The 227597-nt window shown below is 66.1% G+C and carries 204 protein-coding genes and 20 pseudogenes (2 of these 224 cut by a window edge); 124 read left to right on the top strand and 100 right to left on the bottom strand.

Going from position 1 to position 227597, the window contains the following annotated elements; all coding sequences use genetic code 11:
- Together gyrB and ACFJGX_RS05535 are read left to right on the top strand one after the other, a co-directional pair.
- On the top strand, positions 1–1107 hold the 3' portion of the coding sequence (gene gyrB, locus ACFJGX_RS05540) for a DNA topoisomerase (ATP-hydrolyzing) subunit B (protein ID WP_382327959.1). 1509 nt of this gene lie to the left of the window's left edge; only the last 1107 of its 2616 coding nucleotides appear in the window; its start codon lies off the left edge, out of view; the stop codon is at positions 1105–1107.
- A gap of 536 nt (positions 1108–1643) precedes the next feature.
- A complete protein-coding gene (locus tag ACFJGX_RS05535) occupies positions 1644–2519 on the top strand; it encodes a hypothetical protein (RefSeq protein ID WP_382322377.1) in 876 nt (291 codons plus the stop codon).
- A 504-nt stretch (positions 2520–3023) separates the two neighbouring features.
- Here the strand turns inward: ACFJGX_RS05535 and ACFJGX_RS05530 are convergent.
- Genes ACFJGX_RS05530 through ACFJGX_RS05515 form a run of 4 tightly spaced genes read right to left on the bottom strand, consistent with a single transcriptional unit; the run spans position 3024 to position 5510 of the window.
- Complete coding sequence (locus ACFJGX_RS05530) at positions 3024–3230, bottom strand: hypothetical protein (RefSeq protein ID WP_382322378.1); 207 nt, start codon at positions 3228–3230, stop codon at positions 3024–3026.
- On the bottom strand, positions 3205–4557 hold the full coding sequence (locus ACFJGX_RS05525; RefSeq protein ID WP_382322379.1) for a hypothetical protein: 1353 nt from the start codon (positions 4555–4557) through the stop codon (positions 3205–3207). Before ACFJGX_RS05525 ends, ACFJGX_RS05530 begins: the two co-directional genes overlap by 26 nt.
- Before the next feature lie 37 nt (positions 4558–4594).
- On the bottom strand, positions 4595–4972 hold the full coding sequence (locus tag ACFJGX_RS05520; protein ID WP_382322380.1) for a hypothetical protein: 378 nt from the start codon (positions 4970–4972) through the stop codon (positions 4595–4597).
- On the bottom strand, positions 4965–5510 hold the full coding sequence (locus ACFJGX_RS05515; RefSeq protein ID WP_382322381.1) for a hypothetical protein: 546 nt from the start codon (positions 5508–5510) through the stop codon (positions 4965–4967). The genes ACFJGX_RS05520 and ACFJGX_RS05515 overlap by 8 nt, the downstream gene beginning before the upstream one ends.
- A gap of 168 nt (positions 5511–5678) precedes the next feature.
- Between ACFJGX_RS05515 and ACFJGX_RS05510 the strand changes: the two genes are divergently transcribed.
- Genes ACFJGX_RS05510 through ACFJGX_RS05495 form a run of 4 tightly spaced genes read left to right on the top strand, consistent with a single transcriptional unit; the run spans position 5679 to position 8094 of the window.
- Positions 5679–5954: a multiubiquitin domain-containing protein gene (locus ACFJGX_RS05510; RefSeq protein ID WP_382322382.1), complete on the top strand. Its 276-nt coding sequence runs from the start codon at positions 5679–5681 to the stop codon at positions 5952–5954.
- Between the two features lie 3 nt (positions 5955–5957).
- Entirely contained in the window at positions 5958–6356 is a 399-nt protein-coding gene (locus ACFJGX_RS05505; protein ID WP_382327957.1) for an E2/UBC family protein, read from the top strand.
- A gap of 2 nt (positions 6357–6358) precedes the next feature.
- Positions 6359–7753, top strand: a complete 1395-nt coding sequence (locus tag ACFJGX_RS05500; RefSeq protein WP_382322384.1) for a HesA/MoeB/ThiF family protein — start codon at positions 6359–6361, stop codon at positions 7751–7753.
- Positions 7750–8094, top strand: coding sequence for a DUF6527 family protein (locus tag ACFJGX_RS05495; protein WP_382327955.1), 345 nt, complete (start codon positions 7750–7752; stop codon positions 8092–8094). Before ACFJGX_RS05500 ends, ACFJGX_RS05495 begins: the two co-directional genes overlap by 4 nt.
- Before the next feature lie 279 nt (positions 8095–8373).
- On the opposite strand, the gene ACFJGX_RS05490 is transcribed toward ACFJGX_RS05495, so the two are convergent.
- On the bottom strand, positions 8374–9045 hold the full coding sequence (locus tag ACFJGX_RS05490) for an SOS response-associated peptidase (protein ID WP_382322385.1): 672 nt from the start codon (positions 9043–9045) through the stop codon (positions 8374–8376).
- A gap of 107 nt (positions 9046–9152) precedes the next feature.
- On the opposite strand from ACFJGX_RS05490, the gene ACFJGX_RS05485 reads away from it, so the two are divergent.
- From ACFJGX_RS05485 to ACFJGX_RS05475, 3 genes and pseudogenes are all read left to right on the top strand, one after another.
- A complete protein-coding gene (locus ACFJGX_RS05485) occupies positions 9153–9530 on the top strand; it encodes a LexA family protein (RefSeq protein ID WP_382322386.1) in 378 nt (125 codons plus the stop codon).
- Between the two features lie 40 nt (positions 9531–9570).
- Positions 9571–10880 (top strand): annotated as a pseudogene (locus ACFJGX_RS05480) (Y-family DNA polymerase).
- A gap of 253 nt (positions 10881–11133) precedes the next feature.
- Positions 11134–11343 (top strand): hypothetical protein, encoded by a 210-nt coding sequence (locus ACFJGX_RS05475; RefSeq protein ID WP_382322387.1) that lies wholly within the window; start codon positions 11134–11136, stop codon positions 11341–11343.
- Positions 11344–11619: 276 nt separating this feature from the next.
- Here ACFJGX_RS05475 and ACFJGX_RS05470 read toward each other — a convergent pair whose 3' ends face one another.
- The 4 genes from ACFJGX_RS05470 to ACFJGX_RS05455 form a co-directional block, all read right to left on the bottom strand.
- Positions 11620–13467, bottom strand: a complete 1848-nt coding sequence (locus ACFJGX_RS05470; protein WP_382327953.1) for a hypothetical protein — start codon at positions 13465–13467, stop codon at positions 11620–11622.
- Between the two features lie 293 nt (positions 13468–13760).
- Positions 13761–14969 (bottom strand): ATP-dependent helicase, encoded by a 1209-nt coding sequence (locus tag ACFJGX_RS05465; RefSeq protein WP_382327951.1) that lies wholly within the window; start codon positions 14967–14969, stop codon positions 13761–13763.
- Positions 14970–15019: 50 nt separating this feature from the next.
- On the bottom strand, positions 15020–16810 hold the full coding sequence (locus ACFJGX_RS05460) for an ATP-dependent endonuclease (protein ID WP_382322390.1): 1791 nt from the start codon (positions 16808–16810) through the stop codon (positions 15020–15022).
- A 228-nt stretch (positions 16811–17038) separates the two neighbouring features.
- Complete coding sequence (locus tag ACFJGX_RS05455) at positions 17039–19873, bottom strand: SEC-C metal-binding domain-containing protein (protein WP_382327949.1); 2835 nt, start codon at positions 19871–19873, stop codon at positions 17039–17041.
- Positions 19874–20055: 182 nt separating this feature from the next.
- On the opposite strand from ACFJGX_RS05455, the gene ACFJGX_RS05450 reads away from it, so the two are divergent.
- From ACFJGX_RS05450 to ACFJGX_RS05405, 10 genes are all read left to right on the top strand, one after another.
- Complete coding sequence (locus tag ACFJGX_RS05450; protein WP_382327947.1) at positions 20056–21030, top strand: hypothetical protein; 975 nt, start codon at positions 20056–20058, stop codon at positions 21028–21030.
- Positions 20990–21664, top strand: coding sequence for a restriction endonuclease (locus ACFJGX_RS05445; RefSeq protein WP_382327945.1), 675 nt, complete (start codon positions 20990–20992; stop codon positions 21662–21664). Before ACFJGX_RS05450 ends, ACFJGX_RS05445 begins: the two co-directional genes overlap by 41 nt.
- Before the next feature lie 704 nt (positions 21665–22368).
- Positions 22369–22800, top strand: a complete 432-nt coding sequence (locus tag ACFJGX_RS05440) for a helix-turn-helix domain-containing protein (RefSeq protein ID WP_382322393.1) — start codon at positions 22369–22371, stop codon at positions 22798–22800.
- A gap of 249 nt (positions 22801–23049) precedes the next feature.
- Complete coding sequence (locus tag ACFJGX_RS05435; protein WP_382322394.1) at positions 23050–23823, top strand: Tn7 transposase TnsA N-terminal domain-containing protein; 774 nt, start codon at positions 23050–23052, stop codon at positions 23821–23823.
- Positions 23804–25813, top strand: coding sequence for a Mu transposase C-terminal domain-containing protein (locus ACFJGX_RS05430; RefSeq protein WP_382327943.1), 2010 nt, complete (start codon positions 23804–23806; stop codon positions 25811–25813). Before ACFJGX_RS05435 ends, ACFJGX_RS05430 begins: the two co-directional genes overlap by 20 nt.
- Positions 25814–25828: 15 nt before the next feature.
- On the top strand, positions 25829–26785 hold the full coding sequence (locus ACFJGX_RS05425; RefSeq protein WP_382322397.1) for a TniB family NTP-binding protein: 957 nt from the start codon (positions 25829–25831) through the stop codon (positions 26783–26785).
- Positions 26782–27651, top strand: coding sequence for a TniQ family protein (locus ACFJGX_RS05420; protein WP_382322398.1), 870 nt, complete (start codon positions 26782–26784; stop codon positions 27649–27651). The genes ACFJGX_RS05425 and ACFJGX_RS05420 overlap by 4 nt, the downstream gene beginning before the upstream one ends.
- A 539-nt stretch (positions 27652–28190) precedes the next feature.
- Positions 28191–28817, top strand: coding sequence for a TniQ family protein (locus ACFJGX_RS05415; protein WP_382328610.1), 627 nt, complete (start codon positions 28191–28193; stop codon positions 28815–28817).
- Positions 28818–29541: 724 nt separating this feature from the next.
- Positions 29542–29988, top strand: a complete 447-nt coding sequence (locus tag ACFJGX_RS05410) for a helix-turn-helix domain-containing protein (RefSeq protein ID WP_382322399.1) — start codon at positions 29542–29544, stop codon at positions 29986–29988.
- 109 nt (positions 29989–30097) lie between these two features.
- A complete protein-coding gene (locus ACFJGX_RS05405) occupies positions 30098–30313 on the top strand; it encodes an antitoxin Xre/MbcA/ParS toxin-binding domain-containing protein (protein WP_382327942.1) in 216 nt (71 codons plus the stop codon).
- Between the two features lie 354 nt (positions 30314–30667).
- On the opposite strand, the gene ACFJGX_RS05400 is transcribed toward ACFJGX_RS05405, so the two are convergent.
- From ACFJGX_RS05400 to ACFJGX_RS05380, 5 genes are all read right to left on the bottom strand, one after another.
- Positions 30668–30949 (bottom strand): hypothetical protein, encoded by a 282-nt coding sequence (locus ACFJGX_RS05400; RefSeq protein WP_382327940.1) that lies wholly within the window; start codon positions 30947–30949, stop codon positions 30668–30670.
- 10 nt (positions 30950–30959) lie between these two features.
- A complete protein-coding gene (locus ACFJGX_RS05395) occupies positions 30960–31511 on the bottom strand; it encodes a DUF6036 family nucleotidyltransferase (RefSeq protein ID WP_382322401.1) in 552 nt (183 codons plus the stop codon).
- A 36-nt stretch (positions 31512–31547) separates the two neighbouring features.
- Positions 31548–33338: an AAA family ATPase gene (locus ACFJGX_RS05390; RefSeq protein ID WP_382322402.1), complete on the bottom strand. Its 1791-nt coding sequence runs from the start codon at positions 33336–33338 to the stop codon at positions 31548–31550.
- Positions 33339–33750: 412 nt separating this feature from the next.
- A complete protein-coding gene (locus ACFJGX_RS05385) occupies positions 33751–34260 on the bottom strand; it encodes a hypothetical protein (protein WP_382322403.1) in 510 nt (169 codons plus the stop codon).
- 554 nt (positions 34261–34814) lie between these two features.
- On the bottom strand, positions 34815–35747 hold the full coding sequence (locus ACFJGX_RS05380; protein WP_382327938.1) for a LysR family transcriptional regulator: 933 nt from the start codon (positions 35745–35747) through the stop codon (positions 34815–34817).
- A gap of 114 nt (positions 35748–35861) precedes the next feature.
- Here ACFJGX_RS05380 and ACFJGX_RS05375 point away from each other — a divergent pair, with 114 nt between their 5' ends.
- The 5 genes from ACFJGX_RS05375 to ACFJGX_RS05355 are packed head-to-tail and all read left to right on the top strand — an operon-like array spanning position 35862 to position 40713.
- Entirely contained in the window at positions 35862–37298 is a 1437-nt protein-coding gene (locus ACFJGX_RS05375) for an NAD-dependent succinate-semialdehyde dehydrogenase (protein ID WP_382327936.1), read from the top strand.
- Positions 37299–37333: 35 nt separating this feature from the next.
- Complete coding sequence (locus ACFJGX_RS05370) at positions 37334–38329, top strand: Bug family tripartite tricarboxylate transporter substrate binding protein (RefSeq protein WP_382322406.1); 996 nt, start codon at positions 37334–37336, stop codon at positions 38327–38329.
- A gap of 14 nt (positions 38330–38343) precedes the next feature.
- On the top strand, positions 38344–39339 hold the full coding sequence (locus ACFJGX_RS05365) for an NAD(P)H-quinone oxidoreductase (RefSeq protein WP_382327934.1): 996 nt from the start codon (positions 38344–38346) through the stop codon (positions 39337–39339).
- Positions 39340–39358: 19 nt separating this feature from the next.
- On the top strand, positions 39359–40075 hold the full coding sequence (locus ACFJGX_RS05360) for a 3-oxoacid CoA-transferase subunit A (protein ID WP_382322407.1): 717 nt from the start codon (positions 39359–39361) through the stop codon (positions 40073–40075).
- Positions 40072–40713, top strand: coding sequence for a 3-oxoacid CoA-transferase subunit B (locus ACFJGX_RS05355; RefSeq protein WP_382327932.1), 642 nt, complete (start codon positions 40072–40074; stop codon positions 40711–40713). The genes ACFJGX_RS05360 and ACFJGX_RS05355 overlap by 4 nt, the downstream gene beginning before the upstream one ends.
- Before the next feature lie 51 nt (positions 40714–40764).
- On the opposite strand, the gene ACFJGX_RS05350 is transcribed toward ACFJGX_RS05355, so the two are convergent.
- Together ACFJGX_RS05350 and ACFJGX_RS05345 are read right to left on the bottom strand one after the other, a co-directional pair.
- The gene (locus tag ACFJGX_RS05350) at positions 40765–41988 is read right to left on the bottom strand and encodes an FAD binding domain-containing protein (RefSeq protein WP_382322409.1); all 1224 of its coding nucleotides are present in this window, start codon (positions 41986–41988) and stop codon (positions 40765–40767) included.
- Between the two features lie 23 nt (positions 41989–42011).
- A pseudogene (locus ACFJGX_RS05345) lies at positions 42012–42489 on the bottom strand (VOC family protein).
- A gap of 247 nt (positions 42490–42736) precedes the next feature.
- On the opposite strand from ACFJGX_RS05345, the gene ACFJGX_RS05340 reads away from it, so the two are divergent.
- From ACFJGX_RS05340 to ACFJGX_RS05315, 6 genes are all read left to right on the top strand, one after another.
- Positions 42737–43948, top strand: a complete 1212-nt coding sequence (locus tag ACFJGX_RS05340; RefSeq protein ID WP_382322411.1) for an ABC transporter substrate-binding protein — start codon at positions 42737–42739, stop codon at positions 43946–43948.
- 75 nt (positions 43949–44023) lie between these two features.
- On the top strand, positions 44024–44899 hold the full coding sequence (locus ACFJGX_RS05335; protein WP_382325792.1) for a branched-chain amino acid ABC transporter permease: 876 nt from the start codon (positions 44024–44026) through the stop codon (positions 44897–44899).
- Complete coding sequence (locus ACFJGX_RS05330) at positions 44896–45903, top strand: branched-chain amino acid ABC transporter permease (RefSeq protein WP_382322412.1); 1008 nt, start codon at positions 44896–44898, stop codon at positions 45901–45903. Before ACFJGX_RS05335 ends, ACFJGX_RS05330 begins: the two co-directional genes overlap by 4 nt.
- On the top strand, positions 45893–46645 hold the full coding sequence (locus ACFJGX_RS05325; RefSeq protein ID WP_382322413.1) for an ABC transporter ATP-binding protein: 753 nt from the start codon (positions 45893–45895) through the stop codon (positions 46643–46645). The genes ACFJGX_RS05330 and ACFJGX_RS05325 overlap by 11 nt, the downstream gene beginning before the upstream one ends.
- Before the next feature lie 6 nt (positions 46646–46651).
- Positions 46652–47356 carry an ABC transporter ATP-binding protein gene (locus tag ACFJGX_RS05320; RefSeq protein ID WP_382327930.1) on the top strand — a complete coding sequence of 235 codons (705 nt, stop codon included), beginning with the start codon at positions 46652–46654 and terminating at the stop codon, positions 47354–47356.
- Between the two features lie 160 nt (positions 47357–47516).
- Positions 47517–48107 (top strand): TetR/AcrR family transcriptional regulator, encoded by a 591-nt coding sequence (locus ACFJGX_RS05315; RefSeq protein WP_382327928.1) that lies wholly within the window; start codon positions 47517–47519, stop codon positions 48105–48107.
- Between the two features lie 36 nt (positions 48108–48143).
- Here ACFJGX_RS05315 and ACFJGX_RS05310 read toward each other — a convergent pair whose 3' ends face one another.
- The 9 genes and pseudogenes from ACFJGX_RS05310 to ACFJGX_RS05270 all read right to left on the bottom strand — a co-directional run bounded on the left by ACFJGX_RS05310 (position 48144) and on the right by ACFJGX_RS05270 (position 56473).
- A complete protein-coding gene (locus ACFJGX_RS05310) occupies positions 48144–49454 on the bottom strand; it encodes an amidohydrolase family protein (protein WP_382322416.1) in 1311 nt (436 codons plus the stop codon).
- Positions 49451–50293 (bottom strand): ATP-binding cassette domain-containing protein, encoded by an 843-nt coding sequence (locus tag ACFJGX_RS05305; protein WP_382322417.1) that lies wholly within the window; start codon positions 50291–50293, stop codon positions 49451–49453. Before ACFJGX_RS05305 ends, ACFJGX_RS05310 begins: the two co-directional genes overlap by 4 nt.
- Positions 50277–50462 carry an oligopeptide/dipeptide ABC transporter ATP-binding protein gene (locus tag ACFJGX_RS05300; RefSeq protein ID WP_382328608.1) on the bottom strand — a complete coding sequence of 62 codons (186 nt, stop codon included), beginning with the start codon at positions 50460–50462 and terminating at the stop codon, positions 50277–50279. The genes ACFJGX_RS05305 and ACFJGX_RS05300 overlap by 17 nt, the downstream gene beginning before the upstream one ends.
- A pseudogene (locus ACFJGX_RS05295) lies at positions 50439–51286 on the bottom strand (ABC transporter ATP-binding protein); the annotation flags it as partial. The gene ACFJGX_RS05300 and the pseudogene ACFJGX_RS05295, both read right to left, overlap by 24 nt.
- The gene (locus ACFJGX_RS05290) at positions 51283–52134 is read right to left on the bottom strand and encodes an ABC transporter permease (RefSeq protein ID WP_382322419.1); all 852 of its coding nucleotides are present in this window, start codon (positions 52132–52134) and stop codon (positions 51283–51285) included. The gene ACFJGX_RS05290 and the pseudogene ACFJGX_RS05295, both read right to left, overlap by 4 nt.
- Positions 52131–53108: an ABC transporter permease gene (locus tag ACFJGX_RS05285; protein WP_382327926.1), complete on the bottom strand. Its 978-nt coding sequence runs from the start codon at positions 53106–53108 to the stop codon at positions 52131–52133. Before ACFJGX_RS05285 ends, ACFJGX_RS05290 begins: the two co-directional genes overlap by 4 nt.
- Positions 53109–53111: 3 nt before the next feature.
- On the bottom strand, positions 53112–54692 hold the full coding sequence (locus ACFJGX_RS05280) for an ABC transporter substrate-binding protein (RefSeq protein ID WP_382322421.1): 1581 nt from the start codon (positions 54690–54692) through the stop codon (positions 53112–53114).
- Positions 54693–54707: 15 nt separating this feature from the next.
- Positions 54708–55718 (bottom strand): Bug family tripartite tricarboxylate transporter substrate binding protein, encoded by a 1011-nt coding sequence (locus ACFJGX_RS05275; protein ID WP_382322422.1) that lies wholly within the window; start codon positions 55716–55718, stop codon positions 54708–54710.
- A 53-nt stretch (positions 55719–55771) separates the two neighbouring features.
- Positions 55772–56473, bottom strand: coding sequence for a VOC family protein (locus tag ACFJGX_RS05270; protein WP_382327924.1), 702 nt, complete (start codon positions 56471–56473; stop codon positions 55772–55774).
- A 59-nt stretch (positions 56474–56532) separates the two neighbouring features.
- Here ACFJGX_RS05270 and ACFJGX_RS05265 point away from each other — a divergent pair, with 59 nt between their 5' ends.
- Positions 56533–57573: a LysR family transcriptional regulator gene (locus ACFJGX_RS05265; RefSeq protein WP_382322424.1), complete on the top strand. Its 1041-nt coding sequence runs from the start codon at positions 56533–56535 to the stop codon at positions 57571–57573.
- Here the strand turns inward: ACFJGX_RS05265 and ACFJGX_RS05260 are convergent.
- From ACFJGX_RS05260 to ACFJGX_RS05235, 6 genes and pseudogenes are all read right to left on the bottom strand, one after another.
- A complete protein-coding gene (locus ACFJGX_RS05260) occupies positions 57531–58637 on the bottom strand; it encodes an NADH:flavin oxidoreductase/NADH oxidase (protein ID WP_382322425.1) in 1107 nt (368 codons plus the stop codon). The two genes, ACFJGX_RS05265 and ACFJGX_RS05260, sit on opposite strands and share 43 nt — an antisense overlap.
- 22 nt (positions 58638–58659) lie before the next feature.
- Entirely contained in the window at positions 58660–59829 is a 1170-nt protein-coding gene (locus tag ACFJGX_RS05255) for an amidohydrolase family protein (protein WP_382322426.1), read from the bottom strand.
- 47 nt (positions 59830–59876) lie between these two features.
- Positions 59877–60863, bottom strand: a complete 987-nt coding sequence (locus ACFJGX_RS05250; RefSeq protein WP_382322427.1) for a Bug family tripartite tricarboxylate transporter substrate binding protein — start codon at positions 60861–60863, stop codon at positions 59877–59879.
- Positions 60864–60900: 37 nt separating this feature from the next.
- A complete protein-coding gene (locus ACFJGX_RS05245) occupies positions 60901–62172 on the bottom strand; it encodes an aldehyde dehydrogenase family protein (protein ID WP_382328606.1) in 1272 nt (423 codons plus the stop codon).
- Positions 62141–62338 (bottom strand): annotated as a pseudogene (locus ACFJGX_RS05240) (aldehyde dehydrogenase family protein); the annotation flags it as partial. The gene ACFJGX_RS05245 and the pseudogene ACFJGX_RS05240, both read right to left, overlap by 32 nt.
- A gap of 319 nt (positions 62339–62657) precedes the next feature.
- A complete protein-coding gene (locus ACFJGX_RS05235) occupies positions 62658–63884 on the bottom strand; it encodes an MFS transporter (RefSeq protein WP_382325794.1) in 1227 nt (408 codons plus the stop codon).
- Between the two features lie 97 nt (positions 63885–63981).
- On the opposite strand from ACFJGX_RS05235, the gene ACFJGX_RS05230 reads away from it, so the two are divergent.
- The 3 genes and pseudogenes from ACFJGX_RS05230 to ACFJGX_RS05220 all read left to right on the top strand — a co-directional run bounded on the left by ACFJGX_RS05230 (position 63982) and on the right by ACFJGX_RS05220 (position 66962).
- The gene (locus ACFJGX_RS05230; protein ID WP_382327922.1) at positions 63982–64911 is read left to right on the top strand and encodes a LysR family transcriptional regulator; all 930 of its coding nucleotides are present in this window, start codon (positions 63982–63984) and stop codon (positions 64909–64911) included.
- A 758-nt stretch (positions 64912–65669) separates the two neighbouring features.
- Positions 65670–65756: pseudogene (locus ACFJGX_RS05225) on the top strand (IS3 family transposase); the annotation flags it as partial.
- 81 nt (positions 65757–65837) lie between these two features.
- Positions 65838–66962 (top strand): sensor histidine kinase, encoded by a 1125-nt coding sequence (locus tag ACFJGX_RS05220; RefSeq protein ID WP_382322429.1) that lies wholly within the window; start codon positions 65838–65840, stop codon positions 66960–66962.
- Between the two features lie 19 nt (positions 66963–66981).
- On the opposite strand, the gene ACFJGX_RS05215 is transcribed toward ACFJGX_RS05220, so the two are convergent.
- The gene (locus ACFJGX_RS05215; RefSeq protein ID WP_382322430.1) at positions 66982–69843 is read right to left on the bottom strand and encodes an ATP-binding protein; all 2862 of its coding nucleotides are present in this window, start codon (positions 69841–69843) and stop codon (positions 66982–66984) included.
- Positions 69844–70271: 428 nt separating this feature from the next.
- Here ACFJGX_RS05215 and ACFJGX_RS05210 point away from each other — a divergent pair, with 428 nt between their 5' ends.
- From ACFJGX_RS05210 to ACFJGX_RS05190, 5 genes are all read left to right on the top strand, one after another.
- Positions 70272–73469 (top strand): PAS domain S-box protein, encoded by a 3198-nt coding sequence (locus ACFJGX_RS05210; protein ID WP_382327920.1) that lies wholly within the window; start codon positions 70272–70274, stop codon positions 73467–73469.
- Between the two features lie 247 nt (positions 73470–73716).
- Positions 73717–76098: a PAS domain S-box protein gene (locus ACFJGX_RS05205; protein ID WP_382327918.1), complete on the top strand. Its 2382-nt coding sequence runs from the start codon at positions 73717–73719 to the stop codon at positions 76096–76098.
- Positions 76091–76597, top strand: a complete 507-nt coding sequence (locus tag ACFJGX_RS05200) for an Hpt domain-containing protein (protein WP_382327916.1) — start codon at positions 76091–76093, stop codon at positions 76595–76597. Before ACFJGX_RS05205 ends, ACFJGX_RS05200 begins: the two co-directional genes overlap by 8 nt.
- Positions 76598–76624: 27 nt before the next feature.
- On the top strand, positions 76625–77041 hold the full coding sequence (locus tag ACFJGX_RS05195; RefSeq protein WP_382327914.1) for a hypothetical protein: 417 nt from the start codon (positions 76625–76627) through the stop codon (positions 77039–77041).
- Positions 76992–77822, top strand: a complete 831-nt coding sequence (locus ACFJGX_RS05190) for a response regulator (protein WP_382327912.1) — start codon at positions 76992–76994, stop codon at positions 77820–77822. Before ACFJGX_RS05195 ends, ACFJGX_RS05190 begins: the two co-directional genes overlap by 50 nt.
- A 351-nt stretch (positions 77823–78173) precedes the next feature.
- Here ACFJGX_RS05190 and ACFJGX_RS05185 read toward each other — a convergent pair whose 3' ends face one another.
- Together ACFJGX_RS05185 and ACFJGX_RS05180 are read right to left on the bottom strand one after the other, a co-directional pair.
- Positions 78174–78866, bottom strand: a complete 693-nt coding sequence (locus ACFJGX_RS05185; protein WP_382327910.1) for a tripartite tricarboxylate transporter substrate-binding protein — start codon at positions 78864–78866, stop codon at positions 78174–78176.
- Between the two features lie 97 nt (positions 78867–78963).
- Positions 78964–80154, bottom strand: a pseudogene (locus tag ACFJGX_RS05180) (4-oxalomesaconate tautomerase); the annotation flags it as partial.
- Positions 80155–80388: 234 nt separating this feature from the next.
- Between ACFJGX_RS05180 and ACFJGX_RS05175 the strand changes: the two are divergent.
- The 4 genes and pseudogenes from ACFJGX_RS05175 (at position 80389) to pcaB (ending at position 84717) form a co-directional block, all read left to right on the top strand.
- Positions 80389–81249 carry a MaoC family dehydratase N-terminal domain-containing protein gene (locus tag ACFJGX_RS05175; RefSeq protein WP_382322435.1) on the top strand — a complete coding sequence of 287 codons (861 nt, stop codon included), beginning with the start codon at positions 80389–80391 and terminating at the stop codon, positions 81247–81249.
- A 30-nt stretch (positions 81250–81279) separates the two neighbouring features.
- Positions 81280–82480: pseudogene (locus tag ACFJGX_RS05170) on the top strand (CaiB/BaiF CoA transferase family protein).
- A gap of 15 nt (positions 82481–82495) precedes the next feature.
- A complete protein-coding gene (locus ACFJGX_RS05165) occupies positions 82496–83326 on the top strand; it encodes an HpcH/HpaI aldolase/citrate lyase family protein (protein ID WP_382322437.1) in 831 nt (276 codons plus the stop codon).
- 44 nt (positions 83327–83370) lie between these two features.
- Complete coding sequence (gene pcaB, locus ACFJGX_RS05160; RefSeq protein ID WP_382327908.1) at positions 83371–84717, top strand: 3-carboxy-cis,cis-muconate cycloisomerase; 1347 nt, start codon at positions 83371–83373, stop codon at positions 84715–84717.
- Here pcaB and ACFJGX_RS05155 read toward each other — a convergent pair.
- Positions 84683–85633, bottom strand: a complete 951-nt coding sequence (locus tag ACFJGX_RS05155; RefSeq protein ID WP_382322438.1) for a LysR family transcriptional regulator — start codon at positions 85631–85633, stop codon at positions 84683–84685. The genes pcaB and ACFJGX_RS05155 overlap by 35 nt on opposite strands.
- Positions 85634–85767: 134 nt before the next feature.
- Here ACFJGX_RS05155 and ACFJGX_RS05150 point away from each other — a divergent pair, with 134 nt between their 5' ends.
- On the top strand, positions 85768–86745 hold the full coding sequence (locus ACFJGX_RS05150) for a Bug family tripartite tricarboxylate transporter substrate binding protein (protein WP_382327906.1): 978 nt from the start codon (positions 85768–85770) through the stop codon (positions 86743–86745).
- Between the two features lie 346 nt (positions 86746–87091).
- Here the strand turns inward: ACFJGX_RS05150 and ACFJGX_RS05145 are convergent, their stop codons facing one another.
- Positions 87092–88981: a hypothetical protein gene (locus tag ACFJGX_RS05145; RefSeq protein WP_382322440.1), complete on the bottom strand. Its 1890-nt coding sequence runs from the start codon at positions 88979–88981 to the stop codon at positions 87092–87094.
- A 422-nt stretch (positions 88982–89403) separates the two neighbouring features.
- On the opposite strand from ACFJGX_RS05145, the gene ACFJGX_RS05140 reads away from it, so the two are divergent.
- The 3 genes from ACFJGX_RS05140 to ACFJGX_RS05130 are packed head-to-tail and all read left to right on the top strand — an operon-like array spanning position 89404 to position 91992.
- Positions 89404–90495: an FAD-binding protein gene (locus ACFJGX_RS05140; RefSeq protein ID WP_382327904.1), complete on the top strand. Its 1092-nt coding sequence runs from the start codon at positions 89404–89406 to the stop codon at positions 90493–90495.
- Between the two features lie 48 nt (positions 90496–90543).
- Positions 90544–91284, top strand: coding sequence for an SDR family oxidoreductase (locus ACFJGX_RS05135; RefSeq protein ID WP_382322442.1), 741 nt, complete (start codon positions 90544–90546; stop codon positions 91282–91284).
- 48 nt (positions 91285–91332) lie between these two features.
- Complete coding sequence (locus tag ACFJGX_RS05130; protein WP_382322443.1) at positions 91333–91992, top strand: hypothetical protein; 660 nt, start codon at positions 91333–91335, stop codon at positions 91990–91992.
- Between the two features lie 73 nt (positions 91993–92065).
- Here the strand turns inward: ACFJGX_RS05130 and ACFJGX_RS05125 are convergent, their stop codons facing one another.
- Positions 92066–92809 carry a TetR/AcrR family transcriptional regulator gene (locus tag ACFJGX_RS05125; RefSeq protein ID WP_382322444.1) on the bottom strand — a complete coding sequence of 248 codons (744 nt, stop codon included), beginning with the start codon at positions 92807–92809 and terminating at the stop codon, positions 92066–92068.
- 278 nt (positions 92810–93087) lie between these two features.
- Between ACFJGX_RS05125 and ACFJGX_RS05120 the strand changes: the two genes are divergently transcribed.
- The 10 genes and pseudogenes from ACFJGX_RS05120 to ACFJGX_RS05075 all read left to right on the top strand — a co-directional run bounded on the left by ACFJGX_RS05120 (position 93088) and on the right by ACFJGX_RS05075 (position 105421).
- On the top strand, positions 93088–94665 hold the full coding sequence (locus ACFJGX_RS05120) for an ABC transporter substrate-binding protein (protein ID WP_382322445.1): 1578 nt from the start codon (positions 93088–93090) through the stop codon (positions 94663–94665).
- A gap of 21 nt (positions 94666–94686) precedes the next feature.
- Positions 94687–95629: pseudogene (locus tag ACFJGX_RS05115) on the top strand (ABC transporter permease).
- 22 nt (positions 95630–95651) lie between these two features.
- Entirely contained in the window at positions 95652–96593 is a 942-nt protein-coding gene (locus ACFJGX_RS05110) for an ABC transporter permease (RefSeq protein ID WP_382327902.1), read from the top strand.
- Between the two features lie 2 nt (positions 96594–96595).
- A pseudogene (locus ACFJGX_RS05105) lies at positions 96596–98234 on the top strand (ABC transporter ATP-binding protein).
- Positions 98231–99742, top strand: a complete 1512-nt coding sequence (locus ACFJGX_RS05100) for a M81 family metallopeptidase (RefSeq protein WP_382322447.1) — start codon at positions 98231–98233, stop codon at positions 99740–99742. Before ACFJGX_RS05105 ends, ACFJGX_RS05100 begins: the two are co-directional and overlap by 4 nt.
- Before the next feature lie 26 nt (positions 99743–99768).
- Positions 99769–101061 (top strand): aspartate aminotransferase family protein, encoded by a 1293-nt coding sequence (locus tag ACFJGX_RS05095; RefSeq protein ID WP_382322448.1) that lies wholly within the window; start codon positions 99769–99771, stop codon positions 101059–101061.
- On the top strand, positions 101058–102104 hold the full coding sequence (locus ACFJGX_RS05090) for a phosphotriesterase (protein ID WP_382322449.1): 1047 nt from the start codon (positions 101058–101060) through the stop codon (positions 102102–102104). Before ACFJGX_RS05095 ends, ACFJGX_RS05090 begins: the two co-directional genes overlap by 4 nt.
- Before the next feature lie 187 nt (positions 102105–102291).
- Positions 102292–103098 carry a porin gene (locus ACFJGX_RS05085; protein WP_382322450.1) on the top strand — a complete coding sequence of 269 codons (807 nt, stop codon included), beginning with the start codon at positions 102292–102294 and terminating at the stop codon, positions 103096–103098.
- A complete protein-coding gene (locus ACFJGX_RS05080; RefSeq protein ID WP_382322451.1) occupies positions 103026–103409 on the top strand; it encodes a porin in 384 nt (127 codons plus the stop codon). The genes ACFJGX_RS05085 and ACFJGX_RS05080 overlap by 73 nt, the downstream gene beginning before the upstream one ends.
- A 2-nt stretch (positions 103410–103411) precedes the next feature.
- Positions 103412–105421, top strand: coding sequence for an acetoacetate--CoA ligase (locus tag ACFJGX_RS05075; RefSeq protein ID WP_382327900.1), 2010 nt, complete (start codon positions 103412–103414; stop codon positions 105419–105421).
- A 10-nt stretch (positions 105422–105431) separates the two neighbouring features.
- Here the strand turns inward: ACFJGX_RS05075 and ACFJGX_RS05070 are convergent, their stop codons facing one another.
- Positions 105432–106382, bottom strand: a complete 951-nt coding sequence (locus ACFJGX_RS05070; protein WP_382322453.1) for a LysR family transcriptional regulator — start codon at positions 106380–106382, stop codon at positions 105432–105434.
- A 213-nt stretch (positions 106383–106595) separates the two neighbouring features.
- Between ACFJGX_RS05070 and ACFJGX_RS05065 the strand changes: the two genes are divergently transcribed.
- Together ACFJGX_RS05065 and ACFJGX_RS05060 are read left to right on the top strand one after the other, a co-directional pair.
- Positions 106596–107162 (top strand): DUF4148 domain-containing protein, encoded by a 567-nt coding sequence (locus tag ACFJGX_RS05065; RefSeq protein ID WP_382322454.1) that lies wholly within the window; start codon positions 106596–106598, stop codon positions 107160–107162.
- Positions 107163–107326: 164 nt separating this feature from the next.
- Positions 107327–108325: a LysR family transcriptional regulator gene (locus ACFJGX_RS05060; protein ID WP_382322455.1), complete on the top strand. Its 999-nt coding sequence runs from the start codon at positions 107327–107329 to the stop codon at positions 108323–108325.
- On the opposite strand, the gene ACFJGX_RS05055 is transcribed toward ACFJGX_RS05060, so the two are convergent.
- The 3 genes from ACFJGX_RS05055 to ACFJGX_RS05045 form a co-directional block, all read right to left on the bottom strand.
- On the bottom strand, positions 108211–109284 hold the full coding sequence (locus tag ACFJGX_RS05055) for an NAD/NADP octopine/nopaline dehydrogenase family protein (RefSeq protein WP_382327898.1): 1074 nt from the start codon (positions 109282–109284) through the stop codon (positions 108211–108213). The two genes, ACFJGX_RS05060 and ACFJGX_RS05055, sit on opposite strands and share 115 nt — an antisense overlap.
- 8 nt (positions 109285–109292) lie before the next feature.
- The gene (locus ACFJGX_RS05050) at positions 109293–110270 is read right to left on the bottom strand and encodes a Bug family tripartite tricarboxylate transporter substrate binding protein (RefSeq protein ID WP_382152649.1); all 978 of its coding nucleotides are present in this window, start codon (positions 110268–110270) and stop codon (positions 109293–109295) included.
- Between the two features lie 107 nt (positions 110271–110377).
- Positions 110378–111163, bottom strand: a complete 786-nt coding sequence (locus tag ACFJGX_RS05045) for an IclR family transcriptional regulator (RefSeq protein ID WP_382322458.1) — start codon at positions 111161–111163, stop codon at positions 110378–110380.
- 74 nt (positions 111164–111237) lie between these two features.
- On the opposite strand from ACFJGX_RS05045, the gene ACFJGX_RS05040 reads away from it, so the two are divergent.
- The 5 genes from ACFJGX_RS05040 to ACFJGX_RS05020 all read left to right on the top strand — a co-directional run bounded on the left by ACFJGX_RS05040 (position 111238) and on the right by ACFJGX_RS05020 (position 115470).
- Positions 111238–112338, top strand: coding sequence for a CobW family GTP-binding protein (locus tag ACFJGX_RS05040; RefSeq protein ID WP_382322459.1), 1101 nt, complete (start codon positions 111238–111240; stop codon positions 112336–112338).
- On the top strand, positions 112326–112589 hold the full coding sequence (locus ACFJGX_RS05035) for a hypothetical protein (protein WP_382322460.1): 264 nt from the start codon (positions 112326–112328) through the stop codon (positions 112587–112589). The genes ACFJGX_RS05040 and ACFJGX_RS05035 overlap by 13 nt, the downstream gene beginning before the upstream one ends.
- Positions 112590–112604: 15 nt before the next feature.
- Positions 112605–113726, top strand: coding sequence for a dihydroorotase family protein (locus ACFJGX_RS05030; RefSeq protein ID WP_382322461.1), 1122 nt, complete (start codon positions 112605–112607; stop codon positions 113724–113726).
- A 153-nt stretch (positions 113727–113879) separates the two neighbouring features.
- Complete coding sequence (locus ACFJGX_RS05025) at positions 113880–114755, top strand: Bug family tripartite tricarboxylate transporter substrate binding protein (protein WP_382327896.1); 876 nt, start codon at positions 113880–113882, stop codon at positions 114753–114755.
- Between the two features lie 328 nt (positions 114756–115083).
- Positions 115084–115470: a hypothetical protein gene (locus ACFJGX_RS05020; protein WP_382322463.1), complete on the top strand. Its 387-nt coding sequence runs from the start codon at positions 115084–115086 to the stop codon at positions 115468–115470.
- Between the two features lie 22 nt (positions 115471–115492).
- Here the strand turns inward: ACFJGX_RS05020 and ACFJGX_RS05015 are convergent, their stop codons facing one another.
- The 15 genes and pseudogenes from ACFJGX_RS05015 to ACFJGX_RS04945 all read right to left on the bottom strand — a co-directional run bounded on the left by ACFJGX_RS05015 (position 115493) and on the right by ACFJGX_RS04945 (position 128500).
- Positions 115493–116632, bottom strand: a complete 1140-nt coding sequence (locus ACFJGX_RS05015; protein ID WP_382322464.1) for a porin — start codon at positions 116630–116632, stop codon at positions 115493–115495.
- Between the two features lie 153 nt (positions 116633–116785).
- Entirely contained in the window at positions 116786–117169 is a 384-nt protein-coding gene (locus ACFJGX_RS05010) for a nuclear transport factor 2 family protein (RefSeq protein ID WP_382322465.1), read from the bottom strand.
- A 2-nt stretch (positions 117170–117171) separates the two neighbouring features.
- Positions 117172–117999: a fumarylacetoacetate hydrolase family protein gene (locus tag ACFJGX_RS05005; RefSeq protein WP_382327894.1), complete on the bottom strand. Its 828-nt coding sequence runs from the start codon at positions 117997–117999 to the stop codon at positions 117172–117174.
- A gap of 58 nt (positions 118000–118057) precedes the next feature.
- Positions 118058–118630 (bottom strand): hypothetical protein, encoded by a 573-nt coding sequence (locus ACFJGX_RS05000; RefSeq protein ID WP_382328856.1) that lies wholly within the window; start codon positions 118628–118630, stop codon positions 118058–118060.
- A gap of 3 nt (positions 118631–118633) precedes the next feature.
- Positions 118634–118762: pseudogene (locus ACFJGX_RS04995) on the bottom strand (FAD-dependent monooxygenase); the annotation flags it as partial.
- Between the two features lie 161 nt (positions 118763–118923).
- Positions 118924–119598: pseudogene (locus ACFJGX_RS04990) on the bottom strand (FAD-dependent monooxygenase); the annotation flags it as partial.
- A 12-nt stretch (positions 119599–119610) separates the two neighbouring features.
- A complete protein-coding gene (locus ACFJGX_RS04985; RefSeq protein ID WP_382152621.1) occupies positions 119611–120354 on the bottom strand; it encodes an IclR family transcriptional regulator in 744 nt (247 codons plus the stop codon).
- Between the two features lie 196 nt (positions 120355–120550).
- A pseudogene (locus tag ACFJGX_RS04980) lies at positions 120551–121207 on the bottom strand (VOC family protein); the annotation flags it as partial.
- A 97-nt stretch (positions 121208–121304) separates the two neighbouring features.
- Positions 121305–122078: a class II aldolase/adducin family protein gene (locus ACFJGX_RS04975; protein ID WP_382322469.1), complete on the bottom strand. Its 774-nt coding sequence runs from the start codon at positions 122076–122078 to the stop codon at positions 121305–121307.
- Between the two features lie 4 nt (positions 122079–122082).
- Positions 122083–122709, bottom strand: a complete 627-nt coding sequence (locus ACFJGX_RS04970) for a dienelactone hydrolase family protein (protein ID WP_382327892.1) — start codon at positions 122707–122709, stop codon at positions 122083–122085.
- Positions 122710–122830: 121 nt separating this feature from the next.
- Positions 122831–123931, bottom strand: a complete 1101-nt coding sequence (locus ACFJGX_RS04965; RefSeq protein WP_382322471.1) for an alcohol dehydrogenase catalytic domain-containing protein — start codon at positions 123929–123931, stop codon at positions 122831–122833.
- Positions 123932–123965: 34 nt separating this feature from the next.
- The gene (locus ACFJGX_RS04960) at positions 123966–124943 is read right to left on the bottom strand and encodes a hypothetical protein (RefSeq protein WP_382322472.1); all 978 of its coding nucleotides are present in this window, start codon (positions 124941–124943) and stop codon (positions 123966–123968) included.
- 115 nt (positions 124944–125058) lie between these two features.
- Complete coding sequence (locus tag ACFJGX_RS04955) at positions 125059–125919, bottom strand: fumarylacetoacetate hydrolase family protein (protein WP_382327890.1); 861 nt, start codon at positions 125917–125919, stop codon at positions 125059–125061.
- Positions 125916–126845 carry a VOC family protein gene (locus tag ACFJGX_RS04950; RefSeq protein ID WP_382322474.1) on the bottom strand — a complete coding sequence of 310 codons (930 nt, stop codon included), beginning with the start codon at positions 126843–126845 and terminating at the stop codon, positions 125916–125918. The genes ACFJGX_RS04955 and ACFJGX_RS04950 overlap by 4 nt, the downstream gene beginning before the upstream one ends.
- Positions 126842–128500 (bottom strand): FAD-dependent monooxygenase, encoded by a 1659-nt coding sequence (locus tag ACFJGX_RS04945; RefSeq protein WP_382327888.1) that lies wholly within the window; start codon positions 128498–128500, stop codon positions 126842–126844. The genes ACFJGX_RS04950 and ACFJGX_RS04945 overlap by 4 nt, the downstream gene beginning before the upstream one ends.
- Between ACFJGX_RS04945 and ACFJGX_RS04940 the strand changes: the two are divergent.
- Both ACFJGX_RS04940 and ACFJGX_RS04935 read left to right on the top strand, forming a co-directional pair.
- Positions 128406–128714, top strand: a pseudogene (locus ACFJGX_RS04940) (LysR family transcriptional regulator); the annotation flags it as partial. The gene ACFJGX_RS04945 and the pseudogene ACFJGX_RS04940 sit on opposite strands and share 95 nt — an antisense overlap.
- A 166-nt stretch (positions 128715–128880) precedes the next feature.
- Complete coding sequence (locus ACFJGX_RS04935; RefSeq protein ID WP_382327886.1) at positions 128881–129492, top strand: LysR substrate-binding domain-containing protein; 612 nt, start codon at positions 128881–128883, stop codon at positions 129490–129492.
- Positions 129493–129514: 22 nt separating this feature from the next.
- Here ACFJGX_RS04935 and ACFJGX_RS04930 read toward each other — a convergent pair whose 3' ends face one another.
- Both ACFJGX_RS04930 and ACFJGX_RS04925 read right to left on the bottom strand, forming a co-directional pair.
- A complete protein-coding gene (locus ACFJGX_RS04930) occupies positions 129515–130483 on the bottom strand; it encodes a TAXI family TRAP transporter solute-binding subunit (protein WP_382322477.1) in 969 nt (322 codons plus the stop codon).
- A gap of 11 nt (positions 130484–130494) precedes the next feature.
- Complete coding sequence (locus ACFJGX_RS04925; protein WP_382322478.1) at positions 130495–131478, bottom strand: Bug family tripartite tricarboxylate transporter substrate binding protein; 984 nt, start codon at positions 131476–131478, stop codon at positions 130495–130497.
- 198 nt (positions 131479–131676) lie between these two features.
- On the opposite strand from ACFJGX_RS04925, the gene ACFJGX_RS04920 reads away from it, so the two are divergent.
- From ACFJGX_RS04920 to fahA, 4 genes are read left to right on the top strand one after another with little or no spacing between them, the layout of a single operon-like run.
- Positions 131677–132357, top strand: coding sequence for a TetR/AcrR family transcriptional regulator (locus ACFJGX_RS04920; RefSeq protein ID WP_382322479.1), 681 nt, complete (start codon positions 131677–131679; stop codon positions 132355–132357).
- Between the two features lie 10 nt (positions 132358–132367).
- Positions 132368–133156, top strand: a complete 789-nt coding sequence (locus tag ACFJGX_RS04915) for a cyclase family protein (RefSeq protein ID WP_382322480.1) — start codon at positions 132368–132370, stop codon at positions 133154–133156.
- Positions 133157–133196: 40 nt separating this feature from the next.
- Positions 133197–134192: a Bug family tripartite tricarboxylate transporter substrate binding protein gene (locus ACFJGX_RS04910; protein ID WP_382322481.1), complete on the top strand. Its 996-nt coding sequence runs from the start codon at positions 133197–133199 to the stop codon at positions 134190–134192.
- Positions 134193–134198: 6 nt separating this feature from the next.
- Positions 134199–135470, top strand: a complete 1272-nt coding sequence (gene fahA, locus ACFJGX_RS04905; protein ID WP_382327884.1) for a fumarylacetoacetase — start codon at positions 134199–134201, stop codon at positions 135468–135470.
- 29 nt (positions 135471–135499) lie between these two features.
- Here the strand turns inward: fahA and ACFJGX_RS04900 are convergent, their stop codons facing one another.
- Both ACFJGX_RS04900 and ACFJGX_RS04895 read right to left on the bottom strand, forming a co-directional pair.
- A complete protein-coding gene (locus tag ACFJGX_RS04900) occupies positions 135500–136369 on the bottom strand; it encodes a serine hydrolase domain-containing protein (protein WP_382322482.1) in 870 nt (289 codons plus the stop codon).
- Positions 136370–136393: 24 nt separating this feature from the next.
- Positions 136394–136795, bottom strand: coding sequence for a helix-turn-helix domain-containing protein (locus ACFJGX_RS04895; RefSeq protein WP_382322483.1), 402 nt, complete (start codon positions 136793–136795; stop codon positions 136394–136396).
- A 105-nt stretch (positions 136796–136900) separates the two neighbouring features.
- Here ACFJGX_RS04895 and ACFJGX_RS04890 point away from each other — a divergent pair, with 105 nt between their 5' ends.
- The 6 genes and pseudogenes from ACFJGX_RS04890 to ACFJGX_RS04865 all read left to right on the top strand — a co-directional run bounded on the left by ACFJGX_RS04890 (position 136901) and on the right by ACFJGX_RS04865 (position 149042).
- A complete protein-coding gene (locus ACFJGX_RS04890) occupies positions 136901–137104 on the top strand; it encodes a hypothetical protein (protein ID WP_382322484.1) in 204 nt (67 codons plus the stop codon).
- Positions 137101–137370 (top strand): hypothetical protein, encoded by a 270-nt coding sequence (locus ACFJGX_RS04885; RefSeq protein WP_382322485.1) that lies wholly within the window; start codon positions 137101–137103, stop codon positions 137368–137370. Before ACFJGX_RS04890 ends, ACFJGX_RS04885 begins: the two co-directional genes overlap by 4 nt.
- Before the next feature lie 613 nt (positions 137371–137983).
- Positions 137984–141028 (top strand): hypothetical protein, encoded by a 3045-nt coding sequence (locus tag ACFJGX_RS04880; RefSeq protein WP_382322486.1) that lies wholly within the window; start codon positions 137984–137986, stop codon positions 141026–141028.
- Positions 141029–141040: 12 nt separating this feature from the next.
- Positions 141041–147349 carry a DEAD/DEAH box helicase gene (locus ACFJGX_RS04875; protein WP_382322487.1) on the top strand — a complete coding sequence of 2103 codons (6309 nt, stop codon included), beginning with the start codon at positions 141041–141043 and terminating at the stop codon, positions 147347–147349.
- Position 147350: 1 nt separating this feature from the next.
- Positions 147351–147659, top strand: a pseudogene (locus tag ACFJGX_RS04870) (NERD domain-containing protein); the annotation flags it as partial.
- A gap of 315 nt (positions 147660–147974) precedes the next feature.
- Positions 147975–149042, top strand: coding sequence for an AAA family ATPase (locus ACFJGX_RS04865; protein WP_382325800.1), 1068 nt, complete (start codon positions 147975–147977; stop codon positions 149040–149042).
- Positions 149043–149112: 70 nt separating this feature from the next.
- Here the strand turns inward: ACFJGX_RS04865 and ACFJGX_RS04860 are convergent, their stop codons facing one another.
- Genes ACFJGX_RS04860 through ACFJGX_RS04845 form a run of 4 tightly spaced genes read right to left on the bottom strand, consistent with a single transcriptional unit; the run spans position 149113 to position 153371 of the window.
- Positions 149113–149814 carry a hypothetical protein gene (locus ACFJGX_RS04860; protein ID WP_382327882.1) on the bottom strand — a complete coding sequence of 234 codons (702 nt, stop codon included), beginning with the start codon at positions 149812–149814 and terminating at the stop codon, positions 149113–149115.
- Positions 149815–149824: 10 nt separating this feature from the next.
- Complete coding sequence (locus ACFJGX_RS04855) at positions 149825–152230, bottom strand: N-6 DNA methylase (protein WP_382327881.1); 2406 nt, start codon at positions 152228–152230, stop codon at positions 149825–149827.
- A gap of 42 nt (positions 152231–152272) precedes the next feature.
- Entirely contained in the window at positions 152273–152674 is a 402-nt protein-coding gene (locus ACFJGX_RS04850) for a DNA cytosine methyltransferase (protein ID WP_382327879.1), read from the bottom strand.
- A gap of 28 nt (positions 152675–152702) precedes the next feature.
- Entirely contained in the window at positions 152703–153371 is a 669-nt protein-coding gene (locus ACFJGX_RS04845; protein WP_382327877.1) for a DNA cytosine methyltransferase, read from the bottom strand.
- Positions 153372–153811: 440 nt separating this feature from the next.
- Between ACFJGX_RS04845 and ACFJGX_RS04840 the strand changes: the two are divergent.
- Positions 153812–155139 (top strand): annotated as a pseudogene (locus ACFJGX_RS04840) (NAD(P)/FAD-dependent oxidoreductase).
- 16 nt (positions 155140–155155) lie between these two features.
- Here ACFJGX_RS04840 and ACFJGX_RS04835 read toward each other — a convergent pair.
- A complete protein-coding gene (locus tag ACFJGX_RS04835) occupies positions 155156–155899 on the bottom strand; it encodes a class I SAM-dependent methyltransferase (protein WP_382322490.1) in 744 nt (247 codons plus the stop codon).
- Positions 155900–155919: 20 nt separating this feature from the next.
- Positions 155920–157188, bottom strand: coding sequence for a cation:proton antiporter (locus ACFJGX_RS04830; protein WP_382327875.1), 1269 nt, complete (start codon positions 157186–157188; stop codon positions 155920–155922).
- A 328-nt stretch (positions 157189–157516) separates the two neighbouring features.
- On the opposite strand from ACFJGX_RS04830, the gene ACFJGX_RS04825 reads away from it, so the two are divergent.
- The 5 genes from ACFJGX_RS04825 (at position 157517) to ACFJGX_RS04805 (ending at position 162786) form a co-directional block, all read left to right on the top strand.
- On the top strand, positions 157517–158626 hold the full coding sequence (locus ACFJGX_RS04825) for a porin (protein ID WP_382152545.1): 1110 nt from the start codon (positions 157517–157519) through the stop codon (positions 158624–158626).
- A 315-nt stretch (positions 158627–158941) separates the two neighbouring features.
- Positions 158942–159772 (top strand): phosphonate ABC transporter ATP-binding protein, encoded by an 831-nt coding sequence (gene phnC / locus ACFJGX_RS04820; protein WP_382322493.1) that lies wholly within the window; start codon positions 158942–158944, stop codon positions 159770–159772.
- Between the two features lie 47 nt (positions 159773–159819).
- Positions 159820–160770, top strand: coding sequence for a phosphonate ABC transporter substrate-binding protein (phnD, locus tag ACFJGX_RS04815; protein WP_382322494.1), 951 nt, complete (start codon positions 159820–159822; stop codon positions 160768–160770).
- A gap of 41 nt (positions 160771–160811) precedes the next feature.
- Positions 160812–161597, top strand: a complete 786-nt coding sequence (gene phnE / locus ACFJGX_RS04810) for a phosphonate ABC transporter, permease protein PhnE (RefSeq protein WP_382163808.1) — start codon at positions 160812–160814, stop codon at positions 161595–161597.
- 40 nt (positions 161598–161637) lie between these two features.
- Positions 161638–162786 (top strand): TIGR03364 family FAD-dependent oxidoreductase, encoded by a 1149-nt coding sequence (locus ACFJGX_RS04805; RefSeq protein WP_382322495.1) that lies wholly within the window; start codon positions 161638–161640, stop codon positions 162784–162786.
- A 14-nt stretch (positions 162787–162800) separates the two neighbouring features.
- On the opposite strand, the gene ACFJGX_RS04800 is transcribed toward ACFJGX_RS04805, so the two are convergent.
- From ACFJGX_RS04800 to ACFJGX_RS04790, 3 genes are all read right to left on the bottom strand, one after another.
- Positions 162801–163112 (bottom strand): DMT family transporter, encoded by a 312-nt coding sequence (locus tag ACFJGX_RS04800; RefSeq protein ID WP_382322496.1) that lies wholly within the window; start codon positions 163110–163112, stop codon positions 162801–162803.
- 5 nt (positions 163113–163117) lie between these two features.
- Complete coding sequence (locus ACFJGX_RS04795; protein WP_382322497.1) at positions 163118–163576, bottom strand: carboxymuconolactone decarboxylase family protein; 459 nt, start codon at positions 163574–163576, stop codon at positions 163118–163120.
- Positions 163577–163686: 110 nt separating this feature from the next.
- Entirely contained in the window at positions 163687–165108 is a 1422-nt protein-coding gene (locus ACFJGX_RS04790; protein WP_382327873.1) for a PLP-dependent aminotransferase family protein, read from the bottom strand.
- Positions 165109–165173: 65 nt separating this feature from the next.
- Here ACFJGX_RS04790 and ACFJGX_RS04785 point away from each other — a divergent pair, with 65 nt between their 5' ends.
- Positions 165174–165791, top strand: coding sequence for an FMN-dependent NADH-azoreductase (locus ACFJGX_RS04785; protein WP_382322498.1), 618 nt, complete (start codon positions 165174–165176; stop codon positions 165789–165791).
- An 8-nt stretch (positions 165792–165799) separates the two neighbouring features.
- Here the strand turns inward: ACFJGX_RS04785 and ACFJGX_RS04780 are convergent, their stop codons facing one another.
- The gene (locus tag ACFJGX_RS04780; protein ID WP_382322499.1) at positions 165800–166768 is read right to left on the bottom strand and encodes a LysR substrate-binding domain-containing protein; all 969 of its coding nucleotides are present in this window, start codon (positions 166766–166768) and stop codon (positions 165800–165802) included.
- 120 nt (positions 166769–166888) lie between these two features.
- Here ACFJGX_RS04780 and ACFJGX_RS04775 point away from each other — a divergent pair, with 120 nt between their 5' ends.
- From ACFJGX_RS04775 to ACFJGX_RS04765, 3 genes and pseudogenes are all read left to right on the top strand, one after another.
- Positions 166889–167872, top strand: a complete 984-nt coding sequence (locus ACFJGX_RS04775; RefSeq protein WP_382327871.1) for a tripartite tricarboxylate transporter substrate-binding protein — start codon at positions 166889–166891, stop codon at positions 167870–167872.
- A gap of 2 nt (positions 167873–167874) precedes the next feature.
- Positions 167875–168441: a DUF4863 family protein gene (locus ACFJGX_RS04770; RefSeq protein ID WP_382322501.1), complete on the top strand. Its 567-nt coding sequence runs from the start codon at positions 167875–167877 to the stop codon at positions 168439–168441.
- A 44-nt stretch (positions 168442–168485) separates the two neighbouring features.
- Positions 168486–168989 (top strand): annotated as a pseudogene (locus ACFJGX_RS04765) (nitroreductase); the annotation flags it as partial.
- Positions 168990–169159: 170 nt separating this feature from the next.
- Here ACFJGX_RS04765 and ACFJGX_RS04760 read toward each other — a convergent pair.
- Positions 169160–170431 (bottom strand): PQQ-dependent sugar dehydrogenase, encoded by a 1272-nt coding sequence (locus ACFJGX_RS04760; RefSeq protein WP_382322503.1) that lies wholly within the window; start codon positions 170429–170431, stop codon positions 169160–169162.
- The gene (locus ACFJGX_RS04755; RefSeq protein WP_382322504.1) at positions 170428–170811 is read right to left on the bottom strand and encodes a hypothetical protein; all 384 of its coding nucleotides are present in this window, start codon (positions 170809–170811) and stop codon (positions 170428–170430) included. The genes ACFJGX_RS04760 and ACFJGX_RS04755 overlap by 4 nt, the downstream gene beginning before the upstream one ends.
- A 128-nt stretch (positions 170812–170939) precedes the next feature.
- Between ACFJGX_RS04755 and ACFJGX_RS04750 the strand changes: the two genes are divergently transcribed.
- Both ACFJGX_RS04750 and ACFJGX_RS04745 read left to right on the top strand, forming a co-directional pair.
- Positions 170940–171704, top strand: coding sequence for a cytochrome c oxidase assembly protein (locus ACFJGX_RS04750; protein ID WP_382327869.1), 765 nt, complete (start codon positions 170940–170942; stop codon positions 171702–171704).
- Positions 171701–172348: a cytochrome b gene (locus tag ACFJGX_RS04745; RefSeq protein WP_382327867.1), complete on the top strand. Its 648-nt coding sequence runs from the start codon at positions 171701–171703 to the stop codon at positions 172346–172348. The genes ACFJGX_RS04750 and ACFJGX_RS04745 overlap by 4 nt, the downstream gene beginning before the upstream one ends.
- Here ACFJGX_RS04745 and ACFJGX_RS04740 read toward each other — a convergent pair.
- Entirely contained in the window at positions 172287–172973 is a 687-nt protein-coding gene (locus tag ACFJGX_RS04740) for a c-type cytochrome (RefSeq protein WP_382327865.1), read from the bottom strand. The genes ACFJGX_RS04745 and ACFJGX_RS04740 overlap by 62 nt on opposite strands.
- On the opposite strand from ACFJGX_RS04740, the gene ACFJGX_RS04735 reads away from it, so the two are divergent.
- The 5 genes from ACFJGX_RS04735 (at position 172972) to ACFJGX_RS04715 (ending at position 177858) form a co-directional block, all read left to right on the top strand.
- On the top strand, positions 172972–173391 hold the full coding sequence (locus tag ACFJGX_RS04735) for a c-type cytochrome (RefSeq protein ID WP_382325802.1): 420 nt from the start codon (positions 172972–172974) through the stop codon (positions 173389–173391). The genes ACFJGX_RS04740 and ACFJGX_RS04735 overlap by 2 nt on opposite strands.
- Before the next feature lie 25 nt (positions 173392–173416).
- Positions 173417–174352, top strand: a complete 936-nt coding sequence (gene coxB, locus ACFJGX_RS04730) for a cytochrome c oxidase subunit II (protein ID WP_382322508.1) — start codon at positions 173417–173419, stop codon at positions 174350–174352.
- On the top strand, positions 174349–176955 hold the full coding sequence (locus ACFJGX_RS04725) for a cbb3-type cytochrome c oxidase subunit I (RefSeq protein ID WP_382327863.1): 2607 nt from the start codon (positions 174349–174351) through the stop codon (positions 176953–176955). Before coxB ends, ACFJGX_RS04725 begins: the two co-directional genes overlap by 4 nt.
- On the top strand, positions 176952–177257 hold the full coding sequence (locus ACFJGX_RS04720) for a hypothetical protein (RefSeq protein ID WP_382327861.1): 306 nt from the start codon (positions 176952–176954) through the stop codon (positions 177255–177257). The genes ACFJGX_RS04725 and ACFJGX_RS04720 overlap by 4 nt, the downstream gene beginning before the upstream one ends.
- A 130-nt stretch (positions 177258–177387) precedes the next feature.
- Positions 177388–177858: a hypothetical protein gene (locus ACFJGX_RS04715; RefSeq protein WP_382322511.1), complete on the top strand. Its 471-nt coding sequence runs from the start codon at positions 177388–177390 to the stop codon at positions 177856–177858.
- Between the two features lie 46 nt (positions 177859–177904).
- Here ACFJGX_RS04715 and ACFJGX_RS04710 read toward each other — a convergent pair whose 3' ends face one another.
- On the bottom strand, positions 177905–178300 hold the full coding sequence (locus tag ACFJGX_RS04710; RefSeq protein WP_382322512.1) for a hypothetical protein: 396 nt from the start codon (positions 178298–178300) through the stop codon (positions 177905–177907).
- Positions 178301–178415: 115 nt separating this feature from the next.
- Between ACFJGX_RS04710 and ACFJGX_RS04705 the strand changes: the two genes are divergently transcribed.
- The 5 genes from ACFJGX_RS04705 to ACFJGX_RS04685 all read left to right on the top strand — a co-directional run bounded on the left by ACFJGX_RS04705 (position 178416) and on the right by ACFJGX_RS04685 (position 180212).
- The gene (locus tag ACFJGX_RS04705; protein WP_382322513.1) at positions 178416–178619 is read left to right on the top strand and encodes a hypothetical protein; all 204 of its coding nucleotides are present in this window, start codon (positions 178416–178418) and stop codon (positions 178617–178619) included.
- Positions 178616–178915, top strand: a complete 300-nt coding sequence (locus ACFJGX_RS04700) for a hypothetical protein (protein WP_382322514.1) — start codon at positions 178616–178618, stop codon at positions 178913–178915. Before ACFJGX_RS04705 ends, ACFJGX_RS04700 begins: the two co-directional genes overlap by 4 nt.
- A gap of 179 nt (positions 178916–179094) precedes the next feature.
- Positions 179095–179325, top strand: a complete 231-nt coding sequence (locus ACFJGX_RS04695; protein ID WP_382158994.1) for a hypothetical protein — start codon at positions 179095–179097, stop codon at positions 179323–179325.
- A gap of 299 nt (positions 179326–179624) precedes the next feature.
- Positions 179625–179879, top strand: coding sequence for a hypothetical protein (locus ACFJGX_RS04690; protein ID WP_382322515.1), 255 nt, complete (start codon positions 179625–179627; stop codon positions 179877–179879).
- A 150-nt stretch (positions 179880–180029) separates the two neighbouring features.
- Positions 180030–180212: a hypothetical protein gene (locus ACFJGX_RS04685; RefSeq protein ID WP_382322516.1), complete on the top strand. Its 183-nt coding sequence runs from the start codon at positions 180030–180032 to the stop codon at positions 180210–180212.
- Here ACFJGX_RS04685 and ACFJGX_RS04680 read toward each other — a convergent pair.
- Positions 180196–180468: a 2Fe-2S iron-sulfur cluster-binding protein gene (locus ACFJGX_RS04680; protein WP_382322517.1), complete on the bottom strand. Its 273-nt coding sequence runs from the start codon at positions 180466–180468 to the stop codon at positions 180196–180198. The genes ACFJGX_RS04685 and ACFJGX_RS04680 overlap by 17 nt on opposite strands.
- 40 nt (positions 180469–180508) lie before the next feature.
- On the opposite strand from ACFJGX_RS04680, the gene ACFJGX_RS04675 reads away from it, so the two are divergent.
- Both ACFJGX_RS04675 and ACFJGX_RS04670 read left to right on the top strand, forming a co-directional pair.
- Complete coding sequence (locus ACFJGX_RS04675) at positions 180509–180856, top strand: hypothetical protein (RefSeq protein WP_382322518.1); 348 nt, start codon at positions 180509–180511, stop codon at positions 180854–180856.
- An 88-nt stretch (positions 180857–180944) separates the two neighbouring features.
- Positions 180945–181626 (top strand): annotated as a pseudogene (locus ACFJGX_RS04670) (hypothetical protein).
- Here ACFJGX_RS04670 and ACFJGX_RS04665 read toward each other — a convergent pair.
- The 11 genes and pseudogenes from ACFJGX_RS04665 to ACFJGX_RS04615 all read right to left on the bottom strand — a co-directional run bounded on the left by ACFJGX_RS04665 (position 181601) and on the right by ACFJGX_RS04615 (position 193589).
- Positions 181601–182515, bottom strand: a complete 915-nt coding sequence (locus ACFJGX_RS04665; RefSeq protein WP_382327859.1) for an FAD-binding protein — start codon at positions 182513–182515, stop codon at positions 181601–181603. The pseudogene ACFJGX_RS04670 and the gene ACFJGX_RS04665 overlap by 26 nt on opposite strands.
- A gap of 52 nt (positions 182516–182567) precedes the next feature.
- Positions 182568–183326: pseudogene (locus tag ACFJGX_RS04660) on the bottom strand (FAD-dependent oxidoreductase); the annotation flags it as partial.
- The gene (locus ACFJGX_RS04655; RefSeq protein ID WP_382327857.1) at positions 183316–186210 is read right to left on the bottom strand and encodes an amidase family protein; all 2895 of its coding nucleotides are present in this window, start codon (positions 186208–186210) and stop codon (positions 183316–183318) included. The pseudogene ACFJGX_RS04660 and the gene ACFJGX_RS04655, both read right to left, overlap by 11 nt.
- Positions 186211–186223: 13 nt before the next feature.
- Positions 186224–187045 carry a sugar phosphate isomerase/epimerase family protein gene (locus ACFJGX_RS04650; protein ID WP_382322523.1) on the bottom strand — a complete coding sequence of 274 codons (822 nt, stop codon included), beginning with the start codon at positions 187043–187045 and terminating at the stop codon, positions 186224–186226.
- A gap of 38 nt (positions 187046–187083) precedes the next feature.
- On the bottom strand, positions 187084–187860 hold the full coding sequence (locus ACFJGX_RS04645) for an ABC transporter ATP-binding protein (RefSeq protein ID WP_382163806.1): 777 nt from the start codon (positions 187858–187860) through the stop codon (positions 187084–187086).
- 115 nt (positions 187861–187975) lie between these two features.
- Positions 187976–188992 carry an ABC transporter substrate-binding protein gene (locus tag ACFJGX_RS04640; protein ID WP_382327855.1) on the bottom strand — a complete coding sequence of 339 codons (1017 nt, stop codon included), beginning with the start codon at positions 188990–188992 and terminating at the stop codon, positions 187976–187978.
- 73 nt (positions 188993–189065) lie between these two features.
- A complete protein-coding gene (locus ACFJGX_RS04635; RefSeq protein WP_382322525.1) occupies positions 189066–189842 on the bottom strand; it encodes an ABC transporter permease in 777 nt (258 codons plus the stop codon).
- 19 nt (positions 189843–189861) lie between these two features.
- Positions 189862–190692, bottom strand: a complete 831-nt coding sequence (locus tag ACFJGX_RS04630) for a dihydrodipicolinate synthase family protein (RefSeq protein WP_382327853.1) — start codon at positions 190690–190692, stop codon at positions 189862–189864.
- Between the two features lie 238 nt (positions 190693–190930).
- On the bottom strand, positions 190931–191770 hold the full coding sequence (locus ACFJGX_RS04625) for a GNAT family N-acetyltransferase (protein ID WP_382322527.1): 840 nt from the start codon (positions 191768–191770) through the stop codon (positions 190931–190933).
- Positions 191757–192812 (bottom strand): NAD-dependent epimerase/dehydratase family protein, encoded by a 1056-nt coding sequence (locus ACFJGX_RS04620; protein ID WP_382322528.1) that lies wholly within the window; start codon positions 192810–192812, stop codon positions 191757–191759. The genes ACFJGX_RS04625 and ACFJGX_RS04620 overlap by 14 nt, the downstream gene beginning before the upstream one ends.
- A 129-nt stretch (positions 192813–192941) precedes the next feature.
- A complete protein-coding gene (locus ACFJGX_RS04615) occupies positions 192942–193589 on the bottom strand; it encodes a TetR/AcrR family transcriptional regulator (protein WP_382322529.1) in 648 nt (215 codons plus the stop codon).
- Between the two features lie 110 nt (positions 193590–193699).
- Here ACFJGX_RS04615 and ACFJGX_RS04610 point away from each other — a divergent pair, with 110 nt between their 5' ends.
- Entirely contained in the window at positions 193700–194299 is a 600-nt protein-coding gene (locus tag ACFJGX_RS04610) for a type IV toxin-antitoxin system AbiEi family antitoxin domain-containing protein (protein WP_382322530.1), read from the top strand.
- The gene (locus tag ACFJGX_RS04605; protein WP_382327851.1) at positions 194296–195198 is read left to right on the top strand and encodes a nucleotidyl transferase AbiEii/AbiGii toxin family protein; all 903 of its coding nucleotides are present in this window, start codon (positions 194296–194298) and stop codon (positions 195196–195198) included. Before ACFJGX_RS04610 ends, ACFJGX_RS04605 begins: the two co-directional genes overlap by 4 nt.
- Before the next feature lie 13 nt (positions 195199–195211).
- On the opposite strand, the gene ACFJGX_RS04600 is transcribed toward ACFJGX_RS04605, so the two are convergent.
- Genes ACFJGX_RS04600 through ACFJGX_RS04590 form a run of 3 tightly spaced genes read right to left on the bottom strand, consistent with a single transcriptional unit; the run spans position 195212 to position 198397 of the window.
- A complete protein-coding gene (locus ACFJGX_RS04600; RefSeq protein ID WP_382327849.1) occupies positions 195212–196312 on the bottom strand; it encodes a nucleoside hydrolase in 1101 nt (366 codons plus the stop codon).
- A 6-nt stretch (positions 196313–196318) separates the two neighbouring features.
- On the bottom strand, positions 196319–197299 hold the full coding sequence (locus ACFJGX_RS04595) for a Bug family tripartite tricarboxylate transporter substrate binding protein (protein ID WP_382327847.1): 981 nt from the start codon (positions 197297–197299) through the stop codon (positions 196319–196321).
- A 9-nt stretch (positions 197300–197308) separates the two neighbouring features.
- Positions 197309–198397, bottom strand: a complete 1089-nt coding sequence (locus tag ACFJGX_RS04590; RefSeq protein ID WP_382322532.1) for an adenosine deaminase — start codon at positions 198395–198397, stop codon at positions 197309–197311.
- Between the two features lie 143 nt (positions 198398–198540).
- On the opposite strand from ACFJGX_RS04590, the gene ACFJGX_RS04585 reads away from it, so the two are divergent.
- A complete protein-coding gene (locus tag ACFJGX_RS04585; protein WP_382328604.1) occupies positions 198541–199449 on the top strand; it encodes a LysR family transcriptional regulator in 909 nt (302 codons plus the stop codon).
- Here the strand turns inward: ACFJGX_RS04585 and ACFJGX_RS04580 are convergent.
- Positions 199436–200395, bottom strand: a complete 960-nt coding sequence (locus ACFJGX_RS04580) for a Bug family tripartite tricarboxylate transporter substrate binding protein (protein ID WP_382322534.1) — start codon at positions 200393–200395, stop codon at positions 199436–199438. The two genes, ACFJGX_RS04585 and ACFJGX_RS04580, sit on opposite strands and share 14 nt — an antisense overlap.
- A gap of 190 nt (positions 200396–200585) precedes the next feature.
- Positions 200586–201197: pseudogene (locus ACFJGX_RS04575) on the bottom strand (Bug family tripartite tricarboxylate transporter substrate binding protein); the annotation flags it as partial.
- On the opposite strand from ACFJGX_RS04575, the gene ACFJGX_RS04570 reads away from it, so the two are divergent.
- Positions 201088–201312: a hypothetical protein gene (locus ACFJGX_RS04570; RefSeq protein ID WP_382327845.1), complete on the top strand. Its 225-nt coding sequence runs from the start codon at positions 201088–201090 to the stop codon at positions 201310–201312. The pseudogene ACFJGX_RS04575 and the gene ACFJGX_RS04570 sit on opposite strands and share 110 nt — an antisense overlap.
- Before the next feature lie 141 nt (positions 201313–201453).
- On the opposite strand, the gene ACFJGX_RS04565 is transcribed toward ACFJGX_RS04570, so the two are convergent.
- From ACFJGX_RS04565 to ACFJGX_RS04550, 4 genes are read right to left on the bottom strand one after another with little or no spacing between them, the layout of a single operon-like run.
- Positions 201454–201657: a hypothetical protein gene (locus ACFJGX_RS04565; RefSeq protein WP_382322536.1), complete on the bottom strand. Its 204-nt coding sequence runs from the start codon at positions 201655–201657 to the stop codon at positions 201454–201456.
- Positions 201654–203240 (bottom strand): FAD-dependent oxidoreductase, encoded by a 1587-nt coding sequence (locus ACFJGX_RS04560; protein WP_382322537.1) that lies wholly within the window; start codon positions 203238–203240, stop codon positions 201654–201656. The genes ACFJGX_RS04565 and ACFJGX_RS04560 overlap by 4 nt, the downstream gene beginning before the upstream one ends.
- 19 nt (positions 203241–203259) lie before the next feature.
- Positions 203260–204069, bottom strand: a complete 810-nt coding sequence (locus tag ACFJGX_RS04555; RefSeq protein WP_382327843.1) for an alpha/beta fold hydrolase — start codon at positions 204067–204069, stop codon at positions 203260–203262.
- Positions 204070–204077: 8 nt separating this feature from the next.
- A complete protein-coding gene (locus ACFJGX_RS04550; protein ID WP_382322539.1) occupies positions 204078–204632 on the bottom strand; it encodes a cupin domain-containing protein in 555 nt (184 codons plus the stop codon).
- 116 nt (positions 204633–204748) lie between these two features.
- Here ACFJGX_RS04550 and ACFJGX_RS04545 point away from each other — a divergent pair, with 116 nt between their 5' ends.
- Entirely contained in the window at positions 204749–205669 is a 921-nt protein-coding gene (locus ACFJGX_RS04545; RefSeq protein ID WP_382322540.1) for a LysR family transcriptional regulator, read from the top strand.
- Here the strand turns inward: ACFJGX_RS04545 and ACFJGX_RS04540 are convergent.
- From ACFJGX_RS04540 to ACFJGX_RS04520, 5 genes are all read right to left on the bottom strand, one after another.
- Positions 205662–207215: a M48 family metallopeptidase gene (locus ACFJGX_RS04540; RefSeq protein WP_382327841.1), complete on the bottom strand. Its 1554-nt coding sequence runs from the start codon at positions 207213–207215 to the stop codon at positions 205662–205664. The two genes, ACFJGX_RS04545 and ACFJGX_RS04540, sit on opposite strands and share 8 nt — an antisense overlap.
- Positions 207216–207297: 82 nt before the next feature.
- Positions 207298–207591 carry a hypothetical protein gene (locus ACFJGX_RS04535; RefSeq protein ID WP_382322542.1) on the bottom strand — a complete coding sequence of 98 codons (294 nt, stop codon included), beginning with the start codon at positions 207589–207591 and terminating at the stop codon, positions 207298–207300.
- Positions 207592–207686: 95 nt separating this feature from the next.
- The gene (locus ACFJGX_RS04530) at positions 207687–209126 is read right to left on the bottom strand and encodes a CHASE2 domain-containing protein (protein ID WP_382322543.1); all 1440 of its coding nucleotides are present in this window, start codon (positions 209124–209126) and stop codon (positions 207687–207689) included.
- Between the two features lie 229 nt (positions 209127–209355).
- Positions 209356–209931, bottom strand: a complete 576-nt coding sequence (locus tag ACFJGX_RS04525; protein ID WP_382322544.1) for an NYN domain-containing protein — start codon at positions 209929–209931, stop codon at positions 209356–209358.
- Positions 209932–210591: 660 nt separating this feature from the next.
- Positions 210592–212340 carry an AIPR family protein gene (locus ACFJGX_RS04520; protein ID WP_382322545.1) on the bottom strand — a complete coding sequence of 583 codons (1749 nt, stop codon included), beginning with the start codon at positions 212338–212340 and terminating at the stop codon, positions 210592–210594.
- A gap of 524 nt (positions 212341–212864) precedes the next feature.
- Here ACFJGX_RS04520 and ACFJGX_RS04515 point away from each other — a divergent pair.
- The 19 genes and pseudogenes from ACFJGX_RS04515 to ACFJGX_RS04425 form a co-directional block, all read left to right on the top strand.
- Complete coding sequence (locus ACFJGX_RS04515; protein ID WP_382322546.1) at positions 212865–213947, top strand: hydrogenase small subunit; 1083 nt, start codon at positions 212865–212867, stop codon at positions 213945–213947.
- 35 nt (positions 213948–213982) lie between these two features.
- Positions 213983–215842 (top strand): nickel-dependent hydrogenase large subunit, encoded by a 1860-nt coding sequence (locus ACFJGX_RS04510; RefSeq protein WP_382322547.1) that lies wholly within the window; start codon positions 213983–213985, stop codon positions 215840–215842.
- 29 nt (positions 215843–215871) lie between these two features.
- The gene (locus tag ACFJGX_RS04505; protein ID WP_382322548.1) at positions 215872–216483 is read left to right on the top strand and encodes a HupE/UreJ family protein; all 612 of its coding nucleotides are present in this window, start codon (positions 215872–215874) and stop codon (positions 216481–216483) included.
- A 31-nt stretch (positions 216484–216514) separates the two neighbouring features.
- Positions 216515–217237 carry a Ni/Fe-hydrogenase, b-type cytochrome subunit gene (gene cybH / locus ACFJGX_RS04500; protein ID WP_382322549.1) on the top strand — a complete coding sequence of 241 codons (723 nt, stop codon included), beginning with the start codon at positions 216515–216517 and terminating at the stop codon, positions 217235–217237.
- 2 nt (positions 217238–217239) lie between these two features.
- Positions 217240–217575 (top strand): HigA family addiction module antitoxin, encoded by a 336-nt coding sequence (locus ACFJGX_RS04495; protein WP_382322550.1) that lies wholly within the window; start codon positions 217240–217242, stop codon positions 217573–217575.
- Positions 217576–217595: 20 nt separating this feature from the next.
- On the top strand, positions 217596–218261 hold the full coding sequence (locus ACFJGX_RS04490) for a HyaD/HybD family hydrogenase maturation endopeptidase (RefSeq protein ID WP_382322551.1): 666 nt from the start codon (positions 217596–217598) through the stop codon (positions 218259–218261).
- A 1-nt stretch (position 218262) separates the two neighbouring features.
- Positions 218263–218565: a HypC/HybG/HupF family hydrogenase formation chaperone gene (locus ACFJGX_RS04485; protein ID WP_382322552.1), complete on the top strand. Its 303-nt coding sequence runs from the start codon at positions 218263–218265 to the stop codon at positions 218563–218565.
- A gap of 25 nt (positions 218566–218590) precedes the next feature.
- On the top strand, positions 218591–219094 hold the full coding sequence (locus ACFJGX_RS04480) for a hydrogenase (protein WP_382322553.1): 504 nt from the start codon (positions 218591–218593) through the stop codon (positions 219092–219094).
- 15 nt (positions 219095–219109) lie between these two features.
- Complete coding sequence (locus tag ACFJGX_RS04475) at positions 219110–219988, top strand: hydrogenase expression/formation C-terminal domain-containing protein (protein ID WP_382322554.1); 879 nt, start codon at positions 219110–219112, stop codon at positions 219986–219988.
- Positions 219985–220212, top strand: coding sequence for a rubredoxin (locus tag ACFJGX_RS04470; RefSeq protein WP_382322555.1), 228 nt, complete (start codon positions 219985–219987; stop codon positions 220210–220212). The genes ACFJGX_RS04475 and ACFJGX_RS04470 overlap by 4 nt, the downstream gene beginning before the upstream one ends.
- Before the next feature lie 8 nt (positions 220213–220220).
- Positions 220221–220670: a [NiFe]-hydrogenase assembly chaperone HybE gene (gene hybE, locus ACFJGX_RS04465; protein WP_382322556.1), complete on the top strand. Its 450-nt coding sequence runs from the start codon at positions 220221–220223 to the stop codon at positions 220668–220670.
- Positions 220667–221806 (top strand): hypothetical protein, encoded by a 1140-nt coding sequence (locus tag ACFJGX_RS04460; RefSeq protein ID WP_382322557.1) that lies wholly within the window; start codon positions 220667–220669, stop codon positions 221804–221806. Before hybE ends, ACFJGX_RS04460 begins: the two co-directional genes overlap by 4 nt.
- Positions 221799–222146, top strand: coding sequence for a hydrogenase maturation nickel metallochaperone HypA (locus ACFJGX_RS04455; protein WP_382322558.1), 348 nt, complete (start codon positions 221799–221801; stop codon positions 222144–222146). The genes ACFJGX_RS04460 and ACFJGX_RS04455 overlap by 8 nt, the downstream gene beginning before the upstream one ends.
- A 26-nt stretch (positions 222147–222172) precedes the next feature.
- Positions 222173–223042 carry a hydrogenase nickel incorporation protein HypB gene (gene hypB, locus ACFJGX_RS04450; protein WP_382327839.1) on the top strand — a complete coding sequence of 290 codons (870 nt, stop codon included), beginning with the start codon at positions 222173–222175 and terminating at the stop codon, positions 223040–223042.
- Positions 223039–224214 (top strand): carbamoyltransferase HypF, encoded by a 1176-nt coding sequence (locus tag ACFJGX_RS04445; RefSeq protein ID WP_382322560.1) that lies wholly within the window; start codon positions 223039–223041, stop codon positions 224212–224214. Before hypB ends, ACFJGX_RS04445 begins: the two co-directional genes overlap by 4 nt.
- Positions 224205–224441, top strand: coding sequence for a HypC/HybG/HupF family hydrogenase formation chaperone (locus ACFJGX_RS04440; RefSeq protein WP_382322561.1), 237 nt, complete (start codon positions 224205–224207; stop codon positions 224439–224441). The genes ACFJGX_RS04445 and ACFJGX_RS04440 overlap by 10 nt, the downstream gene beginning before the upstream one ends.
- Complete coding sequence (gene hypD, locus ACFJGX_RS04435) at positions 224438–225598, top strand: hydrogenase formation protein HypD (protein WP_382322562.1); 1161 nt, start codon at positions 224438–224440, stop codon at positions 225596–225598. Before ACFJGX_RS04440 ends, hypD begins: the two co-directional genes overlap by 4 nt.
- Positions 225595–226709 (top strand): annotated as a pseudogene (hypE, locus tag ACFJGX_RS04430) (hydrogenase expression/formation protein HypE). The gene hypD and the pseudogene hypE overlap by 4 nt, the downstream one beginning before the upstream one ends.
- Positions 226710–226713: 4 nt before the next feature.
- Positions 226714–227597, top strand: partial view of an enoyl-CoA hydratase-related protein gene (locus tag ACFJGX_RS04425; protein WP_382322564.1) — the 5' portion only. It continues 853 nt past the right edge of the window; only the first 884 of its 1737 coding nucleotides appear in the window; the start codon lies at positions 226714–226716; its stop codon lies off the right edge, out of view.

Here is a 227597-nt window from a genome sequence, read left to right as displayed (position 1 = left end):
AAGATCCTGAACGTGGAGAAGGCGCGCTACGAGAAGCTGCTGACCAGCAACGAAATTCTCACACTCATCACCGCGCTGGGCACCGGCATCGGCAAGGCCACGGGCGCGGGCGGCACGGCCGGCGTGGACGACTTCAACGTCGCCAAGCTGCGCTACCACCGCATCATCATCATGACCGACGCCGACGTGGACGGCGCGCACATCCGCACCCTGCTGCTGACCTTCTTCTACCGCCAGATGCCCGAGCTCGTCGAGCGCGGCCACATCTACATCGCGCAGCCGCCGCTCTACAAGGTCAAGGCCGGCAAGGAAGAGCTGTACCTGAAGGACGCTTCCGCGCTCGACGGTTTCCTGCTGCGCATCGCCTTGAAGGATGCCAGCGTGTTCACCGGCGGCGCCACGCAGACCACGCTCAGCGGCGACACCCTGGGTGAGCTGGCGCGCAAGCACCAGATCGCCGAGAGCGTGATCGCGCGCCTGTCCAACTTCATGGACGCCGAGGCCCTGCGCGCGATCGCCGATGGCGTGGCGCTCAACCTCGACAGCGTGGAGCAGGCCGAGGTCAGCGCGGTCTCGCTGCAGGCCAAGCTGCGCGAACTGGCCACCACCGGCGTGCCCGCCGAAGTGGCGGCCGAGTTCGACGTGCGCACCGACAAACCCATCCTGCGCATCAGCCGCCGCCACCACGGCAACATCAAGAGCAGCGTGCTCACGCAGGACTTCGTGCACGGCGCCGACTACGCCGCGCTGGCCACCGCCGCCGACACCTTCCGTGGCCTGCTGGGCGAAGGCGCCAAGGTGATGCGTGGCGAGGGCGACAAGCAGAAGGAAGAGAAGGTCGGTGACTTCCGCCAGGCCATGCGCTGGCTCATCAGCGAAGCCGAGCGCACCACCAGCCGCCAGCGCTACAAGGGCCTGGGCGAGATGAACCCCGAGCAGCTGTGGGAAACCACCATGGACCCGAACGTGCGCCGCCTGCTGCGCGTGCAGATCGACGACGCGATCGAAGCCGATCGCGTGTTCACCATGCTGATGGGCGACGAGGTGGAACCGCGCCGCGACTTCATCGAGACCAACGCGCTGCGCGCGGGCAACATCGACGTCTGACCTGGGACCTGATGAGAGGAACTCGAATTCGTCGGACTGAACTCGAGTTTCTCAGACTTGAGAAACTGAAATAGTCAGACTTTCTCGCCTACATCTTTAGATGTGAGTTTGCGATCACTCTCAACAAAGAAGCCAGAAACTGCGCTTTTCTTACACAGGCATCCCGATACCACGGCTCTGGCGTTTTCGGGCCAAGGCATGCGGGAACGTTGTGCGATCCCGCTTTCGAACTGGCAACTTCTCCGAGACCGAAAGTTCTTGTCCCGCCTCAGCTATCGCACCCTCCGCCTCGGCCCAGTCTTCAACTAACAGATGCTCCTCCAGAGGGCTTAGCGCTGCGGCTATGTCCAACTGCGTTGGATTGAGCAGACAACGGCGGCTGAGCAGCGGTTGCGGTCACTCTCCGGAGCATGCCCAGTGCACGGTCTCGGCTCCAAGGCGGTCATTCGGCCATGTACCTGTAGAAGCTCGAATGACACCAAGGAGTCGGGAGCGGACGTTGGGTCAAAATGAGAACCGTGCGGACTGTACTACCCTTGGCGCAAGCTGCCGATCCTCCCGATGACATTACGTTCAATGCGATCGTTGTCGCCGAATCATTGAGCAGCTTGGAGATGAAGACCGGGTCCCTTCTTCGCGACTACATCAACACCTTGGACGAGGCCCCTGCGAAGGCGACACTCGTGCAAGTAGCCTCCCGCGATGCCTTCTTGGCTCTTCTCAGGGATCTTGAAACTCAGGTTCAGACCAGAGGCCTCTTGCCCGTGCTTCACCTGGAAGCACACGGAGACGAGAACTCCGGGATCTGGTTCGCTGATGACAGCAATCTGAGCTGGGACGACTTCTGCGACGCCATGACTCCATTGAACATCGCTACTGGGATGCGCCTGTTGGTCACCGTGGCGGCGTGCTACGGAGGAAGTCTGATTTCTGGCATTCGCCTCAGCAAGCCAGCGCCTTGCTTCGCGCTCGTCGGACCGTCCCACAGGATCGATGAATCGGAGGTCATGGGATCGTTCCGTGACTTCTACGGAGCCATGTTGCGAACCCTGGCTGCAGGCCCCGCCATCGCCGCTCTCAGGGGACACACTTTGCGAGAGGGCGAGTTGCATGTCATGACCGCTCGACGTTGGTTCGAATTGCTGATGACGCAGTATCTGCAGACGGAGGCAACTCCACGGAGGGTGAGGGACTTCGCACTTAGACACTATTTGAACGCTCGCATGGAGTCCCAGTCGACTCTCAGCATGCGGGACTACAAGCGACTATTCCGCCGCGAGCTACCAGTGGTTGTCCGCAAGTATTTCGAGACGTTCTTCGCAATCACTGATGCGGATCGGCATCCTCGATACCGAGCGCTGTGGTCGAGGTTGTCAGCGCTACTAGACCAAATTCGGTGGAGTCATTCGTAGAAGTGAGTAGCATGCCGCCCCAACCGGGAGGGCGATGTCCGCTTTCGGCCAAAAGCGCGCATTGCACCATCATCCAACATTGCACATCTCGCGCAACCAAATTGCGCTTCATTCACCAGCAAATGTCCGAAGCGTGGCTAGCATGCCGATGTGGAAGACGATGAAGTAGCCGGGCTTCAACGAATTTTCACAACGCAGTGCCGACAGGCTTCGCCACCACACGGGTCGCCACCCAGTCTCTTTTGCTGCGTACCGATAGTACGACTGCATGTTCAGCGCAATGGGAGTGGCTGCATTCTTGAGAGTTCGTCACGGACGACTCGATGGCCGGCGATCCCGCGAAGGTCTAGCGAGCGGGCGCGAACGGATCGTCGCCGCTGCTAAGTTCAGCGTCGACACGGCCAAGTATTTGTAGTCGCTGCATCATGGAATGCGCGCTGGTCTCACGCGTGCGACCCAATGTGCGGGGCACGAGCATCAGTCGCACGCAAGACAGACCAAAGCCTAATTCGACCCCAACAGCCCTAGATGTTTGCGATAGATGTCCGCAAGTTCCAGTTCTTGCTTCTCGGCTTCCTTCGAGTCGTCAATGTCCGAAGAATCCGTGAGCTCCAGTCGCGGGTTCTCCTTAATGAACTCATCCACGATGGCGTTGACTTCCGCCAACATCCGATCGTTGGCATGGCTAGCCGGCGTTGCTTTCGTCTTCATTGCCTTTTTTGTCAATCGGTTCTCCTTTCGCAGACTTGGTAGGACGATTCCTGAAGAAATGTTCGTTGAACTCGGGTTGGAAGTAGTGCTTGCGATCGATCCAGACGAAGCCATCACCTTTCGAGATCACTGCCACGTCGATCGGCCCACCGACGGTTTCGTCTTCCCCAGTTGTCATGCGCTTTTGAAATGAGCTCAAAGTTACAAGGGACGCCGCCACGTGCGCAAGCTCCTTTTTCGGCAGATGGACGACCGACTGGAGGATAGGTATGCGGTGGTTGCGCCCCTTGAACCCGGAGAACTCTTTGATCGCATCCTTCGCAGCATTCGCGGACACAGCCCTCAACTGGGCTTTATAGGCTTCCTTCCTGGCTTTGGACACGCCAGGAAACCCGTCGATGATGGCCTCGGGCGTCTGTACGTACGCTTTCGCGAGCGCCCGGGCAACCTGCAACTCCACCTTGGGGCTGATGCCTTCCAAAAAAGTCTGTGCCATGGACGATTGTGCAAATGGCTTGATCACGGACGTGACGTCCTTGCTGATTTGCCATGTCTCCAGGAGCTTGTGCTTCAGTTCGCCCTCAAAGATCTCACCGAACTCGTACTGCTGCATGACCGGAAAGTGCTGAACTTCACCGTATCCGGCGATGACCAATCCTGTCAAAGACTCGGTGACGATCTTGTCCTTCTGTACGACCAACTTGGCTAATTCGTACAGGTCGGGCGTCAGCTTGTGCAGCACTGCGGGCTTCAATCCTTCGAAGACGCTCATCGTCAGCCCTGAGATGAAGCCTGACTGCTTGGACTTTAGGTCCGCCGCAACGTCTTTCTTAAAGCATGTGGCGTCGTCTTTGGCCTGCCACTCCTTCAAGGCGTCCTTTACCACCTCGGTTGGGATGTACTCCAGGTCCTCTTGTGTAATGCCGTCCCCGTTGTCGATCAACGCTTTGAATCGCTTCGTGATGCCGTTCGCGATCCCCGTGAAGAACGTACGAATGAGGTGCTTGTAGTAGTGCTCTTGAACGTCAAGCGGAAACAGCTGCTGGTTGTTGGTCAGGAAAGCAATGAGATCAGTCGCATAGTCCTGCAGATGCGGAAAGCTCTTATGACCGAGCTTGGCGCGGTACATCTTGAAGATGACCTCCCACGGCACGCCTAGGAGCGAAGAGTTGTTGTAGACCATCACGCCCACGGGGTGGAAGCTCGAGAGCATGAACAGCTTGTCTGCGTGAAAAAACTTCGCCTTGCCATTGGAGCGCACCGTCGCCGCGCTGTCGCTTGCCAGCGCAATTCCAAGCCGGTTCATGACTACCACTTCTGCCGTCACGTCTGTCCCTTCCCCAGTGGCCGACGGGCCCTGACACCTATTTTCTCTGCTGCTTGTTCGAGATGATGCGCTCGATGTCGTCGATAAGAAAGTCTAGGCCGGCCTGATGGGAGTCATCCCCCTCGAACGCAGCCGCAGCCTGCATCCCCATGACCGACGGTGGGCTGAGCAAAGCCCGCAACTCGCGCAACTTGATGGCCGTGATCGCCCGAGGTCTGCTGCGACGAGCCGTCCCTGGCTTGGCTTCCACGTTCGCCCGCGCCGTGCTGGCTGCCAAGACCAGTCGCATTGACTCCGCGAGGTCGTCGCGCTCTCTAGCGGGCACCGCGTCCGGGGACTGCGCTGCCAACACCAAGTCTTCCAGACCATCCAGCAGACTTTCGAGCTGCTGCGCGGCGGTTAGCCTTTTAGTCATCGCTTGCCTCTCCGTACTTGCGCGCCAAGGTGCGCTGGATTCGCTTTTGAGCGCTCGCATACTGTACCGGGGTCATTCCAGAGCGCGCCTGTGTTTCGGTGGGTGTCAGCCCTTCAGCCAGGCCGTGGATCACATGCAAGGCTTGGGGGTCGGCGGCGAACATCGCTTCCACTTGCCGGATGGCTTGGCGGGCCGCCAACTCAGTCTCCGGTGTCTGCTCGTCGGCTACCGTCTCCACGGCGCTGGGTCCCTCGTCATCGGCCCCAACCGCAAGCTGCTCCACCGGTTCTTTGGCGGTTCGCGCCCGTTCCTCGCTGGCAATGCTGCGCATGGTCTGCGCCAGAAAGGCGACCAAACTGACGTTCAACGGCCAAAGGCGCGCTCCGGCCAGCGCCCGGTAAAGCGCCTCGTGCAGTAGATCTTCCCAGCTCATAGCCGGCAGGCCGAGCGCGCGCAGCTTGGCAATTTGCCGCAGGCACTGCTGCTCACTAGGAGACAACATGGAGAAGGCGTACGCCACCTGATTGGGGGTCGCCACTTCTCTTTGCTGCGGTGCAGGACTGGTCATCTCATAAATATATGCTCACCCGCAGCCTGGTTGCGGACACGCCCGACACAAAAATTTTTTGTCCGGGGAGGGAGCGCCGGTGCGCATATCTAGGTAAGCGGCTAGTCGCCGCGAACCCAGAAAGGCATCAGGCACACCATGGCAGCTGAAAACACCCCCGCCGCGAAGGACCCGGACCGCAAGCAGGTCTACAAGATCACCATCGACAAGGTGCACTTTGATGTGCACCAGCCCTTGATCACCGGCGCCGCCTTGCTGCAGCTGGCGGGCAAGGTGCCGGTGGACCAATTCGGCATCTACATTAAGCACAAGGGTGCCCAGCCCGAGCGCATCGGTCTGGACAAGGAAGTTGACCTGCGCGAGCCGGGCGTGGAGCACTTCGTCACCTTGCCGCTGGACCAGACGGAGGGTTGAGCCATGCGCAGGGAGTTCTCGTTGCCGGCGGAGGACATGGAGTGGCTCGAAGGCTGTGCGCACGCCTATGACCTAGCCGCGGAGGCCAGCGTCTTGCGCGTGGTCCTCCACGACTTTGCGGTGCCCGCCGGCTACAACGTCTCGGCGGTCGACGTCAATGTGCGAATCGATCCGGGCTACCCCGACGCCCAGATCGACATGGCCTACTTCTTCCCGACACTGTCGCTTCAAAGCGGGCGCGCTATCCGCGCGACCAGTTCGGACAGCTTCGCCGGCAAGGAATGGCAGCGCTGGAGTCGGCACCGCACGCCTTCGAACCCTTGGCGTCCTGGCATTGACGGCTTGGGCACCCACTTCGCGCTTGTGCAGGAATGGCTGGCGCAGGAACTCAAGAAGGTCTGAGCATGGGCGTGTCGTTGACGTTGGCGCAGTTCCAGTTCGAGGAGTTGGCCTCTCACCTTTTTCCGCCGGACGGCTGCGAAGCCGTCGCCATCGTGTTGTGTGGTCGCGCAAAGTCCGCCTATGGCCATCGGCTGGTGGCGCGCAAGGTCGTGCTTGTGCCCTACGACCAATGCAGCGTCCGCAGACCCGATCGGGTGACGTGGTCCACGGCCATTCTGCTGCCGCTACTGGCGGAAGCGAACAAGCACAACATGTCGCTCGTGAAGGTCCACGGGCACCGGGGGTTTGATCGGTTCTCTGCAATCGATGACGAGTCCGACCGGGCCTTGTTCCCCAGCATTCATGGCTGGATGGATCAGAACCAGCCCCATTGCAGTGTCGTGGTGATGGACGATGGCCGCTGTTTCGGCCGTATCGTGGCGCCCGATGGCAGCTTCGAGACACTGGCGAGAGTGACGGTCGTAGGAGACGACATCCGGGTGTTCGATGCCCCAGGTGACACTCAGGCCGTTCCGGAGCAAGGTCGCCGGATTGCGCAGACCTTCGGCCAGGGCACCTACGAGAAGTTGACCCGTTTGCGCGTCGGGGTTGTCGGGTGCTCGGGAACGGGAAGCCCGGTCATCGAGCAGCTGGCGCGCAACTGCGTCGGATCGCTGGTGCTGGTCGACCCTGACGTCGTTGAACGCAAGAATCTCAACCGGATCCTGAATTCAACGATGGCCGACGTCGCTGCCCGGCTGCCCAAAGTCGAACTCGCGCGGCGAACCATCTCTCAACTGGAGTTGGGCACAGACGTGCTGGCGTTCCAGAGCATCCTATTCAACCGCGAGGTGGTGCGAGCGCTGGCGAGTTGCGACGTCCTCTTCGGCTGTATGGACTCGGTAGACGGGCGGTTTGCGCTGAACAAGCTGGCCTCGTTTTATGCCATTCCCTATTTCGACTTGGGGGTGCGCATCGACGCCGACGGCGCCGGTGGTGTCGACCAGGTGTGCGGTACGGTTCACTACCTCCAGCCCGGCGGATCGAGCCTGCTGAGCCGCCACCTGTTCACCATGGAGCAGGTCCGCGTCGCTGGACTCTATCGCACGGATCCCGGCGAATACCGCAAGCTCTTAGGCGAGGGTTATATCAAGGGCGTCAATGAGGACCAGCCGGCCGTCATTCAATTGAACATGCTGATCGCGAGCCTGGCGATCAATGAGTTCCTGGCGCGCCTGCATCCTTACCGCATGGACTCCAACGGAGACACCGCAACTTTTCGAGTCAGTCTGTCGCATGGCATATTCGCGGGCGAAACGGACGGACCACCTTGTCCGGTCTTCAAGCGCCACGTGGGCCGAGGAGACGTCGAACCCATGCTCGACATGCCCGAACTCAGCGCCGGAGCCAAATCATGATATTGGGTCGTCTTGCGCGTGCCTTCAGGCTTGTAATGGACCCGCGCCTAAAGTACGTCTATGCGTGGGCTGAGGATCCGCCGCCTGTGACCCGTCCCGGCTTTGTCTACTTGATCGGGGAACAACCGAAGCCTTGGTCCGCGCAGCTCATCTGTCCATGTGGATGCGGTGACGTCATCACGCTCAGTTTGATCGAGAACGACAACCCGAGATGGCGACACGCCATCCACCCGCTGGGCTCGATCTCTCTGTGGCCGTCTGTTTGGCGGACCAAGGGGTGTCGCAGTCACTTCTACATCAAGAAAGGAAAGGTGCTTTGGGCCTATCCACAGGACTCGTAGATTGTCGATGACAGCGTGCGTCCGCACTGGACAAGGTTCGTGCGGAGTTCAGAGCGCTGTGCGGCCGAGAACGGGCGAATGTGTATAGACTGACTTGGAGTATGAGGCGGCTCAACGCGCTGACGGCTAGCTTCGCCTAGGGATGGGTCCGCTTTGGGTCGGAGGCCGTCTTTCCCGTCGACTTCGTCGAACGACCACCGTCAGCCTTAAGCCGACTTCAAAGTAGGCGTGGGACCTTTGCTTGGGCGGCCCAATCCGCATACACGCGTGATCCGAACTTCACCTTTGACGTTTTCCCCTCTCAGGCTCCGGCGTTGAGATCAGCAAGTGCGCAGGAAACTGCCGCATGAACTCCATCGAACGCGCAGTCGGCGCATCGAGCCAGGTGTCGTACTGGTCGGCATGCAGGATCACCACCATGCGCTTCTCATCCTGTGGTTTGTGAAAGTGCTTGAACAGTTCGTGGTCGTCGGCATTGACGGTGAGCATGGTGAAACTGAACACCTCATCGCCCGTTGCCTTGCGGTTGCTGGTCCACAGCCCGGCGATGCCCATGGGCAGGCCATCCTTGCGCTGGATGCGTGTGGGAACCGCCACACCACTGCGCCAGTCGGGCTCGTAGATGTACTCCACGGGCACGACGCAGTGCTGACCGTTGCGCCAGGCATCCCGAAAACTGGGCTTCTCCGCCACCGTCTCTGACCGGGCGTTATAGGTCCGCCGCCCGAAGCTAAGTTCACCCGCCCAGTGCGGAATCATTCCGAAGAGACCAGCCTTGACCTCGCGCGGGGGAACGGCCTCGTCGCCCACATCCTTGTTCGGATGCCGGCGGATGAAGGGAGCCTCATAGATCGGCCAGACCTCGGCCTTCACCGTGGGCGGTGGCGCCTCCACACCGAAGTACATCCGCAGGCGCTCCGTGCTGGTCACGGCCACATAGTTCGAACACATGGGGAATTCTGGTCGGAAACGGCCTGCCGCCGTATACTGTACATATGAACAGTATCTGTACCAGCTCAACGCCCGTGACCTTTATGGCGTCCCCGCTCGAGCTGCCTATGCCCGCTGCTCCTGTGCGCGCAGGGTTTCCGTCGCCGGCCGAGGACTTCTCGGTCAACCGGCTGGACCTGACCCAGATCCTGGTCACGCACCCCCAGGCAACCTTCCTGCTGCGCGTGGCGGGCACCTCCATGCGGGACGCCGGCATCGACGACGGTGACACGCTGGTGGTTGACCGAGCCATCAAACCCCACCATGGCCAGGTGGTCGTGGCCGTGGTCGATGGCGAGTTCACGGTGAAGTATCTGCACCAGCGCGCGGGGCGGGTTCGCCTCAAGGCGGCCAACCCCACCTTCCCGGACATCGTGCCCCGGGACGGTCAGACGATCGAAGTGTGGGGTGTGGTCAGTTCCTGCATCAAGCGCTTCGCCGTCTGAACCCCTTCCACCCCTTCCACCCGACGCGAGCGATGCGGCCATGTACGCCCTGGTCGATGGCAACAATTTCTATGTTTCGTGCGAGCGGGTGTTCCGGCCCAGCCTGAACGGCCGGCCTGTCGTCGTTCTCTCCAACACGACGGTTGCGCCATCGCGCGCTCCAACGAAGCCAAGGACCTGGGCATAAAGATGGCCGCCCCCTGGTTCGGGATCAAGCATCTGGAGCAGGAAGCGGGTTTGGTGGCTCTGTCGGCCAACTTCACGCTGTACGGCGACATGAGCGACCGGATGATGAGCCTGGCCGCGGGGCTGGGCCCCACCCAGGAGATCTATTCGATCGATGAGAGCTTCATTGGACTGCAGGGTGTACGCGGTGATCTGGTGAAGCGGGCCAAGACGGTTCGTGAACGCATCCTGCAGTGGGTCGGCATTCCATGCTGCATCGGCATCGCACAAACCAAGACCCTGGCCAAGCTGGCGAACCACATCGCCAAGACCGCGGAACGCAAGCCTGGTAGCTACCCCAGCGAGTTGACGCAGGTGTGCAACCTGGCGACTTTGCCTGCGCAAGACCTGGAGGACGTGCTCCGGGCCTCCGAAGTGGGTGCCGTCTGGGGCGTGGGACCCCGCATCGGCAAGCAACTCCAGGAGGAAGGCGTGCGCACCGTCCTGGATCTCACGCGCATGGACCCGGCCACCATCCGCCGCCGATGGGGCGTGACACTGGAGCGCACGGTGCGCGAGCTCCAGGGGCAGCCCTGCATTGAGCTCGACGACGCGCCCGGACAAAAACAGCAAATCGCCTGCACGCGGTCGTTCGGCAAGCCCATGCACGAACTGGCGCCCCTTATCGAAGCGGTGAGTGAGTATGCCGGGCGAGCGGCCGAGAAGCTGCGCTCGCAGAAGAGCCTGGCCACCGAGCTGCTGGTGTTCATGCACACCTCACCCTATCGGCCCGGGCCGCAACTCTCCCGCAGCGTGGTGGTACCCCTGCGCCGACCCACCGACGACACGCTGGCACTGGCTCAGGCCGCTGCGGACGGCATGCGGTACATGTACGTGCCAGGGTACCGGTTCATCAAGGCCGGGGTCATCCTGGTGGACCTGCAATCCGCAGATGTGCTGCAACGTGAGCTGGATCTGGAGACGCCTGCGGACGACGAGCCGAAGCGCGATCGTTCACAGCTCATGGGCGCGATGGATGCGATCAACGGGCGATACGGCAAAGGCACGGTACACACCGCATCTACAGGAAAGGTCGGTCCTCAGCGGGTGTGGGGCATGAAGCAGGAGCGCCGTACGCCTCAGTACACGACACGGCTTGAGGATGTGCCCGTGGCGAGGGCGTGAGCAGAGCCGATTGTCATACCCCCACCCGTATGATGCCCACCGTGAACTTTCCTCCAGGGCATCCCACACTGCTGCGACACCCAGTACCGGATGGACTCCCTTTCCCGGTGGAGACGGTGCTCGAGTTGCCTGCGGTCGCGTATGAGGTGGAGCAGCGAGATGACTGGTGGATCGTGCGGATAGGGGCCACCGGTGAAGCGGTGTATCAAGGTCCAGGGCCGGTCGAAGTGTTCGTATCCGCTGCGCCATTTTGATGAACCAGCATCCGACGCCGCTATGGCATCCCACAACCGATGGTGTGACCCGCTACCGCGAGACTCGCTTGCCACTGGAACCGCACGAGTACCACGTCATCGAGTTGCCCAGCTTGGAGACCGTGCTCGTGATCGTGATTGCAAACGGCGAGGTGGTGTACAAGGGCGCAGGTCCAGTGAAGGTCTATCGCTCGCCAAGCCCGCTGTGACGTCACATAGATACCGGGCACGTTGAATGGCTGGGTGACTGTTCCAGACTGATCTGAGTCATTCGGGTGCGGATACTGGAGCGGCGGCATTTGCCAGAACCGGCTATTGATCGCTGCAGGCGACAGGCTGCACCGGCCATCATCCGGTCGGCACGCCGTTCCGCCGATAGACAACACAGCGAGAGGATGACGCCGGACGAACTGGATCTGTGGGCAACTGAAGCACTGAGAGGCGGGCAGACTGTTTGGCCCGCTGCCACAGCCTCAACGCGCCCCTTAGTCAAAGCCTGGAAAAAGCGGCCGCCACTTAAAGTCTTCTGAGCACCTCTCCCAGAGCAGAGTCAGCGTAGTCTTTGGCACGTTATATGGAAAGACAAGCAGCCGCTGCATATCTGAGAAGCCAAGGGCACTCTCCTTGCGTCGCTCATCAGTCCAAGTCTTTTCGGTGGCGCGACGCTTCAGGATCTTGTACCCGACATCTTCGCAGAATGACTTCATGTCATCTCGTTCTGCTTCGTTCGCCCAGCCAACGGGGCCAAGAGGCTCGAAGATCTTGGAGCTGGAAGGTTCAATCACGCCAAATAGCACTTTTGCCCGCTGCTTGTCGAGGCCAGTACTTGCGTACTCTTCGCCCAGGAAGCGCGTCAATCCAACGTCCATAGAGACACCGTAGCAAAAGCGCAGCTGTCTGTTTTCAAGGCGCCTTCTGTCCCCGGCAGAAAGGCTTGGTGCGTGCACGGTGTGGTGGCTCTTGCGCACCCGCGTACCCATCAAATCGCCGAGCGTGTTAAGCCCCTGCGTGCCGCTCAACAAGCAGTCGTCAACGATGTAGATGGAACCGTCGGCCGGAGTCGCCTTAAGAGCCGCTGGTAGATTGGGTTCGAACTTGAGCCTGCTCGAAAGTGTCGAGTGTGAAACCAAGTAGTTCATGATCGCTGCGCTTCCGGTGTGCTCACCGAAAGTAGCAATGACCAGTTGTTTCTCCTGGGTGAGAGCAAGCTGCGCTTCAAGCGTCCGCTCTATCGACTGGGAAAGTTCCCACAGGGGATAGAACTTGATGTGACTAAGCAATCTCAAAGCTGCTCGAATGCGCTGAGTAGTTCCGAATTGAAGGAGGAATCCAGAGATCGCTTCGATAGAGATCGGAACTCGGTAGGCGGCAAACCGTCGAGTTAGTTCTACTGCCAAGTTGTGTTCGACCGGACTCAGGGCGGCGAGGCCTGCCAGTTCAAGTCTGTTGCCCGAGCTGAAGACTTCCGCGTCTAGCTTGTCGACGAACCAGCGGAAGACCCATTGCGAAGGAGTGAACTTGGCTTCCAGTTCGCTGTGAGCCGCATCGTGAAAAACCGAGCGAAGCTCGGCCAACACGTTGTAGCTGAAGCCGAGCTTTGCATCGAAAGCCTCGTCAAGCTTGTAGAAGCGAATCGCAAATGTCAGCACCAGGGCCGAATACTGGACCCGCACATCTGTTCTCGTCGCAGTCCATTTCGCAGGGCTGACGGAGCGGAAGATCTTCACATAGTAGGAGCCTGCCGCGGGATTCAAGCCCACGTTCGCGATCTCGGAGACAACAAAATATGTGAAGAAGATTGCGTTTTGGAAGGCGAGAAGATCTGGACTGAACCGAACCCTCAACTCTGAAGATACCTTGTCCAAGACGTCTTCCAACGCATTCATCAACGCTTTTCCCTGCGCAGGTGCTGCGCTGCGCCATCGGAGTGTTGGTGCCAATAGCAGAGGAATGATGGTAGTGGTCGGAGCGTCGTCCGGATCGCGCAATACGTCCTCCTTGACGTACTCTTTAAAACGTCGATACAGGTCAATCAGCGCCTCAATATTGAAGTCAGCGCGACGCAGCCCATAGACGTAGTCGCTGTACCGATCGAGCTTGTGAAAGCGATCCCTCTGCGGTGCAAGATTGAGCTGCTTCTTGAGCCCAGCGTCTCGTTTAGCGTTCCAGTCTTTGAACGTCTGACCGCGAGGAACGTTCGGCTTCATCGCATCCGCGCGCTGCTGGAGGTCTGCGACATCCAAGAAGAGCCACTGCAAGTTGAGAAACGGAACTTTGTCAATCGCTTCAGCGACCGTCGTGTGCTCTATCGCCGGGAAAAGTCTCTTTGTCATGATGTCGAGCTTAATTCAGCAAAGGGCCGTTGGCAGCTCGACGACCGCGTGCTAGACCCCGAAAGAGTTCAAGCAGCAAGATCACTCCATCCCCAACAGTGCCGTCCTCCAGGAATGATCGGTTCAAAAAGGCCGGCAGCGACCGCCGCGGTGTCGTCCTCGCGAGCTGAGCTGCAGCTCAGACTGGTTGCAGCCTTTCGGCCAACATTCATCAGCCGGCAGCTCTCGACCCATTCCAGCCAATAGTCTGCCCAATCAGACCCATCTGCCCCCTCGAAATGTAGGGTGGGGCCTCATGCGAAGGGCGGCAGACTCATATGGGCAGTTGCCTGCACAAGGACGATGCATCGCTCTTTTGCGCGTGTCACCGCGTTGTAGAGCAAACGCCTCTTCTGGTCGTCGCTGCCACCGACGGCTGCTGGCCAGAGCACAATGACGTTGTCGAACTCTCGGTTCTTGGCACCGTGAACTGTCATCCCCTTCCAGCCACGAACATCGCTCCGTCGAGATTGGCGGCGCTGGGAAAAGGACTGCTCGACCAACTTCACGACCTCGCCCTTCGTGAACTCCACCTTCGCCTTGGTTCGACGTTGAATCTCAAGCCATTCGACCACATCTCTGGCCGTTCTGGCATCACCAGCAGCGGCGAGGATGGCAGCGATGGAAACAGCGTCAGCTTGGTCGGCCAACTGGATCGTGGCGAGGTACTCAGTTGCCGCTTTTGCTTCCGACTGTTCCCAAGCGACTTTGTAAGGGCCTGCGCCCTTCTTGGTCTTGTTTGCGGCAGCCCAGGCCAATGCAGCTCTCGAAAACGTCCCATGCGTTGGGGTGATGATCGCGACACGCTTGCCTCCACCGTACCAGCTCAAGTTAGAGTTGATCCATGCACCAGCCAACGGGGCCGTCGACGTCTGCGCAACCATGAAGAGTTTCTCTGATTTCGGCGCTTCGCCGGCGCGAATCGCTCGAGCTGCATTAAGCAACTCATCGACGTTGGTTCGACGAGGCTGCGTAAGTTCTTCGGGCGCGCATACCTCGGTGAGCCAAGCGCATGCTGGGTTGGGGCGAAGCTCTTCGCTGAGGCATTGAAACTCGTCCGCGGCGACGAAGACCTCCAATCTGTTGGCCAGGCCTGCAACCATGCCGAGACGATTCACGGTCATGTCTTGGGCCTCATCCACGACGAGGATAGGAAAAGTCGCCGCCACCCAGTTGTGGACCTCCTTGACCTGTGCAAGGGCGCCGGCAGCTTCACATACGCGCTCGTACTCAGTTGGTTCGATGTTTACGAAGCCGAGTGCCGCGGCAAGGGAACGCCAACGCCGAACCAGACGCCATGCGAAGCTGTCGATGGTCGTGCATTCCGTCTTGCCCTTGAGGTTCTGGAGCATCCCAAGACGCTCTTCCAAGCGCCGGCGAGATCCGTGCATGAACGTGAGCGCCAGAACTTTCTCACCGGCATGCAAAGGTGCAGCGTCCAGATGCGCTGACAGTGAATCCATGAGCATGTGCGTCTTGCCGCAACCAGCGCCGCCAGTGAATGCGCGGACCGTCACGGCTGAAACACCCACACCCCATTGGCGTCGCGAACAAAGCGCTGCGTCGCCTCGTCGCCCGCGCAAGCACAGGCCAGACCGCCCAGTAGGTCTGCCGCCCGCGCCCTGCAGCCTGGCGAAGTGGCAATGGCTTCCGCGAGACTCTCGTAGGCGACGATGTCCATCTTCTTCGTCTTCAGATACGCGACTACCGCCGCGGTCGAAGCTGGAGGTTGCGGGCATAGTTCCGCCAACTTGCCTACCACCGTCGCCTCGTCTGCATTGAGGACCCACCCGACAGCGTCTTCGATCATCGCGCCGTTGTTCCAGCGGATGATCGCGCTTGGCGGGGCGGCTTCTTGCCGTAGTTGTTCCGCATAGTCCAGCCCAGCTGCGTCGCCATCAACAATACAACACACACGCCTGTGGAGCCGCTGCATCAGCCGGTGGGTTTCGATGACGTTTGCGTCTTCCGTGGGAACCACCCCGACTTCGATGCCGAAGGGGCGCTGCATCGTGTCGATCCACCCTTCGGTCATCATCAAAGGCCGGAGGATGCAACGTAGCAGTTGGAAATCGGCTCTGCCTTCTGGGACGAGGAGTGCAGGCTGCATCAATGCACTCAACACATCAACCCGGCTGTGTTGGAAAAACTTGCGCTTCCAGTTCGGCGCCGCCGCAGGAAGTGGCGTGTCCAAGAATGGCTCGGCAGAGAGAACCCCGTCATGCTTCTTCAAGATCAGCACCGAGGTCGGGTCTGCCATGCTGGCAACGTGCGGCGAATGGGTCGTCACGAAGGTCTGGGTAGACAGGGCTTGGACCCGCTGAACCAACCGTTGCTGTGCAGAAGGTGGCAGATGGACTTCAGGCTCTTCCAGAGCCATGAGGAACTCTCCACCGCTTGCAGCACGAGCGCGGCCAAGCTCCAGCAGCAGCAATAGACCTTGCATGGAGACCAGCCCGCTGCCTTGTCTCCCCGCTGGAATGCTGAAGCCATCGTTTCCTACGAAGTGGGCTGAAACTGCCTCCATCACCGACTTACTGTCTGTGCTGGTGAGCCTCAACTGAACCTTCGGAGCGTTTGGGAAAGAGCGCGCAAGCTCGCTATTCAGATTCTCGATCAGAGGTTGAATGCCGGGGTCAGCATCGATCGGCTGAGCAGGTGCCCGCAGGCGATCGCGCTCAGCGAGCAGCGCACCTGAAGGCTGGGCCGCAGCCGCCAGCACGGTGCGCTTGAAAAGTTCGTTCCCCCACGAAAAAACTTTGTCCCAAGTCCTGCTCGCGCGCACGAGATAGAAGCTGAGTTCCTGGATGAGCTTGCCCGGGACAGGCGCCGGTGCCTCGTCGGCGAAGGGATCGATGGGATCATCGTGGTCATGAAAGTAGCGAACCGTCTCGACAGCCAAGCTATCTTGGTCGAAGCGCGCTTGAACGCCGAGTTGGCAGCACAGCTTCCACGCGGGGTTGTTGCGCGCCGGATGCACATGGCCTGTCGCCTCGTCAAGCCATTTGACGACTGCCCTCTCATCACGAAACCACTGGCTACTCTGCTCAGGGTCATCACCAGGAAAATCAGTGACAGTTGCCACGACTTTGATCCTATCGGCTGCCTGTGGGTTGGACCCGAAGAAGTCGTGTTCTGTCAGTTCGCGAACTAGGCGATCTCTGCCAAGCGCGAGAGCCAAAGCTTCGATCAGGGTAGTCTTGCCAGTGTTGTTGTCACCGACAAGTACGGGATGTCTGCCGAATTGCACGAAGCCACTTTTCACACCTCGGAAATTTTCGATTCTCAAGTTGGCTATTCGCATTCTTCTCTCCATTTCTATGAGTGTTCGGACCACGGGCTCCGGCCGCCAAGTGCCCTGACCTGCTAGGCGAGTTCCAACGTCTCCTCCTGCGACGAACCATGCGCCAAGTGCAGGTCTAGCGCGACACTTCCATCTTGTCTCTTTGGCGCCACTTAAATAAGCAGGCAACGATGACCTCCGCGACGCGCAGTCAGGCGATTGACGATGGCAGTCGTGCGCACGCCACGGTTATCCGGCAAGACCGCAGCCACACTTCTTGAACTTCTTGCCTGAACCACAGGGACAGGGCTCATTGCGCCCGATCTTTACTCCAGCGGAAATCGGCTGGCTCCTTTGGATTGCCATAGGCCGCCCTCCCGGGCGCCACTGCGGTATCGGATTGGCCTTGATTTCCGCGATCAGCTGGCGTTGGTCCGCGAGAGTCATGCGGGCTAAGGGTGCCAAGCCGGCCGCGTAAGGCTGAAGCCGCTCCATCTCCCTCTCAGCCTCTGAGTAGTTGCCGCAGTAGGCTAGAACGACGGCGTACTGCGCGCGGACATCCAAGTGCCGATTCAGGAGTTGGTTGTCCACGAACACCGGCATGACGTGCTGCTCAAGAATCTCACGCGCGCCCACGAAATCATGCCGTGCGACGAACTCGTCAGCGAGGTCTTGCCCCACTCGTATGAGCGAGTCGATGGCGCCGGCTAAGGCGTAGAACTTCATGGCATGGATTCGCGCGAGAGGCGCGAGTACGTGCAATTTGCCGGCCACCATGGCCTTTAGTTCGAGCGCATCCGCGAGGCGCTTGATGTCCACGTGATCAAGGCCCGGCTTGTTGATGAGCGCCCAGAGCGCGGCTTGCTTCGCACCTAGTACCTGCTCGGGCCGAATGCCGAGAACCGCGAACGTCTCTTCGATCACCTGTTCGACCACCCTCATCGCGCTCTCGTAGCGCTCAAGGCGAAAGAGCGCCGCTGCCGCGTTGTAGAGGAAGACGCGTCGGTGGACAGGCTTGTCCGGCAATCGGCTGTCCAGCTCGCGAATCGCGCGCCGAACCCCCTCTTCGTCACCTTGATTCGAGAAATGGAGCATGCGCTTCATCAGGAAGGACAGAACTTCGTCCTCACCGAGCGCGCCGCTTTCGATCAATTGCTCCATCGCCTCGAACCTAGGCGCCAGACGATCCATGTTCCCGAGCTTCATGTCCGAGAAGACAAGACCATCGAGAGCCCAGTATCGCTGCTCCGGATCTGATCCGTCTTTGGCTACCAGCGCTTCCAGGCCGTGCCAGACCTCTACGGCCACGCCCATTTCGTGGAACATCTCTTCGCCGATGAGGTCCACCAACGTCTTGACGTCCCCAGTGGCCAGCAGCAGCCGCGTGTAGAGCGAGAAGCGCGCCGTATTGCGATCACGCTCGAACGCCATAACCATCAGGTCCTTGAGGGCAACACGAGCCCGTGACGCGACCTCTGCGGACATGCCCGACAGGTGCTGGCTCGCGACAACACGGATGGCGTCATGCAGTCGGATCTCCTTGTTGCCATAGATCTCCACCACCCCTGCGGCTCGTAATGCCCGGATCACGCCAGCAACCGCTCGCTCATTCATCTCAAGGGCCGTGTCCAGCAGCTTGGTGATCTCGGCTGGTAGTAGGCCAATATCGGGCAGGCTCAGCACCGCGATCGTCTGTTGCGCGGCGAGGGGAAACGCGTCGAAGACCTTCGCCAAGATGACCTCTTGCGCGGTCTGGGTCAGGTTGGTCAACGCGTCGACGGCGTCGCACATCTGGTCGATGCGCCCTGAGTACTCTTCGCGAGCAATCGTGGCGGCACTCCTGACGAACAGAGGCATGCCAGCCGTCAGGGTCTTCAGACGCCCCATGGTGGCCGCATCCCCTCGACATCCCCACCCGACAGCCGCCGCCGCAACATCGTCCACACCCCACCCCTTCAGCGGCTCTCGCGTCAACCCCAGAAGGGCTTCGATCTCGGGCAACGTCCCAAACGGTTGCGCTAGGAGCACGAACTTCAGCGCCGACGTGACATCGATCATGCGCTTGAGGCTCTCAGCCGAAACCCGATGCACGTTGTCCAGCACAACGATCGGCGAGAGCCCCTCGCGCTTGAGATAGATGTCCAACTGGCTAAGTGACTCGACGCCAGTGGCGCCCGGCAGCAAAATCTTGCGCACCACATCTGGTCCGGCGCCGGCCAACTTGGCGGCCAGCTCACGCACCAGCGAAAGGGCGAGGGCCTCCCCCGGCGTCTCGGCGCAGTCGAAGTACGCGCAGTTGTGCCTACTTAAGGTGGCCGCCTGAGAGGCCCACGCGGTCTTCCCGGCCCCAGAGAAGCCAGAAACGATCCGGACTCGGGAACTCGAGTCGATTTGAGGCTCGTTCTCTTGCGGGCGGTACTGCTCGGGCGGTGCCGGGAAATCCTGCAGTTGGATCAGGATCTGATCCAGCAGTGACGGCAAATCCGAAACCAAGAAAGTGTGATCCGCATGAGGCGCTTCCCCAGCGGCCGCAGCCTGGACGCGGCCAGCCAGTTTCCAAACGAGGGAGTCGGGCGCCAACATGGCAAGCGGGACTGTGGTGGCTCGGTCGACGCACCATGCGACTGCCTCATCGATATCCGCCCAAGCCGGTGGAAGTTGACCAAGGTCACCAGAACACACGCGGCCTGGCCACAGGATCTCCACGTCGCCCGACAGCTTTCCAGTCTCGACCTGTTCAGCCAAGGACGGCCCCAAGGCTCGGTTGACCAACACCACGAACGTTGCGCGGCCCTGCCGACGGCCCTGCTGGTGCTCTTGCCGCAGGGCATCAAATCGGGCCATCGTCGATTTGATGTCGGCTGGCATGATCGGCTGGCTACGCGTCTTGACCTGGATGTAGAAGCGCCCCGCAGGTGTGACGAGCTCGATATCCTCGTCTCGCTCGACCACCACGGAAGTCGCACCGGTATGCCCTGAAGTCAGAAGACAGGCGGCAGCATAGAGATGCTGATATAGGAAGCCCCGGTGCACAGCCTCAATGCGGATCTCCTGGGCTGGATCGAGCGTCGCGGTATGGGTCATATGGGCAAGAAGACTTGGTTTCGGGTCTCGCGAGGTGCATTCTCCAGCGGCAGCTGATTGCCTCGTCTAGGATGTGACATCCTATTCTGCCCACTGCCCACTGCCCACTGCCAACGGCGGAGCGAGCGTACAAGTCATTTTGGGGCTCGCCGCCCAGCCGCACTTCAATTGATATCGGACTGATGCGCTCGAAAGCCGCCTTCCTGAGGCGGCTATATATTGGATGCTTCAAAACTAAGACGGCGCGGGGCAATGATGCGGCGCCTTACCCAGGGATCCGACGGATGGCAGGACAACGATTGACGGGCGCGGCCGCGCAGACCGAGGCCATGCGGGCGCTGACCCATTCGCGTGCCTGCATCGAATCGTCTCTTGCGCCCTTCGAGCCAAGAAGCACATTCGAGATCTGGTTCTCGACCTTCCGTGGCATCGAAGAGCTGATCAACCTCCCGGGTGAACTGCGAGGCGAGCCGCTCCTCGACGAAATTGAGGGGCTGGCTCTCCTCGACATCGGCGGCATGCAGCGGGCATTGCCATCCATCAAAGCAGGCGTTAAGTCCCGCTTCTCCCGTTTGGTCGCACAGCGGCTGGTGCGCACGCTCATTCAGTTACATGCCATCGCCACATCGTTTGCGACGCATCAGCTGTCTGTAGCTTGGGAGATGGCAACCTTCGGCTCCGCTATCAGCTACCTGCAGTCCCGCCGACGGCATATGCTGGCCCTCCTTCACATGATTCCCGGTGCCTGCCGGGGAACTCACCGGCTGCATGAGCTGGACGGCCTCAACCAGTTCCTCCACCTCATCGAGACCGCCGGTCTGGGCACAACGTCGATGCATCGCAACCTGATGCTGGCCCGGGTGTATCCGGACTTCACCTTAGACGTCGATGAAGTGGGGATCTTGGCAAGCCACAGCTTCAACGGGCTGAACTCGCAGTTTCTGGAGCCCGAGCGAACAGCCATCACCGAAATGACTGACGTCGACTTCAGCGAAATCAAGTTGGCTCCATTGAACCGTCGGCTAATTTTCTCCAAGGCCGAGCTGGAGAACAATCTTGCGTTCATCGCCGCGGCGTACGCGGAGTTCAACCTTCACGAGACGTCATATCGCCGAATTGGCCGCGTTCATCCGCAGCTTGCTCCCTCTCGTTGTTGACGAGTATTTCGTTCGACTGACAGTCAAGCGCTTCGACGAGTTGTGCTCCGAGCAGAAGCTACCAGAAGCCCTCAGAAAGGCGCTTGTCGTTGAAGGCGCCGACTACGTCGACAACACCAGCACCTACGCGCCGTTCACGCGCGTCGGCGGCGACCTGGTCACTTCTATCACCCTACTCGGTCGATTCGCGAACCACTGGAAGAATGTCTGTTTGAACCGCGTTCGTCGATACCAGATCCGCTCCGGATTCATCTTCGAGAAGTCAGTCAAAGCAGCGCTGCAGGCCCAAGGGTTCGACGTCACGGAGATCAAGAGAGTGGGCCGCGCGGAGTTCGACGTCGTTGCGACGCTCGACGGCGTGATCTACAACGTTCAGTGCAAGAACAACCTCGTCGACTTGAATCGGATCGAGGCCGACGTCCGAAGGTTCGTTCGCTACAACCGCTCCCTTGACTTGGCCTACAGGAAGGCCCTCGAGAAGGAGCGCGCGCGCGAGCAAACGCTATTAGGCGAGTTGGGCCTGACCGCTATCAAGCACTTCGTTGTGAGCCGCTATCCCGTCGCAACGCAGAACCCCTGCGTTTTGGCCTTCGGCGAGATCTTGCGGTTCAGGGCCATTGCGGTCGGGACGTGAGGCCGATGGCTGGAGCCATCAGTCCTCTGGTGAGTAGCTCGGGTTCTTCCCGTCGGCAGAGCCAGACTGTCTGCATTGCGTCGGGATACTGAACGACTCTTTGTGGCCGATTGCGGCAGTCTAGCTATGACCTCGCTTCTGCAAACAGTCAACCGACATCGCGGATTTCTGAACGTCCGCAACGCGGCGCAGAGCGAACGTTCGGCGCATAAGCCCAGCCGACCGCTCCCGCTGCACAGCTGGCTTTAGCACCAGGAGGATGGCTTCAAGCTCGTCTCGGTAGCGCTATCGTGCGAGCCAAGCGTGAAGGGTGCGCACAAACGGTTGTTCGAGGGCTGCCTTGGCAATGCAACGTAGCTCGTCGACTTCGTTCATTCTCGCAACGCAGTGCCCCAAAGCGAAGCCGCTCGGCCCAAGTAGCTTGGATTCTTGTTCACCTGGATCGCATGCCGTCTTACGTTAATGCAGTTCGCTTACCGCTTATCGGATGAGAAGCTCCGCAACCGGGCCTAAGACTCCCCGAAATCCTACTTAAGAAGTGTACCGCAGGTGCTTGAATTTTCGTTGTATTTGCTTTTACTGTGTGTGTAAGAGATATACAAAACACCTTATAAATCAATGACTTACAGCTGACTCACCGGTAGACGGATGCTGCCGACTGATGTACCTTGTCTGTCGCCACAATTTCACGTCACAACTGTCACATGAGCCCGTTTTCTGAAGCGCTGAGATCCCTCCGTTTCCAACTTGGTCTCCGCCAGCAGGAACTGGCCGACCTCGTCGGCTGTGACCGCACTTATCTCTCGGCGCTTGAGAACGACCAAAGACCAGCACCCACCCCGGAGTTTCTGGAAAGGTTGATCCAGGCTCTCAGCCTGAATGAAGAAGAGGCAGAGGGCCTGCGCTCGGCCAGGAGTCATTCCAGGAGGACGTACACCGTGCCGGGCGACTCACCCCAGGCGACATACGAGTTTGTGCACGATCTATTCACCCGTCTGGACAAGCTGACGACCAGGCATCTGCGCGCGTTAAGCGCTGTATTGCAGATCGGTGATCCGCATGCGGGGAGAGGACGCGCTCGAGCGAGTCGTCCTTCCAGTGCCATCCATCACGATCAAAAGGAGGACACCATGTAAAAAACGGGACAAACCTCTCGGCCTGCCCCGTTTGCGGGATGCAGCTGACGCTACTTCCGGTTGGCACTTGAAGTATCGCGCCAGTTCCCGCGGCGGTCAACTACGCGCGCGCAAACCCCAAAGTTCTCTTCAATCACTGGTGACCAGTGTTGGGAACGTTTGTGCACGCCAGACCATCACCTGGCGCGACTTCCGGCAGTCACATTGACTGTGTGAGGGCCTGTTGTCGCCAAAATTCTGGAGCGACACATGAAAAATCCCATGGGCACACGCTCGGGCGCCATTCCGTACAGGGACGTCACGCCTTCGCAGCAACTGCTACCTAGCCGCAATCCCATCACGATCAGCGGCGACACCTTTAGGGGAAAGTTCAAATCCTTGACATGTGGCAGCACGATCAAGTGCGAGTCACTGACCGAGATCCGTGCAACGGACCTTCTAGAGTTCAGCAAGCAGATTCTTCATATCACCCACCAACCACCGACGCTGAAGTTCAAACTGGACGGCAAACGCCGGCGCTACACCCCTGACTTCGCCGGAAGCCTTGTTGGTGGCGGTCATCTTCTTGTCGAGGTCAAACCGCAAGCAAAGGCTTGCCTTCCGGAAATGAAGGCCTTCTTCAAAGCGGCAAAGGTTGCTGCGGCACAGGAGGGCTGTCGCTTCGCCGTGGTCACCGAGCACCACTTCAGACGACCAGGCATGAAGGATGTGAAACGCCTTCTGAAAATGCGCCGTGACTGGGTTGTCGAGAACCTGGGCGGGCCTCCCTTGGACGAATCACTGGACACCACAGCTGCTTCCATCTGGCACGAAAACCCAGCCCTTCAACGGGCCTTTGAAAACAAGCCGCGCATGTCAATGGCGGAGGTCATCCGCATGCTGGGGAGCACGGATGAGGCCCGGTGGTCGCTGGACCTGCTGCTTCTCACACGCACGCTCGCATGGCCCATCTCGCAGTCGCTGGGCCGCCACACGCAACTTCACATTTACTCGGAGATCGATGATGAGCAACTCTTCATTTGATGTTGGCAGTGAGTTCTGTCTTCGCGGGAAAAACTACCGTGTGACATCAGCAACCAAACAGCGCCTCGTACTCGAAGACATCAAGGCTGAGGAGGTCGAGGTCAAGAAACGTTCCGAGCTTGTCGCCGCATACAAAGAAGGCCATCTCGTTTTCAGCGACCTTCTTGCGACGGCCTCATCGAACTTGGAGGAATTCCAACACGAGAAATCGTTGTCCGACTTCCCGGCTCGCTTGAAGAATGAGGCCGCAGGGAAGCTTCACTATCTGCGAAGCATCTGCCCTCGCGGCCATGTGCTCTTCAGTCGGCGTGAGCTCCGGCAAAAACTGCAGGAGTGTCACGCCCAACTCCCAAAGGAACTTCTCACACCTCGTGCGCCCAGCATCGCCACCTTCTACGAATGGCGTAGCCGGTGGATGAGGTCTGGCTACCAGACGCGAAGTTTGGTCAACCGATACGACCTCCGCGGCAGGAAATGCGACGAGACGAACCCGCGTGTGTTGCCTTTCCTTGAGCAAGCCATCGAAGAGACCTTCCTCAAGCCGAATCACCCTACGGTCGCAGAGACCCTTGATCACGCCAACGGCTTGATCGCAAAGTGCAATCTGAACGTGCCTCCGATTGACGCCATTCCGAGGGCGACGAGAAACCAGATCGTGCGGGAGCTCCGCAAGCTCGATCGCAAACGTGTTTTGGAGAAGCGATACGGAAAGGCCCACGCAGAGGCCGCCACAAGCTTGCGGGGAAGGAAAGAGGAACCCGAGCGGGTGTTGGAGCGAGTTGAGGTTGATCACACTCCGCTCGACGTAATCGCTCTCACCAGCAAGGGGGGCATTGCAGCAAGGCCATACCTCACCGTCCTCATTGACGTGCGCACTCGCATGATCTTGGGTATCTGGATCAGCTTCCAACCGCCAAACTCGGGTTCCGTCCTTCGCGCACTGCGGGTGGCGATCCTGCCGAAGGACGATCTCATGCGAAAACTGAAGATCAAGAGTGAATATGACGCACACGGCGTCCCGCTTGAACTGGTCCTGGACAACGGCCTCGAGTTCCACGGCAACGACTTGGAGGGCGCCGCGCTGGATCTGCAAATCAAGGTGGTGTATTGCCCTCGTCGGCAACCCCGCTTCAAGGGGGTGGTCGAGAACTGGCTCAAGCAGATTAACTACCGATTCATGCACCTGCAGCCAGGCACCACTTTGGATCGCTACTTTAAGCGGAACGATCTTGATCCGTATCGGGACGCAGTGATCCCTCTTGAAGATCTCAAGCGATTCATCTGGAAGTGGATTGCAGAGGTGTACAGCCGCCGCTTCCATCGCGGCCTTCAAACCTCTCCTCGCGAAAAGTGGCGCGACCTCGTGAAGCTCGGCCCCCCGGTCCTGCCTAAGCGCATGGACGTCGTCACCTTCTACACGTCGCCCATCCACCAGCGAATGCTGAGCTCCAAGGGCATCGAAATCAACTGTCAGTTCTACAGGTGCGACGAACTCACAGACGTTCTCGAGATCCACGGAAAACTTGAACTTCAGGTTCGTCCTGACCTGGACGATATGGGCAAGATCAACGTCTTGCACCCCGACACGCAATCGTACTTCTTGGCGTACTCCACGAATCCGTCGTATGCGAACGGCCTAAGTGTTGAGGAGGACAAGTGGATCCGCAAGCTTGCCCGAGAGAAGTACAGCGCGCTCGACGACGAAACAGCCATGCTGCTGGCAAAACAGGAGATTCGCGAAGAGATCGCTGCGATGCAGAAGGAAAAGATTGAGGAAGCCGACAAGCCTAAGGCGAAGGCCTCTCGGAAAGCCAAAAAGACCACGGGCAAGCGAACGTCAAAGGCGGCTCACGCAGCTGCCTCGGCAAGCAAAGCCATTGAGTCCGCCGCAGTGGATGCTGAGCCCCACACTCCTTCGGTCGCTCCCAAGCGCATGCCGAACTTCGAAAAGCTCAAAGCCTTCCCGAGTGGCGAACCGACCTTGTTCTAAGCCTAGGAGAACAGCATGAAAAGCCAATCCTTTGCTGACCTTGATGCCATTGAGGAAAAGGTGTCGTCATTCAGCAATGTCCTCATTCAACACGCGCCTCTGCAGGCGGGCATCGACGCCCTGAAGGTCCTCAAGACCGCATCACGACACAATCGGAAAAGGGCGCGAGGCGCCCTCATCTATGGCCTCTCCGGCGCCGGGAAGACGACGCTTTGCAAATGCCTGGAGGAGCAGTTCCCGCGGTACGATGCAGACGACCGAACCATCATCCCTGTTCTCTTCGTCGAACTACCTTCTCTGCCCACGCCGAAAGTCATTGCGGAAGCAATCCTTACCGCGATGGGCGATCCGATGGCGCACAGTGGCACGGCGGAATTCAAACTTTCGCGGGTGCGCACACTGCTTGCCGCGTGCAAGGTCGAGATTGTTCTGATCGATGAGGTCCAGCACATCTCGGACAATCTCGATGGCCGAACGCGCGATATCGCCTCAGACACCCTTAAAAATCTCATGAACGCGACGGGGATCCCGTTTGTGTTCTTTGGGTTGCCTTCGGCGTCGAAGTACTTTTCCAATCGTATGCAGCTCGGCCGTCGGCTCAATCCTAAGATCGATCTGGGCGTCTTCTCGTACGACACCGACGCCAACCAGGACCTGTTCGCAACGCTGCTCTTGAGCTTTCACGAGAAGCTGCCGTTCAGCGGCGATTCTGCCTTGATCGACCCGGAGCTCACACCGCGGTTTCATCGGGCCTGCTACGGCTTGATTGGTTCCCTCGCCATGTTGTTAGAGGCAGCGGTCCGAATTGCGCTTCGAGCGCGTGCGAACTCACTCACCCGAGAACACTTGAGGAAGGCCTTTGGCGAGGAGGTGTATCTCGGCTGTAAACGCAACCGAAACCCTTTCGATGAAAAATTCGACCATCGTCCCTTGGTCGACGTGGGGGAACCGTTCTTCGGGTTCGGAAAATGATCGCGGGACCTCTTCTGGTAAGACCTCTGCCGATGGAGGGTGAGAGCCTTCGAGGGTACTTGTTGTACCTAGGTGAATTGAACGGGCTCGGCAGCCTACTTCTGGAAGAGGTCCTGCGCACCGGATTGCGGAGGTATCGGTCGTACAAGGCGGCGGTTGCCGCTTTGTCCGGCCTAGAAATCTCACAGCTTCCTAAGATCTGGTGGCAAGAAGAACGACACGCCTCACGGTCTCCCTGGACCTACGGTATTGCGCTGCCGTCCTCTGAAGTTCGCCACGTTCAATGCTCCATTTGCCCGCGATGTCTTCAAGTGCAAAGCCGCGCTCGGGCTGAGTGGGAAATCTCCGTTTTTTGTGTATGCCCAGATCATGCCTGTCACCTCATTGACGTCTGCCCAGGTTGCAGCAAAGGCATCTCGTGGCACCGCCCCGGTGTACGCAAATGCGCTTGCGGATTCGATCTCGCCAACTCGTCATCCACTGCGGCCGCGCCAGAGGTCGTGGCCCTGTCCGCGCTACTCTCGGATCGCCTAAGGGGATTTGCAAGCACGGATACACATGGTGCCCTTGGCTTTCACAGGACATTGAAGCGCATGGATGTGCGAGCCATGGTAGGGACAGTCGAAATCCTGAAAATGCTCCCCTCTCCTCTTTGCGCACTTCTCTCCCCTCGCTCGTCCGATGACCACATCAGTGAACGCCTTGCGCGCCAGACCTGGGCGCAGACATCGGCGGCTCATAACCTGGCCCACTGGCCAAAAACATCAACCTCGCACTTCAACACTCAGCCAAGGAAACTTCCGGAGGCGAAGGCAAGGTCTGCGATATTCACATCATCAAATGGCCGCATGCCCTCTTCCGACTAGCGCCGTCCAAGGAGAAGGCCGAACGGATAGGCCTGCCGATGTTGCTTCGTGACGAAGTGGATCGCTTCATTAAACGGCAGTCGGTGACAGCTCGGGGAAAAACGTACTTCTTGTTGTGCAAGCGGCCACCGCCTCGGAAGGCCGCATGGGGGCACACTTGTTTCAACGACAGGTCTCAGACCATCCGAGACCACTTTCTTGTATCGAACGCCGCCATGGCGCATGCTTTCGGCGTTTCCATTCCCCGTTTAGAAACGCTTGTAAAAGCCGGGCTTGCGCCGAACAACACAAAGCCTGTGCGTGCAGGGGAATTGGACTCCTCAATGCGCCGCCTCTTTTACTGTGCCGTCGGACGTACATGGGGATACAGGCGCCTTCAGGATCTGCTTGCCCGAGGGGATTCCGACGCGCGTGGCCTACGTCGTGCCGTCGAGGAACTCAGCGGTGGAAAGTTTGGCGCATCAGACCCCGCGCGGAAGAAGAAGTAGGTCTTGCTCTTCGCACCAGAAACATTTGCTGCTCAAAATCGGGGGGATGTAGTGATTGAAGTTCATACCAAACTGCTTGTTCGGCCCGTTGCACGCTCAGGAGAGCTCGCGCAAGCGGTGTTGTTGCGAGTCTCTGGCGATAACGCGTTGAGCTCCCCTCGATCGCTGGCAACCTTAGGATGGCGGGGCGACAACCTCGCAGAATGCCTAAACGGTGGTCTGACACCCCAAGGCCCCATCAACGGCTTAGGCCCGCTCAACCGCTCTGCGGGCAACCGCGTTCCGAGCAGATTCTGGACATTGAGAAGGTCGCGCTTCTGTCCAATTTGCTTGCAGGAGGCCCTGTTTTGGAAGGCGGAGTGGGGGCTTTGTTTTACCGTCGCATGCACCATTCACAAGGTAAAGCTCGTGGATCGGTGCTCATGTGGCAAAGAGCTCCGATGGACCAGACAGAACTTGCACTCCTGCACCTGCGGTGAGGACCTCCGGTGTCTTTCCACTGAGCCAGCATCTAAAGCAGCGATTTACATGTCTGCAGAGATTCAGATAGCTGGCGAGACCTGCTGGCGAGACCTGCTGGAGCGACCCTTCAGTCAATGCGGCGGATCACCTCTGCGATCTCCTGCATCGTATCTGGCTGCTGGGCGCGCATGTCGTGGGCACGGGGGTCAAGCGTAAACAGCTATCTGACTTGCACGATTGTCGCCGAGCAACTGAAGTCGTGGAAGCGGCCGGCAGTGTTCTTGGCCATTGGCCGGAGGCGTTTTTTGAGCTGCTTGACGAGCTTAGCGCAGGAACTCCGCCGAGCAAGTCGAATCGTGTAGCAGCCGCCTTTGGCCCTGTCTACCGTGACATGTATGCAAAGGGAACATGGCGAGCCTTCACCATGCTCCGAGAATCGTTCGAGCAATACATCCGCTTGAGGTGGACGGGACAAGTTGCGAAGCGAAACCGCCGACTTGGAGACGAGGCGGCAACAGAACACGTCTGGATGCCTGCGACCCGAGCAGCAAAGGAGTTGGGCTGGAGAGCGCCGCGCCTTCGGCGTGCGATAACAGCAGGGATACTGCGTGGACATGTCAGAGCTCTTCCTTCAGGAAGGACCATGTCTGTGGCCCATCGAGAAGACGTAGATCAGGTCAAGAAAGAGCAGCTGCAGTGGGTCGATATGAGTAGTGTTTGTCGAATCCTCCGGATTGGAAAGCGACGCGCGAAAGAGTTGATGCAGATGGAGAGGCTTCGTCCAGTAGCAGGGCCAAGTGTGGACGGATCATCAGTCTGGCGCTTTAGGCAGATCGACGTGACCGAGTTGGCGAGGACACTGAAAACGGAAACTCCTGTATAGCCTGCTTGCGCCAAGCTTGGACAGACCTGAGGACTTCTAATAGGGCAGAATGAACCGATGACTACCTTCGCAACCTCTCTCAAGAAAGAAATCGCGCGCATCGCGCGCAAAGAACTGCGCGATGAGTTTGCAATGCTCCGCAAGAGCTCCGCTAGCTATCGTTCCGACATCGCGGAACTCAAGCGAAAGATCAAATCACTGGAGTCTCAGGTCAAGTCGCTGGGGCGTTCGACCTCAAGGGCCGAAGTGGCGCCCAAGGAGATTGCTCCGCCTCCTCGGTCGACGCCAGGGCGCAAGGTGAAATTTGGTCCCACCGACTTGTTGACGTTGCGCCAGAAGCTTGGTTTTACCCAAGCACAGATGGGCACACTAGTTGGCGTATCGTCCCTTTCGATCTACAAGTGGGAAAGCGGGCAGGTGACTCCTCGGGCTACGCAGCTTGAGAAGCTCTTGGCGGTCCGCAAGATCGGCAAGCGTGCTGCAATGGCGCGCCTGCAAGCCTAAGATAGTCTCGCGTGTAAGAAGGCGATCTCTGGCAACTTGCGTTCAGTAGGTGACCAATCATAGAACGAGGTCCGGGCTTTAGATTGCACAATGGATTTCAAGGCTGGTGATGGCAAAGACAACCGCTGAATCGAAGATGCGTTTGCAGGAACTTGAACGCCTGGCAGAAGAGGCGTTTGCGTCACGAGCCGACGCTCGTAGCTGGCTATTGAGGCCACATCCGTTGCTCGAGGGAGCGTCACCGCTCCAAGTAGGAAAGACCGAGGATGGGGCAAGAAGAATTCAGGACATGCTTGTCGCTATCAAGTATGGAGGAGTGGTCTAGCTTGGCATGTTAGATATAGCGCGTGCGGCGGGACGACCACCAACGTTCGTCAATCTCAGTTCCGCACAGTGCGGGCAAGCCCAAGACGCTTAGTTCAGTTTGAATTAGACCGGCAGCATCTCAGTCTGCCGGACTATTCGCCCTGCCGGAGACCTCTAGAAGCTTTCGAGAGCAAGCGCAGCACACGGGGATTTGCCCCGTCCAATACGTGAATGCCATCGCCAAGTTGAGGTAGCTGGACTTCGTAGGCCTCTCCCACCCATTTCGGCCACGGCTGCAGATCGGCTGATGCCCCCTTGGCAGTGCACGACCAGCCGTATCTCATCGGGCGTTTCGTGGTGCCGGCCGACAAACTCAACAATGCGCCGCGCGTCGATGAGTTCGGGCGCCTTCTCCTCGTCGTACTTGCAGATCACCTTGTGTTCTTCTTCTGACATCTGGTCCTGCGCCCTCAGGCTCGCCAGGTTTTTCAAAGGTGTCCACAAAGTGCAGGATCAGATGGTCTCGAAACTGGTGCAGGTGTTCGGGGCGGTTGCACTCTTCAAACTGGTTGAGGATCGAAATGATCACGGTGTCCGAACTCGGCGCAAGCTTGATCGCGTCTTTCACCCCCATGAAACGCACGTCCTTCAACATAGGTTGCTCCTTAGTCTTGTGCGTTGGACATGCCCAGCGCGCGCAAGGCAGGTTCAAAATCTCTCCAGAACCGGTCCGGACCGGAGACCCATTCACCAGCCAGCTCTTGTAGCGGTCCTTGAAGTTCAGCGTCTGATGTCAAGCCCAACTCGAGCAGTTTTCTCACGTCGCGCTCATGCAATCCGGGAAAGAAGTACAACTTGCTGATAGCTAGGTCGACGGGTGAGACGACATGGAGCTGCAAAAGGGAGGTGCCAACATCAAGTCGCGTTGCTCGATCCCGGAATCGCTCTGGCAGGCACGACTTCGTCTCGAAGTAGCCCGGATCCAGTGCAAGCCGAGGCGACGGCACGCAAAGGTGAGGTGCAAGGCCCCAATGGCGCGCGTCCACGATGGCATCGACATCCCTGGGGACGCGCTCACCGTCGTAGAGATGCATGGCCGCACCGCCGGCCAAGTACATGTTCAACGGCGCGCGTAGCTGCATTTCCTCCTCAATTTCCCGGAAGAGTTGCCAGATTTCCTGGGCGATCTCGGTATCAAGAAACAACTTATGGGTCATGGTGACACCCGATGTTCTGCGCTTGGCATGCTGCGTTCAGTGCTTGAGACCGGAACGCATGTTCAGACTAGCCCACGCCGTCAGGTAGCGGGTCAGGAAAACCTTCAGCGCTCGCATGCTGGACACCCTCACGTTGTCTAGCGGCACGATGGACGCGAAGACATCTTTCGGCAGGCCCCAGTCCTGAGCGATGTCCTCCAGCGCAAACGGGATGGCCTTGCGGACGTCGGCGGCTGACGGGCGCCCGAAATGCAGGATCGTGAACCGGGAGCGCAATGCCTCCGGCAACCAGGTCAAGTCATTGGCGGTGGCGATGAAGACCATCCGCGAAAGATCGCACTCCGCCTGAAGGAAGGAATCGAACCACCGGCGGGCGCTCTCCGGCTCCAAGATGCCCAGCAGAAAGCTGGAAGCCGGCGGCGTGTGACGCTCGCCGTCGATGACCTTGTCGATCTCATCTAGCAACACCAGCGCGGATGCCGACTTGTCGTTCAGCAAAGGTTCGAGCAAGACAGAGGGCTGGCCGCTTGCCCACCCTCGCGAAGTACCCGTAAGGGTTCGGATGTCGGACATGCCACCCAGCCCGATCGCCCGAAACGCCAGACCCATCTCCTCAGCGAAGCGCCGGGTGAAGCGGGTCTTGCCTACACCGGGTGGCCCGAGCAACAGCACCGGGCGCAAGCGGAATTCCAGCACCCCAAACTGGCGACACGTCATGAGTTCATCAAAGATGGAGCCGACCGCCGCGCTGGCCCAGGGGAACTCGGCGAGCAGTTTGGTCTGGCTTTCCTCCAGCCGGGGAGCATCGGGCAGCAGGGCGACAGGCTGCGCAGATTCCAGCGGCTTGAAACGCTCCAGCACAGCTTTGTCGCTGGAGTCGTTGGCCGGGGGCACTGGCCCGCGCACAACGATGCGATATGGCACCTTCTGGTCTTCCGCGCCGTATGTCGCCGGTACCGTCGCCGGCGGTTCCTGCGCTTGTTTGACCGAGACTTGACCTCTACGAGCTGCCAGCACCGCATCATTGGCTTCGGTGAGCCGCTTGAGGACAGAGTCGTACATGCCATTCTGAAGCGGATCCATCCTGGCGGCCCCAGCTGCTTTCGTGTCGGACATAGGATCCAAGAGGGCTCCGTGCCTCAGCGCTACCCAGATGGGCGGAGCTGTCTCCGTGTGAAACTCCAACCGGTCACAGGTTGTCCATTCCCTGTTCTGGGGTCTGCCGTACTGGACGAACAAGCTCAGCAACTCCGCGGCCTTGAAGCACTCCATGAATCCCAGTGCTGCCGTTCCGCGCCACATCAGATTTTTCAGCAACTCCTGAGCGCGCTCCATGCACGGCCAAAGGGATTGGCCGACCAGGCGGCCCACCGGCAGCTCCAGCGTGGCGGCCGTCAGGATAAAGATTCGCTCCGTGGACTCACTCGACTCCCGGCGCTTGATGGTGATGCCTGCTGCGCAGAGGTGGGCCGTGGCAAAGGCGTGAAGCAGGTTCACTGACCAAGTCAGCCGGTCGAGGAGGCGGAAGAGATCGATCATGAAGGCCTCCACGTTCATGTCCGCTGCGTGGGTTCTTAGCCACCGACCGATGTACCGAATCGAGGCGCAGCGCAGTGTCTCACTGCTTCGCGGGTCAAGCGCGTGGCAGACGTACCGCTCCAGCTCAATCAGGTGCGCGCCAGATCCACTGGGGAATGGCAAGGCCAGAAGCAGGGGGTGTCGAAGCTGGAAGGGGAGGTTGGTGAACAGAGCTTGCGCCCTGGCGGGAATGCGGAATTCCGGATGTGATGTTTCCATGCTGCTCTCCACAAGAACGTTGCGGTTCAAGCTGCGCAGCAGCCTTCGGAGAGCAACCAACAGGGCGGGGAATCGATGTGATTCCCGCCCGCTTGGGGTGAACTTTACGGCCGAGTCAAGGACGTTGCAAGGGCTCTCAAACTCCTCTCAGGTGATGAGCTGTGTAGGAGATATTCGGGATGCAACGAGATGACATTAAGGTCGACTTTTTTCATAGGGAGATGCTCAAGATCGACCGCCTGTCATTTCGTTTCGACCGATATGTATGCATCGCCAAGTGGTCTTGCTTTTCAACGCAGAGCCGGGTGCGAAGACAACTCTTGTGACCCTCCGACAGCTCTTCACTCCCCTCGCGCGCAACACCTTTGTCGACGTTGAGTCTCGCTTATCTGGTTGCCATATCGCCATGAGCATTGGCACTGCGCGTTGCTGGCACTACCGTTCATTTCAGTTTTGCGCGCCAAACGCCTCGTGCCTTCCCTGCACCGGTCGCGGCGCCGTCCGTGTTCAAGCGCTCCAGTTGCCAGACATTCGCGCGTGAAGCGGCGTTGAGCGCCGAGGTCACACTCGCACCCTCCGTCATGTCCTTCAACTCGTACTCCAACCGTGCCTCGCCGGTCTCAGCATCGAAGGTCAGCTGAACCAGCCGCACATGGGCGAGGTCCGGATGCTCGATAGCGTCGTACAAGCGGTTCCAATCCCGTTGCATCAGGCGCAGAGCGGCCTTCTCGCTCGCCTCGCGCGGATTGACGGCGGGTGCCACCGGTGCCGACCTGGCCTTGAGCTCGGCTTGCAAACGGTCCAGCTCCACCTGCAGGCCTTGCCGGATCTGGTGCTGCTGCCAGACCTGCCAGCCTGTGAAACTCGCGATGGACAGCAGGATCACCGCCGTGACCAGCCAGATGACTTTCCACGCACGAGGCTCCACGAACTGGATGCGAACGGGCTTCATGCGAGCACCTCCCAATGGCCCGCCCACACCGCCGGTGCGTGTGGCGACTGCCGCTGATGGGGCAACACCTGGGGCGAGAAACGAACGCTCACGCCCTCCACTGGCAGTGCAGCCGCAGCCGAATCGATCAGCTCGGTGACGGCGCCCGGCTCGTGCACGCTGACGCGCCGAACGCTCCTGGGCCGACAGCCCGGGGCACTCGCCGCCGTGGTCCACAAGGGCTGCATCGAAGCCAGACGTCCACCACGCAGAATCGGTTACCGGTCTTGTTCCGTGTCGGGCAATGGCGTGGCGGACAAGTCTTGCCCACTGCCCTATCGGCACGCGCACGCGAAGCTGAAGAAAAAAGTGGCTCGGCCCATATACGCGGTCGCCCTGCCCGCGGGCGCGCGATCAAATGCCCTGGGCAAAGTGGCGAACGGGCCCCACAAACCTTGCTGGAAAGAAGTGGCCGCACCACGGCAACGCACACCAGGCCGGCCCGCCGCACCCGCTTCGAACCCGTTGCGCCCTGTGGCATGCGCTTGAGGCACCGGCGCGATCAGGCAACCACGTCATGGCAGCCGCCTCTGCATGGCGCGCTGCCAACTTGCAGGTCGACCGACATGGTCCGAAAGCGCGGTCACGAAGGCCTTCAAACGGGCGCTGGGACGTCGCAACGCCCGCACGAGATGGATGCCCGTGATCTCGGCGGGGGGCATTCCCTTCGGATGCAGAGCCACCAGTTCTCCACTGCCAATATCGTGCCCCACCACCCAGTCCGGCAGGCGCACGATCCCCGCACCCGCCACCGCAGCCTGCCGCTGCGCTTCGAAGTCATCGGACTCAAACAGCACAGTGCGATATTGCAGCAAGTCGTCCCCCAGGACTTCGCGCCATCCCAGGGGACTTTGGCTGCGGCGCTTGTCGATCAATCGATGGTTTTCCAACTCATCCAGCGAATGGAGAGCACCGTGGCGCGCCAGGTAATCCGGGGCCGCACACACCACGTAGGTTTGGTCGGTCAGCTTGGTGCTGATGAGCGTGCTGTCTGGAAGGTGGCGAAAGCGGATGGCCAGATCCAGCCGCTCCGTGGTCGGATCGGCGATCCGCTCCGTCAAGTCCAGCTCAACGCTCAGGCCCGGATGGGTATGGAACATCTGCGCGAGACAGGGAACCACGTATCGGCGCCCGAATGTGGGCAGGCAACTGACCCGCAGCACGCCCTCCACCGCCGCCTCGAACGAAACCACTTCGCTGCGTGCGTCGGCGAGATCGCTCAAGATCTTGACGGCGCGGCTGAACAGGAGCTTGCCGGCATCGGTCGGGCGCAACGCACGCGTCGAGCGTGTGAACAGCGACGCCTTCAACTCTTCCTCCAGCGCATCGATCTGCCGCGCCACCGAGGACACAGCCACGCCTCTGCGCCGCGCGACCGCAGAGAACGACCCCGCACGCACCGTATCGACGAAAACCTCCAGGTTCTCCATGGTGCGGGCCTGACTCATCTTTGCACATCCTGCAAAGACGTTTCGCGAACGCTGGGATTGTTCTCAATGAATGACATCCCTACGATTCTCTTGACTTCAACAGATTTGAGCAAGCAGAGCAAAGGAGATCACATGGCGACGCCATACGACGAGTTGTTTCTTTTCATCGACGGAGAGTGGATCGACCGCAGAGACCGCGAAACCTCCGCGGTGCTCAACCCGGCAACAGGCGGTGTGATCGGCCACGTGCCGCACGCGCGTCAGGCCGACCTGGAGCGAGCGTTGCAGGCAGCCGATCGTGGTTTCGCCGTCTGGCGCAGAACAGCCGCGTACGACCGGGCCAAGGTGCTGCGCCGCACGGCCGAACTCCTGCGCGAGCGCGCCGACGCCATCGCCAAGCAACTGACCCTGGAACAAGGCAAGGCGCTGCACGAGGCGCAGTATGAAGTGCGCAGCTCAGCCGACTACTTTGAATGGTTTGCAGAAGAAGGGCGCCGCGTCTACGGGCGCACCGTCCCTTCCAGGCGCCCGCAGGTGCACCAGCGCGTTCACAAGGAGCCCATCGGCCCTGTCGCGGCCTTTGCGCCCTGGAACTTCCCGGCCATCACCCCCAGCCGAAAGATCGCAGCCGCGTTGGCGGCAGGTTGCTCCGTCATCATCAAGCCAGGCGAGGAGTGCCCCGCGACGGCCCTGGCCATCGCCCGCGCCCTGGATGACGCGGGGTTGCCCAAAGGCGTGCTGAACGTGGTGTTCGGCGTACCCGATCAGATCTCGCGCCACCTCATTGAGTCGCCAGTGATCCGAAAGGTGTCGTTCACGGGCTCGGTCCCGGTGGGGCGCGTGCTTGCCGCCCAGGCCGGTCGGGCCCTCAAGCCCATCACGCTGGAATTGGGTGGGCATGCCCCTGTGCTGGTCTTCGCCGACGCAGACCTCGACACAGCGGCTCATCTTCTGGCCGCAAACAAGTTCCGCGGCACAGGGCAGATCTGCCTGTCGCCCACGCGCATTCTGGTGCAGCGTTCTGTGTATGAGTCATTCCTGGACAAGTTCGTCGCCCAGACGCAGGCCTTGAGGATCGGTGATGGCCTCGATCCGGGGACCCAGGTCGGACCGGTGTCCAATGAGCGGCGCATCGAGGCCATCCGGGCCCTCGTGGCCGACGCACGCGCATGCGGTGCCACGGTGCGGGCCGGAGGCGAGCGCATCGACCGGCCGGGCCTATTCTGGCAGCCCACCATCCTCGCGGATGTGCCGGCGCATGCGAAGGTCATGCACGAAGAGCCTTTCGGCCCGCTGGCCATCGTCCTTCCGTTCGACTCGATCGATGACGCCCTCGCGGAAGCCAATCGATTGCCCTACGGGTTGGCCGCTTACGCATTTACCGAGTCGGCACGAACCGCCATGCGCGTGAGCAACGAGCTCGAGGCCGGAATGATCGGCATCAACCACGCACAGATGATCGTCTGCGAGTTGCCATTTGGCGGCATCAAGGACAGCGGTCACGGCTCCGAAGGCGGCGCCGAGGGCATTCAGAGCTACCTCAACACCAAGTTCATCAGCCAAGTCTGAACCGCATCCCCCTTCGACAAGTAGGAGACATCGACATGAAGTTCACGCAACGCGCCCTCGGGATCACTCGCGCACTCGCATTGGCCGTTTCAGCCGCGGCGTTGTGCGGCCATGCCCTCGCCCAGGACACGTACCCCAGCCGCCCGATCACACTGGTCGTCCCGTTTCCCGCTGGCGGCGTCACCGACGTGGTGGCGCGCGAGCTCGCGCATCGGCTTGGTGCTGCGCTCGGGCAGCCCGTGGTGGTCGACAACCGGGCAGGCGCGGGGGGCAACATCGGCACGCAGGCGGTCGCACGCGCCGCGCCGGACGGCTACACGCTGGGCGTCCTGACCGTCAGCGCACTGTCCATCGCGCCCCACTTGAGCCGAAAGCTGCCGTTCGATCCCTCGCGCGACTTCACGCCGATCACCAATCTGGTCAATACACCCGGTGCCTTGATCGCCGGGCCTGGCACGCCTTTCAACAGCTTCTCGGAGTTCGTCAAGTACGCAAAAGCGAATCCGGGCAAGGTCACCTACGCCAGCGTCGGCCCCGGTTCGATCCCGCACCTGACTGCGGAAATCCTGGCCAAGGCGGTCAAGGTCGACATGGTCCACATCCCCTACAAGGGCGCCGCACCCGCGATGCAAGACCTGCTCGCGAACCACGTTGATCTGTCCTTCGAGACGTCACTGGCCACCACCATGTCCCACCACGCCAATAAGCGCATCAAGGTGTTGGCGATCACTGGGCCGAGTCGAGTCAGCGTATTGCCCGATGTGCCGACCGTGGCCGAATCCGGCTACCCCGGCTTCGGCGTGCAGGGGTGGTTCGGCCTCCTGGGGCCGCGCGGCCTGCCGCCGGCCATGGTGGACAAGCTCAACCAGGCGGCCGTCCAGGCCTTTGCCGACCCTGCGCTGCGGCACCGGATGGAACAGCTCGGCATGCAGCCCGACACCAGCAGTCCGCAGCAGTTCCGACAGTTTCTGGCGGTGCAGGACAAGGCTTGGGCGGAGTCGGTCAAGGGCCTGAACATCACCCTGGAATAAAGGACGGGAACCCCATGCAAGCCATCGTTTTCGACGCGTTCGGAGGTCCCGAGGTGCTCGTGTCCCGCGAGGTCGAACGCCCCTGCGCTCGCCCCCATGACCTTCTGGTGGCCAATGCCTCGATCGGCGTGAACCGGGCCGACATTTCACATCGAAAGGGGGCCTACGGCCGTGCCCACTTCGGCGACTCGGACATCATGGGCCTGGAAATCGCCGGCACCGTGGTGGAGCTTGGATCGCAGGTGCGCGGCTATGCCGTGGGCGACCGTGTCATGGGTATTGTGGGTGGGGGCGCCTATGCCGAGTTTTCCCGCATCGATCATCGGATGGCCATGCGCGTTCCGCCGGGGCTCGCGTTGGCAGACGCGGGCGCGGTGGCCGAGGTGTTCGTGACCGCCCATGAGGCGCTGTTTCACCTGGCCCGCCTTCAGACCGGCGAAACTGTGTTGATCCATGCGGCTGCTGGCGGAGTGGGCTCGGCCGCAGTCCAACTTGCACACGCTGCCGGGGCGCGGGTGTTCGCGACGGCCGGCGGTGACAAGCGCCATGCCGTCCACGGCTTCGGCGCTGATGAGGTCATTGACTACCGCACCGAGGACTTCCAGAACGTGGTCGATCAGAAGACGGACGGAAAGGGCGTGGACGTGGTGATCGACTTTATCGGCGCGCCGTATCTGGAGCGCAACGTGCGATCCCTGGCGGTGGGCGGTCGCATGGTGGTCGTCGGCCTGCTTGGCGGCACGCAGGGCGCAGCCCTGCCTCTGGATGCGCTGCTGTACCGGCACTTGCAGATATTCGGCACGGTGATGAAGTCTCGGTCGCCCGAAGTCAAGCAGGCCATGACGCAACGCTTTGCGCAGCGGTGGCTTGAGGCACTCGCCGCCGGCGCGATCCGCCCGGTGATCGACAGCACCTTTGCACTCGCTGACGCCGCCGATGCACACCGGCGCATGGAATCGGGCGAAAGCGTGGGAAAGATCCTGCTGATTCCGGCAACCGCTGCGCACTGATACACCGCTGGAAACGCCCGTGATCAACAAGATCGCCGCCTCGGTCGCCGAGGCGCTCACCGGCATCGAAGACGGCGCCACCGTGCTCATCGGTGGTTTCGGCACCGCCGGCATTCCCGGTGAACTCATCGACGGCCTGATCGACCAGGGCGCGCGCGAGCTCACCGTGGTCAACAACAACGCCGGCAACGGCGACACCGGCCTGGCCGCGCTGCTCAAGGCAGGGCGCGTGCGCAAGGTCATCTGCAGCTTCCCGCGCCAGGCTGACAGCCATGTGTTCGACGCGCTCTACCGCAGCGGCCAGCTCGAACTCGAGCTGGTGCCGCAAGGCAACCTGGCCGAGCGCCTGCGCGCCGCCGGTGCCGGCATCGGCGCCTTCTTCACGCCCACCGGCTTCGGCACCGAACTCGCGAAGAACGCCGACGGCAGCGCGAAGGAAACGCGCGTGATCAACGGCAAGCCCTATGTGCTGGAGTACCCGATCTTCGGCGACGTGGCGCTCATCAAGGCCGAGCGCGGCGACCGCTGGGGCAACCTCACCTATCGCAAGGCCGCGCGCAACTTCGGCCCGGTGATGGCGACCGCCGCGAAGCGCACCATCGCCAGCGTCTACGGGATCGCCGAACTCGGCAGCTTCGACCCCGAAGCGGTGGTGACGCCCGGCATCCACGTGAGCGCCATCGTGCAGATCCCCCGCGTGCGCACGCAGGCCGGCGGTTTCAAGGAAGCGGCATGAGCTACACGAGAAGAACCAAAGACGAACTCGCGCGCCGCGTGGCGCAGGACATCCACGACGGCGCCTACGTGAACCTGGGCATCGGCCAGCCCACGCTGGTGGCCAACCGCCTGCCCCCGGGCATCGAGGTGGTGCTGCACAGCGAGAACGGCATCCTGGGCATGGGCCCGGCGCCGGCCGCGGGCGAGGAAGACTACGACCTGATCAACGCCGGCAAGCAGCCGGTCACGCTGCTGCCCGGCGGCGTGTTCTTCCACCACGCCGACAGCTTCGCGATGATGCGCGGCGGCCACCTGGACATCTGCGTACTCGGCGCCTTCCAGGTCTCGGCCACCGGCGACCTGGCCAACTGGAGCACCGGCGAAGCGGGCTCCATCCCGGCGGTGGGCGGCGCGATGGACCTGGCCATCGGCGCCAAGCAGACCTGGGTGATGATGGACCTGCTCACCAAGCAGGGCGCGAGCAAGGTGGTGGCGCAGTGCAGCTACCCGCTCACCGGCATCGGCTGCGTCAAGCGCATCTACAGCGACCTCGCCACGCTGGCGTGCACGCCGCAAGGTCTGAAGCTGATCGACAAGGTCGAGGGCCTGGAACACGCCGAGCTCGAAAAGCTCGTGGGCCTTCGGGTGGCCGCCTGAAGCCCGCTTTCAAGGGCTTTCGCACGTCAAGATCGAAGTGCCCGATGGCACCTAGGCTTCATGCGCCACGGGCGAAACAGCCGTCTCCCGCATGACCGCTTCGGTGGACCGATACCGCTCCGCCATTTCACGCTCGTGCGCGGTCAGCAACTGGGCTTGCATGTAGGCGCCCAGGGCACGCGCGTGCCCGACGATGAATTCACCAAAGGCGCGGCGCTCCTGGTCGTAGGCTTGCAGCGCAGACGCGACGCTTGAAGCCCCCGACAGGGCGCGCACCAGCGCGACCGCATCGCCCCCGGCCTTCGTGACGCCCATGCCACAGTGCGGACGCGCCACGAAGGCGGCATCCCCCAGCAAGGCCACGCGCCCAAACGACAGCTGCGAGCTCTCCAGGTCGAAGATCGGCTGGAAGAAGAGCGACTCGGTCTTCTCAACCACTTCGGCGAACTGCGGCGCGAGCACTTCGCGAGCCGCCTGGCGCGCCTGGGCAAGGATCGAGGCGCGGATCAGCGGCGGAGGGATGCCGTCGGACCACACCTTCCCGGTCGAATCGGTCACCATGTCTTTGAGCGTGGTGGACTCTTCGGCGGGGCGGTACCACACGAAATTGAAGCGGCGCGTACCCGTCTTCACCGAGTTGTTCTTGCCCGCGACGGGGTAGGCAATCATCTGCTCCTGGGGAGGCAACCCGAACGCGAAGTACGGAAAGAGCTCCTGGAGCGTTCGCTCGGACAGGGCGGCCTCCTCGACGAGCCCCCTCCACGCGATATAGCCCGCATACATAGGCCTGGCTTGCGGCAGCAGGCTGCTTCGCACGGCTGAGCGAACGCCGTCGGCCGCCACCAGCAATGCCGCACGGGCTTCGGACCCATCCGAGAACGACGCCGTGACGCCATGTTCGTCCTGCGCAAACGATGCCAGTTGCTTGCCGTTGTGATAGCGGTCCTCGGGAAATGCCGACTTCAGAACGCTGTAGAGCCGGCCCCAAGCCGTCAGGATCTGGGGCAAGGGCTGCTTGCGCTGCACCGAGCCATCCAGATTGAGCGTGACCCGCTCCTGCACAGAGATGCCAATGGTGTCATCGATGGACACACCCGCCATCGCCAGCGCGGTCATGAGTTCGGGATGCGTCACGATGCCCGCGCCACGTCCTTCCAGTGCTTCGGCCACCCGCTCGTAGACGTGAACGTCCCAGCCCGCGCGGTGCAGCATGTTGGCCGCCAGAAGCCCTCCCAAAGACCCACCGATGACGATGGCGGATTTGGATGTTTGCATGGTTGTCTCCTTGTGAAACCGGGTCACCGACCGCCGCTGTGACGGCCCTGATCGGCATCGGCCCTGGCAGGCGCCTCGCTGGCGGGGAAGTTGATTTCGACGGTCAAGCCTGAAGGCTCTTCAACAAACACCTGGTGCAGCCCCAGGCTGGGAACGGTGCGCTCGCGATACGCCAGGCCGGCGGCCTTCAACCGACGGTGCATGCCGGGCAGGTCCGTGCGCCAGGAAGGCCACGTGATCGACCGCGCCGCTTCCATGGAGCGAGGCTTGTGGCTTGTCGCCCAAGTATTCCACCAGGCCCGCCTGATCGTCCGGATCCATCCCGATGATGTGCACCACCCCGTAGTCGGACTCGTCCCCACCTTGGTAGAGCCAGATCCCCGGGAACTGGAACGGCGGTCGAAACCCCTCCCTGAACCCCATCACGTCGACATAGAAACGCCTGGTCGCCTCCATGTCGGTGGTTCGTATCGAGAAGTGAGCCAGCTTGCTGATCGCCATATGAATATCTCGCCCTTTAAGTTATCGATGGATAAATAGTATCCGAAAACGAAGAGCCTGCGCAAGAGGCGACGCATCCACGACGACAACAGGCATGGCTTTCCTGCAAAGATTTACAGAGAAGTACTGCGACGGCTTCACGGACTAGGGTTTTCACCATGTATTTATCAATCGAAAAATAGTTGAATTCACCACTCAAATGATCACTCGATCAATATCGCCCCGTTCAACACCCACAGGAGGCCCTATGCCCAGAATCCTCTCCCTCTCCCATCTCGCTGGTTGCCTGCTGGCGGGTCTGGGCCTTCTGTCGGGCGCGGTCGGCGCCCAGACGATCAAGATCGGTCTGCCGATTCCCTTGACTGGGCCCTACGGCGCGGAAGCCAAGGACCAGGCGCGCAACGCCGAACTCGCGGTCAAAGAGTTCAACGCAGCAGGCGGGCTGGGTGGCCGCCAGGCCGAGCTGCTCGTGCGCGACGACAAGCTCAACCCGGGAGAAGCCGCGACACGCACACTCGAACTGCTCGAGAAAGACGGCGCCCACTTCATCGTAGGAGGGCTGTCCGCAGCGACCCAGCTGTCCATCAACAACGTGACCAGACAGCGCAAGGTGGTGTACATCTCGATCAGCCAGTCCGATGTCATCAACGAGGCTTCCGACGCAAGCCCCTACACCTTCCACGAGGCCCTCAATCCGCACATGACCACGCAGGCCGTGGGTCGCTACGTGTTCAAGAAGGGCATGCGGGTCGCCTTCCTGACGGCGGACTACGCCTACGGCCATGAGATGACGCGGGGGTTCACGCGGGTCGCACGCGAGATGGGCGCGGAGGTGGTGGGTGAGGTCAAGCACCCCCTGGGCCACCAGGACTACTCGGCGTTCCTGCCCCGCATTCAGGCGATGAAGCCCGACGTGCTCATCTTCAACAACTTCGGGAACGACAACCGCATCGCCATCAAGCAGGCGGGCGATTTCGGCATGAAGAAGGGGATGCAGTTCGTCACGCCCATCCTCACCTACACCGCGCGGGTGGCCGGCGGTGCCTCCACCTACGAAGGTGTGATCGGCGGGACCCAGTACTTCTGGGAGATTGAAGACAAGACGCCGAGCGCCAAGGCGTTCAACACCGCATTCAAGGCTGCCAACGAGAATCGCTACCCGTCCGACTACGGGGCGATGGCCTATTCGGCCGTCAAGAGCCTGCTGATCGCCGTCAAGAACGCAGGCAGCACCCAAAGCGAGGCGGTCGCCGCTGCGCTCTCGCAGCTCAGGTACGACACCTACAAGGGACCGCAGTACTACCGGGCATGCGATCGCCAATCGGTCCAGTCGGTGCTGGTCATCCAGTCCAACAGCAAGGAAGCCGGGGATCCCTCCGATGTCTTCCAGGTTCTGCACGTCGAGCCCGGCAGCGAGAAACTCCTGCGCAGCTGCCAGGAACTGGGCCACAAGGGCTAAACAGGACCGGACGCCGCAACCCGGCCGCGCATGGCGCGGCCGGCGGCAGATCCCATCCAGGCAAAACCCATGGAAATCACCTTCGACCTTTTGGCACTCCAGTTGTTCACGGGCTTGGCGCTGGGCGCCATCTACGTGCTGCTTGCCGTCGGGCTCTCGCTCATATTCGGCATGCTCACGGTCGTGAACTTCGCGCATGGCGCTTTCTTCATGCTCGGGGCCTACATCGGCGTATTCGCCGCAGAGAAAACCGGCAGCTTCTGGCTCGCGCTGCTCATTGCGCCCGTGGTGGTCGCCTCCTTCGGGATGGCTTGCGAGCGCTGGCTGATCCGCCCGCTCTACGGTCGGGGCATCGACTATCCCTTGCTGCTCACTTTCGGCCTGGCCTACATGATGGTCGAAGCGGTTCGCATGGTCTGGGGGAAATCGGGCCTGCCGTTTGACACCCCCGAACTGCTGCAAGGTGCGACGGATCTGGGCTTTGCCCAGTTTCCGACGTACCGCCTCTTCGTCATCGGTGTGGTGGCGGTCCTGATCGCCTCTTTGTGGCTGCTGATCGAAAAGACGCCGTTCGGCCTCATCGTCCGCGCTGGCGCGCGCGACCCGGTGATCGTGCGGGTGCTGGGCATCGACGTGTCGCGCGTGTGGCTGGTCGTGTTTGGCGTGGGCACCGGCATCGCGGCACTGGCCGGGGTGCTTTCCGCCCCGCTTCAGGGCGTCTCGCCCGAGATGGGCACCTCCGTGCTCACCGTGGCGTTCGTGGTCACCGTGGTCGGCGGCATGGGCTCCCTGATGGGCGCCGTGGTGGCCGGCCTTCTGGTGGGGGTCGTTGAAAGCATGGCCGTGCTGTTCTTCCCCGAGGCCGCCAAGGTGTCCATGTTCCTGATCATGGCCACCGTGCTGCTCATCCGCCCCCAGGGCTTGTTCGGCCGCGCCGGGCTGATGTCATGAAAGACCTTCCGATGCATACGTCTGTGTCACCTTCGAGCGCGCCTGCACCAGGCACGCTGCGCCGCATTCTCGGGCTTGTCGAAAGGCATCGGGTGTTGGCGACGGCAGTGTTCTTTGCCGTGTTCCCCCTGTTGATGCCCTACGAGTCCGTCGCGATCAACATCCTGATCTACGGCCTGTACGCGGTGGGCTTCAACCTGCTCTTTGGCTACACAGGCCTGCTTTCGTTCGGGCACGCGGCCTTTCTCGGCGTGGGGGCCTACACCGCAGGCATTCTGATCTCCCAGCACCAGGTGAGCTGGTGGCTCGCCGTGCCGGCGGCCATCGCGATGAGTAGCCTGGTGGCACTGCTGATGGGCTTGCTGGCCATCCGCACCCGCGGCATCTATTTCGCGATGGTGACGCTGGCGCTGTCCCAATGCGTCTACTTCCTCGTCTATCAACTCCCGGCATCGGGCGGGGAGAACGGTCTTCGAGGCGTCAACGTGGCCGAGATCTCCTTGCCCGGCATGACGATCAACCTGCTGGACCCGGTTCAGAAGTACTTCTTCATGTTCGGCTTCGTGGTGTTGGCCATGTGGCTGCTGTCGCGGATTCTGGCGTCGCCCTTTGGCGGCGCGATCGAAGCGGTCCGCGAGAACGAGGCGCGCGCCCGGGCCTGCGGCTTCGACATCGAGCGCACCAAGCTGCTGGCCTTCGTGCTTTCAGCGGGCTTTTGCGGGCTGGCCGGTGCGCTTAACGCCATTCACCTGGGCAGTGTCCCCATCGAAACGCTTCACTACGCCACCTCCGGCATGGTCGTGATGCTGTGCCTCCTGGGTGGCATGGGCACCTACTTCGGTCCCTTCGTCGGAGCGGCATTGTTCCTGCTGATCCAGGACCGCGCCTCTGCATGGACCGAGCACTGGCAGATGATCGTCGGGGCGGTCTTCATCTTCTTCGTCCTGTTCTTCCCCAGGGGCGTGTGGGGAACCCTTCTTCAAAAGTTGAACCATGGCCGCTGAACCCATCATCGAAACCCAGTCCGTCGGCAAGGTGTTCGGCGGCTTCAAGGCGCTGACCAATGTGAGCGTGAAGGTGCAAGCCGGCATCCTCACTTCCATCATCGGGCCCAATGGCGCCGGCAAGAGCACGTTCTTCAACCTGCTGTCGGGCGCCTTCGCCCCCAGCGCGGGGCGGGTGCTGTTCCAAGGGCGCGACATCACGGGCATGCGCGCGCACGAGTTTGCGCACATCGGCATCGCCAAATCCTTCCAGATCACCAACCTGTTTCCCAACTTCACCGCCCTGGAGAACGTGCGCATCGCCCTGCAGGCCCACGTCTGCCGCTACGCGCTGTGGCGCAGGCGATCGGATCTGCAAGGCTTGACCGAGAAAAGCATGAGCCTGCTCGAGACCGTCGGCCTGGCACCGCGCGCCCGGCACCTCGCGCGTGAACTCGCCCACGGCCAGCAACGCGCGCTGGAGATCGCCGTGGCACTGGCGGCCGATCCGAAGTTGCTGCTGATGGACGAGCCCACCGCCGGGATGAGCCCCGAGGAGACCCAGGTGATGATGGCGCTCATCCGAAAGCTGGTCGGGGAGCGCTCGGTCGTCCTGGTGGAGCACAAGATGAAGATGGTGATGGGCATCAGCGAGCGCATCGTGGTGCTTCATCACGGAGAGCTGATTGCCGAAGGCCGGCCGGAGGACATCCGCTCCAACGAGCTCGTCAAGCGCGTGTACCTGGGACAGGGGAACCACTGATTGCGCATGCTCGAAGTCACCCAATTGAATGCCTGGTACGGCAGCAGCCATGTGCTGCAAGGCGTCAGCCTCGAAGTGGGCCAAGGCGAGCTGGTGTGCCTGATCGGCCGCAATGGCGCGGGCAAGACCACCACCGTCAAGAGCATCTGCGGCCTCATGCAGAAGGTCAGCGGCTCGGTGAAGTTCGACGGTGCCGAGCTCCTTGCCGTGCCGGCGCACCGTCGCTTCGCCATGGGCCTGGCCTATGTGCCCGAAGAGCGCAGGATCGTGCCGGGCCTGACGGTGCGGGAAAACATCCGCCTCGGCCTCCTGGCCTCGCCCATGCGAGGGCGGGAGGCGCAGGTCATCGAGGAAATCGCCGAGACCTTTCCCCGCCTCAAGGAGCGGCTGGACCAGCAGGCCGTCACGATGTCTGGCGGCGAGCAGCAGATGCTGGCGATCGCGCGAGCGGTCGCGGCCAAGCCCAAGATGGTGCTGCTCGACGAGCCCTCGGAAGGCATCATGCCGGTCCTGGTCGATGAAATGTTCGAGTACTTCGCTGCTTTGAAAAAGGCCGGTGTGACGATCCTGCTGATCGAGCAGAACGTGGGCCTAGCACTGAGGATCGCGGACCGCGCCTACATCCTGGACCAGGGCGAGCTCGTCTACAGCGGCTCGGCGCAGGCGATGCTGGCCGACCAGGCCATCCAAGAGCGGTATTGCGCGGTGTGAGCAAGTGATAATTAGCCGATCTCCTGCTTTCTCGTCCAGCTGCAACCATGACCGACAAGCGCGCCCCCCGGACCCCTCCAGCCGCCCCCCCGCGGCAGCGCCTGCCGAGCGCACCGCACCCAGGCGGCGCCTGGCCCCGGAAGACCGGGAGCACGAGATCGTGCAGCGCGCCGTGGCCTTCTTCGCCAGCCACGGATTCGCCGCGAGCACACGCGATCTGGCCAAGGAGCTCGATATCACGCAGCCGCTGCTCTATCGGTACTTCCCCAACAAGGAGGCGCTGATCGACCGGGTGTATGAAGAAGTCTTTATTCGGCGCTGGAATCCCGAGTGGGAGGAGTGGCTGGCCGACCGCTCGCTGACGCTGAAGGAGCGCCTGTGCCGCTACCTCAAGGACTACGGCCGCTTTGTGCTGCGCAGCGAGTGGGTCCGGATCTTCATCTACGCTGGCCTGAGCCGCGGCGGCATCAACCAGAAATACCTGGCCCGGCTGCGCGAGCGGCACTTCATGGTGATCGCCAGCGAACTCCGGCGCGAGTACGGCATTCCCGAACCGAGGGACGAATCGGAGCTGGAAGACGAGCTCGACCTCATCTGGGCGATGCACTCCAGCGTCTTCTACATCGGCGTGCGCAAGTGGATATATGAGCTGCCCACGCCGAAGAACCTCGACCGGGTCATCGATCTGCGCGTGGAGGCCTTCTTGCGCGGCGTGCCTGCCGTCCTGTCGGAAGAGCGGCGCGCACGCTAGCGCGCACGGGGGCGGGCGCGCACCAGGCCCACCCCGTCACGCCGCGCCGATCAATCTCTGCCGCGCCTCGTCCGCGAGGCGGTGCGCCCGCTGCGCATCGAAGCCCAGGACGCGCCCACCCCGGACGCGAACCACCCCGTCGACCAGCACGGTGTCGATGTCGCGCGCGCTGGCCTGCAGCAATACATAGGCGCAGGGATCGCCCGCCGCACCACCGAATGCATCCTTGCGCACGAGCACGATGTCTGCCCGCTTGCCGACGGCGATCGAGCCGATGCGGTCGGCCATTCCCAGCACGGTCGCGGCCTCGAGGGTGGCACTGCGCAGCAGGTCGCGCGGTCGAAATAGCGGCATGCCCTCGGCCGGCGCCGGCCGCCGCGTGGCGACCGGTGCGCGCTCACGCGCGACGCACCCGTCGATGTAGCCCTGCACATGAAAGAGGTACCGAAGCTGCTGGAGCGTGTCCGATGCCACGTGGCAGGGCACGTCGCATCCGTAGACCACGGGTACGCCCATTAAGCGCGCGCGCCGCACCACGTCGGCCGGCGTGCCCTGGACGTCGGCCGACGGGGTGAAACACAGCGGCATCCCGGCGCTGGCGATGGCCTGGAGCTCCCCGTCGGTGATCAGGTTGCCGTGGATCGCCAGCAGGTCGGGGCCCAGAAGACCGTCGGCGAGCAGTTGGTCAATGTCGTTGGCCGCGTTGACGTGAATGCAGCTCATCGCCCCGTGTTCGCGCGCGAAGGCCAGTTGCGCGGACAGCCCCGGTGCGCCAACGGACTCGATGCCGAAATGGACGCTCGTCATGCCCGCCGCTTCGTGGAACCGCTGGAAGATCTGCGCCGCATCGGCAAAGCGGGCGCGCGCGCTGGCAAAGCCGTCAGGCTGCTCGTTCATGAACGAGTAGGTGAAGACGTGCCGGATGCCCGACTCCTTCAACCCGGCGATGGCCGCCTCCGCGTCCCCGGGCCTGGCGATGTTGTGGCAGTAGTCAACCACCGTGGTGGTGCCGCATGACAGAAGTTCCGAGCCGCCGATCCAGCCGCCACGGTGGTTGTCCTGCGCGCAAAAGCGCCGCCGCAGCGGCAGCAGTTCGCCGAAATACCGGCCGCCCCAGAGGTCGGGAACCCAGTTGCGCAACACGGTTTGCCACAGGCAGGTGTGCGCATCGATGATGCCGGGAAGCGCGATGCAGCCCGAGGCATCGATCACCTGCGCATCCGCCGCCGGCAGCGCCGGACCGATCGCGACGATCTCGCCGTCCTGCACCAGGATGTCGGCAGCGGGCAGGTCGCCCGCTTCGTCCATGGTCACCACATCGGCCTGGCGCAGGAGCAGCCTGCTCATGCCGGGGCACCCGCGAGTTGCAGCCTCGCCCTGGCCGGGTCCGCCATCGGGCTGCTGGCCAAGAGGGTCTTCGTGTAAGCGTGCTCTGGAGCGGCAAACAGCGCCTCGCTGGCCGCCAGCTCGACCATGCAGCCCTTGTGCATCACGCCCACGCGGTCGGCGATCTGCCTCACCACGGCCAGGTCGTGTGCGATGAACACGTAGGTGAGCTGGAACTCGGCCTGCAGATCCATCATGAGGTTGATCACTTGCGCCTGCACCGACACGTCCAGCGCGGACACGGGCTCATCGGCCACGATCAGATCGGGCTGCACGGCGAGCGCGCGCGCGATGCCGATGCGCTGGCGCTGACCACCCGAGAACTCGCGCGGATACAGATCCAGGCTGCGCGCCGGCAGACCGCACGCGTCAAGCAGGCGGCGCGCGCGGTCTTCTGCGGCCTGCCCCTGCGCCACGCCAAAATTGCGCATGGGTTCGAGCAAGGCATCGCGCACCGTCATGCGGGGGTTGAGAGAGGAATACGGGTCCTGAAACACCATCTGCATGCGGCGCCACACCGCGCGCTTTCGGGCGCCGGAACCGCCGTGGACGTCCTGCCCATCGAGCAGCACCTGACCCCGGGTCGGCGCCAACAGGCCCGCGATCATTCTTCCCAGCGTGGACTTGCCGGACCCGGACTCTCCCACAATGCCGAGCGTTTCACCGCGGTGCACCTCCAGGCTCACCTCATCGACAGCGCGAAAAACGCCAGACGAACCCCAGCCTCGCGCGGCGAAGTCCCGGCCGGCGCCGTTCACCTGCAGCAGCGGGCGCGTCACCCTGTCATTGGCGAACGGCATGTGTCTTCTCCTGTAGGTCGGGCCTCACCCAGCACGCCACGCTGTGGAACTCATCCGCTTCGACCCGAGTGGGCTCCTGCGTGCGGCACTGGTCGGTGGCGTGGCTGCAACGGGGCGCGAACCGGCAGCCCGCCGGCGGCGCCGCTAGGTCCGGCGCCTGGCCGGGAATGGCCGCGAGCCGTTCTCCCCGGGGAAATCCAGGCGAGGGACGGCATTGAGCAGCGCCCAGGTGTAGGGATGCCGGGGCGCAGAGAAGATGGCGTCCACCGGCCCTTCCTCCACGATGCGGCCGGAATACATCACCGCGACGCGGTCGCAGAGACTGGCGACCACACCCATGTTGTGCGTGATGAAGAGCACGGCGGTCTGCGAGTCCTGGTTCAACGCGCGCAACAGTCGCAGGATCTGCAGCTGCACGGTGACGTCAAGCGCTGTCGTCGGCTCGTCGGCGATCAGCAGCCTGGGTGCGTTCGCAATGCCCATGGCGATCATCGCCCGCTGGCGCATGCCGCCCGAGAACTCGTGCGGGTACTGGCGCGCCCGCTCGACAGGGTTGCCAATGCCCACCCGGGTGAGAAGCTCCCGCGCCTTTGCCCAAGCAGTGCGGCGCGCCACCGGTTGATGCAACTCGATGGCCTCTGATAGTTGGGCTCCCACGCGCAACACCGGGTTGAGCGAGGTCATCGGGTCCTGAAACACCATCGACAGATCACCACCGCGAAGTCTGCGCATGGCGGCGGCGTCAAGCGTCAGCAGGTCCTGCGCCCCGAGGCGAATCCGGCCCCGCGCCACCCGTGCCACGGCAGGCAGAAGCCGCATGATCGACTTGGCGAGCAATGACTTCCCCGAGCCGGACTCGCCGACCACGCCCACGATCTCCCCGGCGCGGATCTGAAGCGAAACGCCTTGCAAGGCCGAGAATGCGCGCCCACCGGGGGCGGCGATATCGATGTGAAGATCGTCCACATCCAGAATCGTGTTCAGATCCGTCATGAGGTGCTCGCGGAGTCGCCGTGCGCGGCACGGATGCCGTCGCCTAGCAGATTGAGGCCGAGGATGGTGAGGGAGAGCGCCAGGCCCGGGAAGGTCGAGATCCACCAGCCATCGCGGATGAACAACTGGCCTTGCTGCAACAGCAGTCCCCAACTCGGGTGAGCCACATCGCCCAGACCGAGGAAGCTGATGAACGACTCCAGCAGGATGGCCGATCCCGCCTGCAGGGAAGCGCTCACGGCAATGATGGGCACCACGTTGGGAAGGATGTGGCGGCCGATCACACGAAATGTGGATGCGCCGCCCATGATCGCCGCCAGCACGAACTCTTCCTTGCGCAGCACCAGCACCTGGGCACGCACCACGCGCGCAGTGGCCGGCCAGCTGAGCAGGCCCAGCACCAGGATGATCTTCCAGATGCCCGAGCCCACCAGGGCCACCACGATCAGCGCCAGAAAGAACCGGGGAATGATCTGGAAGGCTTCGGTCACGCGCATGACGATGGCATCGAAAGTCCCGCCCAGGTAACCGCAGGCCGCTCCGACGGCCACGCCGATCAACACCGCGATCAACGCACTGAATGTGCCCACCATCAAAGAGATCTGCCCGCCGTGGGCCACCCGGGCGAGCACATCGCGCCCCAGGTCGTCGGTGCCCAGCCAGTGAGTCGCGCCCGGGGGCTCCCGCAAGGCTTCGCTCATGGTCGATGGCGAGTGCTGCAGCATCCCGGCGACCACAGTGCACAGCAGCACGGCCGCCAGCAGCAGGAGCAGGCCCGTTCGGCCCGACGGGTTGAGCGCGCGCCAGACCGGCCAGGGCCTCGCGTGGGTGGCATTCACCGCGGTCATCGGGCGGTCCTCGGATCGAGCACCGACACCAGCGCGTCGGTGATCATGTTGGCCAGCACCACCATCACGGAGGTGAAGATGAAGCAACCCGTGAGCAGCGGAAAGTCGCGCCTAAAAATGGCATCGAAGAAAAGCCGCCCCAGACCCGGCCAGCCAAAGACGATTTCGGTGACCACCGATCCCGCCAGCAAAAAGCCGAACTCCAGGCCCAGCACGGTGACGGTGGTGACCAGCGCATTCGGCAAGGCATGGCGCCACAACACCCGCGCCGGGCTGGCGCCTTTGGCCCGGGCCACCGTCACATAGTCCTGGCGCAGCGCCTGCACCATGGCCGCGCGGGTGAAGCGGGTGACGATGGCCAATTCGAACAGCACCAGGCTGGTGACAGGCAGCACCATGTGGCGAACGCGGTCCACCAACAACTCGAACCCCTCGAAGGACTCGCGTGCCGACCCCATGCCGTTGCTGGGCAGCCAACCCAGCCAGACCGAAAAGGCCAGGATCAGCAACTGCCCGATCCAGAACGCCGGCATCGAGTAGCCCGCCAGCGACAAGGTGGTGACCGCCGTGTCGGCGGCCGTTGCGGGGCGCGAGGCGGCGAGGACCGCCAGCGACACCCCGATGACGCTCGCGATGGCCAGGCTGGTGAGGGTGAGCAGGAAGGTGACCGGCGCATGCGCAAGGATCAGTTCTGCCACTGGCTTGCGGAAGTAGATCGACGTCCCGAGGTCCCCCTGCAAGGCCGAACCCACGTAGATGGCGAGCTGCTTGGGCACGGGCTCGTCAAGGTGGTACTGCGTGCGGATCTTCTCCAGGAACTCGGGCGCTGGCGCATCACCGGCCAGCAGCACCGCCGGATCGGTGGGCGACAGTCTGATCAGGACAAAGGTCAGCACCACGATCGCCATCACCACGGGGACGGCCATCATCATGCGACGGCCGATGGCGATCGCCAGGTGGGCAGGCGCGCTCATGGTTCAGACCGGCCTTGCGCGAGCGAAGCTCTCTTTGCTGCCGTCGGCGACATCGAAGACGCCGCTGACCATCCGCGCGTTGTAGGCCTCCGCGCCGCGGTAGGAAAACAGCGGCAGGATGGGCAGGTCGGCCCAGATCTTCTGCTGGATCTGCTCGTAGACCGCCTTTCGCTTCTCCGGGTCGACGGCCTGCTTTTCCTGCTCGAACAGCTTGTCGACTTCGGCATTGCGGTAGCCGCTGTTGTTGGTGAAGGGCCGCGCTGGCGTGAAGATGCTGGCCGAGTTGTACAGGCGCTCCACGCCAATGGCCGGATCGGGCCCGAGCAGGTAGCTGTCGATGATCAGATCGAATTCACCGTCCGTGTAGCCCTTCTGCATAAGCAGTGCGCGCTCCATCGGAACGATCTCGATCGAGATACCCACGGCCATCAGGTTCTGCCGGACGATGTCGGCCATGCGCACGGCACGCGTGTCCGAATTGGGAAAGAGCAGGCGCAGGCCGAAGCGCCGGCCATCGACCGCCTTGAACCCCGCTTCATCCAGCAGCCGCTTGGCGCGTTCGACGTCGAGTGGGTAGTCGGCGACGTTCCTGCTGGCCAGCTTGAGCACCCCCGGCACGGGGCCGATCACCGGATCGGCCAGCCCCGGCATGACCGTGTTGCGGATGAAGCTGCGATCAATGACGTGGGCCAGGGCGTGGCGCACCTGCACCTTGGACAGCTGGGACGAGCGCAGGTTGAAGGTGCAGAGGTAGGTCGGCGCCGCCTGACCGGTCGAGGCGATCTTGATGTGGGGCAGCCGGCTCACACGGCGCACCTCCGTCGTGGGCAGGGCGAACGTGTTCAGCATGTCGATCTCGCCGTTTTCGAGCGCCGCGACACGGGCCGCACCATCGGGCATGACACGCAGGACGAGCTCGTCAAATGCGGGTTGGCCCGGAATGTAGAAGTTCGGATTGCGGCGATACACCAGGCGGTCGCCCACCTTGTTGTCCACCAGCATGAAAGGACCGGTCCCAACGGGTTTTCGGTTGTGCGGGTTCTGCACCGGATCCTGGTTCGCCCACAGGTGTCTGGGCAGGATCGCGGCGATGGACACCGTGGAGGCGCTCAGCACGAAGGGATTGGGCCGATCGAACCGCAACACGACCGTGCGTGGGTCGACGACATCGACCACGCTGAGCGCCGCGAACGCATTGCGCCCCCACGGATGCAGCTTGCGGGTGATGTTCTCCAGCGAGAACTTCACGTCCTCCGCACTGAAGGGCGCCCCGTCGTGCCACTTGACGTTCTGGCGCAGGCGGAAGGTGTACGCCCTGTTGTCGGGACTGACCTCCCATGACTCGGCGAGATCGGGGTGCACGTCCCCTTTCGCATCCATCCAGGTGAGGGCGCTGTAGACCGGGCAACCGGCGGTGAAGCTGGAGATCACCGTGGTCAACGCGGGGTTGATGCTCGCAGGGTCTTCTTCGATGGCGCCGATGAGGCGCCGGGTTTTCTGCGCGAAGACTTCGTTCAGGCTGACGGTGGAAAGCGCAATGCCGGAACCGGTGCGCTTGAGGAAGAGGCGGCGATCAATCGTCATGGTGGTTCCTTGGGGTTATTCCTTCATGCCGGCGAATTGCACGATTCGCTGGTACTGCAGGGCATCTCGGGCCATCAGCTTGGGCATGTCTTCGTCGCCTCGCCCGACATCGACGCCAATGCGCTCGAGCTTCGATCGCACGTCGGGCTCCTGGAGCGACTGCATCAGCGCCGCATGCAGCTTGGCCACAACGTCGGGTGGCGTTGCGCGGGGCGCCATCAGCGCGTACCAGGCCACCAGGTCGTAGCCCTTGAGCGCCGGGTGTTCGGACAGCGCGGGCACATCGGGCAGGCTGGCGGTCCTGCGGGCGCTGGTCACGGCGATCGGCGTGATGCGCCCTGCGTCGATGAAAGGCCGCGCGGCACCCGGCCCCAGGAAGGCGAACTCGATGCTGCCGCCGGCGAGGTCGGCACCGATGTTGCTGGCGCCCTTGTAGGGAATGTGGAGGATGGAGATCCCTGCCTGCCGCTTGAGGAGTTCACCGGAGAAGTGCAGCATGGAGCCGACGCCCGAGGTGCCGTACGTGAACTTGCCCGGCTTGGCGCGGACCTCGGTCACGAACTGGCTCAACGAGGTCACGCCACTTTGCCGAGACGCCACCAGGACGAGCGGAATGGAACCCACGTACCCGATCGGAACGAAGTCGCGCTGCACGTCGTACTTCAGCGCGGGGTTGATGGCCTTGACCGCGACGAACTCGCTGCTGGAGCCGAAGACGAGGTTGTACCCATCGGCCGCAGCGCCCACCGCCTTCTGGACGCCGATGGCGCCGGCGGCACCTCCGATGTTCTCGATCACCGTGGTGGCACCCAGGCGCTGGCCCATGGCCTCGACCACCGCGCGGCCCACGGCGTCCACGCTACCGCCCGGTGGGTAGCCAATGACCACGCTGATGGGCTTCGCGGGATAGGGCGCCTGCGCCATGGCCAGCGGCGCGCAAAGGCCGAGTGCGACAGCGAGCAGGGTGGAGCGCCGCGCAACGCGCGAGATCGGTCGCGCTGGGCGGGGTGAAGCAAGGATGGACATGGGGTACTCCGTTGGATGCTGGGTCGTGGGCTGGTGGCAGGCAAAGTCCGCGTTCATTCGACGAGCACCGAAGGGCGCCGGATCTCGATCACCCCTTCGTCGCTGCGCACCCCCATGGCATACAGTCCGGGCGCGCCGCCGTTGTAGCGGACCTCGAACGGGAATCCGGACGGCGTGGCGACGTCGCCCAGCCAAGCGGCAAAGGCATGGTGGTCTTCGCCGATCTCGATCCATTCGAGACCGCGGCCCACCACGCGGCCCGAGCCAGGCACGACGGGGAGGCTGCCTGCGTGCACCCCGCTGCCCGGCTTGAAGTAGAGGTTGGGCTTGCCCATGGGCCAGGCCGTGGTCGCGCTGGGAGCTTGCAACGCAAAGCCGCGCGTGCCATCCATCATCTGGCGACCGGCGTTCTTGCCCGTGGTCGCCTGGTCGACCACCGTGCCATGGTGGGCCGCGAACGCTTCCAGCTCTTCCAGCGTGTCGCTGCGCAGGCACCAGCCGACGAAGCGGTCGCCTTCCCGGGTCTGGCGGTCCATGAAGGCGGCCAGTGGCTGCCCCTGCGCCAGGGGTCGCCGATCGATCAGGCTTTCGACTTCGATGTAGATGTCCGGGGCCAGGGGCACCACCCGGTGGCCGATGCCATAGAGCGGAAAGAAGCCCCCGTCGTAGTTGCCCAGGCCTGTCTCCTGGCTCAGGCGGAAGGTCGATTCGTAGACATTGGGGGCGGCCATACAGACGTGATCGAAATGAATCATTGCGGCGAAGAATTGCGTTGGTGGACGAGGTTGGGGCGCCACGAAAGCGCTTGACATGGATGAATTTTGACGATTTGATGACCACTGTAAAAGGACTTTTTTTCTCCAATTTACGGACCTTTCAAGTCTTATTTTTTCGAGCCCCGATCAAGACAGAAGACATGCAACACCTGGATTTCCGCACCCTCAGACAGTTCGTGGCTGTCGCTGAAAACGAAAGCATTTCCAAAGCCGCGATGCAGCTGCACATCTCGGCCTCGCCCTTGAGCCGCGCCATCCTCAAGCTGGAGACGCAGATCGGCTTTGCGCTGTTTGAACGTGTCGGCCGCGGACTGCGCCTGAACAACGCCGGCAGGGAGCTGCTCCTGAACGCCCGCCGGATTCTCATGAACAACGAGCAGCTCGTTCAGGACCTGCAGCGGCACGCCAGCGGCATGGGCGGGACGGTCGTCATCGGTCACATGCCGGGCGCGCTCTACAACGGCGTGATCCCCGCCATCGCACGCCGGGTGCAGCAGGCCCACCCCTCGCTGCGCTTTCAGTTCGAGAGTGCGCCAGAGGATGAGCAGCTGGACGCCTTGCGGCGCGGGCGGCTCGACTTCGCCGTGAGCACGCAGGAGGCCGCGGACCCGGAGTTCCGCACCGAGATCTACAGCGTGGAGAAGTACGTGCTTTTGCTGCCCCGCAACCACCCCCGCGCCGAGATGCCCCGGATCACGCTCAACGCACTCATGGAAGCCGAATGGGTGGTCACACCCGTGCGGCCTGGGCAATCGCTACGCGCGCGCTTCACGGCAGCGTGCAACCGCCTGGGTTTCGAGCCCCGCGTCGCCTGCGTGGCGGGCGACATGATCTCGGCCCTGGCCTTGGTGGCCGGCGGGTTCGGCCTGTGTGTCGCCCAGGAGAGCCTGACGCCGTTTGCGGGCAAGGACATCGTGGTTCGCCCGCTGCCCTTGCTGAAAATGGAAAGCCACTACCGCATCGTCTGGCGCCCCGAGGCGCTCGCGCCGGGGGCCAGCCGCTTCCTGGAAACCCTGCTGGGTGCCAAACCGAAGGGTCAGCGCGCTGGCGCGCGGCGCAGCCCTTTGGCGCGTTCGTAAGGGGGTGGGTAGTAGGTGGTCGCACCCAGCTCTTCTGCTGCGCGCCAGACCCAGCGCGGATCGGCCAGGAAAGCCCGCGCCAGCGCGACCACATCGGCGTGGCCGTTGGCAACGATCTCCTCGGCCTGCATGGGCTCGGTGATCCCACCGACCGTCCGGGTGACGATGCCGGTCTCCCTGCGGATGCGCGAGGCGAAGGGCACCTGGAACCCGGGGCTGAACGGAATGCGTGTGCCCGCGTCGACGCTGCCGCTGCTCACGCAGACGTAGTCGGCCCCCACCGCCTGGAGTTGGCGGCTGAAATCGACGGCGTGGTCCACATCCAGCCCGCCCTCTGTCCATTCGTTTGCGCTGATGCGCGCGCCGAAGGCGACCTGCGCCGGCAATGCGGCATGGACGCGCTCGGCCACCTGCAAGGGCCATCGCTGGCGGGCCGACGCGGTCCCCCCGAAGGCGTCGCCGCGCTGGTTGGAGAGGGGCGAGAGAAACTGGTGCATCAGGTAGCCGTGCGCGCAGTGCAACTCGACCACGTCGAAACCCAGCCGCACGGCGGCATGCGCCGCAGCCACATAGGATTGCGCGATCGCCTCCATGTCGCCGGTGCCCAGCGCGACAGGCACCGGGAATTCGCCGAAGGCCAGCGCGCAAGGGGCCACCGACTGCCAGGGCGGCCCCTCGGCGTCCCGCTCGCCCGCGCTCAGATGCGCGCCACCGCGCCATGGCACGCGGCTCGATGCCTTGCGCCCCGCGTGGCTCAACTGGATGCCAAAGCGCGTGCCTGGCGCGGCCATCGACCGCGCGACCCGCAGCACCCGCTCCAGCGCGGCTTCGGTCTGAGGCGAATACAGACCCAGGCAGCCGTGCGTGATGCGCCCGCGCGGCTCCACCGCCGTGGCCTCCAGCATGACAAGGCCCGCGCCCGACATCGCCAGCTGGGCCAGGTGCTGCAGGTGCCAGTCGGTGGCCTGCCCCTCCTGGGCGACGTACTGGCACATGGGGGATACCGCGATGCGGTTGGGCAGTTGGACGGCGCCCACATGGACGGGGCTGAAGAGTGCGCTCATGGTGAAAAGGCCTTTGCTTGCTTCAATGCGTGGTGACGGCCTGGGGTTGGAGGCCGAAGACCCGCTCCGCGTTGCCGCCCAGAATCAGCGCACGCTCCGACTCGCGCAGCCCGGCCACGCTTTCGATCAGGCGCACCGGCGCCTCCTCGCCCATGTCGTACGGATAGTCCGAACCCATGAGCACCTGGCTGGCACCGTAACGCGCGATCAGGTTGGACAGCAGGGTGGGGTCGAAGACCACGGTGTCGAGGTACATCTTTTCCAGGTACCGGGTGGGTGCTTCGGCGATCACCGTGCGGCAGTCGGCACGCGCCTTCCACGCGTGGTCCATGCGCGCCCAGTACGAGGCCAAGTAGCCGCCACCGTGGGCCAGCAGGAACTTGATCTTCGGGTAGCGCGCGGCCACCCCGTCGAAGATCAGGCGGCTCGCGGCCACGGTCGTTTCCAGCGGGTTGCCGATGACGTTGTTGAGGTAGTGGTCCACCAGGCGGCCGCCTTCGGTGAACCCCACCGGATGCAGGAAGAGCACCGCCTCCCGCTCGTTGGCGAGCGCGAAGAAGCGCTCCAGCCCCAGCCGGGGGTCGGTCAGGTCCATGCCGTTCACGCTGGTGCCGATCTCTGCGCCACGCAAGCCCAGGTGGGCCATGGCGTGCTCCAGCTCGCGCACGGCGAGATCGGCGTCCTGTAGCGGCACCGTGCCCAGCGCGGCGAAGCGGCCCGGGTGCCCATCCACCAGCGCGCGCATGCCTTCGTTGATTTCGCGGGCCAATGCCGCGCCCACGGCGGGCGGGGTGAAGTAGTAGTACTGGAAAGGCGCGGGACTCACGACCTGCAGGTCCACGCCCATCCGGTCCATGTCCTGAAGGCGGCGGGCGACGTCCGTCAATGCCACCGAGCGTTCCTGCATCTGGCGCTGGTTGGTCTCGCGCGTGAGCGCATTGGCGAACACAGTGCTGGGGTCGTAACGGGCGGGCTCGAGGTGCGCGACCTTGGCCGCCACCGCCGGCTGCAGGTAGTGGCAGTGCACATCGATCCGCCGCGCCACCTTGCGCGGGGTCGCGATGCCTCGGCCGGCGCCGCCGCCATCTTCCAGCGGCGGGGCAGGCGTCGCGCCGGACGCATCGGTGAAGGACGGGGACGCGGTGTGCCGATGCCGTGGATCGCGGCAACCGGGTGCGCAGGTGTAGAGCATGGGGGGTTCCTTTTCAGATCGTTGTTGGAGGGCGGGCACCCACCGGGTCATTCGAGCTTGAGCCCGGTCTCGCTCACGATGCGGGCCCAGGTCTTGCTGTCATGGGTTATCAGGTCGCGCATCTCGCCGGGTGTCGCCAGCTTGGGCAGGAAGCCGTTGGTCATCAGGCGCTCCTGGAAGCTGGGCAGCTGGACGACCTTGGTCAAGGCCTCCGACAGCCGACGGACCACCGCCTCTGGCGCCTTGCTGGACGCGAACAGTCCGATCCAGCTGGTGCACTCGTAGCCCGGCAACAGCTCCGGCAGGAGCGGCACCGTCGACGGAAAGACGGACGCCCGGTAGCTCGTGCTCGCGCCCAGTGGAATCAGCTTCCCGGTCTTGATGAAGGGAGCCGCCGTGGCGTACGGCTCCCAGGACGAATCCACCTGGCCGCTGACGACGTTGACGATGCTCCCCGTCGTGAACGGCACATGCAACAACTTCACCTTGGTCTTGTCGACCAGCATCTCCCCGCACATGTGGGGCCCGCTGCCAATGCCGAGCGAGCCATAGGACACTTTGCCCGGCTGCGCCTTGGCTTGCGCCAGGTACTGCTCAAGCGTCTTGAACGCAGCGGTCGGCGCGGCCACTAGCACATAGCCCCCCACGCCCACCAGGCCGACCGGCGTGAAGTCGCGCTGAGGCTGGTAGCTCATGTTCTTGTAGAGGTGCGGGTTGATCACCACGGTGTTGTGCGTGGTCAGCATGAACGTCGTCGCCGGTGCGGTGGTGCGCGCCAGTTCCGCGCCTCCGATCATGCCGGCAGCGCCGGGCTTGTTCTCGACCACGATGGTCTGCTGGAGCAGGGGCCGGATTTCCTGAACGATGTCGCGCGCGATCACGTCCAGCGGGGTTCCTGGGCCAAAAGGCACCAGGATGCGCATGGTTTCCTTGCTCGGGTCTGCCTGCGCGGCCGCGCTGGTGGCGATGACGATCGCGCCCAGGCCGGCGAGCATGGGCGGGATGGACTTGGCAAGGCTTGCTATGAATTTCATGGTTGTCTCCTCGGTGTGGGGTGGCAAGGGGCCTGGCTCAGTTCAGGCGCGCATGGGTTTGCGACACGTCAAACCAGTCGAAGGGCGCGTTGCTCGTGTTGACCATGACGGCCTTGGTGTCGAAGTAGCCGTCGAACGCTTCCTGCCCGAACTCCCGGCCGATGCCGGAGAGCTTCACCCCGCCCCAGGGCGATGCCGCGTCGACTCGGTGGTGGTCGTTGACCCACACGATGCCTGCCTCGAGCGCGTTCGCCACGCGATGCGCGCGGGCCACATCATTGGTTCTCACGGCGGCAGCCAAGCCGTACTCCGAACCGTTGGCGATGGCGATGGCTTCTTCCTCGGTGTCGAAGGGGAGCACCACGGTGAAGGGTCCGAACACCTCCTCGCGCGCCACGCGCATCTCGGGTCGGACATCGGCCAGGACCGTGGGTCTCACGTAGAAGCCCGAAGAATCGCTCAACGCCGGGGGCACGACACCACCAGCGGCCAGCCGCGCGCCCTCGGCCACGCCGATGCGCACGTAATCGAGGATGCGTTCTCGCTGACGCTGCGAGACGACGGGGCCCATCTGCGTGCGCGGGTCGAACGGGTCGCCCACCACCAGGCCGTCCGCCTTGCGCGCCAGCTTCTCCACGAACTCGTCATAGACGCGGCGGTGCACGATGTGCCGCGCCGCGCAGACGCAGGTCTGCCCTGCGCCGACGAAGGCCCCAAACGCCGCGTAGTTCACCGCCTGGTCCACGCTGTAATCGTCAAACACGATCACCGGCGTCTTGCCACCCAGCTCCAGCGTCTGGCGGACAAAGTTGCGGGCCGCCGCGGCGCCCGCGCTGCGGCCTGCTTCGGTGCCCCCGGTCAGCACCAGCTTGTTGATTCCGGGGTGTTCGGAAAGCGCTTTGCCTGCGGCAGCGCCCACACCCGTCACCACGTTGAACACGCCCGGCGGCAAGCCTGCCTCGGTGAAGATCTCCGCCAGGCGCAAGGTGGTCAGCGGCGTGAGCTCAGAAGGCTTGACCACCGTCGTGCATCCGGAGGCGAAGGTAGGCGCCAGGTTGCGCGAGGCGATCAGCAACGGGTGGTTGAAGGGCGCGATGTCCGCCACCACACCCACCGGGCCCCGGTTGGTAAAGGCGTGGTAGTGGCCTTCCACCGGTATGACCGAGTCGCGCCGCGCGATGGCCAGGGCCGCGTTGTACCGGAACAGGTCCGGCACCCCGGGCGAGCTGGGCCCTGGTCTCGCGCAGCGGGCGCCCGTTGTTGAGCGTCTCCAGCTGGTACAGCTCCTCCATGTGCGCCTCCATGGCATCGGCCAGGCGGTTGACCAGCCGGGCGCGCGCACGGATCGACAGGCCCGCCCACTCGGGCGAGCGGAACGCACGCCGGGCGCTTGCGATGGCGTCGGCGACATCCTGCGCATCGGCATCCGCCACCTGCGCGATCACGCCCCCGTGACCCGGGGCGATGACAGGCATCTCGGCCGCGGAGCGCGCTGGCCGGGAAGCCCCGTCAATGAACAAACCATGGCGCTTTTGAAGCCACGCCGAAAGAGAAGGGGAAGTGGGAGAGGACATGTGGAACTCCTGGGTCGTCGTTGGCACCGGGCACTGCAAGTGCAGCCTGCACCGGCCTTTATTAATTATCGAATGATAACTATAGAATCGAGTTTGCCACCCGTCGCGCAGCACGGCGACTGGTAAATACCCTGATCCAATCAGGCGTTAGAGGCAAAGTAAGGCCCAGAGGCGCCGGCAGCAGGCGGCACCCCAAGGCACTTTGATTATCTTTTGATAATCAAATAGGATGGCGAACAGGCGCCATGGCGCTTCGGAAAGGCAGGCCGTGAACCCCGAACGCCGCCAGTGCGCTGGCCCCCGCCACCGCGATCACGCCCATCCAGCCCCAGTGCGCCAGGGCCCAGGTGCCCAGCGCCGAACCCAGCGCCATGCCCAGAAAGATGCCCGTGAACAGCAAGGCGTTGAGACGGCTGCGCGCATCGGCATCCAGCCCATAGACCAGGGTCTGGTGCGCCACCAAGGCGGCCTGCACCCCGAAGTCGAATCCGATGGCCGCAGCCGCCAGCAGCGCGAGATGCCACGCACTGGGCAGCGCCCACCCTGCCGCCATGGCGGCAAAGCTCGCGCCAGCCACCACGGTGCCCATGCGGGCCACTCCGGTGGCGCCCCACTTGTCGGCGAGTCGGCCCGCCAGTGGCGCGGCCAGTGCGCCGGCCGCGCCTGCCAGGCCAAAGGCGCCAGCGGCCGCGCTGCCCAAGCCGAAGTCGGCGTGAAGCATCAAGGCAAGCGTCGACCAGAAGGCACTGAAGCCGACGGACAGCAAGGCCTGTGACGCGGTGGCCCTGCGCAATCCGGCATGGCGGCGCCAGAGGGCGACCATCGACGCCAGCAAGGCGCCATACCGCAGCGAGCTGCCAGGCGCAAAGTGGGGCAGGCGCCACCACGAGATCGCACCAATCAGCGCCACGCTGCCCGCGGCAAAGACGTACACGGCGCGCCAGCCCAGGCCCTGGCCGATCAGCCCGCTGACCGTGCGAGAAAGCAGGATGCCCAGCAGAAGCCCGGTCATGACGGTGCCCACGATGCGGCCCCGGTGCGCAGGCGGCGCGACCGTGGCGGCCGCCGGCACGAAGTCCTGCGCCAAGGTGGCGAACAGCCCGACCAAAAAGCTCGCCACCAGCAGCGCGTGCATTCCCGGGGCCAGTCCGCTGGCGGCCAGCGCCAGCGTCAATGCAACCGCCTTGGCAAGAATCACGCGGCGGCGGCTGTAGCGGTCTGCCAGGGGCGCCAGCAGAAGGATGCCCAGCGCGTAGCCCAGCTGCGTCAACATCGGCAGCAGGCCGACGGTGGTCGGCGCGACGCCGAGGTCCGCCGCCATGGCGCCGAGGATGGGCTGGCCGTAGTAGATCGACGCCACGGAGAACCCGGCGCCCGCGGCCAGCAGGCCGATCAGGGAGCGAGGTGGGCTGAGTGGCTCGTCATGCGAATTTCGGATGGTAGACATAAGTGAAAACCCTTTGTTTTGTGCGTTGCCGGATTCTGTTCCTGCGAAATCCGGCTGGGTAGAGGGCACCCGTGCACATCGGCTATACACTTCGCGAATGACCGAGCCCACCCTGCAGGCCGACCGTCTCGACCTCATGCAGACCTTCATCCGCATCGTCGAAGCGGGCAGCCTGTCGGCCGCGGCGGTGCAATTGGGGACCACCCAGCCCACCGTGAGCCGCCGCCTGAAGTCGCTGGAGCAATCCATGGGCATCCGGCTGTTGCAGCGGTCCACCCACTCGATGAAGCTCACGGTAGACGGGGAGCGCTTCCTGGAGATGGCCCGCGAACTGGTGGCGGGATGGTTCGCCATGCAGGCCGAACTCACGCAAGGCCGGGACACACCGCGAGGAAGGCTGCGCGTTGTCGCGCCCCACGCGCTGGGGCAAGACCAGCTCATGAAGCCGCTGGCCGACTACCTGCGTCGCTATCCGGAGGTTTCGGTCGAGTGGCGCCTCAACGACCGCCTGCCCGACTTCGCCGCCGAAGACGTGGACTGCGCGATTCGCGTCGGCACGGTGAACGACCCATCCGTGGTCGCCCTGCTGATCGCCGAGGTGCCGCGGATCGTGGTGGCCGCGCCCGGCCTCGTCACGGCCCGGCGACCGCTGGATCCTGATGAGCTGGTGTCATTGCCCTGGCTGGCGCTGAGCACCTTCTACCAGCGCGAGGTGCTCCTGCGCCACGAAGCCGATGGCCAGGAGAAGGCCTTTGCCATCGCGCCTCGACTCGCCACCGACAGCCTCTACGCCCTGCGCCGCGCGGCCCTGGAAGGCCTGGGTGCGGCGATCGTGTCGGCGTGGCTCGTAACGGACGACCTTTCGAACGGCCGCCTCGTTCATCTGGCCCCGGCATGGCGTGCCGCCCCCCTGCCCATGTACCTGATCTACCCGGCATCACGGCTGCAGCCGCGCCGGCTTCGCACATTCATCGACATCGTGCGCGAGGCGATGCCCCGAGACGAGACCGGGCCTCAACGTTTGTAGCGCTTTGCAGCCTGCTTAAGGCCGAGCGCCCGCATTGCTCTAGCTAAGCAAGTTTTTCTCGCGCCGGAGAAAGTCCGACTATTTGCCAGCTTAAGGAGGAGAAAGTCCAGGTGTTTTTGTTTTCGAGGCAGACTGCCGGAAGAAAATAACTGGACCGGCGTTGACTTCACTGGACCCAGTGTCCCGTCATTTCCACTTCCTCTCACCTGACGCGTAGGCCGCCAAAGTAACTGCAACTCCCGCCATAGTTCTGCTACTGGCGGACGCTAGTTATTGCAACTGGCCTAACGCCATAGCTTCTCAGCCGCGCGCTGTAGGTCGGCTACGCGGATGCGGTCAGTCGTGCCGCGCTAGCGAGGGACTGCATTTGAATGGCTAGGAGCGCACTGGCAGTTGCATCGCAAGACCCCAACGGCATGCGAATGGGCACCGCAAGTTTTTAGCAAACGCATCGCTTGCTGCATTTGCTGTTTATCAGTGCAGTGACGAACGCGCACTGTTGAACAGTAATGTGTCAATTTATTTCATGGTGCAGCCTTACTAGCTCGAAGCAGGCTGCGTGGGTTCAAGCATAGGTTGCGTGCTTGCCATCCTCATAGCCATCGCAATTCCTGAGGTCGCAGGTTTGCGCGCCTCTGCAAGGCTTAACGAACAAGCCAACGAGCGGATGCTGAACGCGGCTCTCAAAGAGTTTGACCCGATCAGCACCTGCGTACCTCGCTTAAGGAGTTTTATGAGAGCAGCGCACTGGAGCGCTCGACTCCTACATCCGTTGGTGCAACAAGAAACGGATCAAGATCTGCCTGGGGGCTCTCCGCCCCATCGAATACAGGGAGAGCCTCGGACCTGTGGCACATAACCAGTTCAAGTTTTTATCCGCACCCCCCTCTCGCAATGATCCCTGGTGCATTTTCACTGAGGTATCCATGTACCAATTTCTTGAAAACAACCGTGAGGAGCTCACAGCAAGGTGCAAACACAAGGTGGCACAGCGCCCTCAACGTGCGGCCACTGATCAACAGTTGTCGCATGGGATACCGATGTTTCTGGACCAGCTCATCCGCACGCTCAAGGCGGAAGACGAGGACAAGCAAGAGCTGAGCACCCGGATATCCGGACCTTCCGGAGGAGGCGCACTGCGCCTGTCGGAAATTGGTATGAGTGCTACCCGGCATGGCAAAGAACTGCTCGACCTGGGTTACACGGTCGATCAGGTCGTGCACGACTATGGGGATCTCTGCCAAGCCATCACCGACCTGGCATTTGAGCGTGATGCCCCCTTTGCCGTCACCGAATTTCGTACCTTGAATCGTTGTCTGGACAACGCCATCGCGGGCGCTGTCTCGGAGTTCAGCGCCCGACGAGACGCTCAGATCGCTGGTCTGCATGTTGCGGAAGAAAAGCAGCGCCTCGGCTTTTTAGTGCATGAGCTGAGGAACTCGCTGGGAACAGCCACGCGGGCAGTGCGTGCCCTTGAGCTGGGAAACATGCCCATCAGCGGCGCCACAGGTGCCATTCTCAAGCGCAGTCTGGCCGCACTGGCGCTACAGATTGGCAGAACCATCTCGGAAATCAGCGCTTCAAAACCTCAGGAGCGTCAGCTGTTCAGCCTGGCGACGTTCATCTCGGACGTCGATCTGTGGGCCCGCCTCGATGTGAACCTGGTCAGATGCAGACTCGAAGTCCAGGCCGTCGATCCGACTTTGGCTCTCAGTGGGAACAAGGAGCTGCTTCATGCGGCACTGGCGAACGTCATTCAAAACGCATTCAAGTTCACCCAGTCCGATACCGCCGTCCGCCTGAGCGCACGCGCGGCCGGCAACCGGATACTGATCAGCGTGGCCGATCACTGCGGCGGTCTGACCCTGGGTGAGGAAAAGAAGATGTTCATTCCCTTCGCCCACAACACAGGCCGTATGGCTGGAATGGGACTTGGACTTTCCATCGCGAGGCAAAGCGTCGAGGCGGATATGGGTACGTTGACGGTCAAGGACGTCCCAGGGATCGGCTGCATTTTCACGCTCGATCTGCCAGGGCATTTGCTGCACTAGCAAATACGTCCTCCTTGCATCAGGATGACCTCAGGCCAATGGCGTCTAGCGCGGTCTCCAGCGCGTTGATATGGACGGGTTTCGTCATGTGGTCATCAAAGCCGCAGCGGAGCGCCTTTTCGCGATCAGAGGGCTGCCCGTAGCCGGTCAGCGCAATCAGGTGAAGGGACCGTGTCGCGGGCTCGGCCTTGAGTCGGCGTGCCAGCTCATAGCCATCCATGCCGGGCAGGCCGATGTCCACGATGCAGACGTCAGGGGCGCGGTCCGCCACCATGGCAAGGCATTCTTCTGCGTGCAGCGCAGTTCTGACCTCGTGTCCGGCCAGCGTCAGCAGACTGGCCAGCGTGTGGGCCGCGTCCGCGTTGTCGTCCACGATCAGCACTCGGGCAGGGGTCCCATTGTGTTGCCGGGGTGCTGCTTCCCCGCATGCCTCTAACCTTGCACCAGCAGGACACGCAAGAGGAAGAGAGACCGTGACCCGTGTTCCATGACCCTCATGGCCGTGATCGGCCTTGATGTTGCCGCCATGAAGTTCAACAATGCTTCTTGCAATGGTCAGACCAAGACCCAAGCCGCTCTTGGACCTCTGCAAACTTTGCTCGCCTTGAAAAAAGCGGTCGAACACCTGCGGTAACAGGTCGTCGGGAATGCCCGTCCCGCCATCTTCCACTGTGAGCATGGCTTCGCTCGTCCCGCGCTGAATCCAGATGGTGACAGGCTGGTCGGGCTCGCTGAATTTCGCGGCATTGCTCAGGAGATTGCCAACCACTTGAGCGAGCCGCAAAAAGTCGCCGCTCACGAAGATCGGCTCAGATTCGGCTTGGACGACCGGCTCAGCACGTCGATCAAAAAGAGGTTGGGTGACTTCGATGGCCCGCCAGGCCACAAGACGAAGGTCCACCTGCTCGAGCTGAAGCTGTATCTTGCCGGCGACGATCCTGGAAACGTCGAGCAGGTCATCAACCAGGTGCGTCAGGTGTGTGGCCTGCCGTTCGATGATCTCTCGCTCTCGGACGAACGCTGCGCCATCGCGGCGTTTCATGATCTCGATGGCCGTGAGAATAGGCGAGAGCGGATTCCTCAACTCGTGGCCCAGCATCGCCAGGAAATCATCTTTCGCCTTGCTCGCGGCGTTGGCCTTGTCCAGCGCGCTGTTGCACTCCGAGTACAGCCGGACGTTGTCCAGCGCGAGGGCTGCGCGCCGTCCCAACTCGCTGAACAAGGCCACGTCGTCCGCCTCGAAACGGCGTTCGGAATCGACCTGGATGGCCGCCATGGCCCCTATGACACGGTCCCTTGCCATCAGAGGCACGGCGCAGATCGCCTTCATGTCGGACACCTCCGCAAACTGGCGGTACAGCGGATCCTCGATCTTCGACACACCGCCAAGTTCGAAGTGATGCACGTATTCGCGTCCCGAAGCGACCACCCACGACAGCGAGCCGTGCACCGTGGCCGACAGGGATCCGGATTGAACGATTTTCTCAATGGCCTCCAACCGCACGGGATCCACGTGGAAAGTGAGCTTTCGCGCCGGCGCTCCATCCGGACTCATGATATCGATGCGCAGAATGTCGGCAACACCGGGAACCACCGCCGCGGCGATCGCGTTGATCGTGCTCGTCTCATCGAGCGATTGCGTCAGCGAAGACGTCGCTGTCAGCAACATCTGGAGCCGCCCTCTTGTCGCCTCGGCCACTGCACGTGAACATATCTCGGAGCGCAGCAGGCTTTCCCGCTCATTTTCAGCGCGTGAACGCTCCTGACCCGCCGTCCAAAGCGCAAAGGAGACCTCGTCAAAGTCCGGCAGCCCTTTTGTCGGAGGAAGCAAAGGAGCTCCCTTTCCCAGCGCGACCGCGCCATCGCGCAAGGCCTGAGCGCGAACAGTGATTGACCGGCTGACCAGCCAGAAGAGCAAGCCCCCCAGCGCGAGCGAAAGCAGCAAGCCGGCCAGGTAGAGCCACGCGGCCCGCCAGAGTGCGGCGTGTGCGATCTCTGAAGATGCGCCGAGCGCAATCGTCCACCCCGTGTGCTCGATCCGCGAGACCGCCGTGTAGGCCTCATCCCCCTCCATGGTGGACGTCATCCCTACCCCCTCCTTCCTGTCGCCCAACTCCGCGAGCATGGTCTGGAGCGAGGGACTCGGTGGCGTGCCGAAGTATTTGCCGTGGTCTTTGGAGCGGGCCACCCGCTTCATGTTGGAGTCAAAGACGGACACCACCCAATCTCCCGGCAGCGCTTGGCGCTGAATGACTTCCAGGATGGAGTCGGTACTCACGATGGCCGTCAGCACGTACCGGACCTCGCCTGCGCGCAGAACAGGAATGCGCACGGTGTAGCCCACATTGCCTCGAGGGCCCGCGACCATCGGGCCCACCATGGGCGCTTGGGTACGCACCACATCCGCAACGCTTGAGCCTTCCATGGACTGGCGCATGCCACTCCCAAACGGGCTCTCGCTGCCGAAAACGATGGAGCCATCCGGGTTTGCCAGTACGACGCCTCGCCAATCCGGCCGCGCGGCACGAAGCGCCCGCGCGGCCGCATGTACCGACGGAAGCTGGGCGGCTTCAGCGTCCTGCATGGACTGAGCCAACGAAAAGGCCTCCAGCGTAGCCACCGTCCGCTGCATTCGCGCGTCGATGGCAGCTGCAAGCGCTTGAGTCATGCCAAGCGTCGCTTGTTCGACCTGCTGCTTCTGTTGATGAAGCATCACGACGAATGCGGCTGTTGCAAAAAGACAGAACGGGAGAATCGTTGCCACGCCCAACAACATCAGACGGCGGCGCAAAGAGAATCCGTGCCAGAACCGCTCGCGTGCGCGTTGCTCATCTGCTCGGTGCGCTGCCGCACCAACTGACTTGTGGTCACTTGCAGTCATGGGTCGTTGCTTCCATTCAAGATAGGGAGTTCCAGATCCACGAGGGCGCTCTGTGCGTTGACGTCGCAGCCAAACATACAGGGTAGTGAGTTTTCAGAAGATTGGGGTGTTGCAAGCCGTAAAGCCCCGGCGTTGTGAAGAACCTCACGTCATTGACCTCATCGGACCGGCAATGACTCTCCGCTGGTACAACGAGAAGCGCATCAAGCTCTCCTTTGACCCTCTCAGCCCCATCGAATAGCGAGAGAGCCTTGAACGGCCCAAAACCAGTCAAAGGTTCCCCCTCTGTCAATTTTTCAGTCGGCGTCAACAAGCCTCCCGGCGCGCACAATACCCTTATGTCTGCGCCCATGGATTGCCCATCGCCCCGAAAAACTGCGCAGTCAGATATGCGGGGGGTACTCTGGAACGATGAACAGGGCTACCAGTTGCTGTTCGATGCCCACCCGCAGCCGATGTGGGTGTTCGAACAGACCAGCAAGCGCATCTTGGCCGCCAACGCGGCGGCCGTCGCGCGTTACGGATACTCATACGAAGAGTTCCTGCAACTCAAAGTCATGGACATCCGGCTTGTGCCGCCAGGCCAAGGCGAGACGGGGGAGGATCTTGACCGAGAGCTTGTGGGAACCGATGGTCGGCGATTGACCAAGCGAGAGCAGCATCGGTTACGAGACGGCAGCCTGATCGATGTCGACATGACCTCCAGCGACCTGGACTGGGAAGGCCGTGCAGTGAGCCTGGTGGTGACGAACGAGGTGACCGCACATGTTGCGTTGCAGCGCCAGGCCGCGCATGCCCTGCGGGAAATGGGTGTGGCGCGCGAATTGCTGGACCACGTGATCAACAGGGTGGGCGACGCGATCTTTGCGCTCGACAGGGAAATGCGTTTCACCTACCTCAATGCGCCTGCCTTGAGCCTGCTCCAGCGTGATCGAGCCGAACAACTGATCGGTCGATACATCTGGGACGAGTACGAGTTGGAGCAGGCGCAAGTCTTTCACCATGCATACGACAGGGCATTGCGGTCCCAACAGGCACAAGTCTTCGAGGCTTTTTATGCACCCTGGAGCAAGTGGTTCGAAGGGCGTGTCTTCCCTTCGCCGGAGGGGCTGTCGATCTTCTGCAACGACATCACGGAACGCAAGCTGTTCGAACGCCTGTTGCTCGACCGGGAGCGTGATTTCCGCCTGCTGACCGAGCAGACGCCAGCGATGATCTACCGTGCGTCTCTCGAGCCGCCCTATCGCACGCTGTATGTCAGCCCGTCCATTCGTATCCTCGGGTACACGGTGAGCGAATGGATGGCCGATCCGCTGGCGTGGACCAAGGCGCTTCACCCTGACGATTGCGAACGCGCGGTGGCTGCGCTGTCGGATGAGTACTTGGACGGCGTCGATCACCAGATTCAGTACCGCTTGCGCGATGCACAGGGCAAGTGGCGTCATTTCCGCGACCGCTCCTGCCGGATTGACCCCACGGATGGAAGTCCGGCGTATGTGCAAGGCATCGCTCTGGACATCACCGATCTGGTGGAGAGTGAACAGGCCTTGCGCGAGAGCGAGGCCAGTTTGCGACGCAGTGAGCAGCGCTACCGATTGGCCGCGGCCAGCGGGCAGGTGTGGGACTGGGACTTGTTGAGCGACAGACTCAGCTTCAGCGAAGACTTCTGGTGGCAGCTTGGGTTTGAACCGATTTCGGCGTTGGACTGTCGCAGCAGCCGCCTGGGTGCGATGATCCACCACGAGGACCTCGTTCGGCATCACGAAGCAATGCGCCGCCACCTCAAGAACCGGGAAGCGTTCGACTTGGAGATTCGCATCTGCGATGCCTGGGGCGAATGGCGCTGGATGCATGTTCGTGGACTTGCCGAATGGAACGGCGCAGGGCGAGCCGTTTACATGGCCGGCACCACCGTCGACATCAGCCCGCGCAAGAAGGCTGAGGCCGCACTGCGAGAATCCGAGGCCTACCGGCGCAAGCTGTTCGAGCAATTGGCCGACGGTGTTCTGCTGATCGACGACAGCAATCGCATCCTCGACGCCAATCCGCAGGCCATGAACATGCTGGGCTACCCGGGTGACAGCCTGCTCAACATGCCGCTGCATGCCTTGCTGGCGGGTCAGCAGCCGACGATCCCTTTCGACACCCATAAGACCCGGTCTCCCGGCAGGGGTCCGCTGACGGAATGGAACGTCGTGCGCCGGGATGGTGCTGTTGTGCCGGTGGAGGTAAGCGCGCGTGCACTGGACCCCACCCGCCACATCGCGGTGCTGCGCGACATCACCGATCGCCGTGCTGCTGAGACTGCGCTGCTCACTCATCAATTTGAACTTTCCGAACTCAATCAGCGGCTGATGCAGCAGGAGCGGATCACCACCCAACGCCTGGCCCAGGCGCTGCACGACAACCTCGGCCAGTCTCTGGCAGTGGCCCGGTTGAATCTCGAAACCTTGCTGATCATGGCGGGCGAGACCTTGCCTTCTGTGCTTGCGGAACAGTGCCAGCATCTTTCGGGTGTTCTGGGGCAAGCGGTGCTGGACGTGCGCAAAGTGCTGGCCGACCTGCGGCCGCCCCTGCTCGAGGAACAGGGTCTGGCGGCCGCGCTGGACAACGAAATCCGCGTCGCATTGTCGGCATCTGGCCCCGATGTGCTGCTGGAGGTCGTCGATGGTTTGTACAGCCAGCGTTGGCCTTCCGACGTGGAGTACAGTGCTTTCATGGTAGTCCGCGAGGCCATCGCCAACGCCAGGCTTCATGCACACGCGTCGCTGATCCGGGTGGTTCTGGAAGGCGATACGCACCAGCTCAATGTGGAAGTCATTGACGACGGTGTGGGCATCGACCCCGACATGCAGCACGGCCGACCTGGCCGATCTGGGCATCGTGGGCATGCGGGAGCGGGCCATCTCCATCGGCGCGCGCTGTTTCATCAGCGCAGAACCCGGTGCCGGCACACACGTCCGCCTGAGCTGGACGGTATCGGAACCATGAGCAACATTTACCTGGTCGACGACCACACACTCGTGCGCGACGGACTGCGGGCGTTGCTGGAAGCCGCCGGGCATCGCGTGGTGGGTGAGTCGGCCGATCCGACGCAAGCGCTGGCCCAGCTGCGCGAGCTTGGGCCAGTGGTGGTTCTACTCGATCTGCATCTGGACCAGCGCTCGGGTTTTGAGTTGCTGACCGAGCTGCAGCGTCGGGCGCCGGAGGTGCGCTCGATTGTGCTGACCATGTCGGCCCAGCCGCGTCATGTGGCTGAAGCACTTAGGATGGGTGCGGCTGGATACGTGCTCAAGGGATCGCCCGCCTCCCAACTGCTGCAAGCGGTCGACGCCGTGAGCAAGGGGCAGCGCTTCCTTGGCCCCGATGTGGCCGAGCTCGCCGTACAGGGTTTCACGGCGCCGGGAGACGACGCCCTGGACACGCTCTCGGTGCGCGAGCGCCAGATTGTCTTGATGGTGGTGCAGGGGAAGTCCAGCACCGAGATAGGGCGCGCGTTGCACCTGTCGCCCAAAACGGTGGACTCGTACCGCAGCCGCATCATGGCAAAGCTGGCCGCGCCGGACGTGCCAGCCCTTGTGCGCTTCGCCATCCGCAACGGCCTGATCGATGCCGGGGACGCCTGATTCGTGGCGTCCTCCCCACATCGTCTTGCGCGATAGCAAACACAAACGAACAAACAACACGATCGGCCCCCAGGCTGCATCGAGAACTCCCCACAGACCACCAGCAGCGGTCTTTTTAAAGTCCATCGCAGATGTTGGTCGGTGTATCCGATCTTCCCTTGGACGGCATGCAGACGTGCAAAAGAACGTGTTCTGACGCATTCTCAGTTCTGGCCGCGTGCCCTCTGCAACCCCTTGATGCAACCTCATGCAATCCGCCACCCCGCCCCCCAGCGAGTCCCGCCGTCTGGCGATCCTCGATTCCCTGGGCGTGCTCGACACGCCGGCCGACCCCGTGCTCGATGGCATCGTGCGGGCTGCCGCCCAACTGATCGGTTGCCCCGTTTCGCTGGTTAGCCTGGTCGATGCTCAGCGCCAGTGGTTCAAGGCGCGTCTAGGTCTGAATGTGGAGCAGACACCGCGCGAGCAGGCGTTTTGTGCCCACGCCATCCAGCAGACCGGCTTGTTCGAAGTGAGTGACGCTCGGCTGGACGCGCGGTTCGCCGACAACCCGTTGGTGACTGGCGAGCCCCACGTGGTCTTCTACGCCGGCGTTCCCCTGTCTGTGGAAGGTCACGCCATGGGTACGCTGTGCGCGATCGACCATCGCCCGCGCCAGCTATCCGACGTGCAGCGCCAGACGCTGAAAGACCTCGCGCGTGCGGCCGAGCATTGGCTGCAAACGCAGAGGGCCGATGCCGAGCGCCGCAATCTGTTTGATCAGATGGGCGACGGGATCCTGTTGGTCGATCGCACCCACCGCGTGATCGAAGTGAACCGCGCAACCGCGCGCATGCTCGGCCACCGCGCCGGCGAACTGCGGCAGATGCACCTGCGCGATTTGTTGCCCGCAGACGAACACACCCGGCTCACGCGCGCAACGCTGCGGGTGCTCAAGGGCCGCGAGCAACTGGCCGACTGGCGGGTGTTGCGGCGCGATGGCAGCTGCTTCATTGCGGAGGTCAGTATCCGGATGGTGGAGCAGCAGCGTTTTGTGGTGGTTATGCGCGACATTTCACAGCGGTATTCGCAGGAGCAGGAGGTGCGGCTGCTCTCCATGGCGGTCGAGCAAAGCGCGCAAAGCATCTTGATCACCGACTTGAATGCCAACATCGAATACGTCAACGCTGCGGCGCTGACAAGCTCGGGTTACACCATGCAGGAAATGCTGGGCCGAAATCCGCGCATGTTGCAGTCGGGCAAGACGCCGCGTGAGACCTATGCCCAAATGTGGCAGCAGCTCACCGCGGGCAAGGCATGGCGCGGCCTGCTGTTCAACTGTCGCAAGGACGGCGTGGAGTACGTCGAGGCCGCAACGATCACACCCATTCGAGACGCTCGAGGGACTGTGACCCAGTACCTGGCCCTGATGCTGGATGTGACAGAGAAGCGGCGCCTGACCGAAGAACTGGAGTGCCATCAGACCCACCTGGAGCAGCTTGTGGAGCAGCGCACTGTGGCACTGGTGGACGCGCGCCGCGCAGCCGAGGCTGCCAGCGAAGCCAAAAGCGCGTTTCTCGCCACAATGAGCCACGAGATTCGCACGCCAATGAATGGGGTGGTGGGCAGTCTCGATCTGCTGCAACACTCGGAGCTCTCGGCCTACCAGCGGGATCTGATCGACACCGTCAGCGAGTCGGCGCTGGGTCTTCTGACCATCATTGATGACATCCTGGATTTCTCCAAGATCGAAGCGGGTCAGCTCAAGCTGCAGAGTGAGGCGGTTTCGCTGGAGCGACTCACCGACAGTGTGTGCAACGCCTTGCGTCCGACGGCCACCTCCCATGGAGTCGATCTGCAGGTGGATGTGGCGCCGGGCCTGCCTGACTGGATCCTGAGCGACGGGACACGGCTGCGCCAGATTCTCAACAACCTGATTGGCAATGCCATCAAATTCTCCGCTGGCTTGGCTCGAGCAGGTCGGGTGGCGCTTCGAGTACGGACTTGCGGGTCGGACCTGCCCGGGCACCTTCAGTTGAGCGTGATCGACAACGGCATCGGCATGAACCCTGAAGTGCTGCAGCGCATCTTCCAGCCGTTTGTGCAGGCCGAGAGCGCCACCACCCGGCGTTTTGGAGGCACCGGCCTGGGCCTGTCGATCTGCAACAGGCTGGCTGGCTTGATGGGGGGATGGATCAAGGTCGACAGCGAGATGGACCAAGGATCCGCTTTTACCGTGACCTTGCCTTTCCAGTCCACGTCGTCCCCGCGGCCCGTGGCAGATGACAACTTCGCCATGGTCACGCGCACCGGGCCGCACTTCGTGCCATCCGGCGGCCCGCTGGTGTTGGTGGCCGAAGACAATTCCGTCAACCAGAAAGTGATCGGGCACCAGCTCGCGCTGCTGGGGTGGGCGGTGGAGATGGTCGGCGATGGACTCGGCGCCTTGGCGCTTTGGCGCGCGGGTCGGGCCACCCGGCGCCATGCCTTGCTGCTCACCGATCTGCACATGCCGGGCATCGACGGGTACACGCTGCGCCACCACCATTCGCAGCGAGGAAACGGGTGGATCTCGTCTCCCGATCGTGGCCTTGTCAGCCAATGCCTTGTATGGCGAGATCGAACGCTGCCGTTCGGCCGGCATGGATGATTACCTCAGCAAACCGGTTCGGACGCACCAGTTGGGCGAGATGATCAGGCGTTGGTTGCCGTCGGACGGGGCGCCAACCCTGGCCTCGTTTGGCGCTGCGGACTGTGAAGAAGTGGATGTGATCGAAGTCGAGCTCGGCCACTGTGTCTACGACGACCAGGCGCTGAAGCGTCTGGTCGGCGAAGAGCCCGGGCTGCTGGCCGAGTTCCGCCAGCGTTTCATTGTTTCTGCCCTCAACACCGTGGACGAGATGCGCCGCGCCGCCAGCGACGGCAATACGGCCACCCTGTCCGGCCTGGCTCACCGCCTCTCGTCCTCCTGTCGCATGATCGGCGCCGTGGCGCTGGGAGAGTGCTGCAGCCGCATCGAACGCGCTGGCTCTGGCTGCAGCCCAAGCGAGATGCACGGGCTCATGTCCCAGCTGGAAGACGCGCTCGCCCATGTCATGACACGCCTGTCCGGTCACGAGGCATTGCAGCATTCAAACGCTTCCGATTGAACCGAGCCAACCAACCCGGACCTGACGATGAAGCACAAAGAAGCGCGCATCCTCGTTGTCGGCGACAACGCGGTGGACGCAGAACAGGTCTGCGGCATGCTTCGCGGTCGATACCCACATACCGAGGCCACGACAGATCCGACGAAGTCAGACGCGGTATTCGACCGGCTGAAGCCGCAACTGCTGGTGTTGGCTTTCAAATCGCTGGAGGCCTGTGAGCGCTTCTACCTGGGCCTGTACCGGCGCAGCGAGGTGATCCAGTCGCTGGCACACCGCACGCTGTTGCTGTGCGACAAGGAAAGCGTGCACCGCGCCTTCGATCTCTGCATGCAGGAGGTGTTTGACGACTACGTGTTGTTCTGCGCGGCTGGTGCACGACGCCAGACGGTTGCCCATGTCGGCGCACCTGGCGCTGTGCGCCCTCGACCAAGAGCAGGCGCTTGAACCGCTGTCCGAGTTGCGCACCCTGGCCCGCCGTGCCGAAGCGCTGGAGGAGCAGCTCGCCCAGCAGGTGAAGCTGGGGCGGGTGCACGCGCAGAACGCACAAAGCTCCGCGCGCATGGCCCAGGCCTCGGTCAGCCGCGCGATGGGAGGCCTGTCCGAGCGCATCCTGGCCAACGGCCTGGACAACGCTCTGACGGTGCGCGACGCCTCGCGCGTGAAACAGGCCTTTGGCAATCTGCAACGCGAGTCCTTGATTCCTACGCTGGAACAGGTGGTGCGGGCGGCCCAGCCGGTGCAGGATTGGGTGGACACGATCACCAGTGAACTGGCCGAACCACTGAGAGCCACACAGGCAATGGTGCACCGCGCCAAACGGAGCCGCCCGCAACTGTTGGTCGTGGACGACGATGTGTTCATGCGCCGATTGCTCAAGCAGTTGCTGACCAGCGAGCAGTACGACGTCGAGGGGGTGGGTACCGCGGCGGATGCCCAGCTTTTTCTGACAAAGAATCGGCCCGACCTGATCCTGATGGACGTCCTGTTGCCGGACTCCAACGGCATCTTGCTCACGCGCGAGCTCAAGGCCGGCCAGTTCCACATGAACACACCGGTGATCATGCTCACAGGCCAAACCGAAAAGCAGGTAATCGTGGAGAGCCGCAAGGCGGGCGCTGTGGGCTTTGTGCGCCAAGCCCTTCAACCGGGACATCCTGCTGCGAAAGGTGGCCCAGCACTTGGCGCACTGAGGTCGCATTCGGTGTTGTCTTCGACTGAAAACTGACCCAGTTAGAGCATCAATTTCCATTGAAAGCCGACCCACGTAAGAACCCTATCCTGCTGCTTTTGGCAGCAGGAGATTTCAGGAGTAATAGACGTGGCGACACTGACTGTGATATGACGCTGGGCACTGCGCCAGCAGAGGTCCATCCACGAGCTCTCCCCGGTCGTACCGAGTCAGCCACAACTGAATCAGGTTGGTCAACAGGGTGTGCTTCCTCGCCGCATCGCGCCGGCCGATGGCGCCACTGCGCGACCTTCTATTTCACCCTCGCCTCGCAGTGATTTGGGATGATCGACAATACAGATCTTTCTGACGGTGGAACCAGCGAGTGATGTACCCCGTCGGAAGACGCTAACCTTCTGCGATCACATCCGTCAGGCCCAACGCACCCTGGGCCACAAGCGTTCTCCACCGACTGAGGTCGTTGTCGACCTTGATGCGCAGCGCGTCGGGCGTGCCAGGCTCCACCCTGGCGCCGTGGTTCTCGAATTGAGCGACCACGGCCGCGTCGGCCAAAGCGTCGTTCAGTGCCTGGTTCAACTTGGCGAGCGTCGCAGAAGGCGTGTGTGCCGGCGCGAACAGGCCATACCACTGCGTGACGTCCACGCCGTCGATCCCGCCTTCTGCCAGCGTGGGCAACGCGGGCAGGCTGGGCAACCGACTCGTGCCGGCCACCCCCATGGCCCGCAGTTGGCCGCTGTGAACGAACGGATGGGCGGTGAACAGGCTGGGGAACATGACCTGCGTGCGTCCGCTCACCACGTCGGCAATGGCCGGCGCCGCGCCGTCGAACTTCACACTGGCCATGTCCGCGCCGCTGCCCAACAGGAACAGCGCCGCCGCAAAATGGGGCGGCGTGCCGTCGCCGGCCGAGGCGTAGACCAGGCTGCCGGGCTTCGCCTTCAGTTCAGACACCAGCTCCTGAACGCCGGGCGCGGAGACGCTCGGGTGGACCACCATCAAGGTCGGCGATGAGCCCACCAGGCCGATCGGCTCGAAGTCCCCGACCGGGTCGTAGCCCAGTTTCTGCAGCGCGGGGTTCATGGCGTGCGTGCCCACATAGCCCAACATCAGCGTGCTGGCCATCGGGCTCCGCGCGGGCCACGAACTCGCTGGCAATGGCCCCGTTCGCGCCCGCCCGGTTGTCCACCAGCACCTCCTGCCCCAGCAGCCGCCCCATCTTGCCGGCAATGATGCGGGCCATGGTGTCGTTCCCGCCGCCGGCGGCGGTCGGGACGATGATGGTGATCGGTTTGCGTGCCGGGGCCGCCGCCTCCTCGGGACGCGGGAACACGTAGTCCGGCAGGTGCATTTCCCCTTGCATGATCTTGCGCGCCGTGCGAACCAGTGCGGCGCCCTTGACCTCGGCCGCGTCTCCCTGGCCGACGAGCTCCACCTCGACATCGATCTGGCCCGCCGGGTGCAGCACCACCAGCTTGTGGCGACCCGCTTCGCGCGCGATGCCGCTGGCGACCGTGCCGGGCAGAGCAAAGGCGCTGCGCACCCCGATGGCGCCCGTGACGGCGTGCGACGCGTGGCAGCGGTGCGGCGTGAAGTACCGCGAGGTGACGCTGTGGGGGGCATCGCCTTCGCTGACCAGCACCGGCTTCGGTATGACGCTGTTGGAGACGTCCCCCAGCCCCATCATCCGTCCCGCCTGCAGGCGCAGGGACTCGATGCGCGCCAGGAGCGCAGTGTTGGCGTCGAGGGCCACCGGCTTTTCCCGTCCCGTGACGCCCAGATCGGCCGCGCGCACGATCATCAGCGGCATGGCGGCGTCAATGCAGGTAACGGCCGTGCCGTCGATGTGGTCGATGCGCTGGCCCGTCGGAAAAACCTGGCCCGTCACCGCGCCCCACGCGTCCAGGAAGTCCAGCAGGATGGGAGCGGCCGTGCCGGCAACGCCGTCGATGCGAGCGTCGCCCTCGTACGTGACGCGACCGTTCGGCGTGCGCACCGTCACATCGATGCGAGAACGGGTGTTGACATTGAACACGCGCACCCGGGTCACGCCGTCCTGCGCCTTCACCAGGCCCTGCTCGATGCCGAACGGCGCCACACCCGACAGCATGTTGCCGCAGTTAGGCCGGGTGTCGACGGAACGGTGGCCCACGCCGACCTGCGCGAACAGGTAGTCGAGGTCGCAGTCGGGCTGGGTGGAGCGCGAAACGATGGCCACCTTGCTGTTCAAGGTGCTGCCGCCACCGACGCCGTCCAGCTGCAACGGGTCCGAAGCCCCGATCGCCCCGATCAGGGCCTGGTCGCGGGCCTCGTCACCGTCGGGCAACCACTCACGCAGAAAGAAGGGGCCGCGCGAGGTGCCGGCGCGCATGAGGACACAGGGAATGACTTTGTTCATGGGCCGCATTCTCAAGAGCCGCTTTGATTCTGTGAATTGCATAGTTGAGAAGCATTGATCCATGGTTTGCAATAAACAGGCAAGCCGTTCATTGATGCACCAAAGGCATCACTTGTTCTCAACATTGCAATTTACTTCGCCACCGGATGCGCCGAAACTGCCTGCTCGGCACCCGCCATTCCAGCCCTGAGAGCGAAGGACATCCTCATGACCCAGACCACCGACGACCTGCGCGCATGGATCGGTCGCAGCGAGACGGTGCACGACACCGTGAACCCAACGCCCGTGGCCGCCCTGACCGCCACGCTCGACCACCCTGCGGCCGACACCGCGCCCGGCACGCTGCTGCCACCGCTCTGGCACTGGCTGTACTTCCTGCCCCTGCATCGGCAATCCGACATCGGCGCCGACGGCCACGCCCGGCGCGGCGGCTTTCTGCCTCCGGTGCCGTTGCCGCGCCGCATGTGGGCCGGCAGCCAGTTCGAATTCCGCTCCCCGATCCGCGTGGGCGACCAGGTGGCCCGCACGTCCACCATCGACGACGTGAGCCGCAAGGAAGGCCGCACGGGCCCGCTGGTGTTCGTGAAGGTGCGTCACGAGATGCGGTGCAACGGTGCGGCTGAACCGGCCCTGGTGGAGTTCCACGACATCGTCTACCGCGACGCCCAGCAACCCGGCGATGTGGCGCCGCCCCCGCTGGCCGCCCCGGAACAGGCGACCTGGCGTCGCCAGGTCGTGCCGGACGACGTGCTGCTGTTCCGCTACTCGGCGCTCACCTTCAACGGCCACCGCATCCACTACGACCGGCAGTACGTGACCCAGGTCGAAGGCTACCCGGGCCTCATCGTGCACGGCCCGCTGATCGCCACGCTGCTGCTGGACCTGTTGCGCCGGGAGATGCCCACGGCCGACGTGGCCAGCTTCCGCTTCAAGGCGGTGCGCCCCACCTTCGACCTGCACGCCTTTCAGGTGCAAGGGGAGCCGTCCGCCGACGGCAAGACCGTGCGCCTGTGGGCGAGCGACCACGAAGGCTGGCTCACGATGGATGCCACCGCCGTGCTGCGCTGATTCTTTTCTCCACGATCACCCGAGACCCTCATGCAGCCACTCGCAGGCATCACCGTCGTCACCCTGGAACACGCCATCGCCGCGCCCTTCGCCACGCGCCAGCTGGCCGACCTGGGTGCGCGCGTCATCAAGATCGAGCGCCCCGGCACGGGCGATTTCGCGCGCGGCTACGACCAGCGGGTGCGCGGCCTGGCATCGCACTTCGTCTGGACCAACCGCTCCAAGGAAAGCCTCACGCTCGACGTCAAACACCCGGAGGCCGCCCGCGTCCTGGAACGGCTGGTGCTGGAGAAGGCCGACGTGGTGGTGCAGAACCTCGCGCCCGGCGCGGCGGCCCGGCTCGGCCTGGGCCACGAGGCGCTGTCGGCCATCAAGCCCGGGCTGATCGTCTGCGACATCTCGGGCTACGGCGACGACCGGGAGAACCCGGGGCCGTACCGCGACAAGAAGGCTTACGACCTGCTGATCCAGAGCGAAGCCGGGTTCGTGTCGGTGACCGGCACCGCCGACGAACCCTGCAAGGCCGGCCCGTCGATCGCGGACATCGCCGCAGGCATGTACGCCTACAGCAACATCCTCGCGGCCCTGATGCAGCGCAGCCAGACCGGCCGCGGCCAGCGCATCGACATCTCCATGCTGGAATCGCTGACCGAATGGACCAGCTACCCGCTGTATTACGCGTTCGAAGGCGCCGCGCCACCACCGCGCACCGGCGCCAGCCACGCCACGATCTATCCGTACGGCCCTTTCCCGGTCGGACCGGCGGAGCACGGCGCCCACGTGATGCTGGGCCTGCAGAACGAGCGCGAATGGCTCAGCTTCTGTGAGAAGGTGCTGCTCCAGCCGGCCTTGCGCAGCCGACCCGCGCTTCACCGCCAACTTCAAGCGCGTCGCCGAACGCACCGCCCTGCGCCAGATCATCGTGGACACCTTCCGGCCGCTGACGGTGGCCGAGGTGGAGGCGCGGCTGGAGGTGGCGCAGATCGCCAACGCCCGCGTGAACACCATGGCCGACGTCTGGGCACACCCGCAACTCCAGGCCCGCCAGCGCTGGACCGAGGTGGGTTCACCCCAGGGGCCGCTGCCGGCCCTGCTGCCACCGGGCACCTGGAACGAAGGCCCGCGCATGGACCCGGTGCCAGCGCTCGGCGAGCACACCGATGCCATCCTGGCCGAGCTCGGCTACGGCGCGGACGGCATTGCCGCGCTGCGCGCGGCCCAGGCCATCTGAGCTGAGGGCGCGACCATGTCGGCGTCCCTCACCCCCGCACGCACCTACCTCTTCGTGCCCGGCTCGCGGCCCGATCGCTTCGACAAAGCCCTCGCCAGCGGCGCCGATGCGGTGGTGCTGGATCTTGAAGACGCCGTGGCGCCCGAGCACAAGGCCGCCGCGCGTGCCCACGTGGCCGGCTGGTTGCACAGCGCCGCACCGGCCGACCGGGCCCGCTGCGTGGTGCGCATCAACGATTCGACATCGGACGGGTTTGCGGACGACCTGGCCGCCCTGCCCGGCACCGGCGTGGCGCAGATCATGCTCCCCAAGGCCGAGCAGGCACAGCAGGTCGGCTTCGTCGTGGCGGCTGTGCCGGGTGTTCAGGTGCTGGCCCTCATCGAAAGCGCCAGGGGCGTGGCCCAGGTGGACGAGGTGGCGGGTGCCGTCGGCGTGGCCCGGCTGGTGTTCGGCACCCTGGATTTCGCCCTCGACCTGGACCTGGACATCCGCCACGACGCCATCGGCCTGAGTCACGCGGCGGCGCGCATCGCGCTGGCATCGCGCTTGGCCGACCTCCCCGCGCCCGTGGCTGGCGTTACCCCGCAACTGGACGACGAGGCACGGCTCATGGCCGACCTGGCCTGGGCCCGTTGCCACGGCTTCGGCGCCAAGCTGTGCATTCACCCCAACCAGGTCCTGCCGATCCACCGCGCGCTGCAGCCCGACGCGGCCGAGCTGGCCTGGGCCCGGCGCGTGCTGGCGGCCGATGCGGCGTCGCCCGGCGCGGCCCGGCTCGACGGCCGCATGGTCGATGCGCCTGTGGTGCGCCAGGCGCGCCGCACGCTGCGGGCCGCAGGGCACTGACCCCGGCTTTCATCCCCACCGATCACCCCAGAGAAAGACACACCATGGCATCCACCATCATCGATTCGCGCATCTTCGGCGACATGTTCAGCGACGCGCGCATGCGCGAGGTCTGGTCCGACGAGAACCGCACGGCCAAGTACCTCGACATCGAGCGCGCGCTGGCCAAGGTCCAGGGACAACTCGGCATCATTCCGCAGGAAGCGGCCGACGAGATCGTGAAGAACTGCGAGCTGTCGCAGATCGACTGGGTCAAGCTCAAGGCCAAGACCGAACAGATCGGCTACCCGATCATCGCGGTCGTCAACCAGATCAACGCCAACTGCCGCGACAAGCTGGGCGAGTACTGCCACTGGGGCGCCACCACCCAGGACATCACCGACACCGCCGCCGTCCTTCAGATGCGCGAAGGCCTCGCGCTGGTGGAGCAGGACCTGGACGAGATCGGCGACGCGCTGGCCGCGCTGGCCCGCAAGTACCGGGACACACCCGTGATCGGCCGCTCCAACCTGCAGCAGGCCACGCCCATCACCTTCGGCTACAAGATCGCCAGCATCCTGGCCGGCATCGACCGGCACCGCGAGCGGCTGCAGCAACTCAAACCGCGCGTGCTGATGGGCGAATTCGGTGGCGCCTCGGGCACCTTGTCGTCGCTGGAGAAGGGCGCGATGGAAACGCAGGCGGAGTTGATGAAGGAGCTGGGCCTCGCCCAGCCGCTGATCTCCTGGCACACGGTGCGCGACACCATCGCCGAGGTCGGCGCCTTCCTGGGGCTCGTCGGTGGCTCGCTCGGCAAGATCGCGATGGACGTCAAGCTCATGATGCAGACCGAAGTGGCCGAGGTGTTCGAGCCTTATGCGCCGGGGCGCGGCTCTTCCTCCACCATGCCGCAGAAGCGCAACCCGATTTCCTGCCTCTACATCCATGCCAACATCTCGGTTGCACGGCAGCACGCCGCCGCCCTGATGGACGCGATGGTCGCCGACCACGAGCGCTCCACCGGCCCTTGGGAGATCGAGTGGGTGTCGCTGCCCGAGATCTTCTGCCTGATGTCCGGCGCGCTGAAACAGACCAAGTTCGTGCTCAAGGGCCTCGAAGTGGACGCCACCCGCATGCGCGCCAACATCGACATCACCCACGGTCTGGTGATGTCGGAGGCGGTGATGATGGGCCTGGGGCCCTACATCGGCCGCGAATACGCGCACGACCTGGTCTACGACCTGTGCCGCCAGGCCTTGAAGGAAAACCAGCCTCTGATCGAGATCCTGGCCGTGCACCCGGAGATCACCGCCCACGTGACCCGGGCCCAGCTCGAAGCCATGTGCGAACCGGCCAACCACCTGGGCCAAGCCGGCGTCATGGTCGATCGCGTGCTCGCGGCGCGGCGCTGAGGCCCTCGGCGGCCTTGCCGCGTTTCGCCTTCATCTCCGCGAAGAATTCATACAGCTGCAGCGCCGCCGGCGAAAGCGAGCGGCCCTTGCGCCGGATCAGCCCGACTTTGCGGGTGACGATCGGATCCACCAGCGGCACGCTCACCAGCAGCGGGTGGCCGGGGGCGGGCATCGCCATCGACGGCACCGCCGCCACGCCCAGGCCCGCTTCGACCAGGCCCAGCATGGTCGTCACATGCTGGGCTTCGTAGATGTTCTGCGGCAGGCCGGGCTGGCCGGACAACGCCTGGTCGATCAACAGGCGGTTGCCCGAGGCCTTGCTCACCGAGATGTAGTCGTACTTGGCCAGTTCGGCCCAGGACACGCGGCGCTTCTTGGCAATGGCGTGATCGCGGCGGCAGGCCGCCACGAAGCGCTCCTCCAGCAGCGGCTTGAACTCGATGTCGGGTTCCTGGCTGCCCATGAAGTTGAGCCCGAAATCCGCCTCGCCGCGCGACACGGCGGACAGCACCTCGTTCGCGCTGGCGTCGAAGATCTTCACCCGGATCTTGGGGTACTGTTCGCGGTAGCGCGAGATCACGTGCGAGATGAAGTAGTACACCGTGGACGGCACGCAGGCGATCGTGACCTCGCCCATGCGGGTGCTGCCCACCCCGCGAATGCCCAGCAAGGTGTTGTCCAGCTCGTCCAGCAACTGCTGCACTTTTCGGTCGAAGTCGCGGCCGACGGCTGTGAGTTCGACCTTGCGCGTGGTGCGCTCCAGCAGCTTGACCCCCAGGGCCTCTTCCAGCTTCTCGATGCGCCGGCTGAACGCGGGCTGCGACACGTGCAGCGCGTTGGCGGCCTTGCGAAAGCTGCTGAGTTCGGCCACGGCGCGGAACGCCTGCAGGTCGTTAAGGTTGAAGTTGATGGCCATGGCAGCTTGGAGGGTGTTCTGGTTGATCCAAATTGTGCATCAATGCTTCACAAACATGCAATTTACTTGGCATAGGACAACAGCGACGATACGTTCCGAGATTCAAAGCCACCCCCACCCATCGGAGAAGACAAATGCAGATTCAGAAAAGACGCGTGCTCAGCACCGTGGCCCTTGCGATCACCGCCACCTGGGCGTGTGGCAGCGCGCTGGCGGCGTACCCCGAAAGGACCATCAGCATCGTGGTGCCGACGTCGGCGGGCGGCGCCAACGACGCCATGGCCCGGACCATCGGCCAGGCCCTGTCGCTGCTGCTCAAGCAGTCCTTCATCGTGGACAACAAGGCCGGCGGCAATGGCGCGATCGCCAGCGAGTTCGTGGCACGCGCCGCACCCGATGGCTACACGCTGATGCTGGGCTACATCGCCACCCATGCGATGAACCCCGCGCTGCAGAAGCTGCGCTACGACCCCGTCAAGGACTTCGAACCGGTGGGCATGGTGGGCTACTCCGCCACGCTCATGGTGGCCAACACCCAGGTGCCCGCCAACAACGCGAAGGAGCTGGTGACCTTTATGAAGGCCAACCCGGACAAGATCAACTACGCGTCGGCGGGCAACGGCACGGCACCGCACTTCGCGGCCGAGATGTTCAAGCTGTCCACCGGCACCGCGATGACGCACGTACCTTACAAGGGCTCCGCACCGGCCGTGACCGACACCATCGCGGGCCAGACGCAAGTGATGTTCCCCAGCCTGTTCACGGCGATGCCGAACGTGAAGAACGGCAAGCTCAAGGCCCTGGGACTGGCCGGCTCCAAGCGGTCACCGCTGATGCCCGACGTGCCCACGCTCAAGGAGCAGGGCATCAACAACGTGGACGTGTCGCAGTGGTACGCCATCTTCGCGCCCGCCAAGACACCCAAGCCGGTGCTGGAGCAGTTGAACAAGGCGCTGAACCAGGTGCTCGCCGACCCCAGCGTCGTCAAACGCCTTGAAGAGCATGGGGCTGAAGTCGACGCGATGGGCCTGGACGAGATGCGTGGCTTCCTACAGGCCGAGCAGGTGAAGTGGAAGCAGGTGGTGCAGGCCGCGAAACTGAAGGCCGACTGAAGTTCCACCCGACGCAGCTGCTCTCACGCATTTTTTCACGTGATTGTGTTGTCTTCCATTGAAAACTGACCCAGTGGAGATGCGGACGAAAACTTTGACTTGCGGCATAAACCAGTCCACGTATTTGTCCGCACCCCTCGGGGGGGGGGTGATGCGGACGTTTACTTGGACTGGTTTGACACCGGAAGTCCAGTCTCAGGAACTTTGGCACCGAAGTAGGCCAGTCGCACCAACTTCGACCCGAACCGAGCCAGCCCTATGGCACGAGGTCTCGTAAGTTCTTGATTGTTGGAATGCGCCAGAGCAATTACCGTGGCGCCCTACGTGACGAATCAACGGCCCGCCGTCATGGGCCCGCTTTGTCTGCTGAACCCCAGGAAAGCACGCACAGCCTGACGGAGATCCTCTCCTCAAACCAAGGCATTGCGCCACCGGGCTGGTGGATCGAAAGACCCAGGACCTTGTCTTCCAGGCGGCTCTCGGCATTGAAAAAATGCGCGGCCGCTTCGGTCGAGACCAGCGCGGGTGACAACAGGAAACCGGTCTGGCCCGCCTCGCGCAGATACCGGAAATCGGTGCTCCCCATCGGGGTGGCGATCGTCATGCGAAGAACGGGGGGACCGGTCAACACGCCCAGGATCCGTCCGAACCAGGTGGTTTCCACGTCCATCTCGGCCCAAACCGCTTGATCCGGGCCCACGGAGGGAATCAGCAGGGGCAGATCGAACTCCGTTTCAGACGTGCGGCACCGCTCGGACTGCGCCAGCGGCGAAGCACGGCGCGTCAACAGCAGGGCGTTCGGCGTCTGCCGGTCAACTTGGTACTGCCGTCGGTAGGCTCCCAGGGTGAGCGGATCTTCCTGGGCTGCGTAGCGGCCATCGATGGGCACGACGCTGAAAACCACCGACCGCGGAGCCTGCGGGCTGGCGAGGAAATCCGCGTTGCGCGCCGACATGTAGCGGCTGGTGGCAAAGTAGGACTGAAATGCGGGCCGCGAGGCGATCGGCAACCCCGACGCGTAAGCCAGACTGAACTCGAAGGGGAAGACATCGATGGGGCCTTCAACGCCCACAAATGGCAGGGCTGAGCGTGCCTCCATGAGCGCCGTCTCGTGGTGACGGCGCCTGTCGGCATCCGAGGCGGCCCGGTATCCTGGGTCCAGCACATAGCGGATGCGATTCTCCACAGCGTGGACGTATCCTGTGATGTAGCCCCCCTGCGGGAGCACGGATGCCGAGATGTGGATGACCAGCAAAGCCGCTGCCATCGCCACCGCGGCAATCACACGCCGGTGGTGGCGGGTCGGGACGTCGACGCTTGGGCTCCCAAGTTGCACGGCGCACAGCAAGGCCAGCGCGAGAAACGAAGCTCCGGGGTTCGCGCCATGCCGAACAAAACCCATCTTGTAGGCCACCAGCAGATACCCCAGCGTGAGGAGGCTGAGCACGGTGCTGGCAGGCTGGGTCATGCGCAGCGTCGCAGCGAGAAGGACTGCGGCGCCAACGATGTAGGCGCCATGCAGCGCGAGCGGCGCGGGCAGTCCCATGTCCGCGTTGTAGGCCAGCGAGACATCGACATAGCCGCGCAGAAAGGCGAACACGCCTGAGACATCCTGGCCAGACAACCAGAACAGCAGGACGAAGGACAAGACAAAACACACGGGGACAATGGGCCGGTAGTCCCGCACGGTGAAGCGGTAGATGCTCGCCAGGACAAGGGCGGGCAAGGTAAAGAACAGGGCGTTCGCCTTGACCAGGCATGCAAACGCGGCGGCGAACGCGAGCAGAACCGAAAGCGCGAGTTGCGCGGCATTGCCCTGCTGTCTGCGGCATTCATGGTGGCACAGCAGCAAGGCCGGCAGGAGCAGGTACACATCCCGCCAGATGCCCATCAGCAGGGTGAGGCCCCCCCAGGCCAGCAAAGCCCCTGCGCTCCTGATTTGCAGTACCAGGAAACAACCGATGCCCACCATCAGCAGGAAGGCGGCCTTGTAGAGCAGCCTTTGCTGATGGGATTGTTCGAAGTAAATGACCGACTCGATGAAAGACAACGGCCCGTAGTTGAATAGGATCTGACTGCCGTGCTGAAGTTTATTTTCATGGGCGTACCCCAGCATCACGTGCCAAGACAAATCGAGCCCGCGCATTGATGGTGCGAAATCCCCGTACAGCAAATACCCGAGCATGAACAGCGTTCCGGCAAGCGGCACCGCGAAAGAGAGAAGTCGGGTTTTCATGGATGGATGGACGTCGAGCGAGAACTGTTTTTTTTATCGGCGAACCCTGCGGCCGTTGTCCATTCCAGCCCGTGGCATGGACAACTCCCATGCTAGCATCGCCGCCATGCGTCCACCTCGCCTCTCCATCACCATGCGATGCATTGGTGGTGCCATCGGCCTGGCATTGGACTGCACCATCCACCGCGAAAGCGTTGCACCCCAGGCGGCCTGATGGAGTTGCATGGCTGGGGTCGCTATCCGAGGCAAGAAGCCCATGTGGCCGAGCCGCTGTCGAGACAGCAGTGCATGCGCACCGTGCCAGGCGCCTTGCCACTGATTGCTCGCGGGCGGGGGCGAAGCTATGGCGACAGTGCGCTGGGCCCCCAGGTTCTTCAACCCGCTATCTGGATCGGTTTCATGACTTTGATCCGGAGACGGGTGTGCTTTCCTGCGATGCAGGTGTTTCGCTGGATGACATTCTGCGAACCTTCGTGCCACGCGGCTGGTTCCTGCCCGTCATGCCCGGCACACGCTTCATCACCGTCGGCGGTGCCATTGCCAGTGACGTCCACGGAAAGAACCACCACCGTGACGGCACCTTCAGCGCCCATGTTGCGTCGATTCGGATTCTTTTGGGCAACGGGGAGTGCGTGGGTGCGTCCCCATCCGACAAGGCCGAGCTTTTCCACGCCACCTGTGGCGGGATGGGCCTGACCGGCGTCATCGTGTCCGCCGTGTTGCGGCTCAAAGCCATCACCGCCAGCGACATCCTGGAGACCAGGATCAAGACACCCAGCCTGGACGCGGTGCTCGAAGCCTTTGACGCGCACGCCGCAAGCGCCTATTCGGTCGCCTGGATCGACTGCATGGCGCGTGGCACCCACCTGGGCCGCTCCATTCTCGTCATGGGGGAGCAATGCACCGAAGGCCCGCTGGTCGCACAACAGGTCAAGGCCCTTGGAATACCTGCCGAAATGCCCTCGGGTTTGCTCAATCGAGCGGTGGCCAAGATGTTCAATGCCGCCTATTACGGCCGGGCACGCGCCAATGCACAAAAGTCGCGCAAGCCGTTCGAGTCATTTATTGCCCCGCTGGATGCCATTGCCGGGTGGAGCAGCTTGTATGGCCGCCCTGGATTTCTGCAATACCAGTTTGTATTGCCCAAGGCATCCGGTGCGGACGGATTGCGGGAAATACTCCAACACATCGGCCAATCCAGACTCGGTGCTTTCCTCGCTGTTCTGAAATTGTTTGGCGACGCCAATGCCAACCCGTTGAGTTTCCCCCTGAAAGGGTATTCGTTGGCGGTGGATTTCAAAGCGGAAGCCGCGACATTTGAACTGCTCGACGTGCTGGACAGCATCGTTGCCGCGCACGGCGGGCGGCTGTATCTGGCGAAGGATGCTCGGATGAGCGAAGCCATGTTCAAGGCGGGCTACCCACGGTGGCAGGAGTTCGAGGACGTGCGTGCCCGCTGGCATGCCCACGGCAAATTCATGTCGACCCAATCCCGCCGACTGGGTTTGGCATAAGCGCTGCACGCAGGCACGCCCTTCAGATTCATCTGGACCCAACAAATCATGACGAGAATTTTGATCATCGGTGCGACTTCAGCCATCGCGAAAGCGACGGCGCGTCGCTGGGCGCGCGAGGGGCATGAGCTCTATCTGGTCGGGCGCGACAGGGATCATCTGCACGAGATCGCGGGTGATCTGAAAGTTCGCGGCGCTCAGTCGGTCCAGTGCGCGGCGCTGGACGTGAACGACTTCGCACAGCATGCCGCTGTGATCGACGCCGCCGCAGGCGCCCTCGGGGGGCTCGACGTGGCCCTGATTGCCCACGGCACATTGGGCGATCAAAAAGCCTGTGAGCAGGATTTCCAGGCCGCGCTCCAGGAACTGAACACCAACGCCATCAGCGTGATCTCGTTGCTCACCCATCTGGCGAACCGATTTGAAGTGCAAAAGCAGGGCGCCATCGTTGTTCTCGGTTCGGTGGCCGGCGATCGCGGCAGGCAATCCAACTACGTGTACGGCACCGCGAAAAGTGCCGTGGCGACGTTCCTGCAAGGCCTGCGCAACCGATTGCACAAGTCGGGCGTCCAGGTCTTGACGATCAAGCCGGGGTTCGTGGACACACCGATGACGGCGGCATTCGACAAGAAGGGGCCGCTTTGGAGTTCTCCCGATGCCATCGCCCAAGAGATTCTTCGCGGCATCGCCAAGCGACGCGATGTCGTTTACGCGCCCTGGTTCTGGTGGGGCGTGATGGCCATCATCCGGTCCATTCCCGAGCGCCTCTTCAAGAGGTTGTCGCTCTAACCCTTGCCGACCGGCGGCGAGGTCGGCGCTTGTGTCAAAGTCGCGGTCATGACTTCCCGCACGAGCAGCGCCGCCGATTTCCTTCTGGCGCCTGAGGTTCAACAGATCCTCAAAACCGTTTTCGCCAACCCCACCCAACCGCACTCGAGGTCCGCGCTCGCCAAGGCGACGCGGCTGACGCCCGACGATGTCGAGCGCACGCAGCAGCACCTGCTGCAGAGCGGCATTCTGATCCAGCACCCCGCCGAAGCCGATGGCGAGGCCGGGCCGGTGAGCGCGAACACCGGCTTCGTCTTCTACGCCGAGCTGCGCCGCATCGCGCTCAAGTCCTTCGCCGCGGCGGAGCCGCTGCGCGCCATGCTGCGCACCAAGTTCAAGGACTCGGTGCTGCAGGCCGTGCTGCTGGGCGAGGACGCCGAGGGCACGCTGAACCTGCTCATCGTGCACGGCGAACGCCTGCCCGATGCCGCCGCCATGGCCGCGGCCTGCCAGAAGCTGCGGGGCACGCTGGGGCGCCACCTTCAGGTGCACGTGCTGAGCCACGCCTCCTTCGAGGCCCATGCGGCGCGAACCCAGTTGGCGCGGCGCCTGGCCTCGGGCGAAGCGATGCAGATCCTCGCCCCGGGCGAGACCAAAGCCCAGGCGCCCAGCGGGCGCGGTGGTCTCTTGCAGGCCGCCAAGGCGCGCTTGACGGCGTTCAGGCTCTGACAGGGCTCAGCCCTTCAACAGCGCGCGCGATGGCACGCCAAAGCAGACTCTTTGGCGCCCGGCGGCGGCCGCCTCAGCTCGCCTGGGGCGCCTCGCCGCGAAGAAAGACCTCGAGGCCCCCGAGGAAAATCTCGACATGGGCGTCGAAGCTGCTGTTGAGCGGCACGTCGGTGCCGTTCTGCCAGCGCAGGATGAAAGCGCGGTTCGCCAGCAAGGGCAGGTAGCGCACCAGCGTGGGATTGGCCAGCGGGTCGATGGAGCGCACCCGGCCTTCCAGCGCGGTGGCCCAGCCCTCGGGATCGTCGGTGGGCAGGGGCGCCAGTTCCATCGTCATGAAACCCATCATCGCGGAGATGACGCAGTTGTAGGCCTCGCGCAGGTTGGCCTCGGTGGCGCCCGCTTCCAGCAGGGCCTGGATGACGCCTTCGATCAGGTCGGTGCTCAAGGCGCCGTTTGACGCCAGCTGCGCACCGATCAACTGCGCCACGTTGGGGTGCTTGCGCACGGACTTGCGGTAGCGGTTGAACAGCTTGCGCATCCAGGCGCGCCAGTCGCCTTCGCCGCGTGGCGGCACCACACCGGCCATCACCAGGTTCGACACCTCGGCCAGCAGCGCGTCCTTCGACGCCAGGTGCCAGTAGATGGTGCTGGGGTACACGTCCAGCGACCGCGCCACGTCCCGCATGCTGAACGCATGGATGCCCACCCGGTCGATCTGGGCAAGCGCCACCTCGACGATGAGCTCGCGCGTGATGGTGCTGTTGGTGGGCCTTCCCGCCGTCTTGCGGGCGGGCTTGGAGGAAGCTGAGGGGGGCATGGCGTCGGGACGGCGTTGAGGATGCCGGGCCGATGGTACACGCTCCACCCGCGTGCCACGCACCCTTCCCGGGCGCCCCAACGGCCCGTTTGGTGCGTTGCGCGCACCGTTGTCGGGCAAGGGCTCCAGCCTGCCGCCTAGGGTTATCCCTCTCCTGTCGCCATGCTCCATCCGACAAAATCTAATTATCCAGTGAACAATAAAGTAATTGTCATGCGTGGCATATTGCTTGCTTGAAGCTGAACGTCCCCACTCAACGTGTCCACCAAGGAATGCCCATGCCCTTCACGCGCCGCTTCATGTTCGCCTCCACCCTGGGGGCTGCCCTCGTCCTCGCGGCGTCGTCCGCCCTGGCGCAGGGCAGCACGTTCCGCCTGGTGCCTTCGTCCGATCTGAAGGTGCTGGACCCGGTCTGGACCACGGCCGTGGTCACCCGCAACCACAGCTACATGATTTACGACACGCTCTTCGGCACCGACGCCAAAGGGCGCATCCAGCCGCAGATGGTCGAGTCCCACAGCGTGAGCAGCGATGGCAAGAGCTGGACGTTCAAGCTGCGCGCCGGCCTGGCCTTCCACGACGGCCAGCCGGTGACGGCCGAGGATGTGCTCGCCTCGCTGGCGCGCTGGGCCAAGCGCGACCCCATGGGCCAGCGCATGTACGCGGTGCTGGACAAGGCCGAGGCGGTGTCGGCCGGCAGCTTCCGCCTGGTGTTCACCGAACCGTATGGCGTGGTGCTCGAGTCCCTGGGCAAGCCCTCGTCCCTGGTGCCCTTCATCATGCCCAAACGCATCGCCGACACGCCGGCCGACAAGCAGATCGCCGAGCACATCGGCTCGGGCCCGTACGTCTTCAAGGCCGACGAGTTCCGCCCGGGCGAGCGCGCCGTTTACCTGAAGAACGACAAGTACGTGCCGCGCACCGAAGCCCCCTCGGGCACCACCGGTGGCAAGACGGTGAAGGTCGATCGCGTGGAGTGGGTGGTGCTCAAGGACGCGCAGACACAGGTCAATGCCCTGGTCAACGGCGAGGTCGACATGCTCGAGTCCGTGCCCTTCGAGCACTACAACGCCCTGAAGGCCAACAACCGCATCACCACCGCGGCCGCGGCCGGCGGGCAGTACCTGCTGCGCTTCAACCACCTGGTGCCACCGTTCAACGACGTGCGGGTGCGCCAGGCCGCCATGCTGTCCATGAACCAGGACGCGCTGCTGCGCACGCAGGTCGGCATTCCCGAGCTGTACAAGACCTGCATGTCGGTCTACCCCTGCGGCTCGCCGTTGGCTTCGACCAAGAGCCTGGGCTTCACCGACAAGCCGCAGTTCGCCAAGGCGCGTGAACTGCTGAAGGCCGCGGGCTACAAGGGCCAGCCGGTGGTGCTGCTGCACGCCACCGACAACAGCCTGCTGGCCAAGCTGCCGCCGGTGGTGGCGCAGCTGCTGCGCCAGGGCGGCTTCACCGTCGACATGAAATCGATGGACTGGGGCTCGGTGGTGGCGCGCCGCGCCAAGAAGGAGCCGGCGAGCCAGGGCGGCTGGGACGCCTTCGTGACCTACTGGGGCACCGAGGACGCGTTGAACCCGATCAACTACGCCCCGCTGTCGGCCAACGGCGAAGCCGGCTGGTTCGGCTGGGCCAGCGACGAGCGCCTGGAGCAGCTCCGCTCCGCCTACGCGCGCGCCACCACCGAAGCGCAGCGCAAGCAGCTGGCCGACGACATCCAGGTGCGCGCCTACGAGATCGGCGCCTTCGCCCCCATGGGCGAGCTGCTGCGCCCGGTGGCCTTCCGCAAAGGCGTGGTCAGCGGCGTGCTCGTCGGAGCGACCAACGTCTACTGGAACATCAGCAAGCCCTGACGCACCGCCGGTCCCCACGCCATGTACACCTTCATCGCCCGCCGGCTGCTTTCGACGCTGCCGGTCCTGATCTTCGTCGCGGTCTTCGTGTTCCTGATCCTGCGTTTGACGCCCGGCGACCCCGCGGCGCTCATCGTGGGCGACATGGGCACCGAGGCCGACCTCGCCCGCGTGCGCCAGAGCCTGGGGCTGGACGGTTCGCTCCCCTCGCAGTTCCTGATCTGGATCGGGGAGCTGCTGCGCGGCGACCTGGGCGAGTCCTACTACTTCAAGACCAGCGTTGCGCACGCTGATCGCGCAGCGCCTGGAGCCCACGCTCTCGCTGGCCGCGCTCACCATCGTGCTGGCCGTGCTGATCGCCGTGCCGCTGGGCGTGCTCGCGGCGGCGCGCCATGGCGGCTGGCTCGACCGCATGCTCATGGGTTTCTCGGTGCTGGGCTTCTCGGTGCCGGTGTTCGTCATCGGCTACGCGCTGATCTGGCTGTTCGCCCTCAAGCTGGGCTGGCTGCCGGTGCAGGGTTATGCGCGCCTCTCTTCGGGCGTGGGCCCCTGGCTCGCGAACCTGGTGCTGCCCGCCATCACGCTCTCGCTGGTCTACACCGCGCTGATCGCGCGGGTCACGCGCGCGGCGGTGTCGGAGGCCTTGACCGAAGACCACATCCGCACCGCGCGGGCCAAGGGCCTGGCCGAGCGCGCCGTCCTCATGCGGCACGCGCTGGCCAACGCCGCCGTGCCCATCGTCACGGTGATCGGCATCGGCATCGCGCTGCTGATCGGTGGCGTGGTGGTCACCGAGACCGTGTTCGCCATCCCCGGCCTGGGCCAGCTCACCGTGGACGCGGTGCTCTCGCGCGACTTCCCGGTCATCCAGGGCGTGATCCTGCTGTTCTCGGTGGTCTACGTGCTCATCAACCTGCTGATCGACCTGAGCTACGTGCTGCTGGATCCGCGCATCCGCTACTGACCGACCTGCCCGAATGACGACCATGACCTCCGATCCCCGCGACCTGCCCTCCGTGGCCCCCGAAGAAGCCACGCCGGCTCGCCAACGGCCCTCCACCTGGCGCCTGGTGCGCGCCAACGGCGCCGTGCGCGTCGGCGCCTGCGCGCTGGCCCTGCTGACCTTCGTGGCCCTGGCCGCGCCCTGGCTGGGCACGGTGGACCCCTCCGCCATCGACCCGGCCAGCATCAACATCGCGCCCGGCACGCGCGCGCCCTTCACCGACCTGGCCGGCGACGCCAGGGACCACCTCTTCCTGCTCGGGGCCGACGGCTTCGGGCGCGACACCTGGAGCCGCATCGCCTACGGCGCGCGCGTCTCGCTGCTGGTGGGCGTGGCGGTGGCCGTGCTCGCCATGCTGGGCGGCGGCCTGATCGGCCTGGTGGCCGGCTACTTCCGCCGCCTCGACGGCGTGCTGATGCGCCTCATGGACGGCTTCATGGCCATCCCCAACATCCTGCTGGCCATCGCGCTGGTCTCGATGTGGCGCGCCAGCCTGCTGACCATCGTGGTGGCGATCGCCATTCCCGAGATCCCGCGCGTGGCGCGGCTGCTGCGCTCCATCGTGCTCTCGGTGCGCGAGGAACCGTACGTGGAAGCCGCCGCCGCGCTGAACACACCGACCTGGAAGATCCTCTGGCGCCACATCCTGCCCAACGCCGTGGCCCCGCTGATCGTGCACGCCACCTACGTCTGCGGTTCGGCCATGCTGGTCGAGGCCATCCTCTCCTTCCTCGGCATCGGCCTCTCGCCCGAGATCCCGACCTGGGGAAACATCATGTCCGAGGGCCGCGTCAACTTCAACGAACACCCCGAGAACGTGCTGTTCCCGGGCGCCTTCCTGGCGCTGACGGTGCTGGCCGTGAACATCCTCGGGGACGGCCTGCGCGACACGCTGGACCCCAAATTGCGCCGCCGCGGAGCCTGACCATGACCCTTTCCCACGCCGCCATCGAGCCCGTGCTGACGGTCCACGACCTCACGGTGCAGCTGCCCCCCAACGCCGACCGGCTCCATGCGGTCGAGCGCATCAGCTTCGAGGTCTTCGCCGGCCAGACCACCTGCCTGCTGGGTGAATCGGGCTCGGGCAAATCCGTCATCGCGCAGACCGTGATGCGCCTGCTGCCGCCCGCCGTGTCGCCCGTGCGCGGCAGCGTGCGCCTGCTCGGCGAAGACGTGCTGGCCATGCCGTCGGAGCGCCTGCGCCGCGTGCGTGGCGAGCGCATGGCCATGATCTTCCAGGAGCCCATGACCGCGCTCAACCCGGTCATGACCTGCGGCCAGCAGCTCGACGAGATGCTGGCCGTGCACACCGATCTCTCGCCCGCCGAGCGGCGCGAGCGCATCCTCGAGGTGTTCGGCCGCACGCGCCTGCCCTCGCCCCCGCGCATCTTCGGCGCCTACCCGCACCAGCTCTCGGGCGGCCAGCGCCAGCGCGTGATGATCGCCATGGCGCTGATCCTCAAGCCCGCGCTGCTGATCTGCGACGAGCCCACCACCGCGCTGGACGTGACCACGCAGGCCGAGATCCTCAAGCTCATCCGGGAACTGCAGCGCGAGAACGGCACCGCCGTGCTCTTCATCACGCACGACTTCGGCGTGGTGGCCGAGATCGCCGACCACGTGGTGGTGATGCGACTGGGCGAGATGGTCGAACAGGGCCCCGAGCTCGCGGTGCTGCAGGCGCCGCGCGAGCCCTACACCCGCATGCTGCTCTCGGCCGTGCCCGGTCTCGAGCCGGTGCGGCGCGCGCCCGTGGCCGAGGCCGCGCCCCTGATCGAGGCGCGTGGCCTGCGCGAAGACCTACAGCACGCGGCGCCTCTTCGGCGGCCGCAAGGACGTGCACGCCGCGCGCGACGTGTCGCTGCGCGTGCGCCCCGGCGAGACGGTGGGCATCGTGGGCGAATCGGGTTCGGGCAAGTCCACCGTGGCGCGCTGCATCGCGCGCCTGATCGACCCCAGCGCGGGCGAGGTGCTGTCGCACGGCGAGGCCGTCGAGAAAGCCAGCGGGCGCCGGCTCAAGGCGTTCCGCGAGCAGGTGCAGGTGGTGTTCCAGGACCCCTACCGCTCGCTCAACCCGCGCCAGACCGTGGGCGAGTCCATCATCGAAGGCGCGGTCAACGCCGGCCAGCGCCACGAACAGGCCTGGGCCCGCGCCGAGGAGCTGATGCGCCTGGTGCGCCTGCGCCCGGACGCGCTGCACCGCTACCCGCACGAGTTCTCGGGCGGCCAGCGCCAGCGCATCTGCATCGCGCGCGCGCTGGCCTGCAACCCGCAGGTGCTGATCGCCGACGAAGCGGTCTCGGCGCTGGACGTCTCGGTGCAGGCGCAGATCCTCGAGCTGCTCGACGACATCCAGCAACGCCTGCGCATCGGTCTGCTGTTCATCACCCACGACCTGCGCGTGGCGAACCAGATCTGCGACCGCATCATCGTGATGCACCAGGGCGCCATCGTCGAGGAAGGGCCGGCGCACCAGGTGTTCGCCGACCCGGCCCACGCCTACACCCGCGCCCTGCTGGACTCGGTGCCCGGCCGCGGCTTCGCCTTCCACGGAGCCACGGCATGAGCGCGCTCCGCACCACGGCCCCCCAAGTGGTGGTGGCCCGGCTCAGCCACGAGAGCCACGCCTTCAGCCGGCTGCGCACCACGCTGGCCGAGTTCGGCCGCGAGGAGCTGCTGTTCGGCGACGAGCTCGTCGAGCGCATGCGCGGCACGCGCACCGAGCTGGGCGGCATCATCGACGCCGCGCAGGCGCAGGGCTGGCAGCTCGTGCCCACGGTCAGCGCCTGCGCCTCCACCGCCGGGCCCGTCACCCGCGCGGCCTACGACGCGCTCACCGAGCCCATGCTGCGCGCGCTGGCCGAGCACCCTCACGTGGCCGCCGTGGTGCTGTCGCTGCACGGCGCGATGTTCGTCGAAGGCCTGCCCGACCCCGAGGGCGATCTGCTGTGCCGCATCCGCCAGCAGGTCGGCCCGCGCGTGGTGGTCGCGGCCACGCTGGACCTGCACGCCAACGTCACCGACGCCATGGTGCGCTACGCCGACATCCTCACCAGCTACCGCACCACGCCGCACGTGGACCAGTACGAGGCCGGCCAGCGGGCCTGCGCGCTGGTGGGGCGCGCCCTGGCCGGCGAGATCCGCCCGCGCGTGCACCTCGCGCGGCGCGACATGATCGCCGGCATGGACCTGGGCCGCACGCTGCGCGAGGGCCCCATGACGCGCCTGCACGCCCGCGCGCGGGCCTGGGAGCAGCGCGAGGCGGCCGTGCTCGATGTGAGCCTGAATGCGGGCTACTACATGGGCGACGTCTACGAAGCCGGCCCCTCGGTGCTGGTGGTCGGCGACGGCGACGCCGCGCTGTGCCAGCGCGTGGCGGACGAGCTGATCGACGATGCCTACCGCTGGCGCGACCAGAAGACCGTGCACCTGCAAAGCGTCGACGAGGCGCTGGCGCGCTGCCGCGAGCCGGCCCAGGGCCGCGGCCCGCTGATCCTGGCCGACTACACCGACGGCCCGGGCGGCGGCGGCTACGGCGACGCCACCGCCCTGCTCCAGGCCCTGCTGGCCGCCAACCTGCCGGGCACGCTGGTGGGGCTGCTCCACGACCCCGAGAGCGCCCGCCAGGCGATCGAAGCCGGCGTGGGCCAGGCGCTGGACCTGCGCATCGGCGGCAAGACCGACCCGGCCTTCGGCGGCGGGCCCGTGGCCGTGCGCGCCCAGGTGCTCGCGGTGTCCGACGGCCGCTTCGTGCGCACCGGCCCCTTCAAGACCGGCACACCGGCCTCCATCGGCGCCAGCGCCCTGCTGCAATGCGGCGAGGTGCAGGTCATCGTCGCCAGCAACCGCGTGCAGGCCGAGGAGCGCGGCCAGTACCGCGTGCTCGGCGTGGACGTCGAGCGGCTCAACGTGCTCGCCCTCAAGGGCATCAACCATTTCCGCGCCGACCTCGAACCCATCGCGCGCGGCATCGTGTTTGTGGAATCGGGCGGCATCCACGCCACCGACCTGCGCACCCTGCCTTACCGCAACGTGCGGCGCCCCCTCTGGCCGCTGGACGACACCGCCGGCTGATTTCCCCTGCCTTCTCTGACCATCACATGAACCTCGACACCGAACTGAGCCAGCTGCGCGACGCCTACGTGGCGCGCCACCCCCAGAGCCAAAGCCGCTACCAGGCGGCCACCGCCGTCATGCCCGGCGGCAACACCCGCTCGGTGCTCTACTACGAGCCCTTTCCGCTGGCCATGGCCCGCGGCGAAGGCGCCCGCCTCTGGGACGCGGACGGCCATCCATACCTCGACTTCCTGGGCGAGTTCACGGCCGGCCTGTACGGCCACAGCCACCCGGTGATCCGCGAAGCCATCCAGGCGGCGCTGGACGGCGGCATCAACCTCACCGGCCACAACCTGCTCGAAGCGCGGCTGGCGCAACTGGTGACCAGCCGCTTCCCCTCGGTGCAGCGCCTGCGCTTCACCAACTCCGGCACCGAGGCCAACCTGCTGGCCATCGCGGCGGCCAAACACTTCACCGGGCGGCAGAAGATCCTCGTGTTCAAGGGCGGCTACCACGGCGGCGTGCTCACCTTCGCCGCCGGCCACTCGCCGATCAACGTGCCGCACGACTTCGTGCTGGGCACCTACAACGACCAGGCCGGCACCGCCGCGCTGGTGGCCGAGCACGCGAAAGACCTGGCCGCCATCCTGGTCGAGCCCATGCAGGGCGCCGGGGGCTGCATCGTCGGGCGCCCCGAGTTCCTGGCCGACCTGCGCCGCCTCGCCACCGAGACCGGCGCGCTGCTGGTGTTCGACGAGGTGATGACCTCGCGCCTGACGCCGGGCGGGCGCCAGGCCGCCCTGGGCATCGCGCCCGACATGACCACGCTGGGCAAGTACATCGGCGGCGGCATGTCCTTCGGCGCCTTCGGTGGCCGCCAGGACGTGATGGCGCTGTTCGACCCGCGCGTGCCGGGCCACCTGGGCCACGCCGGCACCTTCAACAACAACGTGATGACCATGTCGGCCGGCATCGCGGGCCTGAGCCAGGTCTACACGCCCGAGGTGGCGGTGGCCTTCAACGCGCGCGGCGACGCGCTGCGCGAGCGCCTGAACGCGACCGCCCGGGCGCGCGGCACCCGCCTGCAGTTCACCGGCCTGGGCACGCTCATGAACCTGCACGCCACGCCGGGCGAGATCCGCCACTGCGACGACATCCCCGCCGCCGAACAGATCGTCAAGGACCTGTTCTTCTTCCACATGCTGGCCCACGGCTTCTACGTCGCGCGGCGCGGCTTCATCGTGCTGTCGCTGCCGCTGACCGACGAGGACCTGGACCGCTTCCACGGCGCCTTCGAAGCCTTCGTGGACCGCTACGGCCAGGGCCTTCAGCCATGAGCGCCGCCGAGCCGCGCCAAGGCCGCGTGCAGACCGTGCTCGGCCTGGTGGACCCCGCCGAGCTGGGGCCCACGCTCATGCACGAGCACGTCTTCATCGACCTCACGCCGCCCCCGCTGCGACTGAACCCGCCGCCCGAGCAGGAAGCCGACATCGAGCTCTGCAACTGCTGGGGCATCGCCTACGGCCAGAAGCTCTTCATGCGCAACTACCGGCTGGACGAGACCGACGTGGCCGTGGCCGAGTTGCGCGACATGAAGGCCGCGGGCGGCGCCTCGCTGGTGGACCTCACGGTGGGCGGCCTCAACCCCCAGCCCGATCGGCTGGTGGAGGTGGCGCGGGCCACCGGCGTGCACATCGTCATGGGCTGCGGCCACTACGTGAACGACTACCAGCACCCGGCCAACCACACGCGAACGGCCGACGACTTCGCGCGCGAGATGGTGGAGCAGCTCACCGTGGGCGCCTGGGGCACCCAGGTGCGCGCCGGCATCATCGGCGAGATCGGTTGCCAGGCCCCGTGGACGGACCTGGAGCAGCGCGTCATGCACGGCGCGCTCACCGCGATGCAGGCCACCGGGGCCGCGCTCAACGTGCACCCCGGGCGCGACGCCGACCAGCCGATGGAGGTGGTGGACTTCATCCGCGCGCGCGGCCTGCCGGTGGACCGCGTGGTCATCAGCCACATCGACCGCACCATCTTCGACGACGAGCGGCTGCTGCGCCTGGCCGACACCGGCTGCGTGATCGAGTTCGACCTGTTCGGCTGGGAGCAGACCGCCTACCCGGCGGCCGACATCGACATGCCCAACGACGGCGCGCGGCTGCGCATGGTCAAGCTGCTGGTCGACCGGGGCCACCGCGATCAGGTGCTGATCAGCCACGACATCTGCACCCGCACGCGGCTGGGCCGCTACGGCGGCCACGGCTACCAGCACATCTTCGCCAACATCGCGCCGCGCATGCTGCGCCGCGGATTCACCCAGGCCGACGTGGACACCATCCTGGTGAAGACCCCGCGCCGCCTGCTGACGTTGATCTGAGCCAAGCGCACCCGCAAGCCATTTCCTTTCCCCCCGACAGAGCGCTGCGCGCGCGCCCCAGGGCGCACGTGCCGGGGCTTCTGTTGCCCGAAAACGGCCGCAAGGCCCACCCAAGGCCCGGAGCACCCGCTCCGGAATCGCAACCGGCGCCACGCAGGCGCCACCACTGGCAAATGGAGCAAGCACTGTGAAACATTCGAAACTCGTTGGTCTGGCCTGCCTCGGCATGGTCGCGCTGAGCCCGCTCAGCGCCTTCGCGCAAACGGCCCCCGCGCCCACGTCCAGCGTCAGCCTCTATGGGGTGCTGGACATCGGCCTGAGCCGGGTGAGCAACGTCGGCGGCAGCGGCATCACGCGCGTGGACGACGGCGTGTCCCAGGGCAGCCGCGTCGGCTTTCGCGGGCGCGAAGACCTCGGTGGGGGTCTGGCCGCGATCTTCAACCTGGAGATGGGCGTGGCGACCGACAACGGCACGCTGCGCCAGGGCGGCCTGGCGTTCGGCCGCGCGGCCTTCGTCGGCCTGTCCGACCAGAAGCTGGGCCAGTTCACGGTGGGCCGCCAGTTCGACCAGATGGTGGGCGCCCTGCTGCGTTACCACCCGGGCTTCAACACCGGCATCTACGGCATGACGCCGGGCGACGCCGACCGCGTGGCCGGCGCCTGGCTGGACAACCAGATCACCTACGTGAGCCCCGACCTCGCCGGCTTCAAGGTCGCGGTGCAGCGCGCGCTCTCCGAAGGCGGCACCAGCGCGACCAACGCGGGCAACGCCTGGAGCGCCAGCGCGACCTACGGCAACGGCCCGTTCAACCTGGGCGTTGCGCACCACCAGCATCCAGGGCCACACCGTGCGCCCGGGCAGCAGCTACGGCGTGTCGCAGTTCCTCGGCACCCCGCTGCGCCACCGCGGCCACCGCCTTCGTGCTGCCCGAGTACCAGGCCACCGGCATCGGCGCCTCCTACGCCTTCGGGCCGGCCACCGTGGCGGCCCTGACCACGCGCTCGACGTTCGAGCTGGCAAACGGCGCCTCGGACGCGATGAAGACGGTCGGCCTCTCGCTGTCGTACAAGCTCGGCGAGCTGATCCTGTCCTCGGGCGTGCAGCGCGCCAAGCTGGAGTCTTCCGCCTGGACCACCGTGACGCTGGGCGCCGACTACTACCTCTCCAAGCGCACCGACGTGTACGTGACCTACAACGCGCGCAAGGCCTCGGGCCCGAACACGCGCGCGGTGCTGGTGACCAACGGCCCGTCGTCCGACGACAGCCAGAACGCGCTGCGCGTGGGCATCCGCCACCGCTTCTGATCATGGCGACCACCACCGCTTCGAACGCCCACCCCTTGCCGGACGGCGCCGGCGAGCTGCTCTGGTCGCCCACCGCCGAGCAGGTGCGGTCCAGCCGTCTGGCCCACTACCAGGCCTGGCTGGGCGAACACAAGGGCGTGCGCACCACGTCCTACGACGAGCTCTGGCGCTGGTCCACCGACAACCTCGACGGCTTCTGGCAATCCATCTGGGAACACTTCGAGGTGGTGGCCGAGGGCAGCCCGCAACCCGTGCTCGGCGAGCGGCGGATGCCCCATGCGCAGTGGTTTCCGCATGCGCGCCTGAACTACGCCGAGCACATCTTCCGCAACGCCACCGCCGAGCGCCCCGCCATCCTCGCGCACGCCGAAGACGAACCCTTGCTGAGCCTCTCGTGGGCCTCGCTGGAGCGCGACACCGCCGCGCTCGCCGCCACCCTGCGCTCGCTCGGCGTCGGCCCCGGCGACCGCGTGCGCAGCTACCTGCCGAACCGGCCCGAGACGGTGATCGCCTTCCTGGCCTGCGCGAGCGTGGGCGCCATCTGGTCCAGCTGCGCGCCCGACATGGGGCCCACCGTGGTGCTGGACCGGCTGCGCCAGATCGAACCCAAGGTGCTGTTCGCCACCGACAGCTACCGCTACAACGGCAAGGCGCACGACCGCGCGCCCCAGGTCGAGAACCTGCTCGCCGAACTGCCCAGCGTGCGGCACGTGGTGCACGTGCACGGCCCGGCGCACACCACCCGCGCCGTCGGCTGGCGCGACCGCCTGGACTGGTCCGAGTGCATCCAGCACGCGGCGCCGCCGCGCTACGAGCGGGTGCCCTTCGCGCACCCGCTCTGGATCGTGTACTCCTCCGGCACCACCGGCCTGCCCAAGGCCATGGTGCACAGCCACGGCGGCATCGTGCTCACGCACCTCAAGACCATGGCCCTGCAGCACGACCTGCGCGCGGGCGACCGGCTGCTGTTCCTGGGCAGCACGGGCTGGATCGTCTGGAACTGGCAGGTCGGCGCGCTGCTCACGGGCGCCTCCATCGTGCTCTACGACGGCAACCCCAGCTGGCCGGACACCCAGGCGCTCTGGCGCTTCCTCGACGAGCAGGGCATCACCCTGTTCGGCTGCGGCGCGGCTTTCCTCATCAACGCCATGAAGGACGGCCTGCGGCCGCGCGACTTCTGTTCGCTCCAGCACCTGCGAGCCATCAACGCCACCGGTTCGCCCCTGCCCATCGATGCCTACCGCTGGGTCTACAGCGCCGTCAAACCCGACGTCTGGCTCGCCTCGATCAGCGGCGGCACCGACATCGCGGCCGGCTTCGTGGCCTGCGCGCCCTCGCTGCCGGTGCACGCGGGCGAGATCCAGTGCCCCGAACTGGGCGTGGCCGCCCAGGCCTACAACGACGCGGGCCAGCCGGTGGTCAACGAGGTGGGCGAACTGGTCATCACCCAGCCCATGCCCTCCATGCCGGTCTTCTTCTGGAACGACCCGGACGGCCGGCGCTACCGGGAAAGCTACTTCGACACCTTCCCCGGCGTCTGGCGCCACGGCGACTGGATCCGCTTCACCGAGCGCCGCACCTCGGTGATTTACGGTCGCTCCGACAGCACCATCAACCGCTTCGGCATCCGCATGGGCACCGCCGAGATCTACCGGGTGGTGGAAGAGCTGCCCGAGGTGCGCGACAGCATGGTGGTGGACCTGGAGTACCTCGGCCGGCCCTCCTTCATGCCCCTGTTCGTGGTGCTGCAGCCGGGCCTGGCGCTGGACGGGGCGCTCAAGGCGCGCATCGTCGAGCAGATCCGGTCGAAGGCCTCTTCGCGGCACGTGCCCAACGAGGTGCTGCAGGTGGCCGACATCCCGCGCACGCTCAGCGGCAAGAAGATGGAGGTGCCGGTGCGCAAGCTGCTGCTCGGCGCGCCACCCGACCAGGTGCGCAGCCCCGATGCCATGCAGAACCCGGGCAGCTTCGACTTCTTCGTCGACTACGCGAGAAAGAGGGTGCCCACCTGAACCGCGCGACCTAGACCGCCAGACTGGCCTCGGCGGGTGTGCAGGTGGTGAGCGCGCTGCCCACGCGGGCTCGGGTCTGCTCGACGAGGTAGTCCAGGAACACCTCGGTGCGGCGCGGCATGAACTTGCGGCTGGGCAGGGCCGCGTACATCGTCAGCCGGTCCGTGATCCAGGGGTTGAGCACGCGCACCAGCTCGCCGCTTTCGATGAAGGGCGCGGCCAGGCCGATGGCGCAGGCACCGATGCCGGCGCCATCGAGCGCGGCGTGCATCAGGGTGTCGGGGTGGTTGACCCAGAGCACGGGCCGCACCTCGATGTCGACGAAGCGGGCTTCGTCCGTCTCGTGCAGCAGGCGCCAGCTGCGGCCCCGGCCCACCGCAGCCCTGTAGCGCAGGCAGTCGTGTTGCGCCAGGTCCTCGGGCCGCGCGGGCGTGCCCTTGCGCTGGAGATAGGCGGGCGAGGCCAGCAGCACGGTGACGCTGGAGAGCACCTTGCGCGCGATCACGTTGGCGTCGAACGAGGCGGGCGTACCCATGAGCGTGATGTCGTAGTCCTGGATCGGCGGCTCGCGGTGCGACTCCACGTCGATGTCGAGCAGGATCTTGGGGTAGGCCTGCCGAAAGCCGCTGACCAGGGGCGCGAGCACGTGCGTGGCGAGCACGGGTGGCGCCAGCAGGCGCAGCACGCCCGCGAGTTCGCTGGTCTGCGAGCTCACCAGCGCGTGCGCTTCGTCGAGCTCCTGCAGGATCACGCGCACCCGGTCGAGGTAGTTCTCGCCCGCGTCGGTGAGGGAGACGCGGCGCGTCGTGCGGTGCAGCAGGCGGGTGCCCAGGTGGTCTTCCAGATCGGCCACCAGCCGCGTGACCACGGCGGGCGACAGGTCGAGCGCCCGGGCGGCGGCCGCGAAGCCGCCTTCGTCGGTCACTTTCTGAAAAACACGCATTGAAGTCAGACGGTCCATGAGACCCAATTTAAAGGGTTTTCCCGGAGAAATTTGCCCTCATTGTTGCCAATTCAGCAATACATAAAGCCTTCCAATGCTGTTTTTCTTCTGATTCAGAAACTTTACAGTTCATCCCATCGATGCACGCAAACCCCTCCGCAGAGGCATCGAAGCCGGCCAGACCGCACAACGGACCGACCGGCATGTTCAACCCTCTCCAAGGAAACTGTCATGAAAAAGCTGTCTGTTGTTGCCATCGCCCTCTCCACCCTCGTTGCCGGCCACGCCTTCGCCGCCGATGCCTCCGTGGGCAAGACCCGCGAACAAGTCCGCGCCGAACTGATCCAGGCCCAACGCAACGGCGACCTGATCGCCGACGGCGAAACCGGTGCCCGTTACAAGGACCTCTTCCCCGCCCAGTACGCCCAGCCCGTGGTCGTGAGCAAGAGCCGCGCTGAGGTGAAGGCCGAGCTGGCCGAAGCCATCCGCACCGGTGACATCGTGGCCGACGGCCAGACCGGCGCCAAGGCCAACGAGCTGTTTCCCGCCCAGTACGCCCAAGCCCGCGCCGAGAAGCCCGCTGCTGTCACCGCCGCCGTGGGCAAGACCCGCGCCGAAGTGAAGGCCGAAGTGGCCGAAGCCATCCGCACGGGCGACTACGTGATCGACGGCCAGACCGGTGTCAAGGCCAACGAACTGTTCTCCGGCCAATACGCCCAGCCGGTGCTGGCCGACAGCAAGGCACGGGGTGACGTGCGCGCCGAACGCGTGGAATCGCGCAGCAGCAACGGCGGCTAACCCGCGGTTCTGACCACGCCCCTGGCCGATGGCCGCCGATGGACGATCCGTCCATGGCGGCCATCGGCTTTCTGGGGTCCATCACCAAGACGCTATGCTGGTTGGCCGTCCTGTCCCGCAGGACCCATGAAAGGCATCGCGTGAGGAACCCATCGCAGCGGCTCATGGCCGCCCTGCGTTTTCGCCAGCTGGAGCTGCTCAGCACGCTGGCCGACACCGGCAACATGCGGGCCGCGGCGCAGCGGCTGCACATGACCACGGCCGCGGTGAGCAAGGGCCTCAAGGACGTGGAGGCGCTGTTCGAGCAGCCGCTGTTCCACCGCCTGCCGCGCGGCGTGGTGCCCACCGTGGCCGGCACGCTGGTGGTGCAGCGCGGGCGCGTGCTGCTGGCGGAGATGGAGCAGCTCTCCGACGAACTGGCCGCGCCACTGCGCCCGCTGCACGAGCGGCTGAAGATCGGCGCCACGCCGTTCCTGACCTGGACCGTGCTGCCGCGCATCCTCTCGGTGCTCGCGGCGCAGGACCAGCTGCCCGGCGTGCTGCTGCTCGAAGGCCGGCTGGCCGACATCTCGCGCCAGCTCGAGGCCGGCGAGGTGGACGCCCTGATCACCATGGACACGCCCTCCGAACTCGGCAGCCTGTCGGCCCAGGGTTTCACCATCGAGCACATCGGCCTGGAGCAGTGGCGCGTGGTCGGCTCACCGCAGCATGCGCTGGCCGCGAACCGCGGCGCGAACAGCCCGCCCCTGCGCTGGGCCGAGGTGGCGCAGGCCCACTGGATCCTGCCGCCCCGGCCGACCAACTCGCGCATGATGCTGGAGCACACGCTGCGCGGGCACGGCCTGCCGGCGCTCATCCCGCACATCGAGACCATGAGCGCGATCACCCACCTGGAGCTGGCCGAGCAGAACCTGGGCCTCACGCTCGCGGCCCAGGGCACGCTGACCGAGCGGCTGCGGCGCGGCAGCCTGGTGGAGCTGCCGATGGAAAGCCTGCCGCCGCCCGTGCCCATCGCCATGGTCTACCGCCGCAGCGGCAACGACCGGGCTCAGCTGGCCGGGCTGGCCGCCGCCGCGCAGCGCGCCAGCAGCGCGTCGGCGCCGCCGCCCGCGATGTCCAGCGCGTCGAGCAAGAAGTTGTCGGCGCGGAAGTCGCGCCCGTAGGCCACGGCCAGCAGGCCGAGGCAGGCCGAGAGCACCGGCGTGCGCACCCCGGCCGCGCGCCCGAGCGCTTCCAGGAAGGCCAGGCCGAACGGCGCGTCTTCCAGCACGTAGCGGTGCTGCAGCGAGGCCGGCCCGTTCGGGCTCATGCCGTTGGCGGTGATCGCGGCCGCCATGGTGTGCAGCGGCCCTTCGGGCACGTGGTAGGAGCGCGCGTAGTGCTGCCGCAGCGACGGGACTTCGAGCCCGAAGCCCTGCGCCACCGCGCGGCGCTCGAGGTCCAGCGCCTCGGCCATGCGGCCCACCACCGCCGTGAAGTGGCCGAACAGCGACCAGGCTTCGCCGGCCTCCATGCGCGTGAGGTTCGGGATCACCTCGGCCGCGTGCGCGATCGGGTTGATGTTGGCCAGCGTGGGCGTGAGCAGGTTGTCCGCCGCGACGAAGCGGTCGCCGAACAGGTCCGCGCACAGCTGCCGCGCCTCCGAAGGGTCCAGCGGGCCCACGGTGGCGATGTCGATGCGGCTGCGCAGCGGGTTGACGTGCAGGCTGCCGTCGGGCTGGAAGTGCGTGGTCGTGAGCGTGGTGCCCCAGCCGCTGACCTGCACGCCCTCGGCCGCCGCCGCGATCCACAGCGGCGCCAGCGACAGGGCGCCGCTCACGATCACGTGCTGGCCGGGCCGCCACAGCGCGTTCAGCGGCCCGAGCACGCGGGCGTAGGCGTCGGCCGGCAGGCAGACCAGCACCACGCCGAACTCGGCGAGGCGCTCCGGCGAGGCCAGCCATTCGACCTCGACCTCGCCGCCGACGGCGCCCGAGCAGCTGAAGCTGGCGCGGCCCGCGTGGCGCCGCACCCGGCGCCCGGTGGGCGACCACAGGGCCGGCGCGATGCCGTCGCGCGCGAGAAAGGCGGCGGCGGCGCAGCCGACCGGCCCCGCGCCCACGATGGCGATCCGCGACGTCATGCGGCGCATCAGTCCAGCGAGAGCTTGCGCTCGCTGATCAGCCGGCCCCACTTGGCGAGGTCGTCGGCCGCGTCCTTGCGCAGCTCCGCCGGGCTGGCGGCGACCAGCTCGATGCCTTGCTGGCGCAGCCGGTCCTTCAGTTCGTCGTTCTTCTGCACGCTGCGCACCGCCTCGTAGAGCCGGTCGATGACGGCCGGTGGGGTGCCGGCCGGCGCGAACAGCGCGAACTTGGTGGCCGACTCGAAGCGCGGCACGCCCGCTTCTTCCACCGTGGGCACCTGGGGCAGCACCGGGCTGCGCGTGCTGCCGGAGACGGCCACCGCCTTCAGGCGGCCGGCGCGGATCAGCGGCACGGCCACGCCGATGTCGACGAAGCCCAGGTCGACCTCGCCGGAGGCCACGGCCAGCGTGGCCGGTCCACCGCCCTTGTAGGGGATGTGCGTGATGGAGGTGCGCGTGAGGTCCTTGAACAGCTCGCTGGCCAGGTGGCTGGTGGAGCCGTTGCCGCCCGACGAGTAGTTCAGCCGGCCGGGCTGCTGCCGCGCGAGCGCGATCACGTCCTTGACGCCTGGCGCGTTGAGCGTGGGCCTGACGGTGAGGATCAGCGGACTCGTGCCCACCAGCGAGATCGGCGCGAGCGCATCGGGCCCGTAGGGCAGCGGCTTGATCAGGTGCGGCGCGATCGCGTAGGTGCTGTTGGTCGCGAGGATGATGGTGTAGCCATCCGGCTTGGCGCGGCTGGCTTCGCTGTGGGCGATCGTGCCCACGGCGCCCGCGCGGTTGTCCACCACCACCGGCTGCTCCAGCTGCCGGGCCATGTGGGCCGCGAGGTGGCGCGCCAGCAGGTCGGTGGCGCCGCCGGCCGTCCAGCCCACGAGCAGCTTGATGGTCTGGTTCGGGTAGGTGCTCGCCTGCGCGAAGGCGGTGGGGGCGGTGCCGACCGCGATCGCGGCCAGGCCCGCGGCCAGGGCTTGTGTCAATGTCATCGTCGCAACCTCAGGGTGTTTCGCTGAGCGCGAGTCTAGGCAGCGGCGCGCGCCACCACCAGCGAAGCCTTCTCAAGAGGTCTTAACCGCCGGTGAACGCAGGGAGCTCAGGCCGAGGTTTCCAGCGCCGCCGAAATCGCCTGCGCGCAGCGCCGCACCTCGGCCGCGAAGGCGGCCTCGTCGTAGTGCGCGAGCTCGAACACCAGGCTCACGCCCGCCACCACCTGGCCGTCGCCGAACACCGGCGCGGCGATGCCCACCCGGCCCCGGGCCACCTCCGAATCGGTGCAGGCGAAGCCGGTCTCGCGGATCGCCTTCATCTGTTTCGCGAAGTCCTTCCAGCCCCCCAGGCCCACGGATTCGCGGATCTCCTGCTCGTGGTCGAGGTAGATCTGCTTGAGCGCGCGGTCACCCAGGTTCGCCAGGATGGCCTTGGACGTGGCCCCCTTGAACATGGGCAGGGCCACGCCGCGCTCGTAGGTGGACGAGGGCGGGTGGTCGCTGCCCTTCTCCTGGTGCACGCACATCACCTGGTCGCGAAAGCGCCGGCTGATCAGCACCACCGCGTGCTGCGTGGTGCGCGCCAGCAGCTCGCGCATCGGCCCCGAGGCCGCCTTCACCAGCGGGTCGCCCTGGCGCATCAGCAGGTCGTAGCGGATGAAGGCCGGGCCGAGCATGTACGCCGAGCGCGTCGACGGCGCCAGGAAACCCAGGGTGCTCAGTTCCTTGACATCCCGGTAGGCCGAGCTGATGGACACGCCCATCTCGGCGGCGATCGCCTCCACCGTCCACAGCGTGCGCCGCTCGAAGAGCTGAAGGATGTGCAGCGTCCGGTTGCGCGTGCGGATGCCCGCGCCCTCGCCCGAACGAACTTGTTTCGCATTTGTTTCCATTTTGCTATTATTCGCACTTGTTGCGAAAACTGATGCACCGCAAGCCGGTGCGATTTTCATCAAGGAGAGCCATTATGAGTTCCGATCGTGCGCGCTTGCCGGTGGCCCTGCTGACCGGTTTCCTGGGCAGCGGCAAGACCAGCCTGCTCAACCGCTGGCTGCGCGAGCCCGCGCTGTCGAACGCGGCGGTGGTGGTCAACGAGTTCGGCGACATCGGCATCGACCACAACCTGATCGCCAGCAGCAACGACAACACCATCGAGCTGAGCACCGGTTGCCTGTGCTGCAGCGTGCAGGGCGATCTGGTGGAGACCCTGCGCGAGCTGCTGGACAAGCGCAGCCGGGGCCTGGTGCGCGCCTTCGACCGCGTCGTGATCGAAACCACCGGCATGGCCGACCCCGGCCCGGTGCTGCAGGCCCTCATGACCTTCCCGGTCTCCAACGGCTACCGCCTGGCCCAGGTGATCACCACGGTGGACGGCGTCAACGGCGCCACCACGCTGGACGGTTTCGAGGAAGCCACCAGGCAGGTGGCGGTGGCGGACCAGCTGGTCGTCACCAAGATGGACCTGGCCGACCCGCCGCAGGCCCGGGCGCTGCAGCAGCGCCTGCAGGCGCTCAACCCGGGCGCCACGGTGAGCTGGGCCACGCCGACCCAGGTGCCCTGCCTGGAGGTGCTCACCGAGCTCGACGTGTACGCCGCCGCGACGCCGGCCCCCGCGGTGCGGCGCTGGCTCAACGCCGAGGCCCACGCCGACCAGCCCGCGCGCTACCGCCCGATCGGCGCGGCGGCCGCGCCCCACCACACCGAGGGCATAGCGACCTTCTCGCTCGTGTACGACGAGCCGCTGGCCTGGCAGGAACTCGCCGCCTGGCTCGATGCGCTGGTGCTCGCGCACGGCGACGACCTGCTGCGCGTCAAGGGCATCCTGAACATCGCCGGCGAGGCCCGGCCCATCGTCGTGCACGCGGTGCAGCGCCTGTTCCACCCGCCCGCGCCGCTGGCCGAATGGCCCTACGAGGACCGCCACTCGCGCCTGGTCTTCATCACCCGCGGCCTGGACCGCGCCTACGTCGAACACATCTTCGACGTGATCCGCGGCCGCGCGCCCCGCCCCAACCCCTCTTCCACCACCCCCCTCGCTCACAAGGAGAACATTTCATGGACACATTGATCCGCCACGGGCTGATCGTCACGCCGCAAGGGCGCCGCGTCGCCTCGATCGGCATCCAGGGCGGCCGCATCGCCGGCATCTACGAACCCGGGGCCGAGCCCGAAGCGCGCGAGGTCATCGAAGCCGACGGCCTGGCATCGTGCCCGGCGCCATCGACATGCATTCGCACCACCGCCAGGGTTCGCTGCCGGGCTTCGAGTACAAGGACACGATCCACACCTCCACGCTGCAGTGCGCGGCCGGCGGCGTGACCACCAGCGTTGCGCATGCCCAACGTGCAGCCGCCGCCGAACTCGCTGGAGCTGCTGGAGCGCCAGTACGACATCTACCGCAGCGACGCGATCGTGGACTGGAACTTCAACCCCGCGCCCACCATCAGCGAAGAGATGCCCGGCATGGCCGACACCGGCATCGCCGCGTTCAAGATCTTCATGGTCGTGGACACCGGGCGCGACTACCCGCACATGCCCGGCATCGGCGTGCACGACCACGGCAAGATCCTGGAGATCATGCAGCGCTGCGCCGAGCTGAACGTGCCGCTGATGGTGCACCCGCACGACCAGGCGCTGATGGACGTGATCGAGCAGAAGTTCTGGGACCGCGGCGAGCGCGACGCCCTGGCCTACGCCAAGGCCTACGCCGCGCACGACGGTGTGATCTGGGAAACCGCCATCGCCACGCTGCTGCGCCTGCAGCGCGCCTCGGGCTGCCACCTGCACATCCTGCACACCCAGACCGCCGGCAGCGTGGAGCTGATCCGCCAGGCCAAGGCGGCCGGGCAGAAGGTGACCTGCGAGATCAACCCCTGGGCGCTGTTCCTGGGCTGCGAGTGGTCGGCCATCCAGCGCCTGGGCTCCTACGCGCTCTCGTACTGGGTGCCCGAGAAGAACGTGCCCGGCCTGTGGGAAGGCCTGCGCGACGGCACCATCGACATCGTCGCCACCGACCACGCGCCGCACACGCGCGAAGAGAAGGAGATCGGCTGGACCGACGGCTGGAAGGCCCACACCGGCACGCCCTCGACCCAGTTCTACTACAGCATGTTCATGACCGCCGCGCTGGAAGGCAAGATCAGCCTGGAGCGCGTGGTCGAGGCCTGCAGCGCCAAGCCGGCCGAGCTGTTCAAGCTCGCGAACAAGGGCGCGCTGACCGTCGGCGCGGACGCGGACCTGGTGCTGGTCGACCTGAACCGCGAGTACGAGGTGCGCGACGAGGACGTGCTCAGCCTGATCGGCTGGAGCCCCTACGCCGGCCGCAAGCTCAAGGCCAAGCCGGTGCGCACCATCGTGCGCGGCACCACCGTCTACCTCAACGACCAGGTGATCGGCCAGAAGGGCTTCGGCCAGCACGCCAAGGCCGTGCGCGAACCCGCCGCCGCCCTGGCCTGAACAGCCCCCACCCTGCCAGCCAAGGACTTTCCATGAAACGACGCTCCTTCGTCCAACACTCCCTGCTGCTGCCCGCCCTGGGCGGCCTGGGCCCTGGCCACCACCGGCAGCGCGGCGCGCGCCCAGGCCAACTGGCCCGAGCGCCCCATCAACATGGTGGTGCCCTACCCCGCGGGCGGCAACACCGACTTCGTCGCGCGCATGACGGCGGACTACCTCAACCGCGCGCTCGGCGTGCCGGTGGTGGTGGACAACCGCGCCGGCGCGGGCGGCACCATCGCCTCCATGCACGCGGCCAAGCTGCCGGCCGATGGCTACTCGGTGTTCCTCGCCTCCATCGCCCAGATCTCGCTCGCGCCCTTCCTCTACAAGATCCGCTACGACCCGTTCAAGGACTTCCTGCCGATCGCCAACGTGGCGGGCAATCCCCAGGTGGTGGTGGTGCCGGCCGCCTCGCCGCACAAGAGCCTGAAGGACCTGGTGGACCACGGCCGCGCGAACCCGGGCAAGCTGCTGATGGCGCACGCGGGCACCGGCTCCATGTCCTTCCTCGCGGGCGCGGCGTTCCTGAAACGCGCGGGCATCGACGCGGTGATGGTGCCCTACAAGGGCGGCGCGGCGGCCATCGCCGACACCATCGCGGGCATGACCGAGGTCTACACGGCCAACATCTCCGAGACCCTGCCCTACCTGCAGAGCGACCGCCTGCGCCTGCTCGGCGTGACCAGCCCGCAACCCGTCGGCATGCTGCCGGGCGTGCCCACCATCGCCTCGCTGTTCCCGGGCTTCCAGACCGAAACCTGGAACGGCCTGCTCGCGCCGGCCGGGCTGCCGGCCCCGATCGCCGACCGCCTCGCGGGCGCGGTGGCGAAGATGTTCACCGACGACGCGGTGCTCTCGCGCATGGCCAAGGCCGGCCTCATTCCGCAGACCGGCCAGCAGACGCCGAAGGACTTCGCGCGCCGCATCCAGGCCGACGTGGAACTCTGGCGGCCGGTGATCAAGGCCATCGACGTCAAGCCCGAGTAGGCCCGGGCCGGGGCTTCTTCGCTGCCGGTGGGCGTGGCTGCCGTTCTCCGGCGCCTGCTCGCGGGCGCCTGCGCCCGGCAACCCCACCCACCGTCGAGAGTGCACCGCAGGCATGCGGTGCCTTCCTTTCGGCGGGCCCGGGACGACCTCTCGGCGGATGGTGTTCCCCCCGGACGCAGGCGCCCCATTCGCGGTTGCCACAGAGCTTGAGCGTCAGGGGTCGTGTTGACGAAGGGGTCGCTGCGGACCCGGGCAGCCGCCCGCGAGCAGGCGCCGGAGAACGGGGGGACGCCAGCCGACAGCGAAGAAGCGGCCCACAATGGCGACCATGACCCTGGAAGACTTGATGGCCATCGCCAAGCAAAGCCGCACCGCCACCACCTGCCCCCACTGCCAGGCCCTGGTGTGCAAAGGCTGGGACTCCGTGCCCGGCGGCTTCGACCTGACCCGCCTGACACGCGTCGGCAGCTTGCGCGACCCCGACGCCGACGAACCCACACTGGCCGAGCACCACCCGAACGGCACAGGCGCCTGGTCCGACGACGCGCCCATCGCCCTCGGCTGGTTCCCCTACAACCGCTGCGACGTCTGGCAATGCAGCGGCTGCGCCCGGCCCTTCCTGCGCTACACCGAGGTCGGCGGTTACTACACCGACGAGCGCATCCGCGAACTGCAGGCCCACCTGATCGTGCGGCCTCCCCCCAACCCCGCTTGAGCGGCCGGCCGGGCCAAGCCCCTCAGAACGAGTGCCGGATGCCCAGCGCCAGGCCCGTGCCCGAGCGCAGGTTCGTGGCGCGGTCGGCGATCGCCACGCCGTACAGGTCGGTGCGCTTGGAGAGCGCGTGGATGTAGCCCGCCGACAGCGTGCTGCGCACGCGGTCGCTGACGCCGGCCTGCTCGCGCTTCGTGCGCGCCCAGGACGCGACGATGCGGCCCGCGCCCACCGGCACCTGCGCGCTCAGGCCCAGCGTGTCCAGGTCGATCTCCCGCAGGCCGCGCGCCTGCACCGTGCCGGTGGAGTACTGACCAAACACCTTCACCACCTCGAAGTCGTAGGACACGCTGGCCAGCGTGCTCTTGGTCTCCAGGATCACGTAGGGCGCACCGGCGGGCTCGGCCGCCGCGCGCGGCGTGGTGATGGCGGCCCCGTCCACGCGGCGGTGGTTCAGCGCGGCGGCGAAGGCGCCCTGGCGGTAGTTCGCCGTGAGGTCCACGCGGCGGCCTTCGGTGGAGGCCTCGCGCGCCACGTACTGCAGGTTCGCCGACAGACCGCCGAAGGTGGGCGTGGTGTAGGCGACCGAGTTGCTCCAGATGCCGTCGGTGGCGCCGTTCACCGCGTTCATGGGCTGTGAACCCGTGATGGTGTGCATGAGGAAGGGACCGAGGTTCACCGACTCCGCGAAGGGCGTGAACTGCAGCGTGGCGATGTAGCTGCCGGTGGGGATGCGGCCCATGCGCAGGAAACCGAAGCCGCCGCGCAGGCCCACCCACGAGGCCAGCGAGAAGGTGCGGCCCACCGCCGTGTCGCCCGGGTGGCGGCCCGCTTCGCCGGTGTCCATGCGGAAGTGGCCGCCGATGTCGAACGCGGCGCTCAGGCCGCCGCCCAGGTCTTCGCTGCCGCGCATGCCCCAGCGCGGCATGGAGAGCAGGCCGCTGTCCATGCGCGAGACCGTGGCCTCGCCGGCGAGGTTGCGGCGGTAGTAACCGCCGTCGAGCACGCCGTAGAGCGAGACCTGGCTGCTGCCGCTGCCGCCACCACCGGGGGCTTGCGCGAAGGCCTGGGGCGCGGCGCCGATCAGCGCGAGGCTGGCGAGGGCCAGGTGCACGCCACGGCCCAGCGAGCGCGGGGCACGGGAGGTTTTTGAAGAATGGGGCATCGATGTCTCCGTCCCTCTCTCTGCGGAGAGGGTGATGTGGTTGATGAGAAGAAAGAGAAGCAGATGCGATGCCTTCAGGCACCGGCGTCGGCATGATGTTCAGAGGGGGTCGCGAGCGTCAAAGCCTTGCCTCAGATGATGAGAAACGGCGCCTCACTTCGCCCACGCCGCGTCGTCCACGCGCGTCGCTTGAAAGCCGCGCAGCTTCCACGCACCGGCGGTGTGGACCCACAGTTGCGACACGAAGGTGGTGGAGGCCACGGCCTCGCCGCCCGGCACCCGCTGGCCGCGCAGGCGCATCAGGCCCGCCATCCACGCCGCGTCGCCGTGGGGGTGCACCACGAGGCCCTGGCGCTCCACGGCCTCGTAGCGGATGCGGTGCGCGAGGAAGTCCAGCAGTTGTGGCTTGTCGTTGACCAGGCCGGTCGAATGCACGTAGACCAGCTGCGCGTCCAGCACCGCGTCGATGCCACTCAGGTCGCCCGCCACCAGGGCCTGGCAGCGGCGCGTTTCGAGCGCGATCAGGGCCTCCTGCATGCTCAGGCCTCCTGCACCACGCCGTTGCTCAGCACGCCCACCGAGGAGATCTCCACCTCCACGAGGTCGCCCGGCTGCAGCCACAGCGGCGGCACGCGCTTCACGCCCACGCCGCCCGGCGTGCCGGTGACGATGACATCGCCCGGCACCAGCGTCATGAAGGTGGACACATAGGCCACCAGGCGCGGGATCGGGAAGATCATCTGGTCGGTGCGCGCCTGCTGCACCACCTTGCCGTTGACGCGGGTCTGCAGCGACAGCACGCGGTCGGCGGGCAGCTCGTCCAGCGTCACCAGCGCGGGGCCGAAGCCGGCCGTGCCCGCGAAGTTCTTGCCCGGGCCGAACTGGCGCGTGTGGTGCTGCCAGTCGCGCACGCTGCCGTCGTTGAAGCAGCTCACGCCCGCGATGTGCGCCCAGGCGTCGGCCTGCGCGATGCGGCGCCCGCCCCGGCCGATCACGACGGCGAGTTCGCCTTCGTAGTCCAGCTGCGTCGATTCGCGCGGGCGCACCAGCGCCACGCCGCTGCCCCGCAGCGACTCGGGATGGCGGAAGAAGATGGAGGGGTGCTCGGTGGGGTCGCGCTGGGTCTCGACGCGGTGCTCCTCGTAGTTGTGGCCCACGCAGGCGATGGTGCGCGGCTGCGGGATCACCGGCAGCGGCGTCAGCGCCGCCAGCGCGTGGTCGGCCTTCGCGCCCGCGTGGGAGCGCGGGAGCGCCTGCCAGTCCGGCAGGGCCAGCAGCTCGCGCAGCGTGGGCGCGGCCGCGCCGAGGCGGCGGCCGAGGTCGATCACGCCTTCGGCCGTGCACAGCCCGTAGGAGGCGTTGCGCACCGATCTCAAAACTCATCAATTTCATGGGGGGGTTCCTGTGAAAGAAAAAAAGAAAGGCTCAGGCCGGCTGGGGCACGACGGCGTAGACGTAGCGGTCCGGCCGCAGCACCAGGGCGGCGGCCCCGAAGCGCGCGAGCAGGGCCGCGAGTTCGCCGCTCGCATCGCGCACGCGCACCACCGCGCCGCCGTCGTCCGCGGGTGTGTCGAGAAAATCGTCTTCGCTGCGCACCAGCGCCACCTGCCCGGTGCACAGGCCCTGTGGCACCACCTGGCGCGCGGCCTCGCGCACCACGGCCGCGTCCCAGCCGATCACCGAGAAGCCCGCGCCCAGCACCTCGTCCAGCCGCACGTCCTTCGCCGGGCTTTGCACCCAGGGCTGGGGCGCGAGCTCGGTCGCGCTCAGGTTCGGCGAAGGCAGGAAGCAGCCTTGCGCGAAGCGCGGCTTGGGCTTGAACTTGAGCTGCAGGATGTAGTCGCGGCAGACCGGCAACAGGCAGGCCGCGCGCAGGGCGGTCTGGGTCAGCGCCGCGCCCAGCAAGCTCTTGGGCTGCATCACGCGGCCGATGCGCAGGGCCATCTGGATCAGCGCGGCCGCGTGCGGGCGCCGCTCCTGCTCGTAGCTGTGCAGCACCGACTCGGGCAGGCTGCCGCGCAGCAGGGCCGCGAGTTTCCAGCCGAGGTTGGCGGCGTCGCGGATGCCGCTGTTGAGGCCCTGGCCCGCGAACGGCGGCGTGAGGTGGGCCGCGTCGCCCGCGAACAGCACGCGGCCTTCGCGCCAGCGCGCTGCGCAGCGCGGGCGTGGAAACCGTAGATCACCTTGCGCACCAGCGGCAGGTCGCGGTCGGCCGGCACGCGGCGCGCGATCCACTCGCGGAAGTTGCGCTCGTCCAGCACGTCCTCGTCGCGGTCGCCTTCGCGCAGCATGAACTCGTAGCGCAGCGCGCCGCGCGGCCCCGGCAGGCGGATGGTGGGCCGCCTCGGGTCGCAGTAGGTGCTGGTGTGGCGCAGCGGCACGGTGCGCTCCGCGAGGTCCACGATGAGCCAGCGCTCGGCGTAGGTCTCGCCTTCGAGCACGATCTGGCAGAACTCGCGCACCGGGCTGCGCCCGCCGTCGCAGGCCACCAGCCAGCGCGCGCGCACGGGGCGGGCTTCGCCCTCGGCCTGCACCTGCACGGTGATGCCTTCGGCGTCCTGCTCGAAGGACGTGAAGCTGTGGCCGAATTTCACCGCCACGTGTTCGAAGCGCGCCAGCCCGTCGAACAGCGTTCGCACCAGCAGCGGCTGGCGAAACGCGTTGCGCTTGGGGTAGCCGTATTCCTGGCGCGTCGGCTGGATCGCCGCGAAGGGCCGGCCGCGCCAGTCGTGGTACTGCACGCCGTAGCCCAGCACCACGTCCTTCAGCACCGCGTCCAGCAGGCCGGCGCCCTGCAGCGTGCGCAGGCTCTCGTCGTCCAGCGTCACCGCGCGGGGCTCAGGCTCGAGCGCCGCGTTGCGTTCGATCACCAGCGTGCGCACGCCGTGCGTGCCGAGCAGGTTCGCCAGGGTGAGCCCGACCGGACCCGCGCCGACGATCACCACGTCGGGGTCTTTTCCATCCATCCACATAAGTTGCTAGCGCGGCGTTTCCAGCCGCCCTCCGATGCGCAGCGCCGCTCGCAGGACGTGGTCCGCGACGCGCTGCGGGTTGATGTTCGGTGCCTGGGCCCACATCACCACCGAGAGGCTGCCCAGCAGCAGCTCCCCCTGGTGGATCGGTGCGGCCCAGCCACAGGCTTCGGCGTCCACCTCGGCTGCCGTCACACAGACCTTGTCGCGCCGGATCTGCGCCATCAGCGCCGACAGCGCGTCGAAGCTGCCCGGCAGGCCCGCTTCGCGCAGGGCCGCCGTGTCGTGGCGCACGAGGTCGCGCAGGTCTTCGGGCGCCATGTGCGCCAGGATCACCTTGGACGTGGCGCCCCGGTACAGCGGCATGGCCCGGCCGCGCTCGTAGCTCACGTGCGGCGGCCCATGGCGCCCGCGCACCTGGTGCACGCAGACCACCTTGCGGCTGTGCAGGCGGCTGAGCAGCACCACGCCACCCGTGCGCTCCGACAGCGTCTTCATGATCTCGCTGGCGGCCGCGATCAGCGGGTCGTTGATGCGGATCAGGCGGTCGAGCTCCACGATCTCCGGGCCCAGCACGTACTGGCCGATCGAGGTGCGCTCGATCAGGCCGGCCTCCTCCAGGTCGGCGAGGTAGCGGTAGGCCGTGGCGGTGGAGATGCGCAGCTCGGTCTCCACGTCCACCGCGCGCACGTGCTTGAACCCCTGCTTGAACAGGCGAAGAACCTGCAAGGCCTTGGCGGTGGTGGTCATGGGTGGCGCTCCTGAAAGGGCAAGTCGGTGGGGCTAGCTTCGCATGATCGCCAGCACCCCAGCGGTTGAGGGTTGAGGGCTGGTGCGGCCATTCGCCGACCGCGCGCCCGGGCTCGCAGACCTCCAGCTCGGCGGAGATCTCCGCCATGTTGCCGTCCATGTCCTTGAGCATGAAGAAGGTGTCGTTGCCCGGCCCGTGCCGGCCCACGCCCCAGGCCAGCGGGAAGCCGGCGTCGGCCATGTGGTCGGCCCAGTCGCGCAGCGCGGCCCAGTCTTGCGCCTCGCACGAGAAGTGGTCGAAGCGCGCCAGCGGCGCGCGGAAGATGGCCATGGCGTGGTGCTCGGCGTCGGTGCGCAGAAAGGCCGCCGTGATGGCGCCGGCCTCGTCGCGCACGCGGTCCGACAGCACGAAGCCCAGTTGCTCGGTGTAGAAGGCCAGCAGCGCGGCGGGATCGGGCGTGCGCACCGCGAAGTGCTGCAGCCGCGCGCTCGGCAGGCCGTCGGCGGTGGACGCGGCGGGCGCGGCCGGGCCGTGCTCGAAGCGGATGCGGCGGCCTTCGGGGTCGAGCACGGTGTGGGCGCTCTCGCCCACCTCCTGCAGGGCCACACCGCGCGCCTGCAACTGCGCGCGGTGCGCGTGCAGCGCGGCGGCGCTGTCGAAGCGGAAGCAGGCCAGGTGCAGCTGGCCGCCCTTGCCGGGCCGCAGCACGAGTTCGCGTTCGGGCGCGCGGCACACGTGGGCATCGCCCTGGTGCGAGACCGCGAAGCCGAAGGTCCGGGCGTAGAAGCCGGCCAGCGCGGCCGGGTCGCTGGCGGTGAGTTCGAGTCGCGCGAGGTGCGCTCCGATTTCCATGGATGTCCTTTCGAGATCGAGTGGGTCGATCATGGACATCGGGTGCCGGCCGGTCAAAACCGTTTCTCGTTTCCTGAGAAATGAGAACCCAGATGGCTCAGGCGCGCCGGCGCCGGGCCTCTTCCTTCCACAGCGCCCAGGGCCGCTCGGCCTGGGCCTCGTGGCTGCTCATGCACGAGGCGCACTCGGCCTCGCTCAGGTAGCTCACCTCGCCCAGACCCAGGGCGGTGGTCTGGACGCGCGCGTTCACCTCGGCGTAGACCGCGCGGTACACCACCTGCTTCAGGCTCTCGCCCACCACGGTGCTGCCGTGGCCGCGCATGAGCACGATGGGATGGCCCTCGAACTGGCGCGCCAGCGCGGCGCCGATGCGGCCGTCGCGCACCAGCAGGTCGCTGCCGTCGCCCACCACGTCGCGGATCTCGAACACCGGCGCGCCGGTGCCGATGAAGCCGGCCATGTGGAACACCGCGCGCAGCGGCGTGCCGCGCGAGATGGTCAGCGGCACGATGGCCGGCGAGTGGCTGTGCACGATGGCCTGCACCTGCGGGTGCGCGCGGTAGATTTCGGCGTGGATGAAGCGCTCGATGTAGACGCGCCGCCCGCCCGCGTCGATGGGCTCGCCGTCGAGCGTGAACGAGACGATGTCCGATGCGCCCACCTGGCCGGGCGCCATGTTGCGCGCGAGCAGGAAACGCTCGGGGTCGCGGTCGTGGCGCACGCTGACGTGGCCGAAGGCATCGACCACGCCCTGGTCGTAGAGGATGTGGTTGGCGCAGACCAGGTCCGCGAGCAGGCCGTCGCCCGGGGGCAGCGGCGCGCGCTTCACGTCATCGAGGGCAGCGGCCAGGGAAGTGGAGGGTGGGCACATGCGCTCATTGTCCGGGAGGCAGCTCGGTATTCAGGAAATCCAGTGTGCGCTGCCAGGCCTGGGCCGCCGCGCCTTCGCGGTACATGGCGGGGCGCGCGTCGCACAGGAAGGCGTGCCCGGCGCCCGGGTACACGTGCTGCGCAAAGCGCACACCGGCGGCCTGCAGCGCGGCGTCGATGGCCTGCACCTGCGCGGGCGGGATGGTCGGGTCTTCCGCGCCCACGTGCAGCAGCAGCGGCGCGCGGATGGCGCCCGCCTCGCCCAGCGTGGCGTGCGGGCCGGCGGCGATGCCCGGCCCGTAGAACACCACGGCCGCGCCCAGATCGGGCAGGCGCGTGGCGGCGGTGAAGGCGGCGCGGCCACCGAAGCAGAAGCCCACCACGGCGCTGCGGCCGGCCTCGATCTGCTCCGCGGTCTGCAGGTGCGCGAGCACGGCCTGCACGTCTTCGAGGATGGGCGACACGCCGATCTGCGAGATCAGGGCCACGGCCTCGCTGTGCTGCGCGTAGGCGAGTTCGCGCGTGCCGCTGCGGTGGAACAGGTCGGGCGCGAGCGCCAGGAAGCCTTGCGCGGCGAAGCGCCGAGCGATGTCCTGGATGTGCGGGTTCACGCCGAAGGCTTCCTGCAGCACGATGACCGCGCGCGTGGCGGGCGCGGCGGGGGCGCGCCACGTAGGTCTGCATGGGGCCGGCGGCGGTCGGCACGGTGATCCAGGGGTTGCGGTCTTGCAATTCAATCTCCGGTGGAAAAGGTCAGGGGTTCACCACCGCCATCCAGATGGGCAGGGTGCGGGTGCGGGTGGCTTCCAGCGCCTCGTTGACCTGCTGCAGGCCGAAGCGGTGGGTGATGAGGTCTTCCGCGTCGAGGCGCTGGTCGGCCAGCAGGGCCAGAACTTCGTCGGTGTCGGAGCGGGTGCAGGCGCGCGTGCCGACGAAGCGCCAGCAGAAGATCATCATGTCGCGCAGTGCGAAGGGCAGCGCGGCGTTGCTGCCGCCCATGTGCACGAAGCTGGCGCCCTGGGCCATGGCCGAGGCGGCCTGCGCCGAGCCCGGCCCGTCGGGGAAGTAGTCGAGCACGGCGTCGGCGCCGCGTGGCATGAGTTCGCGCAGGCGTTTCGTGAGGCCTTGCGTCTCGGCCCAGTCGGGCGCGAGTTCGTCGAGCACCGCGAGCTGCACCGGCAGATCGCCGGCCAACGGGCGCAGGGCTTCGAGCCGCTCGCGCGAGCGGCCCACCAGCACCAGCTCGCGCGCGCCGTAGAAGCGCGCGAGCTTGATGCTGGCCGTGCCCATGGTGCCGGTGGCGGCGGTGATGACCAGGCGGCCGGTGGCGGGCAGGGCCGCGCCCTTGAGCGCGCGCACCGCGTTGGCCAGGTCGTGCACCTTGGCGCCCACGTCGAAGCTGACGTGCGCGGGCAGGCGGTCCAGCAGGTCGGCGGGCACGCAGGCGTACTCGGCCAGGCCGCCGTTGTGGTACTTCGCGTACAGCGCCATCGGGCCGCGGCCGAAGCCGGCGTGGCCCATCATGGCCGCGTCGTTGCACATCTGCTGGCGGTCCGAGCGGCAGTAGTCGCACTGGCCGCACGAGAGCATGGGGTGCACGCGCACCCGCGCGTCCTGCCAGGCGGCATCCACGCCGCTGCCCAGCGCCACCACGGTGCCGGCGATCTCGTGGCCCGGCGTGGTCGGCAGGTGCTTGAAGCGGCCCATTTCGAGCAGCTTCATCATGCCGGGCGCGATGCCGGCCGACGCCACCTTGACCAGCACCTCGCCCTCGCCCGGCGTGGGCACGGGAAGGGTTTCCAGGCTGAGTTCGCGCGCGCTGGGGTGGGCGCGCGCGGCCATCATCGTTGACATGTCTGTCTCCTTGTTGTGATTGGTTCTGAAGCGCTCAGGCGCCACGCAGCCGGGCCAGCTCGTCGGCCGGCAAGCGCGTGCCCTGGCGCAGGGCCGGCGCCACCTGCGGGATCGGCAGGGTGCTGGCCAGGGCCAGGTGTTCGCTCGGGCCGCTGTGCAGGCTGGTGAAGGCGATGCCGCGCGGGATCTGCACGAAGTCGCCCGGCACCAGGTGCACGCTGCCGCGCTGCGTGACCAGGGTGCGCTCGCCCTGGATCTGATACTGCACCTCGCAGGCGTCGCGGTGCCGCGTGTACACGGCGCCGTCGTCCGAGGCCTTGCGCGAGCGGCCGATGGCAACCGCCGCGCTGCGGTACAGCCATTGCAGGCCCTCGCCCTCGGGGTGCAGCACCTGGATGCGCTCGGCGTCCTGCTCGGCGTGTTGCAGCAGCAGGGCCTCGTCGACCGGCGAGAGCGCGAGGTCCTGACCCGGGCCGCCCACGCCTTCGGTGGTGAGCTCATTGATCACCGCCGGCGTCCAGCCGGGGAAGGGCGTGCTCAGGTACTCGGCCTGGCGGCTGGGGGCGACCAGTTCGCGCACCGGGCCCGGCACGTAGAACAGCAGGTGCACGTCGTGCCGGCCGAAGTTGTCGTGCGCCACGCCGTTGGGGATGCGCGAGAAGTCACCCGGCCGCAACTCCACCGTGCCGAGTTCGGTGATGAGGGTGCGCTCGCCGCAGACCTGGAACGAAAGCTCATCCACGCCGGTGTTGCGGTGGTAGAACGGCTGGCGGCCGTTCATGTTCTGCCATTCGATGCGGATGTCCGCGCTCTCGTACACGCCCACGGGCGGCGCGAAGGCGCGCTCCACGTAGGCCGCGCCGAGGTGCGCCACCTCGATCGGCGGGTACTCGCGCGCCCGCTTCATCGGGGACGGCAGCGGATCGGCGAGCAACAGCGCTTCGCGGCGCTCCAGCACATAGGGCGGCGCATCGAAGGGAAAGGCATCGATGTGTTCGCGGACCAGCTTCATGGGGTTTCTGCCTGACATGGAAATTGCGTGAAGGAAAACAGCACGGTGGGAGCATGCCCACCGGTGCGGCCGGGGTCAAACCCGTTTCTCGGATGCTGAGAAACGGGGTCGACAATCATCGCTCGTCCACGATGGGGTTGCGCAGCACCCCCACGCCTTCGACCTCCACCTCGCACACGTCGCCCGGCTTCATCCACAGCGGCGGCTTGCGCGCCAGGCCCACGCCGGCGGGCGTGCCGGTGATGATGAGGTCGCCCGGCACCAGGGCCATGGCCTCCGAGCAGGCGGCCACCAGCGTGCGCACGTCGAAGATCATGTCGCGCGTGTTGGCGTCCTGCACCACCTGGCCGTTGAGCCGGCATTGCAGGCGCAGGCCGTGCGCGCCCGGGGGCAGCTCGTCGGCGCTCACGAACTCGGGGCCGAAGCCCCCGCTGCGGTCGAAGTTCTTGCCCATCATCCACTGGTTGGAGCGGAACTGGTGGTCGCGGAGGGAGCCGTCGTTGAACAGCGTGTACCCCGCGACGTGGTCCAGCGCGTCTTCCTGGCGGATGTAGCGGTCGCCCTTGCCGATCACCGCCACCAGCTCGGCCTCGTAGTCGAACTGCGCCGACACGTGCGGCCGCACCAGCGGCTGCCCGTGGGCGACCCAGGACGAGGGGTAGCGGTGGAAGATCACCGGGTGCTTCGGTTTCTCGAAGTGGCTTTCGGTCGCGTGGTCCACGTAGTTCAGGCCGATCGCGAAGGCCTTGGCGGGCTCCAGCACCGGCGGCAGGTAAGTGAGGCCGGCGAGCGGGCGCGCGTGCTGGCCGCGCTCGATGGCCGCGCGCGCCGCGCGAAAACCCGCCTCGCCCTGGCGCAGCAGCTCGTCGAGCGAATCGGGCAGGCCGGCGGCGGTGAGGTCCAGCAGGGTGTGGTCGTTCACGCGCGCGCCCAGGCGCGCGGCGCCGTTCTCGTCTTGGAAGGCAATCAGTCTCATGGGATCTCGTGGTTGGTGATGAAGTGGGTGGGAACGGCCGGGCCCCAGACGAACAGCGCGTCCTCGGCGGGGTGGTCGGCGGCGGGCCAGTCCAGGCCGGCGGGCACGTGGTCGATGCCGGCCGAGTACTCGCAGAAACTGCCCCAGGGGTCTTGCACGTAGTTGAAGTAGTTGGAGCCGAGCACGTGCCGGCCAACGCCCCAGCCGTCGCCGTAGCCGGCGCTGCGCATCTGGTCCATGCCCTGACCCACCTCGTCGAGGCAAGGCACGTCCCAGCTGCTGTGGTGCAGGCCGGGGCCGTGGGATTTCGCGAAGGCCACCAGATGGTGGTCGCTGCCGTGCGGCGTGTGCAGGAAGGCGATCACGTCGCCCGAGCGGTCCGACAGGCGCAGGCCGAGCATCGATGAACAGAAGGCCAGCATGCCCGGCACATCGGGCGTGAATTGCAGGATGTGCGAGAGGTAACGCGGCCGCACGGGCCCCAGCCGGCTGCGCGGCGAGGCCTGGCCCTGGCCGGGCACGGCGGGCACCGGCGGCCGGGGCACCGAGGGTGCGGAGGGCGAGACCTTGGGCGCGACCACCAGCTGCAGCGCCAGGCCATCGGGGTCGCGCAGCCACAGCCCCGGCTCTTGCGCCAGCGGGTGCGGCTCGCCTGCGCGGCCCTGCGCCGCGATGCGCTCGGCGAAGGTCTCCACATCCTCGGCGTGGATGCCGTAGGCCACATATTGCAGGCGCTTGCGCTCGCCGCCTTCGAGCACGTGCGCCCAGACGTGCGGGTGGCCGAAGGTGCGCAGCAGCAGGCGATCGCCGTCGCGCCGCACGTCCAGACCGAAGCAGGTGTAGAAGCGCTCGGCCTCGGCCAGGTCGGGCACGGTGAAGGTGAAGCGGTGCACCGAATGCACCGCGGCGGGCAGGTGGGTGTTCATGCGAAGGCCTTCTGTCGAGGGGAAGCAACCGCGGTGTGGCCGGTGATGCGCGCCACCAGCGCGTCCGGCGCGTCGGGCCAGTCATCGCCGCGCCAGGCCACGTGCTGGTCGGGCCGCACCAGCGTGAGCCGGGTCGGGTAGAGCTCGGCGAACGCGCCCCAGGCCGGGCGCAGCACGGTGAGCGGCACGCCCGCGGCGCGCAGGCGCTCGCGCACGGCCTGCACCACGGTCTCGGGCACGTCGGCGTGCGCGAGCAGGGTGAAGCCTTCGCCGAAGTGGTCGTACAGCGAGCTGCCGTCGTGCAGCCAGGCGTGCGGCGCGCGCGCGCCGGGCCGGTTGGACGGCACGTAGTTCAGGTAGTCCATTTGCGGCGCGCGGCTGCCGTCGTGGGCGATCACGGGCGAGTCCTCGTAGCGGTAGCCGAGCACCACACCCAGCGTGGTGAACTCGCGCGACTTGGCGGCCTGGATGCGCGCGCCCACGTCCTCGCGCAGGGCCGCGCCGGCCGGGTCGTCGGCGTCCAGCCCGGCGCGCGCGAGCTGGTTGCCCAGCAGCGCGTGGTTGGCCACGGCCTCGTCGAGCACCATCTGGTGCACCGGGCGGCGCTCGGCCATGTAGCTGTCCAGCAAGGCCTCGCCGCCCCAGCCCGCCAGCACGGCCGCGAGCTTCCAGCCCAGGTCCACGCTGTCGGCCACGCCCATGTTCATGCCGTAGCCGCCGAAGGGCGGGTGCAGGTGGCAGGCATCGCCGACCAGGAACACGCGCCGGTCGCGGTAGTTGTCGCCCAGGAATCGGCTGGCCACCCATTCGTCGGTGGACAGCGCGCGGTAGGGCAGGTCGATGCCGGTGGCGCGGCGGATCAGCGCCGCGCTGCCCTCGGCGTCGAGCCGGAAGTCAGCGGGCACGCCGGTGGGCATGAAGAACCAGGTGTCGCCCCGGTCCATCGGGCCGATCAGGCTGGGCACGTCTTCATTGATCTGCCAGTACATGATGGCCGGCCCCAGCGCGTGGGCCTGCGCCAGGCCCGGCGCGTGGAACACGATGTTGTAGTTGCGCGAGAGGCCGTACTGGCCTTCCAGCTTCGCGCCCATGCCCTCGCGCACCAGGCTGCGCGCGCCGTCGGCACCCACCAGGTAGTCGGCGGAGACGGTGTAGGTGTCCTCGCGCTGGAGGTCGCGCACCGTGACGTGCACGCCTTGCGCATCCTGCTCGAAGGCCAGCACCTCGCTGTTGAAGCGGATTTCCACGCCCGGCAGCGTCTGGGCGTGGGCGCGCAGCACCTCTTCCAAGCTGTACTGCGGGATCCACTGCGCGTGCTCGGCGTAGAGCGGGTTGCGGCCCGGCGCGCAGAAGAAGGCGTTCTCGAAGCGCGTGAGTTCGTGGCCCGAGAGGCGGGTGCAGAACACCACGTTGGACGGGTAGTCCACGCCCAGCGGCGAGGCCGCGCGCAGCTGCGGCGCGATGCCCCAGCGCCGCAGGTGCTCGCGGGTGCGCACGTTGGTGGTCTTGGCGCGCGGCGCGTAGCCCACGCGGTCGTTGCGCTCCAGCAGCAGGCAGGGGATGCGGCGCTGGCCCAGCTCGATCGCCAGGGCCAGGCCGGCGGGGCCGGCGCCGACGATGAGCACGCGGGGAATCACGGGAGGCGAGGTCTTCATGCGGCCGCATCGTAGGCAGCCACCGCGAATCGGAAAAGACGGAGAATTGCGGGATGCGATATGTTTTTTCGATCACCCCGGGCGGCGCGGCATGAAGTTCAACGCCTTGCGGGATTTCCTCGCCGTGGCCGAGCGCGGCAGCCTGCGCGCGGCGGCGCGCCAGCTCGGCAGCGCGCAGCCCGCGCTGAGCCACAGCATCAAGGAACTGGAGAAGGAACTCGGCGTGGTGCTGTTCGAGCGGCGCTCCACCGGCGTGGTGCTGACCGACATGGGCGCGGCCTTCCACAAGCGCGTGGCCTGCGCCATGCACGACCTGCGCCGCGCCACGGAAGAGCTGGACCAGCTGCGCGGCGAGGTGCACGGCAACCTCGCGGTCGGCGATGTCCAGCGTGGCGCACATCGCCCTGCTGCCGTTTGCACTCGGCGCGTTCCGCGCGCGTTACCCCCAGGTGCAGATCGACATCGTGGACGCGGTGTACCCGGGCAGCGAGCCCGGCCTGCTCGACGGCAGCCTGGACCTCTACATCGGCCCGGCCCCGGCCGACGTGGTCTCGGCGCTGCAGGTGGAAAAGCTGTTCGACAACACGCGCACCATCGTGAGCCGAAAGGGCCACCCGCTGGCGCAGGCGCGCTCGCTGCGCGAGCTGGTGGACGCGGAATGGATCACGACCTCGATCACGCACAACGCGGAAGAAGAGCTGGGCCCGCTGTTCGCGCAAAACGGGCTGCCGGCGCCCCGGCTGGTGATGAAGGCGCACTCGGCGCTCACCTTCATGGTGGCGCTGGCGAACTCCGACCTGCTGATGATGCTGCCGGTGCAGTGGATCCAGTCGGAGTCGCTGGCGCCGCTGCTGGCGCGCATCGACGTGCGCGAGCCCCTGCCCGCGCCGCCGGTGTGCCTGGTGCGCCGCGCCGGCCTGCCGCCCACGCCGGCGGCGGAGTACTTCTGCGACATGGTGCGCCGCGCGGTGCAACACATGCGCGCGCCCTGAGCGAGGGCGCTGCGCGCAAGGCTCAGAGGTGGCCCGCGGCCTCGTAGTAGCGGCGCGCGCCCGGGTGCAGGGCGATCGAGGTCCGCGCCATCGCCGAGGGCACCAGCGGGTAGCTCAGCGGGCTGCGCTGCGGCGGCAGGTGGCGGTACTGGCGCTCGATGGCCGCGCGCGTTTCCACCAGGCACCAGGTCAGCAGGTGGGCGATGTCGTCGGGCATGTCGTCGCGCACCAGGATCAGGAAGTCCGAGAAATCGAGCGCGGGCAGCGAGGTCTGCAGCGAAGGCCAGTAGCCGGCCGGCAGGTCGTTGCGGCCGAAGCCGTAGTCCTTCTGGAGCTGCTGCAGCACCGCCTCTTCCGACGGCAGCGGCACCACCTTGCCGGTCTCGACGATGTCGGACCACCAGGGCGTCATGATCGCTTCCTGCAGCACGCCGTCCACCTCGCCGTCCTGCATGCGCTGCAGGCTTTCGCGCGGGTTGGAGTCTTCCACGTAGCGGCCGCCCCAGCTGGCGAAGGTGGCGTCGTCGATGCCGTGCGCCTGCATGAACAGGCGCGCCACGTAGCCGATGAAGTTGGTGCCGTCGTTGCGCGAGGTCGCGAGGCGCAGTGCCGGCTTCTTCTGGCGCAGCTCCTCGAAGCTGCGGATGCCCAGGTCCGGCCGCAGGGCCAGCACCATGCGGTCGTTCTGCGGCAGCACGGCCAGGGCGCGCAGGTGTGGCGCGGCGCGGCCCTGGAAGATCAGGCGGCCGTCGAGCGCGGCGGGCATGAGCATGGCCGGCGTGACGATGCACAGATCGGCCTCGCCTTCCTCCACCAGGTCGATGGCCTCGATGCCACCGGCGCGGATGCTCCAGATCGCCACGCGGCTGCGTGGGCCGCTGCGCTTGCAGAACTCTTCGCACAGCCAGGAGCAGATGCGGTGGAAATTGGCCTGGCCCCAGTCACCGACGAAGCGCAGGTGGTGGGAGTGTTCGAGGCGGGGTGCGGTCATGGTGGGGACTTTCATTCGGGCTTGACGTCGGCGTCCTTGATCACCTTCTTCCAGTAGGCGGTCTGCGCCACGATCAGCTTGCCGAACTCGGCTGGGCCCTGGCTGTGCGGTTCGAGGCCGAGCGTGATCAGGCGCCCCTTGACCTCGGGCTGGGCCAGCACCTTGATCACGTCGCGCGAGATCTCGTCCACCAGCGGCTGCGGTGTACCGGCCGGCACCACCAGGCCGCCGAAGCCCACGGTCTCGAAGTCCGCGTAGCCGGCCTCCTTCATCGTGGGCACGTCGCGGCTCAGCGGCGAGCGCTCGGCGCCGGTGCTGGCGAGGATGCGCACGCGCCCGCTCTGCACGTGCGGCACCAGGTCGGAATAACTCGCGAAGGTGGCGGTGACCATGCCGGCGGCCAGGTCCACCACGGCCGGCGCCACGCCCTTGTAGGGCACGTGCAGCATCTCGATCCTGGCCTGGTGCGCGAGCTGGCTCGCGTTCAGGTGCGGCGTGGAGCCGTTGCCCGGCGAGGAGTAGGCGAACTTCGCGTTCGGCGCTTTCGCCAGGGCCACGAACTCCTTGACGGTGCGCGCGGGCACCTGGGTGTTCACCGCCAGCCACAGGCGCGCGTCGAACATCTGCGCGACCGGCGCGAAGCTGGTGACGGGGTCGTAGTCCAGCTTGGTGGAGAGAAAGGGCGCCTGGATCGTGGGCGTGACGGACAGCAGGATCGTGCGGCCGTCCGGCGCGGCTTTGGCGGCCACGCTGGTGGCCAGGATGGTGGCCGCGCCGGGGCGGTTGTTCACCACGACCGGGATGCCCCAGGTCTTGGCCAGGCCGTCGGCCAGGGCGCGCGCGGCGTTGTCGAACGAGCTGCCCGAGGAGGCTGGCGTGATCAGCGTGACGATGCCGCCCTGGAAAGGGCCGGCCCAGGCGGCGCTCGCGGCGCCCAGGCTGAGGGCGGCCAGGGTGCGCGCCAGGGCACGCGCCAGGTTGCGGGAAGGTTTCATGGAGTCTCCAGTATCGAATGGGAAGCGGTGTGAGGGTCGGGATGGTGGCGCCGCGCCCCGGGGCCGGTCAATTTGCATTCTCGTTTGATGAGAATCCGCCTCGGAGATGCGGCCCGCATTCCCCGCCGACCTAGGGTTTGTACCAATGCCCCAGACCAGACTTCAAATCTACATTTCAAATTAAAATTTGAATTTCACATGAACACCCCAGCCCCCAAACCCAAGGACTCGACGCGCTCCAAGATCGTGATGGCCGCGCTGCGCGTCTTCGCCACGCGCGGTTTCGAGGCCGCCTCGCTGAAAGAGATCACCACCGCGAGCGAGACCAACGTGGCGGCGATCCACTACCACTTCGGCTCCAAGGAAGCGCTGATCCGCGAGGTGCTGCAGACCGTGGCCGACCCGGTGAACCAGCTGCGCCGCGAGATGCTGGCGCAGCAGCCCGACGGCCCGGGCCGCTCGCTCGAGCACGTGGTGGAAGCGCTGCTGGCGCCCCCGATCCGCCTGAGCGCCGACGCCACCGGCGACGGCCGCCTGCTCACGCGCCTGATCCTGCAGGCGCGCGCGCTGCCCAGCGAATTCACGAACAGCGCGCTGTTCCAGCAGTACGACAGCACCGCCCTGCTGTTCGTGCAGGCCCTGATGGACGCCGAGCCCGGCCTGAGCCGGCAGGACGCGTTCTGGCGCTACGCCTTCGCCATCGGCGCCATGCACTACATCGTGTCCGACGCTGACGCGGCCTACCACCGGCTCAACCGCCTCTCGGGCGGCCTGTGCGACACCGACGACCCCGAAACCATCGTGCGCCAGCTGGTCGCCTTCGTGGTCGCCGGCCTGCGCGCGCGGCCCGCCTCGCCTTCCTCCCCCACCTCACCGTAAACAAGCCCCCATGCCCCGCCGCATCATCGACCTCTCCGTCACGCTGGAAGACAAGCCCACCTCGCCGGCCCACCACCGCCCGCAGATCCAGTACGCCGACCACGACCAGTCGTGGGAGCTGTTCTCCAAGCTGTTCCCCGGCATCGGCCCCGATTCGCTGCCCGAGGGCAAGGCCTGGGCGGTGGAAAAGATCTCGCTCTCCACCCACGCCGGCACGCACATGGACGCGCCCTGGCACTACCACCCCACCACCGACCACGCGCTGCAGGAAGGCGGCCGCCCTGCCCCCGGCATCGACGAGGTGCCGCTGGACTGGTGCCTGCGCCCCGGCGTGAAGCTCGACTTCCGCCACTTCGAGGCCGGCTACGTGGTCACGCCGCAGGACATCGAGGCCGAGCTCAAGCGCATCGGCTATGAGCTGCAGCCGCTGGACATCGTGGTGGCCAACACCCGCGCCGGCGCGCGCCAGGGCCAGGAGGACTACTGGGAAAGCGCCTGCGGCTTCGGCCGCGCGGCCACGCTCTACCTGCTGGAGCGCGGCGTGCGCGTGGTCGGCACCGACTCCTACAGCTGGGACGCGGCCTTCAAGTTCGTGGTCGAGCGCTTCGAGCGCGACGGTGACCCTTCCATCATCTGGGAAGGCCACAAGGCCGGCCGCGACATCGGCTACTACCAGATGGAGAAGCTCTCCAACCTCGACCAGCTGCCCTCGCACGGCTTCGACATCAGCTGCTTCCCCATCAAGATCAAACACGGCTCGGCCGGCTGGGTGCGCGCGGTCGCGGTGCTCAACGACTGACATCCCCCTTCTCTCTTTCTTTCCCTTCTCTGGAGACAACATGAACCACGCATCCCTTCCGCTCACCCGCCGCCGCACCGTGGTGGCCGGCGCCATCGCCCTGGCCGTGGGCGGCCTGCCGCTGGCCGCCAGCGCGCAGTCGGGCGCCTACCCGAACAAGACCATCCAGGTGATCGTGCCCTTCCCGGCCGGCGGCATCGTGGACAACGTGACGCGCAAGCTCGGTACCGAACTCAGCGCCAGCCTGGGCCAGACCCTGGTGGTGGAGAACAAGGCCGGCGCGGGCGGCTCCATCGGCGCGGCCCAGGTCGCGCGTTCCAAGGCCGACGGCTACACCCTGCTCACCGCCTTCGACACGCACGCCGTCAACCCGCTGCTCTACAAGCTCACCTTCGATTCCGACAAGGACCTCAAGCCCATCGCGCTGATCGCCACCTCGCCGCTGGTGCTGGTGGTGCACCCCTCGGTGCCGGCCAAGAGCCTGCGCGAACTCGTGGACCTGGCCAAGGCCAAGCCCGACACGCTGCACTACGCCTCCACCGGCGCGGGCAGCTCCAACCACCTCACCACCGAACTCTTCAAGGCCACCTCGGGCACCGCGTTCAACCACGTGCCCTACAAGGGCGGCGCACCCGCCATCACCGACGTGCTCGGCGGCCAGGTGCAGGTGATGTTCGTCAGCGTCACCTCGGTGCTGGCCCACATCCGCGCCGGCAAGATGCGCGCGCTGGCCGTGACCTCGCGCGAGCGCATCGCCGCGCTGCCCGACGTGCCCACCGTGGGCGACACCTACCCCGGCTTCGAAGCCACCTCCTGGGTCGGCCTGCTCGCGCCCGCCGGTGTGCCGGCCGACGTGGTGAGCAAGCTCAACGGCGGCGTGAACGCCGCGCTCAAGTCGCCCGAGTTCCAGAAGTTCCTGGACGAACAATCGCTCAAGCCCGCCGGCGGCACGCCCGAGCAGTTCGCCGCCTTCATGAAGGCCGAAACCCAGAAATGGGGCGCGGTCATCAAGCGCCAGAACATCCAAGTGGAGTAAAGCCCCATGGCCGCGCACCGCATCGACGACACCCACGGCGCCGGCCTGCAGAGCTGGCTGGCGTCCGCCAATCACCCCGCCACCGACTTCCCCATCCAGAACCTGCCCTACGGCCGGTTCACCGTGGGCGACGAACCCGGCTGGCGCATCGGCGTGGCGATCGGCGACCAGGTGCTCGACCTGCAGCACGCCGGTGTGCTGGACCACAGCGACATGGCGCGCCTGCTGGCGCTCGCACCCGAACAACGGCGGGTGCTGCGCCGCACCCTCAGCGAAGGCCTGCGCCAGGGCAGCCCGAAAGAAGCCACGTTCAAAGCCGCGCTGCACCCACAAGCCAGCGTGCGCATGGGCATGCCCTTCGACGTCGGCGACTACACCGACTTCTACACCGGCATCCACCACGCCACCACGGTCGGCAAGCTGTTCCGGCCCGACAACCCCCTGCTGCCCAACTACAAATGGGTGCCCATCGGCTACCACGGCCGCGCCTCCACGCTGCGCGTGAGCCCCGATGAATTCAAGCGCCCCATGGGCCAGCTGAGCCCCGGCAACGGCGCCGCGCCCACGCTGCAACCCACCAAGCGGCTGGACCACGAACTCGAACTCGGCCTGGTCATCGGCCAGCCCAGCCAGCAGGGCGAGCCCATCGCCATCGAAGACGCGGAAGACCACCTCTTCGGCATCGTGCTGCTCAACGACTGGAGCGCGCGCGACATCCAGGCCTGGGAATACCAGCCCCTGGGCCCCTTCCTCTCGAAGAACTTCGCCAGCACGCTCTCGCCCTGGATCGTCACCATGGAAGCGCTCGCGCCCTACCGCCAGGCCTTCACGCGGCCCGAGGGCGACCCGGCCCCGCTGCCCTACCTGGACTCGGCCCGCAACCGCGAACAAGGCGCGATCGACATCGCGCTGGAAGTGTGGGTGCAGACCGCGGCCATGCGCGCCAGCGGCCACGCGGCCGAGCGGCTCAGCCGATCCAACTTCACCGACGCCTACTGGACCGCCGCGCAGCTGGTGACCCACCACACCGTCAACGGCTGCGACCTGCGGGCCGGCGACCTGCTGGGCAGCGGCACGATCTCGGGCCCCGCGCCCGAACAGGGCGGCTCACTGCTCGAGCTCACGCAAGGCGGCCAACGCCCGCTGACGCTGGCGAACGGCGAGACCCTGGGTTTTCTGGCGGACGGCGACACCATCGTGCTGCGCGCGCACTGCGAGCGCGAAGGCTACCGGCGCATCGGGTTCGGGGAGTGCCGGGGCACGGTGCTGCCTCGGTAACCGAGACCCTCGGGCGCCCCCGGCCGGCCTCAGCGCGCCAAGCACCGCGAGAGACGATCGACCACGTCTCTCTCCGCGCGGCCTTCGTCGGCCCCCGCATGAAACACCGCGCAGGTCGCCGAACGGGCACCCTGGGCGCAACGGTAGACCGCCACCACACTGCCCGGCCCGACGCCGGTGTGCCCGGCCACCGTGAGTCCCGCGTCCACGGTGCCCTGCATCAGCCCCAGGCCATAACCCGCCGACGTCCACGGCCGCCCGGGGATGGCCCCGCCCAGGTGGCGCGCCGTCTGCATCTCGCGCAACAGCGCATCGGGCAGCAGCTGCCCGGCCAGCAGACCGTCCAGGAACCGCGCCGCGCCCGACAGCGGGCCCACCAGCAGGCCGTGATAGACCCAGCCCGGGTGGTAGGCCGGGGAGCCTTGGACATCACCCGGGGCTTGCGCGAGACGAACACCCGCCACACCCAGCGGCGCCAGCGCCCGCTGCGCGAGCGCGTCTTCCAGCGCGAGGCCCGCCACGCGCTCGATGAGCCGCGCGACATACAGGTAACCCACGTTGGAATACCGCCAACCGGCCCCGGGCGCGTGGCGAAGGCGGGTGGCGTCCAGGAGCTGCAGCATCTCGTCTGCCGGCCAGGGCGCCTCATGGCGCGCCACGGCGGCGTGGTAGTCGGGCAGCTCGCCATAGTCCGCCAGCCCGGCCTCGTGCCTTAGAAGATGGCGCAGCGTGAACGGGCCTTCGGGCACCGCCTCGTCGAGCCCGACCAGGCCGTCGCGCACCAGGGTCAGCGAGGCGGCCGACAACACCGTCTTCGTGAAACTCCACCACGGCACCGCCGCGTTGTGCGGCTCTTCATGCGGCAGGGGCGAACCGTTGCAGATCAGCGAGAAGGCCATGGCCGGATCTTCAGGCTGGCCTGACTAGTCGATCTTCTTTTTTTGTTTGGCGGGGGCGGTGGCCTTTGCCCGCGGTTTTCGGGCTGGCGTGCTCGAAGCCGGTGGTGCCACACCCTTGACCATCAGCGCTGCTTGCTTCACCAACTCCAGCTGCGCCTCCGGGGGGCATCGCTCGAAATCATCCAGCAGCGAGCGCTGCATCGGGTCCAGATCCAGCCTGGTGCCAACGCGCTCGCCCGTCAACACGTAGTACACGTCCATGCCCAGATCGATCAAACGCATCAGCACCTCGGCATCCGGACTGCGCACCCCTCTCTCGTAGGTCCCTATCGCGCGCATCGAAAGCCCGGTGGCATCTGCGACCTCCTGCTGGAGCAGGCCGAGCCGTCGCCGTTCTTCGCGAAAACGTGAACCAAAAGTATTCATTAAATCGTTCAAATCGCTTACAATGGATCGTTTGATCGCATTTTTCCGCTTGGTTGTGTATTTTTCCGTTACTCAATGCTAGCCCAGGGAAGGAGTTACTTCGCCATGACCCGATCAGCTGTCTCTTCGACACGCAAGCGCGTGCCCAACGGCGTCAACAGCTCGCGCCCCATCGCGCTGCGACTCATGCCGGCCGAACTAGAACGCGTCAAGCAATGGGCCGAGCGCGAACAACGCTCCATGGCCAGCGTGTGCCGCCTGGCCGTGCTGCGCGAACTGGACATGAACGACAAAGGAGCCACCGCATGAAACCCAGCAAGCCACACGATCTGCCCGCCCAACGCATGTCACTGACGATTCAGCAATGGTCAACAGCGGGACTCAACGTCCTCGCAAGCCGCACCGCAGAACGGGGCGTGCCTGGTGTGGTGCTGCTTCAGGTACACGAAGAGCCCTTCGAACTGGAATGGAAACTCACCCCCGAGCAGGCACGTGCGCTCTCGGGCAGGTTGCTTGAAGCTGCGGACAACTGCAACAAGCTCGACAGGGTCGCAGGCCCTGCTTACTGCGGTTAAAGGAATCGGGGCCAAACCTGCCCCGAGGCCCTCGAGCCAAACGCGGTAACTCGATGGCCGCTAGGCGGCGGTAGCTGCTTGTGGCAAGCGAACGCACAATGTCTCCGCTCGTCCGCCTCACGGCGATATGGGTGTGGAGCTGGAGATAAAAAGTCCGCGTATCGGTGTTCGATTCCGCACCAGGCCATCATCTTTCTTTATCAGCGCTGGTCCGCTCAAAAGTCCGTGTTTGAGAGGCGGCCCATGCGGTGTCTCCGAATACCACAACGCCCCGTTCTTGCGTGTACCCAAGACTGCCTTGCAAATGCAGTCATTTTGGGGTGCACCAGGGACTAGTTCACGAGCTTCAGATAAAGGTGGTAGCGCCGCGCGACAGTAACGGCCAGCATACGGGGTGAGTCCGCCTCTTGCCAAATGTGATGCGTGTCCCACGACTTTGCAAACATGTTGCAAAATGTACCTGCCAAATAAATAAGCAGCATCAAAGGAGGGGAATGCATGTCGCCGAGCCGCAAACCGATCAAGGCAGAAAATCCCATTCACCAGGCCGCGACTGCGCCTTGGCGGTCCGATGCCGCGTTCTTGGCTATAGGTTACTAGCCGGCGCAGCACGATGTCCCGCTTCGTCGCGTGGAACAATCTGCTGTTGTCGGAGTTCTTTTCGGAAGCCGCTGAAAACGAAGAGGTGTGGATCCGCGCCACACGCGCCGAACTCGACTCTTTCGGCTTGCATCTCGGTGGCGCTCATGGGTTGATAGACGCCGTCGGATCTGGCCCTCCTTGGGTGCCGAACGGTCCCAATTGCGCGGACACCGCCCGCATCTTGGTTCAACAGCGCAGGGACCCCCTTCGCACGCTGTTGTACGAGGATCCAGGAGCATCCAATCCAAGGTATGCCCGCGTGCGAGCGCCTGCATACCTTCCTATCCTCGCGCTATGGGTGCTGGCCGCATCGGGTGAGCAGCTGGAACACGGCTTCTACGCTTCAGTGCAGCGTTTGCTAGGCCCCCAATTCAAAAGCGAGCCGAGGATCACCGAAGCCATGTCCAAGGCATGGGAAGACCTCGAAGCTTGGTCGTGCAAGGAGTGTGCTGGCCGGTTCGGCAACTTCCACTACCGCGTTCTGGGAGAACATCGGTTTGTCGGTATCGCGCGTTCGCAATGCCTAGTCAGCCGCCAGGACGAAAGGAACCTCTACAGGCTCTTTTGGGAGGCCAGGCTGCGACCAGGCCAGGAGCTAAGCGACTCTACGTTGACATCCCTGCTTGAGCGCGGCCGCAACGCGCCCTACCTGACGAGGCCGCTTTGTATTGCAATGGCGGAGCCCGCCTATGTCCCGCAACTCGCCGCCCTATTGCGCAAGCTTCTCCGGTCGTGGAGTGGAAGCAGGCCAAATATTGGTCACGCAGACGCAGAGAACCGCAGCGCTGGGCCGCTGGTAAAGGAGCAAGGCCAGATTGGGGCCGCAGTCACCCTGGTCCTGTCGCCCTCAGACGAAGTGCCGAATGGCTGGGATGTGCGCTGGAGCTTTCCTGCAGTCGTCGATGCGCCGCGTTGCTGCTTTGAAATCGCTGGTCAACGCCAGCCGGCTTTCCTCCATCGCGCCAGCGCAACATTTCTAACGGATCTCTCGGAATCCAGCATCCGCCACTCCGTAGCGGCTCTCTCCTCTTCGTCATTGGCCCAGCTCGCAGTGCAGGTCCGATTTGAAGACGATAGCGTTGGAGCATGCGGCGACCAATACCGCGTGGAACTGATCAGCCGGGCAAGCCGCCGGATACTGGTTTGGAACTCGATCGATCCACGCTTGGGACAACAGCTCATTGAGCGGGAGATTCCTCTCTACGGGGTTTTCTACCTGGTTTGCAGTTCGGTGGATTGGACCAGGACCGGTCCTTGGCTGCAGCGGGAGCGGATCTCTTTCGAGCCCATGCAGGTCTGCGGTTTGCCCGATGGCTGGCAGATGGCTTGCGTCCATCGGGCAGAGCACCTCTCTACACAGCATCGGCAACATTTGGCCGATGCTCCCGAAGCCACCGACGTGCCACCGGCCAGGTTGAAACTTGTGGGAGGAAGTCGGCTACTGCGCGGCGGCACACGGCTGTTTGCTTCTTACGACCTGCCCGATATCGAAGTCGAAGCGCCGTCTGGCACGCTTGTCGAATCTCCCGGACTGACGCTGTTGGAAGTGCCGCAACACCTTGCCAGTAATGGGCGATCTGGAGTCAGGCGTTTCGTGGTCAACTCGATTGAATTGACCCGCAGCAGTTTCGACATCAGCCTCGTGTCGAATGGGATTGGATTGGCGAGCCTTCGGCTACGGGTGGCTGATCCTGATGGAGAGGGCCGCGGAGAGAGCAGGCCTTTCTCCCTCGACCCCTTGGGATTCCCAAGATCGAATCTTGGCGGACTGCGTGGCATCACCATTGGAGGTGGGTGCCAAGACCCGATTGAAGGTGGTTGGCAAAGCGAAGAGATGCTGGAGGCCACAGCCTCACTGAAACGCGGGAGCGCATCCGTCGAAGACTCCATTGCCGCAAAATTCCTAGACACACTGGCAGCGCGTGGATCGATGTCGTACGGCACGGCTAGGGACCAGCTCTTGCGGCTATCCGAAGACGCTCTCCCCATTGCCTTGTTGATGGACCTCCGGGCAAGAGGGTGCTTGGAAATAGAAGCCGATGGCAAGGGACACTTTGTCCGCATACACAGCGTAGCGCCCTCGCTGTATGCGCTGCCCGCTACACAAGAGGGCCTGCCGCTGTTCGGCGTATCAGGAACCCTGCGGCTCGCCCAATGGGCTTTGCTACAAGGCAATGCCGACTTCCTCGCCACCGTCGCAGACGCCGCAGCAGGGCATCTTCCAATGTTGCGCGTGGCTGCGATCGACGCGCTTTCCGTCCAGGCCGCGTGTTCCTCAATGGGCTTCGATTTCGCGCCGAGTCCAGCGCGGGATGTGGCCCGCTGGGCAGAGTCGCTGAGGCACGCCAGGGGAGCTGCAGAATCGCGCGGCACAGAGTCTGTTACTGCCGAGCTGGGGCATCTACATCGTTTAAAAGCAGACTCCGCACGGTTTGTACCGGCTAGCGAACCCCGCATGTCCATAGACCAGGAGTGTGGCGCTCAGCTTTTCCGCTTTGACGACCCCCAGGCTGCTGCATTGCAGCTGTACGTCCTGGGTGTTCGCCGCCCAGATGGCGCCTCAAGATACTCGCACGTGCCCGACTCCCGTTGGGGCGTGTGGATCTCGCAGTTGGCGTTTGCGGAAATGCTCAAAGACAAGCATGGCCGGACCGACGCCTTTCCTTGGCCTCTCCACTATGACCCAGAAACACGCGACATTTGGGTGCCTGCGCGGCTGCGACCACCGGCGGTGCTAGAGCGGGCCCTGGCGCTTTGTTCTGGAGCCGGCCCCGAGACCCACTCCCTTTCTCCCTCCCGCAATGCCGACGGAGCGTTGGCGGTTTTCGACAACGGTTCTGGGCATGCGGTGGGGACTATCAGCCACATGTACGGAGAGTTCGTTCCAGGCTATTGGCTGCGCTACCAGTGGGTTCCAGCCGAGACGGCGCGCCAAGTCGCCGGGCTGCTGGGATGCATCCTGCAGCCATTCGCGTGCTTGGGAGTCGCCCGAGGCTCGGAAACTATGACTAATTAGGAGGACGGAAGAGTGCAAGAGACCATAGGTGAGGACCCCATCGGTTCGTGGGAACAGCTCAAGGACCATCTGAAGCGTTACATCCAATCGGCATTTGGCACCGACTCGCCGTCCTTTGAGGCCGAGCGCGAGGCGCTTCTGAACACTGCGGGCGTCCTGTTCCAGGAGCCCTACCTCGAGCTATTGCCCGCCTATGCGGCCGACAAAAAGCTGGGCAGCCTTGACGCAGCGGACTTGCCAGGCTTGGATGAGGCGGCGAGGCGTGGATTCCTCGCACTGGCAGGCGCCGGGCTCATGCCCGCTGGCGCGGATTTGTACGTGCATCAGCAACGGATGCTCCAAGCCGCCATGCAAGGCAAGCATTGTGTGGTCGTCACCGGTACAGGTTCTGGCAAGACCGAATCGTTCTTGCTGCCGGTCTTCGCGTCCATCGCAAGGGAAGCACTCAGGTCTTCTGGGGGATGGGATGCTGCTAGGCCGCCTCCTGCATTGCCATCCCATTGGCAAAGCGCTCCACCGTGGAATTTTGACCGAGCCGCTGCACGTGGCGAGCGGAGAAAACCTGCAGTCAGGGCCCTGCTTCTATACCCAATGAACGCGCTGGTAGAAGACCAGATGTCCCGCTTGCGCCGCGCGCTCGACTCCGATGATGCGCACGCCGCATTTGATCAGCACTGGGGCGCTAACCGCGTGCGGTTCGGCCGGTACAACGGCACAACCCCCGTACCAGGCCACCCATGGCGGCTCAATGACGAGGGCCAGCGGGAGCTGAATAGGCCGAAGCATGACGAGCTCAAGGCGGCCTTTAAGGACGCTATCGATCAGTACCAACAGCTGGTTGCAGCGACCCTGGCCGCACGCGAACATCTGAGCTCGGCTGGAGTTGCAGGTGGCGATCCCGGGGACGCCAAACGGCAGCTCGACAATTTGACGGAGCAGATATCGTTCGTGCCGCGGATGTCACCCAGCTCGGCCGAGATGTTCCACCGCTGGGAAATGCAGGCGGCACCTCCTGACCTCCTGATCACCAACGTGAGCATGCTCTCCATCATGCTCATGCGCCAGGCGAGCCCCGCCATAGCAGACGACCGCGCTGACGCCGATATCTTTGAGACCACGCGCAGGTGGCTTGCAGAAGACCGGGACAACCATGTTTTCCAGCTGGTCCTTGACGAACTCCACCTCTACCGCGGCGCGGCTGGGACGGAGGTCGGATATTTGCTTCGGCTGCTGCTGGAACGCCTCGGCCTAGAGCCGGTCAGCAACCAGCTACAGATCCTGGCCTCCAGTGCTTCGCTGGATGGGGAGGCAGAGAACACATACAAGTTCCTCGGCGAGTTCTTCGGAATGGAGCCGGAAGTTGCCCGTGCGCGCTTCCACGTGGAGGGAGGTGTCAGCTTGAATGGGTCTCCCGAAGGGCCCACTGAAATCCCGCCTTCCTTTGCGGACGATTGCTTGAACCTTGCCCGGCAAGCTGAGGGAGCCAAGCCGGTGGATCTACTCGCGGGCGAGTTTGGATCGAGCAGGGATGGCGCCATACCTGCTAAGCGCCTTGCAGACTCCTTTTGGAGAGTAGAGGGAGAGCGTGGCCGCCACCGTGCTGTATCGCTCCCCAGTTTGCTGCAGAGCCTGTTCCCACACATGCCTGAACACGATGCCAGCGATGCCGTGCGCGGGTTGTTCTTGGCCGCAGGAAACGCCGCAAAACACTTCTCCGTGGGAAAGGTCCAGCCTGCCCATCCTTTGCCGCGGATTAGGTTCCACTGGATGGTCAAGAACATCGATGGACTGTGGGCCATCGCTCAACATGTCGGCCAAGACAGGCGCCGGAGGGTTGGGCGCTTGCTTGCTGAACCCCGTATGGAGGTTGAAGGCAAGCGGGCCCTTGAAGTGCTGTACTGCGAGTGCTGCGGAACACAGCTGCTTGCCGGCTACAAGACTTCTGCATCCATTCCCGGAAGCATCGATCGATTCGAGCTGGCGCCCATGCCTCCTGCAATCGAGGGATTGCCGGAGTCAACACCCCAGACCAGGACCGACGCACAGCGTTATGACAATTTGGGAGTGGTGCATTTGCTGCCGGACGATTGGGAAGGAGCCTCCGATCCGTCCGAGCTGCAGTGGACACAGGGATCAGAGGAACGCCGTGAGACCGACCGGAAGCCTGTGACCACGGCTCAAGCGAGCTGGCAGCGCTCCTCTATCGACCCCGCAACGGGAATTGTCGAAGTAGGCAAGAACCCCACGGGCAATGAAGTTCCTTGCCTTTGGTTCCGCCTGGAGACATCGGGCGACCTGCTGCCGGCGATGCCACAGCGCTGCCCGTCATGCAAGATCGACTACTCCGCGCGCAAAGGCGGCCGGCCGGCCCCTATACGGTCTTTTGCAACCGGCCTGAACCAGACTTCGCTGCTGCTGACCAAACACCTCATGGGTGTCATGCCCGTGGGCGCTGGCCGCAAGCTCGTCGCGTTCTCTGACAGCAGGCAGTCTGCCGCCAGACTGGCCAACGGGGTCGAGACCGAGCAATGGGAGCACCTGCTGCGGGTCGCTGTGCTGCGTGAGATCCGCGAAAGGGCAACCGGAGGGATCGAACCCATCAAGCGCCAGCTTCTTGATGCCCTTTATGCAGGCGATGTATCCCATGCACACACGCTCCTGCGCGCAAGCAAAGAGTCGGTGCCGCCAGCCCAGTTGCAGGCCTTGATGGCGTTCTGGCAAGACGCCCGATCCGTACATGGCGATCCGGAGTTCGCCAGCGAAGAAGCCAAATCAAACGTCGATCGCCTGACTCACTGGAAACCCGGGTTCGTGCGTTTCGATGAGTTTCTTTCTCTGCCGAATCCAGCCAGGCAGACGCTTCCCCCCCTATGGGAGCACTTTGCGGGTTTAGGGGTCAATCCTGCGGGGCCAGGCATCGATTCCAAACGTGTCGGAAAAGACGAGGATTGGACGTCACTCTTCGAATTCGGCCCCAATACCGGTGGTCCAAAGCTCGCGTCCGCTGATTTTCCGCAAGACAAGATCGCCAGCCTTGAGCAGTTTGGCGTCGCCCTGCGCCGGCAATCTTGGCGGGCCATATCCGGGCGGCTGCTCTATGACCTTGAAGCACAAGGCGTCGGCTATCTATGCTTGCCTCCATCAGTGAGCGCTCTTGCGCCCTCCAATGTTGATGAGCAAGTTTTCCGAGGAGTCTGTGAGAGCGTCATTCGGATCTTCACTGAACAGCGGCGCACGGAGCCCCCCCAAAGGGACTGGCCGCCAGAGCGGTGGTCCGCGATCCACCCGAGCGGGAGCCGCAGGGAGGGTGCGGACAAGGCGCGGATCGTGACGTACCTGGCTGCGTGCGCCAGCAGGCTTGGCGTCGCTTGGGAGGGCCTAAGGGACAGCGTGCGTGACGCCTTGGCTCGGGTTGGACACGGCTCCAATGACGCGTGGGGCATCGTTTCGCTCTCCTCTCTCTGGGTAAAAGTTCCGCCACGCGATGCCCGGCCTTGGGTGTGCGGGCGGTGCGGCCAGCTCCACTGGCAGCCGTCTGCAGGAGTCTGCTCCCGCTGCACTGCACATCTGCCTTCGGCCCCCAATGGTCAGCTTTCGGCGGCAGAGATTGAGCAGGACCACTACTACGCCTATCTGGCGTCCGATGAAGGATCGACATTCCGGATACATGCCGAGGAACTGACCGGACAAACAAGCGATCAGGCCCAGCGCCAGCGGCATTTCCGCGACGTCTTCTTTCCAGGGGAAAGCATCGAGGATGTGGTGCGGCGAACAATCGTGCCCCAAGTTGACACGATCGACTTGCTCTCCGTGACCACGACGATGGAGGTGGGCGTAGACATTGGTGCCCTTCAGTCAGTGTTCCAGGCCAACATGCCTCCTGAGCGCTTCAACTACCAGCAGCGTGCAGGCCGTGCTGGCCGCAAAGGACAAGCCTTTTCGGTAGTCCTCACCTACTGCCGAGGCCAGACGCACGATCGGATCCATTTCGACCATCCCGAAGAGATGACGGGCGGGACGCCGCCCCAACCAACGGTTTCAGTCACTGAAGACCAGCGCTTGCTCGCTGAACGCCTGGTTGCCAAAGAAGTCCTTCGCCGTGCATTCCGGTCTGCCGGCTGCACCTGGCACCACTCGGGCAAGCCCGTCGATACGCATGGAGAAATGGGACTTGTCCGCGACTATCGCGACCAACGCAAGGCAATGGTTGAGCAATGGTTCCTGGACCACAGCGATCAGATCTCCGGCATCGCGCAGGTAGTCTCGAACGGCACGGGAATCGATCCTGTTGGGCTCGCAAATGAAGCGCGGTGTTTGCCAACGCAGCTCGCGAGCGTTGCAAGCTCAGCCTCTGATACGGCTCAGGGCCTTGCTACGGCACTGGCCGAAGCGGGTGTACTGCCGATGTATGGCATGCCCACGTCGGTGCGCAACCTGTACTTCCACCTTCCACCTGAGCCTGCGGGCCAATCGCGGGAGCCAAAAGTTCTTGACCGGACCCTCGACCAGGCTATCACCGACTTTGCGCCCGGCTCCGAGCGGGTCTGGGATAAGCGGCTGCTTTCGCCGATTGGCCTCGCGGGCTCCATTGACCATGACCGTATCAACAGGTGGTCGACGATTGACAGACCGATCGGCAGCGCAACGTGGCAGCTTTTTTGCCAAGGCTGCCGGAACTTCACCGTGTATCGTGCCGATCCTGTCACGTTGCAGCCCACCACCGCGATAGATGGGTGGAACGAGTCTTGGATCAGGAATCCACCGCCTCAACCCTGCCCAAGATGCGGCGCTGTTGCGGCTATATCCTTGGCAGTTGTTCCCAATGGCTTTGTGACCGACCTCAACATCGAAAAGCCAGTGGCGTCCACAGAATCCTCGCGAAATGGTGGACCGAGGTCTTTTGTGGCCTCGCCTTCACTACGCACGGCGCAGCATCGCCAGCTTGGAAGGGCCTTCCTGGCTTTGGACCACCAAGGACAGGTTTACAGGATCGCGCAGGGCCCGAAGGGCAAGCCATTCGGCTTCAATCGGACTCCCTCACTTCGTCAGCTCAACGGGAATCAATGGTTGAACGGCGAGATCTGGAGGGCCTCGAATGACGAGGCCGAGATCTCTGCAAGCATCGCCTCCCCGAAGACGACAGACATCCTGAGCGTCAGGCTTCTTGATGGCAACGGCTTGGCCTTCTTTGATGGCGAGAAGGAACTTTGCGCAAAGCGAGCTGCCTGGTATTCCGCAGCGACCATCTTGCAACGCGCAATTGCCTTGGAACTTGACATCGACTCGGTTGATATCGAGATCGCGTCTGTCCACAGATACCTGCAGGACAGCGATGTGTCCGGCGCGGAGCTCTACCTTGCAGATGCCCACCCCAATGGCGCCGGGCTTGTCGACTGGGCCAACCGCAACTGGGCCGCGTTGTTGGCCGGATGCATCAGCGGTTCTGGCGACCACACCAGGCTCGGCTCAATGATCAGGCAGGAATGCAGGCGTTCCGATCAAAGCGAACTGGTATGGCGCTCGCCTGATATTTTGCTTCGCGGTTTCCGGAACCGGCAACTTCACGGGCTGATCGAGTGGCGTCTGGGACTTGAGCTGCTGCACGCAATGCAAGACCCAACCTTTGTGCCTGGCCGGGACCGGTTCTTTGAGGATTGGGATGTGGGACTGCGCAGCTGGAGCGCCCTCGCCTCAGACCTGGCAGACACCTACTGTTCAGCCTATGAGAGGAGCGCCCAGGCTCGGCAGAGTGGGCCTAGGGGCGAACATGGCTGGATAGCGCGAGGCAGCGTGGCAGGGCAAGACTCGCTCATCCTCTATTTGGTGAGTCATCCGCTATGGGCGGCTTCCGTTACGGGCTCAGGACCAATCGATTCGGAACTTGAGGACTGGGCCCGCAGCATCGGGGCAACGGAAATTTACTTGATCGACTCATTCAACCTGTCGCGCCGAATGGCGTGGGTGCGTGGCAACCTGCATCTCTTTCCGAAAATCGATATCAGTACGGCAAGCTCGGCCGCGGGCAGTGGCACGCCTCTCGCATCAATAGATCCTTGGATGCAGGAACTGATAGACATGCCAGAAGGTGGGGCTTTGGCCCAAGATGGCGTGCAGTGGACAAGAGTGTCCAGCGTGGATGGCTGGACAGCCCAGCCAGGTGTCTGGCTCGCAGACTTCAACGGGAGGCCGGCCAAGGTGAACATTTCTAACTTTGCAGGAGCTGGCTTGCGCATCAAAGTTCTCGGCGGCGCACATCTCGACCGCCAATCATGTCCAAACCTGCCCCTGATTGCGCTGCGCTCCAACGGAGGGGGTTCCTGATATGCCGAAGATACTTGGACAGATCAGTATCGACCGCTGGGAGCGGGAAGTGCGCCGCCTTTTGGCGAACCAGTTGCCACAAGACTGGATAGTGGTGTGCAACGTCGCCTGGGCTTTGCAGAATGACCAGGGCTTGGTTCGGGATGGTCAGTGCGACTTCGTTGTACTGGTCCCAGGCCTCGGAATGGCCGTGCTAGAAGTGAAGGGCTCCCGGTCGGTCCGTGTAGGCGAGGACGGGACTTGGTACCGGCAAGAAACCGACCGGCGTACAGGGCAGGTCCGAGCTGAGGTGCCGATCGACGAGCCTCCGCCGGAGCAGGCGTGCAGGAACATGCACACGCTGGCAAAGGCGGTTTGCGACCGGTTGCCCCGGCCACGGTTCCCTGGTGCGTTTGCCTTCCTCGTCGCATACCCAAATGGTCAGGTTGAAGGCTCCTCCTCGCTCTACGACCCCAGCACAGTGGTGCCCTCCCAGGAAATGCATCGCTTGGAACGGAGAATAAGAGGTGCTCTAGAGTCCCGGATTCCTCAGCAGCGGAGCAGCGAATTCACAGCCGATATGGCAGGACGGGTTGCTGCAATCCTTTCGAATAACTCCTTCCGCATTGCGCCTCGAGACGTTCCCATGAATGCCGACGACGATGCCGTCGATCTCGATGAGCTGACCAGGCAACAGTTCGCAGCTCTGCGGGGAGCATTTGAGCTGCCGCGGGTCGCCATCGTTGGCCCTGCAGGCTCGGGCAAGACCCTGCTCGCGCTTTGGAAGTTGGACGCCCTGATCGAAGAGGGAAAGCGCGTCCTGTACGTGTGTTTCAACAAGGCCCTTTCCGAACATTTGAAGCTAGCCAATCCAGAAATGGCGGAAAAAATCACTTCCGTCGACCGACTTTTCTTTCAGCTTGCCGCGACACCAGAAGAACACCCCATCGGCGATCGCTTCTTCACGGAAGAGCTTCCGTCCCTCGTACAGGACGTGGCATCGGAACTGCCGCTGCTGTCCAAGTACGACGCGATCATCGTGGATGAGGGCCAAGACTTCGGGGAGCTTCGGCTGCTTGCGTTGCTGGAACTGCTCACGCCCTCCGGCCAATGGCTCTTCTTTGCCGATTGGGATCAGAACGTCTACAGGTCTTCCAAGCAGGAACCGATAGGCGCTGAGGTCACCTTTAGGCTGTATCACAACTGCCGAAATACCCAGCGGGTGAACGCAGCCACGAATGGCTGCTGCGAACTTTCGGTGATGCACATGCCGGGCGTTCCGTTGGGTGCCGCCCCGCTTGTGAAGAAGGGATGGAGCGCAGCGACGGCCCCGGCATCTGCATGGGCAGCGGCACATGAACTGAGCCCGGAGGGCGGAGCGGTCTTCCTGTCTCCGTTCAGGCTGGACAACTCCTACTTGGCCTCGGCAAGGCGGGCCTATGGCCTTGAGTTGACCGAAGACATCACGTTGCTGGGAAAGCCTGGCTTCGTCTACTTCTCCACCATCAGGTCGTTCAAAGGCCTTGAGGCAAAGAATGTGGTTCTGCTCCATGCCGATGTTCCTGGACGGATCCGGGCACTTAGTGCTGATGATTTGTATGTCGCATGCACCAGGGCGACTGGCCGCCTAGCCATCATGGCGGTTTCGGAAGAGGCTATGCAGTGGTACTCGCAACGCACCGGCCGTCTTTCAGCGAGCGCCCCGACCGTCTAACGCCAACGATCTGGTCCGGCTGCTTGTACAGAGGCAGCCTGTGCACTCGCCTTGGCACACACTGCCTCCGCTAAATCGACAGCAGTTCCCGGACCCGCAAGTCCAGCTGCTCCAAGTCTGCAGGCTGCATGCTGCGCAGACCATTGGTGAGATCTCGCGCGATACTGCCAATGGCAGCCATCTGTCCATTGGTATCGTCGAACTTAGGAATGTTGAGGTACTCCGCAACGCTGGCACCCAGGCTGAGCTGCGCCGCATATGCAGACACTGCCTTGGCGATCGTGGGCGCGTTCAGGAAGCCTGTCAGGTACGCCGCCTCGGGCTCAGATTCGACCGGGATGAAATAGAGCTTGTGGTCCGGTACAACAATCTTTTCGCCCGCGTGTTCGATTGAGGCGCTGCCGATATAAGCGGCTGCGAAGGTGTTGCCCATCTCGCGCCAGAGTACTTTGAACGGAGCGAATGTGTAGGACCCCGTGCTCCAAAGCGAATAGAACTCCTGCCCCTTCTGGAATCTCTTCAGGCTGGACCGCTGTTCAAGATGGCTCTTGAAGCGGTTGAGGAACTTGAACGTGTGCGGGCTGTCGGACGGCAGATTCGGGTCGCCATGCATGCCCCGTTGGGGAACAAGGATCCGGAGGTCCGCTTCTGGCACGGCATTGAATGGCGAGACACCACGGCCCCGCAGAAGCGGGAAAAGATGCTCTGACTCGACCGTCGCGGTGATCAGGGGAATCCCTTTCGTCTTGCCAATGTCTGCCGCATTGCACACCGTTACCAGGTCAGTTCCGACTGCACCAGTGGCATGGACCCGAGAAGATGCCGTTGCGGTCGGTCGTAATGCCCTTACGTGCCTTGTACTCAGGCTTTGCACCTGCTGCAAAGACCTTCGAAAACACGGCTTGGTCTTGCGTGGAGCCGACCAGCCATGGGCGCGTTCCATCGCCCCCTGGCACTGGTACCGCAGTTCCATCGATCCGTTTGGCAGTCTGGCGGAACTGCTCCGCCGAAGCGTAGGTCCGTTGGTTGGTGCTCTTGTCCGGGTCTGCGGTCCATGAGCGGTAAGCAACAGGAAATACGGTGGCTGCATCCCTTTGGAGTATCAGGAATGTGGGGTGGTTGCTGACACCATCGAACGGCCTGATGTCCTGGTAGTCCTCAACCAGCAGGACGCGGCACTGCAAGCTGCCGTTGTCAATCGAGAAGCGCCTGAAGCCGGCGCTGGACTCGGTCGTGAACACGGATCCAGGTAGGAAGAAGCCCAAGCGCCCATCGCGGGCAAGGTAGTGCTTCACGGCCTGGTAGGTGATCACAGTCGAGATATCCGACTCGATGCCACCCACCCATTTGTCGGCGCTGAAGACGCCGAGCCCCCGGCAATGTTTTTGGATCGACTGGGCATAGTCCTTTGGCAGGTTGCTCCACTTGACCCAAGGCGGGTTGCCGCAGATGTGGGATGACGGCGGAATCGCACCTGCCGCAAAGCGGTCAGCCAGTATCGAGCACCAGATGCCATTCCATCCTTGGTCGTGGAGTTCGACCAAGTTTCCGACAGTATTGCCAACAATGGAAATGTCGGACGGATCAAGCCCCATGGCTTGCAGGTCGGCGAGGATCGAACCGCAGATCTTTGCTGCAGCGTAGTCTGCATCGATCAACATCCGTATCTTCGCGAAGATCCGGAAGAAATCCGGGTGTCCGATCATCCTCTCAGGGACGGAAAACTCCCTGGGTCCCAATTCCGTGTGGAGGACGTGGCTGTAGTTCCGGAAGAAGTCGACGGCGGCAGGGTAGACGGCATCTGCCAAGTACACCGGTAGGCGGATGGGATGCGCAGGGTCCAGGTGTGGGGACAGGAAGACGGCAAGCGACCCTTTTGCAGCAAGGACGGCAAGTGGATTGAGGTCGATGCCGTGGATACCCGCGAGCAGCGATTGGGCCGTAGCGTCGTTGCCGGCCTTGCGCCGGCGACGAATCGCTTCGAGCAAGAAGGTGCCCGACCCGCACGTGGGATCCGTCAGCGAATCCGATGGCTGCCATTCGAGCAGGTCCATGCCATGTTCAGCCAGCCAGTCCGGCGTGTAGAACTCGCCAAGCGCATGCCTGACTTCCCGAGGGATGAACCGCTCGTAGATACCCTTGAACAGATCCCGCGTGGTATCCGCGTGTTTTTTGGATACGGCGAAGTCGACCCCGCTCAGCCTTCCCAGCATGGCGCCGAGCGAGTCTTGGTAGCGTGACCAGTCGTTGTCGTCCAAGTACCACGAGAAGAAATCGCCACTCAGCATGTTCAGGATGCCGGCGTGCTCAAACAACTCGCCTGTCTCCACCGCGCGCAGCCGCTCTGCCACTGGCACTCCCGGCTCCAGTACGTCTTGGCTGACTTTTGGAAGGGCACAGGCAGCGACTACCTTCGCAATGATGGCTATGTACGTATTGAGCGCGAACAGGTATGCAGCAGGGTTGTCCTGGTACGGTTGGTCATGGGAGATCTCCTGCCGGGCGAGCAGCTTCTGCATTTGCGCAGGCTGGAAACCTACGACCTGGCTAAAGAGCCTGCGCCACTCCGAAAACAGCATCTTGGTTTTCGTGGTGGCCGCCGAAGCATCCGCCTTGCAGATGCTGGCATAAAGCTCGGGAATCAGCGCCGTACCGTACTCCGAGTCGGGCCCCACCAACGCTTGTAGGAGCTGTGGGTGGACCAGCGGGCAGCCGTTGCTTTCCAAAGCGGCAAGCAGGCGGTCCGCGGCAATCCCGTCGAATGCCACAACATCTTCCCAAGTGGTTGCTGCGGCCGCGCCATCGAAACGGCCAAAGGTGATGTGTGCGCCGTCCCAGGCGACCATGACGTACTCCTCAAGAGCGCGCCCCTCTTCGGCAGAGATCAGGTCTGCATACTCTTCAGCCTGTTTGCGCGCGTGTATCGCCTTTGCGCCAGCGCGTCCGCCAAACGACTTCGGCGGCTCGTATTCGATGACCACGGCACCATGCGCCACGTCGGCGAACTTGGTGGGCTTACCCTTCTCCTTGAGGGCACGCTCGAGTTGGAATGGCGTCCAAGGAATGGATCGGTCCAAGCAAGCTTGCTCAAGCGCATTCTCGAGCGCATGCCGCAGCTGCGCTTCGTTTTGAGAAACTTCCGCTGCAGATATGACAGCGGTGACGAGGGTGGTGGTTGCGCTGCTCACATCAATACTCGTTCAGGCTCACCGGGGGAATGCATAACGGTCCTAGGCGCCCTTGCGGGCGCCCGGAACCTTTTGTGCAACCAAACCAGCACCGGAGAACAGGTGGGTGAATATGGCCTCTGCAAGCTTTGGCGGAACTGCGTTCCCGATCTGGGTGAACTTCGACTCCGTGTCTCCAATTGGCGTGAATTTGGCGTCGAAGGTCTGGATGCGCGCACATTCGCGCCACGACAGCCTACGCGGTGTTTCAAGCTTCTTGCGCTTCGGATTGGCCTCCAGGTGCTCGTACTCGCCAGAGAAGTCCCAGCGCTGCTTCCACCCATCAGCAAGGTTCGACCACGTCAGGGTCATCACCGGGCTGGCTGGATGCAGCGTGATGTGCCTCCAGTTGGCAACGACGGTGAATGCTGGGTCCGCCCATTTGGCCTTGCGGTTCCTGGACATGTAGTACCAAGAGAAGTGGCCCTCGGGATCATGCGGACGCTCGTAGAACTCGCCCTCTGGCGCACAGCGGCATGCCCTTGATCGCTTCGCCATGTGACGCGTACGGCAGTAGCGGGCCCGAAGCCTTGGTTGTTTTGCCGTGGGTTTCCTTGGGGAATTCGAAGGACTGGTTCAGGTCTTTCCTCACGCCAACGATGAATAGCCGTTTGCGCGATTGCGGCACACCATAGTCCTTGGCGTTCAGAAGCTTGTAGGCGACGTTGTAGCCGGCCTCATCGTAGGCTTCAAGCTGTTCCTTCAAGAAGGTGCCGCTGCTCAACTGCTTGAGGCCGGACACGTTCTCCGCGACGAAATACTTGGGCTGGACAATGCCGACTACGCGCAGGAATTGCTTGTACAAGCTCGTGCGCTCATCCTTTTCAGGATCCCGGTTCCCTGCCATAGAAAACGATTGACAGGGATAGCCGCCCACGACAACGTCGGCATCTGGAAAGGCTTGGATGCCCGAGATGTCCGCATTGCGGATGTCCGCGCCGGGAAAGTACTTCTCGAGCGTCTTGCAGGCATCGGCCAGTATGTCGTTCGAGAAGATGACGTGGCCGCCAGCCGCTTCCACGCCGAAGTCCATGCCACCGCAACCGGAGAACAGGGATAGCACCCTGATCTCTCCACCACTTTGTTCAAATTTTTTCTGCACGCTCTCTCGCTTCTCTACTGCGCATCTTCGGCATCGGAGCCTTGCAGGAGAAGAGGCCACTTAGCTTTCAAGTAGCCATCGATCGCGTCGCGGACGACCCAGGCAAGAGAGACCCTGTTCTCTGCCGCAATCCTTTCCAGGACTTGGTACTGTTCCTCAGGGAAGCTAACGGAAGCGCGAACCGTGCGCTCATGTGCCCCGCTGTCATTGCGTTTTGCCTGAGCCCGCATGGCTATTCCCCGAACTGAAGAGCAAGTGCACCATTTTACACCACAGTGGTGAACGTGACGGGCGCAGCGGAGTGAGGTTCCATCGTGACCCTTCAGCGCCATGGTCATGAAAGTCCGAGGCCTGTCTGGAGCAGTCGCGATCCACTAGGACAGCCTCCCTACATGGTATTTTTCAGCCCTCATCCGCCCGCACCACCCCAAGAGCCCCCAATGCACCCTGAAGACAACTGCGACGTCCTAGTCATCGGCGGCGGCCCCGCCGGCTCGACCATCGCCGCCCTGCTCGCGCGCGAAGGCCGCAAGGTGGTGTTGCTGGAGAAGGAGCACCATCCCCGCTTCCACATCGGCGAGTCGCTGTTGCCCGGCAACGTGGCCTTGTTCGACAAGCTCGGTGTGCGGGACCAGATCGAAAAAATCGGCATGCCGAAGTTCGGCATCGAGTTCGTTCCGCCGGATCTGGACTATTGCAGCTATGTCGATTTCGCCGAGGGTTGGGATCCGTCGATGGCATCGGCCTGGCAGGTGCGCCGTTCCGAGATGGACGAGCTGTTGTTTCGCCATGCGGCCAAGGTGGGCGCCGAGGCGCTCGAAGGCGCGAAGGTCACCGAGGTGGCTTTCGACGACGAGGGCGCCAGTGCCGAGGCGGTGCTCGACAGCGGTGAAAAGCGCCGCTGGCGCGCCCGCTTCGTGGTGGACGCCACGGGCCGCGACACCTTGCTGGCGAACAAGTTCAAGTGCAAGGAAAAGAACAAGGACCACAACAGCACGGCGCTGTTCTGCGCACTTCCCGCGGCGCGCGGCGCCTGGAAGGCAAGCGCGAGGGCAACATCAGCATCTGCTGGTTCGAGCACGGCTGGTTCTGGTTCATTCCGCTGGCCGACGGCACCACGAGCGTGGGCGCGGTGTGTTGGGCCTATTACCTGAAAGCGCGCGACAAGCCGCTGAAAGACTACTTCTTCGACACCATCGCCCTGTGCCCCGAGCTGCACGACCGCCTGAAGAACGCCACGCTGGTGGACGACCAGGTGCATGCCACGGGCAACTTCTCGTACTCCAGCACGCACGCCACTGGCGACCGCTACCTGATGGTGGGCGATGCGTTCACGTTCATCGACCCGATGTTTTCTTCGGGCGTGTTTCTGGCGATGCAAAGCGGCTTTGACGGCGCGCAGTTCGTCACCACGGCGCTGGACGCGCCGCAGCGCCTGCCCGCGGCCCGCGCCGCTTACGAGAAGCGCGTGCGCGTGGGCCCGCGCGACTATTCGTGGTTCATCTACCGCGTCACCAACCCCACCATTCGCGACATGTTCATGCACCCGAACAACCGGTTCAAGGTGAAGCAGGGTCTCATGTCGCTGCTGGCGGCGGACATTCACCACGGCCCGGCCTATCGGATGTCGCTGGTGATGTTCAAGCTGATCTACTACGTGGTCTCGGTGGCGAACTGGCGCCGCACGTATGCGGGCTGGAAGCGGCACCGCTTCAACATCCGCGACATGGGGGCGCTGCGCGGCGAGACGGTCATGAAGGCGGACTGACCGACGAGGTCTTTTCTCAGGGCCGCACGGCGGTGTACTCCGAGAACACGCCGAGCTCGGTGTGGCGCTGCACTTGCTGGAAGCCGGCGCGCTCCATGGCCTGCAAAATCTGCGCGGGCGGGATGCAGGTTTCGATGGTGTCCCAGTAGTAGCGCCACAGCTCCGCGCTGCCGCGCTCGCGGGCCACGAAGTGCGCCAGGGTGGGCACGATGCGGCGCATGTAGAACTTCACCAGGGTGCGCGAAAGGCGGCTCGAAGGTTGGCTGATTTCCAGGATCAGCAGCCGGCCGCCGGGCCGCAGCACGCGGTGGAATTCGCGCAGTGCGGCGTCCACGTCCGACACGTGCCGGAAGGCATAGCCAAAGCTCAGGAAGTCGGCTTCGCCCGTGGCGCAGGGCAGTTCCTCCGCCCGGCCGGCGCGCAGTTCCACGCCCGGCAGGTCCACCTGCGCCAGCATGCCGGGGCTCGGGTCCACGCCGATCAGGCGGCCGTGCTCGCCGATCAAGTCGCAGGCCTGGCGCGCGAGCAACCCCGTGCCGATGCCCACGTCCACCACCTTGTCGCCGGCCGCCAGGCCCGCCCGCACCAAGGCCTCGCGCCGGTACCAGCCACCCGAGCCGAACGCCATGGCGCGCTCGATGCGGTCGTAGTCGACGGCGGTCTCGTCGAAGATGCGGCGCACGTAGCGCGCATGGTCGGCCTCGTCGCGGTAGTAGGCGGGCAGGGGCGCATGCGGCAGGGAAGAGGTGGTGGGTTCCATCGAAGGTCTGCTCCTGGGGCTCAAGGCCGGTAGGGGTGGGTCGGGTGCTCGGGGCTGGGGTGTGGGCGCGCGCGGCCGACACCCGAGAACAGCGTCATCAGCGGCGTGGTCATGGCGGTGGTCACCAGGGCCATGACGAGAAGGATGGTGAAGAGCTCCGGGCCGATCAGGCCGGCGTCCAGGCCGATCTTCATCACGATGAGTTCCATCAGGCCCCGCGCGTTCATCAGCGCGCCGGTGGCCAGACTGTCGCGCCACGAGTAGCCAGCGATGCGCGCGCCCGCAGCCCCACCGGCGATCTTGCCCACTGTGCGCACGCCGAGCACGAGCAGCATGGCGCCGAGCCCGCCGCCAACGAAAGCGTTCGCCGTGGTGCCCAGGCCCGCCAGCGCGAAGAACAGCGGCATCAGCAGCACGATGGAAAACGGTTCGATGCGCTGGGCGAGCGAGTTGAGCAGCTGGTCGTCGCGCGGCAGCGCGGCACCGAAAAGAAAGGCGCCGAAGACCGCGTGCAGGTGCAGCCATTCGGTCGCCAGCGCGGTCGCCAGCAAACCGATCATGAGGGCCGCGAGCACCGAAAGGCCGGGCTCGCCGTCGGGCGCGTGCTTGCGCAGCCACCACGCGAAGGCCGGCCGCACGACCCAGAAGAGCGTGCCCACGAGCACGACGACGCCGATGCCGATTCGGGCCAGCCCCGCGTAGCCATCGCCCGCGCCCACCAGGGCCACGACGAAGGCCACGAGCACCCAGGCGAACACGTCGACCACGGCCGCGGAGGCCAGCGAGAGTTGCCCGAACCGCGTGTGCGTGAGGCCCTGGTCTTTGAGGATGCGGGCCATCACCGGGAAGGCGGTGATCGACAGCGCCGCGGCGATGAACAGCGCGAAGGGCCAGAAGCCCACACCGGCGGGCGCCAGCGTGGGGTGCAGCGCGGGCGAGATCGCCAGGCCCAGCGCGATCGGCACGACCACGCTCAGCACGCCCACGGCGCCAGCGGATCGCAGCTGTTCGCGCGCGCCCTTGTGGGCGCGCAGCTCGAGGCCCACGATGAACATGAACATCACCAGGCCCACGGTCGACAGCGCGGACAGACCGGCGAGCGAGGCCTTGTCGAAGATCTGCGCGTGCAGCGAGGGGAACAGCGCCCCCATGACGACCGGCCCGAGCAGCATGCCGGCGGCCATTTCACCGACCACGCTGGGCTGGCCGAGGTAACGGAGCAGCCAGCCGCAGGCGCGCGCGGTGACCAGGATGACGATGAGCTGGAGCAGCAGGACCGTTGCCGACATGGACGCCTCGTTCGTTGATGCAGCCCGGATGGTACAAGCGCGCGCGGAAAAGCCCGGCGCATTGTTGACGCAATAGAAACAGACTACTCCTGGTTATCGTCTTTATCCGAAGCGAGGTCGTGCCTATAGTTCTTTCCATGGGCTTCCACCTTCGTCATCTTCATTGCGCCATCGGCGCAGGCGCGCTGCGCGCCGTCTTCCAGGCCGCGGCACCACCGCCTTCCTGACCGCCCCCGCCCTCCTGTTCCTTCCATGGAAATGCCAACCCCGGTTTTCGCCAGGGACGGCCTCGTTCGCCCTCAACTTTCTTTACCCAAGAAAAGACACCATGAAAAAAATCGCCGCCGCAGCCGCTCTTGCAGCACTTGCAGTTCCCTCCTTCGCCCAGTCGAGCGTCACGCTGTATGGCGTGGCGGACATGTTCTATCAGTACGCCGATGGCGCGAACTCGCTGTCCCGCGCGCAATCGGGTGGCCTGGCCGGCAGCCGTTTTGGTCTGCGTGGCACGGAAGACCTGGGCGGTGGCCTGCGCGCAAACTTCACGCTGGAAGGTGGCGTGAACGTGGACGATGGCACCAGCGGCCAAGGCGGCGCGATGTTCGGCCGCCAGGCGCACGTGGGCTTGTCCGGCGCCTTCGGTTCGGTCTCGCTCGGTCGCCAGTACACCGCGCTCTACGCCGCCACGAACGACCACAGCCTGTTCACCAGCGCGGCCGCCGGCCCGTCCACCGCACTCATCGGCGGCTTCGGCGGCGGCTACGAGCTGGTGCGCGGTGCGTCGGCCACCGGTGCGCCTCCGCAAGCGGGCGCCACGGGCAACGGTGGTCCCGCGCGGATCAACAACTCGATCAAGTACGAATCCCCGAGCCTGGCCGGCTTCAAGCTGGGCGCGGTCTACGGCATGGGTGAAGTCGCCGGCGCCAGCGGCGACAACCAGGTGATGGAAGCCTCGGTGCGCTACACCGGCCATGGCTTCGACGTGATCGGCTCCTACCTCACCGACGAAGCCCGTGGCGGCATCGGCGTGAATTCGACGGACGCGCGCATCGGCACGCTGTCGGGCGCCTACAACTTCGCGCCGTTCCGCGTGGTGGCCGGCTACATCAACTTCGACGACAAGCGCGTGGCCGATCTCGATGGCGAAGGCGCCTGGATCGGTGTGGACTACCAGACCGGCAAGACCACCTGGAAAGCGCAGTACGTGCTCAACTCGCCCAAGAACCTGAGCAACGCGGACAGCAAGGCCTTTGGCGTGGGCGTGGTGTACGACCTCTCCAAGCGCACGGCCCTCTATTCGAGCCTGACCCGTTTCCGCAACGACGCCAACGCCGGCGCCGGCGGCCTGGGTCGTTTCAATGCGGCGCTGCCGGCCGGCCTGACCTCGGCGGCGGACAACGACATCACCGAGTTCGCCGTCGGCATCCGCCACACGTTCTGAACTTTTTCTGGAAGGCGCCGCTCAGACACTTATCTGGCGACGCCGCCGCCGCAACGTCTCTCCAAGGGTGGTCCATCCCAGATGACTCCACCTTTTTCACAGCCCCCTCGGGGGCTGTTTTTTTTGCGCGAAGAAGAAGCGCTGGGGTCGCTGAAAAGATGCATAGATTGGATCAATAGTTAACGATAAATTTTTGAATGGATTAAATGGCTGAGGGGGCGTGCGCTGTCACGGATCTGTCAAACGGCGTCGAAATACTGCCCTCATCCCAGTTGCAAGGCCCATCGCCACCCCGGCGCGCAAGGCCTCCATTCCATGAATCCCATCGTCTTGAGCGCAAGCGCCGTGCACCGCAGCTACGGCAGCCATCAGGCATTGCGCAATGTGTCTCTGGAGGTCCGGCGCGGTGAGCGCGTGGCCCTGCTGGGGGCGTCCGGCTCCGGCAAGTCGACGCTGATCCGGTGCCTGTGCGGGCTCGAAACCACCGACCCGGACGGCGGGCGCATCGAGGCCTTCGGCCAGTTGCTGCAGGCGCGGGGCCGGCTCAGCCCGGACATCCGCGCCCTGCGGCGGCGCATCGGCGTGATCTTTCAGCAGTTCAACCTGGTCGGCCGCCTGAGCGTGATGCAAAACGTGATGACGGGCCTGGCCGCGGAGGCGCCGCTGTGGCGCGCACTCGCCGGCCGGTACGACATGAGCGACCAGGCCCGGGCCTTGGACGCGCTCGATGCCATCGGCCTGATGCCTCAAGCCTTCCAGCGGGCGTCCACGTTGTCGGGTGGGCAGCAGCAACGCGCGGCCATCGCGCGCGTCCTGTTGCAAGGCGCCGAACTGGTGCTGGCCGACGAGCCGGTCGCGTCCCTGGATCCGCAGTCCACCCACCGCGTGATGGAGCAACTGGCCGCCCTGAACCGCGAGTCGGGCATGACGCTGGTGGTGAGCCTTCACCACGTGGCGCTGGCGCAGCGCTACAGCGATCGCGTGGTGGCGCTGCGCGATGGCGCCCTGGTCTACGACGGCCCCAGCAATGCACTGACGCCGGGTTTCCTCCAGCACCTCTACGGCACCGCCGCGGCGGAACTTCTGCACGAGCCCGGCACCGAGGCCCCTGCGCGCGACATGTTCCCACTGGCGCTGGCGGCCTGAGGCCGGCGCCCGCTTCTCTCACACCCCAACCTCCCAAAGGAAATTCCATGTTCAAGCTTCACACCCTGGCCATCGCCGCGCTGTCGCTCGCGGCCACCGTCGCCCATGCGCAGGACATCAACTTCGGCATCATCGCCACCGATTCGGCCTCGACCCAGCGCGAACGCTGGGAGCCCTTCTTCCGCGACATGGAGAAGAAGACGGGCCTGAGCGTCAAGTCCTTCTACGCACCCGACTACGCGGGCGTGATCGAGGCCATGCGCTTCAACAAGATCCAGGTGGCCTGGTACGGCAACAAGTCGGCCATGGAAGCGGTCGATCGCGCCAACGGCGAGGTCTTCGCGCAGGTCATGTTCGCCGACGGCAGCTTCGGCTACAAAAGCCTGCTCATCACCCGCCAGGACAGCCCGCTGAAGTCGTGGGACGACGTGGTGAAGAACGGAAAGTCGCTGAACTTCGGCATCGGCGACCCGAACTCCACGTCCGGCTTCCTCGTCCCGACCTTCTACCTGTTCTCGCAGAACAAGATCGACTACCGCACGGCCTTCAAGACCGCGCGCAACGCCAGCCACGGCGCCAACATCCAGGCCGTGCTGGCCCGCCAGATCGATGTGGCGACCAACAACACCGAAGAGCTGGACAAGCTCAAGGCCAACAAGCCCGAGCTGGCCAGCCAGATTCGCGTGCTGTGGGAAAGCCCCCTGATCCCCAGCGACCCCTTCGTCTGGCGCAAGGACCTGGACCCGACCGTCAAGGCCAAGCTCAAGGGCTTCATCCTGAACTACGCCAAGACCGACGAGCAGGAAAAGACGATTCTCAAGAACATCTACAACTACGGGGGCTTCCGCGAGTCGAGCAATGAACAGCTGGTGCCGATCCGCCAGCTCGAGCTGTTCAAGGACCGCAGCAAGATCGAGAACGACACCGCGCTGGATGCCGCGACGCGGGCCAGGCAGATCGCCGACATCGACGCCAGGCTGGCGGCCCTGAAGCTGTGAGCGCCACGACCCTCCCCCGCGCCGCGCCCAGCGCGGCGGCGCTGGATCGACTGAGGGCGCGCGCCGAAAGCGAGCGGCCGGGCCTGCTGACCTACCTGGCGTGGGCCGTGGTGCTGGGCGTGCTGGCCTGGGCCTGGCGCGGCGCGGAGATCCGGCCGCTCGATCTGATCCGCGACGCCGGCAACATCGGCACCTACGCCAGCGACTTCTTCCCGCCGGACTTCCGCGACTGGCGCATCTACGCCAACGAGATGCTGGTCACCGTGCACATCGCCATCTGGGGCACGGTGTTGGCGCTCGTGGCGGCGGTCCCGGCCGGGTTGCTGTGCGCCTCGAACGTGGCACCGCCCTGGGTGTACCAGCCCATGCGCCGCCTCATGGACGCCTGCCGAGCCATCAATGAAATGGTGTTCGCGATGCTGTTCATCGTGGCGGTCGGCCTGGGTCCGTTCGCAGGTGTGCTGGCGCTGGCCATCCACACCACCGGCACGCTCGCCAAGCTCTTCTCCGAGTCGGTGGAAGCCATCGACCCGCGCCCGGTCGAAGGCATCCGCGCCACCGGGGGCCACCGTCTGGTGGAGGTGATCCACGGTGTCATTCCGCAGGTGCTGCCGCTGTGGCTCAGCTTCACCTTGTACCGTTTCGAGTCGAACGTGCGCTCCGCCTCGGTGGTGGGCATGGTGGGCGCCGGCGGCATCGGGGTGGTGCTGTACGAGGTGATCCGCAGCTTCCAGTACGGGCAGACCGCCGCGGTGCTGTTGATCCTGGTGGTGACGGTCTCTCTGATCGACCTGGTGTCGGCCAAGGTGCGAAAACGATTCATCTGAAAAAAAGCGCCTGGCCTGTTTCTCATCGAACTCCAAAAAAATGACGGACATCCTTCACACGCCCAGCACCGCGCCGTCCCACTTCGACCTGATCGTCGTGGGCGCCGGCATCGTGGGCCTGGCCCACGCCTACACGGCGGCCAGCCGAGGCCTGAAGGTCTGCGTGGTCGAGCGCGACGCCGCCTGCATCGGCGCGTCGATCCGCAACTTCGGCTTCGTCACGGTCACGGGCCAAGGCGCGGGCAGCACCTGGCGCCGGGCGCGCCGCTCGCGCGAGGTGTGGGACACGGTGGCCCCGCAAGCCGGCATCGACGTCCTGCACCGCGGCCTGTACCTCTGCGCGCGGCGACCGCTGGCACGCGCCGTGGTGGAAGCCTTCATGCGCACAGAGATGGGTGAAGGCTGCGAGCTGCTCACGCCGGCCGAAGCCCGGCGCCGTGCACCGGTGCTGCGGCTGGATGAAGCGCAGGCCGTCCTGTACAGCCCGCACGACATGCGGGTGGAGTCCCGCACCGCCATCGGCTTGCTGGCCCGCTGGTTGGCCGAGCGGCACGGCGTGGTCTTCCGCTTTGGCGAAGCCGTGCTGGAGGTCGCCACGCCGCGCGTTCGAACCTCGCGCGCCGTGCTGCACGCCGATCGCGTGGCCGTGTGCACCAACACCGAACTGCACGGCCTGTTTTCCGAGCGGCTGGCCGCACAAGACTTGCGCCTGTGCCAACTGCAGATGTTGCGGGTCACGCCAGAGGCCGGGTTCCGGCTGCCGGGCTCGGTGATGGGCGATCTGAGCCTGGTCCGCTATCACGGCTACAGCCAGTTGCCCGAAGCCGCGCCCTTGCTCGCCCAGCTTCGGCACGAAGAGAGCGAATCGCTGGCCCACGGCATCCACCTCATCGTGGTGCAAAGCGCCGACGGTTCGCTGGTGGTGGGTGACTCGCATCACTACGGCGCGGCACCCGAGCCGTTCGCGCAAGAGCACGTGGACGCATTGATCCTGCGCCACCTTCGCGAAACGCTCAAGCTCCAGCAGGCGACCGTCAGCGCCCGGTGGGTCGGCACCTACCCCTCGTCCGCCACCCGCGACTGCTTCATCGACGCCCCCGACGATGCCACGCGCCTCGTGCTCGTGACCAGTGGCACCGGCGCGAGCACCGCCTTCGGCATCGCCGAAGACGTGTTCGCGGCCTGGTAGCCGCCGTTCGGCCCTCAGGCCAGCTTGAGCCCGATCACGCCAGCGAGGATGAGCGCGATGCACAGCAGGCGCAGCGGCGCGACCGGGTCGCCCAGGAGCGCCATGCCGAGCAGCGCGGTGCCCGCCGCGCCGATGCCGGTCCACACGGCGTAGCCCGTGCCCACGGGCAGCGTGCGCAGCGAGAGCGAGAGCAGCACCACGCTGCACACACCGGTGGCGACCGTGAGCAGCGAAGGCCACAGGCGCGTGAAGCCCAGCGAGGACTTCATCGCCAGGGCGAAGGCGATTTCGAGCAGGCCGGCGATGCCGAGCAGGGTCCACGCCATGGCGTTCAGGCCTTGGCGGCGGCGGCAGGCGTGGCGCGGAAGGCCACACCGAAGCGGTTGAAGGCGTTCATGAGGCCGATGGCGTAGGTGAGGTCGGCCAATTCCTTGTCGCTGAACTCGGCGGCGGCGGCCGCGTAGTCGGCATCGGGCACGCCGGTGTCGGCCACGCGCGTGACGCTCTCGGCCCAGGCCAGCGCGGCGCGCTCGCGGGGGGTGAACAGGCCACGCGCGTCGTGCCACACGGGCACCAGGGCGAGCTTGTCCACCGCGAGGCCGCCCTTGAGCAGGTCGCGGGTGTGCATGTCGATGCAGAAGGCGCAGCCGTTGATCTGCGAGACGCGCAGGTACACGAGGTCGACCAGGCCCTTGGGCAGGCCGCTTTTCTGGACGCTGGCGTACACGCCGCCAAAGGCCTTGTAACTCTCGGGCGAGACCTGGGCGTATTCGATGCGATTCGGGTTCATGACGGTTCCTTGAAAGAAAGTTTCGAAGGTCGCCATGGTGCGCATTCATGGCCCATCCAGAAAGAGCCAAGATGCGCGTTTCTCTCTGGGCCATGATCTGGCCCCTTCCGCTACAGCAGCCGCAGGATGCGCGCGCCGAGCTTCTCGGCCACGGCCTCGGTCTCGATGTTCGTGAAGCCGAGCAGCAGGGCCGGCGCCACGGGCCCGTCCATCGCCCAGTCCGACAGCGCCTCGGCGGACAGGCCTTCTTCGCGCAGGCGCGCGGCCAGCCGGCGGTCGGAGCGGCGGGCCTTGAGCCGCAGCACCAGGTGCATGCCACCCGGCGGGGCGTCGATGCTGAGGTGGGCGCCGAGCACGCGTTCGAGGCCCGCCGTCGCGGCCTCGCGGCGCTGCGCGTACAGCTTGCGCATGCGCTGGATGTGGCGCGCGAAATGGCCTTCGGTGATGAAGCCTGTGACGATGGCCTGCGTGAGCGCGGGGCTGCCGCCGGCAAAGACCTCGCTGACCTGCTCGAAGCGCGCCACCTGCGAGGGCGGCACCACCAGGTAGGCCAGGCGGATGCCGGGAAACAGCACCTTGCTGAAGGTGCCCGCGTACAGCACGCGGCCTTCGCGGTCCAGGCTCTTGAGCGCGGGCAGCGGGCGGCTGACGTAGCGGTATTCGCCGTCGTAGTCGTCCTCCACGATCCAGGCCTTGGCGCGCGCGGCCCAGTCCAGCAGGGCCTGGCGGCGCGGCAGCGAGAGCGACACGCACAGCGGGCTCTGGTGCGCGGGCGTCACCACCGCCGCGCGCGCGCGGGGCGCGAGCTTCAGGCCCTGGGCCACCTGCAGACCCTCGCCATCCACCGGCACCGGCACGGGGGTGATGCCCCGCTGGCCGAGCAACTCGCGCGTGGGCGGGTAGCCGGGGTCTTCCAGCCACACGCGGTCGCCCTCTTTCAGCAGGGCGTGCGCGATCAGCTCCATGGTCTGGCGGTAGCCCGAGGTCACGAACACCTGCGAGGCCGAGCAGGCGATGCCGCGCGAGACCTGGAGGTAGGCGGCGATCTCGGCGCGCAGCGCGGGCAGGCCTTGCACCGGCGGGTGCGCCATGTCGGCCGGCTGCATGGCGCGCACGCAGCGCGCGCCCAGGCGCGCCCAGATCTTGCGCGGGAACGCGTCCAGCGCGGGCAGGCCCAACTGGAACGGCAGGATGGAGTCGGGCCGGAAACCCGCCGCCGCGCTGCCGCTGCGCGGCGCTCGCTCGGGCAGGGCCACGGGCATGCGCGGCTTGAGGCCCGGCGTCACGATGGTGCCGGCCTGGCCCCGCGCCTGGATGTAGCCCTCGGCGCCGAGCAGCGCATACGCCGCCTCCACCGTGCCCCGGGCCAGGCCCAGCTCGGTCATCAGCGCCCGCGCGGACGGGATGCGGTCGCCGGGCTTGAGCACGCCGCTGGCGATGGCGCCGCGAAAGCGCTCGTGGATCTGGCGGTAGAAGGGCTCGGTGGACGACGGGTCCAGCGGCGAGAGGGCGGGGGGCGGTCGGTTCGGCATGGCCCAGCCATCTTATCGATTCATGGCTCTTTTCGATGGGCCATGCCGGCCCAAGAATGCCGCCCATGAACATCCTTCACCTCAGCTTCAGCCCCCGTGGCCCCGACTCCGAGAGCCACCGGCTCGCCCTGCGCATCATCGAGCACCTGCAACGCGCCCACCCCACGGCGGCGCGGGTCGAGCGGGCGCTGGGCACCGACGCGCCGCCGCCCATCGATGGCGCGCACGCCACCGCGCTGGGCGCCGCGCAGGCCTCGCCGGCCGAGGCATCGAACGCGGGCACGCTGTCCCTCTCCGAAACCCTCATCAGCGAACTCGAGCGGGCCGACGTGGTGGTGATCGCCACCCCCATGCACAACTTCAGCGTGCCCGCCGCGCTCAAGGCCTGGATCGACCACATCGTGCGCGTGCGCCGCAGCTTCGACGTGGGGCCTCAGGGCAAGCTCGGCCGGCTGCGCGACCGCCCGGTGCTGGTGGCCGTGTCCTCGGGTGGTGCGTTCTCGGGCGAGCGCGCGCGCCAGCCCGACTTCCTCACGCCCTACCTGCGCGCCGTGCTGGCCGTGATCGGCCTGCGCGATGTCACCTTCTTCACGGTCGAGGGCACCGGCGGCGGCGCGGACGCCGTGGCGCAGGCCCGCGCCCGGGCCGAGCGCGCGCTGCAGGCGCACTTCGACGCGATCTGAACGCCCGCTCAGGCCACCTGCGCCGCCGCGCGCGCCACCCCGTCGCGCAGCCACACGTGCGCCGGGTCGTGGTCGTTGCGGCTGTGCCAGACCGCGCGGAAGGTGGACAGGGCGCTGGGGTAGGGCGGTTCGCGCATGCGCAGTTCGCCGCTTTCGGCCAGGTTGCGCGCGAGCGACGACGGCATGATGGACAGCATGTCCGAGCCGCGCAGCAGCGCGGGAATCGCCAGCGAGTGCGGCACGGTGGCGCGGTAGCGCGGCGCCAGGGCCACGGCGGACAAGGCCTCTTCGAGCGCATGGCGGTCGAACATCTCGGCCTGCCGAGCCAGCCCCCGCTCCAGGATGAAGCCGCCCACCGCGCCCTCTTCCTGCCCACCCACCGACACCGTCACCAGCGGGTAGCGCGCGAGGTCCGCCAGCGCGAGCTTTCGGCGCGAGGCCGGGTGGTCCTTGCGCATCACGATCCGCTCGCCCTGCGTCATGAGCGTGCGCGAGCTCAGGCGCGAAGGCACCTGCGCGAAGATGCCCACCGCGAGGTCGATGCGGCCCACGTCGATCTGCTCCGCGAGGTCCAGCCGCGTGGAGGGGCGCACCACCAGGTCGATGCCCGGCGCCTCCAGCGCCATCAGCCGGCTGAGCTCGGCCACCATCACCGCCGTGAGGTGGTCGTTGGCGGCGAGCACGAAGCGCCGGGTGGAGCGCGCCGGGTCGAACGGCTCCACGCCCAGCGTGGCCTCGATGCGGCGCAGCGCATCGCGCAGCTCGTCGGCCATGGCCATGGCGCGCGCCGTGGGCACCATGCCCTTGGCCGTGCGCACGAACAGTTCGTCGCCCACCACCTCGCGCAGGCGCGTGAGCGCGTGGCTCACCGCCGACTGGCTCAGGTTCAGGCGTTTGCCCGCGCGCAGCAGGTTGCGGTCTTCGTGCACCGCGTCGAACACCTTGATGAGGTTCAGGTCGATGCGTCCGATGCTCATGGCGTGTCCTTGGCGAATTGCATGGCGTGCATTTTGCTCTTGCAAAAACAGCGATTCCATTCAAGTCGATCGATGGCGATCATCCGCATATTCCCACCCTGAACCCCACGGAGCCCCACCATGAACACCCTCTCGCGCCGGCGCTTCGGCGCCACCAGCCTCGTCGCCCTGGCCGCCACCGCCTGGCAGCCCGCCAGCTGGGCGCAGACCACCGTGCGCCGGCTGCTCGTCGGCTACCCCCCGGGCGGCACGCTGGACCAGACCGCGCGCCGCGTGGCCGAGGCCTGGCGCAAGCAGGGCGCGAGCTTCATCGTGGACAACCGCGCGGGCGCCGCCGGTCGCGTGGCCAGCGCGCAGCTCAAGCGCGAGCGCGCCGACGGCAACACCCTGCTGTGCACCCACACCTCGGCGCTCAGCATCTACCCGCACGTCTACACCAAGCTCATGTACGACGCGGTGGCCGACTTCGTGCCCATCTCGCCGGTGGTCTCGGCCACCTGCGCGCTGGCGGTGGGCCATGCGGTGCCCACCTCGGTGAAGACACTGGCCGACTACGTGAAGTGGGTGCGGCAGTCGCCCGCCCACGCCATGTACGCCTCGCCCGCCGCCGGCTCGATGGCGCACTTCCTGGGCTTCCAGTTCTCCGAGGCGGCCGGCCTGCAGCTGCAGCACGTGGGCTACCGCGGCTCGGCCCCGGCCATGAACGACCTGCTCGGCGGCCAGATCCCCGCCTACCTCGGCTTCGTGGCCGACTTCCTGCCCTACCTGCAGAGCGGCAAGCTGCGCATCCTGGCCGTGAGCGGCGAGAAGCGCTCGCGTTTCCTGCCGGCGGTGCCGAGCTTTCCGGAGCAGGGCTACGCCGCGCTCACCGGCGTGGAGTCGTACGGCCTCTTCGCGCCGCCCGGCACGCCCGAGGCCACGGTGAAGACGCTGCACGAGGCGGTGACCGCCGCCAGCCGCGACGAGACCCTGGTGGCCGGCTTCGAAGAGGTGGGCCTGGAGCTGTTCAGCCTCAGCCCCAAGGCCTACGAGCGCTACATCCAGACCGAGCGCGACAAATGGGGGCCCGTGGTGCGCGCATCCGGCTTCAAATCGGAGGAATGAAGATGTCACCCCAGACCACCGACGACCGCGAAGCCCTCATCCAGCGCAGCATCGCCTTTCTGGACGAGGTCAAGGACATGACCGCCGGCACGCCCCTGGAGCGCTGGCTGAACAGCACGCACGGCCCGGGCAGCGCGCTGTACGAAGACTTGGCGCGCCTCGTGAAAGCCGGCGTGCGCGACGGCTGGGCCGCCAACGTCGAGATCACCGGCCCGCACTACCGCCGCAGCCGCATCGCCGAGCCTTCGGCGCGCACGCACTGGTTCAGCATCACGGCGGTGGTCATGGACAGCACCGGCAACACGCAGGGCAATCCGGGCCACACCTTTCGCGGCCAGTACCACGCCCACCCCTACGGCGAGCTGAACATGGTGATCCCGCTCAACCCCGGCGCCGCGCTGGCCGGCCCCAATGGCTGGTGCGAAGGCGGCTGGACCGCGCCCGGCCCGGGCAGCCACCACTACCCCGAGGCGCGCGGCGGCGCGGTCATCGCGCTGTTCTACCTGCCCGCCGGGCGCATCGCCTACCACCCGCCGCCGGTGGAAGCGGCCACGGAGAACGCAACGTGAACAGGCCTTCCATCCAAGACACCACCCGCGTGGTCGATGGCGTGATGCGCTCGCGCCGGACCCTGCGCGCCTTCCGGCCCGAGCCGGTGCCGCGCGCGCTGCTGGAGGAACTGCTGGCCGTGGCCGCCACCGCGCCGAGCAACTCCAACACCCAGCCCTGGCGCGTGCACGTCCTCGCCGGCGCGCCCCTGCAGGCGATGGGCGACGCGCTGGTGGCCGCCTTCCGCGAGAACCGCCTGCCACCCTCGCCGCATTTCCCCGAGCCCCTGCCCGAGGAACACGCGCAGCGGCAGCGCGATTTCGGCGCGCTCTACTACCGCACCCTGGGCATCGCCGTCACCGACATGCCGGCCCGCATGCGCCAGACCGAGAAGAACTTCCATTTCTTCGGCGCGCCGGTCGGCCTGATCTTCACCATCGACGCCCGCCTGGCGCCGCACAGCTGGCTGGACCTGGGCCTGCTGGTGCAGAACGTGATGATCGCGGCCAGCGCGCGCGGCCTGGGCAGCTGCCCACAGGTGTCGTTCGCGCGCTTCCACCCGGTGGTCGCTCAGCACCTCGGCCTGCGGGAGCACGAACTCACGGTGTGCGGCATGTCGCTCGGTTACCCCGAGCCAGACGCACCCGTCAACCGCATGGCCGATGCCGCGCCGCGAGGTGAGCGAGTTCGTCAGCTTCGAAAGCTTCGACGCGCCACCGCGCGCGTGAATGGGCGTGCTCAGCGCGCCGGCGTCACGCGCCAGACGGTGTTGGACAGGTCGTCCGCCACGATCAAGGCGCCCTTGGGGTCCACGGTCACGCCGACCGGTCGGCCCATGGTCTTGCCGTCGCTCTGGAAGCCGGTGACGAAGTCGACCGCCGGGCCGCTGGGGCGGCCGTTGGCGAAGGGCACGAATACCACCTTGTAGCCCACAGGCTCGTCGCGGTTCCAGCTGCCGTGCATGCCGATGAACGCCCCCTCGGCGAACGGCGCCGCGAACCCCGTCTGCACAAAGGACAGCCCCAAAGGCGCCGAGTGCGAGGGCAGGGCAACGTCCGGGCGCACCGCAGCCTGGACCTTCTTGTCGTCCTGAGGCTGCACGCGGCGGTCGACGTTCTGGCCCCAGTACGCATAGGGCCAGCCATAGAACGCCCCTTCCTTCACCGACGTGAGGTAGTCCGGCACGAGGTCGGGGCCGAGCTCGTCGCGCTCGTTCACCACCGCCCAGAGCTGCCGGCTGGTGGGCTCGAACGCCAGCGCCGTGGGGTTGCGCAGGCCGGTGGCGAAGGTGCGCGTGGCGCCATGGCTGGCATCGATCTGCCAGACCACGGCGCGGTTCTCTTCCACCGCCATGCCGCGCTCGCCGATGTTGCTGTTGGAGCCGATGCCCACGTAGAGGTAACGGCCCTCGGCATCGGCCGCGAGCGACTTCGTCCAGTGGTGGTTGACCGCCGAAGGCAGCTTGGTGACGCTCACGGGCGCCGCCGTGGCCTGGGTCTGCCCGGCCACGTAATCGAAGCGCACCAGTTCGTCCTGGTTGGCGACGTACAGCTTGTTGCCCACCAGCGCCAGGCCGTAGGGCGCATTGAGGTCCTTCGCGTAGACCCATCGGCCTTCGTAGGTGCCATCGCCATCGGCATCGCGCAACAAGGTCAGCTGGTCGCCGCCCTTGACGGCGGTGTTGCCCTTGGCCTTGATGATGCCGGCGATGTAGTCCTTGGGCCGCAGGGTCGGCGCACCGCCGCCCTTGCCTTCGGCCACGAGGATGTCGCCATTGGGCAGCACCAGCGACTGGCGCGGGACTTTCATGTCGGTGGCGATGGACTTGATCGTCCAGCCTGGCGGCACGGTGGGCCGGCGCTCGCCCCAGCCGGCGGGTTCCGCGATGCGCATGCTCGGCAGCAAGCCCCGCTGCGGGGGCGGCAGCTCGGGGTTGGCGGGTTGCTGTGCGCCGCTCGCCGCGGCCGCCAAGGCCAGGGTGGTGCCCATCCACAGGGCCCGGGCCGTCATGCCGTCCTCCGCAGAAAACCGGCCAGCCCGCTCGCGCTGGCCGCCACGGCGAGCACCACCACCACGGCCGACAGGATCAGGCCGGCCGGCATCGTGGCCCAGCCATCCTTGCCGTGGATCAAGGCGTTGACGAAGCCGACGACGAAGGTGATCAGCAGCAAGGCCAGATAGAGCAGGCCCCCACGTGGACGTTGGGCCGACGCACGCAGCGCGTCCACGGCGGCCCACAACAGCACCGGGCCGGCGATCAGCAAGCCGCCCGCGTTCAGCCACGCGGCGAAGTTGAGCCACTGGATTTCCTGGCTGCCGGCGTAGGCCCAGTCGCTGAGGAGCGCGCCCAGGAAGAGCGGCACGGAGGAGAGGGCGAAGAGGGCATGCATTCGGGTATTCACGGTCCAACTGCGGTGTTGCTGAGGCCATGATCGCCAGGGGCTGGGGCAGGTGTCTGTTCGCCACCGAACAGTGCACGATGTCGCTCCGTGGTGTCATGCACGTGGAGGTACATGCCTTGGACGAACTGAGGAGGTGGGTTCCCTACTGCGGCGAGGCACCCGGCCCGGAGGTCTGGCTGAGCCGATGGAACCTCGACCCCGTGCTCGGGGCCGTTCTGTTGCTGGCGGCGCTGGCCCTCTGGCGCATGCCGGTGGGCAGCGATGCCACGCCCCGCCGGCGCCTGAGCCTGCGCGGCGCGTGGGCCCTCGCGGTGGTGCTCTACGTGTCGCCGCTGTGCGCGCTGAGCTCGACCTTCTTCACCGTGCGGGTGATCCACCACCTCGCGCTCGTGCTGGTGATGGCGCCCTTGCTGGTGTTCGGTCTGGAGCCCTGGCTGCGGCGCTTGCCGGTGTCGCTCTGGAGCGCCACGGCCATCGCCACCGTGGTGTTCTGGATCTGGCATGCGCCGGCGCCGTACGCGGCGGCCCTGTCGTCGGACGGGATCTACGCGCTGATGCAAGGCACGCTGCTGGCCAGCGCCATGGCGTTCTGGCTCGCCGTGCGTCGGGCCGCGCCGGCCGCGGCGATGGGCGCCGTGCTGGTCACGACGGTGTGGATGGGGCTGCTGGGCGCCTTGATCACCTTCGCCGGGCGGCCACTGTATCCCCCGCATTTCGCGTCCGCCCTGAGCTGGGGCGTGGCGCCGCTGGAAGACCAGCAACTCGCCGGCATCACGATGTGGGCGCCGGGCAGCATCGCCTACCTGGCCGCGGCGATGTGGATCGGCTGGCGCTGGATGGGCGCCGAACGCGCGCGCGGCGTGCGCGCCGATCTCGCATGAACCTCATTGCCGCCATCGAATGGGCCGAGGGCTACAACCGGCGCGGCCTGTACTCGCCGATCGGCGTCACCTTCCACTGGGTGATGGCGGCGCTGATGATCTTCCAGCTGGCCCATGGCTGGTACCTGGGCTGGCAGCCGGTGGGGGGCGACAAGTACGTCGGTTACCAGACCCACACGCAGATCGGCCTGACGATCATGCTGCTGGGCACGCTGCGCCTGTTCTGGCACAGCCAGCTCAGCGGCCCCGACACCGTGGACGAGACCTCGTTGGCGGGCAAGGCCAGCCGCCTGCTGCAGACCTGGTTCTACGTCAGCTTTTTCGCTTTGCCCATCAGCGGCTGGGTGATGTGGTCCACCTTGCCCAGCGACCTGCCGCTGTCGATCGCGGGCCTGATCCCGTTCCCCAACCTGCCGTTCGATCAGTTGTCCGAGGGCCTGCAGCACCGCCTGATGCAGTGGGCCGCGACCGCCCACTTCTGGATCGTGTGGATCACGGCGCTCCTCATTCCCGGCCATGCCGGGGCGGCCGTGCTGCACTACGTGATCAAGCGCGACCGCGTCCTGCCTTCGATGTTCGACCTCAACGGCCCGGACTCGCCGGGTGTGGTGGGATCCGCGCCAGATAAAGGCCCAGTTGCCTGACCTGCCCGGCATCGAGCTGCTGAGCCACCTCCAACATCCCATGCTTGCCGTCATTGCGCCGTTTCGACCGCTGCCAGTCCTGCAGTTGCTGGCTCAGGTAGAAGGCCGGCTGGGCGTTCAGCGGCGGCCCGTTCTCGCTGCCCACGCCTTCGGCGCCGTGGCACTGCTGGCACGCGCGCGCATACAGCGCCGGCGTCGCGGCATCGATGGTTTCCTGCGTGGCGGGTGCCACCGCCTGCGGCGGCAAGGCGGCGTAGTGGTTCGCCACCCGCACGCGTTCGTGGCTGTCGAGAAAACGCGCCACGTCGCGCATCACCTCGTGCGGCCGCAGGCCGGCGGCGTAGTCTTCCATCTGCTTCTGCAGGTAGCCCGCCGGCAGGCCGGCGAGCCGCGGCGCGTCGAAACCATTGCCCTCGCCGCGCACACCGTGGCAGGTCGCGCAGGCGTAGCGCGCGCCGGCTTCGCCGCCGCTCATCGCGATGAGTTCGCCGCTGCGGCTCCAGCGGTCGTCGCTGGGGGTCTTGCGGTCGGTGCAGGCCGTCGTCAGGAGCAGGGCGCACAGGGCCAGCCACAGCCGGCCGGGGTTCGCGGGCCGGTGTGTGTGCAGCAGCGGGTGGGTGCGCATGGAATCTAGATCATCGTTCATGCCGGGCCCCGGCGGCACATTGAGGGGCTATTGCGGCCGCTGGCTGGTGCTGGCCTGCTTCAGCCTGGTGGCCTGCGACGGCCCGCCCGACCGCACGCCGACGCTGGGCGACGCCGACGCCGCCACCGGCCGACGCCTCGTCGCCGACAAAGGCTGCGTGGCCTGCCACACCTTCCCCGACGTGAAGTGGCCGCGCGGCGGGCTCGGGCCGTCGCTGCACGGCTTCGCCCGGCAGGGCCTGATCGCCGGGCAGCTGCCGAACCAGCCCGGCGTGCTGATGCAGTTCGTCAGAAACGCGCCCGGGCTGGTGCCCGGGACGGCCATGCCGGCCATCACGATGTCAGACCAGGAAGCCCGCGATGTCACAGCCTACCTCCTCACGCTCCAGTCTCGCTGAGGCCCTGAGCGGCTGGCCCCCGCCCGTGCTCGATCCGCACGGCCCGTTCTCGAACACGGTCACCTCGCTCGCCTGGGTGCTGATCGCGCTCGTCACGCTGATCTTCGTGCTGGTCTGCGCGGCCCTCTGGGTGGCGCTGTACGGCAGCGACGAATTGCGCGCCAGGCTCGGTGGCGAAGGCGTCGTCAGATGGTTCGGGCTCATCGTCCCGACCGGCATCCTCTTCCTGCTGCTGGTGTGGGGCCTGACGCTGGCCGCAGGCATGAGCACCATCAAGGGCGACGAGCTGCGCATGCGCGTCTCGGGCAACATCTACTGGTGGCGCGTGTCCTACCTGGACGCGGCGGGCAACGAGGCGCACGCCGATGCCAACGAACTGCACATCCCGGTGGGCCAGCCGGTGGTGGTGGACATGGTGTCCGAGGACGTGATCCACAGCTTCTGGGTGCCCAAGCTCGGCGGCAAGATGGACATGATCCCGGGCCGCACCAACCGGCTCAAGCTGCAGGCCGACAAGGCGGGCGTCTACGGCGGGCAATGCGCCGAATTCTGCGGCGGGGCGCACTCGCTGATGGGCTTCGTGGTGGTGGCGCACGAGCCGGCCGACTGGCAGCGCTGGCGCGAGGCGCGCCTGGCGCGCCAGCAGCCACCGCCGGCCCCGGCCGCAGCCCCCGTCAACGACGAGGTGCTGCGCGGCCGCCAGCTCTTCGGCGACATGGGCTGCGCGGCCTGCCACCGCATCGCCGGCACGGCCGCGCAAGGCTTGTCGGGCCCCGACCTCACGCACATCGGTTCGCGGCAGTCGCTCGGCGCCGGCATCCTACCCAACAACCGCGGCACGCTGATCGGCTGGATCGGCGACAGCCAGTCGATCAAGCCCAACAACCGCATGCCCGCCTACCGCTCGCTGCAGGCCGCCGAGCTGCACGCCCTGGCCGCGTACATGGAGTCCTTGAAGTGACGAGCCGGATTCCCTCCGGCGTGGCGGGCGCGCTCGACGACGCGGCGAGCGCGCCGTCGGAAACCGGTTTCGACGCGCGGCTCTACGAGCGTTTTCCCACCAAGGGCCGAAGGCCGCGAGGCGAGCTCGAGGAACTGAAGAAGGTCTGGGAAACGCCCACGGGCTGGCGCGCCTTCAGCGCCGTCAACAACAACTTCATCGGCTTCCTGTTCATCGTCACCGCTTTCGGCTTCTTCGTCGCCGCCGGTGTGCTCTCGCTGGTGATGCGCGTGCAGCTGTCCGCGCCGCTGGCCGGCATCGTGCCGCAGGAGACCTACAACCAGCTGTTCACGATGCACGGCTCGGTGATGATGTTCCTGTTCGCCGTGCCCGCCGTCGAGGCCATCGCCGTGCTGCTGCTGCCGCAGATGATCGGCGCGCGCGACCTGCCCTTCCCGCGGCTGTCGGCCTACTCGTACTGGGCCTACCTCATCGGCGGCGTCGTCTTCTTCTGCTCGATCTTCTTCAGCCTGGCGCCGTCCGGCGGCTGGTTCATGTACCCGCCGCTGAGTTCGGCGGTCTACGCCCAGGGCATCAACGCCGACTTCTGGCTGCTGGGCATCGGCTTCATCGAGATCAGCGCGATCGCCGGCGCCATCGAACTCACCGTGGGCGTGCTGCGCACGCGCGCGCCCGGCATGACGCTGGCCAAGATGCCGCTCTACGCCTGGGCGGTGCTGATCTTCGGCGTGATGATCATCCTGGCCTTCCCCGCGATGATCATGGTGACCTTTCTGCTGGAACTCGAGCGCGCCTTCAACTGGCCGCTGTTCGACGCCACGCGCGGCGGCGACCCGCTGCTGTACCAGCACCTGTTCTGGTTCTTCGGCCACCCCGACGTCTACATCATCTTCATCCCGGCCTCGGCGATGCTCTCGACCATGATCGTCACGGTCGCGCAGAAGCCGCTGGTCGGCCACGAGATCGTGGTGCTGGCGCTGATCGCCACCGGCTTCATCAGCTTCGGGGTCTGGGCCCACCACATGTTCACGGTGGGCCTGCCCGGCCTGTCGGCCGGCTACTTCTCCGCCGCGTCGATGGCGGTGGCGGTCCCGGCGGGCGCCCAGGTGTTCGCATGGATCGCCACGCTCGCGGCGGGCAGGATCCAGCGCAACGTGCCCTCGCTCTTTCTCGTCGGCGGCATCCTCATCTTCGTGATGGGCGGCCTCACCGGCGTGATGGTGGGCATGGTCGCTTTCGACGGCCAGGTGCACGACACCTACTTCGTCGTCGCGCACTTCCACTACGTGCTGATCGGCAGCATGGTGTTCCCGCTGTTCGCCGCGTTCTACTACTGGACGCCGATGATCAACGGCCAGCAGCTGTCCGAGCGCGTGGGGCGCTGGGTCTTCTGGCTCAACTTCGTCGGTGTGCATGTCTGCTTCCTGCCCATGCACCTGAGCGGGCTGATGGGCATGCCCCGGCGCGTGGACACCTACCTGCCGGGCCGGTCCATGGAGGTGCCCAACCTGATCTCGACCGTGGGCGCCTTCATCATGGCGGCCGGGGTGCTGCTCTTCCTGATCGACGCCATCCGCTGCTACAGCCGCCAGGGCATGGGCGGCGGCGGGGGGAACGCGCGCAACGTCTACCACGGCGGCACGCTGGAGTGGCTGTCCACCGGCAACTACGGCATCCGTTCCATCCCCGTCGTCAGCTCCCTCGAACCCCTGTGGGCCGATGCCCGGCTGCGCGAGAACGTCGAGGCCGGGCGCTACTTCCTGCCCGGCACCACCACCGGCGCGCGCGAGACGCTGATCACCAGCAGCTCGCGCGCCGAGCCGCAGTACGTGCAGATCATGCCCGGGCCCGCCTGGTCGCCGCTGCTGGCGGCGCTCTTCACCGCCGGCTTCTTCCTGCTGCTCACGGTGAAGGCCTTGACGCTGAGCGCGATCTGCGGCGTGCTCACCATCGTCTGCGTGATGCGCTGGGTCTGGCACAACGACCGGCACATCCCGCAGAAGCAGGTGGACGCGGGCGGGGGCATCCTGCTGCCGACCTACGTGACCGGCCCGCAATCGCACGGCTGGTGGGCCGCGGTGCTGCTGGTCATCGTGCTCGGGATGATCTTTCTGATGGCGATGTTTTCCTACCTCTACCTGTTCGGCGCCCACCCGGACTGGTGGCGCATCACCGCGCCACGCGGCGCGCTGGCGCCTGGCCTGCTGCTGCTCGGCGCCTCGGCGGGCCTGGCCTACGCGGCCCGGCCCTTGCTGGCGAGGTTCAAGCGCGGCAGCGGGCTCAGCGCCGTCGCCATGGCGCTGAGCATGGTGTGCCTCGTCGCGGCGCTGGCGGTGGACAGCCTCGACTGGTGGAACGCCGGGCTGCGCGGCGATGCCAGCGGGCAAGGCGCGGCCATCTACGCCATGTTGGCGTGGCACAGCTCCATCGTGCTGGCGGTGATGCTCTCGGCCGTGTACTACCTGGCGCGCTGGATGCGCGGCCTGGCGCCGGGCCCGGCCAACAAGACCCTGGAGGCGCTGCGCATCCTGTTCATGTTTGCCGCGTGCGAAGGCGCGGCCGCCCTGCTGTTGCCGCGCGTGCTGCCGTGGGGCGGCGTGTGAAGGCGCTCCAGCCGTCGAGCGGGCGGCCGATCGTCACGGCCCTGGCCATCTGGTTCGCGCACTTCATGGTGATCTGGGCGGCCAGCGAAATCTGGCCGCACCAGTGGACGGCCAACGCGGTGGCCTGGGGCGCCACGGCGATCGCGCTGCTGGCCGTGGGCGTGCACGACGTTCGACTGAAGGCCCGACACACCGATGGCCGCCTCCCGGGCTGGAGCTACCGCATCGCGCGAGGGTCCACCGCCATTGCCACGGCGGCGGTGGTGTTCAGCGCATTGCCTTCCCTGGTGTTTCTGCCCTGAGCGGCAAAACTTGCAGACCTCGAGGAACAGGCCGGCCACCGCGCCCAGGGCAGACGGGCGGGCACGCCAACTGCCGGAGACCCTGTGGGCGCGGCACACCGCGCCCATCGACCCGAAAGGAAACCACACCATGGCACGCAGCAGCATCCAGGGCACCACCCCTGCACCACCCGAACCCGCCGGCCGCGACACCGCCTCGCTCGGCCCCGGGGACTCCTCCGACAGCGGCAGCGACATGATGGGCATTGCCGACAGCGACGGCGGCGACCCCAACGCGCCCGCCGACTTCGACACCCGCGACGAACAGCGCCCCAGCTTGCTGTCGCCCGACGCGCTGGCCTCCCCGAGCGACGCCGCCGGCACCGGCGAGAGCCGCAGCGCCGGCGGCGACGGCGGCAAGCGCGATGGATGGGACATCGGCGTGGATCACGTGATCACGCCCGGCGGCACGGACGCCGCCTCCGACGACGAAGACCCCGACCTCGCCTTCATCGACGACGCCGAAGCCGGCGACCCGCTGAGCGACGAGGGGTTGGACGAGAGTGAGGAAGACGGCACGGCGCCACCGAGGCCGAGTTCGCCGAAGTCTCCGAAGGCGTGATCTGGAGCGATCGGGGTTAACCGCTCTTCTTTCGCTTGGAGGGTGCTTAGCCCTTGGCCTGGGGCTTTCGCGCTGGAGCAATTGGCACCGTGGGCAATGGTGGCGGCGTCATGCCTGCGGCGAGCATGCCCACGTACTTCACCGCCTCGACCTGCTTCTCCGGAGAGCAACGTTCGAGGTCATCCACCACGGCGCGCTGCATCGGATTCAGGCCCGATCGCTTGACAAGGCGCTCACCCGTCAGAACGTAGAGAGCGTCCACGCCCTCGGCAGCAAACCGCGCCAGCAACTCGGCCGTAAGGCGCTTGCGGCCGTTGCACACGTCGCGAAGACCGGCTCCATTCGGCTCGCCGATTTTCCGGGAGGCTTCGGCGATCGAGCCAAACCGATCCAGCTCGGCACGAAAACGAGTAACTAATTCTTCCACATCGACGGTTGACATTATCTGATATTTCCTCAAAACTACATCCAAAGTACTTATTTAAAAGACAAGCCTCTCACTTGCTTGTGTATTTTTCCGTTACTCAATGCTAGCCCAGGGAAGGAGCTACTTCGCCATGACCCGATCAGCTGACTCTTCGACACGCAAGCGCGTGCCCAACGGCGTCAACAGCTCGCGCCCCATCGCGCTGCGGCTCACGCCGGCCGAGCTGGAACGTGTGAAAGAACGGGCCGAACGCGAACACCGCTCCATGGCCAGCGTGTGCCGCCTCGCGGTGCTGCGTGAGCTGGGCATGAACGACACGGGGACCACCCCATGAAACTCCGCCAGATCCCACTGCCCGAGCCGGTCTACCTCATGCGCTGCACCGTGCCGGCACAGCGCATGTCACTCTCGATTCAGCAACGCACGATGGCAGGCCTGAGCGTGGCCGCGAGCCGCACGGCGGAACCAGATGTGCCTGCGGTGGTGCTGCTGCAGGCACGCGAAGCCCCCTTCGACCTGGAATGGAGCCTCAGCCCCGCGCAGGCACGGGCGCTTGCGGCCAGGTTGATTGACGCTGCGGCGAACTGCAACAGGCTTGATAGCTTGGCTTGCACTGCCCCGTGCGGTTGAAGGACTCGCACTAACGCAGTAAATCGATCGCAGCGATTGCTGACGGCTGCGCTTGCGCACCGAACGTGCGATCTGCGCCACGTGGCGGTCATCCAGTCGTGACTATGAAGGTGTACGGCTTGCACACAGCGGTGCCACGGCTAGACTTCCGCAATCGGCCAGAAGCGGACATTGCATTCATGATCAAATTGCCCATTCGCGTTGATGAAAGTGGAGACCTGACGGAGTACTGGTCGGTTGCCGAAGTCGAAGCGAAGCTTGAGCCAATTGATGTCCTAAATGGCGAGTACGTGGTGACAGACGCGGATGGTCGCCCTTTACATCTCGACGTTGTGAGAGAACGGCGCCCATGGTTCTTCGGCCTCTTCAGCGTTGACGTGGAAGTCACAAAGCTATCGCCACCCCAATAGCGGGAATCGGCCAGAAGCGGACGTTCCCAGGACGAGCTGAGAACGTCCGCTTCTGGCCGATTGCGGCAGTCTAGCGGTGACACTGCTTCCTGCAAGTCCTAGACCTTCACCGCCAATGGCTGAATGACTGCAATGTGTTGCAGATCGCACCTTGCGCACCCCCGCCCCGCGAAGGCTTTTCGGCCCACGCCAGAAACATCCGTTTACTCAAAACCTGCCGGATCGATAGACGCGAGCCCAGCTCGAAGGCAAGCTGTTTGTTGGTGGAGCGCTTGGACCCCACCCCCCAGGAGAAGGCGATGAGCATCCTGCAGGCACCCGTGGGCAAAGGGCACACCGTTCAAAGCGTGCACCATCTCGCGCGAATTTGCTGCACGCCCGCAGCAAGCAAGCTCAAGCGCGAAGCCTCCACATCCACCCATTGGCAGACAGCGGATCCCGCTGTTCTTCAGACGCTCAGGACCGTGGTCGAAGCGGGCAATGAGAAGTTCGGCCACGGCTCACACTGGATAGAAAGACGCTACACGGCAGACGATCCTTCTTCTGCCCGCTAGAGAGCAAGAGCACTCAGCAGCGCATTCGACGAGGCCGGACAGGGCCTACAGGTCCACAGAGAGTTGGCCTACCGGGGCGAAAGCGCTTCAACCTGACACTGAGTCTTCGGACCGATGTCCGGTCCCGCAAACGCTCAGGAGCCCCGCAGCATGTCCATCACCCCCAACCCGCCAGGCCAGACCCCCGGCAAGCCCATCGACCAACAGCCCCCTGGCGACGACCGCGCGCCGGGTGCCAACCCGACGCATCCGGATCGGGCGCCTCAGACCAATCCCGCCGATCGCAAGCCGGGCGAAGCGTCGGGTGGCTTGGGCTTCAAGCCCGGGCAATGACCAAATCGGCCATGGGCCGGGCCACGCAGGGCAGGCAATAGCCGTCCTGCTTTTCGTCGGCGCTCAGGCCGGGCCAGGGAATGTCGTAGCGCACTTGCCCCTGCAGCAGCCGGGCGATGCAGGTGCGGCAGGTGCCGTTGCGGCAGGACACCGGCCAATCGATTCCCGCGCGCGCCATCGCCGCGAACAGGCTGGTCTCGCTGTCGGCCTCGGCGGCCACGGCTTGGCCGTCAATCTGGATGCGGAAGGTTTTCATGCGCGTCGAAAGGGGAATGGCGTGGGCTTAGACTTTCCCCATGACCTTGGAATATTGGAAGTATGACGCGGGCACCGAATCCGTCGCCTCCCTGGTGATTCCCGCCGCACTGGGCCGCGCGCGCACCTTCGACCTCGATGCCACCCTGCTGGTGTCTGTGCTGGCGGACCCCGCCGAGCCCTCGCACGAACTGGTCGTGGAGGTGGACGGCCGGCGTTTGTGGGCTCGCCGCGTCCCGGGCCATAGCCCCGGCGAGACCGACGGCCTGGACTACCACTGCCGCCTGACGGTCGAGGCCGATGCCGAATGCCGCGTGCGCGCCAAGGCGAGCTGCAAGGGCTCGCGGGTGCTGTCGCTGGTGCTGGAAGCCCGCGAGACGGCTTACTGAGACCCCTCCATGGATGGTGGCTTCGGTTGCCGCTGACACGGCGCTGCGCTAGCCTGCGGCTTCCTTCCACCGTGCCCAGGAGCCTCCCATGCCCAGCCGTTCCCTTCTTCTCGCCAGCGCCGCCGTTGCCACTGTCGCCCTGATCGCGGGTTGCGGCGCCATGAAGCCTTCTGGCGGCAACTCCATGGGTTTCTTCATCACCAGCGCCAACCCGGGCAAGGGCGGCGACCTCGGCGGCCTGGCCGGCGCGGACCGCTTCTGCCAGTCGCTGCGCCACCGCCGCCGGCGCGGGTGGCAAGACCTGGCGCGCCTACCTGAGCACCGCGGCCATGGATGGGCAAGCGGTGGTCAATGCGCGCGACCGGATCGGCTCCGGCCCATGGACCAATGCGAAGGGCGTCGTCGTCGCCACCAGCGTGGCCGACCTGCACAGCGCCAACGCCAAGCTCGGCAAGGACACCTCGCTGACCGAGAAGGGCGAAGTGGTCTCCGGCTTCGGTGATGCGGTCAACCGCCACGACATCCTCACCGGCTCGCGCCCCGACGGCACGCTGGCCGTGCCCGAGCCCGGCAAGGACACCACCTGCGGCAACTGGACCAAGAGCGATGGCGGCTCCGCCATGGTGGGCCACCACGACCGCAAGGGCACCAACCCCGACCCGGTGGCGAACGCGTCGTGGAACGCGTCGCACGGCACGCGCGGCTGCAGCGTCGATCAGCTCAAGATGAGCGGCAGCGCGGGGCTCATGTACTGCTTCGCGACGAACTGACCTGGGTGGAGGTGCGCCGCCCCACCGCGTGCATCACCGCCCGCCAGGCAAACACCATCGCCGGCCCCAGCGTCACTCCCGGCCCGGGGTAGCGCCCGCGCATGATGGACGCCATGTCGGCCCCGGCCGCGTACAGCCCTTCGATCGCCTGGCCGTCGCGGCCTAACACCCGCGCGTCCACATCGGTGCGCAGGCCCACGCTGGTGCCCGCGTCGCCGGGCCACACGGTCACCGCGTAGAACGGCGCCGTCGCGATGGGGCCGATGCAGGGGTTGGGCGTGTGGGTCGGGTCGCCGTTGAAGCGGTTGAGTTCGCTCGTGCCTTTGCCGTAGTCCAGGTCCACGCCGGTGTGCGCGAAGCCGTTGTGGCGCGACACGGTGACGCGCAGGCCTTCGGGGTCGATGCCGAGCTGGCCCGCGAGCGCGGCCAGCGTGGGCGCGCGCTTGAGGTAACCGGCGCGCAGGTAGGGCCGCAGCCGCCATGCGCCCGGGCGCACCAGGCCCAGGCCGTAGCGGTGCAGAAAGTGGGCGTCGCAGATCAGGTGCGCGGGCACGGCGGGCTCGGGCGAGGCGTTGAGCATCGCGAGCACGAAGTCGTGGTACGAGTCGCCTTCGTTGACGAAGCGCCGGCCGCTGGCGTCCACCGCGATCAGGCCGGGCTTGGCGCGGTCCAGCGCGAAGTGCGGGAAGCGCTGCTCGGTGCCGTCCGCCTGGCGCAGCACCGACACCGGCACCCAGAAGGCGGGCGTGCGGTGCCCGGTCTCGTCGATGGCGGCGCCCACGCTTTGCGCGAGGCGAAGGCCGTCGCCGGTGTTGCCTTCGAACAGGAGCGACTGCGTCTGCGCGGGCGCGGGCAGCAGGCGTTGGCGCCACTCGGGGCGCGTGCGCAAAGCCGCCGCAGGCGAGCACCACGCCGCACCGCGCCTGCACGCGCCAGGTGCGCCCGCCTTGCGAGAGCGTGGCGCCGCTCACCCGGCCGCCGTCTTCGTGCAACTGCTGCACGGCCACGCCCATGAGCGGGTCCACGCCGCGCTGGCGCAGGCTGAGCAGCAGGCGCGCGATGAGCGCGTTGCCCATCACCAGCCGCGTGCCGCGCGGGTGGCGCAGGCGGTCGCGCGCGTGGCGGCTCAGCAGGGTGAACACGTGGCGCAATGCGGCCCGCGAGGCCAGGGGCTTGAGCAGCGGCGCGATGTCGTCCTTGCTGACGGACATGCCGCCCAGCACCATCATGTGGCTCATGGGCGGGCGCACGCGCGCGAAGTCGGGGCCGAGCTCGCGCCCGTCGAAAGCGCGCGCGACGAGCGCCCGGCCGCCGATGGCCGCGCCGGCGTGCTGGTCGTGGTAGTCGGGGTGGCGCGCGGCGGGCACGAAGCTGACGCAGGAGTGTTGCGCCAGGTAGTCGAGCACGCGCGGGCCGGTGGCCAGGAAGGTGTCGCGCAGGTCGGCGCCGCTGTCGGTGTCGATCTCGGCGGCCAGGTAGTGGTGCGCGCGCACCACCGGGTCGGCCAGGCCGGCGCGCTCGCTCTGGCTGCTGCCGGGTATCCACACGGTGCCGGCCGAGGTGGCGGCCGTGCCGCCGAGCTGCTCGGTCTTCTCGCAGACCAGCACGCTCAGGCCTTCGATGGCGGCCACCAGCGCGGCCGTGAGCCCCGCCACGCCGCCGCCGATGACGAGCAGGTCGACCGTTTCCTCAGTGCGCATGCGGGAGGCCGCTCACCGGCGGGCGCCGGTGGAACCAGGGCCGCGCTGCTTCGAGTTGCGCGCACAGGCGCAGCAGCAGGCCTTCGTCGCCATAGCGCGCCGCGAACTGGCAGCCGATGGGCAGGTTGTCAGCCGTCCAGTGCAGCGGCACCGAGGCCGCGGGCTGGCCGGTGACGTTGAAGGGGTAGGTGAAGGGCAGGTAGGCCGCGAGCTTGCTCATCCAGTCGCGCACGTCGCTGGAGCGGATGTTGAAGTGGCCGATGGCCCGGGGCGTCTGCGCGAGCGTGGGCGTGAGCCACACGTCGAAGCGCTCGAAGAAGCCCGCGATGCGCCGCGACTGCCGCTGCAGCGCATGCAGGTTGAGAATGTATTCGGCCGCGCTGGGCACGCGGCCGACCTGGGCCAGCGCGTAGGTCAAGGGCTCGACCAGTTCCGGGTCGGGCAGGGGGCCACCGGTGGCGCGCGCGATGTTGGCCATGGTGTGGGTGGCGAACACCATTTCGAAACCGCGCTCCACCACCTGCGCGTCGTAGTCGGGCGAGGCTTCTTCCACGTGGTGGCCGAGCTGTTCGCACAGGCGCGCGGCGTCTTCCACGGCGTCCACGCAGGCCGGGTCCACCGGCACGCCGGTGGGCGCGGTCTTCGCGAAGGCGATGCGCAGGCGCCCGGGCGCGCGGCCCATCTCTTCCAGGTAGGGCCGCTCGGGCGGCACGGCGGTGTAGGGGTCGCCCGGCATGGGGCCGGCGATGGCGTCGAGCAGGGCCGCGCTGTCGCGCACGCTGCGGCTCACCACGTGCTGGTGGGCGAGGCCGTTGAGGCCCTCGCCGCCTTCGGGGCCGGCGGTGATGCGCGCGCGCGTGGGCTTGAGGCCGAACAGGCCGCAGCACGAGGCCGGGATGCGGATGGAGCCGCCGCCGTCGGTGGCGTGGGCCAGCGGCACCATGCCCGAGGCCACGGCCGCCGCCGCGCCGCCGCTGGAGCCGCCGGGCGAGAGTTCGGTGTTCCAGGGGTTGCGCGTCACGCCGTACAGCAGCGACTCGGTGATGGGCGAGAGCCCGAACTCGGGCGAGTTGGTCTTGCCCGCGATCACCAGCCCCGCGCGGCGCAGGCGCGCCACGATCTCGCTGTCGGCCGCCGCGGTGTTGTGCGCGTACAGGCGCGAGGACGCGGTGGTGGCCGCGCCCGCCACCGAGGCCACCAGCTCTTTCACCAGAAAGGGCACGCCCTGGAACGGCCCGGCCGGCAGGCCGCGCGCGATCTCGGCGCGCGCCGCGTCGTACAGCGGCGTGACCACCGCGTTGAGCGCCGGGTTGTGCGCGGCGATGCGCGCGAGCGCGGCCTCCAGCAGCTCCTGCGGCGTCACCTCGCCTTGCTTGACCAGCTGCGCCAGGCCCAGGCCGTCGTGGCTTTCGTAGTCGATGGTGCTCATGGGGTCTCCGATGCGTGGGGGGGGCCAGTCGGCGCGCGGCATGGCGGCGGTGTCGCTCAGGTCCGGGTCCACACCGGAGCCGAAGCCCACGCCCGCGAGCGAGCCCAGGGCCAGCTGCCCGCGCGCTATGCGCAGGCGCGCGCGGCCGTCCTGCCGGTGGTAGAGGTCGGGGTGCGCGGCCAGGTAGGCGTCGGCCTCGGCCGGTGGGCGGCCGTTGAAGCCGTCGATGAAGTGGTGGGCGTTGCGCTCCACGTGGGTGATGCCGAGCAGGCTGACCAGCGCCAGGTCCTGCTGCACGCTGATGCCGGGCTGGGTGGTGAGGTCTTCGGCCGACATGAAGAAGGTCTCGCGGCCCTCGGCCTGGTTCCACACCTGGCAGCGCGCGAGGTTGAGCACCGATTTGTAGAAGCCCTTGCAGGCCTTGGTGGAGACGCCGGTGTAGCCCAGCGCGCGGGCGCAGGGGAAGGCGTCGAGGTCACCGTCGGACTCGTCGATGATCACGGGCTTGTGCCGCGCCAGCGCCGCCACCGGCTGGGCCAGCGCCATCTGCCGCTTGATGGGCTGTTCGATCAGCAGCGTGGCCTCGCACAGGCGGCGCAGCGCGGGCTCGGCGGCCATGCGCTGCCACAGCGCGGCGATGGCCTCGGCGTTCTCGTACTGCTCGTTGCCGTCGAGCGTGACCACGTAGGGGTCTTGCAGGCGGTCGAGCACGGAGGCGATGCGGCGCAGCCGCTCGAGGTCGGCGTCGGCCTGGCCCGAGACCTTGAGCTTGAAGTAACGGTTGCCGTATGCGGCCACCACCTCTTCCAGGGTTTCGGGCAGGCCGTCGTTCACGCGCGTGCCGGCGGCCTGGTCGCCCGCCACGATGGGGTCGAGCAGGCCCACGGTGTGGCGCACGGCCAGCGAGGTCAGCGGCGTGAGGCCGCGCAGGAAGGGCGCGAGCGCGAAGCCCTGGAGATCGGGCGCGATGGGGTGCGCGCGCATGCCGGGCCGGTTGTGCTGCATCGCCTGCCAGAAGCTCAGGCCTTCGATGCGGCACAGCGCGTCGAGCACCGCGCGGTCGATCAGGGCCGGGCCGTAGCTGGTCACCAGCGGGTTCAGGCCACACGCGGCGCCGGCCTCCAGCAGCTCGCGGTAGTGGTTGGCATACAGGTCGAAGGCGCTGAGCGGGGGCGCCGCGCCGTAGGCCTCGGCGGTGAGTTCCAGCGCCTTGCGCAGCTGGTCGTGGTTCTGCGCGTCGGAGAGCGCGGGGTTCTTGTCGAACCACTTGGCGCCCAGTGCTTCGGCGGCGTAGCCCGTGCCTTCGCGCCCGTTCTCGTGGCGCACGCGCACGCGCACGATGGCCTGGCGGCCTTCGGTCACGGTGATGACGCCGAAGCGGAACGGCAGGCGCAGCCGGTAGGGCGACTCGAAGCGCTCGACGGACAAAACTTGGACGCGGGGGGCGGTGGGCATGGCGGTCATTTCCTCAATGCAGGGCCTCCAGCAGGCCCCGCAGGTAACCGATGGCGCGGGCGGCGGCCATGGGGCCATCGGGTTGGTAGTCGAAGGGCTCCACCGCCACCCAGCCGGCGTAGCCGTGCTGGCACAGCGTGCGCAGGATGTCGGCGAAGGCCAGCGCGCCCTGGCCGGGGCCGCGCAGGTTGGGGTCGTTCACCTGCACGTGGGCGAGCAGGCCGGTGGGCAGCCAGCGCGCGAGCACGGCAGGCACCGGCTCGGCCTCGGCGCGCGCGGCGGCGCAGCAGTCGAGCATGGTGCGCAGCGCGGGGCGGCCGATGGCGCGCACGATGGCGGCGGCCTCGGCCACGGTGTGGATGAAGTCGGCCTCGGGCGCGGCCAGGGGTTCGATGCAGTAGACGACGCCGGCCGCCTGCGCGTGCGCCGCCACGGCGGCGAAGGCCTCGATGCCGCGTTCGCGCGCGGCGGCTTCCTCACCCGGTGGCAGGCGGCGCTGCGCGGGCGAGCCGTGCACCAGCACCGAGCCGCCGAGGTCGGCGCAGAGGTCGATCTGGTGGCGCAGGGTGTCGAGCGTGCGGGCGCGCACGGTGGTGTCGGCCGAGGTGATGGACAGGCCCGCCGGTTGCCGCAGCAGCCAGTGCAGGCCCGAGACCTCGATGCCCGCGTCCACCGCCGCGCGGCGCAGCCCGCTGCGCCGCGCGCTCGACAAGGCTTCCTCGCCCAGCGTGAAGGGCGCCACCTCCAGCCCGTCGTAACCCAGGGCGGCCGCCACCTCGCACTGGCGGGCGAACGGCAGCGGCGCCAGCACCTCGTTGCACAGGGCGATGCGCACGGGGCCGCTCTTTCAGCCGCGCGGGCGGTGGCGAAGGTTCACCACTGCGGGCCGGCCCGCGTCTCGCGCCGGCCGGTGGCGCCCGAGAGTTCGGTGTACAGCTCGAAGGACATGCGGCCCAGCGCCGGGTCGGCGCGCGTCTCGGCGGTGCGCGGGCGCGCGATGTCCACCTGGCGGATGTTCGCCACGCGGCCCGGGCGCGGCGACATCACCACCACGCGGTCGGCCAGGAACACGGCCTCGGGAATCGAGTGCGTGACGAAGACGATGGTCTTGCGCTGCCCGCCGCTGCTGCTCTCGCCCCAGATGCGCAACAGCTCGATGTTCATCTCGTCGCGCGTCATGGCGTCGAGCGCGCCGAAGGGCTCGTCCATCAGCAGGATGGGCGGGTCCAGGATCAGCGCGCGGCAGAGCGAGGCGCGCTGCTGCATGCCGCCCGAGAGTTCGCCCGGCCGCTTGTTCGCGAAGTCGCCCAGACCCACCATCTTGAGCAGCGCGTGCGCGCGCTCGCGGTATTGCGCGGGGTTGCCGCCGGAGAGTTCCACCGGCAACAGCACGTTGTCGAGCACCGAGCGCCACTTGAGCAGCAGCGCGGCCTGGAACACCATGCCCACCTTGGGGATCGGCTTGTCCACCGGCACGCCGTCGACCAGGATGCGCCCGCTGGTGACGGGGCGCAGGCCGGCGATGGCGCGCATCAGCGTGGACTTGCCGCAGCCGCTGGGGCCGACCAGCGCCACGAACTCGCCTTCGCGGATCTGCAGCGAAATGTCGCGCAAGGCCTCCACCGGGCCGCTCTCGGCCTGGTAGATCATGCCGGCATGGTCCACCTCGATGAGGACGCGGCCCGAGGCCACGCCATCCGTTTGTTCTGTTGCTGGGCTCATCTCGTCGGTGTCCTGCATGCCTGGTTTCTTGCGCGCTGTGGGCTTACTTGACCGGCAGCGGCATCGCCACCTTGGTGAAGTACTCGGTGCTGAACACCGTCTTGCAATCCACCTTCTTGGGCAGGCCCATGTAGGTGTTGACGATGTCGGTGGAGGCGCACATCTTCTTCTCGTCGATCCAGCCGATGCCGTTGTCGGCGTAGTTCTTGGTGCGCATGAGGTCGAAGCCCATCATCATGTTGGACTCGATGATCGCCACGTCGATCTCGGGCACGCGCTTCTTGAAGATGGCCAGCGCTTCCTTGGGGTTGCGCGTCACGTCGCGCCAGCCCATGTACGAGGCTTCGAGGAAGGCCTTGAGCTGCTTGGGCTTGTCGGCCATGGTTTTCTCGCCCGCGATGATGGACATGGCGTAGAGGTCGAAGCCGTAGTCGGCCCACTGCAGGCGCACGGCCTTGCCCGGGCCCATGGCCTTGTCGTAGAAGGGCTGGCCGGTGGTGTAGTCGGCCACGCCGTCCACGCGCTTCTCGGCGATGGAGGCGACCTTGGCGGTGGGCTCGATGTTCACCCAGCTCACCTTGTTCGGGTCGATCTGGTTCAGGCGCGCGAAAGCGGGGAAGGCCAGGCGCTGGCTGTCGCCGGCGGGCGCGGCCACGGTCTTGCCTTCGAGGTCCTTGGGCTTGAGCAGCGGCGCGTCGGCGTGGCTGAAGAAGGTCATGGGCGTCTTGTCGAACACCATGCCCACCATCTTCACGCGCGCGCCGCGCGAGGCGGCCGAGATCACCGGCACCGCGTCGGCCAGGCCGGCGTCGGCGCGGTTGGTGTCCACCTTGGCGATGGAGTCGCCCGAGCCCTTGGAGTTTTCCAGCGTCACGTCCAGGCCGCGCTGGGCGTAATAGCCCTTGTCCAGCGCCACCCAGTAGGCGGCGTGGTCGCCCACGGCGAACCAGTTGAGGGCGAAGGTGAACTTCTCCTTGGCCTGGGCCGAGGCCGTGGCCGGCAGCAGCGCCAGCAGGGCCGCGCAGACGGCGGCGGCGGAAACAGCGATCCTGGGAGTCATGGTGCTTTCCTTTCGGAGGACGGGTGGGGAAGAGGAGAACGGCGGGGAGGGAAGGGGTTGTTGTTTTCTTTGATCAGCGCGGGGCTTCTTCGGCCCAGGGCGCGAGCAGGCGCGAGAGCAGGGCCACCAGGCCGTACAGCAGCAGGCCCAGCACCGAGATCCACACCAGCGCGGCGAACGCGGCCGGCGTGTTCATGCTGCTCTGCGTGGTGATGATCACGTAGCCCAGGCCCTTCTGCGAGGCCACGAACTCGCCCACCACCGCGCCCACCACGGCCGAGGTGGCGGTGACCTTGAGCGCGCTCAGGATGTAGGGGTAGGCGTTGGGGATGCGGATCTTCATGAACACCTTCCACTTGGGCGCGCTGAACACGCGGCCCAGGTCCACCATGTCCTGGTCGATCTGGGTCAGGCCCACGGCGGTGTTGATGACCACCGGGAAGAAGCCGATCAGCGCGCCGATCAGCATGTTGGGCAGGATGCCGTAGCCCAGCCACATCAGGAACAGCGGCGCGATCGCCACCTTGGGCAGCGTGTTCACGAACACCAGGAAGGGTGTGAGCGCGCGCGAAATGCCTTGCGACCAGGCGATCGCGATGCCCAGCATCACGCCGGCCACACCGGCCAGCACGAAGGCGCCGAGGATTTCCACACCCGTGATCCAGGCGTGGCTGAACCAGGGGATCTCGTCGCTCAGCATGGCCTGCCACACCGAGTACGGGCTGGGCAGCAGGTATTCGCGGATGCCGAACACCGACACCGCGAGCTGCCACAACACGATGAAGCCCACGAACAGCCCGATGGCGGGCAGGTAGTGGGCGGTCCAGCGGGCGATTCTGTTTTGCGTCATGGTGGGTTTCTTCTTTCCGTCACGCGAGCCAGCGGCTCAGGCCGGCCTTCACGAAGGCGTCGTCGGCCAGGTCGCCGTGCTCGGCGCACACGCGGTCGATGGCTTCCTTCTGGCCCGGGCTCAGGCCTTCGTTCGGGTCCAGGCACCAGATGCCTTCGAGCAAACCCTGGCGGCGCAGGATCTCATGGCAGCCGGCGATGCAGCCGTGGAAGTCGTTCGCCACGTCGAAGAAGGCGCTGTTGCAGTCGGTCACGCGGCTGTCCAGCGCCAGCATCTCGGCCGTCACCACCGAACCCTTGGCCGCCGACTTGCACAGCTCCAGCATGCGCACCGCGCCCGAGGTCCACACCGACCAGTGGCCGAGCAGGCCGCCCCGGAAGCGCACCGTCACCGGCACACCGTCGCGCGGCACGGTGAAGGGCGTGATCAGGTCGAGCACGATGTGGTCGTCGTTGCCGGTGTAGAGCGTCACGCGCTCTTCGGCGCGCGCCTGCACCAGGCCGCGCACCACGTCGAGCGTGCGGTAGCGGTGGAAGGGCGCGACCTTGATCGCCACCACGTTCGGGATCGCCGCGAAGCGGGCCCAGAAGGCGGCGCTCAGGTTCATGCCGCCCACGGCGGGCTGCAGGTAGAAGCCGATCAGCGGGATCTCTTGCGCCACCGCCTCGCAGTGGGCGATCAGCGCGTCTTCGCTCTGGCCCTTCATCGCGGCCAGGCTCAGCAGGCCGGCGTTGTAGCCCAGGCCGCGCGCGAGTGTCGCTTCGGCCACGGCCTGTTCGGTGCGGCCGCACACGCCGGCCACCATGGCGAGCTCGCGGCCGGGTTCGACCCAGGCGCGCGCGGTCTCCATCGGCCAGGCGCAGCACCTCTTCATACAGCCCCACCTCGCGGATCGCGAACTGCGTGGTGTGCACGCCCACGGCCAGGCCGCCGGCGCCGGCATCGAGGTAGTAGCGGCTGAGCGCGCGCTGGCGGCGCACGTCGAGCTGGCGCTGCGCGTTGAGCGCGAGCGGGTGCGCGGGAATGGCCAGGCCCCGGCGCAGCAGCGCGCGGGTGTGTTCGACTTGGGAGGCAGTGAGGCTCATGGTTCAACCAAATTCGGGACCGGCCAATACGAACAGGCGGTCGTTGACAGAGGCGATGGGGGCGGCGCCGAGCGACATGCGCACGAAGGCGCGCTGGCGCGCGAAACCGGCCTGCTCCAGCCAGGCGCGCAGCGCGGCCCAGCGTTCGGGCACATCGAGGAACACGCGGCCGCTGGCGCCGGCCAGCGCGGCCTGCAGCAGCGAGAGCGCCGAGCTTTCGTCGTCGGCCACCAGCGGGCCAATCTGCGTGGCGCGGCGGCCTTCGCGGGCGATCACGAAACCGGTGCGCGCCGGCGACAGGCCCACGCGCGTGCCGGCACGTTGCAGGAAGTCGGTCAGCAGAAAGCCCCGGCCACAGCCGTTGGCCTGGGCGTCGAGCGCCGACACCGTGGCGGCATCGGCCGGCGGCGCGGGGCGCGGCGCGGCGGCGGCATCGGCGACCGTGCCTTCCCAGCGCGCGAGCGCGAAACCGTCCTCGAAACCGATGCGCAGGTAGGCCTGTTGCCCGGCGGGCGTGGCGTCCAGCACCGGCGTGGCGCCGAGCGAGCGCAGGTGCGCCACGCAGCGCGCCATCAGCGCGGTGGCCAGGCCCTGGTGCCGCCACGCAGGGTTCACCAGCACCATGGAGACCCAGCCGATGCCACCTTCATACGGCAGCGCGGCGGCCGTCGCCACCAGCGGGCCCGCATCGCCATCGCGCAGGCCGAAGACGCGGCCCTGCGTGATGAACAGGCGCCAGTCGTCGGCGGTCTGGTTCCAGCCCGCGGCGTCCGACAAAGCGAGGCCCTCCGGCACATCGTCCGGACCGAGGATGACCGAGGTCAGTGCCTCAGAAGGCGCCATCCCGGACCTCGAACTTGGTCGGCTTGCCGTGCGCCGGCTGCTCGCGCTTGACCCAGTCGGCCACCCAGTCGAGCATGGCGCCCAGCGGCACCAGCGGGTAACCGAACAGCTTGCCCGCCAAAGTGGTGTCCGACAGCAGCGCGGTGGCCGCCTCCTGCCCGCTCACCTGCGCCTTCACGCCCAGGCGCGCGGCGAACTCGTCCACCAGCCAGCGCACCGAGAGCGTTTCCGGCCCGGTGCAGTTCACCGGCGTGGCCGGCACCGTGCAGTGGCGCAGGCAGCGCAGCACCTGCGCGTTCGCATCGCCCTGCCAGATCACGTTCACGTGGCCCATGGTCACGTCCACCGTCTCGCCGCGGTGCACCTTGGAGGCGATGTCGTACAGCACGCCGTAGCGCATGTCGATCGCGTAGTTGAGCCGGAAGATGCGGCCCGGCGTGCCGTGCTGACCCGAGAAGTACTCGAACATGCGCTCGCGCCCGATGCACGACTGCGCGTACTCGCCCAGCGGTGCGGGCGGCGTCTTCTCGCTCGCGCCCTGGCGGCCCACCGTGGTCAGCGGGTAGATGTTGCCGGTGGAGAAGCCGACGATGCGCGACTCGCGGAAGGTGTCGGCCACCAGGGCCGGCACGTGGGTGTTCATGGCCCAGGTCAGGGCCTGGTTGTCCTTGGCGCCGAACTTGTGGCCGGCCGCGAAGACGATGTTGGGCACGCGCGGCAGCGCCTCGATGGCGGCGCGGTCCAGCAGGTCGGCGGCGATGGTCTCGATGCCCCAGGCTTCCATGCGCTGGCGCACGGCGGGGTCGCTGAAACGCGCCACGCCGATCACGCGCTTGTGCGGCGCGGCGTTCTTGGCCAGGCGCGCGAGCGTGGGGCCCATCTTGCCGGCCACGCCCAGGATCATGATGTCGCCGTCCACCTGCGCCAGGTCGTCGATCAGGGCCTGGCTCGGCCGCGACAGGAATTCCTCCAGCGCCTCGACCGACTCGAAACGAGCCGGCAGCTGCGCGGGATCCAGCAGTGTGACAACGTTGCCTGACATGGCATGACCCTTTTCTCAAACGCGATGGGATGAGCATATGGGCGTGTCAACTTCGTGTCAACCGTTTGGTTGAAATCGGGACAAAGGGTTTGCCCGGATGCGTTCGCGCCCTCGAATGGTGCGGTGGAATCAGGCGCGCAGACCGGCCATGGCGAAGGCCACGACGTGCGCGCGGTAGGCGCCCACCGCGTCGGCCGACGAGAGATCGCGGCTGAAGATGGACGACAGGGTCAGGCGGTTGGAGAAGAAGAAATACGACATGCCGGCGACCGAGATGTAGAGCTCCACCGGGTCGATGCCACGGCGGAACACGCGCGCGCGGATGCCGCGCGCCAGGGTCTTGGCGATGAGCTCGATCAGCGGCGAATTGGTGTCGCGGATCGCGCTGGAATCGCGCACATGCCGCGCGCCTTGCGCGTTCTCGTGGTTGAGCAGGCCGATGAAGTCGGGGTGCTCGGCGAGGTAGTCGAACGAGAAACCGATCAGCCTGGCCATCGCCTCCTCGGGCTGCATGTCGCCCAGCTTCAGGCTGCGTTCCTGCGTGCGGATCTCGGTGTAGACCACCTCGAGCGCGGCGCGGTAGAGGTCTTCCTTGCTGCCGAAGTAGTAGTAGATCAGCTGCTTGTTGACGCCGGCGCGGGCCGCGATCTCGTTGACGCGCGCGCCCGTCAGCCCCTTGGCGGAAAACTCCGCGCGGGCCGCCGCGAGGATGGCCGAACGGGCGGCGCTGCTGTCGGCATCGGTGGGGCTGGAAGCGGAAGCGCGGCGTGGTGGCATCGTGGTCTGCGGCTGGCTGTGCGGTGGGGCGGATTATGTGCACGGTCTCTCGTTAGGTTGAAAATCGCATCACTTGAACAAAAGTAATGCAAATATTAAACTCATACTTCATGAACCAGTCTGACCACATCCTCGAACTGGCCCGGCACCGGCGTGTGCTGCGGGCCGCGGACGTGCGCGAGCAGGGTTGGTCGCCACAGCTTCTGATCCGGCTTCACCACGCAGGCAAGCTGCAACGGTTCGCGCGGGGCCTGTACGGGCTGCCCGACGCCGACATCACCGAACATCAAACGCTGATCGAGGTCTGCCAGCGTGTGCCAAAGGCCGTGCTGTGCCTGCTGACTGCGCTGCAATTCCATGAGATCGGCACGCAACTGCCGCACGATGTGTGGATCGCGCTGCCCGAGGCAACGCAGGCACCGGTGCTGAGCTACCCGACGCTGCGCATCACGCGCCTGCGGGGCGCCGCGTACAGCGAGGGCATCCAGACCGTGATCGACCACGGGACGCCCATCCGCGTGTACAGCGCGGCCAAGACGGTGACCGACTGCTTCAAGTTCCGCAACAAGATCGGCCTGGACGTGGCGCTGGAGGCACTGAAAGACGCCTGGCGCACCCGCAAGGTCACCATGGCCGAGCTGAGCCACTTTGCCAAAATCAACCGGGTGGAGCGTGTCATGCAGCCCTACCTGGAGGCGGTGACGCAATGACCGGCAACCGCTCGGCATCCATCCTGGCCCGGCTGCTGACGCTCGCCAAACAGCGCGGTGATGACTACAACCTGCTGCTCAACCGGTTTGGCACGGAGCGCCTGCTGGCTCGCATCAGCCTGTCTCCCCATGCCGACCGCTTCCTGCTCAAAGGCGCCCTGCTCTTTGCGCTGTGGTACGACACCCCGCACCGCCCGACAAGGGACGCCGACCTGCTGGGCTTCGGCCCCGACGATGAGGCCAACCTGATCGCCACCTTCCGCGAAGTCGCCGCCATGGACCTGGGCGACGGCATGGTGTTCGACCCCGACTCCGTGAAGGCCGATGCCATTCGCGAAGACAACACCTACGGCGGCACCCGCATCCGGCTGGTGGCACGCCTGGGCTCCGCGCGCTGCGCCCTGCAGATCGACGTGGGCTTCGGTGATGCCGTGACGCCGGGACCGCAGACCGTGGCGTACCCCACCTTGCTGGGGGACTTTCCAGCCTCCATGCTGCGGGTGTATCCGGTCTACACCGTGATCGCCGAGAAGTACCAGGCCATGGTGATGCTGGGGCAGGCGAACAGCCGCATGAAGGACTTCTTCGATCTCGCGGTGATTGCCCGGCGCACGGAACTGGAGGGCGCCACGCTGGCCGCAGCCATCGCCGCCACCTTTGCCCGGCGCCAGACGGCACTGCCGACCGAGCGGCCCTTGGCACTGACCCGGCAGTTCAGCGAAGACGGCGCCAAGCTGCGCCAGTGGCAGGCCTTCCTGAGCAAGAACCGCATCGCGGCAGCCAGCCTTGGAGACACCGTCGCGTTGCTGGATGACCTGCTGCTGGCACCCACCGAGGTCGCCGCCGCCCACAGTCAGGCAACGGCCACCTGGCGCCCTGAAGCCTCACGGTGGGTATGAGCAGCGGGTCCGGTCAAGGCAAACGCGCGATCTGTTTTTCGAGCAGGCGGTAGAAGCCGTCGATGTCCACCGCGTTGACCCACAGCGTGTTGGCCTTGCGCTTGGTGTAGCCGCGGAAGTCCACCACGGTGGCGCCGCTGGTGAATTCGCCCCGGGTCTCGATGTCCACCGGCACGCGCGCGCCCTTGAACAGCTCGGGCTGCAGCAGGTAGGCGATGACGCAGGGGTCGTACATCGGGCCCACCTTCACACCCCGGCGGCGCATGGCGTAGTCCATGGCCGAGTCCAGGATGTCGGCGACCACCTTGCCGGCGTTGTTGCCCATCTGGCGGAAGGGCGCGATGCGCTCGGGCGTGACGAGCACGCGCCGCGCGGCGTCGTGCGAGATCGCCGTGACCGGCACGCCGCTGCGGAACACCACCGACGCGGCCTCCGGGTCGGCGTACAGGTTGAAGGTGGCGGCCGGCGTGATGTTGCCGCCCACGCCCCACGAGCCACCGAGCACCACCACCTCGCTGATGGCGGCCTTGATGTCCGGCGCCATGTTGAGCGCGGCGGCGATGTTGGTCAGCGGGCCCAGGCCCACCACCACCACGCTGGCGGGCGCGGCGGCGCGCAGGGTGCTGATGAGGTAGTCCACCGCGTGGCCGGGCGCGAGCGGGCCGCGCGGCTCGTGCAGCGTGGGGCCGTCCAGGCCGGTCTTGCCGTGCACGTCGTCGGCGAAGATGGGGTCGCGGATCAGCGGCCGGGGGTAGCCGGCGTACACCGGCACCTCGGTGCGCCCGGCCCAGTCGCGCACGCGGCGCGTGTTCTTCTCGGTCACGCTCAGGGGCATGTTGCCCACCGAGACGGTGAGCGCGCGCACGTCCAGCCGCTCGGGCGCGGCCAGCGCGAAGAGCAGCGCGATGGCGTCGTCCTGGCCCGGGTCGGTGTCGATGATCACGGTGCGTTTCGTCGCCGGAATGGCTGGCAGCTGCTGCGCCGCCACGCCCAGCAGCACCTGGGTCTGCGCGTCCTGCGCGAACGCGGGCAGCAGGCCGGTGGCGGCCACGCCGGCCAGGGCCAGCGAACCGGTGGAAAGAAAACCGCGACGGGAAGCCAGGTCGATGGGCATGTTGTTTCAGTCCTTCAGGTTGAGGGTGGGCACCAGCTTCTGGTTGCGCGCGAATTCGGCCTGGGCAAAGCCGCCCAGCGCCTCGGGGGATCCGCTGCCCGGCAGGGCGCCCTGCTCGGCGAGGCGGGCGCGCACGTCGGGGTCTTTCAGCGCGTCGTTGAGCGCTTCGTTGAGCTTGCTCACGATGGCGCCGGGCGTGCCCTTGGGCGCGAAGATGCCGGTCCAGGTGAGCACGTCGTAGCCCTTGAGGCCGGGCATCTCGTCGAAGGTGGGCACGTCGGGCAGCGAGGCGATGCGCTGCTTGCCGGTCACGCCCAGCGCCTTGAGGCTGCCGGCGCGCACGTGGGGAATGCTGCTCGCGCTGACCAGCATCGCCAGGTCCACCTGCTTGCCCATCACGTCGTTGGCGATCTGCGCGCCGCCCCGGTAGGGCACGTGCGTGACGAAGATGCCCGAGCGCTGCTTGAGCTGTTCCATGGCGAGGTGCAGCACGGTGCCCACGCCCGAGGTGGCGTAGGTGTATTTGCCGGGCTCGGCCTTGGCGAGCTTGACGAAGTCGGCGTAGCTCTTGATCGGCAGGTCGGTGCGCGCCACCAGCAGCATGGGCGCGGTGTTGAGCATGCCCACGGGCACCAAGTCCTTGAGCGGGTCGAAGCGGTAGGCCGCCGGGTTGGCCAGCTTGCCGATGGCGATGGCGCTGTCGGGACCGGCCACCAGGGTGTAGCCATCGGGCGCGGCGTTCACGGCTTTCTGCAGGCCGATGGCGCCGCCGGCGCCGGCCACGTTCTCGATCACCACGGTCTGGTTGAGGCGCTCGCCCAGTTTGGTGGCGACCTGGCGGGCGATGAAGTCCACGCTGCCGCCGGCCGTGAACGGCACGATCAGCGTCACCGGTTTGGCCGTGGGCCAGGCGGGGCCCTGGGCGTGGGCCGAGAAGGCCAGCAGCAGCGAGGCGGCGAGGACGAGGCTTGAGCGTTCGTGGGCCATGGGGGTCTTTCAGGTGGGGATGGAAGCGGAAGAAAAAGAAGCGGCGCGCAGTGCGTCGAACTCGGCGGACCACTCGGTGCGCCAGCGGCGGCGCTGCGTGTCGTCGATCCACGCGCCGTCCAGGCCGTTGTGCATGAAGCCGCGCAGGTCGTCGAGGTGGAAACCGAAGTCGCGCACCATCATGGTCCACGCGCCGGTGGGCGTGACGTGGTGCAGGGTGGGGTCGTCGGTGTTGGGGTGGATGCGCAGGCCCAGGCCGGGCATGCGACGGATCGGGTGGTCCAGCGCCCAGCGCTCGGGCGGCAGCGTGCGCAGGTAGTAGGAGTTGGTGGGCACCACGGTGAACAGCACGCCGCGCCCGGCGCAGTAGCGCGCGAACTCCGGGTCGTCCACCACGGTGTAGCCGTGGTCGATGCGGTCCACCTGCAGCAGTTCCAGGGCGGTGCGCACGTTGGTCCAGGGCATGCCGAACTCGCCCGCGTGCGCGGTGGTCTTGAGGCCGGCGCGCCGCGCGTTCTGGTACGCCTGCGCGAACAGCTCGGGCGGGCGCTCGTTCTCGCGGTAGTCGATGCCGATGCCGATCACCTCGTCGCAGCGGTGCGCGCCGACCCACTCCACCATCTCGGTGGCGGCCTGCGGGCTGGCTTCGCGGTCCACTGCGGCGATGAGGCGGCCCACGATGCCCAGCGGCCGCTCGGCGTCGCGGATGGCCTGCACGATCGCGTCCTGCGCGGCGGCATAGGGAATGCCGGAGACCTGCACCGTGCCGGTGGGGTTCCAGAAGAACTCGGCATAACGCACGTGGTGCGCGGCCGCGTCTTCCAGGTACTCGATGGTGAGGCGGTAGAGGTCGGCCGGGGTGCGCACCAGTTGCGCGTCCAGCGAGCGCAGCACGCGCAGCACGCCCACGGGTTTTTCGCCACGGGTGTAGAAGCCGGCCACTTCTTCGTCCGTCAGCGGCGCGCCGGCGCGGCGGTTCAGCTCGGCGAAGGTGTCGCGCCGCACCGTGCCGAACAGATGGCAGTGCAGCTCCATCTTCGGGATGGCCTGCAGAAAGCGGTCCAGGGCCTGGTCGGCCGGGTCGGTCGTGGGGGGCATGCGGCCAGTCTAGGCAGGCGTGCTTGATAAGAGAAGTTTTAAGTTTCTATAATTTCATTCATCCGATTTATCACCAGGCCGCCGTGGAAAACCCCGCCATCCGCGCGCTCACGCTGCGCCACCTGCAGTTCTTTTCCGTGCTGATGCAGGAAGGCCACTTCGGCCGCGCGGCCAAGCGGCTGGCCATCACGCAGCCGGCGCTGAGCAACGCCATCAAGCAGATGGAGAAGCTGCTGGGCGCGCAGCTGCTCACGCGCAACACCCACCGGCTGGAGATCACGCCGCTGGGCACCGAGGTGCTGGCGCGCACCGACTTTCTCGTCAACACCGTGGACCTGGCCCTGCAGGACATCCACCACGTGGTGCAGCGCGGCCGCGCGCTGGTGCGCGTGGGCGTGATCCCCTCGGCCAGCACGCGGCTGGCGGCGGCGGTCAACGCCTTCAAGCCCACGGGCGGGCCGGCGGTGGAATTCGTCTGGCGCGACGCGCCCTCCACCGTGCTGCTGCAGGAGGTGCGCGAAGGCCGGCTGGACCTGGCCCTGGCCGCCATCACCGAGCCGCCGGGCGGCCTCACCTGCATCGACCTCTTTCAAGACCCGCTGGTGCTGGTGGTGCGGCGCGACCACCCCTTGGCGCGCGAGGGCAAGGCGAGCTGGAAGGCCATCGGCCATGAACGCCTGGTGCTGTTCGAAAGCGGCAGCATGCCCGCCCTGGGCGAGCCGGCGCGCGCGCAGTTCGGCCAGCAGGGCGCGCAGGCGCCGTACCACGTGCGTTACTCGGAAACGCTGTACGCCCTGGTGCGCGGCGGCATGGCGCTGGGCCTCATGCCCCAGCTCTACACCACCTCGCTGCACGACCCCGAGCTGGCCGTGCTCGCGCTGCAGGACCCGCGCATCGAACGCCGCGTGGTGCTGGTCTACCGGCCCGGCCCCATGCGCAACGCGGCGGCGAAAGACTTCATCGACTTCCTGCGCGAGCACCTCACCCAGCCGAAGAAGCCGAAGGTGAGGCGCTTCACGCGCAAGGCCGGACCGAAGCTCAGTCCAGGCTGACGTTGGCCGCCTTGGCCACCGCGCTCCAGTCCGCCCCCTCGGCCTTGATGACCGCCGCCGTCTCCTCGGGGCTGCGCCCGGTCACGTGCAAACCCTGCGCGTCCAGGCTCTTCTGGAACTCGGGGTCCGAGGTGATGGCCTTGATTTCGGCGGACAGCCGCGCGATCACCGCCGGCGGCGTGCCCGTGGGCGCGTACAGGCCGATCCACGCGTTGCGCGCGGTGCCCAGGCCCTGGTTCTTCAGCAGCGGCACACCGGCGAAGCGCGGCGACGGCGTGTCACCCAGCACGGCCAGCGCGCGCAGCTTGCCCGCGTCGATGTGCTGCGCCACCAGCGAGTACGACAGGCTCGACACCTGCACCTGGTCGCCCAGCAGGCCGTTGAGCGCGGGCCCACCGCCCTGGTAGGGCACGTCCACGATGCGCGCGCCCAGCTTCTCGTTGACCTGCGCCATGAACAGGTGCGACGAGCTGCCGATGCCGAAATGGCCCCAGTTCAGCTTGCCCGGGTGGGCGCGGTCGTACTGCACCAGCTCCTGGATGCTGCGGATCGGCAGGCCCGCGCTCACCACCACGGCGGTGTCGATGCGGCTGATCTCCGAGATCGGCGCGAAATCGCCCACCGCGTACGGCAGCTTCTTGTAGATCGCGGGGTTGATCACCAGCGTGTCGCTCAGCAGGATACACAGCGTGTGCCCGTCGGGCGCGGCGGACTTGCAGGCGTTGGCGCCGATGATGCCGTTGCCGCCCGCGCGGTTCTCCACCATCACCGGCTGGCCGAGCTGTTTCGAGAGCCGGTCGCTCACGCGCCGCGCCACGAGATCCACCGGGCCACCGGCCGCGAGCGGCACGATCACCTTCACGGCGCGGCTCGGGTAGGCGGTCTGCGCGCCGCAGGTGCCGGCGAACAGGGCCAGCGCGAGGGTCAGGAAAGCACTTGTCTTCATGGCTCAGTCCCCTCAGTCCAGTTGAATGCCGGTCTGGCGCACCAGCTCGCCCCAGACCTCGCGGTCCTTCTTCAGGAAGGCGGCGAACTCTTCCGGTGTCTGCGCGCGGGTGCGCATGGCCGATGGTCTGGTTCTGCTCGCGCATGGCGGGGGTCTGCATCGCGGCGGTGATCTGCGCGTTGAGCTTGTTGACGATGCCGCGCGGCGTGCCGGCCGGCGCCATGAGGCCGAACCAGGTGAAGGTGCCGGGGTCGCCCACGCCGGCCTCGGTCAGCGTCGGCACCTCGGGCAGCTGCGCGGAGCGCGTGGGCGCCAGCACCGCCAGGGCGCGCATCTTGCCGGCCTTGGCCTGCGCCACGATGCCGGGGTTGCCCACCGACACGTAGAGCACCTGGATGTCGCCCGTGAGGAAGGCCTGCATCATCGGGCCGAAGCCGTTGAAGGGCACGTGCAGCAGGTCGGTCTTGGTGGCGCGCTTGAGCCACTCCATGGTGAGGTGCGTGTCCGAGCCGTTGCCGAACGATCCGTAGGCCAGCTTGCCCGGGTGCTTCTGCGCGTGCGCGATCAGCTCCTTCATGCTGTTCACCGGCACCGAGGGCGAGACGAGGAAGACCATGTCCGGCACCACCAGCGGCGTGACCGCCTCGAAGTCCTTCGCGGCGTCGTAGGGCAGCTTGCGGTAGAGGTGCGGGTTGATCGACAACGAACTGCCGCTGACCACGCACAGCGTGCTGCCGTCGGGCGGGGCCTTGGCGCAGGTGTCGGTGCCGATGATGGTGTTGGCGCCGGGCCGGTTCTCCACCACGAAGGAGGGGCCGTTCTTCTCGGTGAGGATCTGGCTCAGCAGCCGCGTCACCACGTCGGGCGCGCCGCCCGCGCCCAGCGGCACGATGAGGCGCACGGGCTTGGTGGGGTAGGCTGCCTCGGGCTGTGCCCAGGCGGGGGCCGCGCAGGCCAGGGCCAGCGCGCCGACCGCCAGGCGGCCCAGGCCCATCCAGCTTGTCGTTGTCTTCATGTCTCTTGTCTCCTTGTTATCAAAAATCCGGAACAGGGTTCGCCTAGCCCGAGAGGTGCCGGCCCGCGCGCTGAATGCGATCGGCCAGCAGGCCGGCCGGCGCGCCGGCGGCCAGCAGGATGACCAGCTTGGTCAGGAACAGCTCGCGCTGCGGCGCGGGCACCTGGTCGATCGCGCCGGCGAGGTCGACGAAATCGCGTTCGGCAAAGGTGGCCGAAGAAGAGGCGTTGTCGGTGGTGGTGCTCATTGCAGTTCCTCGGTGCGGGCGGCGCACAGGGCGATGTTCAGGGCTTCGTCCACCTGCTCGGGCGTGGCCTCGCGCCAGCGCGCGGCCACCCGGTTGTCGGGGCGGACGAGATAACAGCTGCCCGGGCGCGCGTCGAACAGCCGGCCCACGGTGCTGTCCGCCTCGAAGCCCAGCACCTGCAGCGGCAGGGCGGCGAAGCGCGCGGCGTCGGTGAAAGCGATCAGCGTGAAGCGCGGGCCGAAGCGGTCGTACAGGCGTTCGCCCGCCGCGCCGACCACGGCATCGGGCACCAGCGCGCCTGGGCGGCAGGCGGGCCCGAAGTCGCCGCCGGCGTCCGCCGTGTTGAGCTGGCTGTCGGTGCAGTCGTGCGGCGGCGTGGCGTAGGGGTCGAACAGGTTGCCCAGGAAGTTCTCGCTCAGCGAGAGCGAGAGGATCGCCTCGCGCACCAGCGCAATGCCCGGCGAGGGCGTGGTGATGAAGATGGTGGTGCGCGTGAGCTCAGCCAGCGTGGCCAGCAGCGCGCCCCGGCGCTCCTGCGTGTACGAGTCCAGCAGCTGCGGGTCGGACACGCCCTGGACCACGCGCGCCAGCTTCCAGGCCAGGTTGTGCGCGTCTTCGTAACCGTGGTTCACGCCGCGCCCGCCGAAGATCGGCACCTGGTGCGCCGCGTCGCCCGCGAACAGCACGCGCCCCGTGTTGTAGGTGGGCAGCGACACCGCGTTGGCCTTGTAGACCGAGGTCAGCACCAGCTCGTAGTTCGGCTCGATGCCCATCAGCTCGAAGTGCGCGCGGATGCGCGCATGCACCTGCGCGGGCTGCATCTCGGTCTCGGCGTCCTGGTCGTCCATCAGCTGGAAGTCCAGCCGCCACATGTCGAACGGCGCCTTGTGCATCAGCACCGTCTTGCCCGGCAGGTAGGGCGGGCTGAAGAACAGGCGCCGGCCTTCGGGCAGCGGCTCCTTGCAGAGGATGTCGTTGATGACGAAGCGCTGCGAATACGAGGTGCCCTCGTAGTCGATGCCCACGCTGCGCCGTGTGAGGCCGCGCGGGCCGTCGGCCGCCACGAGGTAGGCCGCGTCCAGCGTGCAGGCGCCCTCGGGCGTGGACACCGAGAGCCGCACCCCCTCGTCGCCCGCCTCGATCTGCGTCACCGTGTGCTGGTAGCGCACGTCCGACAGGCCGCTGGCCAGCAGCTCGTCGAGCAGCAGCTGTTCCATCCAGCACTGCTGCAGGTTGGTCTGGCCGTGTTTCTCGTGCGGCGGCGAGGCGATGTTCATCGAATGCACCTCCTGGCGGCCATAGAAGGTCCAGCCGGCCGACCAGGTGAGCGACTTCTCGAGCACGCGCTCGCCCACGCCGAGCTGGTCCAGGATCTGCATCGAGCGCCGGCTCATGGCCAGCGCGCGGCTGCCCTTGGAAATCGTGTCGCGCGCTTCGAGCACCACGGTGCGCACGCCCTCGCGGGCCAGGCCGAGCGCGGTGGCCAGGCCGACGGGGCCGGCGCCCACGATCACCACCTCGGCCGATGCGTTGTCCAGGCTGGCGAGCGGTTGGAGCGGCAGGGTTTGCCAGTTGAAATACATGGGAGGTTCTCTTTCTCTCTCAACGAAGAAAAGCGAGCAGGGCCCGGTTGAAGGCCTCGGGCTGCTCCAGGTTGCTCAGGTGGCCGGCGCGCTCGATGCGCGCGTGCGCCACGCCAGGGATGCGCGCCAGCAGCTGGCGCGTGACCGGCTCGGGGTACACGCGGTCCTGGTCCGAGGTGATCACCAGCGTGGGGCAGGCGATCTGCTCCAGGCGGTCGCCCCGGTCCTGCCGCGTAGAGGCGACCAGCACCGCCAGGTAGTTCTTCAGGCGGATGCGCTGCATCGCCTCGGCCGCGCTGCGCAGCGCCTCGGGCGCGGCGTCGGGCGCGCACATGGCGCGGGCCTGGTCCATGCCGAAACTGGCCGGCACCTGCCCACCCTGAAACGCCGCCGAGCGCTCGGCGATGAAGCGGTCCACCTCGTCGGCCCCCATCGCGTCAAAACCCGGGCTGCTGTTTGCCAGCACCAGCGAGGCCACGCGCTCGGGGTGGCGCAGCGCCAGCGAGCGCGCCACGCGGCTGCCCATGGACAGGCCCACCAGGTGCGCGCGCGGCACCTGGAAATGGTCCAGCACCGCCAGCAGGTCGGCGCCGAAATCGCGGTGAAAGTCCAGCGCGCCTTCAATGTCGCCGCTGCCGCCGTAGCCGCGCAGGTCCACGCTGGCGGCGGTGAAGCCCTGCTGCGCCAGCGCCTTCATCTGCGCCCGCCAGGTGTGGCGGTCACCGCCCATGCCGTGCACCATGAGCACCAGCGGCCCCTGGCCGGCCACGCTCACCGCCAGGTGCGGCGACGGCGGCGTGCGCGCCACGGTGATCGTCTGCGAGTCCATGGCCCGGCTCAGCCCCGCGCCGGCAGGGCCAGCGCGTCGATCAGCACAAACGCCACCGAGGCCGGCGCCGCCGTGCGGTTGCTCCAGCCGTGGCTGGTGCCGCGCTGCACCAGCACGTCGCCGGTTTTCAGCAGCGTCTCGCCCTCGTCCATCACCGCCCAGATCTCGCCCGAGAGCACGATGGCGTAATCCACCGACGCGGTGGTGTGCATGCCCACCGTCTTGCCCTTGCGGGTGGCCGAGCCGGCCAGGTCGTGGCCCATCGCGGCGAAGGCCGCGTGCTCGTCCCAGCCGTCCATGTAGCCCGCGTCGGGCGGGAACTGCACCACGCGGAACACGCTGCCGCCGGCGGGCGGGGCCAGCGTCACGTCCCCGCAGGGTTCGGCGGCGTCGCTGTTGTCGGCGGGGGTGCGAAAGGTTTTCCAGAGGTCCGTCACCACCGGGCCGGTGGCCGTCGTCCTCAACACGAACGGCGAAGCGCCGTCCTGCACGATCACCGAGCGGCCCGCCGCGTCGTGACCCGTCACCACACGGCGCACCGCGCCGAGCTTGTCTGTAGCCATGGTCTGTCTCCTTGAGCCGCGATGGTAGGGACGGCGCCGGATATGCGATACATGAGAATCGACATGGCAGTTCAACGACAATCGTTGAACTCGAACCCGACCCCGATGGAGCCCGCATGGACCTGAAACTGGTGGACTGTTTTCTGCGCGTGGTCGAAGCCGGCAGCATCAACAAGGCCGCGCTCGACATGGAGATCACCCAGCCCGCGCTCTCGCGCCGGCTCAACGCGCTCGAGCACGACCTCGGCATCCAGCTGCTGGTGCGCGAAGCGCGCGGCGTGAAACTCACCGAAGCCGGCACCCTGCTCTACAACGGCGCGCGGCCCCTGCTGCGCCAGGCCGAGCTGCTGCGCGACGAGCTCGGGCGCGAGGCGCGCACGCAGGTCTCCATCGGCCTGCCGTTCTCCATGCACCGGCTCATCACCGCGCCCTTTGCCGCCGCCGAGATCCAGCAGCGCTCGGCCGTGTCGCTGCGCATCTACGAAGGCTTCATCCACCACCTTCGCGAGTGGCAGCACCAGGGCCTGGTGGACGTGGCCATCATGGACTTCGAGGAAGGCAGCTCACCGCTGCACGACCAGACCCCGCTGGTGCGCGAGCCCCTGCTGCTGGTGGGCCCGGTGGACGCCGGCCTGCGCCCCGACCGCCCCGCCAGCGCCGAGAAGCTGGGCGCGTGCAAGCTCATCCTGCCGGGGCGGCCCAACCTCGTGCGCAAGAGCGTGGACGCCTACCTGAAACGCCACGGCCAGAAGTTTCGCCGCGCGGCCGACGCGGAGACCCTGCAGCTCTGCCTGTCGCTCGTGAAAGACGGGCTGGGCTACACCGTGATGCCCTACTGCGCGATGCACGACTTCCCGCAGATGAGCGAACTCAGCGCCACGCCCATCAAGGGCCTGACCATCACCTGGTCGCTCTACGTGAGCCAGGCGCGCCGCCACAGCGCGGGCGTGCGCTCCACCGCGTTGAGCCTGCAGCGCATGATGCTCGGCTTGGTCGAGCGCGGCGAGTGGCCGCTGGCGCAGGCGGTGGCTACTTGAAGAAGCGCTCCATCAGGCCTTCCTTCTTGATCTTGTCCGTGCGGTCCTGCTGCTTCTGCTCGGCCGGGCTCATGGCGGCCTGGTTGCAGCGCGCGGCCGCGCGTGGGAAGTCCTTCGCGCACACCTGGGCGCGGCGCTTGGCTTCGTCCCAGCCCTTGGTTTCGCCGTAGAAGCGCACGGCATACGGCATGGCTTCCTCGGCCCGGCTGAAGTACGCCAGGCCCTGGTCCACCACGCGTTGCGCGGCGGGCACCTGGCGGTTGTCCTTCAGCTTGCTGCTGCGCTCCTTGTAGGTGATCCAGGCGCGGTCGGCCTCGGCGTTGAAGTTCGCTTCCAGCATCTGGCTGGGGTCGGCCGGGCGCGGGGTGCGGGGTGCCGGCGGCGCTTCGTTGGTGCGCACGTACAGCGCGAACAGGGGCACGGCGTGCGAGGCCGTGGGCGCCGCCACCGCCTTGCGCGCGGTTTCGAGCGCGTCCGGCGCGTTCGGGGCGTCGATCACCTTGAAGGCCAGCGCGTAGTTGCGCAGCAGGTTCGCGGTGTTGCGCTCCTGGCGCGCGGCGTCCAGCGGCTTCTTCTTGGCCTCCCGCTCCACGGCGATCGCCGGGAAGGCGGCGGCGGTTTCCGCCATCGCGTCCAGCCGCTTGAGGGTGGACGGGTGCGAGCCGGCCACCTTCTCGAAGCCCTTGGTGAGCTCGAAGGACAACTGGCTGGCCGCGGCGGCCACCTCACCCTGCGCGGCGGCGCCGGTAGCGGCAATGCCCTGGTTCAGCGGGTTGTTGGCCGCCGCACCGGGCCGGGGAGCCGGCGCGGTGGCGGCCTGCGCGCGGATCGCGGCCAGCAGGGCTTCCTGCTGCAGTTTCTCGCGCTTCTCCTGCTCGTCTTCCCAGGTGGCCAGCCGCTCCAGGAACGCCTTGATCCCGTGCTCGTAGGAATACCCGAGCTTGTGCGTGAGGCTGAGGCTGAAACGGTCCGCCGCGCTCTCTTCGGACTGGCTGTAGATGGTGGTCACCAGCCCGCGCCCGAGCGTGTAGGTGGTGAGCAGCGTGTCCACCTTGTTCCAGCGCGCCGCCTCGCCGGTCTTGAGCGTCAGGCCCACGCCCAGCCCGAGCACCGAGGTCACGGTGTCGGCGTCGGCCACCGCGCTTTCCAGCTGGTGGTAGTGCAGGTAGATGTGCGCGAACTCGTGGCTGAGCAGGGCGACAAGTTCGTCTTCGCTCTCCATGTCGGTCAACCACGACAGCGAGATGTAGATGTTGCCGGCGCCGGTGGCATAGGCGTCGAGCGCGTGGCTGGCCAGCACGTGCACGCCGCCGGGCCAGTTGGGCACGCCGGCGGCGGTCTTGATGCGCTTGAGCAGGCCGTTCAGGTAGCGCTGCAGCTCGGGGGCGTTGACCAGCCCGAAACCGCGGGCGCGCTGGTTGAGCACGTCTTGCCGCACGTCGGGCCAGGTGCGCGCCACCGGCGGCGGCAGTTCGGCCAGCGGGTTGCTGGGCCCCGAACCGCGGATCTGGGATATGACGGGCAGCGAGGCAATGCTCTGCGGCATGGTCTCGCAGCCGGCCAGCAAGCCCACCGCGAGCAAAGCCGCTGCCAATGCGGGTGCGCCACCACCCGGAAGCCGGCGACGGTCAGCACGCATTCTTGCCGGCTCCGGGGGTGCTGGTGGTCTGCGTGGTGGGCGCGATGCGGGCGGTGGTGCAGCCGGCCGAACTCCCCCGGCTGATGCGCACCTGCGGCCCTCTCACCCAGTAGTCTTTTCCTTTGTAGTTCACCCGGTGATGGCCCGCCTTGGTCTCCAGCACGTTCATCGGCAAGTCGGCCAGCGTGGCTCGCGTGTCCGTGCCCGAGTCGCCCACGTTGTTGTACAGATCCAGGGTGGTCTGGTTGCTGGGCATCAGGCCCACGATTTGGGACTGCGCCACAGCCCATGGGCTGGCGAAGACCGCGAAAAGACCGATTGCAATGACCTGATTTTTCAAGAGACACCTCGCCTGAAATCTCAAAACAATGGGTGAATTCACATGGAAGGCGTTGCCCGCCTGGGCCGCGCAGTGGGCTCGAACAGAAAGTTCTTCAACCGCCGGACCACGTCCAACCCCTCGGCCACCAGCGTCATGCCCACCAGCTCCGCCACCGGCACCATCCCGATCCGAAAAACTTTTTGTAACAACGCGATCAGAATCATGGCGGCAATGGTCTGCAGCGTCAATCGAACGATCCAGCCCAGCCCCTTCAAAAGCCGCGGGGTGGCCCATTTGGCCCATTCAGGCGATGCCCGGTAGCGCCTGCGCCAACGCTGAAAGTCCGGAAACGCATGGAGGTGGCGCCAGAACGCCCACACCCGGCGCCGCACCAGGTTCCACAGCAGGTGGATCAGAAAGACCACGGCCACCACCACCAGGGACGGCAGGAACAGCTCCTTGCGCGAGGGCTTGTCCCATTCGGCGCTGACCAGGTACCGGTCGCCAAAAGTCAGGAAATTGTCCAGCGCCATGGCGTGCACGTGAATCCCGGGCAGCAGCCCGTGCACGGGCGAGTGAACAAAGTCGTTGTAGCCCGGCACGTTCGCCCCCACCATGACGAACTTGTCCTTCAGGTGGGCATTGATCTCCACCGGGTTCATGACATTCAACTGGTCCATCGACAAGGTGGCGTGGTAAGGGCACAGCGGCAGCTTGTGCTCGGGCTCCCAGAGTTTGCGCAACACCCCGGGAATCAGGCGCGACCAGCTCGGCTCACCCCGGACGCAGTTCTTCAGGGTCGCGGCGCGCTGCTCCTTGGCCGAGTTGAGGCCCCACACCAGCGCCATCGGGCCCACCTCCGGGCCCAGTTTCTTGTCCAGCTGGGCCATGGCCAGGGCGGCGCTGCGGTAGGTGGGATCCCCCGGGCCGCCTGGGCCGTGGTGCCAACCCTCGACGGTGCGGTGGCGGCTCAGCTCGTAAGTCCAGGCCAGGCCGTCGAGCGGATCGGGGAAATAGTCCACCCCCACCAGGGTGGCGCACGCCGCCATGCCCTTGTCATTCATGAGTTCCTTGCGCACCGCCAACGGTGTGATCCCGTTGGACGGCAGCGCCGCCAGAAACACCGGGACCGCATGCTCCTTCTTCTTCGGGTTCTGGATCTCGCACAGCGCTTCGGCCAGTTGCGAGATCGTCTTGTCGTCTCGCACCTGGCCGAACGTGATGTCCAGAAAAATGGCCTTGGGCAGCGCGTTCGTGTCTGCCACCAGGCGCTTGAGGTTGCTGGCGTGCTCCCCGTAGCTGATGGGCCAGGCGCTGCCCGTGCCGGTGAGAAATTCTTCGTCGTACAGAAGAACGGTGATCTGGTCGCGGGCTTGCGAGGGATAACTCCATTGCGCGGTGAGCGGCGCCTGGGCCCGGGCGAGGAAGCGCGTCAACACCGCGCCCTTGGCATTCAATGCATCGCCGATCGCCAGAAAGACGATCGACACCAGCATGAGCATCACGACCGACAGCAAAAGAATGGGCCACCGTGGGCAGCGCCATTGCTTGCTGTTGTCGCAAAAACTCAAGGCCTCCTTCAGCCACTGAAAGCGCGCTTGCTCACCCACATCAGCCCCCCGCCCAATGCCATGCGATCAGCCATGATCAAGGGCCGCGCCGCGAATTGCAAGCAAATGTATGCAGCGCGCGATGCGCGGCCTGCGGGCCCGGGGGGCGCGCCGGCTAGGGGCGCGGCAGCGGTGCGGGGGCAAGCCCCTGGCGCATCAGCAGCTCCACGCTGCCGCCGCCTTTCGGCGTGCCGCGGGCGTTGTTGTTCTTGTCGCCATCGCTGCCGTCCAGAAACACGAACTCGTCGCAGGCCGCCACGAAGGCGGGCGAAGCGCTGTGCTGGCCGAAGCCGTAGACCACGTGTCCGTGCTCCTGAATGCGACCCACGAGGCCGACGAAATCGCTGTCGCAAGACGCGATGCAGATGCCGTCCACCCGGCCCCGGTGCAGCCGCTCCATCACGTCCATGATGAGCGCGGCGTCGCTCGCGTTCTTGCCCTGCGAGTAGTGGAACTGCTGCACCGGCCGGATGCCCAGCGGATGCAACCACTTCTTCCAGGAGAGCAGGAAGTCGGTGGTCCAGTCGCCATACGCGCAGCACAGCGTGGGCCTGCCGCGCTGGTTCACCAGCCGCATGAGCTGCTCGGCGTGCTGGCCGCTCACGTTCTCGGCGTCGATGTAGACGGCCAGGCGCGGGCGGCGACGATGGTGGTGGGAGAGATGAGACGAAGAAATGCGGGGATGTTGCATGTGCCTTCCCTATCAGGTGGGTGATACCACCGCCCCCTTTGTGAGAGGGCGGTGGCCCGAACGGGTTGGCATACCGGGACGATTACTCAGGACCGGCGAGCCTCGCGGCTCCCCGTCCGGGCCACCAAAAAAGCGGTAGGCACAGACGGAGATAGCCGCAGCGCGTGAGCGTTGCAGCTATCTCGGTGAGTATTCGTCTTCGGGATGCCAATCCCGGTCGTACTTTCGATGTACGACGCGGTGAGTATAGGGCAGCTTGGCAAGGGAACGATTGAGAGCCTAGGTTGTGATCAACCGCTGGTTATCTCATGATAGATCGCACAGACCAACTAGCAACCCTGCCATTGCCAACTCTTTTAACCATTCTTCACAGCAACAAGATCTATTTCAGAATGGGCCCTTATCTGTTCAGTGGCGGTTCGGGCCCCTCAGCACAGAAAAGCTCCGACGAAATTTCCGCAAGTCACTTTAATGGAATACTCTTGACCTTAAGTAATCAGAAGACATAGTTGGTATGGGAGGAAAACCAAAGAGTCTGAGTTCACTTATTGATAAGCACGAAATTCGTTTCAAATGCCTCTCCTGCGCTCATCAGCTTTCGATTGGCCTTCATACACAACTTACAACTACTCCGGCCTTATCACAAGAGGAGTTCAATGCCTACTTTTGCTGCACCTTCGCTTTGAAGTTCTTGAATTGCGATGCATTGGCCGACGCTGTTGTTTCCACTAAGGACTGAAACTTTACGATTGCAGCCTCGCTTCGTTCCAAGCTCTTGAGACCATCGTTTAGGGCCTCTTCCAAGTGAATTGCAAGGGGCGCTGTAAGCTCCACAATTTCAGACCAAATTTTTTGCGCATCCTTCGGCGATACACGATCTCCGAACGAAAGACGATACAAGTTAGATACTCTTTTCCCAAGGAATGTCTCGATACAAGCGGCAAGGGCACTAACGAGAAGATAAATGGAACCTCGCTTGCGGAAAAACGCTAGTTGTTTATCTTCAGTCTTGGTCAATGCAGAATTTGATCTGTTTTTCTGCGTAAGCGTAAGTTTCCTTTGCTCTACCGCCCTCAGAAGGCTGAAGGAGAACACGATATGTGTGGCAGAAGTCTCCTCATTGAAGTACCTAGAATAGAGGCGGTCGTTGATCCAGATATTTGTTTTCTGGTTGTAGGCCGTCACTGGATCGCCGTGAAATGCAGCCAAACTTTGGCCAACAGTATACGAGGGAAGTAGATTTGGTCGCCGTGCAATAGCATCGCCAGAACCGCCTCTTCGACCACCTTCATACTCTGCGTTCGGAATCCTGCTCATCTGATCCTTTAGTCGCTTTTGTACGCTATCGGTACTTCTAAAGTCGGATGCAGTCACTTTATTCTGACTGTTGTTGAACTGAATGATGCTGTGGACCAAATCACTATCACTGGTCTTAACAAACCTAGCGGGGATTTGAAGTTTTGAACTAGGCACCTTGGAAAGTGAACCGAGAGCGCCGGTGGTCTGAGCACCATTAACAATCGACATACCTGAGATCTTCAGTTGCTGCTTCCGCCCAACATTGATCAGCTCAAAATCATTAACCAGGATTGTCAGTCCATTGTTGTAAACCCAAAAATTCTGCGGCTCACCTTCAGCCGTCTTCTTGATACCATTATTAATATTTGAGTCACTAGATCTCGATCCAAGATAATCTCTCACATTGGCCGAGAAAATTTTGGTTTTATGTTTCTTGTAAGTTCGATGCAGAAATACTGCTGGAACAGAGGTTACAAATGCATTCCAATCCGTTTCCGCCACCTCGTAACCGTGAGGGATATCAATGAGAAATTCATCATTGACAAGAATCGGGGAAAGTGTTTCGCTATACCAAGTCTCGAATGTGGCACGGCCAACTTCGGACACTGAGGTAGCCACATTTCGCTCAGAAAAATGACGTTTGAGAGCGGCAACAGCTGTCTCTTCGACAGTCTTGAGTTCGCTTTTTACCTGAGTGGATTCAGGAAGATTATGGACATACCAAATATAGAGCTTCTTTATTTCACCATTGTCTATTCCTTGACGAAGCTGCATTGCGGCTGATCGAATTCGCTCCGGCAACTCTTTCGATGATGCCTGAAGAAGCCAGCTGATTGCAGTATTGAGATCAGAGGCTTTATTCGCTGGCGCGCTCTGCTTTTGCCTTGTCGCGAGGTAGCATTGCGTAACGACAGCGTAGCCTTCATTCTCATCAATGTAGACAATGTCACATTTTTTATCATCACTCCCATCGGTGATAGCATCCGCCGCCACTGTGGCTAGGTCTTCTATATTGAACCGTAACCCAAGCGCGAAGAGTCCTAGAGCGTTGTCTCCGTAGGCTGTAAGGTCTGTTCTAGCTTGGTAGGCTGTCTCCCATGCCTTTGTCATTTCATTCCCTTGAATCTTGATGAAGGAGCTGAAAATATAGCCCGAATCTGCAAAGAACGATGGGGCATGCTGAGATCGATAGCTGGGGCTGTGCCAAAGTTGGCAATGTTTGGCAACAAGCCACGAGCCAGACGAACTATGCCGCTGACAAATAAAAGGACTCTTCCGCCTTGTGGAAGCCTGTGTCCCCCATAAATTTTTCGTCGTCGTTGCGAGGGCGAGATTTTTGGGCGCTGTAGTGTCAGTCCATCACCCAGAGGTGGGCAGGTACGTGTAAACAATTCATTCGATTGAACTTTCACTGCAAGACTTTCTTTCAATCCAACACCGGCACCGGCAACCTCGCTTCCACCCCTAAATCCCCCCGCCTCCCACGCCGCGCGCACTCCCGCGCCGCATCCCAACAAAAACAACCACTTAGAAGCGCTCCCCAGGGTATTCCCGGACATGGAGCGGGCTGGCGCACGACTTGCAAATCAGCGTGTCGCCCCCCGCCCCCAACAAAGCACCGGAGACATCCCGTCATGGAAACCTTCTACGAGGTCATGCGCCGCAAAGGCATTTCGCGCCGCAGCTTTCTCAAATACTGCTCGCTCACGGCCACCTCGCTGGGGTTGGCGCCTTCCTTTGTGCCGCAGATCGCGCACGCCATGGAAAACAAGCCGCGCACACCGGTGCTGTGGCTGCACGGGCTGGAATGCACCTGCTGCACCGAATCGTTCATCCGCAGCGCCCACCCGCTGGCCAAAGACGTGGTGCTCTCCATGATCTCGCTGGACTACGACGACACGCTCATGGCCGCCGCCGGCCACCAGGCCGAGGCGATCCTCGAAGAGATCATGACGAAGTACAAGGGCCAGTACATCCTGGCCGTGGAAGGCAACCCGCCGCTGAACGAAGACGGCATGTTCTGCATCCAGTCGGGCAAGCCTTTCGTTGAAAAGCTCAAGCACGTGGCGAAGGACGCCAAGGCCATCATCGCCTGGGGTTCGTGCGCTTCCTGGGGTTGCGTGCAGGCGGCCAAGCCGAACCCGACGCAGGCCACGCCGATCCACAAGGTGATCACCGACAAGCCCATCATCAAGGTGCCGGGCTGCCCGCCCATCCCCGAGGTGATGACGGGTGTCATCACCTACATGCTCACCTTCGACCGCGTGCCCGAGCTGGACCGCCAAGGCCGCCCGAAGATGTTTTACAGCCAGCGCATCCACGACAAGTGCTACCGCCGCCCGCATTTCGACGCGGGCCAGTTCGTGGAGGCGTGGGACGACGAGTCCGCACGCAAGGGCTATTGCCTCTACAAGGTGGGCTGCAAGGGCCCCACCACCTACAACGCCTGCTCCACCGTGCAGTGGAACGAGGGCACGAGCTTCCCCATCAAGGCGGGCCACGGCTGCATCGGCTGTTCGGAAGACGGCTTCTGGGACAAGGGTTCGTTCTACGACCGCCTGACCGACATCCACGCCTTCGGCATCGAAGCCAACGCCGACCAGATCGGCGCCACCGCCGCCGGCGTGGTGGGCGCGGCCGTGGCGGCGCATGCCGCCATCTCGGTGCGCAAGCGCGCCCGCGACACCCGCAAGACCGACGCACCCGCCAGCCACTGACACCCCACAACCAGAACGAACACGAGGAACACCAGATGGGTGCTTACGAAACTCAAGGCTTCCGCATGGACAACACGGGCCGGCGCATCGTCGTCGACCCGGTGACGCGCATCGAAGGCCACATGCGCTGCGAGGTGAACCTCGACAGCAACAACGTGATCCGCAACGCGGTGTCCACCGGCACCATGTGGCGCGGGCTGGAGGTGATCCTGAAGGGCCGCGACCCGCGCGACGCCTGGGCGTTCGTGGAACGCATCTGCGGCGTGTGCACCGGCTGCCACGCGCTGGCCTCGGTGCGCGCGGTGGAAGACGCGCTGGGCATCCGCATTCCGCTGAATGCCCACCTCATCCGCGAGATGATGGCCAAGACGCTGCAGGTACACGACCACGCGGTGCATTTCTACCACCTGCACGCGCTGGACTGGGTGGACGTGGTCTCGTGCCTGAAGGCGGACCCGAAGAAGACCAGCGATCTGCAGCACATCGTGTCGCCTTCGCACCCGCTGTCGTCGCCGGGCTACTTCCGCGACGTGCAGAACCGGCTCAAGAAGTTCGTGGAGAGCGGCCAGCTCGGCCCCTTCGCGAACGGCTACTGGGGCTCCAAGGCCTATGTGCTGCCGCCCGAGGCCAACCTGATGGCCGTCACCCACTACCTGGAGGCGCTGGACCTGCAGAAGGAATGGGTGAAGGTGCACACCATCTTCGGCGGCAAGAACCCGCACCCGAACTACCTGGTGGGCGGCGTGCCCTGCGCGATCAACATCGATGGCAACGGCGCGGCCGGCGCCCCGATCAACATGGAGCGGCTGAATTTCGTGCAGGCCCGCATCCAGGAGATGATCGATTTCAACAACAACGTCTACATCCCGGACGTGCTGGCCATCGGCACCATCTACAAGCAAGCCGGCTGGCTGTACGGCGGCGGCCTCTCGGCCACCAACGTGGCGGACTACGGCACGTATGAGAAGGTGCCTTACGACCACAGCACGCACCAGCTGCCCGGCGGCGTGATCCTGAATGGCGACTGGAACAAGATCCACGAGATCGACCCGCGCGACCCCGAGCAGGTGCAGGAGTTCGTGACGCACAGCTGGTACAAGTACGGCGACGAAACCAAGGGCCTGCACCCCTGGGACGGCGTGACCGAGGCCAACTACACGCCCGAGGGCCCGAACTTCAAGGGCACGCGCACCAAGATCGAGAACCTCGACGAGTCGGCCAAGTACTCGTGGATCAAGTCGCCGCGCTGGCGCGGCCACGCGGTGGAGGTGGGCCCGCTCTCGCGCTACATCCTGGGCTATGCGCATGCCACGCAAGGCAACAAGTTCTGCCAGCGCGTGAAGCAGCAGGTGGACGAGGCCGCGGTGGCGATCAACAGCGCCATCCCGAAGGCGCTGGGCATGCCCGAGACCAAGTACAGCGCCAAGCAGCTGCTGCCCACCACCATCGGCCGCACGCTGGCGCGCGCGCTGGAGAGCCAGTACGCCGCCGAGATGATGATGGACGACTTCAAGCAGCTGGTCGGCAACATCAAGGCCGGCGACACCAGCACGGCCAACATCGAGAAGTGGGACCCGAGCACCTGGCCGAAGGAGGCCAAGGGCGTGGGCACGGTGGCCGCGCCGCGCGGCATGCTGGGCCACTGGATCCGCATCAAGGACGGCAAGATCGAGAACTACCAGTGCGTGGTGCCCACCACCTGGAACGGCTCGCCGCGCGACCACAAGGGCCAGATCGGCGCCTTCGAGGCCTCGCTGATGAACACGCCCATGGTCAACCCCGAGCAGCCGCTGGAGATCCTGCGCACGCTGCACAGCTTCGACCCCTGCCTGGCCTGCTCCACCCACGTGATGAGCGAAGACGGCCAGGAGATGAGCCACGTCACGGTTCGCTGAACGCCCCCACAAGAACGAGGAGATTCCCCATGACATTCAAGAGCAACACCGCGCGCGGCCTGATCGCCGCCACCCTGCTGGCCGGCGCGGCCGGCGCCGCGCAGGCCCACACGGGCCACGGCACCAGCAGCCTGTTCGAGGGCCTGGTGCACCCCTTCGGGCCCGACCACCTGCTGGCCATGGTGGCCGTGGGCGTGTGGTCGGTCTCGGCGCTGCCGGCGAACAAGGCCTGGCAGGGCCCGGCCACCTTTCTGCTGGCGCTCATCGTCAGCGCCACGCTGGGCATGCTCGGTGTGACGGTGCCTTACCTCGAACACGGCGTGTCGCTCTCGGTGGTGCTGTTCGGCGGCATGCTGCTGCTCGCGCGCCGCGCCACGGTGTCGCCGGCCATCGGCCTGGGGCTGATCGCCGCCGCCGCGTCGCTGCACGGCCTGGCGCACGGTTCCGAAACGCCCGAGAGCGGTTTCGCCGGTTACGCGGTGGGCTTTCTGTTCACCACCGCGCTGTTGCACGTGGGCGGCGTGGGCATCGGCCTGGGCATCCGGCGCTGGCTGGCCGAGCGCAGCGGCTGGGCGCTGGGCGGCCTGGGCGCGCTGCTGAGCGCCGCCGGCCTGTACCTCTTCGGCCAGCTCGCGGCCTGACGCGGCAGCACCCTCTTTCAAGGAGGTCACCATGTCCACCCCATCCTCCACGGCGCGCGCCAACGCGGACGCGCTCGAACTGCAGCAGGGCCAGACGATCCGCTCGGTCTATGTGTACGAGGTGCCGGTGCGCCTCTGGCACTGGATCAACGCGCTGTCGATCACCGTGCTGTGCGTCACCGGCTATTTCATCGGCCAGCCGCTGCCCACCATGCCGGGCGAGGCCAGCGCGAACTACCTCATGGGCTACATCCGTTTTGCCCACTTCGCGGCGGGCTACATCATGGCCGTGGGCCTGGTGGCGCGCGCCTACTGGGCGTTGGTGGGCAACCACCACGCCAAGGAGCTGTTCTGGGTGCCGATGTTCCAGAAGGCCTACTGGCGCGAGGTGTTCAACATGCTGCGCTGGTACCTGTTCCTGATCCCCAAGCCCAACCAGTACGTGGGCCACAACCCGCTGGCGCGGTTCGCGATGTTCGCGTTCTACCTGATGCTGTCGATCTTCATGATCGTCACCGGTTTTGCGCTGTACAGCGAGGGCTCGCAGGCCGGCTCGTGGCAGGACCACCTGTTCGGCTGGGTGATCCCGCTCATGGGCCAGAGCCAGGACGTGCACACCTGGCACCGCCTGGGCATGTGGGGCATCGTCACCTTCGTGCTGCTGCACATCTACGCGGCCATTCGCGAAGACATCATGGGCCGCCAGAGCATCGTGAGCACGATGATCTCCGGCCACCGCACGTTCAAGGAATGAGCGTGAAACGCGCAGCAGTTGCCTTCAAGCTCGCCCCGGCCCTGCCGCCGGTGGGCGTGCCGCTGCGCGTGCCCACGCACCCGGGGCGGCTGCTGGCGCGCACCTGCCTGCGCCCGCTCTCGCTCAACCAGAGCGAGGCCGCGCGGCTGCTGGGCCTGTCGCGCCGGCGGCTGCACGAGCTGGTGCACGGCCAGCGTGCGATGTCGCCCGACACCGCGATTCGCTGCGCGCGCGTCTTCCGCGTGGACGCGGGCTTCTGGCTCGCGCAGCAAGCCGCCTGGGACAGCTTCCACGCCTGGAAGCGCCTGCGCGCGGCCGCCCTTCTTTCTTCCACCTGATTTTTGTGAGCCTGCCCACCATGAGCCTCACCTCGCCTGAAAACGCCTGTCACCCCAGCGGTGACACCCCGCCTTCCGCCATCTGCGTGCTGGGCATCGGCAACCTGCTGTGGGCCGACGAAGGCTTCGGCGTGCGCTGCGTGGAAGCGCTGCAGCAGCGCCATCAGTTCGCGCCCCACGTGTCGCTGGTGGACGGCGGCACGCAAGGCCTGTACCTCATCCAGCACGTGCAGGCGGCCGACTGCCTTTTGATCTTCGATGCGATCGACTACGGCCTGGCCCCGGGCACGCTGAAGCTGGTGCGCGACGACGAGGTGCCGCGATTCCTGGGCGCGAAGAAGATGAGCCTGCACCAGACCGGTTTCCAGGAAGTGCTCTCGCTCGCCCAGCTCACCGGCCAGTACCCGGCCCAGGTGCTGCTGATCGGCTGCCAGCCGCAGGAGCTGGAGGACTACGGCGGCAGCCTGCGCCCGGTGGTGAAGGCCGCGATGGACGAAGCCCTGGCGCTGGCCGTGGCCGAGATCGCGCGCTGGGGCGGTGAGCCCGTGCCGCGCCGCGAGCCGCTGAGCGGGCGCGAGACCGTGACCATGGACGAGCTCGCGCTCGCCGCGTATGAGACCCAGCGCCCCGCGCCCGACGCGGCCTGCCGAGAAGGCGACGAGCGCTTCTTTCCGCAGGGTGCTTGAGATGTGCATCGGCATGCCCATGCAGGTCACGGCCATCGAGCCCGGCCACGCGCAGTGCGAAGGGCGCGGCGAGCGCCGCCGCGTGACCACCGCGCTGGTGGGCGACGTGGCGCCGGGCGACTGGCTGCTGGTGTTCCTGGGCGATGCGCGCGAGCGCATCGACGCCGAGCGCGCCAGCGAAGTGAACGCCGCGCTGAACCTGGTGCTGGGCGCCATGCAGGGCCAGGGCGCCGACGGCGAGGCCGGCTTCGAGCTGCCTTCGCGCATGAGCGCCGAGCAATTGCGCCAGCTCGCCCACGGTTGAATTCCCTTCTTCAGGAGACTTTGTCATGACCACCGAGACCGCTTTCCGCCCGCTGGCCGTCACCCCGCCCAGCACCGACCCCGCCGCGCCGCTGGTGATGCGCCTGGTGCGCGAGTTCGGCGCCGCCCTCGTCGACGAGACCAGCGTGGCCGACTGGGCCGCCCAGCCCGGCGACCGCGTGCTGCTGCTGGCCGGCGACGCCGTGCGCTTCCCCGAAGGCCAGGACGTGGCCGCCGTGCTGCCCGAGCTCATGAAGGTGTTTGCCGGCCGCTTCGCGGTGGCCGCCGTGCCGCGCGAGAGCGAAGACGCGGTGGCGCGCCGCTACGGCTCGCAGCGCTGGCCTTCGCTGCTGTTCTTCCGCGGCGGGCAATACGTCACCGCCATCGCCGGCATGCAGGACTGGGACGTGTACCTGCAAGGCGTGGACGCCGCGCTGCGCATGCCGCCTTCGCGCCCGCCCACCATCGGCATTCCCGTCGTGAGCAAGACGGCGGCTTCTTCTTCCAGCGACGCCGGCGGCTGCCACTGAACCCAAGGACACCCCATGAAAGACTTCCCCATTCCGCTCGTGGCCCTGGGCCCCGGCACGCAACCCGAAGACGAGTCGCTCGACTACCTGCCCCTGCCCAAGGACATGAGCACCTACCGCCCGCCGGTGCTGCCCGAGCCCGAGGAACTGGTGGGGCTGGACCAGGCGCGCGCCGCGCTGCAGCAGGTGCTGACCTTGCTGGAACAGGGGGCCGAGGGCGGTGCCCCGGGCCTGGTGCCGCTGCGCCAGCTCGCGCCGCGCGACTTCCGCATCATCAACCAGGTGCTGGGCGAGGGCGAGGCCAGCGCCATCGTGCAGCTGGGCGCGGGCAACCTGGAAGTGCGCGTGCAGGAGTCGGTGTTCGCCGGCGTCTGGCGCCTCATGACCTGGCGCCACGAGGAAGGCCGCGACGCCGAGCTGGTGGACGACGCGATCGAAGTCGGCCCGGTGCCTTCGCTGTTCGCCGCCACCGCCGCCGAAGACGTGTGGGCCAGCCCGCCGCAGTGGAACGGCCTGCTGCCGCCGAATGTGCAGAACGCACCGCTGCTGGTGGACGAGATCCGCGACCAGGTGGCGCGCTGGCAGCCCGGCCAGGTCTCGCACGTGGTCAACCTCACGCTGCTGCCCGTCACGCCCGAAGACATCGGCTTCCTGGACCACCAGCTCGGCACCGGCCGCGTGCTCATGCTCTCGCGCGGGTACGGCAACTGCCGCATCTCCAACACGCGGCTGCCGAACTGCTGGCGCGTGGTGTACTACAACTCCATGGACAAGGTGATCCTCAACACGGTGGAGGTGGTGGACATGCCCGAGGTGGCGATGGCCGCGCCCGAAGACCTGCGCGATTCGCACGAGCGCCTGCGCGAAGTGATGGCCTGGCTGGAGGCGGTATGAGCGGCGAGCACTTCGAGGGCTTCGAGGGCTCCTACCTCGGCAACCGCGAGGTGCTGCAAGCCGGCTCGCGCCTGGAGTGCAAGATCTGCTGGTGGGTCTACGACCCCGCCGTGGGCGACCCGCAGTGGCAGATCCCCGCCGGCACGCCCTTCGCCGACCTGCCGTCGCATTGGCGCTGCCCGAACTGTGATTGCGAGCCCGATCAGTTTTTGTTGTTGCCATGATGAACCGCGTGCAAGCCCTCGAAGACTTCTACCGGCATGTGCAGGCCGAGCGCATGCAGGGCGTTCCGCTGCTCAATGCCGCGCTGTGCGTGGAAGCGGTGGGCTTCGAGTGGGCGAGGACCGGTGACGAAGACCCCGTGGCCGAGGGCGTGCTCATCACGCCCTGGTTCATGAGCCTGGTGCGCCTGCCCGCGCAGCCGCTTCCGCACGGCGGCCAGGTGGGCCGCAGCTTCGTTCGCGATTTCGGCAGCGAGCGCTTTGACTTCATCGGCGCGCACGACCCCGCCGTGGGCTACCACGAGACCTGCGCGCTGTTCTCGCCCATGGGCGAGTTCGCCACGCAGGCCCTGGCGCGCGAGACCGCGCGCGAAGCGCTGGCGCTCACCCGACCCGCGCCCCAGGTCACCCCCCCACCCGTGCCCTCGCGCCGCGCCTTCTTCCTGGGAGGCCGCGCATGAACCTGGTCGCCCCCGGCGGTCTGGCCCACCTGGCGGGCGCCCTGCGCTTCACGCCAGGCGCGCCGCCGCCGCACAGCCTGCAGAGCACGCGCCAGGACTGGGCCGCGCGCATGGGCCACGGCGTGCCGCCGGCGCGCCTGCCCGGGCTGATGGCCAGCCTGTTCAACCTCTGCAGCCACGCGCACCGCCTGTGTTGCCAGCTCGCCATCGGCGCGGCCGCGCCCGGCCTGCTGCCGCCGCCCCAGGCCGTGGCCGAGCGCCTGCGCCGCGAGACCGCGGCCGAGCACCTCCGCCGCATCGGCCTGGACTGGCCGCGCCTGCTCGCACCGGGTGACGCGCCCACCGCGGCCCAGGCCGCCGCTGCGCTGCGCGGCTGCCCCTGGCCCGCGCAGGACGACCCCGCCCCCTGGCCCGCGCTGCGCCACTGGCTGCAGCACGCGCTGCTGCGCTTGCCCGCGAGCGACTGGCTCGCGGCCTGGCAGGCCGGCGGCACCGACTGGCTCGACACCTGGGCCCAGCGCCACGAACAGTGGCTGCCCCTGCTGCTGCGCCGCGCCCACAGCGCCGACGCCTTCGCCCCGCTCACGCACGAGACCGCGCTGCGCCCGCACGCCCACCCGCCCAGCCTGTGCATGTTGGGCGCCACGCTCGCGCACAAACCCGCCTTCGCGCTGCGCCCGCTGTGGCATGGCGCCTGCGCCCACACCGGCCCCTGGAGCCGCCTCGGTGCCGTGGCCGACGGCGTGCCGCTCACGCCCTGGGCGCTGCTGGGCACCCGCATCGCCGAGCTGGTGCGCCTCGCGCTCGACGGCGGCGACGCCTGCCTGGACTGGGGCGCCGTAGCCACCGGCCCCCGTCGCGGCCTGGCCTGGGTGGAGATGGCGCGTGGCCTGCTGGTGCATCAGGTCGAGGTGGACCCCGAGGCGCAGCGCGTGCTGGCCTGCCGCGTGGTCGCGCCGACCGAATGGAACTTCCACCCGCAAGGCGAGGTGGCGCAGCGCCTGGCGCGGCTCGACCCCGAGCTGCCCGACTGCGCGATCGCGCGGCGTGTGAACCTGCTGGTGGCCGCCTTCGACCCCTGCGTGCCCTTCGCCATCGAACACCTCGCGCGCGCCCCGGAGGTGGACCATGCATGAGGCCAGCCTCGCCGGCGGCGTGCTCCAGCTGGTGGAAGACACGGCCGCGCGCGAAGGCTTCCAGCGCCTGCTCGCGCTGCGGCTCGAGGCCGGCCAGCTCGCGGGCGTGGACGTGCGCGCGCTGCGCTTCGCATTGGAGGCGCTGGCCCCCGGCACGCTGCTCGAAGGCGCGGCGATCGAGATCGAAGAACCCCCGGGCCAGGCCTGGTGCCTGGGCTGTTCGCAGACCGTGGCCCTGGCCCAGCGCGGCGACGCCTGCCCGGCTTGCGGCAGTTTCCATCTGCAGCCGACCGGTGGCGCTGAATTGCGCGTGCTGGACATGCAGGTGGCCGATGATTGAACCCCCACGAAAACAGGAGACCGACCATGTGTGTCGTATGTGGATGCAGTGACCATGTCGCGGGCGCCGCCGTGGCCGCGCCGGCCGCGCTGCAGGTGAACCCCGCCAACGGCGACCTGCACTTCGGTGCCGGCGCCGCGCGCGTCTCGGTGCCCGGCATGAGCCAGGCGCGCGCCATCAAGCTGGAGACCGACATCCTCGGCGCCAACAACCGCGTGGCCGCGCACAACCGCGCGCACTTCCATGCGCACGGGGTGACCGCGCTCAACCTGGTGTCCAGCCCGGGCTCGGGCAAGACCACGCTGCTGTGCGCCACCATCGAGGCGCTCAAGGCGCGCGCACCCGGCCTGCACGTGGCGGTGATCGAGGGCGACCAGCAGACCAGCTTCGACGCCGACCGCATCCGCGCCACCGGCGCGCCCGCGATCCAGGTCAACACCGGCAAGGGCTGCCACCTCGACGCGCCCATGGTGGCCGAGGCCTTCGCGCGGCTGCACTCGCACCACGGTGATCACCATGACCACGATCACCACCATCACCACCACGACGAACACAGCCTGCTGTTCATCGAGAACGTGGGCAACCTGGTGTGCCCCGCCGTGTGGGACCTGGGCGAAGCCGCGAAGGTGCGCATCCTCTCGGTGACCGAGGGCGAGGACAAGCCGCTGAAGTACCCCGACATGTTCGCCGCCGCCTCGTTGATGGTGCTCAACAAGACCGACCTGCTGCCGCACGTGCGCTTCGACGTGGCGCGCTGCATCGAGCTCGCGCGGCGCGTGAACCCGGGCATCGAGGTGATCCAGCTCAGCGCCACCACCGGCGACGGCATGGACGCCTGGCTGCACTGGCTGGACCACCAGATGCACCACGACCACGATCATCACGTCCACGCATGATCGCCACCACCCCCGTGCTCGCCTGCGGCGCCTGGCTGAAGAACGCCGCGTGCCTGCTCGACGCGCAGGGCCGGGCCCACTGGACGGCGGTGCACGGCGACCTGAGCGACCCGGCCGCCTGCGCCGCGCTCGAAGCCTCGGCCCGCGCGCTGCTGCAACAGCACGGGCCGGTGGCCGCGGTGGCGCACGACCTGCACCCGGACTTCTTCAGCAGCCGACTGGCGATGGACCTCGCCGAATCGCTGGGCGTGCCCGCCATCGGTGTGCAGCACCACCACGCGCACATCGCGGCCGTGGTGGCCGAACACGGCATCGAAGGCCCGGTGATCGGCCTCGCACTCGACGGCGTGGGCCTGGGCGATGACGGCCAGGCCTGGGGCGGTGAACTGCTGCTGGTGGACGGCGCGCGCTGCCAGCGCCTGGGCCACCTGCACCCGCTGGCCCTGCCCGGCGGCGACCGCGCCGCGCGCGAGCCCTGGCGCATGGCCGCCAGCGCCCTGCACGCGCTGGGCCGGGGCGCGGAGACCGTGCCGCGCTTCGCCCCCGTGGTGGGCCAGGCCACGGCCAGCGGCGTGCAGCAGATGCTGGCGCGCGGGCTGAACTGCCCGCCCACCAGCAGCGCCGGTCGCTGGTTCGACGCCGCCGCCGCCGCGCTGGGCCTGAGCGTGCGCCAGACCGAGGAGGCCGAGGCCGCCATCGCGCTCGAAGCCGCCGCCGCGCGCTGGCTCGCCTTGCACCCGGCGCAGCCGCCCCTGCCCGCCTCGCTGGTGGACCTGCTCACCGACGCCCTGCCCGACGGCCAGCGCCGGCTCGACCTGCGCGGCCTGTTCGCCGCGCTGCTCGACGTGCGCACCGACCGCGTGGACGAGGCGGCGGCGGGTTTTCACCTCGCGCTGGCCGATGCGCTGGCGCACTGGGCCACGCGCGCCGCGCACGACCACGGCAGCACCACCGTGTGCCTGGGCGGCGGCTGCTTCTTCAACCGCCTGCTGCGCGAGCGCGTGACCGAGCGCCTGCGCGGCGCCGGCCTCGGCGTGCACCTGCCCGGCCCGCACGGCTGCGGCGACGCCGGCCTGGCCCTGGGCCAGGCCTGGGCGGCCGCGCGCCAGCTCGAATCCCCCGCTTCCGTTCAGACAACGCCCCACGAAAAGGAAACCGAACCATGTGCCTAGCCATCCCCGCGCGGCTGGTGGAGCTGCGGCCCAACGACCAGGCGGTGGTCGATCTCGGCGGCATCCGCAAGGAGATCTCCATCGCCCTGGTGGCCGATGTGGAGGTCGGCGACTACGTGATCGTGCACGTGGGCCACGCCATCGGCACCATCGACCCCGAAGAGGCGGAGCGCACGCTGGCGCTGTTCGCCGAGATGGCCCGTTTGAACGAGGAGGCCACACCATGAAATACATCGACGAATTCCGCGACGGTGAGATTGCCCAGCAGCTGGGTGTGCGCATCGCCGCCGAAGCCCACCCCGACCGAACCTACAGCTTCATGGAGTTCTGCGGCGGCCACACGCACGCGATCTCGCGCTACGGCGTGATGGAGCTGCTGCCGCCCAACGTGAAGATGGTGCACGGCCCGGGCTGCCCGGTCTGCGTGCTGCCCATCGGCCGCATCGACCAGGCGATCGGCCTGGCGCTCGCGCAGGGCGCCATCGTCTGCACCTACGGCGACACCATGCGCGTGCCGGCGTCGGAAAGCCTTTCCTTGATCCGCGCCAAGGCGCGCGGTGGCGACATCCGCATGGTGTACTCGGCCGCCGATGCCTTGGCCCTGGCGCGCCAGAACCCGCAGCGCGAGGTGGTGTTCTTCGCCATCGGCTTCGAGACCACCACGCCACCGACCGCGCTCACCATCCAGCTCGCGCAGCGCGAGGGCCTCACCAATTTCAGCGTGCTGTGCTGCCATGTGCTCACGCCGTCGGCCATCACGCACATCCTGGAGTCGCCCGAGGTGCGCGAGTACGGCACCGTGCCCATCGACGGTTTCGTGGGCCCGGCGCACGTGAGCATCGTGATCGGTGCCGGCCCCTACGAGCACTTCGCCGAGGAGTACCGCAAGCCGGTGGTGATCGCCGGCTTCGAGCCGCTGGACGTGATGCAGGCCATCCTGATGCTGGTGCGCCAGGTCAACGAAGGCCGCGCCCACGTGGAAAACCAGTTCAAGCGCGCCGTCACCAGCGAAGGCAACCTCAAGGCGCAGGCGCTCGTGTCCGAGGTGTTCGAGCTGCGGCCCAGCTTCGAGTGGCGCGGCCTGGGCGAGGTGCCCTACAGCGCGCTGAAGATCCGCGAGGCGTATGCCGAATTCGACGCCGAGCGCCGCTTCGCGCTGACCTACCGCCCGGTGGCCGACAACAAGGCCTGCGAGTGCGGCGCGATCCTGCGCGGCGTGAAGAAGCCGACCGACTGCAAGATCTTCGGCACCGTGTGCACACCCGAGAACCCGGTGGGCTCGTGCATGGTGTCCAGCGAAGGCGCCTGCGCGGCGCACTACGCCTACGGCCGCTTTCGAGACATCCCCATCGCCACCGCCGCCATCGAGGAGGCCACGCCATGAGAACCGACACCGACCAGGCCGCCAGCGGCGAGGCCCCCGCACCGCGCCCGGTGAAGAAGAACTACACGCGCCCGCTCGACATCAAACACGGCCGCGTGGACATGGGCCACGGCGCGGGCGGCAAGGCCGCCGCGCAGCTGATCGAGGAGCTGTTCCTCGCCGCCTTCGACAACCCCTGGCTGCGCCAGGGCGACGACGGCGCGGTGCTGCCCCTGCCCTCGCTGAATCCCGGCCAGGGCCGGCTGGTGGTCGCCACCGACGCCCACGTGGTCTCGCCACTGTTCTTCCCCGGCGGCGACGTGGGCTGCCTCTCCGTACACGGCACCGTCAACGACGTGGCGATGTCCGGCGCCACGCCGCTGTGGCTGAGCGCGAGCTTCATCCTGGAAGAAGGCTTCCCGCTGATCGAGCTGCAGCGCGTGGTGCGCTCCATGGCACAGGCCGCGCGGGAGGCCGGCGTGCCCATCGTCACCGGCGACACCAAGGTGGTGGAAAAAGGCAAGGGCGACGGCGTGTTCATCAGCACCACCGGCATCGGCGTGCTGCCGCCGGGCGTGGACATCAGCGGGCGCAACGCGCGTGCGGGCGACGTGCTGCTGCTCTCCGGCACCATCGGCGACCACGGCGTGGCCGTGCTCTCGCAGCGCGAGTCGCTGGCCTTCGAGACCACCATCGAAAGCGACACCGCCGCCTTGCACACGCTGGTGGCGACCATGCTCGCGGCCGCGCCGGGCACCGTGCGCGTGCTGCGCGACCCCACGCGCGGCGGCCTGGCCACCACGCTCAACGAGATCGCGCGCCAGTCCGGCGTGGGCATGCTGCTGCAGGAGGCCGCCATCCCCGTGCGGCCGCAGGTGGACGCGGCCTGCGAGCTGCTCGGGCTGGACCCGCTCTACGTTGCGCAACGAAGGCAAGCTGGTCGCGGTGTGCGCGCCCGAGGCGGCCGAGGCCGTGCTCGCGGCCATGCGCGCCCACCCGCTGGGCACGGACGCCGCGCGCATCGGCGAGGTGACGGCCGACCCGCACCACTTCGTGCAGATCGCCGACGCGCTTCGGCGGTCGGCGCGTGGTGGACTGGTTGAGTGGCGAGCAGTTGCCGCGGATCTGCTGATGCCATGAACGCCCCGGCCCCTGCCGGCCTGCGCATCCTGCTGCTGTGCCACAGCTTCAACAGCCTCACGCAGCGGCTGTTCGCCGAGTTGCGCGCGCGCGGCCACCGGGTGAGCGTGGAGCTGGACATCAACGACCGCGTGACCGAAGAGGCGGTGGCCCTGTTCCAGCCCGAGCTGCTGATCGCGCCGTTCCTGAAGCGCCGCATCCCGGCCAGCGTGTGGCAGGCACTGCCTTGCCTGGTGGTGCACCCCGGCCCGCCGGGCGACCAGGGGCCGAACGCGCTGGACTGGGCGGTGCTGCGCGGCGAGCGCGACTGGGGCGTGACCGTGCTGCAGGCCAACGCCGAGTTCGACGCGGGCCCGGTGTGGGCGCACGCGGCCTTTCCCTTGCGCCAGGCGGCCAAGGGCAGCCTGTACCGGCGCGAGGTCACGCAAGCCGCACTCGCCGCCACGCTGGCCGCCGTGCAGCGCTTTCAAAACGGCGAGCGCTCGGGCGAACCACCGCCGCCCGCGTTATGGCGCCCCGCGATGCGCCAGGCCGACCGCGCCATTCACTGGGCGCAGCACACCACGGCGGAGGTGCTCGCGCGCCTGCGCTGCGCCGACGGCCAGCCCGGCGTGCTCGACGCGCTCTGGGGCCAGGCCTGCCACCTGATGGACGGCCACGCGGCGTCCGGCGCGGCGATGGCGGGTTTCGCGCACGCGGCACCGGGTGAGCTGCTGGCGGTGCGCGACGGCGCGCTGCTTCGCCGCACGCGCGACGGCGGCGTGTGGATCGGCCATGTGCGCCGCGTGGGCGAAGCCGCCGGTTTCAAGCAGGCGGCGGCACAGGCCTTCGCCACCGAGGCCGCCGCCCTGCCCGAGCTGCCCGCGCCGCTGCAACGGCC

The organism is Hydrogenophaga sp. UC242_50 (assembly GCF_042697355.1).
In the GTDB taxonomy this organism is placed as follows: Bacteria; Pseudomonadota; Gammaproteobacteria; order Burkholderiales; family Burkholderiaceae_C; genus Hydrogenophaga.
This window is presented reverse-complemented; position numbering and strand designations above follow the sequence as displayed.

Bases quoted from the DNA above. Each gene is read 5' to 3' on its own strand.
- ACFJGX_RS05055 (WP_382327898.1), bottom strand. From the start codon at position 109,284: ATGACGTCGCGGATCGCCATCGTGGGCGCGGGGCCGGTCGGCTGCGCC.
- ACFJGX_RS05190 (WP_382327912.1), top strand. From the start codon at position 76,992: ATGTCGGCGCACCTGGCGCTGTGCGCCCTCGACCAAGAGCAGGCGCTT.
- ACFJGX_RS05355 (WP_382327932.1), top strand. From the start codon at position 40,072: ATGAGCTACACGAGAAGAACCAAAGACGAACTCGCGCGCCGCGTGGCG.
- ACFJGX_RS05500 (WP_382322384.1), top strand. From the start codon at position 6,359: ATGGGCGTGTCGTTGACGTTGGCGCAGTTCCAGTTCGAGGAGTTGGCC.
- ACFJGX_RS04485 (WP_382322552.1), top strand. From the start codon at position 218,263: ATGTGCATCGGCATGCCCATGCAGGTCACGGCCATCGAGCCCGGCCAC.
- ACFJGX_RS04835 (WP_382322490.1), bottom strand. From the start codon at position 155,899: ATGGAACCCACCACCTCTTCCCTGCCGCATGCGCCCCTGCCCGCCTAC.
- ACFJGX_RS05465 (WP_382327951.1), bottom strand. From the start codon at position 14,969: ATGGATTCACTGTCAGCGCATCTGGACGCTGCACCTTTGCATGCCGGT.
- ACFJGX_RS04640 (WP_382327855.1), bottom strand. From the start codon at position 188,992: ATGACTCCCAGGATCGCTGTTTCCGCCGCCGCCGTCTGCGCGGCCCTG.
- ACFJGX_RS05255 (WP_382322426.1), bottom strand. From the start codon at position 59,829: ATGCTCTACACCTGCGCACCCGGTTGCCGCGATCCACGGCATCGGCAC.
- ACFJGX_RS04790 (WP_382327873.1), bottom strand. From the start codon at position 165,108: ATGCCGAACCGACCGCCCCCCGCCCTCTCGCCGCTGGACCCGTCGTCC.
- ACFJGX_RS05310 (WP_382322416.1), bottom strand. From the start codon at position 49,454: ATGAGCAGGCTGCTCCTGCGCCAGGCCGATGTGGTGACCATGGACGAA.
- cybH (WP_382322549.1), top strand. From the start codon at position 216,515: ATGTCCACCCCATCCTCCACGGCGCGCGCCAACGCGGACGCGCTCGAA.
- ACFJGX_RS04930 (WP_382322477.1), bottom strand. From the start codon at position 130,483: ATGACCGCACCCCGCCTCGAACACTCCCACCACCTGCGCTTCGTCGGT.
- ACFJGX_RS04955 (WP_382327890.1), bottom strand. From the start codon at position 125,919: ATGAGACTGATTGCCTTCCAAGACGAGAACGGCGCCGCGCGCCTGGGC.
- ACFJGX_RS04480 (WP_382322553.1), top strand. From the start codon at position 218,591: ATGACCACCGAGACCGCTTTCCGCCCGCTGGCCGTCACCCCGCCCAGC.
- ACFJGX_RS04895 (WP_382322483.1), bottom strand. From the start codon at position 136,795: ATGAATACTTTTGGTTCACGTTTTCGCGAAGAACGGCGACGGCTCGGC.
- ACFJGX_RS05290 (WP_382322419.1), bottom strand. From the start codon at position 52,134: ATGACCGCGGTGAATGCCACCCACGCGAGGCCCTGGCCGGTCTGGCGC.
- ACFJGX_RS04890 (WP_382322484.1), top strand. From the start codon at position 136,901: ATGACCCGATCAGCTGTCTCTTCGACACGCAAGCGCGTGCCCAACGGC.
- ACFJGX_RS05395 (WP_382322401.1), bottom strand. From the start codon at position 31,511: ATGACCCATAAGTTGTTTCTTGATACCGAGATCGCCCAGGAAATCTGG.
- ACFJGX_RS05410 (WP_382322399.1), top strand. From the start codon at position 29,542: ATGACTACCTTCGCAACCTCTCTCAAGAAAGAAATCGCGCGCATCGCG.
- ACFJGX_RS05220 (WP_382322429.1), top strand. From the start codon at position 65,838: ATGTACCAATTTCTTGAAAACAACCGTGAGGAGCTCACAGCAAGGTGC.
- ACFJGX_RS05325 (WP_382322413.1), top strand. From the start codon at position 45,893: ATGGCCGCTGAACCCATCATCGAAACCCAGTCCGTCGGCAAGGTGTTC.
- hypB (WP_382327839.1), top strand. From the start codon at position 222,173: ATGTGTGTCGTATGTGGATGCAGTGACCATGTCGCGGGCGCCGCCGTG.
- ACFJGX_RS04510 (WP_382322547.1), top strand. From the start codon at position 213,983: ATGGGTGCTTACGAAACTCAAGGCTTCCGCATGGACAACACGGGCCGG.
- ACFJGX_RS05050 (WP_382152649.1), bottom strand. From the start codon at position 110,270: ATGACATTGACACAAGCCCTGGCCGCGGGCCTGGCCGCGATCGCGGTC.
- ACFJGX_RS04505 (WP_382322548.1), top strand. From the start codon at position 215,872: ATGACATTCAAGAGCAACACCGCGCGCGGCCTGATCGCCGCCACCCTG.
- ACFJGX_RS04645 (WP_382163806.1), bottom strand. From the start codon at position 187,860: ATGATCTACCAGGCCGAGAGCGGCCCGGTGGAGGCCTTGCGCGACATT.
- ACFJGX_RS04760 (WP_382322503.1), bottom strand. From the start codon at position 170,431: ATGACGGCCCGGGCCCTGTGGATGGGCACCACCCTGGCCTTGGCGGCC.
- ACFJGX_RS04520 (WP_382322545.1), bottom strand. From the start codon at position 212,340: ATGACAAAGGCATGGGAGACAGCCTACCAAGCTAGAACAGACCTTACA.
- ACFJGX_RS04830 (WP_382327875.1), bottom strand. From the start codon at position 157,188: ATGTCGGCAACGGTCCTGCTGCTCCAGCTCATCGTCATCCTGGTCACC.
- ACFJGX_RS05125 (WP_382322444.1), bottom strand. From the start codon at position 92,809: ATGCCCCCCTCAGCTTCCTCCAAGCCCGCCCGCAAGACGGCGGGAAGG.
- ACFJGX_RS05010 (WP_382322465.1), bottom strand. From the start codon at position 117,169: ATGCAGGAGGCCCTGATCGCGCTCGAAACGCGCCGCTGCCAGGCCCTG.
- phnD (WP_382322494.1), top strand. From the start codon at position 159,820: ATGTTCAAGCTTCACACCCTGGCCATCGCCGCGCTGTCGCTCGCGGCC.
- ACFJGX_RS05440 (WP_382322393.1), top strand. From the start codon at position 22,369: ATGAGCCCGTTTTCTGAAGCGCTGAGATCCCTCCGTTTCCAACTTGGT.
- ACFJGX_RS05260 (WP_382322425.1), bottom strand. From the start codon at position 58,637: ATGAGCGCACTCTTCAGCCCCGTCCATGTGGGCGCCGTCCAACTGCCC.
- ACFJGX_RS05195 (WP_382327914.1), top strand. From the start codon at position 76,625: ATGAAGCACAAAGAAGCGCGCATCCTCGTTGTCGGCGACAACGCGGTG.
- ACFJGX_RS04530 (WP_382322543.1), bottom strand. From the start codon at position 209,126: ATGCTGGTGTCGATCGTCTTTCTGGCGATCGGCGATGCATTGAATGCC.
- ACFJGX_RS05035 (WP_382322460.1), top strand. From the start codon at position 112,326: ATGGACACATTGATCCGCCACGGGCTGATCGTCACGCCGCAAGGGCGC.
- ACFJGX_RS05150 (WP_382327906.1), top strand. From the start codon at position 85,768: ATGCAGATTCAGAAAAGACGCGTGCTCAGCACCGTGGCCCTTGCGATC.
- ACFJGX_RS04965 (WP_382322471.1), bottom strand. From the start codon at position 123,931: ATGTCAACGATGATGGCCGCGCGCGCCCACCCCAGCGCGCGCGAACTC.
- ACFJGX_RS05340 (WP_382322411.1), top strand. From the start codon at position 42,737: ATGCCCAGAATCCTCTCCCTCTCCCATCTCGCTGGTTGCCTGCTGGCG.
- ACFJGX_RS04710 (WP_382322512.1), bottom strand. From the start codon at position 178,300: ATGTCAACCGTCGATGTGGAAGAATTAGTTACTCGTTTTCGTGCCGAG.
- ACFJGX_RS05235 (WP_382325794.1), bottom strand. From the start codon at position 63,884: ATGTCTACCATCCGAAATTCGCATGACGAGCCACTCAGCCCACCTCGC.
- ACFJGX_RS05330 (WP_382322412.1), top strand. From the start codon at position 44,896: ATGAAAGACCTTCCGATGCATACGTCTGTGTCACCTTCGAGCGCGCCT.
- ACFJGX_RS04805 (WP_382322495.1), top strand. From the start codon at position 161,638: ATGACGGACATCCTTCACACGCCCAGCACCGCGCCGTCCCACTTCGAC.
- ACFJGX_RS05455 (WP_382327949.1), bottom strand. From the start codon at position 19,873: ATGACCCATACCGCGACGCTCGATCCAGCCCAGGAGATCCGCATTGAG.
- ACFJGX_RS05200 (WP_382327916.1), top strand. From the start codon at position 76,091: ATGGATGATTACCTCAGCAAACCGGTTCGGACGCACCAGTTGGGCGAG.
- ACFJGX_RS04715 (WP_382322511.1), top strand. From the start codon at position 177,388: ATGGCACGCAGCAGCATCCAGGGCACCACCCCTGCACCACCCGAACCC.
- ACFJGX_RS04515 (WP_382322546.1), top strand. From the start codon at position 212,865: ATGGAAACCTTCTACGAGGTCATGCGCCGCAAAGGCATTTCGCGCCGC.
- ACFJGX_RS04630 (WP_382327853.1), bottom strand. From the start codon at position 190,692: ATGGAGACCGCGCGCGCCTGGGTCGAACCCGGCCGCGAGCTCGCCATG.
- ACFJGX_RS05485 (WP_382322386.1), top strand. From the start codon at position 9,153: ATGCCCGCTGCTCCTGTGCGCGCAGGGTTTCCGTCGCCGGCCGAGGAC.
- ACFJGX_RS05070 (WP_382322453.1), bottom strand. From the start codon at position 106,382: ATGGACCGTCTGACTTCAATGCGTGTTTTTCAGAAAGTGACCGACGAA.
- ACFJGX_RS05505 (WP_382327957.1), top strand. From the start codon at position 5,958: ATGCGCAGGGAGTTCTCGTTGCCGGCGGAGGACATGGAGTGGCTCGAA.
- ACFJGX_RS05490 (WP_382322385.1), bottom strand. From the start codon at position 9,045: ATGTGTTCGAACTATGTGGCCGTGACCAGCACGGAGCGCCTGCGGATG.
- ACFJGX_RS04975 (WP_382322469.1), bottom strand. From the start codon at position 122,078: ATGTGCCCACCCTCCACTTCCCTGGCCGCTGCCCTCGATGACGTGAAG.
- ACFJGX_RS04950 (WP_382322474.1), bottom strand. From the start codon at position 126,845: ATGAACACCCACCTGCCCGCCGCGGTGCATTCGGTGCACCGCTTCACC.
- ACFJGX_RS04600 (WP_382327849.1), bottom strand. From the start codon at position 196,312: ATGCCCATCGACCTGGCTTCCCGTCGCGGTTTTCTTTCCACCGGTTCG.
- ACFJGX_RS05460 (WP_382322390.1), bottom strand. From the start codon at position 16,810: ATGCGAATAGCCAACTTGAGAATCGAAAATTTCCGAGGTGTGAAAAGT.
- ACFJGX_RS05060 (WP_382322455.1), top strand. From the start codon at position 107,327: ATGGCCGCCCTGCGTTTTCGCCAGCTGGAGCTGCTCAGCACGCTGGCC.
- ACFJGX_RS05175 (WP_382322435.1), top strand. From the start codon at position 80,389: ATGACCCAGACCACCGACGACCTGCGCGCATGGATCGGTCGCAGCGAG.
- ACFJGX_RS05095 (WP_382322448.1), top strand. From the start codon at position 99,769: ATGAACCTCGACACCGAACTGAGCCAGCTGCGCGACGCCTACGTGGCG.
- ACFJGX_RS04925 (WP_382322478.1), bottom strand. From the start codon at position 131,478: ATGAAACCTTCCCGCAACCTGGCGCGTGCCCTGGCGCGCACCCTGGCC.
- ACFJGX_RS04655 (WP_382327857.1), bottom strand. From the start codon at position 186,210: ATGCCCACCGCCCCCCGCGTCCAAGTTTTGTCCGTCGAGCGCTTCGAG.
- ACFJGX_RS05430 (WP_382327943.1), top strand. From the start codon at position 23,804: ATGAGCAACTCTTCATTTGATGTTGGCAGTGAGTTCTGTCTTCGCGGG.
- ACFJGX_RS05245 (WP_382328606.1), bottom strand. From the start codon at position 62,172: ATGCCATGGAGGCGCACATGGAGGAGCTGTACCAGCTGGAGACGCTCA.
- ACFJGX_RS04545 (WP_382322540.1), top strand. From the start codon at position 204,749: ATGGACCTGAAACTGGTGGACTGTTTTCTGCGCGTGGTCGAAGCCGGC.
- ACFJGX_RS04625 (WP_382322527.1), bottom strand. From the start codon at position 191,770: ATGGCGCCTTCTGAGGCACTGACCTCGGTCATCCTCGGTCCGGACGAT.
- ACFJGX_RS05275 (WP_382322422.1), bottom strand. From the start codon at position 55,718: ATGTCCATCCTTGCTTCACCCCGCCCAGCGCGACCGATCTCGCGCGTT.
- ACFJGX_RS04755 (WP_382322504.1), bottom strand. From the start codon at position 170,811: ATGCATGCCCTCTTCGCCCTCTCCTCCGTGCCGCTCTTCCTGGGCGCG.
- ACFJGX_RS04800 (WP_382322496.1), bottom strand. From the start codon at position 163,112: ATGGCGTGGACCCTGCTCGGCATCGCCGGCCTGCTCGAAATCGCCTTC.
- ACFJGX_RS04685 (WP_382322516.1), top strand. From the start codon at position 180,030: ATGTCCATCACCCCCAACCCGCCAGGCCAGACCCCCGGCAAGCCCATC.
- ACFJGX_RS05090 (WP_382322449.1), top strand. From the start codon at position 101,058: ATGAGCGCCGCCGAGCCGCGCCAAGGCCGCGTGCAGACCGTGCTCGGC.
- ACFJGX_RS05145 (WP_382322440.1), bottom strand. From the start codon at position 88,981: ATGAAAACCCGACTTCTCTCTTTCGCGGTGCCGCTTGCCGGAACGCTG.
- ACFJGX_RS04985 (WP_382152621.1), bottom strand. From the start codon at position 120,354: ATGACCACCACCGCCAAGGCCTTGCAGGTTCTTCGCCTGTTCAAGCAG.
- ACFJGX_RS04745 (WP_382327867.1), top strand. From the start codon at position 171,701: ATGAACCTCATTGCCGCCATCGAATGGGCCGAGGGCTACAACCGGCGC.
- ACFJGX_RS04475 (WP_382322554.1), top strand. From the start codon at position 219,110: ATGAAAGACTTCCCCATTCCGCTCGTGGCCCTGGGCCCCGGCACGCAA.
- ACFJGX_RS05040 (WP_382322459.1), top strand. From the start codon at position 111,238: ATGAGTTCCGATCGTGCGCGCTTGCCGGTGGCCCTGCTGACCGGTTTC.
- ACFJGX_RS05155 (WP_382322438.1), bottom strand. From the start codon at position 85,633: ATGGCCATCAACTTCAACCTTAACGACCTGCAGGCGTTCCGCGCCGTG.
- ACFJGX_RS04910 (WP_382322481.1), top strand. From the start codon at position 133,197: ATGAACCACGCATCCCTTCCGCTCACCCGCCGCCGCACCGTGGTGGCC.
- ACFJGX_RS04695 (WP_382158994.1), top strand. From the start codon at position 179,095: ATGATCAAATTGCCCATTCGCGTTGATGAAAGTGGAGACCTGACGGAG.
- ACFJGX_RS04920 (WP_382322479.1), top strand. From the start codon at position 131,677: ATGAACACCCCAGCCCCCAAACCCAAGGACTCGACGCGCTCCAAGATC.
- ACFJGX_RS04555 (WP_382327843.1), bottom strand. From the start codon at position 204,069: ATGGACTCGCAGACGATCACCGTGGCGCGCACGCCGCCGTCGCCGCAC.
- ACFJGX_RS04915 (WP_382322480.1), top strand. From the start codon at position 132,368: ATGCCCCGCCGCATCATCGACCTCTCCGTCACGCTGGAAGACAAGCCC.
- ACFJGX_RS05370 (WP_382322406.1), top strand. From the start codon at position 37,334: ATGAAGTTCACGCAACGCGCCCTCGGGATCACTCGCGCACTCGCATTG.
- fahA (WP_382327884.1), top strand. From the start codon at position 134,199: ATGGCCGCGCACCGCATCGACGACACCCACGGCGCCGGCCTGCAGAGC.
- ACFJGX_RS05205 (WP_382327918.1), top strand. From the start codon at position 73,717: ATGCAATCCGCCACCCCGCCCCCCAGCGAGTCCCGCCGTCTGGCGATC.
- ACFJGX_RS04490 (WP_382322551.1), top strand. From the start codon at position 217,596: ATGAGCCTCACCTCGCCTGAAAACGCCTGTCACCCCAGCGGTGACACC.
- ACFJGX_RS05020 (WP_382322463.1), top strand. From the start codon at position 115,084: ATGACCCTGGAAGACTTGATGGCCATCGCCAAGCAAAGCCGCACCGCC.
- ACFJGX_RS05435 (WP_382322394.1), top strand. From the start codon at position 23,050: ATGAAAAATCCCATGGGCACACGCTCGGGCGCCATTCCGTACAGGGAC.
- ACFJGX_RS04605 (WP_382327851.1), top strand. From the start codon at position 194,296: ATGACCGGCAACCGCTCGGCATCCATCCTGGCCCGGCTGCTGACGCTC.
- ACFJGX_RS04880 (WP_382322486.1), top strand. From the start codon at position 137,984: ATGTCCCGCTTCGTCGCGTGGAACAATCTGCTGTTGTCGGAGTTCTTT.
- ACFJGX_RS05530 (WP_382322378.1), bottom strand. From the start codon at position 3,230: ATGAAGACGAAAGCAACGCCGGCTAGCCATGCCAACGATCGGATGTTG.
- ACFJGX_RS04460 (WP_382322557.1), top strand. From the start codon at position 220,667: ATGAACCTGGTCGCCCCCGGCGGTCTGGCCCACCTGGCGGGCGCCCTG.
- ACFJGX_RS05045 (WP_382322458.1), bottom strand. From the start codon at position 111,163: ATGGAAACAAATGCGAAACAAGTTCGTTCGGGCGAGGGCGCGGGCATC.
- ACFJGX_RS04900 (WP_382322482.1), bottom strand. From the start codon at position 136,369: ATGGCCTTCTCGCTGATCTGCAACGGTTCGCCCCTGCCGCATGAAGAG.
- ACFJGX_RS05065 (WP_382322454.1), top strand. From the start codon at position 106,596: ATGAAAAAGCTGTCTGTTGTTGCCATCGCCCTCTCCACCCTCGTTGCC.
- ACFJGX_RS04440 (WP_382322561.1), top strand. From the start codon at position 224,205: ATGTGCCTAGCCATCCCCGCGCGGCTGGTGGAGCTGCGGCCCAACGAC.
- ACFJGX_RS04525 (WP_382322544.1), bottom strand. From the start codon at position 209,931: ATGCAACATCCCCGCATTTCTTCGTCTCATCTCTCCCACCACCATCGT.
- ACFJGX_RS05420 (WP_382322398.1), top strand. From the start codon at position 26,782: ATGATCGCGGGACCTCTTCTGGTAAGACCTCTGCCGATGGAGGGTGAG.
- ACFJGX_RS04690 (WP_382322515.1), top strand. From the start codon at position 179,625: ATGAGCATCCTGCAGGCACCCGTGGGCAAAGGGCACACCGTTCAAAGC.
- ACFJGX_RS05025 (WP_382327896.1), top strand. From the start codon at position 113,880: ATGGTGGTGCCCTACCCCGCGGGCGGCAACACCGACTTCGTCGCGCGC.
- ACFJGX_RS05015 (WP_382322464.1), bottom strand. From the start codon at position 116,632: ATGCCCCATTCTTCAAAAACCTCCCGTGCCCCGCGCTCGCTGGGCCGT.
- ACFJGX_RS04785 (WP_382322498.1), top strand. From the start codon at position 165,174: ATGAACATCCTTCACCTCAGCTTCAGCCCCCGTGGCCCCGACTCCGAG.
- ACFJGX_RS04580 (WP_382322534.1), bottom strand. From the start codon at position 200,395: ATGAAGACAAGTGCTTTCCTGACCCTCGCGCTGGCCCTGTTCGCCGGC.
- ACFJGX_RS05365 (WP_382327934.1), top strand. From the start codon at position 38,344: ATGCAAGCCATCGTTTTCGACGCGTTCGGAGGTCCCGAGGTGCTCGTG.
- ACFJGX_RS05165 (WP_382322437.1), top strand. From the start codon at position 82,496: ATGTCGGCGTCCCTCACCCCCGCACGCACCTACCTCTTCGTGCCCGGC.
- ACFJGX_RS05375 (WP_382327936.1), top strand. From the start codon at position 35,862: ATGGCGACGCCATACGACGAGTTGTTTCTTTTCATCGACGGAGAGTGG.
- ACFJGX_RS04455 (WP_382322558.1), top strand. From the start codon at position 221,799: ATGCATGAGGCCAGCCTCGCCGGCGGCGTGCTCCAGCTGGTGGAAGAC.
- ACFJGX_RS04550 (WP_382322539.1), bottom strand. From the start codon at position 204,632: ATGGCTACAGACAAGCTCGGCGCGGTGCGCCGTGTGGTGACGGGTCAC.
- ACFJGX_RS05320 (WP_382327930.1), top strand. From the start codon at position 46,652: ATGCTCGAAGTCACCCAATTGAATGCCTGGTACGGCAGCAGCCATGTG.
- ACFJGX_RS05185 (WP_382327910.1), bottom strand. From the start codon at position 78,866: ATGAACCCCGCGCTGCAGAAACTGGGCTACGACCCGGTCGGGGACTTC.
- ACFJGX_RS04635 (WP_382322525.1), bottom strand. From the start codon at position 189,842: ATGACGCAAAACAGAATCGCCCGCTGGACCGCCCACTACCTGCCCGCC.
- ACFJGX_RS04770 (WP_382322501.1), top strand. From the start codon at position 167,875: ATGTCACCCCAGACCACCGACGACCGCGAAGCCCTCATCCAGCGCAGC.
- ACFJGX_RS04795 (WP_382322497.1), bottom strand. From the start codon at position 163,576: ATGAACCCGAATCGCATCGAATACGCCCAGGTCTCGCCCGAGAGTTAC.
- ACFJGX_RS05120 (WP_382322445.1), top strand. From the start codon at position 93,088: ATGCCCTTCACGCGCCGCTTCATGTTCGCCTCCACCCTGGGGGCTGCC.
- ACFJGX_RS04565 (WP_382322536.1), bottom strand. From the start codon at position 201,657: ATGAGCACCACCACCGACAACGCCTCTTCTTCGGCCACCTTTGCCGAA.
- ACFJGX_RS04540 (WP_382327841.1), bottom strand. From the start codon at position 207,215: ATGCCGCAGAGCATTGCCTCGCTGCCCGTCATATCCCAGATCCGCGGT.
- ACFJGX_RS04445 (WP_382322560.1), top strand. From the start codon at position 223,039: ATGATCGCCACCACCCCCGTGCTCGCCTGCGGCGCCTGGCTGAAGAAC.
- ACFJGX_RS04590 (WP_382322532.1), bottom strand. From the start codon at position 198,397: ATGCCCCCCACGACCGACCCGGCCGACCAGGCCCTGGACCGCTTTCTG.
- ACFJGX_RS04960 (WP_382322472.1), bottom strand. From the start codon at position 124,943: ATGAAGCTGGTCCGCGAACACATCGATGCCTTTCCCTTCGATGCGCCG.
- ACFJGX_RS05425 (WP_382322397.1), top strand. From the start codon at position 25,829: ATGAAAAGCCAATCCTTTGCTGACCTTGATGCCATTGAGGAAAAGGTG.
- ACFJGX_RS04615 (WP_382322529.1), bottom strand. From the start codon at position 193,589: ATGCCACCACGCCGCGCTTCCGCTTCCAGCCCCACCGATGCCGACAGC.
- ACFJGX_RS05265 (WP_382322424.1), top strand. From the start codon at position 56,533: ATGAATTTTGACGATTTGATGACCACTGTAAAAGGACTTTTTTTCTCC.
- ACFJGX_RS05030 (WP_382322461.1), top strand. From the start codon at position 112,605: ATGCCCAACGTGCAGCCGCCGCCGAACTCGCTGGAGCTGCTGGAGCGC.
- ACFJGX_RS05305 (WP_382322417.1), bottom strand. From the start codon at position 50,293: ATGCCGTTCGCCAATGACAGGGTGACGCGCCCGCTGCTGCAGGTGAAC.
- ACFJGX_RS05280 (WP_382322421.1), bottom strand. From the start codon at position 54,692: ATGACGATTGATCGCCGCCTCTTCCTCAAGCGCACCGGTTCCGGCATT.
- ACFJGX_RS05475 (WP_382322387.1), top strand. From the start codon at position 11,134: ATGAACCAGCATCCGACGCCGCTATGGCATCCCACAACCGATGGTGTG.
- ACFJGX_RS05495 (WP_382327955.1), top strand. From the start codon at position 7,750: ATGATATTGGGTCGTCTTGCGCGTGCCTTCAGGCTTGTAATGGACCCG.
- ACFJGX_RS04620 (WP_382322528.1), bottom strand. From the start codon at position 192,812: ATGTCAGGCAACGTTGTCACACTGCTGGATCCCGCGCAGCTGCCGGCT.
- ACFJGX_RS04850 (WP_382327879.1), bottom strand. From the start codon at position 152,674: ATGTCCAGGAACCGCAAGGCCAAATGGGCGGACCCAGCATTCACCGTC.
- pcaB (WP_382327908.1), top strand. From the start codon at position 83,371: ATGGCATCCACCATCATCGATTCGCGCATCTTCGGCGACATGTTCAGC.
- ACFJGX_RS04935 (WP_382327886.1), top strand. From the start codon at position 128,881: ATGTCCAGCGTGGCGCACATCGCCCTGCTGCCGTTTGCACTCGGCGCG.
- ACFJGX_RS04675 (WP_382322518.1), top strand. From the start codon at position 180,509: ATGACCTTGGAATATTGGAAGTATGACGCGGGCACCGAATCCGTCGCC.
- ACFJGX_RS05100 (WP_382322447.1), top strand. From the start codon at position 98,231: ATGAGCGCGCTCCGCACCACGGCCCCCCAAGTGGTGGTGGCCCGGCTC.
- ACFJGX_RS04610 (WP_382322530.1), top strand. From the start codon at position 193,700: ATGAACCAGTCTGACCACATCCTCGAACTGGCCCGGCACCGGCGTGTG.
- ACFJGX_RS05285 (WP_382327926.1), bottom strand. From the start codon at position 53,108: ATGAGCGCGCCTGCCCACCTGGCGATCGCCATCGGCCGTCGCATGATG.
- ACFJGX_RS04825 (WP_382152545.1), top strand. From the start codon at position 157,517: ATGAAAAAAATCGCCGCCGCAGCCGCTCTTGCAGCACTTGCAGTTCCC.
- ACFJGX_RS05270 (WP_382327924.1), bottom strand. From the start codon at position 56,473: ATGATTCATTTCGATCACGTCTGTATGGCCGCCCCCAATGTCTACGAA.
- ACFJGX_RS05135 (WP_382322442.1), top strand. From the start codon at position 90,544: ATGACGAGAATTTTGATCATCGGTGCGACTTCAGCCATCGCGAAAGCG.
- ACFJGX_RS04700 (WP_382322514.1), top strand. From the start codon at position 178,616: ATGAAACTCCGCCAGATCCCACTGCCCGAGCCGGTCTACCTCATGCGC.
- ACFJGX_RS04735 (WP_382325802.1), top strand. From the start codon at position 172,972: ATGGAATCTAGATCATCGTTCATGCCGGGCCCCGGCGGCACATTGAGG.
- ACFJGX_RS05130 (WP_382322443.1), top strand. From the start codon at position 91,333: ATGACTTCCCGCACGAGCAGCGCCGCCGATTTCCTTCTGGCGCCTGAG.
- ACFJGX_RS05520 (WP_382322380.1), bottom strand. From the start codon at position 4,972: ATGACTAAAAGGCTAACCGCCGCGCAGCAGCTCGAAAGTCTGCTGGAT.
- ACFJGX_RS05380 (WP_382327938.1), bottom strand. From the start codon at position 35,747: ATGAGTCAGGCCCGCACCATGGAGAACCTGGAGGTTTTCGTCGATACG.
- ACFJGX_RS04595 (WP_382327847.1), bottom strand. From the start codon at position 197,299: ATGGCCCACGAACGCTCAAGCCTCGTCCTCGCCGCCTCGCTGCTGCTG.
- ACFJGX_RS04945 (WP_382327888.1), bottom strand. From the start codon at position 128,500: ATGAAGACCTCGCCTCCCGTGATTCCCCGCGTGCTCATCGTCGGCGCC.
- ACFJGX_RS04470 (WP_382322555.1), top strand. From the start codon at position 219,985: ATGAGCGGCGAGCACTTCGAGGGCTTCGAGGGCTCCTACCTCGGCAAC.
- ACFJGX_RS04740 (WP_382327865.1), bottom strand. From the start codon at position 172,973: ATGCGCACCCACCCGCTGCTGCACACACACCGGCCCGCGAACCCCGGC.
- hypD (WP_382322562.1), top strand. From the start codon at position 224,438: ATGAAATACATCGACGAATTCCGCGACGGTGAGATTGCCCAGCAGCTG.
- ACFJGX_RS05510 (WP_382322382.1), top strand. From the start codon at position 5,679: ATGGCAGCTGAAAACACCCCCGCCGCGAAGGACCCGGACCGCAAGCAG.
- ACFJGX_RS05350 (WP_382322409.1), bottom strand. From the start codon at position 41,988: ATGCAAACATCCAAATCCGCCATCGTCATCGGTGGGTCTTTGGGAGGG.
- ACFJGX_RS05110 (WP_382327902.1), top strand. From the start codon at position 95,652: ATGACCTCCGATCCCCGCGACCTGCCCTCCGTGGCCCCCGAAGAAGCC.
- ACFJGX_RS05215 (WP_382322430.1), bottom strand. From the start codon at position 69,843: ATGACTGCAAGTGACCACAAGTCAGTTGGTGCGGCAGCGCACCGAGCA.
- ACFJGX_RS05400 (WP_382327940.1), bottom strand. From the start codon at position 30,949: ATGTTGAAGGACGTGCGTTTCATGGGGGTGAAAGACGCGATCAAGCTT.
- ACFJGX_RS04705 (WP_382322513.1), top strand. From the start codon at position 178,416: ATGACCCGATCAGCTGACTCTTCGACACGCAAGCGCGTGCCCAACGGC.
- ACFJGX_RS04680 (WP_382322517.1), bottom strand. From the start codon at position 180,468: ATGAAAACCTTCCGCATCCAGATTGACGGCCAAGCCGTGGCCGCCGAG.
- ACFJGX_RS05250 (WP_382322427.1), bottom strand. From the start codon at position 60,863: ATGAAATTCATAGCAAGCCTTGCCAAGTCCATCCCGCCCATGCTCGCC.
- ACFJGX_RS04585 (WP_382328604.1), top strand. From the start codon at position 198,541: ATGCAGGAAGGCCACTTCGGCCGCGCGGCCAAGCGGCTGGCCATCACG.
- ACFJGX_RS05075 (WP_382327900.1), top strand. From the start codon at position 103,412: ATGGCGACCACCACCGCTTCGAACGCCCACCCCTTGCCGGACGGCGCC.
- phnC (WP_382322493.1), top strand. From the start codon at position 158,942: ATGAATCCCATCGTCTTGAGCGCAAGCGCCGTGCACCGCAGCTACGGC.
- ACFJGX_RS04780 (WP_382322499.1), bottom strand. From the start codon at position 166,768: ATGAGCATCGGACGCATCGACCTGAACCTCATCAAGGTGTTCGACGCG.
- ACFJGX_RS05385 (WP_382322403.1), bottom strand. From the start codon at position 34,260: ATGAAGCCCGTTCGCATCCAGTTCGTGGAGCCTCGTGCGTGGAAAGTC.
- ACFJGX_RS04885 (WP_382322485.1), top strand. From the start codon at position 137,101: ATGAAACCCAGCAAGCCACACGATCTGCCCGCCCAACGCATGTCACTG.
- ACFJGX_RS05405 (WP_382327942.1), top strand. From the start codon at position 30,098: ATGGCAAAGACAACCGCTGAATCGAAGATGCGTTTGCAGGAACTTGAA.
- ACFJGX_RS05230 (WP_382327922.1), top strand. From the start codon at position 63,982: ATGACCGAGCCCACCCTGCAGGCCGACCGTCTCGACCTCATGCAGACC.
- ACFJGX_RS05450 (WP_382327947.1), top strand. From the start codon at position 20,056: ATGCGCTCGAAAGCCGCCTTCCTGAGGCGGCTATATATTGGATGCTTC.
- ACFJGX_RS04560 (WP_382322537.1), bottom strand. From the start codon at position 203,240: ATGTATTTCAACTGGCAAACCCTGCCGCTCCAACCGCTCGCCAGCCTG.
- ACFJGX_RS05470 (WP_382327953.1), bottom strand. From the start codon at position 13,467: ATGACAAAGAGACTTTTCCCGGCGATAGAGCACACGACGGTCGCTGAA.
- ACFJGX_RS04775 (WP_382327871.1), top strand. From the start codon at position 166,889: ATGAACACCCTCTCGCGCCGGCGCTTCGGCGCCACCAGCCTCGTCGCC.
- ACFJGX_RS04865 (WP_382325800.1), top strand. From the start codon at position 147,975: ATGAATGCCGACGACGATGCCGTCGATCTCGATGAGCTGACCAGGCAA.